Genomic DNA, 227,140 nt, shown 5'->3' with positions numbered 1-227,140 from the left:
CAACTGCTCATGTCCGCGAGCTATCACGCTGGATTCACACAGTGAATCCTACAGTGCCCGATTTGTGCAACAAAGCCCGTCGTTTGAGCAAATAAATGCTGGCAAAAGATCTTGGGCATAGGTCTTCTTGATAGCTCTTATCACGACATCAGTTCCCGTGCCTGCGCTGCGGGCCTTCCAAACGAAATCGAGCAAAAAAACAAAAAAGACTAAGGAAAGAGCGACCAAGCCAAGCAATACACCCCGCTCTATCAGCCCTGACGCAAAATAGACTCCAACAAGCAATAACAAAGGAACAATCAACAAAACCCAACGGTAAAATCGTAAAGTTGTCGCTGATCCTAATTGTTTGACAATCGCTTCATTCAAAGTGTGCTCCCCGGGGTCGGCCTAAACAGCTCGTAAACCGAATGGGTTAACACTACATGAATCGCAGTCGTTTTGCAATTTAAGGTTGAGCGACTATACTTTTACTTGCATCACCGCGACATAAAATCCATCGCATCCATCTAACGGCGTCCAAGACTTTTGCGACAATAGAGTGAACTTGTCGGTGCGTTTGAGAAATGCGTTTACTTGTTCTTCATTTTCTTGCGCGAAAAGAGAACATGTTGCGTAACAAAAATATCCGCCCGCCCCGACATAGACGCTTGCGTCGTTTAATATTTGTGCTTGCAGGGTGATGAGATCTTGGAAATCACTTTTCGTCGTTTTCCACTTTGCATCCGGACTACGACGCCAAGAGCCCGAGCCAGAACATGGGGCGTCACATAGAACTAGATCGAAGGGACCTTGTTTAATGATTGCCGCTTGATCAATACATTTAATATTAACGTCTGCTCGCGCTGCGCGCATGGGTATATCCTGCATCCTTTTTGGATTGACATCATGAGCAAATATACGCGCTTGGGAACGCGCCGCCATCGCAAGGGATTTACCGCCGCCCCCAGCACAGTAATCGAGAATTGTACTACAATCATCAATTGGCAAAGCGTCTATTAACGCTTGACTGCCCGCGTCTTGCAGCTCTACCGCGCCATTTAAATACGCTTTTGAAGTTTTCACTTTGCGTGGATTGGACTTTACCCGAAGCGCTGTTTCGCTGATCTGCAGGCGCTCTACGACTATGTCGTCTGTTTCAAGGAGCTTTGTGGCCTCAACAATGGTGCATTTTGAGACATTTGCGCGCAAATCGACAGGGGCACGTTTGCTTAACAGTTGAGCAATCTCCGCAGCATTTTTGGGATGAGACGCTTGCAAAAGATCTACACACCAAGCCTGCAAATTCCAATTCTGACGAGAAGTTTCAACCCCCTCGATAGACGCGTGCTGCTGGTCAGCATCCATCAACAGGCCTGTTTCTGATCCTTCGAGAGGCGCAGGAGCATGCCCCACTCCAGAAAATAATTCGCTCGCATCCAATCTTTGCAGTTTGCAAAGCCCGATCATAACGGCGCGCCCCGTCAAAGCACCACCAAGATCTGCGCATCTGTCGCGGTTTCGCAAAGCGTCAAAGACATGATCGCGTACTGCGGCGCGGTCTTTTGAACCGGCAAAGCGGGATCGACGTGCCCAACGGGTCAGCGCCTTTTCCGCAGCCTCCCCCGCAAAGATTTGGTCCAAACACTCCATCGCGGCCGAAACACGTGCGCCGGGGGTCATCTGATCAGCCTACCCGATACGATAATTCGGAGATTCACGCGTAATTTGCACATCATGCACATGACTTTCTTTCAAACCTGCGCCGGTGATCTTAACGAAATTGCAATTGTGCCGCATTTCTTCAATGGTGGCGCATCCCGTGTAGCCCATAGCCGCGCGCAAACCGCCGACCAATTGGTGAACAACCGCGCTCGCAGAGCCTTTATATGGGACTTGCCCTTCAATCCCCTCGGGAACAAGCTTGTCGCTTGCCGCATCCTTTTGAAAATAGCGGTCTGCAGAGCCACGTGCCATCGCACCTAGGCTTCCCATGCCACGATAACTTTTGAAGCTCCGCCCTTGATAAAGGATCACTTCGCCAGGACTTTCATCCGTACCAGCCACCATTGAGCCAACCATGGCGCAACTTGCACCAGCACCAATTGCTTTTGCAAAATCACCCGAAAACTTGATCCCGCCATCTGCAATTATTGGTACGTCACCAGCGGCTTTTGCGCACTCAACAATCGCGGTCATTTGCGGCATGCCCACCCCTGCAACCATCCGCGTAGTACAGATTGAACCAGGTCCAATCCCGACTTTCACCGCATCTGCACCCGCATCAATCAAAGCGCGCGTCGCTTCGGGCGTCACAACATTGCCGACCACAATTTGAACATCGCCAGCGATAGATTTGGCGCGTTTCACCGCCTCAATCACACCAGCGGAATGGCCATGCGCCGTATCAATCACGACGATATCAACCTGAGCATCGATCAAGGCTTCAGTCCGCTCAAAACCTGAATCACCGACAGAAGAGGCCGCCGCAACACGCAAACGGCCTAAGTCGTCTTTGCAGGCAGTCGGGTTCAAAACGGCCTGTTCAGTATCTTTAAGCGTCAAAAGTCCCGTCAAAATACCGGAGCCATCGTGCACCAACAGTTTTTCAATGCGTCGTGCACGCATGAGGCTTTTAGCCTCTTCGAGATCCGCAGGTTCTGCCAGCATCGCCAAGTCTTGCGAGCTCATCATCACATGAACTGGCGTATCATCAGAACTCGCAAAACGCATGTCGCGGTTGGTCAAAATACCCACCACACGCCCTTCTTGGTCAACAACCGGGAAGCCAGTGAAATTGTAACGCGCAACAAGCGCTTTGGCATCTGCAAGCGTTTGATCCACGCGCAACGTTACTGGGTTATAGACGATGCCACTTTCAAAACGTTTGACGCGGCGGACTTCGCGCGACTGAGCTTCTACATCGAGGTTTTTATGGATCACCCCCATTCCGCCAGCCTGCGCCATCGAAATCGCCATTCGGCTTTCGGTCACAGTGTCCATCGCAGAGCTCAAAAGCGGAATGTTAAGAGCGATAGATTTGGTTACGAATGTGCGCGTATCTGCCGTGCTCGGAAGCACGTTAGAGGCCCCGGGGACCAGTAGCACATCATCAAAAGTAAGGGCCTCGCGAATCTCCATCAGAGTTCTCCTTGGGAGGGTACGTTTGGCAGTTTCCTATTTCACGGCTTTAACAGAATGAAAAGGGTGCCAAAGCCTTTAAGCGGTCGCTGCACCCGTTTTTGTCGCCAAAGCACCGCTGGCCCACATCAACAACACGCGTGTGAAGATGAAGGGTGCGAGCAAGCTGACCAAGAAAAGTGGCACCAAAGCGAGCCAAGCAAATGCACTGACCTGCGCACTGACTAAGAAAAGCGCGACGCTCAGCGCGCCAACTGGAAACGTGAACGCCCCCCAAAGTGGCGAAAACCCCGCACGCGCAAGATAAGAAACCCTGCTCAACAAAAGCCCTGCAACACCCACCGCCAAAACCGTGAAAACCAACGCCAAGGTCTGATACCCTAGCAACATAGACACAGTCGCAAACAGGCTGACCGGTGCGAGATGAATAACCAGCATTGGTCGCAGCGGCGCTGGCACCTTTGTTTGGCTCATTTGTAGCAGGCTAACCCCATAAATGATCAAAGCGGTAAAACATGTTACGCTTAAAATCACGACGGACAAACCAGTATAACCCAAAGGTACAGCTGCCAAACACGCCACAACAAAGCCGACAAAGCTCAGATGCCAAGCGGGTGAAACCACCAGACCATCAGGCGTTTTTACCATGACTGTAAGCGCCAAGACCGTTGTGAAAATGTGAAATGGCAAGGCGATGAAAAGTGCAACCGTGGCAACCGTCGGTGAAATCGGCGCAAGGCTGGCGGCAAACAAAAAGACGCTCATCGTCATCGACGATACGCCCCCGCGCCCGGGAACGCTTTTCATATCATCAAGAACAACGCTTGGCCGATAGCTCATCTTTGAGATGTAGGATGACAGCAAAAAAAGCTCGATCAGACATGCGATACCCAAGATACAATAGCCAATCCAAGGCGTTATCGAGACAGGTGCAAAGTCTGACGCCGCGCGCCATGCCAGTCCCATCCCGAAAAGACCCATCATTGACGGAAACAAGGCCGGAGGTGTGCGCCGCCAAAATTCAAGCGGTGCCTCGGGGTCCGGCGCGTCTGGAGATGGCATCGACATATTAAATGACCTTAAAGAAAACGAGGAAGCGCAGCGCTAACGTATTAATCTGTAACAACAGCTTCCACGTGTGGAAAGTCTTGTCACACCTGATGCTTACAAATATTGCGTGTGAACTTTGTGAAAAAGACGCTCATGACAAGTTTTGTGACGTTTGGCATCTTTAGCCTTTTGCGGATGCGCACTATGTTTTGGAAAAATAGCTCAATGCTCAGGTGTCCCCATGTCTGCTGAACCACTCGTTGTTTTCACGCCCTCCGGTAAGCGCGGGCATTTTCCAATAGGCACGCCCGTTCTAACGGCCGCGCGTCAACTTGGTGTCGATCTTGATAGTGTCTGCGGTGGACGCGGTATTTGTTCCAAATGTCAGATCACCCCCTCCTTTGGTGAATTTCCAAAACATGGTGTCACGGCTCACGCAGATGCCTTGTCCGAATGGAATTCGGTCGAGCAGCGCTATGATGACAAGCGCGGCTTGAAATCCGGACGCAGACTTGGCTGTCAGGCAACCGTTCAAGGCGATATCGTCATCGATGTTCCAGAGGAAAGCCAAGTCCACAAACTGGTTATTCGCAAAGCCGCTTCGGATCGTGTGATTACTATGGACCCCGCGACCCGCCTTTATTTCATTGAGGTCGATGAACCTGACATGCACACGCCTACTGGCGATTTGGAGCGCGTTGCGCGCGCGTTGCAAGAACAATGGCAGATCGAAAACGTGCGCGCGGCTTTGCCTGTTTTATCCAAGCTCCAGCCTGCCTTGCGCAAAGGGAAATGGCAGGTCACGGTTGCAATAAACAAAGGCCATGATGATACAAACGCGCGTATTCTGGATGTCTGGCCTGGTCTTTACGAAGGCGGTCTTTATGGTCTCGCCATCGATCTTGGCTCGACAACAATCGCCGCGCATTTGTGCGATCTGATCACTGGGGAAGTCAAAGCCTCCTCAGGTCTGATGAATCCGCAAATTCGTTTCGGCGAAGACCTGATGAGCCGCGTATCCTACGTGATGATGAACCCGGGTGGCGATGTTGAAATGACAACAGCCGTCAGAACCGCGATTAACGGATTGATCGAGACAATTGCGACCGAAGCAGAAATTGATCCAAACGCAATTTTTGAAACGGTCTTTGTGTGCAATCCCGTCATGCATCATTTGCTTTTGGGGATCGATCCTGTCGAGTTGGGCCAAGCTCCCTTCGCCCTCGCCACCTCCGGCTCAATGAGCCTTGATGCGCGTGAAATGGATCTGCATGCGATGAACGACAATGCACGCGTCTATATTTTACCTTGTATCGCAGGTCACGTCGGGGCCGATGCAGCCGCAGTCGCCCTTTCAGAAGAGCCAGGCAAATCGGACGACTTGGTCTTGATCGTCGATGTTGGTACAAATGCCGAAATCCTGTTGGGCGACAAAGACCGCGTGCTTGCCTGCTCCTCCCCGACTGGCCCCGCATTTGAAGGTGCACAAATCAGCTCCGGTCAACGCGCAGCACCCGGCGCGATTGAGCGTTTAGAGATTAACCCAGACACCAAAGAGCCACGATTTTGTGTCATCGGCTCAGATATATGGTCCGACGAAGAAGGTTTCGACATTGCCACGGCCACCACAGGGATCACTGGGATCTGCGGCTCTGGTATCATCGAAGCAGTTGCAGAAATGCGCATCGCAGGACTACTTGATGAGAGCGGCCTAATTGGCTCTGCGGAGCAAACGGGCACCTCTCGTAGCATACCAGAAGGGCGCACGCATTCGTACCTTATCCACGATGCGACGGCTGAGGGTGGCCCGATGATCACCGTGACCCAAGGCGACATTCGTGCGATTCAGCTTGCGAAATCAGCGCTTTACGCCGGCGCGCGTCTTTTGATGGATGAACGCGGCGTTGAGCGCGTGGACCGTGTGGTTCTTGCAGGCGCGTTCGGTGCGCATATTTCATCGAAACATGCGATGGTGCTTGGCATGATCCCCGATGCGCCGCTGGACAAAGTCACAAGTGCGGGGAATGCCGCCGGTACAGGCGCGCGCATCGCACTTTGCAATGTCACGGCCCGCGCAACGATTGAGCAAACTGTCGGCGACATTACCAAGGTTGAAACCGCGATCGAACCGAAGTTCCAAGAACATTTTGTCAGCGCCAATGCGATCCCGCACAAGACCGATCCGTTCCCAGAGCTTGCCAAGATCACCACACTTCCCAACGTGAGTTTTAACACAGGCGGCGGTGACAGCGCGGGTGGTGGGCGCCGACGTCGCAAGCGTGGCTAAGCGCCCTTGACCAAGCTCAAGCACGAGAGTATCCAAAATGTGCGGCGGGTATGGTGAAAAGGTATCACGGCAGCTTCCCAAGCTTTAGTTACGGGTTCAATTCCCGTTACCCGCTCCAAATCACCTTCGCGCGTTAACCTGCTGCCTGTTCTTCTAACAGTAGCCATTCTTCTTCAGCATCACTCAATGCGGTGTGACGTTCGACCAACGCATCGCTGGCTTTTGCGAATTTGGCAGGTTCTTGCGTAAACAAATCTGGCGTGCCAAGAAATTCTTCAAGTTTGGCAATTTCCGCTTCGAGCCGCGCAATCACACTTGGCAATTCTTCAAGGCGGTGCTTGTCTTTAAACGTCATCTTGCCAGACTTTTGTTGTGCATCTTTAGGCGTAGATGCACCCTGCCCTTTGCTGACTTTGCTAACATTTTGGACTGCAGTATCATCCGCGCTGCGCTGCGCTTGGTAGTCACTCCACCCTCCGGCATAGACGGTCGCTCGCCCATTACCTTCCATCGCAATCGTTGTGCTCGCGACACGGTCCAGAAAATCACGGTCGTGACTGACCAGCAAAACTGTCCCCGAATACTCGCCCAACAGGTCCTGCAACAAGTCTAGCGTTTCAACGTCTAAATCATTTGTCGGTTCGTCCAAAACCAACAAGTTACTCTCACGCGCCATAATCTTGGCAAGCAAAAGCCGCGCCTTTTCGCCACCCGACAAAGACCTCACAGGCGCGCGTGCTTGTGCATCGTCAAAAAGAAACTCTTTGAGGTAACCAACAACGTGTTTCGGCGCACCGCGCACCATAATCTGATCTGCTTTGCCTGACACGCGCATCTCTGGATCGCCCGTTAAGCTATCCCAAAGCGACATATCCGGATCAAGCTGCGCGCGCGCTTGATCAAAGATTGCAGACTCAAGTTTGCTGCCAAGTTTGACAGTTCCCTTGTCGACAGGCTCCTGCCCCATAAGCATCTTGATCAATGTGGTTTTGCCAACGCCATTGGGCCCAACAAACGCAATTCGGTCCCCACGCTGTACGGTTAGTGTGAAATCCTGAACAATCGATTTACCATCGAACGCTTTTGCAAGCCCAACCGCTTCGATCACCTTTTTACCCGATGCCTGTCCACCCTCGAGTGCCATTGCGGCCGTACCCTGACGACGTATCTGAGAGGCACGTTCAGCGCGCAGATCCTGTAGCGCACGTACACGTCCCTGATTGCGTTTCCGCCGCGCCGAAATTCCCTCGACGGCCCAACGCGCTTCCGACTTGATCTTGCGGTCAAGCTTGTGGCGCTGCATGTCCTCTTCTTCCCACGTGCTGTCGCGCCAAGCCTCGAAACCTTCAAAACCTTTTTCTTGTCGGCGCACTTGGCCACGATCAATCCAAAGGGTCGCACGGGTCAAAGCATTCAAAAACGCGCGGTCATGCGAGATCAAAACAAACGCCGTGCGCGTTGTGCTTAACTCTGCTTCAAGCCATCCAATCGCTTCAATGTCCAAATGGTTGGTTGGCTCGTCAAGCAACATCAAACCGGGCGCTTCAGCCATCAGCTTTGCCAGTGCCGCTCGCCGCCGCTCGCCACCTGAAGCGGTTTCCACCGGGCGTGCTGGATCAAACTTTAGCCCTGCTCCTGCGCGTTCTACCTTGTAGGCCTCGGACGGATCTAGCGCGCTCAAAGCAAAATCGCCAAGTGTCGCAAACCCCTTCATCTCGGGTTCTTGTTCCATATAGCCAACGCTTACGCCGGGGCCCGCGACTATACTGCCTTTGTCAGGCTCAACCAAACCGGCCATCACCTTCATCAAGGTCGATTTGCCAGAGCCGTTCCGCCCCACCAAAGCGACCCGGTCATTCGGTTGGACAACCAGATCTAGGGCGTCAAAAACAGGATCACCGCCAAAAGTAAGCGAGATATCGGAGAGCTGAAGAAGGGGTGCGCGTGCCATACCTGCCAGCTACGCAAGGCCACCATAAAGGTCAACGCCCGACTGCGCCTCTCCGTGCTTCATTTTTCCAAATAAACTCCCCGCGGAGCGTCCTGCCCTAACCGACAACAGCCCGCAAAAGCCGTTTACGTACGTCCGGAATCCTGCTGACTTCAACACCCGTGAACACATGCATGGTGTTCATTTGTGGATCAATTACCGCATGGTCACTGACCCAGCCACCCATCATAAGATAGGTCCGTAAAAGCGACGGCATGGCACGTACAGGCCCGTGCACCGTTGTCAAAATCGTATCAAAACAAAATACATCATTGGATTTTTTCTTTGGGCGAAGATGATCCGGCCCAAGATGCTTTTTGGCCAAAACAGCAAAGCTGTTCAAATACGGCGTCGGATCCGTTCCGACAAATGAGGAACAGCCAAACATCAATTTTACATCATGCGTATCCACAAATGCAGTCATCGCACCCCAAGCGATCCGCACGACATCAGGATCAGTTTTGACTTCGGGGTCTATGCAAAAGCGGCCCATTTCGACCAAAAGCCCCTCATATGCCTGTAAGGCAGACAAATCATAGAACTGCGCAGAATAGCTCTGCCCAACCTCAGCGGCTGGCAACAAGAGCATTCGAAAACAACAACGCACGGCGCCGGTTTCGACATCTTCCACCAAGATATGCATTGAAAGGGAATCCAAAGCGTCGCGATCATCACAGCCAAACGCACGCGCGCGTAACGACTGCGCCGCCTCGATATCTTTTGCCAAACGGCTTTGTCGCGCCCGATATCGCCCTTTTGCCAAAACGATTGTCATGGGCGCTCGCGCGTACGCCAGCCACCACGACGTCGCGGCTTTTGCGACGCAGCCAATCCTTCACGCAACACCTCCGTCATAGGATGCCCTTCAGCGCCGTGACGCTTTAGCAAAACGGGCAAAGCAACGGCGCTATCGCCTTCCAAATTCAATGCCCAATCGAGAAATATGCTGCGGCATTCGCCAAGCGAAATACCGTCGATCTTATAGCTTTCTGCGATCAATCCTTTTGGATCCAAAGCATCGCCTTTAAGTGCGCGCATGATCAGCTCTCCTCAACCGATTTCAAAACAGTGCGCAACACATCCGCTGCATCTTGCGCCGTTTCAGAAACACCTGCGCGTAAATCGTCCAAGCTGTCAAACGCTGTTTCACGCAATAGAAACGCAAGCCCGCCTTGGCCGATTACATACGGCATATGTTCGTCAACGATCACTTTTTCACTTAACAGTTTCGTTGAAAGCTGCATTTGCCAAAACAGCCTATAACTGCGTTGTAAAGCGACAATTTGAGCAGTGTCGATCCAGCCCAACGCAACACTCTGCTCCAACCCGACCTCAATGTCTCGCGCCTCACTTCCCCCTACAAGTAAGCCCGCCTGCCCGATGAGCTCGATGTCTTGCAAACGACCTTCCCCGAGTTTGCCATCCCAAAACGATGCCTGCTTGGCGGCTTGAATGCGGGTCCGCATCTTTGCGACCTCAGTCAAAACCATTTCAGGTGCGCGTGCACGCGACACGATCTCACGGCGCAGGTTTTCGACATCCGCGCCCAATGACGGCTCACCCGCAATCACGCGCGCACGGGTCAACGCCAGATGTTCCCACAGCCAAGCTTTGTTTCTTTGATAGTCCTGAAAACTTTGCCAAGAGGTTGCGACAGGCCCCTGTGTGCCGGATGGGCGCAAACGCATATCCACCTCGTACAAACGACCTTGCGCCATAGGTGCCGTAATCGCTGTAACCATCGCTTGTGTCAGACGTGCGTAATACTGACGTACAGGCAGCGGGCGTTTGCCCTCAGACATCTCAACGCCATCGGCATCATAGATGATGATCAGATCAAGATCAGAGGTCGCATTCAATCGCCCAGCCCCAAGGGAGCCCATCCCAACAATCACGGCCCCGCGTCCCGGCATAGGCCCGTGCTTTTGCGCAAAGTGTTGCGCAACAATTGGCCAAAGCGCGTGCAAACACGCATGCGCCAGTTCAGCGTAACGCGTCGCGATTTGTGCGGCGCTACTCAGCCCCCGAAGATGATGCACACCAATACTGAAATGCCATTCCTTTGCCCAACGACGGGTCGCGTCAAGCTGGCGTTCATAGTCACTTTCGCGCACCAAAATGTCCGAAAGCTCAGCGCTTAATGCATCAACCCCAAGCCATTCATTGAAAAAACTACCTGCGATCACAGCATCAAACACTGCCGCATTGCGCGACAAATGCCGTGCAAGTGCGGGCGCTGTGCCAACAATATCGATGAGCAAATCGATCAACTGCGGATTTGCTTCAAAGAGTGAAAACAACTGCACACCGGCAGGTAGGCCAGACAAGAACCCGTCAAATGCCAATAGCGCCTCATCCGGTTTCGCTGTGTTCGCAAGACGTCCTAAAATATCAGGTTTCAGGCGTTCAAAAATCTCGACCGCGCGCTCAGAACGCAATGCAGGATAGGTTTGCCAGTGCTGAACGACATCCTTATCGAACCCATGGCTTTGTGGCGCGGGTTTCGCATCCGGTGCAAAAAAACCTTCTGTCAGCGCGTGCACTGCGTCCAGACGATGCTTCAAATCGTTGCGCAGCTCTGCGTCCTCGCGCCCCATGAATGCAGCAAGACGCGCAAAACCCTCATCGGAGTTGGGCAAACTATGGGTCTGCGCATCGCGCAGCATCTGCAAGCGATGCTCAACTTCGCGGTGCGCTCTGTAATGATCGCTTAAATCACGCGCAGCATCTTCAGGCACCCAGCCTTTTGCGCTTAGCACCTTTAGGCCTTCCACAGTCCCCCTTACTCTTAGCTCAGGATCACGGCCACCAGCGATAATCTGACGGGTTTGGGTGAAAAATTCGATCTCGCGAATGCCGCCGCGCCCAAGTTTCATATTGTGTTCGCGCAGCTTAAACGCCCCACCAAGCCCTTTATGTTCGCGGTAGCGCAAGCGCATGTCGTGAGCGTCTTGAATAGCCGCAAAATCAAGATGTTTGCGCCAAACGAAAGGCGTTAGTGTTTGTAAAAAACGTGCGCCTGCTTTGAGATCGCCCGCGCAAGGACGCGCTTTAATATAGGCTGCGCGTTCCCATGTACGGCCAAGGCTTTCATAATACCGCTCTGCCGCTTCCATCGCCATGCAGACAGGCGTGACACCCGGATCGGGACGTAAGCGCAAGTCTGTGCGAAACACGTAGCCCTCGCCTGTCAGATCATTCAGCATCGCCGCCATGCGCCGTGTCGCACGCACGAAAGACGCGCGCGCATCGTGAAAGTCGGCGGGGTCAAACCGCGTCTCATCAAACAGACAAATGAGATCAATGTCAGAGGAATAGTTTAATTCAAACGCTCCCATCTTTCCCATGGCGAGCACAGTCATGCCCCCTGCATCGGCAATATTGTCTTGCGTCATGCCCGGAAGCTTGCCGCGCGCAATCTCTGCGGCGATAGAAGTGCGCAATGCAGAATTGACCGCTAAATCCGCAAACTGGGTCAAGACCTGCGTGACCTTTTCCAAGCTCCAGACACCGCCTAAGTCCGCAAGCCCGGTAAGCAACGCAATCCTGCGTTTCGCTTCCCGTAGCGTCACGGGCATTGCTTTCGCATCGGAGTTTGGTACGTCTTCGAACAATTTTGCGACTGCACTGTCGGGTCCATCAAGTGCGCTTTGTAGCCAATCCGCTTCCTTTAAAATCAATGATTTCAAGTAAGGGCTGCACCCTGCGGCACCATGGATCAACTCGGCCTGTTGCCCCTCAAGCGCTGGCAACACATTCAATGCATCTTGTCCTAGGTCAGGCTCAAATGCTCTCGGTACGCGGGTGATGTTGGAAAAATCGCTCATGTTTATATCAAGGCGCGCGGCTGAGTGATTTGCAAGTGGGCAAATGATCCGCTTTAACGCGTAAAACCCTGGTTTGAAGGACCCAAGATGAGCAAATCCTTAAAACGCGTGCGCGCAGCTCTTCTCGCTCATGGATTAGACGACACAATTGTCGAAACAGGCCAAGCCACAACAGCGCAAATGGCGGCTGAAGAAATTGGGTGCGAGGTGGATCAGATCGTGAAATCCATCCTCTTTCTTGGCGAGACAAGTGGCGAATGCATTCTTTTTCTGACCGCTGGTGGAAATCAGGTCGACCCTGACAAAGCCGCAAAACTTGCGGGTGAAACGCTGGGCAAGGCCGATGCCGCAGCAATCCGCGCTCAGACAGGGTTTGCCATTGGTGGCGTGTCGCCCCTTGGGCATCTTAAAACACCACGGGCGTTTTTTGATCCAAAATTGATGACATTCGCAGAAATTTGGGGCGCTGCCGGCACGCCAAGGCATGTTTTCAGCGCTCCACCAGCACAAATTCTAAGATTTTCTTCAGCGCAAATATCTGAATTTACGAAATAAATTGAAATAAAGTAAATAACATTCACATTAGACCTTGTACCTGCACCGTTTGTAACCATCTTATTCAATGTGAAAGGCATTCACATTAACGCAACAAACGAACAGGAGTACATCATGTCCACCCTTGCCCAAGCACCGATTTATTCAGACGAGCCACAGGGTTGGTTCGCCCGGTCCGAGGCCTGGCTCGATAACAAAGGTAAAGGCGCGTGGATCGCAGCGATGGTCCTTGGCTTCATCTTTGTCTGGCCCGTCGGTCTTGCCCTTCTGTTCTATATGATCTGGAGCAAACGTATGTTTAGCCGTTCTTGCCGTACCAATTCTGCCCGTCACGGGTTTTCTGCAATGCGCCCTTCTGGCAATACTGCTTTTGACGCGTACAAAGCAGATACACTGCGCCGCTTAGAAGATGAGCAAAACAGCTTTGAAGATTTCTTGCAGCGCTTGCGTGATGCAAAAGACAAGGCAGAGTTTGACCAGTTCATGGACGATCGTGCCGGAAAAGCTGATGCTGCCAAAGCGGACGAAAAAGAAGACGCATAAGCGCCCTCAAAAAACAAACTGCGGGCCGCCCTTTCATTAGGATGGCCCGCCAGAGAGACTTAGTATGATAGTAGGATCATGACCCAGAGCTTTGCCAATCACCCCGACCCCATGCGCGCACCGCAGTTTTACGCCTCTGTGCCAAGTAAACGTTTGATCGCTTGGATCATTGATGTTGTGTTCACGGTCGTACTGACACTTCTGGTCATCCCTTTTACGGCGTTCATCGGTATCTTCTTTTTTCCTGTGCTCTTTATGCTGATCGGGTTCGCCTATCGAACCCTTACGATTGCCGCGTCTTCGGCAACGTGGGGAATGCGGATCATGTCGATCGAGCTACGCGACGAACAAGGTGCGCGTTTTGATTTCGTAAAAGCCCTTTTGCACACACTGGGATATTCGTTCTCTCTCGCGTTCATCCTGATACAGGTTGTCTCTATCGTGATGATGGTGGGTTCTGCGCGCGGGCAAAGCCTGACAGATCTCGCGCTTGGGTCTGTGATGATTAACCGCCGCTAAGCGACACGGCACGTTTCACGAATTGGGGGCTTGGCCCCCGCGCAAATTGAGTGTTAGCCTGCGCGTGAAGGATACACATCACCCATGCGCCACTCGCTTCCTGTTGCTCCGCAGTTCTATGTCACTGCACCGCAGCCCTGCCCCTATCTCGAGGGCAGGATGGAACGAAAGCTGTTTACAGCGTTGCAAGGCGATGGTGCGGAAGCACTGAACAATTCGCTCTCCAAGCAAGGGTTCAGACGGTCGCAAAATGTGCTGTATCGCCCAACCTGCGCCGATTGTGCCGCCTGCTTGTCTGCGCGCATAGAGGTCGCGCGCTTTACGCCAAGCAAAAGCCAGAAACGCACGTTGCGCCGCAACGCTCATCTAGAGCGCCGTGCGACCTCTCCTTGGGCGACGGAAGAGCAATACGCGCTGTTTCGAACCTATTTAGAGGCGCGTCATGCCAGCGGCGGTATGGTCGATATGGATGTGTTCGAGTTTGCAGCGATGATCGAAGAAACCCCGATCCGCAGCCGTGTCATTGAATACGCCAATCAAGATACGAGCGAGCTAGAAGCCGTGTGCCTTACAGATGTGCTCGATGATGGGCTCAGCATGGTTTATTCCTTCTACACCCCTGATGCGCCACGCCAATCGCTTGGCACGCATATCATCCTTGATCACATCGAGATCGCGCGCAACGCGGGCCTGCCCTATGTATACCTTGGCTACTGGGTCCCCGGCAGTCCGAAGATGGGCTACAAGGCGAGTTTCGCAGGTCTCGAAGTGTTCTCGAATGGCACGTGGCACCCCATGCAAGACCCTGCCGAGTTTGAACCAACGCTGCACCCCTTGTCTACTGCGCCCATTGCTGAGCAGGTTGCGAATATCTCATTGCCGGGTGGGTATAAGGCTGTGCCTGAGTGAGCGCTCTGCAACTGTCACGTGATTTTTTTCTCTCGTAACAAACCCTGAACATCAGATAAAGGGTTTTATGTGATGCACATTTGAGATTGAAACAGGAGGCGTGCCCAAGGTCTGCAGTGAGCCCTCTTTGCCGATTTTCTCTCATGCGGCAAATACCCTCTGAACGTGGTCTGGAATAATATTTCCCCGAATCGGCTGAAAATAAGGTTGCCAACTCGGGGTCGAAATATTGTCGTGTTTTGCAGCCGCGCAGTTCTTACTGGCCGGACATCTGCCGCATTGCAGTAGCCCAGTCTTCGATGTGCCACATGTTCACCAGCTTGCCGTCTTTCAATTCGTGGATGTCGATGTTCATGATGTCGAAGTTCCGGCCTTGGGGATCTACGCCCATGAATTCGCCTGCTGGCGTTGCGATTGAACGGCTTCTTACGATCACAAAGTCGCCGTCCTGATGAATGGCCTCAATGGTAAATTCAAGATCCGGCATAAACGCTACGATGCCAGCCGAGCGAGGCAACAGATCTTCACGGACTTCGTAATTGCCGGAATAATCGGCGTAGCTTTTCCAATCCTCGGACGTCGCAGCAAGGAATGCTGCGTTGCTTTCAGGACCTGGCTTGGTGAAAATATCGTAGAAGGCATGCACGGCGGCCAAGTCGTCTGCGGCGGCGCTGGTTGCAACGAGGCTGAGGCCAAGCGTAGCAGCGGTAATTGTTTTCTTAAGAGCATTCATGGTTATTTCTCCTGGTGTTTTAAGTTTGCCATCGGGCTGGTTAGCGGCTGGCACTACATCAGCTATCATCTCTCAAAAGGATATCAACAGGCACCAAATTAATGCACCATCAACTGATAGGAAAGTATGGGATTCTCAACAGATGTACAATGCGCCAGAACACAGGTTCCAAAGTTGCTGCCGAGACAAGAGCTGTGAAATGGCGCTTTGTCTGGGCACCCGCCCTTCGCCACTTCGTGCGCGACGGTCATTTCAACCGCCCAAAATCCGATAAGCGCTGTTATGTTCTACAAACTGTAACTAAGTACCCACATTCACCAACAACAAAAAAGCGAGGCCGTTAAGCCTCGCTTTTCTCAATTTCATAGATCCAATTCAGATCAATTCGGGATCAGATCCGGTACGATCGTCACGATCGCTGGGAACATCCACAGCAACGCAAGACCCGCAACTTGGATCAATACGAAAGGTGCAACACCGCGGTAGATGTGGCCTGTCGTGACTTCCTTAGGTGCAACCCCCCGCAAGTAGAACAGCGCAAAGCCGAAAGGCGGTGTCAGGAAGGACGTCTGCAAGTTCACCGCGATCATGATCGTCACCCACTTGGGATCGAACGTACCACCGTAAATCACAGGGCCAACGATGGGGATCACGATGTAGATGATCTCTAGGAAGTCGAGCACGAAACCCAGCACAAAGAGCACCAGCATCACGATCAGGAAGACCGTCAGCTCATTGTCAAAGCTGCGCAGGAACTGCTGGATATAGTGTTCTCCACCAAAGGAAATCACCACCAAATTCAACACCTGAGAGCCGATGAGAATGGTGAAGACCATGCTCGTGACTTTCGCCGTTTCGCGCACTACTGGCGGTAAGATGCCAGCGCGGTAAAGAACGTAGCACGAGAACAGCAAACCAAAGAACGCATAGAGCCATGCTGTGTAGGCAAGGAAAAATGCGACCCATGTCTCGAAGCTTGGGCTACCTTGGTTCACGCGCAGATCGAAGTTCACGCCGATCAGGATCATCAAGATCACTGCAAAGCATGAGAAGATGACGATCTTGCCTGATTTATCCTCATCACGCAGACGACGGTATGCCGCGAGCATGATCGCACCCCCTGCCCCAAGCGCCGCAGCGGGCGTCGGGTTGGTGATACCCCCAAGGATGGAACCAAGCACAGCCACGATCAAGATGAGCGGCGGGAAGACCACGCGCAGCAGCTCGTTCTTGGCCAGCATCAGCGCGGCATGGGTACAGCCGTAAATCGTGATCGCCCAGGGGATCAACATCAGTACCACAGACACACCAGCGCTTGTGGACGGGCGAATGAACAAGATGTCTACAAGAAGCCCCAGCACCACACCAATCAAACCGATATAAATCGGGCGATGGTCTGCAGAAGGACGCACGCCACGGGCTGTTGTCAGGATGAGCGCGAAGATCACTGCAAGGATCGCAATACCCGTACCAATCGGCGCGGCTGCTGCTTCCTTGTCGGCAATGGCCGTTGCCAGCTCTTCTTCTGTGAGCTTTACGCTTTCCGCGACGCCACCAGATGCTTCGATTTCCGCACTTTGGGCAATCGCAAGATCCCATGCTTCTTGACCATGCAACTCAATCATAGATGCTTGGCAATCTTCGCCAACATTCGTGCGCAGGCTCGCGCCCTGCCCGATGTCAGAATAGCTGTCGACCTGAAGGCTTTGGCTACCAACGATGTTGAGATTGCTCATCAACATCAAACCCGCGATCAAAGCGATTGGCACACCCAGGAACCAAGTGAAGCCTTCGTTGCGCGTGATAACTTCGCTGCTGCCAGTTCCCATTTCAACCGCTGGGGCTTTTGACGGGTTCACAAGCGCATAACCAAATGCATAGAGCGCATAGAGCAAGGCCAACAAAATACCTGGCAGAAGGGCCGCTTGGAAGAGGGTTCCAACAGACAGAACCGCTGGCTGGCCAAGATAGGTCAAAGCATCGGTACAGCCCGCTTCAATGGCGCGCGCTTCTTGGGCGGAGGAGTAAAGGTCACCCGCAAGGGTTCCGAGTAGGACAATCACGATGGATGGCGGAATAATCTGCCCCAAGGTGCCAGAGGCCGCGATGACCCCTGTCGCAATTTCAGGCGAGTAGTTGTTGCGCAACATTGTTGGCAGACTGAGCAAGCCCATGGTCACAACCGTCGCGCCAACAATACCAGTGGAGGCCGCAAGAAATGCACCAACCACAACAACCGATACAGCCAAACCGCCGGGCAACGGCCCAAAGACTTTGGCCATTGTGGTCAGCAAATCATTCGCAATTTTGGAGCGCTCAAGCGTGATGCCCATAAGAACAAACATCAAAACCGCGAGAAGCGTTTCGATAGACTGACCCGCCAGAACCCGCTCGTTCATACGGTTCACAATGAAAGACACGTTACGATCCAGCGCGTGCTCCCAGCCACGTGGGAAGACGCCTTCTTCGATACGAGGCAATTCGGGGTATCTGAAAATCGATATGGATTCGGGCTTGATCCCAGAATTAACCAGATCGGAATACATCACCGACCCTTTGTCGATCGCTTGGTGAATAAGCAGCCCGGCCCCATCGAGCATGGCAATGATAACAAAGGAAATCACACCGGCACCACCAATCGCGAACGCGACGGGGAAGCCAGATAGAATGCCGCCAAACAGGCAAAGCGCTACAATAATCAGGCCGACTTCAACGCCATCTAAACCGAAGAACATCGTCTACGCCTCCTTACCAGTGGTCGCATTTTCGAACCACAAAACCGGTTCCCACTTTTGCTGAAAACACTCAGCTATCCCAGTGGTCGCATTTTCGAACCGCAAAACCGGTTCCCACTTTTGCTGAAAACACTCCATCAGTGCGTCCCCTCATAAGCTTCTTCGCCCTCACCGAGCGTATCTTTGTCGAGGTACTTGCCCTCGCTTTCAGGTCCTTCTTTCCACTCCAGATAAGAGCGGTAGAAGAACGCGATGGCCTGCAAGAAGACGAGTGCTGCAAACGTCACCAGCAAAATCTTGAAGAGGAAATAGGCCGTAAACCCGTTTGGAGAGAAACCGATGGTTTCAACATTCCATTTGAGAAGTCGCGATTTGCGCATCAGCAGCTCAAGGCTGTCAGACGCAGAGACCTTTGGGGTCACAAGGTGACGCCACATGAAGTACCAACCATACATCCAAATCAGGATTGCGCCCGGCATCATAAAGATAATGCAGCCGACCATATCGATCACTTTTTTGGTGCGGTATTTCACGGCAGAATAGACAAGGTCGACGCGAACGTGACTGCCTTGGACGAAAGTATATGTCACACAAAGACAAACGACTAACGCGTTGTAAAGTTTTAGTTCTTCCGCGAACCAGCTGATGTCGAACTGAAGCGGAATGCCAAATCCGAACGATATGTCAGGGCGCGTGAAGATACGCTGCATAAAGACAATGACGATCTGTTGGATCACCATCAAAAGACCCGCCCACGCGAAGAAGCGGCCAAGCGTGTTCGCCATGCCTTCCAAGAAGCGGACAGTGCCCCACATGATCGAATTGCGCCACATGCCGACGGCCGTGAGGATCAGGAATGCTGTGAAAACAACAAAGAAGAATTCTTGCGAGCCGCCATAGTAGATGAACTTCATCATGGATTGGCTGTCTGACCAATCGAGCCAGCTGGCCGGATGCGTGACCGCATAGCCGAAGTTGTAAAATGCCATGCCAAAGCTCTGGATGAGCCAGAGCAGAAACTCGCCAATTGCAACGAGTGCTCCGCGAGACGCTTCGTCTTCCATTGCTATCCCCCCTACCGTGTCGTTCAAGGCAGCACTATTTAACATGCGCCGCTCGTTTTGATCTAAGTTGAAAGCGGGCCTTCGCGCATGTGCGAAAGCCCGCCTTCTGTCATATTGCCAAAGGCTTAGCGGTTGCCAAGAACGCGGTCACGCTGTGCGACGTAGAAGCCGTCGGACTTACCAATCCAAGAAGAGCTAGACGCCATGGACTCTTCGAAGCTTGCGCGTGTTTTCGCAAAGATTTCGTCGCCCATGTTCTCGTCCATGACTTCTGCGGACGCTTTACCGAATGCATCCCAAACGTCGTCAGAGAACTGCAGAACTTTAACGCCCTGAGACTGAAGACGTGCAAGCGCTGCACCATTGTTTGCAAGTGTCTCAGACAGCTGCAGGTGCGTTGTCGCCATACATGCGTTGGAAATGATCGCCTGATGCTGTGGTGACAGGTCGTTGTAAACGTCGAGGTTTACACCAGCCGCAAGACCGGAACCTGGCTCGTGGAAGCCCGCAGCGTAGTAGACTTTCGCAACTTCTTGGAAGCCGGCGCGCTCGTCAGCCATTGGGCCAACCCACTCAAGACCGTCCAAAGCACCAGAAGACAGCGCCTGATACAGTTCACCACCAGGGATGTTCTGAACAGATGCGCCGAGCTTACCAAGTACTTTGCCGCCAAGACCCGGCATACGGAACTTCAAACCGTTGAAATCAGCCGCGGAAGCAATTTCATTGCGGAACCAACCACCAGACTGGGAACCGGAGTTACCTGCAAGGAAGGACTTCAGGTTGAAGATCTCGCCAAGCTCGGAGTGCAGCTCATGGCCGCCACCGTGGTGGTACCAGTTTGTCAGCTCTTGTGCTGTGCCACCGAATGGAACGGCTGTGAAATATGCATATGCAGGGTGCTGACCGATGAAGTAATAGTCCGCAGAGTGATACATGTCCGCCTGGCCAGAAGACACAGCGTCAAACACTTCAAGCGCGCCAACAAGCTCGCCCGGTGCTTTCTTGTCGATGGTCAACTGACCGTCAGACATCGCGCCAACCATGTCCTGCAGGTAAGTTGCTGCGTCGTCAAGAACAGCAAAGCCACGTGGCCAAGACTGAACCATAGTCAAAACGCGCTTGCCCTGTGCGTAAGCTGGAGCAGCAAGTGTTGCCGCGGCAGTTGCCGTGCCGCCAAGTGCGGATGTTTTTAGAAAAGAACGACGATCCATTTAGAATCCTCCCAAGATTAGTGATGCGCGAAAGGGCAAGATAGATCGGCCCTCCCAGCGCGGATCGTTTCAAGTACCGGAAAGCTACTGAGCTAACTGCGAAAGCGAAATACCAAGTTATGCGTAGATTGGTCGTTTTTTCATCTTTATTGTCAATAAATGCCTTATATTTTGTGCAGTATTGAACCAAGACCGCAGCGCGCTCAAAGCCGTGTCGATTCTTTATCGCTTTGATTCGCGCCTGATTCGCCTTTAGCAGAAAGTCATGATGCGCCCTGTTTCTGATCGATTTAGCTACCAGCAAAAATTGTTCCTTTTGGGAACGGTTCCATTGATATTGGCGGTTGCTTTGATCTCACTCATCGTGGCGTATCAGTCGCGACAACTGGCGGATCGTGAAATCGCAACGCTGGAACAAACGCTGATCGACGCTAAAAAAGACGAGCTTCGCAACTACGTCACACAAGCGCGCAACGGCTTTTACTTCATCTATGGCAGCGCGCCCCCTGATGATGAGGATGCCAAACAACGGGTCAAACAAATCTTGGCCGCGATGATCTACGGCGAAGAAGGCAGTTTTTTCGTTTACGAATACGACGGCACCAATCTTGTCAGCCCCCGCGACACGCGCCTGATCAATGGCAACTGGAGCGGTCTGAAAGATAGCGAAGGCACGCCTATCGTTGATGAACTGATCCGTATCGCACGCTCTGGTGCGGGGTATCACAGCTACCTTTGGCCAAAACCCTCAACGGGCGAACCCGCACGCATGATCACTTACGTGACCAGCTTTCCAAGCTGGCAATGGGCGGTCGGGACAGGTGTGTTTATTGATGATGTTATCGCCACTGTTGCCTCGAGCCGCGCGCAGGTCGAAGCGCGCACCAGAAGTACGTTTTTATATATTGGCGGCATTACCTTAGCAGCGCTTCTTACAGTGTTTGGCTCTGGTCTTTTGCTTAATATCCGCGAACGTCGTTTGGCCGACACAAAACTTAAAGCCCTGACCCAACGTGTGTTTGATGCGCAAGAAGAAGAGCGCGGGCGCGTTGCACGCGAACTTCATGACGGGATCAGTCAAACGCTTGTGGGCATTCGCTATGCATTGGACGTCACGCGCCGCCAGCTTGGTTTGAATAAACGCGAGGTTCCCAAAACCCTCGATCAAGGGATCGAAGGGCTCGCAAGCGCCATTCAGGAAATTCGCAGCATCAGCCGTGATTTGCGTCCGGGCGTCCTGGATGATCTTGGCCTTGGCCCTGCCCTCAAGGCTTTGACAGATGATTTCACCGCGCGCACTGGGATGACTTCGGAATTCTCCACGGTCGTGTTTCGCAATCGCCTTGATGCCGATGCGAAGATCGCACTTTACCGTATCGCCCAAGAAGCACTGACAAACATCGAGCGCCATGCCGACGCGAGCCATGTTAAACTGTCTTTGCGTGGCGATAGACGCGGCGCGATCCTTACGATCTCTGACAATGGTCAAGGATTGGAAGAAGGCCGCAAACAGGCCGACACCTCCCCGCGCGGCGGGATCGGCCTTCGCAACATGCAAGAACGTATGGAACAGTTAAACGGGACGTTCACAGTGACCAGCAGCAGCAAAGGCACCACAGTGCAAGCCCGCGCGCCATTAAGCCATATGTTACCCCCCGATCCATACACCAGCAATACAGCCGTTGAACCAGAGGATGCAGCAACATGAGCACACGCGTTGCAATTATTGACGACCACCCCATGGTCGCGGAAGGCATTCGTGCCATTTTGGAGAGCTTTGACGACATTGATGTCGTTGCGACCTATTCATCCGGTCAAGAAATCATCGACAATGCCGCATCCCTCGCGCCGGATGTGATCCTGCTTGATTTGAATATGCCTGGCATGAACGGGCTGGCGGTAATGGAAATCTTGCTGGAATCCCATCCTGACATGCGCATTTTGGTGCTAAGCATGCACGACAGCCCTGAATACATCAGCACAGCATTAAGCCACGGCGCGATGGGATATGTTCTGAAAGACGTCCCAACAGAAGAAATCAAAACCGCGATTGATACGGTGATGACCGGACAGCGCTACATGTGCACTGGCGCGCGTGGCTCTCTTGTACCTGAAAGTGGTGCTGAAACACGCGAAGCCCTGACGGGGCGTGAACAAACGGTGCTATTGCAGCTTGCCAAGGGGCGCTCCAATAAAGAAGTCGCTGCAGCACTCGACATTTCTGTGCGCACAGTTGAGACGCATCGCAAGAATATCAAACGCAAACTTGGCATTTCATCGACTGCTGGCTTGACCCGTTACGCGATGGAGCATGGCGTATTGCAAGGCACAGGCGCTTTCTTGTGAGCCGGGTAATCTTGCTGAACAAACCGTTTGGCGTGCTCTCTCAATTCACGGACAAAGGGCTCGAGGGATCCAAACGCCCCACATTGTCCGCGTTCGTCGACGTCCCAAACGTGTATCCCGCAGGTCGCTTGGATCGCGATAGCGAAGGTTTGCTGGTCCTTACCGACGATGGGAAGCTACAGGCACAAATCGCAGACCCAAAATTCAAGAAACCCAAAACCTATTTGGTCATGATCGAGCGCATTCCTGATGAAGCTGCATTGCAGGCCTTGCGCGATGGCGTGACGTTGAAAGACGGCAAAACCCGCCCCGCAGCAGTCGAACGCATTGATCCACCGGAGTTGTGGGAGCGCGACCCACCCGTGCGATATCGCAAATCAGTGCCAGATTGTTGGATCAAACTTACAATATCTGAAGGACGTAACAGACAAGTACGCCGCATGACCGCTGCGGTTGGGCATCCTACTTTGCGCCTTGTGCGCTGGTCCGTTGGCGACTGGACGCTTGATGGAATCGCCAGTGGGACGTGGCGAGAGGTGTGAAAAATCAAAAACCATGCTGAAATCTTGCGTTAAATCCAAGTTGTGTCGCAAAACTCTAAATCGGCGCAATAAATGAAAAGAAAAGCTGCAATAATGGACACTTTTCCACAAAACGGCTGTTGACGCTCCTTTTTAACAGACATAGTGTCCACGCACGCAAAGAGGAGCGATCAGCAATGACCGACGTCGTCGTCATTCTAATTAGACAGCGCATGGAGCCTTAACGGCAGCCCGTGAGGGAAACCATGCGCCCCCGCCATTTGGACGGGGGCTTTTTTATGTGTAACGAATTTGAACGCCTACAAGATGGAGACAGGCGCATGGCCCAGAAAATGACCGGTGCGGAAATGGTAATCAAAGCCCTGAAAGATCAGGGCGTCGATACCGTCTTTGGATATCCAGGTGGCGCGGTCCTACCGATTTACGATGCGATCTTTCAGCAAAATGACATCCGCCATGTGCTTGCGCGCCATGAACAAGGTGCTGTGCATGCTGCCGAAGGCTATGCCCGCTCGACAGGCAAACCCGGCGTGTGTCTTGTAACGTCTGGCCCGGGTGCCACGAACGCGGTCACAGGCCTGACAGATGCTTTGATGGACAGTATCCCGCTTGTTGTTCTGACGGGTCAGGTACCGACTTTCATGATCGGCTCTGATGCTTTCCAAGAGGCTGATACAGTTGGTATCACGCGTCCCTGCACGAAACATAACTGGCTGGTGAAAGAAACGTCTGAACTTTCAAGCACCCTGCATGAGGCCTTCCATGTTGCCACAACAGGCCGTCCCGGACCTGTTCTTATCGACATTCCTAAGGATGTTCAGTTCGCAACGGACAAGTACACACCACCTGCGAAAGCAGATCTTGGGCATTACCAGCCTCAGGTCAAAGGTGATCTAGAGACGATTACAGAACTCGTTGAAGCCATCGAGAAAGCCGAGCGCCCAATCTTCTATACAGGTGGCGGTGTGATCAACTCTGGTCCGGCGGCAAGCCAACTCCTGCGTGAACTTGTTGGCGCGACCGGTTTTCCGATCACATCCACTTTGATGGGTCTTGGCTGTTATCCGGCATCTGGCGAAAATTGGTTGGGTATGCTTGGCATGCACGGTCTTTACGAGGCCAACATGGCGATGCACGGCTGTGATCTGATGATCAACATTGGTGCACGGTTTGATGACCGTATCACCGGTGTACTAGACGCGTTCAGCCCAAACAGCAAAAAAGCGCATATCGATATTGATCCATCCTCCATCAACAAGGTGATCCGTGTTGAAATGCCAATTGTTGGCGATGTGGGACATGTCCTTGAGGACCTGCTGAACGTGTGGAAAGCGCGTGGTCGCAAAACCAACTCTGCTGCGGTGAAGAAGTGGTGGGGTCAGATTGAGGAATGGCGCAAAGTTGACTGCCTGAAGTTTGAACAAACAGGCAAAATCATCAAACCGCAATACGCCCTTGAGCGTCTTGAAGCGCTTACGAAAAAGCACGATCGCTACATCACCACCGAAGTGGGTCAGCACCAGATGTGGGCTGCGCAATACCTAGGCTTTGAAGATCCGAACCGCTGGATGACATCCGGTGGCTTGGGCACGATGGGCTATGGCTTCCCCGCCTCTATCGGTGTGCAGATGGCCCACCCAGAGGCGTTAGTGATCAACGTGGCTGGAGAAGCAAGCTGGCTGATGAATATGCAAGAGCTGGGCACAGCAATGCAGTACCGCCTACCCGTTAAGCAGTTCATTCTGAACAACGAACGGCTGGGCATGGTACGTCAGTGGCAAGAGCTGCTTCACGGTGAGCGTTACTCCGAGAGCTGGTCCGATGCTCTGCCTGATTTTGTGAAATTGGCAGAAGCCTTTGGTGCAAAAGGCATTTTATGCTCTGATCCAGATACGTTGGATGACGCGATCATGGAAATGATCACACATGACGGGCCGGTTTTGTTTGATTGCTTGGTTGAAAAGCACGAGAATTGCTTCCCGATGATTCCATCGGGCAAGGCACACAACGAGATGCTTCTCGGCGAAGCGGACACGCAGGGCGTGATCGATGCCAAAGGCTCTGTGCTTGTTTAAGCGCGACTAGATTGGACAAGGGGGCGTGTCTCGCCCCTTCCTCACAAGACATTAAGACCAAAGAAGGACATCACATGTCACCTCTTAAAATCAAAAAAGGCGCGACAAGCCATTCAGCCTACAATCTGCGTCCAAACTTTTCGGATGTTCAGGAAAAGCATACCCTTGCAGTAATCGTCGACAACGAATCCGGCGTACTTGCGCGTGTGATCGGCCTCTTTGCTGGTCGCGGCTACAACATTGAGAGCTTGACCGTCGCTGAAATCGATCATTCGGGCAAACTTAGCCGGATCACAATCGTCACCACGGGAACACCGCAAGTGATCGAACAGATCAAGGCGCAACTGGGGCGTATCGTTCCTGTACATCAGGTCAATGATCTCACAGTGGAAGGCCCGTCAGTCGAACGCGAACTGGCATTGTTCAAAGTTGAAGGTACCGGCGATAAACGTGTCGAAGCGCTGCGCCTTGCCGACATTTTCCGCGCGAATGTTGTCGATAGCACGCTTGAGAGCTTTGTCTTTGAGCTGACCGGCCCCTCAGACAAAATCGATGCGTTCGCTGATCTTATGGGCCCTTTAGGTCTTAGCGAACTTGCACGCACAGGTGTCGCCGCACTTTCGCGCGGCGCATAATTCAAACAAAAAGCAGCGTTGCGTTTTGACTATGCAGCGCTGCCAACAGTGCCAAGACCTTTCGCGCGTTTGTCGCGCGCAAAACTGAGCAGGTTAGAGTTTTCCGGCTCAAGCTTTGGTGTAGCCGCTTCCTGCACCTTAACCGCAGATTCCATCAATGCTTTAATGTCGCTGCAATATTGCTGCTCAATCTTTCGCGGATTATGAGCCATGCGCAGATTGCGATGCTCTTCTAAATCGAATTGAATCAAGTCCCCTTGATCAATTCGTTGTGCACCAAGCTCAACTCTTGCGTGTTGAGACAAAAATGCAAGTTCCCCATGGTCTTCGCACCAGATAATCGCTTTGCTATCTTCGGCATCCGTCCAGATCACAACCCCAAGCATATTGCCCTCTCCTACAAACTCACCGTAAGTATGCCTGACATGAATGTCGGCGCTAGCCAAAACGCAGCATCGTAACACTGCAATTTGTAGTCACTTTTGATGTTTCTGACTCAAAAATGAGTCTGGCCTGACCGGATTTGTATAAATTTAGGTTATTTCAAGCCATTTAGCGCGCTGCGCACTTGGTAAGACGAAAGGTCGACGAACAATTGGCAAGTGTGGAAAATACAGTGCAGTCGGTCGCTATCCGAGCACAATTCGGCAAAAACCTCAGGTTGTTATGCGCGGACCATCCTTCGGTTTCAGAAGTCTGTAGGCAGCTCAATATAAACCGTGCGCAATTCAATCGCTACTTGAATGGCGAGAGTTATCCACGCCCGGATACGCTTGCAAGGATCTGCCGGTTCTTCAATACAGACGCCCGCATTCTCACGGATCCCCTTGAGTGCATAAAATCGCAGTCGCGCGATATATTAACCCACCCTGAAATCAATGCGTTTAGCGCTTTGGACAAAACGCGCGTGAGTGAGGCGGAACTGCCTAGCGGCTTTTATCGACTGTCGCGCCAAAGTTTTTTGTTCCCTGAGCGCTTCATTACCACCCTCTTATACATTTACCGAAAAGACGGTTGGACGTTTTTGAAAGGATCCGAGGCTCCGCAATCCCTCAAAGCTCAAGGTCTGTCGATGACCCCAGACGTACGCCAATTCAAAGGTCACGTTCAAAAAATTGAAGACGGGATCGTCGCGATGGTGTCACGACGCAATGCGATGACATTTACCTTTAATTTCATAAGTCCCGTCGCCTCTTTTGATCGCAACTTCTGGCAAGGCTATTCGACCCGTACTGTGAACGAAGCAGTAAACAACACACGCGTCACGCGGATTGTTTATGAATATCTAGGTACTTCGACGAAACAGATTTTTGCGACAGCGCGCGGCGCTGGGTTTTGCGAATTTGAAGATTTGCCAAGCTACCACCAGCGTTTGTTGCGCGCAGATGAGCCATTTTCCTAAAATCATCTGGTCGCAGTGAGAAAAGTTGAAGTCGCTGTTGAGCATATGAAGAAGCGCCTGCGCTTGTACACTCCCGCAACAACTTCAGGGAGGATCACACATGAGCGCTCATATTACAGACCTATCCGCCGTCCGCCGCCATGTGAGCGAAGCTCAAGGTCTTCCCAATCCCCATTACGTTGATCCAGCAGTCTTTGAAGAAGAAAAACACGCGGTACTCTTTTCATCATGGGCCGGACTTGGTGTCACCTCGGACGTGCCTGAGGCAGGTGACGCCGTTCCTATCACTTTCCTTGGCATGCCACTTTTGATCGTGCGCGACAAAAACGAAACTGTGCGTGTCTTTCAGAACATTTGCCGTCATCGCGGCATGATGCTGGTAGAAGAAGCCCGCAAAATCGAAGGTGCAATCCGATGCCCCTATCACAGTTGGTGCTATGGCACCGATGGGCGGCTTGTCAGCACACCGCATGTTGGCGGACCCGGACAAAACACTCATGAAAGTATCGATCGTAATTTGCTCGGTCTGATCGAGGTGCGCAGTCATATTTGGCGTGACGTCATCTGGATCAACATCGATGGCAAGGCACTGCCCTTTGAAGAAGAAAACGCAGAGCTCATCAAACGATGGGCTGAGTTTGACAAACCGCTGTTTCATGGCGGCGCTGACAGCAAGTTTCAGTTGAAAGTAAATTGCAATTGGAAGCTCGCAGTCGAAAACTATTGCGAGAGCTACCATTTGCCTTGGGTCCATCCTGGTTTGAACAGTTATTCACGTCTAGAGGATCACTATCACATCGAAGAGCCCGACTTGTTTTCGGGCCAAGGGACACTCGTCTATCGCCAACTCAAAGGTGCTGAGGGACAAGTGTTTGAGGATTTCCAAGGCGTCGGCGCAAAGTGGAATGAAGCGGCTGAATATATCAGCGTCTATCCAAACGTCTTGCTTGGCGTGCACCGAGATCATGCCTTTGCCATCGTTCTCATCCCAGATGCACAAGGTCAGACGACTGAAAACATCCACCTTTACTATGCGACACCAGAAACTGACGACGCAATGCGCGCGGCAAACACAGAACAATGGAAGCTTGTCTTTGAGGAAGATATTTTCGTTGTCGAGGGCATGCAAAAGGGCCGTCATGCGCAAGATTTTGATGGTGGACGCTTTTCAGCCGTGATGGATAGTCCGACACATTGTTTTCACGCTTGGGTCGCGGGCAAAATCGAAAACCACCGCGCACGGGCCCACGCAGCTGAATGAGTAGGCTTGATGCGCAGCTTCTAGCCGCTCACGAGGTCGATGACCGCCCTGCCCTTGTGCGGCTATATCAAGACGCCGCGCAGATGAGCAACGATGAGAACGCAGCCGGTTTCTACCTAACCCATGCCTACATCTTTGCATTGGAACTTGGGCACGCCGATACACCGGCTCTGCATGCGAAACTCAGAGCTATGGGGCGCGAAAGTTAGTCGGTATCCGGTATAACTCGGATCGCGCTATAGAGGTGCCAACTTGCATGTCCAAGAAGTGGTAGCGTGATCAAAATTCCTAGGAACACTGGGATCATCGACACAAACAACAGCACCGCAATGAAGACAGCCCAGCCAAACATCAGTAAGAAATTCGCCTGCACCTGTTGAAAGCTTGTGATCATTGCTGTCACAAAGTCCACTTCGCGTTCTAACATGAGTGGTAGCGCGAAAACTGTTATCATGAACAGCAACAGGCAAATGAGTGCGCCGACAGCACTGCCCACAGCCAGCATCATGATCCCTTCGGCAGAAAGCCAAGTATCCAAACTGCTATGAATATTTGTCATTTTCGAAAGCCCCAGAAACAGGGCAAAAATCATGTGACCAATAAAAAACCAGAACAAAAATATAAACACGATTATGGAACACAGTGATGGCAACTGGCGCTTGCTCTGCTGGAACACAACACCAAAGATGCTCGGCTGCGCTATCGTCATCCCACGCTCGCGTCGACGGCTCACTTCATATAAACCAGCGGCGGCAAACGGGCCTAACAATGGAAAACCGATAGCCGCCAGAACCAGCCAATACGTGGTGTGGGTTTTGACTGTGATCCAAGCCATCAACAGGCCTACCAACACATAGAACCCTGCGAAGATAAGCCCATATTCTGGGTGCTGCCTAAAGTCCTGCCAGCCTTTTGACATGGCATTCTTAAAGTCAGACATCTGAACCGGTCGAAAGGTCGGAACCCCTTCTATGGGCGAAAGCGGCATGTGCTTTCCTTCGTGCTATATAAGTCCTCAGTGTTTCGCCTGGGAGTTAAGCACATCTAAATTCGGTTTGCACAGTTTGAAATCACAAGCGTCGTGCCAACGCGCGCCAATCTTCAACAATTTCGCATCGCTATGTCGAGGTCCAAGAATTTGCATCCCCATCGGCAAGCCGCTCTCATTAAAGCCAGCGGGAATGTTAAGCGCTGGAATGCCAACAAGGCTCGCAGGCACCACAACCTCCATCCAACGATGATATGTATCCATGCCACGCCCTGCAATTTCGCTTGGGCTTGTCCAGTCTTTAGGAAAGGGCCAGACCTGTGCAGACGGTAGGATCAAAGCATCAAATTGCGCGAACAACTCGTTAAGCTTAGTCAACCATTGCGTGCGAATGTGGCTCATTTTGTGAACCTCTATCGCGCTTAGCGCCATGCCGGTTTCGATTTCCCAAATCGCATCGTCTTTGAGTAGCGCGCGCGTCTTTGGGTTCTCGTATAGCCCAAGTTTACCGCCCGCATTTGCCCATGCACGCAACTTTACCCATGACTCCCAAATCTGCTCTGCAGCGAAAGGTGGCGCAATGTGTTCGACATTCGCACCAAGCGCTTCAAAGTGACGTAGCGCGTCTTCGCAGGTTTGCAGCACGCCCGCATCCATCGCATAAGCGCCCCCCCAATCATCAAGCCAGCCAAAGCGCATCCCTTTGATATCGCCACCTAATTGAGGGCTTGCCAAAGGCTGCTCAAAACTATGTGGATGGCGCGCATCAAAGCCCGCTTGCACATCCAAGAGCATGGCGACGTCGCGCGGAGTGCGTCCCATAGGGCCCGCCACAGCGAGTTGATGCGAGAACGTATCACCAGGCATATCCAGCGGAACGAGACCGTAGGTCGGTCGTAGCCCGTAAATGTTATTCCAAGCGGCAGGGTTGCGCAGGCTGCCCATCATGTCAGAACCATCCGCAAGCGCGACCATCCCTGTGACCAACGCAGCCGCTGCCCCACCTGAAGAGCCACCCGCGGATTTACTAGGGTCAAAGGGGTTAACCGTCGTTCCATGCACAGGATTATAGGTATGTGAACCAAGCCCGAATTCTGGCGTGTTGGTCTTGCCAATAACGATCGCGCCCGCAGCCTTCATACGTGCAACGAACAAGTCATCGCTTTGCGCAATGTTGCCGTCAAAAATCGGGGACCCCATTGAGGTGTGCAAGCCTTCAGCGTTAGCGAGATCTTTGATTGCCACCGGGAGGCCGTGAAGCGGACCTTTGTTTTCGGTCTCATCGGCAGCTTTCGCATCTGCCAAGCACGCCTCATGCGCGCGTGGCGAAACAATCGCATTGACCGTCCCGTTTACCTGATCGATGCGGTCCAAAGTCGCCTGCATCACTTCAACGCTGCTTAACTCTTTCGTTTTAATCTTGTCAGCAAGATCGGCGGCGCTTTGATCCAAAATATTGCTCATTTTGCGCCCTCCCAAGCGACTTTAGTCTTCGCCTTGCGCCTCCGCACGGCTCTTGCCCGATACATTCATCGCCAAGGTGGCCCCCATAAACCCATCAAGATCACCGTCCAAAACACCCTTCGTGTCTGAGGTTTCATGATTGGTGCGGAGGTCTTTTACCATCTGATAGGGCTGCAAAACATAAGATCGAATTTGATTGCCCCACCCTGCATCACCCGCGTTTTCATGCGCTTCGTTTACAAGAGCTGAGCGCTTATCCAATTCAATTTGATAAAGACGTGATTTCAACGCTTTCATCGCGATATCACGGTTTTGGTGTTGTGACTTTTCTGACGACGTCACGACAATGCCGGTTGGCGCGTGGGTGATACGCACAGCCGAGTCGGTCGTGTTCACGTGCTGACCACCAGCTCCTGAAGAGCGATAGGTGTCGATACGGATGTCAGATGGGTTAACTTCGATCTCAATGTTGTCATCCACAACCGGATACACTTTGACCGACGTAAAGGACGTGTGCCGCTTTGCTGCGCTGTCAAAAGGCGAAATGCGCACCAAGCGATGTACGCCGCTTTCTGATTTTAACCAGCCATACGCATTATGGCCTGAAATTTTGTAAGCTGCGGATTTAATCCCTGCTTCTTCGCCGGCACTTTCGGACTGCAACTCGACTTTGTAACCACGTTTTTCGGCCCAACGCACATACATCCGCGCAAGCATTGATGCCCAGTCGCAACTTTCTGTGCCGCCTGCTCCTGAATTGATCTCAAGAAAGGTGTCGTTGCTGTCAGCTTCACCATCCAGCAATGCTTCCAGCTCTTTTTCAGCCGCTTTCGTCGCAAGTGCTTTTAGCGCGTCTTCAGCCTCTGAAACGACCTCTTCATCTTCTTCCATCTCACCGAGCTCAATCAGCTCGATGTTGTCCGATAATTCTTGGTTGATAGAGGTGTAAACGCCCATTGCATCCACAAGCGTTTGCCGCTCACGCATCAATTTCTGCGCGGCCTCTGCGTCGTTCCAAAGATCGGGATCTTCGACACGTGCATTGAATTCCTCAAGACGAAATTCAGCCGTCTCCCAATCGAGGCGCTGTTTGAGCAATTCTAAAGACTTTTCAATCTCTTCAACCGTGTTCTGAGCGTCTGCGCGCATGGGGCATCCCGTCGTTGTGTCTTACAAAAACGTGATAAACCAGCGATGTTCCACTCACAAGGGGAGTGGTGCTTAGTAAAGCCCACCCGAGCTCAAAGTTCCGAACGTCGCCCTTCGTCCGACGACAGCCTTCTTGCCCGTCGACGTTGTAACCTGACGCGCGACTTGACCATCGGGACGGATAAGCGACAGATTACTCCCCATTGCAAAACCGCCATCAAATGAAACACCGAAGATTGGCTCCTCGCCCTCGCGGAAACACTCGTTCACAACATTGTCGCCAGAGGCACCATCGGACAAACGCGCACCTGAAAAACGGTCCATATTGATGAACTGACATCCTTCAGGAACGCGGAACTTGCTCGCGCCGTATTTCTGCGTTGCCTTCTTCATAAACTGGTTGAAAACAGGTCCACACATACCGCCACCTGATGCGCCCTGCCCCAAGCTACGCGGGGTGTCATGGCCGATGTAGCAGCCTGCAACGATCCGGTTTGTAAAGCCGACGAACCAAACGTCCTTTGCATCATTTGTTGTGCCGGTTTTACCAGCCGTTGGAACGCCAAGGCTGACAGTCTTCGAAGCTGTGCCACGCTCAACAACGCCGCGCATCATAGACGTCAACTGATACGCTGTTACAGCATTCATCACACGTTCGCGGTCAGACACGATGCGCGGGCTGCGGGTTGGTGCAATCGCGGGGTCATTACAGTCGGTGCAAATCCGTTCGTCATGCTTGTAAACTGTCTTACCATAGCGGTCCTGAACCCGATCAACCAATGTGGGCTCCACCCGCTCACCACCATTCGCAAACATTGCGTAGGCCGCGACCATCTTGAACAAAGTCGTTTCCTGAGAGCCAAGCGAGTTCGCAAGAACACGCAGAAAATCACCCTCTTGGTAAACGCCGAATTTTTCGGCGTAGCTGCCCACGGTATCCATCCCCACCTCTTCCGCAAGGCGGATGGTCATCAGGTTACGCGATCGCTCGATACCCGTGCGCAAAGGTGTTGGGCCATAAAACGTCTTGGATGCGTTCTTCGGACGCCACAGACCTTGAGGGGTGTTAATCTCAATGGGTGCATCGACAACAATCGTTGCAGGGGTGTAGCCGCTATCTAGCGCAGAGGCGTAAACAAAGGGTTTAAAGCTGGAGCCCGGTTGGCGCTGCGCTTGCGTGGCACGGTTAAAGACAGAATGCTGATAAGAAAATCCGCCCTGCATCGCGATAACGCGACCGGAATTTACATCCATAGCCATGAAACCACCCTGCACTTCTGGCACTTGGCGGATCGTCCAACGGATGAAAGCACCAGTGTCATCGGCGGTCATTTGGCGCACATGCAAAACGTCCCCGACTTCTAACAGATCCCCCGCAACCCGTGCTTTGCGACCAAGTCCGCCGTCAGCCAAACGTTTGCGAGCCCATTGCACGTCTTTTGCAGGAATCCAGTGTCCATCCCCGTCTTCTTCCACACCCTCAAGTCCTACTCGGGCCTCATTGGAGCCAACCTCAAGGACCACGGCTGGATGCCACTTATTTTCAAGCGTGATATCACGCGCAATGTTCACATCGCGCAAAGCAGCGCGCCATGCTTCTTCACTGCCGAGTTGATCAGCTTCAATCTTTTTTCCAGTCCCGCGCCAAATTCCTTGCGAGCGGTCGTAGCGCTCAAGTCCACGGCGTAATGCATCAGCCGCTTCCGCCTGCATTTCAGGATCAATCGTCGCGCGAACGGTCAAACCACTTGTGAAAAACTCGCCCTCGCCAAAATCACGGCTCAATTGGCGGCGGATCTCATCTGTGAAGTAATCACGCGGCGGCAGCGCCGACTTAAAGCTTTCAAAGTCGCCATTCTGAACAGATCGAAGCGGTTGTTGTACTTCGCTTTGATAAATCGCTTCCGTAATGTAGCCGTTTTCCATCATCTCCTTAAGTACGAAATCACGGCGCTGCTTTAAACGCTCTTTGCGGCGCACCGGATGAAACTGACTTGGAGCCTTGGGCATGGATGCCAGAAACGCCGCTTCATGCGGCGCAAGTTCACCCATAGTTTTGTTGAAATATGTCTGCGAAGCCGCAGCAAAACCAAAGCTGTTTTGGCCCAGAAAAATCTCGTTCATATACAGTTCGAGAATTTCATCCTTGGTCAGTGTCTCTTCGATCCGCGTTGCGAGAATAATCTCTTTGATCTTGCGTTCTGCGCGGCGTGAGCCGTCTAACAAGAAATTTTTCATAACCTGCTGCGTGATCGTCGATGCTCCACGAACGTTTTGCCCACGCGAGACCACAGCGTCCCGCAACGCAGACGCCATACCGCGCGTGTCATAGCCTGCGTGTGTGTAGAAATTCTTGTCCTCCGCAGAAATCAAAGCGTGCTTCACCATTTCGGGAATTTCGTCAGCCGGTGCGAACAAACGACGTTCTTTGGCGAACTCGTCGATGATTTGACCTTCGCCGGAATAAATCCGTGAAATCGTCGGTGGTTTGTATTGAGCAAGGCTGTCATGGCTTGGCAGATCACGGCCATACATCCAGAAAATCGCGCCAATGGTTAACGCGACCATCATCAACCCCATGGTAACAAGGGAAAAGATTGATCCAAAGAATGATAAAATTGCTCTGAGCACGTGTCGGCCCCCGTTTTTTATATGCAGTATATACGCCGCGCGTACCAAATGGTCAAAACACAACCGAGGCAGGCGTAAGCAGCTTTTTGCGCATGGTCATGGTCTATCTTAATCACTTTATTTGCGTCTGAACTGCGCATCGGCAGCATCGTTCAAAAGCCAAGCTTGAATTCCGTTATGAATACCGACGACCATTTTCATGCGCCAAATCGGATCAGTAAGTTTGGTGAGATCGTCTTTGCTGGAAAGGAACCCAACTTCAATCAGCACTGAAGGGATATCAGGTGCTTTCAAAACAGAAAAACCCGCTGATTGGATCGGGCGTTTGTATGTATGTCCGACTTCCGTGTTGATCCCTAGGATGATCCCACGCGCGAGCGCTTCGGAGCGGGGTTTGTTTTCTAATCGTGCGAGATCCATCAAGATTGCCGCGATTTCATCGTCTTGACCACTTAGATCAACGCCTGCAAGCAGGTCAGCGCGATTATGACGTTCGGCCAAAGCGGCAGAAGCAGCGTCGCTCGCCTCTTCTGAAAGGGTATACACTGTTGCACCGTTCGCCTTGCCGCTTGCGAGTGCGTCCGCATGAAAAGAAACAAACAAATCTGCCTCGGCTGCGCGCGCGATCTTAACGCGTCGCTCAAGCGAAACGAACTCATCCCCTTGTCGCGTCAACACAACATTCACATCGCCAGAGCGCAGCAAAGCATCGCGAACCTCTTGCGCCAAAACAAACATCAGGTCTGCTTCAGTAATGCCAGCGCTCACGGCACCTGGGTCGATCCCTCCGTGACCCGGATCAAGCACGATGGTGAGAGCTTTGTCGTCACTAGAAGATACAGTTGGTGAAACGCTTGGTCGCAATTTGTCCCATACCGGATCACTTGGCGCACCAGAGCGGCGTTTAAACTCCTCTGGATCCGTGAGCTTCAGCGCAACGCTAAGAACCGCAGCACCAGAGCTTTCATCCACGCGAAGCCCCGCTTGTGACACCACCTGCGGCCTAGGCAAATCAAGCACCAAGCGTGACCAACCGGGGCGCACAGCGCCAAACCTGAGTGTTTTCGGGTTTTCGTTCAGTATCAAAGATTTGGCATCCACACCGGAGAAATCAACCTCACGAAAATCTAGCACCAAACGCGCGGGTTCTGTTAATGTGTACACACGATAAGGCACGCCTTGGCTCAGGCTTAAATCGATCTGAAATGCGCCGCCTTGGGTCGTGATCCGGCTTTCGCTCGCCTCAAGTCGCGCAAGTGCGGTGAACGACTGCGCAGAGGCAGTCGATACGGCACCTAAAAGTGCCCAAAGTATAAAGATCACCGCTCTTGTCATTGGCCTGTTTCCGGCTCATTTCCTGAGCACACTATACGCGCAGCCTGTTTGACACGGAACAGTTAATTTTAATCAAACGCAGTTGTGATATCGTACCCATAGAGCCAATCAAATTGCTTGAGCATAAGGCCCGGCGCGATACGGCTGCCAAGTCCCAACCCTATGTGGGCTGCCAAACGTATAGGACCACGTGGTAAGTGATAGCGCCAAGCATTATTGTTCGCCGCTTCAATAACTTTGCGCACGCGCGGTTGGCGCATGGTTTCATATTTCGACAACGCTGCGTTCAAATCAGGCTCTCGCTTCAAGCACATGCAAAGCGCCCAGGCATCTTCCAACGCCATGTTTGCGCCCTGCGCTAGAAAAGGAAGTGTTGGATGCGCGGCATCGCCAAGCAGCGCGCAGCCTGCTGCGTGCCAGTTATCCGCGACGGGGTGGCGAAAGAGCCCCCATAAATTTACCTCCTCCACACGCGACAGCATGCTTTGGACACTCGCAGATGCGTCTTTGAAGATAGCGCGTAGATTGTCGGGATCATCGCGTTGCGACCATCCCTCTTCACGCCACTCAGCACGTTCTTGCACCGCGACAAGGTTCACCAATTCACCGCCACGCAATGGATAGCTCACGATATGACGCCCATCTGCCATGTGCACTTGAACGTCATGTTGGCGGTTATCAACGTTGGGCACCAAAGCACGCCATGCGACTTGGCCAGTGAAAAATGGCTCAGCAGCGGTGTTCAAGGTGCCGCGCAAAACGCTGTGTAGCCCCCCTGCATCGATGACAAGATCGCTCTGCGCGCTTGTCCCATCCAAGAAATTCAGCTTTGCGGGTCTACCTGGTTCTATTGAAGTGACACTTCGATCGAGCTTGATTGTCACCCCCGCTTCATGTGCTGCATTGTGGAGTATAGAAATCAAATCGGCGCGATGGACAAAATGATATCGTTGATCACTTGGCAACTTGTTCAAATCAAGCCGCGCGACTTCATAGTCACTTTCAGCACGGCGTAAACTCACGGCTTGCCCCTGGCTGGAACGCTTGCTGAGCTTTTCTTCCAAGCCAAGCGCGCGTAAAACGCGAAGCCCATTGGGACTGACCTGTAGCCCTGCGCCCACTTCAGCGATTTGGGCCGCTTGTTCAAATACGCAAACTTGCATCCCTCTTTGCGCGAGCGCTGTGGCAACGGCGAGGCCACCAATCCCGCCCCCCACAATACTTATGCTAAGAGTGTTATCCATAGGTTACCTGTGCAAAGAAAAACGCCGAAGCGAAAGCCCCGGCGTTTCAAAATCTATTGATTTACCTGCGATCAGTCGTCGCGATGTACTTTTTCGCGGCGCTCATGACGCTCTTGCGCCTCAAGGCTCATAGTTGCGATCGGACGTGCATCAAGACGCTTGAGCGAAATCGGATCGCCCGTCACACTACAATAACCAAACTCGCCCTCGTCAATTCGGCGCAGTGCTGAATCAATCTTGGCGACCAACTTGCGCTGGCGGTCACGTGTGCGCAGTTCAAGCGAACGATCGGTTTCTTCGCTGGAGCGATCAATCGCATCTGGGATGTTGCGAGTTCCGTCTTGCAACGTCTCGATTGTGTCGCGGCTATCAGACAACAGTTCGTCGCGCCAATCCGTCAGTTTTTTGCGAAAATACTCTGTTTGACGTTCGTTCATAAACGGTTCGTCTTCAGCCGGACGATAATCATCTGGCAAAAATACTTCAGCTTTCATGTTTTCGTCCCCCTTGTTGCCATCATCCATGGGTAAAATCCTTTGAGTTCTGGCTACGGTCATTTCTGGCGTCGGTGGGCGCGATTTACCCTAAGGTAGCTGGCTTGTCACTACCGAATAAACTCACATTGCAGCGATATTTACTGCGAGATAAGGTAACGAGAACACTTGGAATAGAGAAAGAGCGCAAATGAAATTTACCGGAACGCAAGATTATGTCGCGACGGACGACCTTACAATCGCGGTGAATGCGGCTGTTACCTTAGAACGTCCGCTTTTGGTAAAAGGCGAACCCGGCACAGGTAAAACAGAACTCGCACGCCAAGTCGCATCCGGTCTTGGGTTACGAATGATCGAGTGGAACATCAAATCAACGACCAAAGCGCAGCAAGGCCTATATGAATACGATGCAGTCAGCCGCCTTCGGGACAGCCAGCTGGGCGAAGAACGTGTCCATGACGTGGCAAACTACATACGCAAGGGTAAGTTGTGGGAAGCGTTTGAAGCTGGAGAGAAAGTCGTTCTTCTGATCGACGAAATCGACAAAGCTGACATCGAATTTCCAAATGACTTACTGCAAGAACTCGATCGCATGGAATTCTACGTCTACGAGACGGGAGAAACGATCCGTGCTGAGAATCGACCAATTGTCATCATCACTTCAAACAATGAGAAAGAATTGCCGGACGCATTCTTGCGCCGTTGTTTCTTTCACTACATCCGATTTCCTGAACCTGATGTCATGCGCAAGATCGTAGAAGTGCATCACCCTGGCATCAAAGAAGCCCTGCTCACCACCGCATTAACCCAGTTTTATGATATAAGAGAACAACAAGGCCTTAAAAAGAAGCCATCTACCTCAGAAGTGCTTGATTGGCTAAAGCTTCTGTTGGCAGAAGACCTGACCCCAGAAGACTTGAAACGTGACGGTGCGAGTGCGCTTCCAAAGCTGCATGGTGCGCTGCTCAAAAACGAACAAGATGTACATCTTTTTGAACGACTCGCCTTCATGGCCCGACGCGGTTGAGAGCAGCGTAAAACGACAGTCGTTTACAATTAATGCACATCTCTATGCCTTAGGCCTGTCACTGACCCAATATCTAGGTGGCAGGCCAGCAACAAATTCCCAAACGTGAACAATCCCCTATAACACCTTGAAATTGTATCGGGTTAGTGTCCCCGAGGCAGTTCCTTAATCTTGCCATTAAGTTTTCTTAAACCCGACAGGGTGTGCTGCGAAGAAGTGCACACCTTAATGAGTGAACGGGAGTTAAACCTTGCAGGCAAGTCTTTCACAGACGTCTTGTGTTCCGCGTCCGAGCATTGCTCAGATGCGTGCGGTTGCGCGGTCCTCCCTCATTTCGGTTCATCGTTGCCCTTATGGGTCTCTTTATAATCGGGCGTTATCCCAAACGTCCCATTTCGCAGTCCTCTGCGACCGATACGGGGTTTGAAGACCTAAATGCGCCGATTTTTGCTCCCTTTTTACCTCGTTCTGTCGGGCTGCGTGCCGTCCACTCCGAGCGATATGCCCTCGCGTGCCGAAACACAGTCCGTTGCGGGCAATCTACCCGCTGTCAAAGTGTTCAGCGCCCCGCGCCCAACACCATCTTTACGCGCCAACTCAGACATCGGCCGTGATTTCCTTGAATTATCTTTTAACCTCGAGAGCGGGCGCAGCTTGCCAGTGCTCACGCGCTTTGAAGGCCCGATATCAGTGCGCGTCACGGGCAGACCGTCCGCAGGGCTCGGAAGTGATCTAAGCCGCCTTTTGCATAGACTTCGCACAGAAGCGCGCATTGATATTAAACAAAACCAGGCTGAAGATGCGAATATCACCATAGAGGCGGTCTCCCGCAAAGAGATCCGCGCAATGCTTCCCCAAGCGGCTTGCTTTGTCGCTCCGAATGTTTCCAGCCTTGCACAATATAAACTGGCACGACGCACATCCCTCGTGAATTGGACCAGCCTGAGAGAGCGCAAACGCTTATCAATCTTCTTACCGAACGATTCCAGCCCGCAAGAAGTGCGCGATTGCTTGCATGAAGAACTCGCACAAGCGCTTGGACCGTTGAACGATCTCTATCGCCTCCCCGATTCTGTCTTTAATGATGATAACGTGCACACGGTTTTGACCGGCTTTGATATGACAATCTTGCGCGCGTACTATGACCCCTCTTTGCGCAATGGCATGACCAAATCTCAGGTCGCAGAACGTATCGGTGGTATTCTAGCCCGCATCAATCCGCGCGGCGCACAATATTCACCACGCCGTTTGACACGCACACCACGCACGTGGATCAATTCGATCCAACGCGCGCTTGGACCAGGCGCAGGTCAAAACGAACGACTACGCGCAGCGCACGAAGCGATGCAAATCGCAGTCGCAATGGGGTGGAATGATCATCGCCGCGCCTTTAGCCATTACGCTATGGGTCGCCTCAATATGTCGAGCGATCTAAAGAAAGCCCGCGAGCATTTCGCAATCGCAGCGCGTCTTTATGGTCAAAACCCCTCTACCCGCTTACACGCTGCCTATACTGCATCGCAGCTTGCGTCCTTCTACATTGCCGAAGGCAATGGCAACGCGGCATTACAGCAGATCGGACCGCATTTGGATACCGCCGCGCGCTATGAGAACGCAGCATTGATGTCCACACTGATGTTGCAACGCGCAGAAGCGTTGGACCTTGCCGGAAGAACCTCAGAAGCACGTACCATTCGTATGGACAGTTTGGGTTGGGCGCGATACGGCTTTGGTCCAGACTGGGCTGTGCGGGCCAAATTGCGTGAAATTTCATCGCTTAGCCCGCTGAAAAGAGGACGCGGCTAGAAATGATCTACACAATCGCGGGGCTATTTGGCATCGCACTGGGCGCATTGCGCGCAAAAAAAGCAGGCGGCAATTGGGCTGATATGGCCCAATATGCTGCTGGATTTGGCATCGCTTTCTTGTTGATCGGCTTTATTATCACGCTGATTGTGCACCGCATGGCGGTATAACGCGATGTTTCTCCCCTTCTTCGACAACCTACGCAACGGTGGCATTCCCGTTTCATTGCGCGAATATTTGTCGTTTCTGGAAGGGGTCAAGCGCGGCCTTGCCACCTACGACATCGACGCATTCTACTATCTCGCGCGCACCTCAATGGTGAAAGACGAACGCAACATCGACAAATTCGATCGCGCGTTTGCCTCAACCTTTAAAGGGTTAGAGGCGATCAGCACTGAAGAAATGCTGAACGCAGTTGAGATTCCCGAGGAATGGCTGCGCAAAATGGTGGAAAAACACCTGAGCGACGAAGAAAAAGCCGAAATTGATACGCTTGGTGGGTTCGAAAAACTCATGGAAACGCTGAAAGAACGTCTCAAAGAACAAGAAGGCCGTCATCAGGGCGGCAACAAATGGATCGGCACTGGCGGCACCTCTCCTTTTGGGGCGTATGGCTATAACCCCGAAGGAGTGCGGATTGGTCAGAATGAAAGCCGCCACAAGCGTGCCGTGAAAGTTTGGGATAAGCGCGAATTCAAGAATCTCGACGACAGTGTCGAGCTTGGCACACGCAACATTAAAGTTGCGTTAAAGCGCCTGCGCCGTTGGGCCCGTGATGGCGCAACTGAAGAGCTGGACCTGAATGGAACCATTCGCGCTACTGCTGAAAACGGCTACCTCGATGTCAAAACACGGCCAGAGCGCCGCAACGCCGTCAAAGTGCTGTTATTTTTAGATGTTGGCGGCTCCATGGATCCACATATTAAAGTTGTGGAAGAGTTGTTTTCTGCGGCACGCGCCGAGTTCAAACATCTCGAATATTTCTACTTTCACAACTGTTTGTATGAAGGCGTGTGGCGCGACAATCGGCGTCGCTGGGATGCGCAAACCCCGACGCACGAAGTTCTGCGCACCTATGGCCCTGATTACAAATGCATTTTTGTGGGCGATGCATCCATGAGCCCTTATGAGGTCGCCTATCCAGGTGGCGCAAATGAGCATTGGAATGCCGAAAGCGGTCAGACGTGGCTCACCCGTGCGCGCGAACAGTGGAAAAGCAACCTTTGGATCAATCCGCTGCCAGAAAAACACTGGGGCTACACACATTCGATCAAAATGATCCAAGACATTTTCGATGCGCAAATGGTACCAATGACACTTTCCGGACTTGAGCGCGGTATGAAAGACCTCACCCGTTAAGCAGGTCGTTACTCTATTTGAACATTGAGCTGTGCTGCGCCAAAGGTCTTTCGCTGAGGGTGTCATTTTCTCCTTAAAGTTCCGGTCAATTAGCTCTAAACGGCCGTGACTCTAAGGGAATGACAAGACATGGAACAAGATTGGATCATGGGCCTTATCGGCGGTTTGCTGATTGGCCTCGCGGGCGCTGTCTATTTGCTCGGGAATGGGCGGATTATGGGGGCAAGCGGGATTATCGGTGGTCTTATCGACGGTACGGGTCGCAGCGCTTGGAAAGAACGCGCAGTTTTTCTTGTCGCCTTGGTGATTGTGCCCCTGCTGATGGTGCCGTTTGTAACAGAGTCTGACACGCATCTGACACAAAATCCAATCCTGCTCATTCTCGCTGGTCTTTTGGTGGGAATCGGCACGCGCGTTGCGAATGGTTGCACATCAGGTCACGGCGTTTGTGGCATCTCGCGCCTTTCGCCGCGAGGAATTGTTGCGACCATAATCTACATCGGCGCAGGCGGTGTTACAGTTGCGCTGTTGCGCCATGCACTGGGAGTGATTTGATGAGATACCTACTCGCATTGATCGCAGGCGGCTTGTTTGGCGCTGGTTTGTTAATTTCTGGCATGACAGACACCACAAAAGTGCAGGGTTGGCTCGATATTTTTGGCAATTGGGATCCCACACTCGCCTTTGTTATGGGGGGCGCAATCATTCCAATGGCGATTGCTTGGCAGCTCACACGTGTGCGCACGCCGCTTGTCGGTGGCAGTTTCCCAAAACCCGCAGATCCAAAGCTCGGTCGTAATCTGATTGTTGGATCCATTATGTTCGGCATGGGTTGGGGACTTGTTGGGCTGTGCCCTGGACCAACGATTGCCTCGATTGGCTTTGGCGGCTGGCAGAACATTATGTTTGTCATCGCGATGGCCGTTGGAATGGCGCTTGCGCCCTATTTCGGTCGTGCTCTGGACGCGCGGCTTGGCGCTCGCTAAAAACGCGATATGCATATTAAAGCCATCACCCCGACCTACGCCGTTTCCGAACAAATTAGCCCCAGCGATTTTACCGCAATTGTTGAAGCAGGGTTTTCAACAGTGATTTGCAATCGCCCCGACGAAGAAGTGCCCGCGCATCTGCAAGTCACTGCTATGGCGCAGGCCGCCCAAGCGGCAGGCGTTGATTTCAAGGTGCTTCCGCTTACTCATGTCACCATGACACCCGAAAATATCGCCAAGCAATTTGATATGGTTGATGCCGCTGGAGGCCCTGTTCTTGCCTACTGCGCGTCGGGTACACGATGCTCTGTCGTCTGGGCGCTTCACCAAGCAGGCAAGCAATCTGCGGACGATATTCTAGCACAAACTGCACAAGCTGGTTACGATCTGTCGGGCCTGCGCAACGCTTTGGGCTAGGGTTCTCTCGCTCCCTAACTGCTACTCGTCGCCAAGAGGGCGTCTAATTCATCGCCCTGTGCACTAGGATTGGGCACAGGGTCTGAGGACGCAGGCGCGATGTCTTCTGGCATCTGCGTTTTGGGTTGCAGCGTTTCAATCGCTTGTGGCTCTTGACCCATCATTTCATCAGCTTCGCTATAAACCAACCGCACGGCACGCATGCCGTGAAGTTGCCCTAGGTTGACCGCACGAGACGTTTGACCGGAGTGATCCACAAGCTGGGCTTGCGCCGCAGCGTTCTGGGGCAATCGCACCAATTCACCTGCTTTAAGGGTGTTCAGTTGAGACAGCGGCATCGTCACCTTACACATGATTGCATCTAACTCCACCGTTGCCGCAAGCGCGGCACCGCGCATGGTCTTATTGCTAATCTGATCTTTGTCAGGGCGGTTTTTCTTTTTGGCTTTGCTAGCTTCAGCAAGCGTCGGCTGTTGTTCTTTTATCGGCAAAAACAGACGCATCGAGATTGATCGATCCAAACCGGACACCTCACACGAAATATCAAAGCCGCGATATTCACTGGCATCTAGTAATAAGACCATCAAATGACGGCTATGTACGGCATCTTCCGCGCGATAGCCTCGGGTCCAATAGGCTGTCGGCGCGCCTAGAAGTGACTCGTCAAAAAGATTGAAAAACACTTCAAGAAACGCCCCAACCAATGCTTTGTCCGTGCGCGTCAAAGGGCGTGCTTCTTCATCCGACGGATTTACACTGCCCTTTGTTTGACGCTCCATAAACGCGATGACGCAGGCAGGGTCGAAACACATAACACCAATGGACCCGTCATCGTTGACCAATGGATAGATTGCCCATTCCTCTTCCAGACTTTCAACGACATCTGCAAGATCGAGCCGACTTTGGCGGATAGCATTCACACGCATTGGAAGTTCAAACGCTTTGTCCGCCGCACGCGCGAGACTGAGGCGCGCAGCTTTTGCAGGCGAGACCGCTTGCTCCTGTGCGCTCGCAGGCTCAGAACGCAACTTACGTCGCAGAATGCTGGGAATAGGTTCTATGATCGATTCTCCGGCTTACAAACCCCGTCCACGTTACAAGGGGTTCGGTACGCACTAGAGCAAGAAGCTTACTAAAAACTTACACACTTGGCTGAATTGTGGTCAAACGTGCTGGGAAACGCACCCTAAATGCTCCGCCGTTTTGACCGCCAAGATAGGAAATATCACCGTCCAAGCGATGCATAATCTCGCGACAAATCGCCAAACCTAGCCCTGCACCGCCCGCCTGTGTTTCGCCCACGCGCGAGAATTTCTCGAAAATGACACTTCGCATATCTTCATCAATCCCTGCTCCGTTGTCGATGAAATCAACAATCACCGTACCATCCTGTTCAAAGGACTTAATGTGCAACGTCGGTTCCTGGGCGGTGCAATACTTAACAGCGTTAGAAATCACATTGATAAAAACCTGCGACAAACGATCAACATCCGTGAAGAGCATGACTTCAGTAGGCGGGTCCTCACGCGTCACTTTCAGTGTGTTGCTGTGAGAAACCCCAGAAGACGACACCGCGTTTTCTAGGACTTCAAGAAGCGGCTTATCGGTCAGGTTCAATGATACGCGTCCTGCTTCCAGCACAGCAAGGTCGAGCAAATCATCCAGAAGGCGGGTCAAGCGCAAGGTTTCTGAATGAATAATCCCCGCGTAACGCGCCTTGTCTGACGCCTGCATATCATCACTGTCTCGCAAAATCTCAGAGAACGCGCGGATCGACGTCATAGGCGTGCGTAACTCGTGACTGATCTGGCTGATAAAGCCGTCCTTTTGTACAGAAATCTGGGTAAGTTTTTCATTCACTTGGCGCAGCTGTTCTGCCGTTCGGGTCAGCTCGAAGGACTGCGCTTCGAGCTTGCTGGAATACTCCATGATCTGAGCCGTTTCATCCGCAACAGCCAACAAATCATCAACAGATACAGACATGCCCCCAGTAATTTGACCGATCATCGCATGGGCCGTCGCCGCGCCGACTGAACCTGAGAGTTTGCGCTCTAAGCTCTCCAAAAACTCAGGCGTCGGTTCAGGCAATGTTCCCTGCGCACCTTGCAGCCGCGCTTCCTTTTCAAACAAAGCTTGAGCTTCGCGCGCACCTAATATCCGTTGGGACATGATCATCAAATCTTCGGACTGAGCGGCCCCTTGTGACCAACCGCGGCTTGGTTGTGCTTGTTGAAACACATTGACGAATTGCGCCCCTTGCAAGCGCTCCATAGGCGCTGGAAACGTGCAGAGCGAGACAAGAACGAAAGCCGCACTGTTGAACAAAACGCTCCAAAGCAAACAATGCAAGATCGGGTCTAGCCCTTTGATGCCGAACAAAGCTTGCGGTGTGAGCCATTCAAGCCCCCAAGGGCCATTCGCAAGTATTGCATCGGAAAAGACCAACCCATTTCCAAGGCTGGGTAAAAACAGCGCGTAGGTCCAAATAGCGAAGCCTATTCCAAGCCCGCAAAGAGCCCCCAGTCGGGTCGCACCGCGCCAAAATATACCACCAATCATGATCGGTAGCGCCTGCGCAACGCCGACAAAGGACACAAGCCCCATTGCAGCCAAAGCAGAGCCGCCACCAGAGAGTTGAAAATAGAAATAGGCAAGCATAACAATCGCGCCGATAGACAAGCGCCGTGCCAGCAATACGACAAAGCGAACGTCCCCTGAAACGCTGACACCTCCGCCAGTAACCGACACCCAGATAGGCATAACGATGTGGTTTGACACCATCGTGGACAAGGCAATCGTTGCGACGATCACCATAGACGTCGCAGACGAAAAACCACCTAGAAAAGACAACATAGCCAAGCCGTTCTGTCCTTGGCTCAGCGGCACAGTCAGAACGAACATATCCGGATTTGATCCTTCCGGCAGCAGATCAAGCCCTGTCACCGCGATTGGCAGAACAAACAAACTCATAAGCAGTAGATAGGCCGGAAAGGCCCAAGACGCCGTGCGCAAGTGCCGCTCGTCATCGTTCTCCACCACCATCACATGAAACATGCGCGGCAAACAGATAAACGCCGCAGCAGACAAAAATGTAAGGCCCGCCCAGCGTCCCCCGCTGACGTCCCAAGCTCCAATCTCAGAGGCATCGATCTTTTCCAGCATCGGCGCGATGCCACCAGAAAGGCCCCAAACAACGAACACCCCGACCGCCAGAAGCGCGATAAGCTTCACCACCGCTTCCACGGCAATCGCCATAACGACCCCGTCGTGACGCTCATTCACGTCCAGCTTTCGCGTACCAAATAAAATCGTGAAAAACGCAAGTCCGACAGCGATCCATAGAGCGGTGACAGTTTGATTGATCTCTCCCGTGCCGCCTTGGGAAGCTCGCGCGAAAACTGCGTAAGACTGCGTCACCGATTGCAATTGAAGCGCAATATAAGGCGTTGTGCCAGCCACTGCGAGCAACGTCAGTCCAATGGCGAGTAGATTTGACTTGCCAAAACGCGATGAAATCAAATCAGCGATAGATGTGATGCGTTGCGTGCGGCCAATGCGCACTAATTTGCGTAGGGTCCACCACCAGCCAAGCATGACCAAAGACGGTCCAAGGTAAATGGTGACAAATTCTAGTCCCGAGCGCACGGCAAAACCAACTGCGCCATAAAACGTCCAAGCTGTACAATAGATCGACAGGGACAATGTGTAGATCATGGAAGAGCGCAGCCATGTTGCACGCCCTGCCCGCGCTGCGCGTTCCGCCGCAAAGGCTACGATGAACAACACCATCACATAGCCTAAAGAGACGAAGATCAGCAGGTTCACCTTGCGGATCCCTGCGCATTGTTCGCGCCGTCGCTAGCTGGCTCTTCATGTGGTGCCATACGCCACGCTAAAAAAGCGCCAGCCGCAATCAGCGCAACCCAAATTGCAAACACATAAAGTGTCGCTTGGGCAGTCCCAATCGCTCCGTCCTCTCCAGCATCAGGCCAAATTAAAGGTACAAGCCATAACAGTAACCCAACAATCGGCAGAATGCGTGCAGCGTCGATTATGCGACGCTGACGATACCCGCGCCGTTCTAAAAAGAGACGACCACCGGCGTCCGGTGCATCGTAAACGGAACCGCGATCGCTCAAGGCCCGCTCAACTCGTGCAATGTTTCAATGATTTCAGCATTTGAAAACGGTTTGGTCATAAAGCGCGTCGCACCCAAACGCTCGGCGCGTTCGCGGTCTTTGGTTTGTCCACGTGCCGTTAACATCAAAACAGGCACATCCATACAGGCGCCTTCGCTGCGAATATCTTCTAAAATATCGAATCCACTGCGCCCAGGAAGCATGACATCAAGCACCAACACATCGGGTTGCTTGGCACGGATCACATCCGCTGCGTCATGACCATTGGAATGGGTAGAGACGCTCCATCCATCGCGTGACAGCAAGAAACTTACCGCTTCGATGATGTTTGGCTCATCCTCGACCAATAGAACATGTTTGTTCACGCGACCCTCCCAGTTCGACGTTTTGCGGTGTTATCACATTAGACACGCGCGCACATTTTGCAATGCTACACACCGCCCGCAAGGATGGAGGGCTCACGCCGGCCTATGCACTCACCTCGTGGGCAAATTCTACAACTGATCCCAATCGGGCGAAGTGGCTCAAGGTTTTGAGCCGCGCCGCTCGCGGACAGCGGGATCATCAACATATGAGCCTCAAGCAAGGGCACTGCACCGAATTGAGGGGCGCTGACAGGAGCCGCTAACGCCAATGTTTCGAACGGTGCGCCATCACGGCCACTGAGCTGGGAGCGCTCGCGCAGCGCAACAAGGGGACGCGATAGCGCCTGGTAAAGCGACCAAAGCGGGCATGCTGCACCAAATCTTGGCAGGGCAAACCGCGGCAAGGGTTTTCGCATCGTGAGCGTGCCGGAACTATCGCAGACAGCTAGCCCTATACCAGCCTCGGCGATGTCATAAGGACTGTTTTGCAAAAGTGGGCGCAAAACATCGCCTGGAACGCTCGCAAAGCGGCGCATAACCAATCCGATATCTATATTGTATTTCGCGGCAATTGATGCAGGCTCCAAGCCAACATTGGACACTTCATCCAACATCACATCAAAACCGAAAGCCTGCGCATCAGACCAGTAGCGTATGAGCAAACGCTTAACTTGCGCGCGCGCTGAGGCGGACACCAACAAATCATCTGCATTTTCAAGCATGCTTGCTATCGCATCGTGAGCTTGCGTGTCAGAGCCGCCATTCTCCAACAATGCAAAGTGATATCCGTGGCGTTGAAAAAACGCCTCTATCTCGTCTTGCGGCGTTGTCACTTGCTGATGCTCTGATGTTTCATCGTTGAGGTACGCCACCAGCGCCTGCGAGCCCTCCGTTAAACGCGTCGCATCCTCATTTAAATTGCGATGAAAGCGATCTTGCCATTCCGGCTCTAGTTTATCCGTTTCCACGAGGATGGAGGATGTCGAACGAATAGCCGTTACCGCGCCCAACATGTCATGCAAGGCTTCTGCCAATTGCGGATCATGGGTCATACGATCCGTCAAGGAAACAACGGTTTGCTCCAGTGAGCTCTGGCGTTGCGCCAAAGTTTCGATCAAACTGGCCCAGCCCGGGAAACGTCCTGCAAACTCTTCAACCCGTTCCAATTCGCTCTGTTCAACGGGGTGCATCGCTGCGACTTCGCGTAACGCGCCCAGCAACGCGGCTTCCGCCCCTTCACTCAAGCTCATCGGCTCAACCCCAAGCACAGACGCAATGTCGAGCAACAACTTCCCGCCGATTCTGCGGCGATTATGCTCGATAAGGTTGAGATAGGACGCGGAGATTCCGGCCTTGCGCGCAAGATCAGCTTGCTTTTGTCCATTGATCAGACGGCGTTCGCGGATACGGCTACCTGTTAATGTCTCTCGTCTCATTATTTTCTCTTACAGTTTCAACGTGTTTCTGCGTCGCAGAATAATTTCTTTACAAAGTATACGACGGCATTGTGCATTCGTTTACAAAATAATTGTTTTGTTAAAAGCATTTGTTGCGAAGTTTTCTTACCGAGCGTCTTATAAGACAGCACTTTTGTGCATCGCGGGTCGGTTTGTTGAGGAGCATGCCCCCGCATTTTAGAAAAAATGGGAGGATTTTCATGTCCACAAGTAACTTCACACGTCGCGGTCTTTTGAAGACAAGCGCCGTTGCTGGTGCAGGTCTGGCATTGCCAACATACCTGTCAGCAGCAGGTCACTCCGGCTTCACCAACGCGCCAGAAGGCGACACGGTCACGCTTGGTTTTAACGTTCCACAATCTGGTCCTTACGCGGATGAGGGTGCTGACGAGCTGCGCGCATTCGAGCTTGCAGTCGAGCACCTCAATGGCGGCGGCGACGGCGGCATGATGAACACATTCAGCTCGAAAGCGCTGAAGGGTACAGGCATCCTCGGCAAGAAAGTCGAGTACGTCACAGGCGATACACAGACAAAGTCTGACGCGGCGCGCGCATCTGCGAAGTCGATGATCGAAAAAGACGGCGCAGTGATGATTTCCGGTGGCTCCTCCTCCGGTGTTGCTGTTGCGGTTCAGGCGCTTTGCCAAGAAGCTGGCATCATCTTCATGGCTGGCTTGACGCACTCCAACGACACAACAGGTAAAGACAAGAAGGCAAACGGTTTCCGTCACTTCTTTAACTCCTACATGTCCGGTGCGGCACTCGCGCCAGTTCTGAAGAACGCATATGGTACAGATCGTAAGACCTATCACCTGACAGCGGACTACAACTGGGGCTACACAACTGAGGAAGCGGTTCGCTCTTCCACAGAAGCAATGGGCTGGGAAACTGTTGCAGCGGTTAAGACACCACTGACACAGACTGACTTCTCTTCCTACATTGCGCCTGTTCTTCAGTCCGGTGCCGATACTCTGGTTCTGAACCACTACGGCGGAAACATGGTTAACTCCTTGACCAACGCTGTTCAGTTCGGTCTGCGTGATAAGCAGGTTGACGGCAAAGACTTCCAGATCATCGTTCCACTTTACTCTCGCTTGATGGCGAAGGGTGCTGGTGAAAACGTGAAAGGCATCTTCGGTTCTGCGAACTGGCACTGGTCTTTGACAGACGAAGGCTCCAAAGCATTCGTTAAGTCGTTTGGTACAAAGTATGGCTTCCCACCGTCACAGGCGGCGCACACATGCTACGTGCAGACAATGCTCTATGCAGACGCTGTTGAGCGTGCGGGTTCCTTCGCACCTTGCGCAGTTGCAGAAGCGCTTGAAGGCTTTGAGTTCGACGGCATGGGTAACGGCAAGACGCTTTACCGTGCAGACGATCACCAGTGCTTCAAAGACGTTCTCGTCATGAAGGGTAAAGAGAACCCAACATCCGAGTTCGACCTTCTTGAGATCGTTGAAGTCACACCTGCAGCGCAGGTCACGTATGATCCCAACCACCCACAAGTTGCGGGCGGTAACTTGGGCACATGTAACAACGGCGCATAAGCGACGTTGCCTCGTAGGGTGCGTGTTATCACGCACCCTACTCTACACTTTCTGCACATATACATTCGTTCTTTTAACGCGCTGCTTTGCTAGAACGCTTCCCGTATGCCGATCCTAAAAGGTGGGACCATGGACGCAATACTCCTTCAAATTCTCAACGGCCTCGACAAAGGCTCAGCCTATGCGCTGATCGCTCTTGGTCTGACGCTGATTTTTGGCACCTTGGGTGTCGTCAACTTTGCACACGGTGCTCTGTTCATGATCGGCGCGTTCTGTGCTGTCACATTGAGCCGCATTCTGACGACAAGCCGCACCATTATCGATGAGACGCAAAAAGACTTCCTTGGCAATCCGCTTAAAGTTGAAGTTCCTTATGTCCACGACTGGTTTGGCCAAGCAACAGGTGATGTGATCATTGACTGGGCGGTGCCGCTGTCCATCTTCTTTGCGATTCCAGTGATGATCTTGATTGGTGTCATTATGGAGCGCGGCTTGATCAAGCACTTCTACAACCGCCCGCATGCCGATCAAATCCTTGTGACCTTCGGCCTTGCGATCGTTTTGCAAGAAATCATCAAGTTTTATTATGGTGCGAACCCAATCCCAACACCTGCGCCTGATGCCTTTAAAGGATCCTTCGACTTCGGCGCGATGCTTGGCTTCGATCCCAACACGATCATTTACCCTTACTGGCGTCTCGTCTACTTCGCCTTCGCGGCTGTGATCATCGGTGCAGTATTTGCCTTCTTGCAGTTCACCACTTTTGGTATGGTTGTGCGCGCGGGCATGGCCGATCGTGAAACTGTCGGCCTTCTGGGTATCAACATCGACAAGCGTTTCACCATTATGTTCGGCCTTGCTGCCGCGGTCGCTGGTCTTGCAGGTGTGATGTATACCCCGATCAACTCCCCGAACTATCACATGGGCATGGACTTCTTGGTCCTTAGCTTCGTTGTTGTTGTTGTGGGTGGCATGGGCTCGCTTCCGGGCGCGGTGCTTGCAGGTTTCTTGCTTGGTATTCTCGAAAGCTTTGCTTCTATGCGTGAAGTCATCGAGATCATCCCAGGCATCAACCAAGTGATCATCTACCTTGTCGCAATTATCATTTTGCTAACACGTCCACGTGGCCTGATGGGTCGCAAAGGCGTGATGGAGGACTAAGCAATGCTAGGACTACAGAAAAAAGACGCATCGCTCTTGTTGCTCGTATTTGCGCTCACGATGCTCGCGCCTTTCATCCTAAACCCCTTCCCTGAAGGCTCTGGCTGGGCACAATTCAACGCAGGCTATCCTGACCTGATGCAACGTTTTGTTATCTTCGGTATCTTTGCTATCGGATTTAACATCCTCTTCGGCCTGACTGGCTATCTCAGCTTTGGTCACGCGGCGTTCCTCGGGATAGGGTCCTACTCAGCGGTTTGGATGTTCAAATTGCTCAGCATGAACGTGATCCCAGCGATTGCCCTCGCGGTCATCACTTCTGGTTTGTTCGCTCTGCTTATTGGCTACATCAGCTTGCGTCGCTCTGGCATCTACTTTTCGATCCTAACACTCGCGTTTGCGCAAATGTCCTTCGCACTTGCCTACTCCGTTCTGACACCTATCACAGGTGGTGAAACAGGTCTGCAGCTCGCCCTTAGCGATCCGCGCATTCTGGACGGTGCAGCTGAAGCAGGTAATCTGCCAGTACCAGGTCTGTTTGGTATGGAAATGCGCAATAGCACAGAGTGGGTCGTTGGCGCTTGGGTGTTTACATTCAATATCGGCTACTACTTTGCAGCGTTTATCATGCTTTGCTCCTTCTACCTTGCGATCCGCATTTTCCGCTCTCCATTCGGTTTGATGCTGCGCGCGGTGAAATCTAACCAGCAACGCTTGAACTACACTGGCTTGAACACACGTCCCTACACACTTGCGGCCTTTGTCATCTCTGGCATGTACGCTGGCTTGGCGGGTGGTTTGATGGCGGCGATGGACCCTCTTGCGGGCGCTGAGCGTATGTTCTGGACGGCTTCGGGTGAGGTTGTTCTGATGACCATCCTTGGCGGTGTTGGCACGTTGATTGGCCCAGTCTTGGGCGCGGGTATGATCAAATACATGGAAAACATCCTGTCCAAGATCAACTCTGACATCTTGCACACTTGGTTCGCATTCATGCCTGATGGCTTGGAAGATTTCGTCGTAGCGATCATCTATCCGTTCATCGGTAAAGGCTGGCACCTTACACTGGGTCTGCTGTTTATGATGGTTGTTATCTTCTTGCCCGGCGGCCTTGTTGAGGGTGGCCAAAAGCTCGCCAAGCTTTTCAAGCGAGACAAAAAAGATGACGACGGCGCGAAAACCGCCGATGCAACGACACCTGCGGAATAAGGAAACAAATCATGGGTATCCTTGACGTTAAAAACGTAAACAAACGCTTCGGCGGACTGCAGGCATTAGGTGATGTAAACCTTAACGTTGCAGAAAACTCGGTACATGCCATCATCGGCCCTAACGGTGCTGGCAAGTCCACCCTACTCAACTGTCTTGTCGGCAAACTGATTCCTGATACGGGCTCCGTGATGTTCGATGGGCAGTCTGTGCTTGGACGTAAACCGTTTGAGATCAATCAGATGGGCATTTCACGCGTTTTCCAAACACCTGAGATCTTCGGCGATCTTTCGGTGCTTGAAAACATGATGATCCCCTGCTTTGCCAAACGCGATGGCGCGTTCGAACTGAATGCCATCAACTCTGTTGGCTCGCAAAAGGACATCGTCGAGCGCGCAGAACAGATGCTGGAAGAAATGAATATGGCCGACAAACGCCATATGAATGCCGCCGCGATGAGCCGTGGTGACAAGCGTCGTCTTGAAATTGGCATGTGTCTTTCGCAAGAACCACGTCTGTTGTTGCTCGATGAGCCAACTGCAGGCATGGCGCGTGCGGACACAAACAACACCATTGATCTGCTCAAGCAAATCAAGGATGAGCGCGATATCACAATCGCCATCATCGAGCATGATATGCATGTTGTCTTCTCTTTGGCCGAACGCATTACTGTGCTTGCCCAAGGCACGCCACTGGTCGAAGACACGCCAGACAATATCAAAGGCCATCCCAAAGTGCGCGAAGCGTATCTTGGCGAGACGGCATAGGAGTTTTTCAAATGAACGTACAATCGAAAGCCTCCGCAGGGGTCAATCAAGCGAAAACCGCTCCTGCCTTTCTCGATGTCTGGGACCTGCACGCCTACTACGGCGAAAGCTACATTGTCCAAGGGATCAGCTTCAAAGTCCATGAAGGCGAAATCCTTGCGCTTTTGGGTCGGAACGGTGCTGGCAAAACAACGACGCTGCGCTCTATCGCACGTCTTGATGACCCTCAGGTCACGCACGGCGAGATCTGGCTAGATCACCAACCGCTTCACAACATGAAAAGCTATGAAGCGGCTATTTCAGGGCTAGGTCTTGTCCCAGAAGATCGTCGGATTATTCCGGGCCTCACGGTTGAAGAAAACCTCAAGCTTGCGCAAATTGCACCGCCTATTGGTTGGTCTATTGAGCGTCTCTATGACCTCTTCCCCCGACTCGGTGAGCGCCGTGCGCAAGAAGGTGTGACGCTCTCTGGTGGCGAACAACAAATGCTTGCTATCGCGCGCGCCCTTGCGCGTGACATTAAGGTATTGCTGCTTGATGAACCCTATGAGGGTCTTGCGCCTGTGATCGTCGACGAGATCGAAAAAACTCTGCGTTTGATCAAAGAGCAAGGCATGACAACAATCATCGTCGAGCAAAACGCCGTTCGCGCGCTAGAGCTCGCGGATCGCGCTGTCATCTTGGATACAGGCGGTATCGTCTTTGATGGCTTGGCCTCTGAAGTTCTTGAGAACGAAGAACTTCGCGCCGAATACCTCGCAATCTAAATTGAAAGGGTCCGGCCTGCTTTCAGCGCTGGACCTTTTTACTTTCACGACATTGAATGGCGCAAACAGGGACGTCGCTCCCTTCTGAAAGCGTTTTTACTGGTGGAGACTATCCCATGACCAATACCTACCCCCCTTCTGCAGAGTTTGCCAAAGCGGCGCATGTTGATGCGGCCAAATATGACACGATGTACGCAGCATCCATCGCGGACCCAGAGGCATTTTGGTCTGAGCAAGGTCAGCGCATTGACTGGATAAAGCCATTCACCAGAGTCAAAGACGTTAACTACGACTTTGGTAACGTGAACATCAATTGGTACTCAGATGGTACTTTGAACGTTTCTGCGAACTGTATCGACCGCCACTTAGCAACGCGCGGGGATCAAACGGCAATTATTTTCGAACCCGATGATCCAAATGCAGGTGCACAGCACATCAGCTACAACGAGCTGAGCAAAAACGTGAACCGCATGGCGAACATCCTAAAGGATTTGGGCGTCAACAAGGGTGACCGCGTTGTTCTTTACATGCCTATGATTCCAGAAGCAGCTTATGCGATGCTCGCGAGTGCGCGTATTGGTGCGATCCACTCTATTGTTTTTGCTGGATTTTCGCCTGATGCACTGGCAGCTCGGATCAACGGCTCCGAAGCTAAGCTTGTTATCACTGCGGATGAAGCCCCACGCGGCGGCAAAGCAACGCCGCTGAAAAAGAACGCAGACCTCGCACTTGCCAATTGCGGTGATGATGTCAAATGCCTCGTGGTTAAGCGCACTGGTGGCGATGTCGCTTGGAACGAAGGGCGTGATGTTGACTACAACGCACTCGCAAAAGACGCCTCCGACGTTTGTGCACCAGAAGAAATGAACGCCGAAGATCCGTTGTTTGTGCTCTACACATCCGGCTCAACAGGCATGCCAAAGGGCGTTGTCCACACCACAGGCGGCTACATCGTTTATGCCGCCTTCACTCATGAAGTTGTGTTTGATTACAAAGAGAATGACGTTTTCTGGTGCACTGCTGATGTGGGTTGGGTCACAGGTCACTCCTACATTGTATATGGTCCGCTTGCGAATGGCGCGACGACTGTGATGTTTGAAGGTGTGCCAACCTATCCAGACGCATCGCGCTTCTGGCAAGTGTGTGAGAAGCACAAGGTAAATCAGTTCTATACTGCGCCCACCGCGTTGCGCGCGTTGATGGGTCAAGGCAATAGCTTTGTTGAAGCCGCTGATCTGTCGTCCCTTCGCATCCTTGGAACAGTGGGTGAGCCCATCAATCCGGAAGCTTGGAATTGGTACAACGAAATCGTTGGCGGCGGTCGTTGCCCGATCGTTGATACATGGTGGCAAACGGAGACCGGCGGTCACTTGATGACCCCCCTACCCGGCGCGCATGCGATGAAGCCCGGTTCTGCGATGAAGCCCTTCTTTGGTATCGAGCCTGTGATCCTTGAGCCGACAACGGGCGAGGAAATCAAAGGCAACCCAGCTGAAGGTGTTTTGTGCATCAAAGACAGCTGGCCCGGTCAAATGCGCACTGTCTTTGGCGATCATGAGCGTTTTCAGCAGACCTACTTCTCTGATTACAAAGGCTATTACTTCACTGGTGACGGTGCCAAACGCGATGAAGACGGCGACTACTGGATCACTGGCCGCGTCGATGATGTGATCAACGTCTCAGGTCACCGCATGGGCACGGCCGAAGTCGAAAGCGCGCTTGTGGCACATGAGAAAGTCGCCGAAGCGGCTGTGGTTGGCTTCCCCCATGATATTAAAGGTCAGGGCATCTATTGCTACGTGACTTTGATGAATGGCGAAGAGCCAACAGAAGAATTGCGTAAAGAACTGCGCACTTGGGTACGCACAGAAATCGGCCCGATTGCCTCGCCTGATGTTATCCAATGGGCACCGGGCTTGCCTAAAACGCGCTCTGGTAAAATCATGCGCCGTATTCTGCGCAAGATTGCCGAAAATGACACGGGTGCGCTTGGCGACACATCAACTCTCGCCGATCCTTCGGTCGTGGATGACTTGATCGCCAATCGCGCTGGCGCATAACCAAACACTGTTTCCAAACCTCAGCCTCGCTTCGAAAGACGCGAGGCTGAAGCCGTTTTAAAGCATTGCTCTCAGCTCAGTCTTCAAGACCTTGCCATAGTTGTTCTTAGGTAACTCATTGAGTTGCACATACCGCTTTGGACGCTTGAAACGTGCGATATTCCCAAGGCAATGCGCGTCGAGTTCGGTGTCATTCAAAACTACGCCTTTCGTAAGAACAACGAAAGCAACGACTTCCTCACCCCATTCTGGATGAAACGCTCCGACAACTGAGGCTTCAGAAACATCGGCGTGTTGCAGCAAGACCTCTTCTACTTCCCGCGGATAGATGTTTGTGCCGCCAGAAATGATCAGATCTTTCGAACGATCAACCAAGCTCACATAGCCATCAGTATCAATAAACCCCAGATCACCGGTCTTGAGCCACCCATCCACAAGTGTCTTAGCGCTGTCCTGCGGGTTGCGCCAATAGCCTTGCATCACGGTATCACCGCGCACCTGGATCTCACCGGTGTCATTTGCGTTCAATATTTCATTTTTCTCATCAGCAACACGCACTTCGACCGAAGACTGGGCTTTCCCAACCGATCCTAAACGGTCTTTCCAGCGTGTGTGATAGCGATCACTCACATCCTGTCGCGACAAAACGGTAATGCCCATTGGACATTCCCCTTGCCCATAGATTTGAACAAAGATGTCGCCGAATGTGTCTGATGCGGCCAAAATGTCCGCTTCATACATAGGGCCACCAGCATAAACGATGGTGCGCAACCCCGCCCCGTCCGCACCGCTCACGTTTGCCGCATCTGTAAGACGTTTTACCATGGTCGGAGCCGCAAACATATGTGTGGAGCCAAATGTACGTGCGAGCTCAAAAATCTCACCGGCCTCAAACCCGCGCGACGCTGGGAAAACATGCCGCGCCCCTCTGAGCACGTGCACCATATTATAAAGCCCTGCCCCATGTGACATTGGGGCGGCATAGATGGCAGTGTCTTCGTCGCTTACTGAATCGACGTCTATGAGGTAATTCATCGACATCGACACAAGCATGCGGTGCGTGATCATCACACCTTTGGGCTGACCCGTAGTGCCAGAGGTGTAAAATAGCCAAGCCAAATCATCTGGCTTTCGAGGTTCATACTCCGCTTCAGAGTGCGGAGCAGTTTCACTGCAAACCAACCCAGCATCGACTATTTGACCCGCAATGCCCGCGTCCATCAAAGCAGTCATCTTATCCGCACTCGCGAAGCTTAAAGTCACGTCTGCGTCTTCAATGATCCAGCACGCTTCCTTGGCATGAAGTTTCGCGTTGATTGGAACCACTGCGGCCCCTGCATACCAAACCCCATATAAAACGAAGAGGTAATCAGGTCTGTTCTCCATAAAAATGGCAACACGATCACCGGGTGCGACGCCTTGATCCTTCAGCCAATGCGCGACGCTACGCGCACGCTGGTCGAATTCTTGATATGTCGCGACACAGTCAATCCCATCAAAAACCGCCGCGTATTTTGGTGATTGGCGCGCACGGCGCGAGAGCCAAGACCCTATATTCAAATGCTTTTCCTTCCGCTGGCTTGCCCCCATGAGGCCAGAGCAAAGATATAAGGTCAATAAAAATTGGAACATGCCAAGGCAAAACAACGCTTTGTAAGTCACCTCAATCATTGTGCGATTTAGATGCAGCAGCGCGGCTTCCAAACTATAACGTCTTGCCCTATAACAAACGCCAGTCGCGCTTCGCAGAAAGCGCAAATACAGCCCAGGGACATTGAGGGATAGCATGACAAACAAATCAAACGATGCCGATGTTGCATTCATCCAAGCGCTTGCAGAACTTTTGCGCGAGAATGATTTGACAGAATTGCAAGTCAAACGCGCCTACGCAGAAGATGATAGCATTAACGTCCGTGTTAGCCGTACATCGCAACAGATGATTGCGGCCCCTGCTCCCGTTGCTGCGGCTCCTGCAGCTGTCGCCGCCGCACCAGTCGCAGCGGCTCCAGCGCCTGCGAGCGATGATCCCTCAAGCCATCCCGGCGCAGTTACGTCGCCAATGGTCGGCACAGTTTACATGCAAGCTGAACCCGGCTCCCCCGCATTTGTGAGCGTTGGAGCGCAGGTTTCAGAAGGTGACACCTTGCTTATTGTCGAAGCCATGAAAACTATGAACCATATTCCAGCACCGCGCGCAGGCAAAGTGACACGGATTATGGTCGAGGATGGCTCAACAGTTGAGTTCGGCGCTCCTTTGGTCATCATCGAATAAGGCTCAGATATGTTTGACAAAATTCTTGTCGCTAACCGCGGCGAAATCGCGCTTCGGGTTATTCGTGCCTGCCGCGAAATGGGCATTGGTTCTATCGCTGTACATTCAACCGCCGATGCGGATGCAATGCATGTTCGCATGGCTGATGAATCCGTTTGCATTGGCCCACCGGCCGGAACTGATAGCTATTTGTCCATCCCAGCAATCATTTCAGCCTGCGAAATAACAGGCGCACAAGCGATCCACCCCGGCTACGGATTTCTGTCTGAAAATGCGAATTTCGTACAGATTATTGAAGATCATAACCTGACATTCATTGGACCCACAGCAGAGCATATCCGCACAATGGGTGATAAGATCACAGCAAAGGACACGATGAAAGCGCTTGGCGTGCCATGCGTTCCCGGGTCTGATGGTGGTGTCGCGACGCTCGACGATGCAAAGCGCATTGGCGATGAAATCGGCTATCCAGTCATCATCAAAGCCACTGCCGGCGGTGGCGGGCGCGGCATGAAAGTTGCACAAACAGCTGATGACATGGAAAGCGCGTTCATGACCGCGCGCGCCGAGGGAAAGTCGAATTTCGGCAATGACGAAGTTTATATCGAAAAGTACCTGACCACCCCGCGCCACATCGAAATTCAGGTGTTCGGCGACGGCAAAGGACGTGCGGTTCACTTGGGTGAACGAGATTGTTCTTTGCAGCGTCGTCATCAGAAAGTTTTTGAGGAAGCCCCAGGTCCGTCCATCAGTGCCGAAGAACGCGCACGCATTGGTAAAACCTGCGCAGATGCTGTTGCCAAAATTAACTATATCGGCGCTGGCACAATCGAGTTCCTTTATGAAAACGGGGAGTTCTATTTCATTGAGATGAACACGCGTTTGCAGGTCGAGCACCCAGTGACAGAAGGTATCTTTGGTGTAGACCTTGTGCGCGAGCAAATTCTTGTTGCGGCAGGCCATGAAATGTCGTTCGAGCAGGACGATCTAGAAATCAATGGTCACGCAATTGAGGTTCGGATCAACGCAGAAAAGCTGCCGAATTTCTCTCCCTGCCCTGGCAAAATTACCCAATATCATGCACCTGGTGGACTTGGTGTACGAATGGATAGCGCACTTTATGATGGCTATTCTATTCCGCCCTACTACGACAGCCTGATTGGAAAACTCATAGTTCACGGGCGCGACAGACCAGAAGCGCTAGCGCGTTTGCACCGTGCCCTGGGTGAGCTCATTGTAGATGGCATCGATACAACCATTCCGTTGTTTCATGCGCTCTTGCAGGAAAAAGACGTGCTGACTGGGGAGTATAACATCCACTGGTTAGAGCATTGGCTCGAGACAAATCTTAACGCTGACGCTTAATTTTAGCTAAGCCCTTCACCTCGCATGACATTGGAGTAAACTGTCGTCATGCGAGATGATACTCCAGTTTTAACGCCACAAATGCTGCTGCATGCCTATCAGGCGGGTATTTTCCCTATGGCGGAGTCGCGTGACGATCCAGAACTCTTCTGGGTCGATCCACGGCAACGGGGCATCATTCCTCTAGATCAATTCCATATTTCCCGCTCTCTAGCGCGACATATGCGTTCGGCGAATTGGACGATCCGTGCGAATAGTGATTTCGACGCGGTTGTTGCCGCCTGTGCAGAGCGCAAAGATACATGGATCAGTCACGATATTGCGAGGCTTTACAGTCTCTTACACGAGATGTCTCATGCCCATTCGATGGAGATTTGGGAAGACGACGAGCTTGTGGGTGGCGTTTACGGCGTCACTACAGGGACCGCGTTTTTCGGTGAAAGCATGTTCTCAAAACGAAGAGATGCGTCCAAAACAGCGCTCGCGTTTCTAACAACGCATCTTTTGCGATGTGGGTTTACCCTGTTTGACACTCAATTCTTGACGGAGCATCTCTCAACCCTTGGAGCAATCGAAATTTCGCGTTCTCAATATCACGCTTTGCTACACGATGCGCTACAGGACGTCGCAGATTTTGATGCGCATCCCCTGCCCAGCCTTCAAGACGTTTTACAGCGCAGAACCCAGACGTCATAGCGTGAGTGCTCCATAGCGTTCAATGCAGGCGAAGATGCGATCATCCAGCCCCCAAAAACCGGCTGCGCTGTTTGTGTCTCAACAACGTCAATATAGGCAAACGCGTCATTGGCCGGCGCGCCTTCTGGAAAGCGACAAGACCGCAAAGAAATAGTCAACATGCCAAGTTCCATCGAACTGCCACTTGCCAACTCGTAGTTGGAGCTTTGCCCACTGACTTTATCCAGGACACGCAACTGCGCCCCAGTGCCGGAAGACACCTGCTGCTGCGCCAATGATGCTGACGCCGATGCAGCTAAGATTATCAAAACGCTAAGGAATTTGATCATTCACCCGACCCTGACACAAACTTTAGCAAGAGCGACACAAGGCTAACCGCGCTTTGCGTGTCTTCAATCTCAGAAGATGGATCATACATAAATGGAGATCCACCTGGAACGATCTCGACAAAATTCCCGCCAAGCAGGCCTTCAGATGCGATTGTAATCGCGCTGTCATCAGGGATTTCGATACCGTCTTTGATACTGATAATTGTATCCGCGCGATACGTTTCAGCGTTTAGCGTCACCGAGTTCACAGAGCCGATCTTGACACCGGCCAAGCGTACATCCGTGCCAACGCTCACGCCCTCCAAAGATCGAAAGCTGGCTGTAAGGGGGTAACTACCAGCGCTGGAACTGACGCCGGTGATCTGCGCCGCATAGAGCAAAAAACCAATCGCGGTGGCCATCACAAGCCCACCGACCATTACTTCGGTTTTGTTCTGCGTCATATTTTGTCCCCCACTACCCGCGAATTGGAATTATTCGGGGACCCAAGCCTCGTAATCACTACGATCCGCGGGCTTCGCTTGACGAATAGAACCAGCAGGCGCATAGGCCGCCACAGTACCGGTCAGGTTTTCCTGATGCGGCTTTTGCCATGATTTGTGAACCAATGGTTTATCGCTTGGTGTTTCATCCCAAGTGTGATGTAGCCAGCCATGCCAATCTGGACTGATTTTGCTTGCTTCAATCTCACCGTTGAAAATCACCCAGCGCTTTGATTTCTCGCGATTTTTATAGAAAACGTTGCCTTGGTCATCTTCGCCAACGCGTACACCTTTGCGCCATGTGAACAATTGTGTGTTCAACGTTTGGCCATTCCACCACGTGAGAACACGTAAAATTTTGCTACCGATGCCCATGGATCACTCCGCTCATGTTTATTCAGATATGCCTCATCAAAGCGCAAAGGTCTAGAGAGACCGCAACGCAAAAAGGCAGGCATTTCGCCTGCCTTTGCTACAATTCTGTGATCAAGCGTTAACCCGCAGAAGCGGGCTCTTTTTCCGATTCACCGTGTATCATCAAAGGCTGCGCATCAGACGTTACCGCCTCCTCGTTTACAACCACCTCTGTCACAGTATCCATGCCTGGCAGGTCAAACATCGTATCCAGAAGAATTTCTTCCAAGATCGAGCGCAGACCACGTGCACCCGTTTTACGCTCGATAGCGCGCTTAGCGATTGAGCTGAGAGCATCTTCGGTAAATGTAAGCTGTGTGCTCTCAAGTTCGAACAGGCGTTGGTATTGCTTGACCAAAGCGTTTTTCGGCTGTGTTAGGATGGTAACAAGCGCGTCCTCATCCAAATCTTCAAGCGTTGCCAAAACAGGCAGACGACCCACAAATTCAGGGATCAGGCCAAACTTCAACAGATCTTCCGGCTCGAGTTCATTGAAAATCTCACCGATTCCACGGTCATCATTATCACGTACATCGGCCCCAAAGCCCATCGCAGAGCCTTTGCCGCGCGCGGCGATAATCTTGTCTAGGCCCGCAAATGCGCCACCACAGATGAACAGGATATTTGTTGTATCCACTTGCAGGAATTCTTGCTGCGGATGCTTGCGGCCGCCCTGCGGAGGTACAGAAGCAACTGTGCCTTCCATAAGCTTCAAGAGCGCTTGCTGAACCCCCTCTCCAGACACGTCACGCGTGATGGATGGGTTTTCGGATTTGCGCGTGATCTTGTCGACTTCGTCGATGTAGACGATGCCGCGCTGCGCTTTTTCGACGTTATATTCAGACGCCTGAAGCAGCTTCAGGATAATGTTTTCAACGTCTTCGCCAACGTATCCCGCTTCGGTCAGCGTTGTCGCATCGGCCATCGTGAATGGTACATCTAGGATACGGGCCAAAGTCTGAGCAAGCAGTGTTTTACCACAGCCCGTCGGACCCATCAGCAAAATATTGGACTTCGCCAATTCAATTTCACCGTTTTTCTGGGCGTGGTTCAGACGTTTGTAATGGTTGTGAACCGCAACGGAAAGCACACGCTTCGCTGTCGCCTGACCAATTACATAGTCATCCAAAACCTGACAAATGTCTTTCGGCGTTGGCACCCCTTCAGAGCTTTTCAAGCCTGCGCTTTTCGTCTCTTCGCGAATGATGTCCATGCAAAGCTCAACGCATTCATCGCAAATGAAAACAGTCGGACCAGCAATAAGTTTACGCACTTCGTGCTGACTTTTACCGCAAAAGCTACAGTAGAGCGTGTTTTTGCTATCGCTGCTGGAGTTGCTCGCCATGGATCACCTTTCGGGCGATTTGCCCTTAAATTTCGTAAATACGACGACGTCTGTCGTATCCTTTTGACAGTAGTTTATGGGAGCCAGCCCAAAGCCACAATCGCAAATATGAACGCGCTGACATGACTGTCAACGCGCTCGTTTTGTTTAGCTCTCGTCTTCGCCAGTTTTTGGGCGTGTTTCGAGAATTTCGTCAATCAAACCGAAGTCCTTTGCCTCCTCTGGAGACATGAAGTTGTCACGCTCCAGCGCCGCTTCAACCTTCTTCAAGGTCTGGCCAGTATGGGTGACGTAGATCTCGTTCAAGCGCGTCTTTAGCTTCTGGGTTTCTTGCGCATGGATCATAATGTCCGTCGCTTGGCCCTGATAGCCACCAGAGGGCTGGTGCACCATCACGCGCGAGTTCGGCAGCGAAAAGCGCATGTCTTTTTCACCAGCCGTCAACAAAAGCGAACCCATCGACGCCGCTTGTCCAATCACAAGTGTCGACACTTTGGGGCGAATGTATTGCATCGTATCGTAGATCGACAGACCAGATGTCACAACGCCGCCTGGGCTGTTGATGTACATTGAAATCTCTTTGGACGGATTTTCCGCCTCAAGGTGCAAAAGCTGCGCCACTATCAAGCTCGACATACCGTCATGGACAGGCCCGTTAAGAAAGATAATGCGCTCTTTCAACAGACGCGAGAAGATGTCGTATGCGCGCTCACCACGGCTGGTTTGCTCAACCACCATAGGAACCAACGTGTTCATGTATGTATCAATAGGATCGTTCATATCTCGCCTGCCTGCTGCTGCTATCTCATGCTTACCACACGAAGCACTAACAGAGTCTTAGTGCTCACCCCTAGGGGCTGCAAGGGGGGCGCGCAAACTGCGTTTCACCGTACGGTACTCAACTTCATTGAAGCGTCGAAAAACGCACAACAAAAACTTGAAAATACGATGGTAAAAAAGTGATTAGGCCCAGTCCTGTAAACGCGCGACGTAGCGTGCCAGCGTATCGATCTCTAGGTTAACTGCGTCCCCTACTTTGGCGTCACCCCAAGTCGTTGCCGTTTTGGTGTGCGGAATAAAGTTAATTCCAAAGTCCGTGCCGCTCACTTCGTTCACAGTCAACGACGTACCATTGAGCGCCACTGACCCTTTAGGGGCCACGAACTTCGCAAGACTTTCAGGCGCTCGCAATGTTACACGTGTGCTATCACCTTCATCTTGCATCGCTATAATCTCTGCGACGCCATCTACATGTCCAGACACGATATGACCGCCAAGCTCGTCTCCGACCTTTAAAGCGCGCTCTAGGTTCAAACGACGACCAACCGGCCATTTGTTCGCGCCAATGTTTGTTTTGCTGACCGATTCCGCACTTATTTCAACATCAAACCAGTCGCTTCCCAACTCAATCACAGTCAAACAGACACCATCACAAGCAATCGAAGCGCCGATATCTATGCCGCTAGTCACATAAGACGTCGCGATCCGTGCCCGCAAATCCCCGCGCATTTCGGTCTCGCGCACTTCACCAATATCCGTGATGATCCCTGTAAACATGTGCCCTGGTTCCTCTAAAATGTGACGCTTTAAGATGGGGAAACTTTAGGAAAACTATGCCTTAATTTCTCCAAACAAGCAGTCTATGTCTGTTAACAAATAACGAGTAAACCGAATGATATGAGCACCGCAACGGCGAAAAAACCTGTTTTCCTATTTCTGCAAGGCCCTCACGGGCCATTCTTTCACCGTCTGGGGCGCATGCTTCAGCGCGCCGGTGCAGGTGTTTGGCGTGTCGGCTTTAATGCTGGCGATCGTGCTTTTTGGTTTCAGCCCTCCACATACATCCCATTTCGCGGCGCTTTGCTAGAATGGGAAGACACGTTTGACGCCCTGGTCGAAGACAAAGGTGTTACAGATATTGTGCTTTATGGCGACACCCGTCCTGTCCACGCCAAAGCCGTAGCACGTGCCAACGCGCTTGGTTTGCGCGTGCATGTGTTTGAAGAAGGGTACATGCGTCCCTTTTGGGTCACCTACGAACGCGGCGGCTCTAACGGAAATTCGCGTTTGATGAACACAACGGTACCAGACATGCAGATCGCGCTCGAACGCTCTGATATGGAAGCGCCTATGCCCCCGAGCCATTGGGGCGACATGCGCCAGCACGTCTTTTACGGTGCGCTATATCATTGGTTCGTGATGTTTCGAAACGGCGATTATCGCAACTTTCGCACTCACCGCGATATCCCTGTCATCAAAGAATTCGGTCTATACCTAAAGCGCTTGCTGCTTATGCCACTGCAAAGCATTGAACGTCGCATTGCAACTTGGCGTATTAGAAATGGCGGCTTTCCTTTTCATCTCGCGCTGTTGCAGCTTGAACATGATAGTTCGTTTCAGATGCACTCCCCTTTTGAGACAATGACAGATTTCCTCGAGTTGGTGGTCCGTGATTTTGCCAAGGGCGCGCCGCAGCATCACCACTTGGTGTTTAAAGCACACCCACTCGAAGATGGTCGCGTGCCTGTTCGTAAGTCTCTAAAAGAAATGGCCGCACGCTATGGCGTGAGCAAGCGCGTGCACTACGTACGCGGCGGCAAACTCGCACGGCTGCTCAATGATGCACGCACAGCGGTGACTGTAAACTCCACCGCAGGTCAACAGGTCCTGTGGCGTGGTATTCCGCTCAAAACCTTTGGTAAAGCTGTCTATTCCAAGCCAGAATTTGTCTCTGATCAGTCCCTTGTCCAATTCTTTGAGGCTGCAGAGCGCCCTGACAACCGCGCTTACAAAGACTATCGCCGTTATCTTTTGGAAACCAGCCAAGTCCCCGGCGGTTTTTATTCAACGCGCGGACGTCGCCAATTACTACGCCACGTTGTTGATATGATGCTCTCGTCTGAGGATCCATACGATGCACTTCGTTCTGGCACCGCGGCTCCAAGGCAACAGTTGCGGGTCGTGAATTAAACAACACTACCCCTAGCGGTAGCTTTTTATTCTGGATTCCAGTAAGTTTGAAAAAAAGACCGTGAGAGTCTGAGGCAGAGTAATAGGTCGAGGAGACCGAGCAGTGATATCCTTTACATCCAGATGGGCGAAATCCGCCTGCTTGCTGGCTGCTGTGGCGATGGTATCGTCATGTGGTTTGCCGCGTGTAGGACCCAATAAAAAAGAAATCTTTGAAGGCTCTGTGCAACGCTCTGGCGATGCATTTGTGGTTTCGGTCAATGATCGCGTCACGCGCGCCACATCTGTTGTGCCAAGCTTGGGCTTCTCCGCATCATTCCAAAACGCTGGCGAAATCGGTTCTGATACGATCCGCCCAGGTGACACACTTGGACTGACGATCTGGGAAAACGTGGACGATGGCTTGCTTGCGGGCGAAACATCCAATTCCACCCTGCTCGAAGAAGTACAGGTTGATGGTGCTGGGTTTATATTTGTCCCCTACGCAGGTCGTATCCGGGCCGCTGGCAATTCGCCTGAAGCGATCCGCCGCACAATCACCCGCAAGCTGGAAGAGCAGACGCCAGACCCCCAAGTCCAAGTCCGTCGCCTCGCGGGTGATGGCGCGACTGTATCGCTGGTTGGTGCAATTGGCGGGCAAGGTGTGTATCCAATTGAACGCCCGACGCGCACATTATCCGCTATGCTTGCACGCGCGGGTGGTATCGCGATTGAGCCAGAGATTGCCCAGATCACCGTGATCCGTGGCAACCAAAAGGGCAAAATCTGGTTCCAAGATCTCTACAACGACCCACGCATGGACATTGCTCTGCGCGGCGGTGATCGCATCCTTGTTGAACAGGACACGCGTTCTTTCACGGCCCTTGGTGCAACAGGTGCGCAAAGCCGCATCGTGTTTGAAAGCCAAACACTTTCAGCCGTGGAAGCGCTTGCGCAAGTCGGCGGCTTGGTCAGTACATCTTCCGACCCGACCGGCGTGTTTATTTTCCGCAATGAGCCTGCAGAACTCGCAAACCGTGTTCTTGGGCGAAATGATCTCGTTGGCGCGCAGCGTTTTGTCTACGTGCTCGACCTCACCCGCCCGAACGGCATGTTTGAAGCGCGTGACTTTGTGATCCGTGATGAAGACACAGTCTATGTCACAGAAGCGCCATTCACACAGTGGAGCAAAGCGATTGCAGCTGTCACAGGTTCGCTCACAGCCGTGGGTAGCCTGAGCACAACAGCGACCACACTTGGTGTTGGTGGAGCTGCAGCGACAGCTGGCACTGGCGGCTAACCCCAATGCGGGCCAAGCCCTTGAAAACCGCCGTCGACGCACAAACGCGTCGGCGGCTTTTTATCTACAACGGTGGCTTTCTTAAAGACCGACGCGTGCGCCGCATCCTTTCGCTTACGGGATACGATATTTCGTTGGGCTTACCAAAGAGCGGCGATGAGATCGGTGTTTGGGGCCACAGCCCCACGGCTCATCGTGGCGAAGCGCTTGCCAAAAAACGCGCAGCACCAATTGTGCGGATCGAGGATGCGTTTCTTCGCTCTGTCCTCCCCGGTCGGAGCGGCACCTCGCCAATTGGTCTGACAATTGATCACAAAGGCATGCACTACGATCCGACACAGCCGTCAGAGCTGGAAGAGTTGCTCGCGACACATGCGTTAGATGATACCAATCTGTTGAACCGCGCACGCGCGTGCATTGCTCGCCTGCATGAAGCGCATTTAACCAAGTATACCGGATTTGACCCCACAACACCCTGCCCCGAGCCGGGCTATGTCCTTGTTCTGGATCAGACTTTGAATGATGCTTCAGTACTTAAAAGCAATGCAGATCGCGCCACATTTCTTGAGATGTTGGTGTTCGCACAAGAAGAGCATCCGGGCAAAAGGGTTCTGATCAAAACCCATCCAGACACGCTTGCAGGCCATCGTGAGGGGTATTTCATCCCCAGTGACGTCAATCAAAACGTTAAGTTCTTTACCGATGCAGTGTCGCCTTGGGCCCTAATGGAAGGGGCCGCCGCAGTTTATACGGTGTCATCACAACTAGGGTTTGAAGCAATCTTTGCAGGTCACAAACCACGTGTGTTCGGCCAGCCTTTCTACGCGGGCTGGGGCCTTACAAATGACGAAAGACCCGTCCCAAGACGTCAACGCAAACTCACCCGCGCGCAACTTTTTGCAGCGGCGATGATCCTCTATCCCAAATGGTATGATCCCTATCGCGACGAACTATGCACGCTAGAGACAGTGATCGATGCGCTTGAAGCAAAATCACGCGCTTGGCGTGAAGATCACAAAGGTTGGGTGGCAAGTGGCGTCAAGCTCTGGAAACGAAAGCCTTTTCATCAAGTCTTCGGTCACATCACCCCGCTGCGCTATGAGGATGATCCAACAAAGCTTTCCAATGCGATTACTCATGGTCGTCGTCATATGGTCTGGGCTAGCGCCAAAAATACCCCCATTACCAATCAAACAGTGCGGGTTGAAGATGGCTTCCTACGATCCAAAGGTCTCGGCGCAGATCTGATTGCACCGCTTTCTTTAGTGCTCGATGATCTGGGGATTTACTACGATCCCACGCGCTCCAGCCGCCTAGAAGAACTGATCCGCGTGCGCGCCTTGCTTAGGCCAGATCAAAAAGAACGTTCAGAGCGGCTCATAACAGCGCTCAAAACCGCAAAACTTAGCAAATATAATGTGGGTCAGACAGAGCTGGCGGATCTGCCTGTGGGCCCACGAATTCTAGTGCCCGGTCAGGTCGAAGACGACGCATCAATCCTTACAGGCACCAAAGCGATCAGCACAAATCTGGAACTTTTAAGCGCTGCGCGCAGTGCGCATCCAGACGCTATAATCCTCTATAAGCCGCATCCCGATGTTGAAGCCGGTTTGCGCAAAGGAAGCATTTCAGACGACGATCTGAGCACTCTTTGCGATGTTGTATTGCACAAAACAGATCCCATCACGGCGATTGAAGCCGTGGATGAAGTTTGGACAATGACATCTCTGCTGGGCTTTGAAGCGCTGTTGCGAGACAAAAAAGTGACCTGTCTAGGCACCCCCTTTTACGCAGGTTGGGGGCTGACAACGGATCTCGGTGCTGTGGCCGCAAGACGTAGTTTGCAAATCAGTTTGGAAAGCTTGGTCCATGCAACACTGATCGATTACCCGCGTTATTTTGATCCCATATCAAAACTCGCTTGCCCTGTGGAAGTTGTGCTGGAGCGACTTGCGACGGATACACTGCCAAAACCCGGACCGTTCAATCGTATCACCGCAAAACTGCAAGGTGTCTTTGCAGGCTACGCTCATATTTGGCGTCGCTAGAGCTGCCCGCGCTCCCAAATATGTTCGATATCAACGCCAAGTTTGCGATGTGAGACCAGCTTGAGTCGCGCAACATGAGCAAGGATGTCCTGCGCCATTGGTGCAACCCCTGCTCGACCATCACCACCGATCACAACACCGGCCGTATGGATAACAAGCCGATCTACGAGATCCGCTTGCAACAAACTTGCCGCCAGTGACCCGCCCCCTTCGCAAAAGATCCGTGTGAGCCCGTGTGACCCTAGAGTTTGCAACATACTGTTCGGATCAAGACCAGCGTCATTGCTCTCACACGCGATCAACTTCGCCCCTAAAGTACGCCACTCAGCTTGTTGTTCAACAGGTGCAGATGCGCCATGACACAGCCACACAGGAATATCAGACGCCGTTCGCGCAAGCGTGCCGTCGCGCGGGATATTCAAACCTTGCGCTGCAACAATGCGTGTTGGTTGCTGCGAGACCCCCAAACCACGGACCGTCAAGGATGGATCATCTGCGCGTGCAGTCCCTGCCCCGACCAAAACGGCGTCATGCCGTGCACGCATCATATGTACTGCGCGGCGCGCGATAGCGCCTGTGATCCATTGACTGTCACCCGTGCGCGTCGCAATCCGCCCATCAAGGGTCAAAGCAAGCTTCAGCGTCAAAAACGGGCGACCGGTTTCCGTGCGTAGAAAAAAGCCTGCGTTTAGCTCTGCTGCCTCTTGAGCACAAAGACCAGTCTCGACCATGATCCCTGCCGCGCGCAAGTGTTCGAACCCACGCCCCGAAACGCGCTTGTCACTATCCTGCATCGCAACAACAACACGCGCGATGCCCGCTTTGATCAGCGCCTCACTACAAGGCGGAGTTTGCCCATAATGTGCACAAGGTTCGAGCGTGACATACGCGGTCGCACCCTTTGCGCGCTCACCCGCTTGAGCCAAAGCAACAGTCTCTGCATGAGGACGACCACTTGGCTGCGTCCAACCGCGACCAACAATCCGTCCATCACTTACAAGTACACAACCCACGGCCGGGTTAGGCCAAGTCACGCCAAGGCCCCGCCGCGCAAGCGACAGGGCCATTTTCATGTAAGCTTGGTCGCTTAACTTCACTCTTCCGGTGTTACGTCTGGACGCAACTCAGAAACGAATTTGTCAAAATCGTCGGCGGCTTGGAAGTTTTTATAAACACTCGCAAAACGCACGTAAGCCACCGTGTCAATCCGCGCGAGCGCCTCCATCACGATCTCACCGATTTGTTTGGAGTTGATGTCTGTTTCGCCCATGCTCTCCAAACGGCGCACAATGCCCGAGATCATCTGATCCATCCGCTCTGGCTCAACTGGACGCTTCTGCAAAGCAATCCGAATGGAGCGTTCTAGCTTGTCGCGATCAAAATCTTCACGACGACCGTTTGACTTGATCACAACCAAGTCGCGCAGTTGCACGCGTTCGTATGTTGTAAATCGCCCACCACAAGCCGGACAAAACCGCCGACGCCTGATAGATACGTGATCCTCAGCAGGACGTGAGTCCTTCACCTGAGTGTCTATATTTCCGCAAAATGGGCAGCGCATGGCCGTCCCCCTATAACTGTCTCTGCCTCTGGCTGTGGGTTTGCCCCACTTATCCACAGGCTTTATAGGTCTCCCGCTAGGATTTGGGTAGAGTGTATTTCGAGACCCTGCATATAGTGTGGCAGCTGGGACTCACGCGAAAGCATTTATCCATTCGCCTCGATCATCGCTTTGAGACTCTCAAGACCCTTTTCGTAGTCCGCGCCAACCATACGATCCATCAAAAGCCCCATGTAACGCCCCACAGGGCTAGCGCCCATATCAGTCTCTAAACTCCAAGTCACATTCGTTTTTTCGCCAACATCATTAAAAGTAAACGCGGCAATCGCCGCTCCTCTAGCGCCGAAATCAAGCTCTGAAACAACCTTTTCGTTTTCGACCATTTCGATAATTTCTTGCGCGCCACTCCCGACGTTGGGATGATCAGAGTTCCAAACGAGCTTCGCGCCAACGCCAGCTTCAGGACCCGAATAATCAAGTTTGATGTCAGGATCGCTCCCCAACCATGGCGACCAGTCTGCCGTTGATTTCAGCCCATTGAGCTGAGCAAAAACAACCGAAATTGGCGCATCAATCTCAATAGATCGTTCTACTTTGACCTGTCGCGGAAATACGAAGGACACACATGCCAAGACTACAATAAGTGCAATCAAAATCGTTAGAATGCGTTTTAACATGCGTATAAGGCGCTCCCGTTTTCCGAAAGAAAAGCAACGATGGAATGCCTTCGTCAAGCAGCGCTAGTGACGCCGACCCCCTAAAACAGGCGCTCGCCCATCTGATCGATCATCTGTTTCGCCTTGCCAATCGCGGCTTCTCGGCATTGCTCGACGTCGCCGATTGTGTCTGCACGGATGAGACGATGTGTTTTCAACTCGCCCGCAACTTCCTTCTCAATGACCGCGCAAAGACGATACCCTTGCGCTTCTTTCATAGGTTCGGGCGTAATACGAAACCCCAGATATTCGACCGAAGTCTCTTTTGGAGTTTCGCTAGATTTAGAACCGAACAAACGCGACAGTAGCGACATTTAAGCCTCCTACTGATCGAGGAAGCTGCGCAACTTGCGAGAGCGGCTTGGGTGCTTGAGTTTACGCAGTGCCTTCGCTTCGATCTGACGAATACGTTCGCGCGTCACGCTAAACTGCTGACCCACTTCCTCAAGCGTATGATCGGTGTTCATGCCGATGCCAAAACGCATACGCAAAACACGCTCTTCCCGTGGTGTCAGGGATGAAAGAACCCGCGTCGTCGTTTCTTTCAGGTTTTCCTGAATGGCACTATCAAGCGGCAGAACAGCGTTTTTATCCTCGATGAAATCACCGAGCTGGCTGTCTTCTTCATCACCAATCGGTGTTTCCAAAGAGATCGGCTCTTTCGCGATTTTCATCACTTTGCGCACTTTTTCCAAAGGCATTTGCAGCTTTGCCGCCAATTCCTCTGGCGTAGGCTCGCGACCAATTTCGTGCAGCATCTGACGCCCAGTCCGCACAAGCTTGTTGATCGTTTCGATCATGTGCACAGGAATACGAATTGTGCGCGCCTGATCAGCAATCGAGCGTGTGATCGCCTGACGGATCCACCATGTGGCGTAGGTCGAGAACTTGTAGCCACGGCGATACTCAAATTTATCAACCGCTTTCATCAAGCCAATGTTGCCTTCCTGAATAAGATCAAGGAATTGGAGGCCACGGTTCGTGTACTTCTTAGCAATCGAAATAACCAAACGCAGGTTCGCTTCGACCATTTCTTTCTTGGCCTGACGCGCTTCTTTTTCGCCCTTCTGAACCTGCTGCACGATGCGGCGGAATTCAGAAATATCAAGACCAACATACTGACCGACTTGCGCCATGTCACCGCGAAGCTCTTCAACTTTGTCGGTCGAACGCTCGATGAACATCTGCCAACCACGGCCAGATTTTTCACCCATCTCGTCAAGCCAATTCGGGTCAAGTTCACGACCACGATAAGCATCGACAAATTCACGACGGTTGATACGTGCTTGGTCCGCAAGTTTTACGATAGAACTATCAATGCTCATGACGCGGCGATTGATGCCGTAAAGCTGGTCGATCAAAGCTTCGATACGGTTGTTGTGCAGGTGTAATTCATTGACCAACAAAACAATTTCAGAACGCAACTTTTGATAACCATCTTCTTCACTAGAAGAGAAACTGTCGTCTTCATTTAAAGTCGCAGAAATACGGCTGTCTTGCATTGCAGACAACTTTTCGTAATCGCCTGCAATCACATCCAACGCTTCAAGCACTTGCGGCTTTAGCGCGGCTTCCATCGCAGCAAGCGACATGTTCGCCTGCTCGTCTTCATCATCGTCGTCGTCATCGGATGCAATCGGGTTACCGTCTGCATCAAGCTCCGTGCCGCCCTCTGCCTTTGGGGCCGTTGCAGAATTTGCTGCAGTTGGCACAACAGGCGTTGTTTCTTCCTCGCCCATTTGATCGCCGAATGTCGCTTCAAGGTCGATCACATCGCGCAGCAAAATGTCCTCAGACAGAAGTTCGTCGCGCCAGATTGTGATCGCTTGGAAGGTCAAAGGGCTTTCGCAAAGCCCTGCAATCATCGTGTTGCGACCTGCTTCAATGCGCTTCGCAATGGCGATTTCGCCCTCTCGCGAGAGCAGCTCAACAGAACCCATTTCACGCAAGTACATGCGGACGGGGTCATCTGTGCGATCTAGTTTTTCTGAGGTACCCGCAGAGACGGCAACATCTTTGTTCGTGCCAGCAGCGACAAGGTCCGTTGTTCCCTTGTCTTCTTCTTCGGCATCTTCATCTTCTTCGGTGACTTGGATACCCATTTCAGACAGCATCGACATCACGTCTTCGATCTGATCGGAGCTCACCTGATCTGGTGGTAGAACAGCATTAAGCTGATCATATGTGATGTAGCCGCGCTCTCGCGCATCGGCGATCATCTTTTTAACAGCAGTTTGGCTCATATCGAGCGTATGTGCCGTTTCCTGATCGTCAGATTTACGGTCGTCATTGTCCTTGGCGGCCATGCAGATGCTCCCTTTTGAGGCGTTAACCTCGAATTGCGGCGACTGTGTCGTTTGGGTCTTCAGGCGAATGGCTGATTCGCTTGAAACGAATCATAGTACTCTGAAGTGATTCGAAAACCCGTCTACCCTGATTTCTTTACCTATTCCTCACCAAAATGCCAATTCATGGCACTTTGGGAACATTCAATTTTCCCAAAAGCGCGTCAAAAGCGCTTTTTTCGTCCCGACTGATTCGCGCGCCGTTTGGCGCGGTGTCATATTCGGCCTTGTCTTCATGCTCGCTACGCATCGCGAGGTTGCGCGCTTGTGCAGCCTGTCCCAAACGCCAAGTGACACTTTCATCGGCGAGCCCCACAAGGTCTTCTGCCGCTTCAGCAACTTCAGCACTTAACCCTTGCTCCGCTTCCAACTTGGCGAGTTCTTCAGAAATGGTCATCAACGCCATCTCCGTATCGCCCGGCTTTCGCACACAGGGAGTGATAGCGACATGGCCTGCGTTGAGCAGCTTTTCAAGGTTTTCAAACCCGCGCGCGTCGATAATCTTTTCACGCAACGCGTCTGCACCCAAATCCGCATGGCTCAAAACCAGCCCAAGCAATTCGTTATGCTCTTGAGTGCTCAGGTTTAGCTCTTCCAGCTGCCCTTCAAATTCTGAAACAACACTCGGTGTGCAAATCAAGCTTGCAATGATCACTGCCTCACGCATCTGGCGCTGGGTATCTTCCCCGGCCCCTGCAAGAAGCGAGGCTTTTGTATCAGCCGTCGCTTTGGTTGGCGCTTTTTGACGCCAATCCCCTTTCTTCCAGTTGTTCTGCTTAAAGCCCCCCCCCGCGCCAGAGCGGAACAACTGCCAGCGCATGTCTTTGATCGCTTGCCCGTAATGCGAGCGAATAGATGGATCGCGGATCAGCATGATCTTCTCTCTCAACGCCTTGTCGAGCGCCGCTTTGCGTTCAGGGCTGTCAAAATTTCGGCCCTCGGTCTCTCTGTCCCAAAGCAACTGGACCATAGGCATCGCTGCATCCAACACATTTTTCACAGCATCTGGCCCGCTGGCGCGAATCAAATCATCGGGGTCCTTGCCATCTGGCATAAGCGCAAATCGCAGGCTCTTGCCCGCCTCAAGAAGCGGCAGCGCCAAATCAATCAAACGTTGGGCCGCACGCAGACCTGCTTTGTCACCATCCAGCGCGATGATCGGCTCGTCCGAAATGCGCCACAATAGATGCAACTGATTGTCCGTAATGGCGGTACCAAGGGGGGCAACACAGGCCCCAAAACCGCCCTCCACCAAGGCTATGACATCCATATACCCTTCTGCGACGATCAAGGGTGCGCCTTTTCCAGCGGCCTCGCGTGCGGGGCCGTGATTATAGAGGCTGCGGCCTTTATCAAACAAAAGCGTTTCTGGAGAGTTAAGATATTTCGCGTTGTCATTAGGGTCCATGGCGCGCCCGCCAAAGGCCGTGCAGCGCCCTCTTGCATCGCGAATGGGAAACATGATGCGATTGCGAAACGTATCATACGGCTTGCCACCCTTGCTGGATGGCTTGCCAAGTCCAGCCGCAAGTATCTTCTCAGGCGAAACACCTTTGCCGATCAAATGATCCCAAAGACCCTGCCATGCGTCCGGCGCAAAACCGATCTCAAACCGATCCTGCGCAGCACCAACCAAGCCTCGCCGCTCTAAATAGCCTCGCGCATCAGCACCACCGCCCGTGCGAAGTTGCAACCGGAAAAACTGCACCGCTTGCTCCATCACCTCCGCGAGTTCTGTGCGCTCATCCGCTTTTTGCTGCGCTTGTGGGTCGCGTTTGGGAACTTCTAGACCAGCTTCCCCTGCGAGAATTTCAATTGCCTCCATGAAACCCACATTCTCGGTCTCACGCACAAATGAAATCGCGTCGCCTTTGGCCTGACACCCAAAGCAATAATAAAAGCCTTTGCGATCATCGACATGAAAAGACGCCGATTTTTCTTGGTGAAACGGGCAAGGTGCCCACATATCACCCTTACCCTGATTGGACTTTCGTGAATCCCACATGACTTTTCTGCCCACAACCTGTGACAGGCTGAGACGTGTGCGAAGTTCATCAAGGAAACCGGGGGGCAGACTCATTGGGCTAGTATCCGTCGCGCGAGGATCAGAGTCCAGTTAGCCTGTGTAGCCTTTGCACTGCTCTGAAAATGCTGTTTCGACATCCGCCGACAACTGCTCTTTCGTCAGGCCATAAACGAATGCACTTAAATAGGGCATCATCTGCAAATGTGTGACCTGATCATCGTCATATTGCGCGGCAACCATCAAACGCGCCTCTTCTTCAGAGCTGCCATCAATACGCAAATCCGCCATTTGCTGACTTGCATAGGCCAGCTCTTCGCAGAATTTATCTTTCTTTGATTTCGCAGCAGCTGGCAAAGCAGCAAAGGTCGCAATGACGGTCAAGGTGACCAAGCGCTTGAAAGGACTCATAACAAATCTCCCGTTCTCTTGCGTCAGTATGTAAGTCACCCGTGCGCGAAAGTCACCCGCGCGCGTCCAAAAGGTCCATCGCGCGCGAAATTTCGTGCACCATTGTCCCCGCCATCGAGCGAAATGACATAAGGCGAAATGCTTCTTTACCCACACGCGTAATGTGCAACGGCATATGACCAAGCTTGGATCGCAGAACGTTGCCCTGCTTGAACGTAGATGCACGCAGATCAACAGGAACAAGCCGCGCCAACACCGCTTCGCTTTTGCTTCCCTTTATTTCAAGAGCACACCAAGCATCGCTCTGGTTTGTGATTGCAGCTTTGCCCATCACAGCGTCAGTTGGATCAAACCCAATCGCTAGAAATTGGCCTTGGCTAAACCAAACCAACTCCTTGCCTGCTTTTGCAACAGAACCACCGACCTTTGGCAATTTTATGCCCAGCGCAGCTTCTACACCCTCGGCCTGAGCAGCAAACGGAGCAATTGATATAACCTGCTCCAGCACAATCTCATTGAGGGTTACGCCACTTCTAGACGTCGGCAAAAGGCCCTCAGCGGGGGTTGTTGCTATCAATTCAACCACGTGTCTTGCCTCCTTCTGGATCATGGAACACAGGCCCACAGACCTCACACAGGGTTTCAATTCCACGCATATGATCCACCAATTTCACCGTCTCTCCATGTCGTGCACGCCCATTTTTGAGAAAGCCAAGCCCGAGAAAGCTTTGCTCGGTCGGGGAAAAACCGACAGACGTCACATAGCCTTGGGAATTGATGCGGTTCACTTCAGCCTCTGCTTCAAACAGATGCGCACCCGCGGTAAGTTGTTTTACAGCCCCTACAGGTTTTAACCCAACAAGCTGTTCTCGCTCGGGTCCATTCACGCCAGGTCGCGCCGCCATTGTTTGCCCGATGCAATTCTTTTTCGCGGACACCATACGCTCCATGCCAATATCAAAGGCCGTCACACGCCCATGAATCTCTGCATGCGTGATGAAGCCTTTTTCGATCCGCAACACATTCAGCGCTTCCATGCCGTACAGTCCACCGCCCAATGCAGTCGCTTGTTCGTTCAAAACATCAAACAAGGCAGCACCATAACGCGCAGGTACAGCAATCTCGTAGGCATGCTCACCTGAAAAAGAAATACGGAATAAACGCCCCTTCACATCGCCAATGGAGACATCACCACAGGCCATGAACGGAAAGCTATCATCATCAACCGTTTGATCCAGAAGTCCATCAAGCAATTCACGCGATTTAGGCCCCGCAACAGCAAACTGCGCCCACTGTTCGGTCACCGAAATCATCGATACGTCTAAATCCGGACGCAAACATTGATGCACATATTCCAAGTGGCGCATCACATTGCCTGCCGCAGCCGTCGTTGTGGTCATCACGTAGTGCGTATCGGACAAACGCGCAGTGGTTCCATCATCCATCACTGTGCCATCTTCGCGCAGCATAAGGCCATAGCGCACCCGCCCCGGCTTTAGCGTGCTAAACGTGTTGGTATAGACAAAATCTAAAAAGGCCGCAGCATCCGGCCCTTGCACGTCAATCTTGCCAAGGGTGCTGACATCGCAAATGCCGACACTTTCGCGCACCATATTCACTTCGCGATCACAGGACTGACGCCAATGCGTCTCTCCCTCAATCGGGAAATAGCTGGGCCGATACCACATGCCTGCCTCGATCATTGGCGCGCCCAGCGCCACCGTTCTTTTATGCGATGTGATCATGCGTTCCGGTGCAAAGCCCTTGCCTTCAGCCCCCGCCCCCATCGCTGCAATCGGCACAGGAGTATAGGGTGGGCGGAACGTTGTTGTCCCAGTCTCAGGAATGCCACGCCCCGTCACATCTGCAAGAATGGCAAGAGCTGCGACGTTGGAATTTTTGCCTTGGTCCGTCGCCATCCCTTGTGTCGTGTAGCGCTTCATGTGCTCGACTGAACGGAAATTCTCCTGCGCGGCTTGTTTGACATCCTTCACAGTCACATCGTTCTGAAAATCGAGCCACGCACGACCCGTTCCACCAACCGCCCAAAGTGGCGTCATCCGCGTCGGTGCATCTTCTGCCGCTGGCAAATCAGCCGCAGTTGCACGCTTACCAAGCGCTTTCAGTGTTTCTAACGCAGCCGCCTGTCCCTCGCGCAACGCGCCATCTGTCGAAAATGTTCCATTACAGGCCCCCGCAGTCAGCATGCCGGGGATCATTCCCTCTCTGGGTACAAAGCTTGCGATATCAGCGCGCCACTCAGGCCGCCCATTCATGTGACACGTCATATGTACCGACGGGTTCCACCCCCCAGACATTGCTAAACAATCAGTTGCAATTTTCTCTGTACCGCTCTGCGTGCGTACCGTCACAGCTTCAAGCCCCTTGCGCCCAGCGCTCCCACAGACTTGCGCACCTGTGAAAATGGGGAAATCACCCGTCGGCGTGACGTCCCAACGACTGTCAATAAGTGCAGCCACATGAACGCCCGCATTTTGCAGATCATGCGCCGTGCGATGCGCGTCATCATTATTGCCAAACACCACCACATCACGTCCCGGCGCAACTCCCCAACGATTAAGGTATGCGCGCACAGCACTCGCCGTCATGATCCCAGGGCGATCGTTGTTTTGGAATGCGACAGGCCGCTCAAGCGCGCCTGCTGTCAAAATCGAACGCTTCGCGACAATCCGCCAGAAACATGCACGCGGTGCTTTGCTGCCTTTGGGCAGGTGCCCATTCACCCGCTCAAGCGCACCATAAGTGCCTTGGTCATAAACGCCTGTCACAGTTGTGCGGCTCATGATGCGCACGTTATCCATGCTCTCAAGCTCAGCAACCGCTCCAGCAGCCCATTCATGCCCAGCGCGTGCGTCTACTTCATAGGTTTCGCTCAACAAACGCCCACCGGCTTGCCTGTCCTCATCCGCAAGGATCACATCCACCCCTGCGCGCCCGGCCTCCAAGGCAGCCATCAGACCAGCTGGCCCGGCACCTATGATCAGAACATCGCAAAACGCATATGCCTTCTCATACTCTGCGTCATTGGATGTGCCACTTAACCCACCAAGACCAGCAGCACGCCGTATCACGGGTTCATAGAGCTTTTCCCAAAATGCGCGCGGCCACATGAATGTCTTGTAATAGAAACCTGCACTCAAGAACGGGGCTGCAAAATCGTTGACGGCCAATGCATCAAAGCCAAGTGAAGGCCACGCATTTTGCGAGCGTACAACTAACCCTTCATAAATCTCCTGCACACTTGCACGCACATTCGGCTCTACATCACTTCCACGGTACACACTGATCAAAGCGTTGGGCTCTTCGCTCCCTGCTGTCAGTACCCCCCTTGGGCGATGATACTTGAAAGAGCGCCCCATAAGCCGCTGATCATTTGCCAACAAAGCTGACGCGACAGTATCTCCAGCGAACCCTTGATAGCGGTTTCCGTCAAATGTGAAATTTATGCGCTGCGTGCGATCGATCAGACCCTTGTGATCAACTCTCATGACATCGCTCGCTTTACGTCTGCGGCCAAGGCGGTCTCTAGAACCTCATGGCTTACCGTGTTGCGCGTAACGACAATCCACGCGGCACAGCCCGCTTCGTGCAGCCACAGATCGCGCGTCACACCCGCTGGATTATCGCGATTGTGGACATAGTCATCCCAAGCCGCCTCTCCAGCTTCTGGATCGGGACGCGCCAAAGCAACCGCATCGCCCATATAATAGAACTCTCGAAGATCCCGCTCTCCGCACACCGGACAAGTCAGACGCATGTCATCCCCTTTAGCGCTTTGTCGCACTTCATTTTTCTAAATAAACTCCCGCCGGAGGCTCCCATACTCTCAACCCTCCTAGTGCAAGTTATGCTGAGAGCCGGTGCCCTCTTCATCCATCAAACCAGCACCCGTGCGGAAACGATCGAGCCTGAACCCCGTCGCCTCGCTATGATACTGATCCGTTGCAATAAGATGTGAGAAAACGGAACCCGAGCCAGGCACCGCCTTAAACCCGCCATAGCACCAACCGCAGTTGATATAGAGACCGTCGATATGGCTCTTGTCGATGATAGGGCTGCCATCAGGCGTCATATCCATGATCCCCCCCCAAGAACGCAGTACTTTCGCCTCGCCAATCATCGGCATCAGTGTCATTCCCGCCTCCATGACATGCTCTTTCATCGGAAGGTTCCCGCGCGACGCATAGGACGCGTAGAAATCAAGATCGCCACCAAAGACCAAACCACCTTTGTCCGATTGGCTGATATAAAAGTGCCCCATTCCAAAACTGATCACATGATCAATAACCGGCTTGAGCCCTTCAGTCACAAATGCTTGCAACACATGGCTTTCAATCGGCAAACGCATGCCCGCCATTGCCGCCACTTGGCCAGAGCGCCCGGCCACGGTCATGCCAATCTTTTTCGTTTTGATAGCACCACGTGTGGTTTGAACACCTGTCACAGCGCCATTTTCGATGTCGATGCCCGTCACTTCACAGTTTTGGATAATATCGACACCGCGCATATCCGCGCCGCGTGCAAACCCCCAAGCCACCGCATCATGACGCGCCGTACCACCACGGGGATGCAAAAGCCCACCGTAGATAGGAAAACGCGCATTATCGAAATCGAGATAAGGCAGATGCTTTCGCACCCCCTCGCGGTCCAGCAAAATCGCATCATCACCTTGATTCACCATGGAATTGCCACGCCGTACGAACGCGTCACGCTGGCCGTCCGAATGGAAAAGGTTAATCAATCCGCGCTGCGAATGCATAACGTTATAGTTCAGATCTTCTTCGAGACCTTCCCATTGCTTTAAAGAGTGGCTGTAAAACTCGGAGTTGCCATTGAGGAAGTAATTGGCGCGCACAATGGTCGTATTACGACCAACATTACCTCCGCCAATATAGCCTTTTTCAAGAACCGCGATATTGGTCAGCCCGTGGTTCTTCGCCAGATAGTAGGCCGTCGACAAACCATGCCCACCTCCGCCAATAATAATGGCGTCATATTCGGCCTTTGGTTCCGGATCACGCCAATGCGCACTCCAACCCTTGTTGCCTGACAGACCTTCTTTGAGAATGCGTAATGCTGAGAACCGCATGCCTCTCCCTCCGACGTTACAGAGTTTTGAATTAAGCGGGATTCGAAAAGACACGCAACGCCACAACGACATTGCGTGTCTCTTTTAGGCTTTTATTAAGTTCAAAGTCTGGTCGCTCGCTTATTAATAAAGCTTAAAGACCCTTCGCACGATAGCTTGCGGCAACTTTACTGATCGAAACAAGATAGGCCGCCGTACGCAGATCTTCAACATCATCACGGCTGTGCCAAACATCGGCCATCGCTTGATAAGAAATGCGCATCGTATCATCGAGACCAGACCGAACCAGTTCCAGTTCATCTGCGCCGCGCAAATATTTTTCTTTGAAATCTGGCGACAACTCCCACCCCAAATTGGTATCCGAACTAAGACGCTCAAGCTCATCAACAACGAGCTGATGCCGGCCCTCTTCCTGACGACGCTGCATGCGGCCAAATCGGATATGACTAAGGTTCTTAACCCACTCAAAGTAACTGACCGTCACACCCCCAGCATTTGCATACATGTCCGGTATGATCACAGTACCCTTCTTGCGCAGTATTTCATCTGCACCAGCCGTAACCGGGCCATTCGCAGCCTCAATGATAAGTGGTACGTTTATGCGATCAGCATTGCTAAGGTTAATGACCCCTTCCAAGGCTGCGGGAATAAGAACGTCACATTCTTCTTCCATTAGAACTGCACCATTTTCGACATAGCGCGCGTCCGCATAACCAGACACACCGCCATTTTCAGAAATCCAAGTGCGCACAGCCTCAACATCGAGGCCCTTATCGTTGAACAGACCCCCGTCATGTTCAATTATGGCGATAATCTTGCTACCGTCTTCTTCACTCAGAAACTTTGCTGCGTGATATCCAACGTTGCCAAGTCCTTGCACTATGACGCGTTTGCCATCTAGCGTTCCTGTAAGACCTGCCTTTTCAACGCCTTTGGCATCCCTAAAAAAGGCGCGCAGCGCGTATTGTACACCTCGCCCGGTTGCTTCGACGCGTCCAGCAATACCACCAGCATTTAACGGCTTACCGGTCACACATGCCTTTGCGTTGATGTCAGTCGTGTTCATGCGCGCGTATTGATCGGCAATCCAAGCCATCTCACGCTCACCTGTTCCCATATCAGGGGCAGGAACGTTCTGGGCTGGGTCAATCAAATCGCGTTTTATCAGCTCATAGGCAAAGCGGCGCGTAATCAGCTCAAGTTCATGCTCTTCGTATTTTCGAGGATCGATACGCAGGCCCCCTTTCGAGCCACCGAAGGGTGCTTCGACCAGCGCACACTTATAAGTCATCAAAGCGGCCAGCGCTTCCACTTCGTCTTGGTTAACACCCATAGCGAAACGAATTCCGCCTTTCACAGGCTCCATATGTTCGGAGTGCACAGAGCGATACCCTGTAAATGTCTCAATCTTGCCACGTAATCGAACGCCGAAGCGTACCGTATAGGTTGCATTGCAAACACGAATCTTTTCTTCAAGTCCCGGTGGGAGGTCCAACAAGGCAACTGCACGGTTAAACATCATATCGACGCTCTCGCGGAAGCTTGGCTCTTGTGTCGTGGTCATACCTATCTCCAAATATCCCGACGCGGGCGACTGCCCCGTCGCTAATCGAACTCTATTAGGAATCCATTAAAGTAATCCACTGAAGTAAAGCGATCTAAAAGATAATGTCCTTCATACCTTAAGTTTCAAAGGCGATTCTTTCGAGAATCCACCTAGGATCGCCTACTTTGGCAACAATACCTTGCTTGCCCCCCCTTTCTGTTTCCAATTGCGAAATTCAAGGCACGTAAACTCCCGTTTGCTGCCCCAATTTCGCCACAAGCCGAGAGCAAACCGATTGTCGGACGAATACGCCCCCACCCAGTTCGTTAACCGGGGGAAAGACATGAAAGGACCGGCAAAAATGCGGGACATAACTCACCATTCAGGCCAAGAGCCGCAAACAGGGACCGCTAGAAGGCGCGAACTTGTTACGTCGTTTAAAGGCGATGAGAATGGCAGCCTTGTCATTTTCGCCGTTATTATGATTTTGATGATCCTGACCATGGGCGGTATCGGCGTTGACCTGATGCGCTCCGAGCGGGATCGCGCCACGCTTCAACATACGTTAGATCGTGCCATTCTTGCTGCCGCTGATCTTGATCAAGATCGCGCACCCGAAACCGTCGTGAACGATTACTTTGAGGCGGCAGGGCTTGAAAGCTTTCTGTCCAATGTCAGCGTAAGTCAGGGCCTTAACTACAAAACAGTTGGTGCTGAAGCGCAATCTATCACGACCACGGCTTTCATGAACATGGCGGGTGTTGATACGTTGAACGCAACCGCACGCGGTGTCGCTGAAGAGCGTATTGCCAATGTCGAAATATCAATGGTTCTGGACATCTCTGGTTCAATGCAGGACGGCAACAAGATGGCAGAGATGCGAACAGCGGCAACGTCGTTCGTGAACACTGTCTTGAGCCCGGAAAATGAAGACCTCGTGTCTGTATCGCTGGTGCCCTACTCCCAGCATGTGAATGCGGGTCCAAAGATTTACAATGAGCTCAACGTCAATCACCGTCACAACTATTCGCACTGCATCGAAATGGATGACTCTGCGTACGACGAAACTGAGCTTGATCTAAGCGTTCAATACGATCAGATGCAGCACTTCCAATGGAACTATCCAGGCTGGAACCAGCTGTCTGATACGATTTGTCCACGCTACGACTATGAGCGCATCACCCCCTTCAGCCAAGACGCAAACGCGCTCAACGCACAGATCGCACAGATGCAGCCACGCGCTGGTACTCAGATCTTTATGGGTATGAAATGGGCCGCTGCAATGCTCGATCCTGCATTCAACCCTGTTGTTAACGCGCTGGTGAACAGCAACGATATCGACAACGCGTTTAGCAGCCGTCCTGCAGCGTTTAATGATGTGGAAACGCTCAAAACAGTGGTTTTGATGACAGATGGTAAGAACAGCTCCGCACAACGTATCAAAAGCTGGGCATACGACTCACCTTCGGATTACTACCACTGGAGCCGCTACAACCTTTGGTACTACCTCTACCGCAACGTGAACTCTTACTACCGTGGAAACTACTACTGGTGGAAGTACGACGCTGCACAGGGCGATGCCCTACTCGACAATATCTGCGACGCTTCTAAAGAAGCAGGTATCGTGATCTGGTCCATCGGTTTTGAGGTCGACGATCACGGCGCAAACGTCATGGAGAACTGCGCCTCTTCGCCAAGCCACTTCTTCCGAGTTGAAGGTATCGAAATCTCCGAAGCATTTGACGCAATCGCGCGCCAGATTAACCAGCTGAGGCTCACACAATGATTAAGCTTCTCAACACAATCCGCCGTTTCCGCCGCGCTGAGCGTGGGAACGTAACGGTAGAATTTGCACTGGTGTTCCCTGTGTTCATCATGATCCTAACCTCAAGCATCGAGATGGGTGTGATCACGATCCGCCAAACCCTGCTTGAGCGTGGCCTTGATATCGCAATGCGTGAAGTACGTGTTGGCACAGGCGCAAATTATACACACGACCAAGTCCGTGCGATGATCTGCGATGGTGCTGCAATCTTTGAAGACTGTGAACAGAACCTGCGTCTGGAAATGGTCCCAAATGATCCACGCAACTACACCAGACTGCCAAATACAGTGGACTGTGCGCAGCATAGCACTGGTGGTAATGAAGTGTTGAACCCTGTGCGCAACTTCGCGGCGGGCCAGTCTAACGAATTGGTCATTGTTCGTGCTTGCATGCTCTATGATCCGATCTTCCCGACGTCTCAGCTCGCTCTTGAGCGGACCACGGACCAGAACGGCAAAAGCGCGCTTGTTGCTGTGTCGGCCTTCACCCAGGAACCGAGGTAATCGCTATGAAGAATTCTGTCCTGACAAAACACTTGATCCTCGACAAGCTGCGCAGCTTCGTCTCTGAGACCAAGGCAAGCGCCTCTGTCGAAGCGGCGATCATCTTTCCAGCGGTCTTTTGGGCCTATGCGGCGATGTTCACCTATTTTGAAGCCTTCCGCGCACAAGCGGTCGCAGAAAAGTCTGCATACGCCATCAGCGATATGATCAGCCGTGAAACGCAACCGATCACGCCATCGTATATGACGAATGCGCGCAACATCTATAAAGACCTCTCAGGTCTAAGCCCGGGTGAAACCGCTCTTCGCGTTACTCTGTTGCGCTGGGACGCCCAAGGCAGCGTATTCAAAGTAGACTGGTCAAAGCGTCGCGGCGACATTCCACGTCTACGCACACGTGACGTGACAGAATACAACACGTTGCTCCCAACATTGATCGACAATGAGCGGATCATCCTTGTAGAAACTGCGTCTGACTATGACCCAGCCTTCAGCGTTGGGCTGGAGCCTAGGGTGATTGAGACGTTCGTCTTCACCCGCCCACGATATGCACCGCAAATCGTTTGGGACCAAAACGGGTAAGCTCTCTATAACTTGATTAAATCGCCGCGCTGACTTGTTCAGAGCGGCGCTTTTGTGTTGGGCGTCTAGGTTTTGCTCTTTAAATCGCGCTCAGCAATAAGAACTGCAATTGCTTCTGCCATGCCTTTGCTTTGGGGCGCACCCGTTACTCCGCCAATGCCGATCCGACGCGAGAAACACCAATACATACCGGGTGACCACCGCTTAGGGCCGCTGTCTTTGGTGGTGATCAGAAAACCGTTCGAGGGTTTGAACGCGAAGGCTCCGCGCTCGACCTGTACGATGTCTGCGAGCTTGGCAAGCACCGCCCCATCTTTCACACGCAACTCCGTTTGGGTGAGCTCTATCACTTGTGCCGTAGCCACAAACAAACGACTTGCCGAAAACAGGGCAAACACACCGCAGAGTAACAGGATGAGTTGCGAAGCGCTGAAAGAAACAGACAAAGCCAGATAAATCAGCAAGCCGCCCAAAAAGCTCAGCATCACGGTGCCCGTCCAACGACGTGGCGGCGACGCTGTAAGAGTGGCAATAACCGGATCAGACATGGGAACACCTTGCGCGAAGTTTGCTTTGGCGCTCCCCTATCTGCTCTGCCTCAAAATTGCGAGCGCTCTTAGAGCCCGGCGGCACTAACGTCGCACGATCACTTCGGCACCCCTTTCCTCGGGTTCGTCATCTGTCATTTCTGCAGGAAAGCCGGGCGCGGTGACGTCCAGTCCGGTGACTTCCTCCAAACGCTTGATAATATTGGGTGAAAGTTCTCTCTCTCCAAACCGCTCGATTCCATCGTTGAAGATATCAATCAACAATGGGTTCAGTTGCAGCGGCACATTTGCACGATCTGCGACGGCTTGAAACAAACCAATATCTTTCGCCACAAGGTCCATCGTGAACGAAATATCGCGACTTCCGTTCAAAATGACTTGGCTCTCGGTTTCATGCACAAACGAATTGCCCGACGAAATCCGAATGGCTTCAAACGCTGTGCCAAGATCCATGTCTGCGCCCTTGGCCACTGTTAGTGCTTCTGCAACTGAAACGAGGTTGGCAGTCGCCAGATAATTTGTGATGACCTTTAATATGCTCGCGGATCCAAGTTCGCCTGTGTGCAAAACACGTCGCCCCATTATCGTGAGAAGCGGTAAAATGCGCTCAAAGGTTTCTCGCGCGCAGCCTGCAAAAATCGCAATATTGCCTGTGTCAGCTCGGTGGCACCCACCAGAGACCGGACAATCAACCGCCGCTCCCCCTGCAGCAATCACTTGCGCCCCAAGCCGTTTGACTTCGGCTTCGTCCGTTGTGGACATTTCCATCCAAATTTTACCCGCCCGCACTTCTGGCAACATCTCTTGCATAACCGCATCTGACGCTGCAGGGCTTGGCAAACACGTGATCACCGCATCACAGGTGCGCATAAGCTCTGCAGGGCTTTCGCCTCTTCTCGCACCTTTCTCAACAAACGCGGCCACCAGATCAGCGTCCAAATCATAGACCGCAAGATCGGCACCGTTTCGCAACAGGCTGCCAGAGAGCTTTCCGCCAACGTTTCCAAGTCCAATAAATCCGATTTTCATGTCTTTCTCCCTATGCGTTGCCCAATATGTGAAAGCGTCGCTACGACACGTCGCGTCTATTCGCGACCGTTCGTCATGACCCATCTCGCTCGACAGTAAGTTTATTTGGAAAAATGAAGCGGAAGGACAGGGCCTAATCTTCATTTTTCCAAATAAACTCAAACCCCAAGCTTGCAGCAAGAGTTGCCATGGGTAAGCTTGGCGCATGAACGCACACCGCAATGGCCCAAAGTCTTTTTCAGACTCAGATGCTGGCATAGACATCACAGACGATTTTGAGCGTTTTAGCCAACGCAACGATATCTTTAGCCGTGCATTTTGGGACGAGCGCATACGTAGCGCCAAAACTGACGGCTTCTTTGCGTCTTATCGGATGGAAGCGGCACCTCGTCGTGGCGATGGCTTTACGCAACGAGATTTTGCGCTGAGAAATGCATCTTGGTTAAGTTCTGACATTCTTTCTGAGCGCGGCGCTGCGGACGGCAAGCGCGAAGGCTTTCAAGCCCCTATTGCGTACGACACACCTGTTGCGGCTGAGCAAATGGAAATAGGCGACCCACAGCGCATGAGCAAAGAAATCAAACGCATCGCAGAATTCTTTGGTGCTGATCTTTGCGCTGTGACCGAGCTGGACGACCGCTGGCATTATGAAACGCGCGTCGACACACGCGATATGAGCGCGGCCCCTAATCACCTCCCGAGCGGGATCACGCATGTCATTGTGCTGGGCCACGAAATGGACGCAGAATTGGTCGCCACCTATCCTTCCGCCCTTGCTGGGGCTGCCACAGGTCGTGAATACAGTCATGAAGCCGCTATCGTGATGCAACTCGCTGCCTATATCCGCAATCTCGGCTATGAGGCCGTCGCGTCGATGAACGACACAGCACTGGTTATTCCTTATGCGTTGAAAGCGGGACTTGGTGAATATGCGCGCAATCAAATGGTGATCACGCCTGAATTTGGGCCGCGGCTCAGGTTTTCCAAGATCTTCACATCCTTGCCGCTTCACAGCGATCAGCCTAAAAAGTTGGGCGTCGCTGAGTTTTGCAATATTTGCACAAAATGTGCGGATGCATGCCCGGTCAAGGCATTGCCATTTGGCCCGCCGGATGTGTCAACGCAAACCTCTTCTATCAAAGGAGTGCGAAAATGGACGTCGAATGCAGAAAAGTGTTTTGGGTTCTGGGCTAAAATGGCCTCTGATTGCGCCATTTGCCTGCGCGTTTGCCCTTTTAATCGCGACTTTTCAAAGTGGCGGCACAAGCTTTGGCTTAAGCTCGCCCTGTCACCGTGGCGCAAGTTTGCGCTGACTTTGGATCGTCACAGAGGCGCGCGCATCAAGCCATCCACTTGGTGGGCGCGCACAAAGTAAGTCAGGCACTTATTCCTGAGAATGATCGCGAATACGACGCACCATCCACCAGACCAGCAACACAACAGGTAAGGTCACAGCCGCCGTTAATAGACCCTTACTCGTGCCAGTCAGACCTGTGAGCGGATAAAGCAGGTAACTCACCAAAGAGACTGCGTAATAGCTGATTGCAACGACAGAAAGCCCCTCAACCGTTTGCTGTAAGCGAAGCTGTAGATCGGCACGTTTGTTCATGCTCTCCATAAGCTTTTGGTTTTGCGCAGATCGATCAACATCAACGCGCGTTCGCAGCAAATCAGAGGCGCGCATGGCACGTTCTGACATTGTCGCAAGGCGCGTTTGCGTGGATTTCACAGTACGCATGGCAGGGTCAAACCGGCGCATCATAAATTCCGCGAGGGTCTGTCGCCCTTCCCAAGGCAACTCCCGCAGGATATGGATACGTTGGTTCACAATCGCTTCATAAGCGCCCGTTGCCCCGAAACGAAATGCGGTCTTGGCCTGCAATCCTTCCAGCTCTGTTGAAATGCGCAGCAGTTCATCGAGCTGACCCGCAGCATCGTCACCAGTGGTTTGCATTTGCTCCATCAGCTGCGTCAACTCTAGGTCAAGCGGCCCCATACGGCCGGACAATTCACGCGATTTTGCAAGGCCCAGCATGGACATGGCTTTGTAGGTTTCAATCTCGAACAAGCGCTGCACAATACGGCCCGTTCGGCCCTGCCCCACGCCCTCCGCAATGAAAATCGCAAACCGCGAGTGACCCGCAGGATCAATATGAAAATCACCAGCAACGATCGCAGAGCTGTCCAATACAGAGCTTGCCGCGAGGCTTTCGCGCACGAACCATTCCGACATCTTTTCACGCATGACACCAGTATCGTGCTGCGGTTCGATGCGCAGAAGGCACGATGTAATCCTAAGACCCGGTGCTTCGGAAAGCCAATCTTCCGGGAAAAATTCAAAATCAGAGGAGTCAAACGCGCGCTCCCCTAAACCGTCTACCAGCAATGTGAAGGTCACAAACTCCGTGTGTCGTTCCCATTTCAATCGATGCTTGCCAAGTTGGCCAAAGTAATGAGTTGCCCCTGGCTGCGGATGTGGTGCTCCGTGACGATCCAACAGTTTGATCAAGTGATCCAGATCCGCCTTGGCTGCCTCTGGATGGGTCGCATCCTGATGCTTTAGCGCCAAAAAAATCGCGCGTGAGCCTGCAGTTAGGGTCGGAAAAGGACGCGCATGTAACTCATTAGAGAGTTGAAAGCGCAAAGGGTGGTCTTGAACGGGGGGCACGGCGTTTACCTAAGTACTGAGGGCGTTTGACTTTAACCTAGTTCGCCATCAGCATTTTGAAAAGGAAAAAATCGTTAAATTATAATGCGTTAAGGGAATGCAAAGGTATACACTGCATTCCTTTGAAAGATTAGGAGTTACAACCGCTGTTCGCAAGCACAGCCTTGGCATCGGCCCCGAATGTCGCGGCCTTTCGTTCGCCATCAGCCATAAGGACCACAGACGCACCCGCGATTTCTCCGCCATTCACAGTGATTTCGCGTGCGCCGCCTGTGTCATCGACGTCTAATGTGAAGGCCACTGTCTGCCCTTTTGGCAAGGCGCTCAAACCGATACTCAGTGCCTTATCGCCATCCATCACGCTTGGCGACTGTTCTACAAGTGACCCGCCTGAAGTCAGCTCAAAGGGTTGGAACACTTCCACCCCTGCCCCAGCCGCCGTCGTGTCAAAGATCAAACCACCTGCGGAACCATCCAAGTTGATTGTCACCTTCACCGGCCCACTCAAGCAGTCCGAGGTGGAAGTGATCTCGAAACGATCTTTCGGCGCACCTTCGATGAAGCGGGCAGAGATATCGGCTTGCACGAATGACGCGCTGCAAATGGCGAAAGCTGCGAGGGTCAACGCGTGTTTAAAAAACATTAAATAAGATCCTTCATTATTACGAATGACAGGTAGATCGCAGCTGTCAAAAAGAAAGCCCCACTAAATAGCGGGGCTTTCTCTATCACTTAAAGTTGGCGGTTGATCAGTCGATCATTGGCAAAAGCTTGTCGAGGCTCTCTTTCGCGTCACCATAATACATCCGCGTGTTGTCCTTGAAGAACAGCGGGTTCTCGATGCCAGAGTAACCCGTACCCTGACCACGCTTGGAGACGAACACTTGCTTGGCTTTCCAGCACTCAAGAACTGGCATGCCTGCAATCGGGGAGTTCGGATCATCCTGCGCCGCTGGGTTCACGATGTCATTGGAGCCGATCACGATAGCGACGTCCGTATCAGGGAAGTCTTCGTTAATCTCGTCCATTTCCATCACGATGTCATAAGGCACTTTTGCCTCAGCCAGCAGAACGTTCATGTGACCTGGCAAACGACCCGCAACAGGGTGGATCGCGAAACGCACGTTTTTGCCCTTCGCACGTAGCTTGCGCACCAATTCCGCCACGGTCGCTTGCGCTTGTGCAACCGCCATACCGTAGCCTGGGATGATGATGACGCTATCGGCTTCATTCAGCGCTGTCGCAACACCATCAGTGTCGATTGCCACTTGCTCGCCTTCAACCGCCATCTGCTCACCCGCAGGGCCACCGAAGCCACCCAAGATAACGCTGACGAATGAACGATTCATCGCCTTACACATGATGTAGCTGAGGATCGCGCCGGAGGAACCAACAAGCGCACCAACAACGATCAACAGGTCGTTCCCAAGGGAGAAACCAATCGCGGCAGCCGCCCAACCAGAATAGCTGTTCAGCATGGACACAACGACAGGCATATCCGCGCCGCCGATGCCCATGATCAAATGATAGCCGATGAACAAAGCTGCCAAAGTCATCAAGAACAATGGGAAGAAACCGCCCGTGTTCATGTACCAGATCAAGCAGACCGCCGACAGGATCGCCGCGCCCGCGTTGAGCATGTGACCACCGGGAAGCTTCGTTGCCGCGCTATCTACTTTGCCCGCAAGCTTGCCATACGCAATGACAGAGCCTGTGAAAGTGATCGCACCGATGAAGATACCAAGGAACAGCTCAACCCGCAGAATGCCGATCTCAACACCGTCTTTCTTGGCCAGAAGAGCAGCAAAACCCTCAAGGGATTTCTTTGCGGCATCGTCCATCGCCAAAACGCGGCCCAACTCGATATGCGCGATCAAGCCGACGAATACCGCCGCCAAACCCACAAGCGAGTGCATCGCAGCGACCAGTTCTGGCATCTGCGTCATTTGCACTTTCGTTGCCAGTTGGTAACCGATTGCACCACCACCAATGATCATCACAAGCGAAACGAACCAGTAGCCCGAACCGGGGCCAACAAGCGTTGCTGCCACCGCGAGCGCCATGCCCACGATGCCATACCATACCGCGCGTTTCGCGCTTTCTTGGCCTGACAGTCCGCCCAAAGACAGAATGAACAGAACCGCTGCAACTACGTAAGCTGCTGTTGTAAAACCAAATTCCATTGAACCAGCCCCCTTACGATTTCTGGAACATGGCGAGCATGCGCCGTGTCACAAGAAAGCCGCCGAAAATATTGATGCCTGTCATAAAGACCGACAGCGCTGCGAGCAGGATCACCAAGAAGGAACCCGATGCAATTTGCATCAAAGCGCCCAGAATGATGATCGAAGAAATCGCATTCGTCACCGCCATCAGTGGTGTATGCAAGCTGTGCGCGACGCCCCAGATGACTTGGAAACCCACAAACACGGCCAAAACGAAGACGATAAAGTGCTGCATAAAGCTTGCAGGCGCGATAAGACCAACGCCCAAGAGCAAGGCCGCACCAACCGCGAGCAATGTGACTTGCTGTTTGGTCTGCGCTTTGAATGCTGCTGTTTCAGCCGCGCGCTTTTCTTCAGGCGTCAGCTCTGGCACCACTTCCTTAGGCTTGGCAGCAATCGCCTGTACCTTCGGTGGTGGTGGTGGGAAGGTGATCTCTTTGTCAAACGTGACTGTCGCGCCGCGAATGACGTCGTCCTCCATGTTGTGATTGATTTGGCCGTCCTTTTCAGGTGTCAAATCAGTCATCATGTGACGGATGTTTGTCGCGTATAGCGTTGACGCTTGTGCCGCCATCCGTGATGGGAAATCGGTGTAGCCGATGATTGTCACGCCGTTGTCCGTGACGATCTTCTCGTCCATCACAGTCATCTTGCAGTTGCCGCCCTTTTCGGCGGCAAGATCGACAATAACAGAGCCGGGTTTCATGCTTTCGACCATATCTTTGGTCCAAAGCTCTGGCGCTTCGCGGTTCGGGATCAGCGCTGTCGTGATGACGATGTCCATGTCCGGCGCAATTTCGCGGAACTTGGCAAGCTGAGCCGCGGCGAACTCTGGGCTGGACACAGCGGCGTAACCACCCGTCGCGGCACCATCTGCCTGCTCTTCTTCAAAGTCGAGGAAGACAAACTCGGCTCCCATGCTCTCGACCTGCTCCGCCACTTCTGGACGTACGTCGAAGGCGTATGTGATCGCGCCAAGCGATGTGGATGTACCGATTGCCGCGAGACCAGCTACACCAGCACCAACCACCAGAACCTTCGCTGGCGGAACCTTGCCCGCCGCGGTGATCTGGCCTGTAAAGAAGCGTGGGAAGTTGTTGCCCGCTTCAATCACAGCGCGGTAGCCCGCGATATTCGCCATCGAGGACAGCGCGTCCATCTTTTGAGCGCGGCTGATACGTGGGACCATTTCCATGGCAATCACGTTCGTGCCCTTTTTCTTCGCCGCATCCATGCCTGCGTCGTTCGCGGCAGGTGTGAAGAAGGAAATCAAAGTCTGGCCTTCGCGCATGCGTTTCAGCTCAGCCGTTTCTGGCTGGCGCACTTTTGCGACGATGTCCGCGTCTTTCCAAAGTGCGGCGGCGGTCTTTACGACTTCAACGCCAGCCTCTTTGTAGAGCGTGTCAGAAAATCCAGCGTTGGCGCCAGCGCCCGCTTCGATGATGCAGTCATATCCGAGTTTCTGGAGTTGCTTCGCGCTTTCAGGCGTCATGCCTACGCGGTTTTCTCCCTCGAACACTTCTTTAGGTGTTCCGATTTTCAAAGATCTGCCCCCTTTGTAATAATAAAAGCCAAATCACTGGCCGAGCGGCACAATGTTGCTTGAGTGGTTAATGGGCGCGCGGTGAAGGCGCAAGCGTATGTCGGATTTTAGCGTCTCTATGTCGCGAAATAAGAATAACAGCTAGACCCAACGCCTAACCGACTGACAATACTTGAAAAAATCTGCCTTGAAGGCGCTGCGAAGACGGTTTTCTTCCGGAATAATAAAGCGTCGTTCCAGTATACTTAAGAATACCGGAATGATCGGGAGCGCTAACACTGCATCCCATCGCAGAATCAGACCCGAAAGAAGCAAAACATCGCCCAGATAGATCGGGTTGCGGGAACGCTTGAATATTCCTGTTGTCACAAGTTTTTGCGCTTCAAGATGTGGAATGACCGTCGTGCGCTGTTTCCGCATCTCTGTAACCGCAAGAAGCATCAAAATAAGACCTGCGCCAATCAACAAACCACTCAAAAGATCCGTGAACCAGCTTTCGATGCTTAGACCAAAGCTGAGGTGCTGACTTTGAAGCCACGCCAGACTGCACACACCAACCAACCAGACGGGTGGAATGTCGATCATCTTGGCGATGGTTAAGTTTTGCACGCGTGACGTCTTTCTAGCTAGTCTAAGGTATACCAAATTAGAACCATCACATCAAAAACGAAAGGAACATTATGCTAAGTCGCGACGCAATCAACGCCTTTTGTAGATCCCTGCCCAAAACAAGTCATGTCGTGCAGTGGGGCAATAGCGATGTGTGGAAGCTCGGCGGCAAGGTCTTTGCCATTTGCGGTTGGTCGGATGGCGAAAGCGCTGTTTCGTTTAAAGTCAGCGATCTGGCATTTGAGGTGTTGAGCGACATGCCCGGCATAAGGCCCGCCCCCTACCTCGCCTCTAGAGGTATGAAATGGGTGCAAGTGTATGAGGACCCGGGCTTGCCCGACGTGGAACTCAAAGCACATATTGAGACCAGTTATGAGATGATCAAAGCCAAGCTTACCAAGAAATTGCGTGCGGACTTAGGGCTCGAGTGAACGTTAGCTGCAAATGTGGCGTACTGGCAAAGATTAAGAACGCAGTCCTTTACCCAAAAGCTGCGCCAGTTGCGAAGTGCGCGCCTTGTACACCTGATAGCTCGGGCGCGGGGATTTGAGCCCATAGTAGGATGACAGAATTGTCTGTGCTGTAATATCTGGCGCAGCGCATATGATGCGGTCCTGTTCAGACTCATCTGACAGCCAATTTGTTAAGCCCTTCAACATGTTCGCTTCAATCTGTTGTATTTCAGTTTGGACGCTCTCGTTTTTGACGGTCATCAGTTCATCCCCGTGCTCTGCATCTAACAACACTGCCATCACACCGTCTGGATCAAAGGCATCAAAGACATCACTTAGCAAAGATGTCGGATCCGCGCCTGGGACCAAAAGGGTATGTATCTGCGCCTCGACCTTTTTGAAAAAGCTTAAGACCAGAAAACCAAAGACATCTTCTTTACTTTGGAAATGCAGATACAGCGCGGGACGCGACATTTGCGCTTTTTGCGCGATCAATTGCATAGAGGTCTTGCGAAATCCGTGCTCCGCAAAGACAGCAAACGCTGCATCTGCGATGATTTTTTTCTTATCAATTTCAAGTCGATCACTGCTCATCCGAAATTCCTGACAAAATTTATGATTTTTGTCAATTGACACGCTGACACAATCACCTACTTTTGTCAGAACCGTTAGAGGAGCAAGAGCATGGCCACCACGATAACAGTCAATGGAACAGAACGCAGCGTCGAGCTGCCGGACGACGTGCCCCTTTTGTGGGTGTTGCGAGACGAGCTGAACCTGACAGGCACCAAGTTTGGTTGCGGTGTGGCCGCGTGTGGGGCCTGCACCGTCCATATAGATGGTGTTGCCGTACGGTCCTGCCAAACAGCTTTGTCGGATGTCGACGGCGCTGTCACGACGATCGAAGGTCTTGGCACACCTGAGAGCTTACATGCATTGCAAGCCGCTTGGGTCGAACATCAGGTCGCACAGTGTGGTTACTGCCAATCCGGGCAGATCATGCAAGCGGCCAGCCTTTTGGCAGAGAACCCCGCGCCAACGGACCAAGACATCGATGATGCGATGCAAGGGAACTTGTGCCGCTGTGGCACCTACCCACGCATCCGCGCCGCCATTCACACGGCTGCAAAAGCCACGCAGGGAGCATAGATCATGGCCTCTTTCAAAAAGATCGCGCGCCGCACATTCCTGATTGGCTCTGCTGCCATAGTTGGTGGTGTTGCCTTTGGTGCCTACAAATACACACGCCCCTTGGAAAATCCGCTTGAGGCCGGCCCGAACGAGGCCGCGCTCAATCCATTTATCTTCATTGACCAAGAGGGCGTCACAATCATCACGCCACGCGCGGAAATGGGTCAAGGGGTGCACACGACCCTCGCGGCACTTGCCGCAGAAGAGCTGGACGTAGCCTGGGAAGATGTACGCGTACTGCACGGCCCCCCTGCGAAAGCCTATTACAATAGCGCACTCATGGGGGCTGTTTTACCAGTGCCCGAGTACTCAAAAAGTGCGTTGATGCAAACCATGTCCGAAGCCATTGGCGAAGTGAACAAGCTACTTGGTATGCAAATGACGGGTGGCTCCACGTCGATGATGGATGGTTATGACCGTCTGCGTCGTGCCGGTGCAACCGCACGCGAAACCCTCAAACTAGCAGCCGCTGATGCGTTCAATATCAGCGCACACAGCCTGAAAACAATGAACGGTCGCGTTTATACGCCAGATGGGAACTCTATCTCTTACTCTGATCTGGCTGCAGCAGCGGCAAAGATTGACCCGCCTCAAGTTGAGTTGCGTCCGCAGTCAGAGTGGAAATACATCGGTAAAACCATGCCGCGCGTTGACATGCTTGGAAAAGCCACTGGTACCGCTGAGTTTGGTGTCGATGTGCGTGTTGAGGGAATGAAATACGCGACGGTGCGCATGAACCCACGCCTTGGTGCGCCCATGGAGTCGATGGATGCAAGCGCGGCGGAAGCAATGACAGGCGTAGAAAAAGTGATTGCGCTCGAGGATGGTTATGCCGTCATCGCCTCGAACACATGGCTTGCGTTTCAAGCCGCTGATGCGGTTGAGGCGGACTGGGCCGACGCACCCTACCCCGCCGAGCAAAGCGAGATCATACAAGCGATTGAAGAAAGCTTCGCGGGCAAAGCCAACTCGACACTGCGTGATGATGGCGATGTGGAAACAACAATCGAAGGCGCGGACGTCATCGAAGCCGAATACCGTATGCCTTTCCTTGCGCATTCAACAATGGAGCCGATGAACGCCACCGCCCATTTCACAGGGGATGCGTTAGAAGTCTGGTGTGGCAATCAAGCGCCTACGTTGATGCGTGATCAGTGCGCTGTTGCGGTTGGGCTCGAGCCTGAACAAGTGACTTTGCACACCACACTGATGGGCGGCGGTTTTGGACGGCGCAGCGAAACAGACTTTGGCGTCATCGCTGCAAAAGTCGCAAAAGAGATGCCTAATGTTCCAGTAAAAGTGACATGGACGCGCGAAGAAGACATGCGCCATGACATGTTCCGCCCAGCCGCGATTGGGCGCTACACGGGTGCCGTGAAAGATGGCAAAGCGGTCCTGCTTGACGGGCGTGTTGCAGGACCGTCTGTAACCGCAAGCGCTATGAAGCGTTTGATGGATTTCTCTGCGGCCGGCGCTGATAAGGTCCACGTGGAGGGTGCCTTTGATCAGCCCTACCAAATTCCGAACTACCGTATTCAAGGGTTTCTAACCCCGATGAATATTCCGCTCGGCTTTTGGCGCTCTGTGGGCAATTCGGTCAATGGTTTCATGCATGACAGTTTCTTGGATGAACTCGCCCATGCAGCCAAGGCGGATCCACTGGAATTCCGCCTTGATATGATGCGTGACGAACATGCGCCCTCTGCTGCGGTGCTCGAAGCGGTGCGCGATATGTCGGGGTGGACAGGCAAGACCGAAGACGGCATCGGGCGCGGTGTCGCTTTTGCGCATAGCTTTGGAACCCCTGTTGCGATGGTGATCGAAGTTGTGGATGAGGATTCAACAATTCGTATCAACAAGGCTTGGATCGCCGCAGACTTGGGCACCATCCTTGATCCGGGCAACCTTGAGGCCCAGCTGTATGGCGGCATGATCTATGGTCTCTCCGCTGCAGTCTATGGCGAGATCACCTTTGCAGACGGCGCTGTTGAGCAAGGAAACTTCCCGGACTACGACGCTTTGCGCATTCACAACGCGCCTACGACAGAAGTAAAAGTCCTGGCGAGCGGTGGCCACATCGGTGGTGCGGGTGAACCCGGCACACCACCGTCTATGTCGGCACTTACGAATGCGATCTTCGATTTGACAGGTGAACGTGCCCGCACGTTGCCGTTGATGAACACGTTTGACCTTCTGATCTAAACGCAAACGTAAGTCTCGGCAAAGGCCAGAATAACTAGTCAAACCTTACGGAACGCGTCCACAGCAAGTTGGGCGCGTTTGTTGTTGGTTCGGAAACAACCTTGCCGTTGGTTGAACACAATTGGCGCTAAATTTTCTGAAAAAGGTCCCAATTCGCGCGCAAACGCGCCCAGAACCCACTGTAGCCATTTTGGAAACAGCACGGAAACGCATTGTTTCCGCTTTGCTAGATCAGAATGGACGCCGGTCATGCCCAATGGATATTTAGTCACGCTTGGTGATAGCTCGCTAGACGTAAATGATACGATCGATGCGAGCCAAGTCTTCTTCACCATCGCGAGCACAATCGGTGCAGGTGGTTGGAATTGGTCCGGAATCTGGGATGGCAACGGTTTATTCTATTCCAACATTAACGACACAGGCGTTTACTACGAAGGCACGGATGGCAGTGTCTATTTTATTCCTGACACATGGTACACAACCAGCGGTACCGCTTTTGTGACCTCTGCCCCAAGCTATTCCAATAGTTCTGTCGTAGCAGGGACCAGCGGCGCGGATGTGATCGATGCAACCTATGTCGACCTCAACGGCAACGAAGTTGACGCCGGTGACGGCACAGGCCCTTTGGGCAACGAAGATACAATCCATGCGGGCGACGGAAATGACAGTGTCGAAGCTGGGCTTGAGGACGATCTCGTCTACGGCGGTGGCGGCGCAGATACGCTGGAAGGTGGCTCAGGCAACGATACGATCTACGGCGACTCCGACGGCGTTTTACCCGGCGGCGTTGCTGGCGCTGACAGCATTCTAGGCGGCTCTGGCAATGATTTGATCTTTGGCGAAGACGGCGCTGACATAATCCGTGGCAACGGCAACAACGACACAATATATGGCGGCGATGGTGCAGATAACATTCGCGGCGATGGCGGCGCGGACCTGATTGAAGGCGATGACGGCGGCGATACCATTGCGGGCGACGGCGGGGCCGACACGATCCGAGGTGGCGCAGGTGCAGATAGCATTGACGGTAATGCAGGTGACGATCTTATCGGCGCGGAACCCGTTGCAGATGCGACAACGCTAGATTGGGCAAATGTTGATGCAAATGGCAGCTTTGATATGTCAGGTGCCACAGAAACGCTCAACGTTACCGTCGTAACCACAACCAACGCGTCGGGCCAAACTGCAAACACACAATCCAATGGGTCGCCAGCGGCGGACGGTCTTTGGGTGTCAGGCATCACAGATCCCGTCACCACAACGATGACTTTTGATGGCTTAATCGAAAATGCCAACTTCGAAATCTATGACATCGACCAAAACACAGGCAGTTGGGACGATAAACTGACCGTCGTCGCGCTTGATCAAGACGGCAATCAAACCACTGTCACCTTTTCAGACCTAGATGGTCTGCACACGGTCACAGGCGATGTGCTTGATGCCGATGGCAACGCAAGCGGCGGTGTCGAGACGACGGGCGCGGACGATTCTGTCACTATTGATATTGCAGGCCCGTTCGTTCAACTGATCTTTACCTTCGACAACGGCGAAAGCGCTACAAACAGCGGCCTGTTCGGTATTGGTAATATGACGTTTGATTTCACGTCAAACTATGATGCCGAACCTGACAATGACACGATGAATGGTGGCACCGGCAACGACACTATCTTTGCCGGCAGCGGTGACGATAGCATATCAGGCGGAACCGGCAGTGATCTTCTTGACGGCCAAGAGGGCAATGATTTTTTCAACGTGGGCGAAGGTGACACTGCAATTGGTGGCGATGGTGACGACATATTCCAACTTGTCGACTTGGGCGAAACCCCAGGCGCCGGAGCTGGCATTTTCGTGCAAGGTGATGAAGGCGACGAAACCACCGGCGATGTTCTAAATCTCGGAACGCTCGGCAATCGCAATGACATCATCTATTCTAACACCAATGACGCCCTTGGCGGGCTCAGCGGAACGCTTGTCCTTGAAGACGGCACCCTGCTCACGTTTGAGAACATCGAAAAAATTATCTGTTTCACACCCGGAACGATGATCGACACCCCCTTTGGTACGCGCGCAGTCGAAACGCTCAAAGCGGGCGATCTGGTCATGACACGCGACGGCGGGCCACAACCCTTGAAATGGGTCGGCGCACGCTCAATGCCCTGCACCCCTGACACAACCCCTATCTTGTTTGAGGACGGCGCCCTTGAAGGACAAACCGCGCCTTTGATGGTTTCGCCACAGCATAAAATGCTCGTGTCTCACTTTGCGGCAGAACTGTTGTTTGGTCACGATGAAGTCTTTTGCAGTGCGAAACACATGCTTGGATCCAAGATAAAACGTGTCGCGCAAAAAATGGTGACCTACGTGCACATCATGTTGGAAACCCATCAAGTGATCACCGCAAATGGTGTAGAAACCGAAAGTTTCCATGCGGGTCCTGAGGGCATGCAAGCATTGTCTAACGACGCTAAAGAAGATCTGTTCACGGTTTTTCCCGCTTTAAAAACAGACCCTTATGCGCACGGACGCACAGCATACACATGCCTCAAAGCACATGAAACCACGCTTCTAATGGAAGAAATTGCGATGGCCGAGGCGTGGCGCATCACCCAACAAAGGGCCGCTTAAGCGTTTTGCAGATGTTGCGCGTTTCGCGCAGCCGCAAATGCTTTAACCGCCTCACCAAAGGCATTGAACAATGGCCGCGACACAGGATCACCATCCGCGTTCCATTCGGGATGCCACTGCACAGAGGCCGTAAAACCAGGCGCGTCTTTGACATAGATCGCTTCGGGCGTGCCATCATCCGCGACACCGTCAATTACGATGCGAGGACCCGCTTGCTTGATACCTTGCCCATGAAGTGTGTTGGTCATCACTTCTTCAGCGCCAAAAATGCGGTGAAAGACGCTGCCTTTGCTAAGGCTGACCTTGTGGCGAATTTCGAATTTTTCCTCAAGCGTGCCATCTGGCGGCATGCGGTGGTTCATACGCCCCGGCAAATCGCGGATTTCGGGATAAAGGGACCCACCCATCGCAACATTCACTTCTTGGAAACCGCGACAAATACCTAAAAACGGCTGGCCTGCCTCAACACAGGCACGCACCAGCGGCAACGCTATCGCATCGCGCGCGCGATCAAATTCGCCGTGCGCGTCTGTCGCATCTTCGCCGTATTCCTCTGGGTGTACATTTGGACGCCCGCCCGTCAGTAGAAAACCATCACATGTCGCCATTAGCTCCGCAACGCTGACATGTGCTGGATCGGCAGGGATCAACATTGGCATACAGCCAGAGACCTGTGCAATTGCATCTGTGTTCATCACGCCACCCGCGTGAACCGGATATTGATCGTTCAACAAATAGGAATTCGAAATGATGCCGACGATTGGGCGCGCCATGCGGGATCCTCACAATGTGTTGGTTTATCGTTGCAATATATGGCCGAGATGCTCAGGCTTGCAATGCATGTCCTTAAATGAGCGGTCTGAAACATGGCATCCTTCAAATTGAATGACCCAGAATTCTTGCACAACCCGACGAAAACGCTCACGAATATGCGTGCCGCAGGAGCGCTTGTGCGCACCAAAATACCGATCATCGGGGCGTGCTGGGCAACGACAACAGATGCAGCAGCACGCGAAATTCTCAAGGATGAGGCGTTGTTCGCACGCAACCCGGCCAATGCAGGTGGCAAGGATATTTCGCGCTATTACTGGTTCTTGCCGCGCTTCATGCACCCGCTCACCCGCAATATTCTGAGCCTTGATGCGGATGAGCACAAACGTATCCACGCCGCAGTGGATCACCACTTTTCCCGCGTTGTGATTGATGCCCTACGTCCTGACATCACACAGATTGCCGATCACTACCTTGATCAGCTAGATCCTTCAAAACCTGTTGATATTGTTGAGGACTATGCCCGCCTCTTACCGCTTGATGTCATCAGTGCCCTGCTCGGAATTAAGCCTGAGTTGCGCGAAAAACTCGCGCGCGCCATTGTTCCTATTTCCAAACCGACGGGTGTCTTGGCGCTTTTGGTCGCGCTACCCGGCCTCTACAAAACGCAAAAATTACTGCGCATGGAAATTAAAACGATCAAAGGCACAGCGCGGGATGGATTGCTTAGCACGTTGATCCATGACCCAAGCAATGACTTGAGCGATGATGAAATTCTCTCGCTCGCTTTCGTCCTCTTTATTGCAGGCCATGAAACCACGCTGCATCTCATCTCTGACGCTGTTTACGCGATCACACAAGGCGCAGAGTTTAGCGATCCAACGTCGCGCGCGATCGAAGAATTTATGCGGTTTTTCAGCCCCGTTATGATGACGAAACCCCTATTTGTGCGCGAAACACACGAACGTTTTGGCCAAACACTTGCCAAAGGGGACAAGGTTATCGCCCAGCTCATCGCAGCCAATCATGACCCTGACCGCTTTGAAAACGCTCACAACACCGATACCGCCCGCCGCCCGAACGCGCATATCGGTTTTGGTTTTGGTCCACATGTTTGCCTTGGCATGCACCTCGCCCGTGCCGAAGCACAAATCGCGCTCGAACGCTTATTCGCGCGCTATCCAAACCTTGAACGCACCCCCAAAAACGCGCCGCCTGCCTACAGCCAACGCTACGGATTTCGCGGGATGAAAGCACTCAAGGTCAGGCTCAAACCCTAAACGCTTCCTTTCTCCATAAATATCCCGGGGAGTTTCAGCCAGCTGAGACGGGGCAGCGCCCCTCTTTAAGCGACGCTTGCCTTAAGTTCCAAACGACGCGCATGCAGCACTGGTTCGGTATAGCCAGATGGTTGCTCACGCCCTTTAAAGACAAGATCACACGCCGCCTGATAGGCAATCGTGTCGAACCCCGGTGCCATTTTGCGATACAGGTTATCACCCTCATTTTGGCGATCAACAACTTCAGCCATCTTTTCCATCGCCGCGCGCACTTGGTCCTCTGTAACGACCCCATGATGCAACCAATTGGCCAAAGCCTGGCTGGAAATTCGACAGGTCGCGCGATCCTCCATCAAGCCTATATCGTTGATATCAGGTACTTTTGAGCAACCAACACCTTGATCGATCCAGCGCACAACGTAGCCAAGGATACCCTGTGCGTTATTCTCAACCTCGCGCTGAATTTGCTCAGCATTCCACCGCGCATATTTCGCCAAAGGGATCTCCAAAAGCGTTTGTACATTCGCACGGCGACCATTGGCTTTAATACGATCCTGCGCCTTTAGAACGTCGATCATATGATAGTGCATCGCATGCAACGTTGCGGCGGTTGGGCTTGGAACCCACGCACAATTTGCACCAGCTTTCGGGTGTTCAATCTTTTGCTCCAGCATCGATGCCATCATATCCGGCATCGCCCACATCCCTTTGCCGATCTGCGCTTTACCCTGCAAGCCACACTCAAGCCCGATATCTACGTTCAGGTTCTCATAAGCGCCGATCCACGCCTTACGCTTGATAAAGTCTTTTCGGCTGAACGGCCCCGCTTCCATAGAGGTGTGGATTTCGTCGCCCGTGCGATCAAGAAAACCTGTGTTGATAAAGGCTACACGCGCTTTTGCGGCGCGAATACACTCTTTGAGGTTCGCCGATGTGCGACGCTCCTCATCCATGATACCGATTTTCACAGTGTTGCGTGGCAGGCCAAGAATGTCCTCCACCTTCGCAAAAATCTCATCGCTAAATGCCACCTCTGCAGGGCCGTGCATCTTGGGTTTCACAACATAAACGGAGCCATGCACAGAGTTACCGCTGTCACGCTTCAGATCATGCATCGCCAATGCAACGGTGCAAAGCGCATCCATCAAACCCTCGAAGATCTCAGCACCGTCACGATCCAGAACCGCAGGATTGGTCATCAAGTGCCCAACATTGCGCACCCACAAAAGTGCGCGCCCCTTGAGTGTCAGCTCAAATCCATCGGGGGCTGTGTAGCTACGGTCTGCGTTCAAGCGACGTGTCACTTGCGTGCCGCCTTTTTCAAATGTCTCTTCTAGATCACCGCGCATCAGCCCAAGCCAATTTGAATAGGCTACAACCTTATCTTCGGCATCCACACAGGCGACACTGTCCTCACAATCCATGATCGCCGATAGCGCGCTTTCCATCACAACATCAGCCAAACCCGCCTGATCACGGCTGCCGATCACATGGGTGCGATCAAAAACCAGCTCTACGTGCAACCCGTTGTTGCGCAAAATCACGGCATCAGGTGCCTTTGGATGCCCTTGATATCCAACGAACTTTTCTGGATCTGCCAGTGGAAGATCATCAACTAAAAGCGCGCCGTCTTGAACATGGTAGCGCCGTGCATCTGCATGCGAGGTCCCATTGATCGGAAATACATCATCCAGAAATACGCGTGCGCGCGCAACAACACGTGCCCCCCGGCCTTTGTCGTAGGGCCCCTTGGGTGGCAGGCTACCCATCGCATCGGTGCCATAAAACCCGTCATAAAGGCTGCCCCAGCGCGCATTCGCCGCGTTCAACGCAAAGCGCGCATTGGTGACGGGCACAACAAGTTGAGGGCCGGGCACTGTCGCAATCTCTGGGTCAACATTTTGGGTTTCAATTTGAAAACTGTCCCCCTCGGGCAGTAAATAGCCAATCTCGCGCAGGAATTCGAAGTATCCGTCGCGCGTGTCGCCACCCGCTTTATGATCCTTGTGCCACGCATCGATCTTGCTCTGGATCTCTTCACGCTCTGCCAAAAGCGCACGGTTCTTTGGCCCGAAGGTATGCGCCAGATCAGACAGTCCAGCCCAAAATTGTTCAGCATCGACATCAATCCCATTCAGCGCCTCTCCTTCGATGAAATCGACAAGGATTTTGTCTACTTGAAGACCATGCTTTTCGATCCGTTGCGTCATGTCGTTCTCCCGAAAGTGTATGCCGTTGAATACGTTGCTTTCGAGCAAATAAGGCGAATGAAGAGGTGAGGCAAGTAACCCAAGAGCAAAGGATGATCCAAGACGCGCCAAAGACCGCCGTTTCTATTTGGTACGCCTACATTTTTCTGAACAAAAGCGCACATTTTCCCAATCGCGCGCCCATTTTTTGCGCCATGTAAATGGCAGCCCACAACACGCACAAATCTTGCTTGGCAGGTTCTCTTTCTTCACACCCTTCGGCATTGCATTGTCCTTCTTTTCATTGCGCGTGCTCTCCGTTAGCGTGCGCCTAAACAACAGGAGCTTCCTATGCGTGACGCCGCACCACAAACGATTTTCCTCAAAGATTACACGCCTTTCGGCTACATCGTTCAGGATGTGCATCTCACTTTCAAGCTTGCCCCTCGGGCGACACGCGTCATTTCTCGAATCCGCTTTGCGCCAAACCCCGGCGCAGACAACAAGACCTTCTTCCTTCATGGCGAACAACTTGATCTGAAGTGGGCGAAAATCAATGGCGCTCAGATCAAACCGGCGATTACCCCTGAAGGGCTAAGCACTGACGTGCCAGAGGGCGCGTTTACCTTTGAATGCGAGGTTGAGATCAGCCCCGAAACCAACACAGCCCTCGAAGGGCTGTACATGTCCGGCGGCATGTATTGCACACAATGTGAGGCGGAAGGCTTTCGTAAAATCACATACTATCCTGATCGCCCAGACGTCATGAGCACCTTCACTGTACGCGTAGAGGGGCCACATCCGGTGCTGTTGTCAAACGGCAATCCAGCGACATCCGGTGAGCATTTTGCAGAATGGCATGACCCTTGGCCCAAGCCTGCATACCTTTTTGCGCTGGTTGCAGGCGATCTGATCGCCCATCCGGACCGTTTTACCACCATGTCGGGCAAAGATGTGGAATTGAACATCTATGTGCGCAAAGGGGATGAAGACAAATGTGCCTTCGGGATGGAAGCGCTCAAGAAATCAATGGTTTGGGACGAAAAGGTCTACGGGCGCGAATACGATCTCGACATCTTCAACATCGTCGCGGTTGATGATTTCAACATGGGTGCAATGGAGAACAAAGGTCTGAATGTCTTTAATTCGTCTTGCGTGCTCGCCTCTCCCGAAACCTCAACAGATGCCAATTTTGAGCGTATAGAAGCGATCATTGCACATGAGTATTTTCACAACTGGACAGGCAATCGCATCACGTGTCGCGATTGGTTTCAACTTTGCTTGAAAGAAGGGCTGACCGTTTACCGCGACAGTCAGTTTACCTCCGATATGCGCTCCGCGTCAGTGAAGCGCATCAGCGATGTGATCGATCTACGTGGCCGTCAATTTGCAGAGGATGGCGGCCCCCTTGCCCATCCGGTACGTCCTGATCGCTTCGTCGAGATCAACAATTTCTACACAGCTACCGTTTATGAAAAAGGTGCCGAAGTTATTGGCATGCTTAAAACCCTTGTTGGGGATGACGCATATGCCAAAGCGCTTGATTTGTATTTCGAACGTCATGATGGCGATGCCGCAACAATTGAAGATTGGTTACAAGTCTTCGAGGACGTCACAGGCCGCAATCTGAAACGTTTCAAACGTTGGTACACATCTGCGGGCACGCCACAACTTTCGGTCAAGGAAAGCTTCAAAAACGGTCGCTACAAACTGACGTTCCGCCAAGAAACACCGCCGACACCAGGCCAGCCACAAAAAAAACCACGCGTGATCCCGATTGCGGTTGGTCTTTTGGATGAAAGCGGTGCGGAAGTGCTGCCAACACAAATTCTTGAAATGACCAAACGCCAACAAAGCTTCAAATGGGAAGGATTGGCGAGCAAACCCGTGCCATCCATTCTGCGCGGATTTTCAGCGCCTGTGATCTTGAAGCGCTACACAGATGATGATGAGCGTGCGTTCTTGTTAGCCCATGACACCGACCCCTTCAATCGCTGGGAAGCGGGGCGCGAGTTAGCAAAATCCACCCTTCTCAACATGATCGAAGACGGCGCATCGCCTGATACCCGCTACCTTGACGGTATGCTCGCGGTCTTGCGCGATGATGCGCTAGATCCTGCCACGCGCGCGCTGATGCTTGGCTTGCCTAGTCAATCAGAGCTGGCTCAAACCCTTGCCGACAAAGGTGTCGTGCCAGATCCGCAAGCAATCTACGAAGCAGTGCAGACGCTGAACCTCGCAATGGCCCAGCATATGCAAGATACCTTGCCGCGGATCTATGCGCAGTGTCAGGTTGAAGGACCCTATTCGCCCGACGCAGAACCCGCAGGAAAACGCGAACTCGCCATCGCCACTTTGGGACTTGGCTCACGGTTGGATGGCGGAAAAGCAGCGAAAGACCAATTCGCAAGCGCCGACAACATGACGCTTCAGATCTCTGCGCTCGCAATATTACTGCGACAGAAAGTTGGCGATACAGAGCTCGATCAGTTTTACGCGCAGTGGAAGCATGATCGACTTGTGATGGACAAATGGTTTGGGCTGCAAGTCGGCGCCGCTGTTCCAGAAGATGCAGCATACATTGCTGAAAAACTAACGCAGCATCCTGATTTTGATCACAAAAACCCAAATCGGTTCCGCGCCACTCTTGGCGCGCTCGCGGCACACCATGCAGGGTTTCATCATATCTCCGGGCGCGGTTACACGCTTTTGGCAGATTGGCTCATCACACTTGATCCAATCAATCCACAAACAACAGCGCGCATGTGCGCAGCATTTCAGACGTGGAAACGCTACGATCCAAAGCGCCAAGAGATGATCTTGGCAGAAGTGGATCGCATTCTCGCGCAGCCCAATCTTAGCCGCGACACGGCTGAAATGCTGTCTCGCATTCGCGCGGCGTGAGCAACTATTCCTTCAAACGCTCCGCGCGCAGCGCGCGCGCGGTTGCCTTTGTTACACTTTGGTGGATTGTCCTATGGCAGCTCTATTTGTTTTTAGACGCTGCACCCTTAATCATTTTGGGCCTCGCACTTGTTAGCCTTCCAGCGTTGATCGACATCGGAAAAGGCGCAACATCAGGGTTGGACATCACGGACGCCGACGTGTCATGGCGCTCGGGTCGGCGCAGCGCGAAGTTGCCGCGTGGCCAGTTGAAGTCTGTGCGCCTTGATACACGGCTCGATCTTACCATCAGGATGACGCTGTTGACCTACCAAGGCGACAAAATCCGCCTACCCTATGAATGTGTACCACCTGCTGCGCAAATTGAAGCTGCGCTCAAAGATCATCAAATCCTGTACGAACGGCATCATTTTACGCTTTTGTCTTAGGGACGCGCGCGCGGGCGCACGGAATTAAGTTTGCGACAGTAGTTTTGCGAACGCGTCCAAGCCGAAATATCTTTGCGCTTTGAGCTAATCCGCATCGGCCCCCAATCTGCCGCGACCCCGCGCCAGCGTTTATCTTTATGCGCCATGACCTTATCGCGCGGCATAACAACAGTTAAAATACGCACAGCGCAGCTCAGGTTTGAGGGCCCATGTTTGAGCCCCTCTCGGCTAGGTGCCGCACATTTATACCCGCGCGCTGTGGCCGGCAGAATTTGCAAAAGACCATACCATCGCCCGTTTCCACCAACTGCGGCTTGACGATATGTGCTTTCATGCTTGGCAAGTGCCGACATGAAGCCAGCCCAAAATGCAGCGCGTTGATCCGGTGACGCATCGGGATAAGCAGGACACCAATCCGCAATGTCACGCGGAACCGTCTGCAATATCGGCTTTCCATGCGATTTCAACGCAGAAATCGCTGCGCGCGTCCAAATCCGGCCTGCAGGCCTGTGATCCCAGCGCGCACGCGGAACGACATCCCCATCTCTGCGGTTCGGGCGCATACTTTCTGTCGGCGCAAGCGTCACAGGCTGGCTGGTGTTAATACTTTCGTTTGAAATGGGTCGCAATATAGGCCGCGTAACCGCGTCATTCGCATTTGCGGCTATCGGCGAAATATTAAGCAAAACTGCCAAAAATATCTGATATTTTGATGTCTTCATAAATTGAGTGTCGCAGTGTTTCGCTCAAAAACGCAAGCCACAAGCTGCCGCAATCTGTCCATCTTTGAATTGGAAACAGTTTGTTCTTGCCAGTTGCGTGCCACGTTTGCGCCCGAATGCGGGTTCAAAAGCATACTCAATGCATCAATCGAATACCAAAGGCTGCTCAATATGTCCCTGCTCAAAAACCTTAAGGCCCGCCTTCCAGGAACCCGCGTTTCTGCGCGAAAGTCTCTACCGGAACGGACCGATACAGCAAAAGAACATATGCAAGCCCCTGATCTGGACAAACTGTTAGTGATTCCAGTCTCAAAAGAACCCCGTGAAGAGCAGATGCGCAGCTATCATTTTAACCAAGGACAGTTCTTGGCACGCCAAGAACGTTGGGATGATTTGACCACGATCGTTACTAAAGAAGACAACGCACGACGTGCGTCCGGTGGCGGCATGCCGATTGCGGAACTGCTATGCCAAGGCGCGCGTTCTGATGTAGTTGCGTTGGCCGAGCATCTTTTAATTGATGGAACACCAGAAGAAAATCGCCCTTTGAAAGACGCAATCTCTGCGCTTGAAGACATTTTAGGCGAATATCCGAACAACCATGTGATTGCGACAATCGTTGCGATGGCACATTTGGATATCGCCTATGCTTGGCGCGGTACAACTGCACTTCAAGACACCCCCGCGCGCAATCTGGAAGCGTTTGATTTGCATTGCAAACGTGCAGCTCAAGTGCTCGATGCGTTTTGTGGCATCGAATTAGATAGTCCACTCGTAACGTCTGCACGTTGTGCCTTGCTGGTCGGTTCTCCAGACGCGGCTGATCGCGCCGCAGATGATTATGAGGATCTGATTGACCTTGCTCCAAGTCAGCAAAGACACATGCGTGCTTTGGGACATCATATGTTGCCTCAGTGGTTTGGCAGCTATGCGACACTCGAACTTGAAGCTCGCCGCACAGCCGCCCGTACCCAAGATGTTTGGGGGGTTGGTGCCTATACTTGGGCATTTTTTGATGCCCTGCTGGTAGATCCCAAATCAGCAGCGATCTTGGATGTGCCGTTCTTTCTTGAAGGCTTACGTGACATCTTGGAACGCTCCGAGGATCAGCATAACGCAAACCTGTTCGCATCCTTTGCAGCCGTTTCAATCCCCAAAGCTGCACAACGTTGCACTGACGATCTGGCAGCCTCAGCCGCGTTAGAGAGTATCCATACCGCCGCTCAATGGATCTTGAGTGACCATTTGCACGAGCTGCATCCACTTATCTGGGGGCATGCGATGGAAGGTTTTGACAATCAAGCGCGAATTGCTTCCATCGACGCGCTTTTCAAGCAAGGGCAAGAAAAAGCGAACCAAGTGTTTGTGAATTTCTTTGGTGATCAGATGCTTAAAGGCAATGCACTGATCTTCACGCCGCAAGGTTTGTACGTCCAACGCGCATAGATTTATAAGACTAACTCACACGATTTAGGTTCATCAAGAATGAGGCTTTTCCAAACAACGCCTCATTGTTTGTGCGCGGCATATCTTTACTTGGGCGAACTTTCTCACGGTTCTTGTTTTTTGTAAGCCCTACATGGGCTTCACCTGTGATCGTCGCACTTTGATGAACGTTCCTGTTCTTCAAAACACCAATTTTCGCACGTTCGATCACCTCATCGAGCGTTTGATCCACAGCCCATTCAATCGCTTGAACATCGACAATGATGAGCTTTTTCATATCAGCGGAGAACTGAAACTTATCACTTTCAATCAACCTCTTAACAGTCTGTTCAAATTCATCCTTATGAAGATATTGATCCGAACTGAGCGGTATCGCTAAAGAAGATTCTCCAATCGAAAACGCCAAGTCAGCGCCCTGATAAGCGTCCTTCAAACGCATGTGCAAAAGACCAAGAATCTTGTCATGCCAAAAGTTTGGAACCATCGAATATAGAAAATTTGAATGACGGATGCGTACAATCAAAAGTCCAGCAGGGGTTTCCATCGTTCCAGCATTGACACGCAGTTTTACTTCACGCTCAAACGCTGGTTTCGTCCACGCCCCATGATCTGGATCATACATAATGGACGCCGCAATCCGCCCCTCTTTCGCGATACGTTTTTGCTCCGAGTTGAGCAAATAACCGCCAAGTGTTATGGACAGCGCGTTCAGAATGACAAAGGGAATAGAGGCATTCGTCAAAAACCAATTACGCACATCTTCGGGTAAAATCCATGCAGCGTTCAAATGCGCAGACACCAAAATGGACAGAATGAATACATGGTGCAATTTTCGATCTGTGTAGGAACGCGTCACTTTTGCCCAGCAGGCAGCAACACACCATACAATAAGCATTGCCAATATTGCCGGCGGCATACCAATCCCCCCAATCTGAAGTCGCGTTCCGGCAGCGAGAAGAAAACAAATCAAGGATGCGCGCCAACCAAGAAAGGCCGCGCAAAGCGCGAGCGGGACGTTTCTAAGATCAAGGATCAAGCCTTCCATAGGCTCTAACGGCATGTTCATTTGCACCCAAGCAACCCCACCAAACGCGAGCCCCATCAAAAGTCCTGCGTAATACTGACTAAGGAAAAGCCGCTGAATATGGCCGTATGTCATTGATAATAAAAAAATAAGTGACAATGACCCTATCAGATCAAACCAAACAGTTGCAGAACTCAACATATTTACTTTCCCCCTTCTCGCAGTCTGCTTTTAGTCAAAAAGCTTTAACGGCCACTTAAAGGATCAAAATTTAAACAACGTTCATTATTTCTAACGCAACCAGCCACATTTCGCTGCCCCTTGCCCCCTTTGCGCCTCTCGCATAAAACGCAAACAACCTCTTGATTTCGTGGATACACAACATGCTCGATCTGACCTTTGACAGCCCAAAAATAAAAACCATCGCAGGCGCGAAACACGACTGGGAGCTGGTCATCGGCATGGAGGTTCACGCGCAGGTGTCTTCCAAGTCTAAACTCTTTTCAGGAGCTTCCACGCAGTTCGGTGCTGAGCCTAATTCAAACGTCGCCTTCGTTGATGCTGCGATGCCAGGAATGCTTCCAGTTATCAATGAGTTCTGCGTCGAGCAGGCAGTGCGCACAGGTCTTGGTTTAAAAGCCGAGATCAATCTTTTTTCGGCGTTTGACCGCAAAAATTACTTCTACCCAGACCTGCCTCAAGGCTATCAAATCAGCCAGCTCTATCATCCGATCGTTGGTGAGGGTGAGGTCATTGTTGATATGGAACCCGGCATCGCGCGCCGTGTTCGGATCGAACGCATCCACCTAGAACAGGATGCAGGTAAATCGATCCACGACATGGACCCCAACATGTCTTTCGTTGACGTTAATCGTACCGGCGTCGCGCTTATGGAAATCGTATCACGCCCCGACATTCGCGGACCAGAAGAAGCCGCAGCATTTGTTGTCAAACTGCGTCAAATCCTACGTTATCTTGGCACCTGTGACGGGAACATGCAAAGCGGCAGCATGCGCGCGGATGTTAACGTGTCTGTCTGCTTGCCGGGTCAGTATGAAAAGTTCATCGAAACCGGCGATTTCGGTCACCTTGGCACGCGCTGCGAGATCAAAAATATGAACTCCATGCGTTTCATTCAGCAAGCCATCGACGTCGAAGCAAAGCGTCAGATCGCAATTATCGAAGCGGGCGGTAAGGTAGATCAAGAAACACGTCTTTATGATCCAGACAAGGGCGAAACACGCTCGATGCGCTCCAAAGAAGAAGCCCATGATTACCGCTACTTCCCTGATCCAGACCTGCTTCCGCTAGAGATCGAGCAAGCATGGGTAGATGATATCGCAAAGACCTTGCCGGAGCTTCCCGACGAGAAGAAAGCGCGTTTTGTCAAAGGCTTCGGGCTGAGCGAATATGATGCATCCGTCCTTACGGCTGATGTGGATAGCGCAGGCTTCTTTGAATCCGTTGCAGAAGGACGCGATGGGAAACTCGCCGCAAACTGGGTGATCAATGAACTCTTTGGCCGGCTCAAGGCGGATGAAAAAGACATCACCGCAAGCCCACTCAGCCCTGCACAACTGGGCGGTATTATTGACCTGATCAAGGCTGACACAATTTCTGGTAAGATCGCCAAGGACCTCTTTGAGATTGTCTATACAGAAGGCGGCGATCCCGCAGACGTCGTCGAAGCACGCGGCATGAAACAGGTCACAGACACTGGTGCAATCGAAGCCGCAGTCGATCAAATCATCGCAGAAAATCCCGCTCAAGTTGCCAAAGCAAAAGAGAACCCCAAACTCGCTGGCTGGTTCGTGGGCCAAGTGATGAAAGCGACAGGCGGCAAAGCCAACCCCAAAGCGGTCAATCAAATCATCGCAAAGAAGCTGGCCGAATAAATGAGCGCACCGCATCGCTCCTCCCTGCTTACAGTCAAGCCTGAATGGATTGATCACAACGGCCATCTCAATATGGCCTATTACAACGTGCTGTTCGACAATGCGGCTGATGAGTTTTTCGCAACCTTTGGCATTGACTTGAACTACATCCAAAGCACCGGCTTTTCGACCTTCTCTGCTGAATTTCACGTGTGTTATGTGCGCGAAGTGCATGAGGGCAACCAGGTCTACGTCACCTCGCAACTCATTGATTTTGATGAAAAACGCTTTCATTTCTTTCAAGAGCTGTATCACGAAGACGGCTGGCTCTCTGCGACAGGCGAAGGGCTCGGTTTGCACGTGGAACTCGCAGGTCCAAAGGTCGCGCCAATGCCGCCTGAAACGCACAACAAGATATCAGCGGTATTCGAGCAACATCGCCACCTTCCCCGACCGGCGCGCGCTGGTCGCGCCATCGAAATCAAGCGCAAGTAAGTGAGCCTTTCGAAGGGGATCAGGCCTTGTTAGACTCGCGAAAGAAAGTAGCCAAAGGGCAAACACATGATCCGTTACGAGTATAAAGTGATCCCCGCCCCCGCGCGCGGCTTGAAAGGCAAAGGCGTCAAAGGCGCAGACGGCCGGTTTGCCAATGCGCTAGAGCAGGTGATGAACGATATGGCCGCTTCAGGCTGGGAATATCAACGTGCGGATACCCTTCCATCTGAAGAACGCTCAGGCCTGACATCCAAAACCACTGTGTTTCGCAATGTTTTGGTATTCCGCCGTGCTGTCGAAACCTATGTCGAAGCGTTTGAACCCAAGCTGCTTGATCCGCCAGACCCATCCGAAGATGTCGAAGATGTTTCTGAAACCGAAGCGGAGCAGCTAGAAGAAGCCGACACGGCGGATCATGAAGACACACACTCAGAGAATGAACGCCCTTAACCCACACACCCTTCCTCTTTCTTTAAAGTATCCCGGGGGCGTTTGATTTTTAATCAAACGGGGGCAGCGCCCCTATCTTAAAAAAACCTGCGCCCTTTAGGGCACATCCAGATCCAGCGCCAAAGCATGGATGCGGCCAATCAACTCAGGCCCAAGCGCGCTGTGCACCAAGCGGTGCCGCGCAATACGGCTTTTCCCTGCGAATGCCTCACTGCGAATGCGCAGGTTATAATGGCTCTCACCGCCCTCTTGATACCCGCCATGACCGCGATGGCTTTCACTGTCATCCACCACATCAAGCGTTGTCGGGGCCAGAGCCGCCTCAAGTTTCGCACGAATTTCATCTGCCTTGGACATTTTTACGAAACTCCCCTTCTAACCTCTGCCAAATCCTCTATTGTTATGACCCTGATATGACGAGGTGAGCAATGCAAAAGAAAAGCGATCCCTTTGGTTTCGATATGTCTGTATCGTCTGCAAAGAAGAAAAATCCGCGTGGTCGTAGAGGGATGTCGGGCGAATCCGAGACATCTCAGCGTGTGTGCACCAAAGATGGCTGCGAGCTTCCGGGTAAATTTCGCGCCCCCCGCGCCCCTGATGTTTTGGATGATTTCATCTGGTTCTGCAAAGATCACGTGCGTGAGTATAACCTCAAGTGGAACTTCTTTAACGGCACCACAGAGGCCGAGCTGAACGCACAGCAATCCAAAGACAAAGTGTGGGAGCGCGAGACAAAACCTGTCAAAGACCCCGAAGCGGCCGCATGGGCCCGCCTTGGCATTGAGGATCCACATCAGGTCTTGGGCGGCAACGCCACTCGCAATCCAGGCAAAGGCAATGCTGCAGGCCGCCGCTTACCACCGACCGAAAAGCGTGCGATGGATATTCTGGAGGCCAAAGACTTCTGGACGAAGGCGGAAATTCGCAAGTCTTACAAAGCCTTGATCAAAGTGCTCCACCCAGACATGAACGGCGGCGATCGCAGCCAAGAAGAACAGCTTCAAGAAGTTGTCTGGGCGTGGGATCAGATCAAAGACAGCCGCAATTTCAAGTAAATCATGCGCGAAACCGATCTCTATCCCCCTGTGAAATCCTTTTTGGAAGCACAGGGGTATGAGGTTAAAGGCGAAGTCGGCAAGCTTGATGTGATGGCCATGCGCGGCGATGAACCGCCTGTTATTGTCGAGCTCAAGACAGGGTTTTCCCTCTCGCTCTTCCATCAAGGGGTTGAGCGTTTGTCGATCTGCGACACGGTTTATATCTGTGTGCCCCGCCCCAAAGGAAAAGCAGGTTTGAAATCTTTGAAGCGCAATCAAACCCTGTGTCGCCGACTCGGGATTGGCCTGTTGACAGTGCGCGCGTCCGACAACTTCGTTGAGGCCCACGTAGACCCAACACCCTACGTGCCGCGCAAATCGAAAAAGAAAACTGCAAAGCACCTGCGCGAATTTCAACGCCTTGTCGGCGATCCGAACACAGGGGGCTCAACGCGGCAGGGCTTGATCACAGCGTATCGTCAAGATGCTCTGAAATGTTTGGGGTTTCTAGAAGGGCATGGGCCAACAAAAGCTTCCGAAATTGCCAAAATCACCGGTGTGCCGAGCGCGCGAAACCTGATGGCGCACAATCACTATGGTTGGTTCGAAAGAGTCGAAAAAGGCATCTATTGGCTTAGCCCCAAGGGACAAGCCGCCCTTGGAGACTATGAAGCAGATCTCGATGCCATCCGTGATTTATACCCGACGCCTGAATAGAAGCGTCGAGTGTCTTTCAAGGTACTTATGCTGCTTTGAAAACCAGAGACACACCATTCAAGCAATGACGCTTGCCTGTCGGCGCTGGTCCATCATTGAACACATGCCCAAGGTGTGAGCCGCAACGACGACAATGTACTTCGGTCCGTACCGCAAACAGCTTGCGATCCTCCTTCGTCCCGATGGCATTTGGCAGGGATTGGTAAAAACTTGGCCAACCCGTTGTGCTGTCGTATTTCGTCTCGGACGGGTAAAGCGCCAGATCACAGCCGCGACAATGATAGGTTCCAGCCGCATAATTCTTATCAAGCGGTGAAGACCCTGCCCGTTCGGTCCCTTCTTCGCGCATCACTTTGTACTGCAAAGGCGTCAACATCGCCTTCCACTCTGCTTTGCTACGCGTCACTTCGAACGTGCCGGCCGCAGCAGAACTTGCGCGCGTTCCAAAAGCACCGAACACGCTCATACCAGCCAAACCTGTCGCCGCACCGAGGGATAAAAAATGACGTCTTTGCATAATAACTCTCCTTTGCACCAAGGTGCGCACCCCGGCATGGCTTTACAAGCCGACGTGGCGCACAAGAGCGTGAGAAGCGTTACACTGTCCATCACTCTGTTTGAACGCCCCTGAACTGTGCCGAGCCAAACAATGGCGTGCTGGGTGTCGTGTAGGGCGCAGCCGCTTTGTGTTCCTTAGAAACCGCAATGTTCTGGCCAGCGCCAAGCCCTTTTACAACGCTTTCGCTGACACGAAGAACACTGACCGATTCTTCAGCCAAGCGCCCAATCAAAAAAGGGGCATCTGCGCGCTCATAGCCCCAAACGACAAAAACCTTCCCGTCTTTTGCTGGCTCAACGAAGCGTTCAATCTGCAACAGACCTGTGTCGCTGCGCAGTGCGAAACGAAATTTGGGGTCTTGCGCGGCGCTCATAATTTCTGCTTGCATGACAGCTGTTACAGGCACTTGCCCATCGCTAAAACGAAAGACTACGAAGGCCATGGCTGCCGCGGCAATCCCACCCAGCGCGTACTCCCATATGCGAATGCGCCGGTTCCACGGTAGTTTATTCTCACTCCAAAGCTCGCGCTTGAGATGCCCCAAAACAGTCGCATCTGGCGAAACGTCATCAATGTTCATGCCAAGTGCCGTAAAGTGTTCTTGCCACCGTGCGACCTCAACGCGTAGCGCTTCGCTGCTGCTCAGCTTGTCCTGAAACGCCTTTAACGCTTCGCCCTCAAGCACCCCAAGGACGTATTCACGCGCAAAGTCGCTATCGTCACTAACAATAGGGTCTGCGTTGTATTTGTCGTCCATTCGTCTCAGGGCTCCGCCTTTGCAAGGTTATCGCAGTCTTTCGCACGATGTAGGTTATGTCAAAAACTCGCGCGCATCTGACTTCGACAGGCTTTGGTTTATCGAAAGCGAAAAAAGCCCGAACGTCATTTTGCAAGGTTTGTTTTTCCCCAGCCCTTCCCCTTGTCCTTACTCGCGATATGTTGCACCACTCAACGTAGATGATGCGGGTGCGCAAAGCGCATAACACGAAGGACAAAACAGATGGCTGACGGGATGCTGGATATCGACACGAAACCGACCGAGGACATCTCCGTCCGCGAGGTCTTTGGCCTGGATACAGATATGGTCGTCAAAGGGTTTGCAGATCGCACTGATCGCGTCCCAGAACTCGATAGCACCTATAAGTTCGACCCTGACACAACGATGGCCATCCTCGCAGGGTTTTCGCACAACCGCCGCGTGATGGTTCAAGGTTATCACGGAACGGGTAAATCCACCCACATCGAACAAGTCGCATCACGACTGAACTGGCCTGCCGTACGTGTAAACCTTGATAGCCATATCTCCCGTATCGACTTGATCGGTAAAGACGCGATCAAACTCAAAGACGGCAAGCAAGTCACTGATTTCCAAGAGGGTATCCTGCCGTGGGCACTGCGCAACCCGACAGCGATTGTGTTCGATGAATACGACGCGGGCCGCGCAGACGTGATGTTCGTGATCCAACGTGTTCTTGAAGTGGACGGCAAATTGACGCTGCTCGATCAGAACCAAGTGATCAACCCGCACCCTTATTTCCGCATCTTCGCGACGGCGAACACAGTCGGTTTGGGCGACACGACAGGTCTTTATCACGGTACACAGCAGATCAACCAAGGCCAGATGGACCGTTGGTCACTCGTTGCGACGCTCAACTATCTGAGTGTCGATGCCGAGAGCCAAATCGTTCTGTCCAAGAATGCGCATTACAACAACGAAGCAGGTCGCAAGACAGTAAAACAGATGGTGAAAGTCGCCGATCTGACGCGCACCGCCTTCATGAACGGTGATCTGTCGACGGTTATGTCACCGCGCACAGTGATTGCATGGGCGCAAAACGCGGAAATCTTCCGCAACGTCGGCTACGCGTTCCGCCTGTCCTTCCTCAACAAATGTGACGAACTAGAGCGCCAGACAGTGGCTGAATTCTACCAGCGTTGCTTTGACGAAGAACTCCCAGAAAGTGCTGCAAGCCTCACGATTGCGTAACTCGCGATTTTTCTAGAAAAATCGGCCCCTATCTTGGGGCCGTTTACTCCCAGAGAAGACGGTGAACATGGCAACGAACAACGACAATCCAGCGGATCCTTTCAAGAAAGCCTTGGCTGAAGCAACCAAAGTCATGGCGAATGATCCCGACTTGTCCGTGACCTACACTGTCGATCCTTCCGGCGTGTCCGGCGACACGATGCGCTTGCCGCAAGTCAGCCGTCGCATGACTCGCGAAGAAGTCCTGATCGCGCGCGGCACCGCTGACGCGCTGGCAATGCACCGTAAGTTCCACGATGGCAGCACGCATTCGCGCTATGTCCCGCAAGGGGAAGTGGCGCGCGAGCTTTACGAAGCCATGGAAACTGCACGCTGCGAAGCAATGGGCGCGCGCGATATGCCGGGCACTGCTGGCAACATCGACGCCAAAATTGGCAATGAAGCCCTGCGCAAAGGCTACGATCAAATTAAGGAGGCGGCGGATGCCCCTCTTGCAACTGCGGCGGGCTATCTCGTCCGTCATCTCGCCACAGGTCGCGACCTGCCGGAAGGTGCAGCGAATGTGATGAACCTATGGAAAGGGTTCATAGAGCAAAACGCAGCTGACACGCTCAACGATATTGACGCGTTACTGGATGATCAAGCAGCCTTTGCAAAGCTGTCCCGTCAACTGATCCAGGAGCTGGGCTACGGCGATCAGCTTGGGGATGACCCTGACGATATAGACGAAGACGCTCAAGACGATGCGGAAGAAAGCGGCGAGGACGAGAACGAACCCGATAGCACAGGCCAAGACGATGAGGGCGAAGAGGCAGATGACGCCTCTGCCGAGCAATCGCAAGAAGAGCAACAAGACGCATCCCAAGCCCAAGTTTCTATGGATGATGTGTCCGAACAAGAGATGGGCGATGAGGCAGAAATGCCAGAAGGTGAAGCCCCGCTGGAGCCGCCTCAACCGCAGCCAATTTCAGACGCGGACCCGAATTATCAAGTCTACGATACGCAATATGACGAAGAAGTGCGCGCCGAGGACCTCGCCGAACCAATCGAGCTAGAGCGCCTGCGCGCTTACCTTGATCAGCAGCTTGAGCCGCTGAAGGGCGCTGTTTCGCGCCTCGCCAATAAACTTCAACGCCGTCTGCAAGCGCAGCAAAACCGCTCTTGGGAGTTCGATCTTGAGGAAGGCACGCTTGATGCGGGCCGCCTTGCGCGCGTCGTTGCCAATCCAACAACGCCGCTAAGCTTTAAGGTCGAGAAAGACACAGAATTCCGCGATACCATTGTGACGCTGCTCTTGGACAACTCTGGCTCCATGCGCGGCCGCCCGATTTCTATCGCTGCGATTTGCGCAGATGTTCTCGCGCGCACGCTTGAGCGCTGCAATGTGAAAGTTGAAATCCTCGGCTTTACAACACGCGCTTGGAAGGGTGGGCAATCTCGTGAAGCGTGGCTCAATGCAGGGCGCGAACAACAACCCGGCCGCCTGAATGACTTGCGTCACATCATCTACAAAAGCGCTGACAGCCCTTGGCGCCGCTCCCGCCCCAACTTGGGCTTGATGATGAAAGAAGGATTGCTGAAAGAAAACATCGACGGAGAAGCGCTTGAATGGGCGCACCGCCGCATGGCAGGTCGCCCTGAGGCGCGTAAAATCCTGATGGTGATCTCTGATGGCGCACCAGTTGATGACAGCACATTGTCGGTAAACCCCGCTAACTACTTGGAAAAACACCTGCGCGATGTCATCGCAATGGTGGAAAAAAAGCGCGCGGTCGAATTGCTCGCCATCGGTATTGGCCATGATGTAACGCGTTATTATGAGCGTGCGGTGACCATCACCGACGTTGAACAGCTTGCAGGCGCGATGACTGAACAGCTCGCCGCGCTCTTTGATAGTGACCCACGTGCGCGCGCGCGGGTCATGGGAATGCGCAAAGTCGGTTGACCCGAGCCCAGCTTTGCGGTCCTGTGAGCCAAATCCACGGAGGCCGCAATGTTCCAAAGCTTTGATACGACCAGCACCCCAGAACACGGCCCTGCCCGCCTTGCCAAACTGCGCAAACAGTTGGTGCAAGAAAAGCTTGATGGCTTTATCGTTCCGCGCGCGGACGCCCATCAAGGCGAATATGTGGCCCCCCATGATGAACGACTTCAGTGGCTAACAGGGTTCACAGGCTCTGCCGGCTTTTGCTGTGCTTTACTCAATAGCGCAGGCGTTTTCATCGATGGGCGATACCGAACACAGGTAAAATCCCAAGTTGATCTGGCACATTACACACCTGTGCCTTGGCCTGAAACCTCCCTCGCATCATGGCTGATCGAGCAATTGCCAAATGGTGGTATCGTCGGCTTTGACCCTTGGCTAATGACACAAGGCCAGCTCGAAACTCATGAGAAGGCACTCGCCAATAGCAACATCACATTGCGCGCCTGCAATAACCTTGTGGATGTGATTTGGGACGATCAGCCAGCGCCCCCAATGACCGCCGCCTTTGACTACCCCATTGAATATGCAGGAAAAACCTCTGCCGATAAACGCGCCGATTGCGCCGTTGATCTGAATGAGCACAATGAGGCCGCCGCCGTTATCACCCTGCCCGACAGCCTATGCTGGCTGCTCAATATTCGCGGTAATGATGTTTCCAAAACACCGCTGGTTCACGGGTTTGCCATTTTACGGGCAGACGCCAGCGTCGCCCTGTTCATCGCACCCGAAAAGATCAAAAACCTGACCCTCGATCCTGCGATAGATGTTTTAACGCCTGATGAGTTTCTAAATGCGCTTGCTGGGCTGACCGGTAAGATCCGCTGTGACAAAACCTCTGCTCCTGTTGCAGTGATCGACGCACTTAGCAATGGTTCTGCTGACCTCACATACGGCTCAGAACCTTGTGTGCTTCCTAAAGCGCGCAAGAACGACGTTGAAATTGCAGGCACGCGCGATGCGCATATCATCGATGCCACCGCCATGTGCGAACTGCTGTGCTGGCTTGATCAGCAACCTGCCGGCAGTGCCACAGAGATTGATGTTGTCACGCAACTTGAACAAAAGCGGCGCAATACCAACGCCTTGCAAGACATTAGCTTTGATACGATCTCGGGCGCTGGTCCCAACGGCGCCATCATGCATTACCGCGTCACACATGACACGGCGCGCACGTTACAGGACGGTGACCTGTTGGTGCTCGACAGTGGTGGACAGTATCTCAATGGCACCACCGACATCACACGCACTATAGCGATTGGCGCGGTCGGCGTTGAAGAAAGCGCTGCTTTCACACGGGTGCTACAAGGGATGATCGCAATGTCGCGTATGCGGTGGCCCAAGGGGCTTGCAGGGCGCGATATCGAAATGGCCGCGCGGATGCCACTTTGGCTTGCTGGACAGGATTTTGATCATGGTGTCGGTCACGGCGTCGGTCATTTCCTTGGCGTCCATGAGGGCCCACAACGCCTGTCGCGCGTGAGTGAGATCCCGCTGGAACCGGGTATGATCTTGTCCAATGAACCCGGCTATTACCGTGAAGGTGCGTTTGGTATTCGGATCGAAAACCTTTGCGTTGTGCGCAGCGCCCAGACACCTAATGGGGGTGACACCCACCGTACGATGTACGATTTCGAGACCCTGACCTATGTCCCGCTTGATCGCCGTTTGATCCGCAAAGATCTCTTGAGCCAAGCAGAAATCGATTGGATCAACAGCTATCACGCGCAATGCCGCACGAAACTGAGCGGCAAACTTTCTGATGACGCACAAAATTGGTTGGAGAACGCAACTATTGCGCTATAACTGTTCACTTACTTAACAAGAGGTATTCCCATGACAGATATTCGCATTCGCAAGGTTCAAGGTTTATACGTGGTCCGTGCGGGTGGCGCTGTTTTGGGCGAAAGCGAAAATGTTCTGGAATTGAGCGAAGGCAAATTAGCCCCAGTGCTCTATTTCCCCCGCGGTGATATTGCGATGGCCTTTCTCGACCGATCTGAAACGACCACGCACTGCCCTCACAAAGGCGATGCTTCGTATTTTTCGATCATCACAAAAAGCAAAACGATAGCCGACGTCGTTTGGTCATACGAAAGCCCCATCGAAAATGTCAGTGAAATCAAAGAATACCTGGCCTTTGCAGAGAGTGACGAAGTCGCTATCGAACATCTCTAAGTCCCAATAATCGCTAACTGTGTTCTTCCGCTGCCGTTGCAGCCAGCGCGCGATTATACGCTTTGAGCGCATCGACATGGTACAAAGCACCCAAAAGTTCTGGTGCTTGCCCCTCCCCTGACAAAGTCACGACAGGGATGAAAACAACAGCTGACTTGTCAAAAATCGGCATCGCTGCTTCTAGAGTCGCATTTCCGTCCACATAGACCCCATCGGCAATCATCGCCCAACTTGCGTCCTCATCTATACCCTCATCTGCTTTGCGCATCACGCCAGCGACGCGGAACATCGCCAGTAGATATGCCTGCGGTCCCGCCGCCAGATGAATATTGCGCCGCTCTAACTGCGTTAAGAAGAAAGAGCGATCCACAAGCCGCGATGCCAGTGCCGTAGAGAGCGAAACAGAAACCATCACAGCAAGCCCTGTCTGCCAGTCCCCCGTCAGCTCAAACACAATAAGCGTTGTGGAAATCGGTGCCCCCAAAACAGCGGCTGCCACCGCGCCCATCCCAGCCAATGCATACAAAGTGTGAGACCCGCTAATCTCTGGAAAGACACCTGTCGCAATAAGACCAAACGCCAGTCCGGTCAGCGCACCTAACATCAATGATGGTGAAAATATCCCACCGCCCATGCGCCCGCCCATGGTGATCGCCACAGCTGCGACTTTGACAATCGCAAAGACAACCGCTTCATGCAGCAAAAGCTGACCCGTCAACGCAGCAGAAGTCGTCTCATAGCCGACGCCAATAATATGCGGAAACCAAATTGCAATCAGACCCAGCATTGCACCCGCAAGCGCAGGACGCAGCCAATAGGGCATGCCCAAACGGTTTTGCAGCCGCGTTTCCATGTCATCTGCCCAGAACACACAACGCATCAACGTCACAGCTACCAATCCACAGACAAGACCAAGGATCAAATAAGCTGGCAATTCTGCGTAAAACTCTAGCGCGGTGGTCCCCGGCAGCGCAAATTCTGCGGTGTCGCCAAAAACGAGCCTGTTGATTACGGTGCCAGCCGCACTCGCAATCACAATTGGCGCAAAGGCATGCACTGCGAAGTGCCGCAAGATGACTTCTAGCGCGAACAAAGCCCCCGCAATGGGCGCATTAAAGCTCGCCGAAACGGCAGCGGCGACCGCGCATCCCAATAGATCACGACCCGTGATACCATCGGCGCGAATAACATTGCTCACCCAACTCGAAATCATCGCAGCGATATGAACAACAGGACCTTCGCGTCCGGTAGAGCCGCCTGTGCCAAGCGTGATCATCGACGACAGCGCAGATGCAATGCCTGCCTTCTTTTCCACGCGCCCCTCATTCAAGGCCGCGCCTTCGATCACATCAGAGACGGAGCGCACACGTCCATCCGGCGTGAAATGATGCAAGATGATGCCAACGACGACACCACCCATCATTGGAATAATCAGCACCCAATACCATGGCAGGCTTTCAGCAAAACTATGCAGCTTGGTCACATCATCAACGCCGTAAAGCGTTGTTTGCAATAATGAAATCCCAAACCGAAAGGCAACCGCAGCAAGCCCAGCAGCAATTCCGATCATTAAAGCAATAAACCAAAACTGGATCTGCGACGGCCCTCTACGACGCATATGCGACCAACCGCGCCCAAGGCTCTCTTTCATATCCAACAGCAACGCACCGAGACTTGTCAAAAAGGTGCGCCGCATTGTCTAGCCCGCCAAAAGTGAACGCGCAGCTGCGCGCGCTTCGTCGGTGATGGTATCGCCAGAAATCATCCGCGCGATCTCGTCCGTGCGTTCGCTGTCATCAAGTGGCACAACCGTCGACAGCGTTGCCTCATTCACCACACGCTTTTCTACGCGCCAATGGTGTCCCCCAAGGGCAGCAACCTGTGGCGAGTGCGTGACAACCAACACCTGTCCGCCCTCCGCCAAACTTGCCAAACGACGCCCAACCGCATCCGCCGTTGCACCACCGACACCGCGATCAATTTCGTCAAAGATCATGGTGATGCCTTGGCTCTCATTCGACAAGCAGACTTTCAACGCCAACAAAAAGCGACTGAGCTCACCACCAGAGGCAATTTTGTTCAATGGCCCACTTGGCGCGCCCGGGTTCGTGGCAACCGTAAACGCCACAGCGTCACATCCTGCTGCGCCCGCAGGTGCGTCACTCACTTGCGTCGTAAAAACCGCGCGCTCCATCTTGAGCGGCGCAAGTTCTGCTGTGACGGCCAAATCCAATTTTTTCGCAGCAGTCCGCCGCTCCTCGCTCAAATGCTGCGCAGCATCGTCATAGCTCGCCTGCGCAGCGCTCAACTTCGCACGCGCCTCGCCCAATTGCGCATCCCCCGCGTCCAAAGCAGCAAGTCGTGCGCGCAGCTCTATCGCAAAGCTGCCAAGCTCGTCCGGCGTCACATTATGTTTGCGCGCAAGTGCTCTGATCGCAAACAAGCGTTCTTCACAGTTTTCCAGATCAGAAGTGTTGAACTCAAGACTATCCAGACAACGCTCCACACCACTGCTGGCTTCGCCCAATTCATCTAAAGCACGGCTTAATCCGGCGACAACAGCGTCAAGTTGGCCCTCCGCTTGCGCAGAGACACCATCAAGCCAGCGGATCGCTTCACCGATCACGCCCTCTGCCCCCTCAAACCCAAGCATTGCATGGGCGCGCGCAACATCATCACGGATCTTCTCGGCGCTTTGCATTTTGCGGCGCTGCGTATCAAGCACCGCCTCTTCGCCGGGCTGCGGATTTAGATCATCAAGCTCCGCAACAGCATGGCGTAAAAAATCCTCTTCTTCTCTCACCGCTGCAATTGCCGCTTCCAAAGCATTCAAAGCTTTGCGCGCGTTTAATAGGTCTTTCCAGCAGCTTTGCGTCTTCGCATGCAGCTTTGGTTTATCCAAAAACGCATCCAAAACAGACATATGCCCTTTAGGATCTAACAAGCCGCGATCGTCGTGTTGCCCATGCAATTCCACCAAAGTTTCAGACAAAGCCCGCAAGACTTCACCAGAACAACGACGATCATTGACCCAAGCGGTCTTGCGGCCGTCATTGCGATTCACGCGGCGCAGGATCAATTCATCATCCACAGGCAAACCTGCTTCTTCGAGCACCGCAAACGCGGCGTGACCTGCGGGTAAATCAAACACTGCTGTGACTTCACCCTGCTCTGCGCCACTGCGCACAAGCTCAGCGCGTCCGCGCCAGCCAAGAACAAAACCAAGCGAATCCAATAAGATAGACTTTCCTGCGCCCGTCTCGCCCGTCAGCACATTGAGGCCCGGCTGAAAGCCAAGCTCAAGGTGATCAATGATAAGGATATCGCGAATATCAAGCGTGCGCAGCATTCACAAACCTCCGCTCGCGCTTCAAACGCGCTGACAGACTTACAGCCACTTGCCTTGCAACATTTGGCGATAGATTTGACGAAGCCAGCCATCACCCGCTGCTTTTAGCTCCAAACCACGGCCTGTGAGCAGCTTAAAGCTGTCTTCATACCAATCCGTGCCCTTGTAGTTATAGCCGAGGATCGCACCCGCTGTTTGCGCTTCATCGTTCAGGCCCAGCGACAGATAAGCCTCCACCAAACGGTGCAACGCTTCAGGCGTGTGGGTCGTGGTCTGAAAATCCTCAACCACCACACGGAAGCGATTGATCGCGGCAGTATAATGATCACGGCGCAAATAATAACGGCCGATCTCCATCTCTTTGCCCGCGAGATGATCGAAGGCGAGATCGAACTTCAAGATCGCAGAGCTTGCATATTCGCTATCAGGATAACGTTCGATCACAGTACGCAGACCCTGTAATGCTTGGAAAGTAAGGCCCTGATCGCGCCCCACATCCTCGATCTGGTCATAGTAGCTCAGCGCGAGCAAATACTGCGCATAGGCTGCATCTTCATCCGTGGGGTAGACATCGATAAAGCGCTGCGCAGACGCGCGCGAGTTTTCGTAATCTTTGTCTTTGTGATGCGCAAAAGCCTGCATGATCAAGCCGCGTTTCGCCCATTCAGAATAAGGATAAAGGCGCTCGACCTCACCAAAATAAAACGCTGCATCGTCGTCTTTGCCGCGCTCCATCTCAAACTCGCCGCGCTCGTAAATTTGCTCAGCAGAGAAGGTTTCAAGTGGGATAGTCGATTGACCACCAAGGATACGAGAGACCCCGCCCCCATTTCCACCGCCACAACCGGCAAGTGTCAGGGTTAACAGCGCAGCGGCTGTCAGCGTATGACGCGCAGTTTTGCGTTTCATTCCAGCACCTTTGATCGAACCTGTCAGAGTTTTATCCCTGTTTTCAACTTGGTCCTAGCACATAATATTCTCATGCAAAATGGCAATGCCACAAAATCTTGAGGCATTCGCAACTATCACACATGTTTGAGCTTAATGAGGTGCAGGTATTTCACTACGTGTTACGCCCGCACCTGGCAAATTAGCGTTAATTGACGCGTCGCAATCCACCATTTCATAGGCTGTTGGGTCCGCAAAGAGCGCGCGCAGCAAAGCGTTGGTCATTGAATGACCAGCCCGCATGCCAGTGTAACGTCCTAAAATCGGCGCGCCCGCAAGCGAAAGATCGCCGAGTGCGTCGAGCATTTTGTGCCGCACCGCTTCATCCGCATGGCGCAAACCGCCAGGACTCAGGATACGGTCCCCATCCACGACGACTGCATTTTCAAGCGTACCACCTTTGGCAAGCCCCTGCGCATACATCGCTTCAACATCAGAGTTGCGGCAGAATGTGCGGCTGTCACAAAGCTCACGGACAAACGTACCATTGGCCATGTTTAGGGCTTTGCTTTGCGATCCGATAGCCGCATCTTCGAATTCTATTGCAAAATCAATGGATAGATTGCGCGCAGGCTCAAGACGCGCCCAACCAAGATCAGTGTGAACTTCAACCGTCTTCAGAACGCGCAGCGCCCAACCATCTGCGCCCTGCTGGCGAACGCCTGTCGCCAATAATCCGCGCACAAACTCTGCAGAGCTACCGTCCATGATAGGCACTTCTTCACCATCAAGCTCGATCAGCGCATTGTTGATCCCACAGCCGGCCAAAGCAGCCATGATGTGTTCGATCGTGGAGACGACGATCCCATCTTGGTTTTCGATCTTAGTACACAGGGGTGTCGGGCTTACCGCATCCCAACGCGCTGGAACCATAGCGTCTACGCCGACCACATCCATGCGTCGAAACCAGATCCCATGGTTCGGACTGGCTGCGTGCACAGCCATAGAAACAGGCGCACCTGAATGAAGGCCAACGCCTTCAAAGCGTACAGATGATTTCACCGTCGTTTGCAAACTTGTCTCCAGACAGGCAAGAACACGTAGAATCCCCCACGCGTCGTTAAGAATGGGGTAACCTTGTGTGCAGAGTGTCTCAACTCAAACTTTGTAACGGTCTGAAACATGGCTTCTCTGCCCTTAGGCAGAAATTCGCTTAAGCTCTACAAAGCCACTGTTTTAAAACGAAAAAAGGGATGCCGGAGCACCCCTTTTCAAACCGCAAACGCTGTAACATTTGCGGTAAATTAATTCGCCTGACGACGCAGGAACGCTGGAATTTCAATACGCTCTTGCTCAGGATCACTCTCCGCTACCGGCTGAGGCGCAGGTGCTGGCTGCGTTGCCTGAACAGATGGCTGCTGACGCGCAGGCTGTGCTGGTGCGCCGTCTTGTCCCTGACCTGTCATACGATTGATCAGTGAATTGATGCCAAAACGTGGACGCTCTTCTGCCTCTGCCGGTGCTTGAGGCGCTGCCTGCTGATAAGGCTGCTCCTGCGCAGGTGCACGGTGAACCGCGGCTTGCAAACGTGCCATCGCTTCAGGCGAAGGAGCCCCCAAACCAGGTGCTTTTGGCGCGACATAGCTTGCTTGCTCTGGCTCTTGCATCGCCTGTGGCTCAAACGCTGGTGGCTGATATGCGGGTGGCGGAAGATCATCTGCTTGCGCAGCATGTGCTGTGCGTGGCTGACCACGATCCGCAATAAAGCTTGGCAATTCTGGCTGGAACGCGTCTGCTTCTTCCTCAAAGATATCTTCTGCTTGCTCAGATGCCGCAACTTGCTGCGTGTTCATCTCTTCAAACAAAGCTGGTTCCTGAGGCGCTACCGCTGGAGCAGTCGTCGCAACCGGTGAGATCGACATTGCTGGCGCTGGTGCAGCAGCCTGCTCTTCTGCTTGTTTCAAAGGTTGTGCCATAGAGCGACGTGGAACTGGGAGTTCGCTGTTTACGTCAACTGCGTCGATGCCTGTGGCAACAACAGAAACGCGCATGCCACCTTCAAGAACGGTATCAAGCGTGGAGCCCACGATGATATTCGCATCTGGATCGACTTCTTCGCGAATACGGTTCGCCGCTTCGTCGAGTTCGAACAATGTAAGATCGTGACCACCGGTGATGTTGATAAGAACACCCTTCGCGCCGCGCAGTGAAATTTCGTCAAGAAGTGGGTTCGCAATCGCCTTCTCGGCCGCTTGGATCGCGCGATCCTCGCCTGTTGCCTCGCCTGTACCCATCATGGCCTTGCCCATCTCGTCCATCACAGCACGTACGTCTGCAAAGTCGAGGTTGATCAAACCAGGGCGAACCATCAGGTCTGTCACGCCCTTAACACCTTGATAAAGAACATCATCTGCAAGCGAGAAAGCTTCAGTAAATGTCGTCTTTTCATTCGCAAGGCGGAACAGGTTCTGGTTTGGGATAATGATCAGCGTATCGACAACCTTCTGAAGGGCTTCGACACCCTCCTCCGCTTGCTTCATGCGCTTGCCGCCTTCAAACTGGAAAGGCTTTGTGACGACACCAACGGTGAGTACACCCAATTCACGTGCCGCTTGCGCAATAATTGGCGCTGCGCCGGTTCCGGTGCCGCCACCCATGCCTGCTGTGATAAAGCACATGTGTGCGCCGGCAAGATGATCGACGATCTGCTCAATGCTCTCTTCCGCAGCGGCTGCACCAACGACGGCACGCGCGCCAGCGCCAAGACCCTCGGTTACTTTAACGCCAAGCTGAACGCGGCTCTGAGACATTGACTGCTGAAGAGCCTGCGCATCTGTGTTTGCGACCACGAAGTCCACACCATCGAGCTCTTTCTCGATCATGTTATTGACGGCATTACCGCCCGCTCCGCCTACGCCAAACACGGTAATGCGTGGCTTCAAATCTTCCTGTCCTGGCACCGTGAGGTTCAATGTCATGCTCTGTCCGCCTGTGTCTGCCGACCCAATTTAGGGCCATTTTTGTTGCCTATTAGGCACCACACTAAACAACCGATTCGGAGACGTCACGCGAAAAAGCAAAAAAACCCACAAAATGTGCGAGTTTTTCAGCAATTTTCCGCCGTATTTAGCGAATTTGGATAAATGTAGGGGTTACCAGTTGTCCTTGAACCATTTTATGGCGCGTTTGAACGAACGCCCTTGATAGTTCTCAAGAATCTCGAAATCCCACCACTCGTCTTGTGGATGGGCGGCAAACAGGCACAAGCCAACAGCACTGGAAAAGCCAGGACCTGTGGTAGCGCCGGGCAATCCGTGAACGCGCAAAGGACGACCAAGACGCACTTGCTGACCTAGGATTTTGCTCGCAAGTCCATCAAGCCCCGGAATTTGGCTACCGCCACCTGTCAAAACAATCTGCTGGCTCGCCAGATGATCAAAGCCGGCAGCATCTAAACGCGCGCGCACATCTTCGAGAATTTCTTCAACGCGCGGACGCATAATACCGATCAATTCTGCACGGCTCACTTGGCGACGGTCATGATCCCAATCGCCTGTGTCACCACCAATATCAATCATATCGCGATCGTCCATGCCTGTCGCTACAACGCCGCCATTGACTGTTTTGATACGCTCGGCGGTTGTCATTGGTACCTGCAAACCCATCGAAATATCAGAGGTCACGTGATCCCCACCCATGCGCACGGCATCGGCATAAATCATGTGCTTTTTCATGAAGATCGACACACTCGTCGCACCGCCACCCATGTCAATACAGGCAGCGCCGAGTTCTTGTTCATCCTCAACCAGCGCAGAAATGCCCGACACATAAGCAGAGGACGCAACCCCTGCGAGCTCCAGATCGCAGCGGCGCACACAATGCGCAAGGTTCTGGATCGCAGCCGCATCGACCGTCAACATATGCATGTCCGTCTTTAAGTGCTGACCAATCTGTCCGCGTGGGTCATTGAGACCAGAGCGGTGATCAAGTGCGAAATTTACAGGCTGTGCGTGCAACACATCACGGCCAGGTCCAAAATCAGGCACATCGCATGACGACAACACGCGCGCGACGTCTTGCTCAGCCACCACGGTATTTTCAATTTCGACAGATCCATCCAACCCGTAAGAACGCGGCTCCGCACCTGAGAAACAAGCAATCACATGATCAACCCGGATCTGCGCCATTTTTTGCGCCGATTGCAAAGCAGTCCGAATAGCGCGCTCTGTTTCAGACATTGCACTGATTTCACCAAAGCGCACACCGCGCGACCGCGTTGTTGCAGCGCCAATGACACGAAAACCTGTTTGCCCCGCGAGAGAGCCGATACCATCGCCCTCATTCAGTTTATCCGTGCCATCAAAACGTAAGATCAGACAGACAATCTTTGAACTGCCAACGTCCAAAATCGCAACAACACCGCGCTGCATCGCGGCTTTTCGCATATTACGCATTGCGCGCTGTGTGCTATAAAGATCATTCATTTCCAGAGACTTCCACTGCTGTCGTCTTGATGCGCCATAGTTCTTTCACGGCGTTCTCGTTCATTCGAATTGTCGGGCGGTGCGCAAGGCGCATATCAACACGGGCCAAGTCACGCTCGAGCACGTCTTGCACCTGATTAAGCGCAATAACGCGCTCCAATGCACGCGCAGGGTCTTGTTCGGGCAACATAATGCGTTGCCCGCGGTCCAGAACCACGTCCCAACGACGCTCGCCCATACGGACCAAACCTTTGAGACGCGTGCCAAGCGGCGCCGCAACTTTCATCAGCTTGCGCGCTTCCGGCACTGCTTCATCAGCGCCGTCCCCTGCCAGTACAGGTAAATGTGGGAAATCGTTTCGCTCTAATGCAAGGCCGATGTAGACGCCGTCTGCATCAAGGCGGAACAGGCCATCATGGGTCCGCCACAACGCAGCAACACTGCGCTCGTCAACGACGACTTCTAAAACACCACCGGGCTGAAGGCGCACGTCCGCGTTGCGCACAGGGTTCAAATCCGTAACGGTTTTTTGAATCAACGGGAGGGAGAGATCAAAAGAACTGATCGGGAATGTGATCGAAACGATCTCATGAATTGCGGTTGCGACTTCTTCGCTTGCGCCTTCAATCTCCATCAACTGAACCATAAATTCAGGACGTTCTTCGATATTGGAACGCATTTGAGCGACAACATCTTGGAGTTCTGTACGCCTCTGCTCATCTGAGAGATAGACAAATCCGAGCGAGCACGTGAGCGCGAACGGTACGCCGACACGCAACGAAAAGCGAAACAGCGGTGTCAGCATCAAGCGCTGGAAACGATAAGACCAGCGCGATGGTGCTGGATCGCTTTTGCGCTTTTTGGAGCGGTTTACGACCCGTGCAGATTGGCCTCGTGCAGGCTGAGCACTTATCTGTTGCATGATGCGTCCTCGACCATCCAGTGGCACAATTCAGGGAAACTCATGCCAATCGCTTGCGCTTGCTCTGGCGTCAAAGAGGTCGATGTCATGCCTGGCTGGGTATTGGTCTCAAGCAAGATCAAGCCATCCAAGCCACGGCTTTCATCCCAACGAAAATCCGTGCGCGACACACCGCGACAGCCCAGAGCATCATGTGCCCGCACTGCATAATCCATGCAGGCATCCCAAATCTGCTGCGGAATTTGCGCAGGTACAACGTGGCGCGAACCACCTTCTTTGTACTTCGCATCATAGTCATACCAACCGTCCGTCAGAATGTCGGTCACCGTCAACGGACGATCGCCCATCACCGTCGTCGTCAACTCGCGACCTGGCGCAAAGGTTTCAACCATCACCATTTCTGGCATATCGTCATCAAGCTGGGGTGGCCCATTCGCAGCTTCATCCACCAAATAAACCCCCACGGAAGAGCCTTCATTGTTTGGCTTCACCACGTAAGGTGCATCCATCACATGACGCGCGCGCACCTCTGCGGCGGGTGCAATAATGCTCTCAACAACTGGCAGGTTGGCCGCGCGAAACACGTCTTTGCTGCGTTGCTTATCCATCGCCAAAGCAGACGCCAGAACACCAGAATGCGTGTAGGGCATTTGCAGCCACTCAAGAATACCTTGAACGCAGCCATCCTCGCCCCAACGCCCGTGCAGGGCATTGAAAACAACGTCAGGTGCAAGTTCGGTTAAGCGCGCCGCCAAATCAGCGCCCGCATCAACTTCTTCAACTGTGTAACCATATTCCCGTAGAGCTGCTGCGCATGCGCGCCCTGTGGACAAAGACACTTCGCGTTCAGCCGAAGGTCCGCCCATCAAAACAGCTACCAAACGGGGTTGTCTGCTCGACATTCCCAACTCGTGCCTCAAATACTAATTAGCGCTTAACGCGCGTTTTCCGCCTGTGGGCCCCGTTTTCGAGTGCCCTTATTTTTCAGGGGCCGGTTCTCCGACCCTCATCACTTCCCAGTGTAGCTCTATTGATTGTGTTTGGAAAACCTTTTTTCGCACCATCTCGCCCAAACCCTCAAGATCTGCGGCAGTTGCGCCACCCGTGTTGATTAAAAAGTTCGGGTGTTTGGTGCTCATCTGTGCACCACCAAGCATCGCGCCCCGCATATCCGCATCATCAATCACCTTCCAAGCTTTCAGCTCATGGGTGTCATCGGCCTGCCCCGTTGATGAGAAACCCGCAGGATTTCTAAAGGTAGAGCCGGCTGTGCGATCCTTTGTCGGCTGCGTCTCATCGCGTTTTTTCAGTTGCGCTTCCATCTTAGCATGCAATTCCTCCGGCGCGCCCTGCTCTGCATTCAGAACCACTTCCGTCAGCACCCAGCCATCCGGCAGGTTGCTCTGGCGATAGGCAAACTCCAGCTCATCCGCACCCAAAACACGCTCTTCACCGTCACGCGTGATCACAGTCGCTTCAACAAAATGATCCGCGACATAACTTCCATAGCAGCCCGCATTCATACGAACCGCACCACCAATCGCACCCGGGATCGTGCGCAAAAACGTCAGATCCAGACCCGCATCCGCGGCTTTGCGCGCCACATGCGCATCAAGCGCAGCGACACCGCAGCGCACATGATGGCCTTCGATCTCGATATGGTTGAACCCGCGTCCCATACGGATCACAGCCCCTTTGATGCCCCCATCACGCACAATCAGGTTCGAGCCGACGCCCATAGGGAACACAGACACGTCTAGCGGCAAACTCTTAAGGAAGGATTGCAGATCATCAGTGTCCGCAGGCTGGAAAAACATCTCCGCAGGGCCGCCAACACGCAACCATGTGAGATCGGCCAAAGGGCGATCACAAGTGATCTTACCGCGAATATGGGAAAAGTCAGTCATCGGGGAAGCTCGCTCAACCAAAGTTGCCCCTCTCTAATGTCTGAACCCCGCTTTGAAAAGAGTCCGGCCCCAGTTTGTCGTCTCTTAGCGTTGCGCCGCGTCCTGCGCCGCTTCACTCGGTTCAACCGCCTCCAGATCAACCTTATCTTCAAAAGGCACATCTTCACCGTCGCTTGGGTTTGCCTCTGACAAAACATCGCGCTGCACCAGTTTACGCGGCTCGGGGACCGCACGCTCACCCAGTTTCGCCGTGACACGCGCGTAGGTGTCGCGCAAAGGGTCCATAGTGCGGCTCACCCCAAGCATATTTGGCGCAGATACAGTTTTACTTTTCACCAATTTGGCGAAAATTTCATGGGCTACATCGGGTTTGAGTTTCAATTCACGGATCAGTGTTTCGGGCGAACAGGTCTTGTTCAGCCGCGCCGTATACCAACCCATGAAATACATATGCTCCGCGCTCGCCGCAGCGGTTGCAGTGCTTGCAGATCCGGCCCCAAACGCGGGCAAAGGAAGTGCAGGTGTCAGGCCAAAACTCGCGAGGCCGCGCGTAAAGTCACGTCTATTCATTGGGTTGAGATGGGGGTTTATTGAGGAAATACAAGGTTTGGTGTCAAACGGGTGGCGGACCACCTCCAAGCTTGTCAAAGAAATCGAGGATGTCTTGCAGCGATTTCCAGCGTTTGAAATTCTTAATCAAACCATCGAGCCAACTACCAACAACACCTGAACCCGATTTCGCTTTTTCAATGTAATGACCAGCATTCGCACCAAAGGCGCCAACCTTCTCTGCAAACCGTTTTAGAAGGAATGTCTTACGTTCGTCAGTCGGCGCAACCTGAATTGCACTTTCCAACTCAACAAGATCCTCAAACATTGAATCAAAAGCAGCTTCGCCTTCGGGCGACAATTTGATCAATGCATCATCACGTTGTTCACGAATAACGCTCAAACTTGCTTTCAGTTTTTCAAGCACAAATGCAGGATCATGTTCTGCAAGCTCTAGCTCTTTCAGTGGTGCCAATTCGATCAGCGCACCTGCGAGATGTGTTTGGCTCAGCGCCTTGATCTGATCAATTCGATCAAAAAGCATCTTCGCGAGCGTCGGCCCAAACTCGGCCTCTAAATCCGCTTCAAGCGCGAAACTGTTCAAATAAGCGCCCTTTTCGATCAAAGCACGAACCCGAATTGTGTCTTGCTCGCAGCATTTTTGCAGCTCCGACAACAGCTTTTCTGCAGCTCGAACGGTCAGCGAAGCGCTATTGCTGTTCGTCTTTGCGTCTTGGGCATAATCTATGAAGTCTTGTAGGTCATCGAGCAGTGTTGCCGCATCGTCTTTAAACGCCTCGACCTGCCCCTTCTCTTCGATCCGAGCAAGATCGCCTGAAAAACCGACTAGTTTCATCCAATAATGAATCGGATCAAATTCGTAATCGAAACTGCTCGCCTTCGAGAGAGCAGAACGAGAACCCGACTTAAACTCCGCCTCGATCCCCCCAATCACCCCTGCGATATGCTCAGGCCCTTGTGCCCACTCCTCATCTTCAATCAGCGCAACTTTAGTCTGCAAATCCCAGTTCAGCGGCTCTCCCCGCGTCGCGCCAAGCCACCAACGCGTCCAAAATCCCCAAACGTCAGGCGCATCCCGCCAAGCTTCAAGCATCACCACCTCGCCCGCTTGAAACCAATCTGGCGGCGTTTCAGCCCACAAGAGATCGGTTGAAAGGTCGCGTCCTTCTTCAAGCAAAATCGCATCTTTCACGATCTGTTTCCAAATGTCGGCAGCATTGGCGGCGGTATCGGCGGCATAGGCGGCGGCGAAGGCGGCATCGGCGGCGGCATTGGCGGCGGCATCGGCGGCACGACTGATTTCAGGGGTTGGACAGGTGCTCGCAACCCCTGAAATCAAATTTGACCGCAAAATCGGCAAAGCTGTCAAATCACGTTTGCGCGCATCCTCGCTCGCAAACCACTCCCAAGCTATCGAAAACACACGCATCGCCGCACGATGCGCAATACGCACCGCAACCTTACGCGCAGCCTTTTCATCCATCCCTTGGGATTTAGGCCACTCTTCCAGCCACTGCCTTAAACTCTTTTCGTCTTTGATATCTGTCGCTGCAATCATTTTTGCAGCTTGGGCGATCAACGCGACATCATCAAGGGCAATTCCCTCGCCGCACCGTGCACATCCGTTAACCTATTATTAATAAGAGAAAATTGTTTCGCGCGCGAAACATATCAAGCGAATAGACGCTTCACCCATTTCACCAAATATATCACAGGCCAGCGCAGCACGGACATCGCCGCGACCAGCACGATCAGCGCTAGCAAAACGCCGTTTTGCCACCAGACCCAGCCTAGCAAAGGCACGCCAATCGCAATCAACATATATGCGTTGCGCCAATGGTGATCTTTGGATGGGAACATTGCAATCACATTGGCTGTCACCAACCAAAGCAGCGCCAAAACCAGCGAAGGGCTCATTCTGGCAACTCTACGTGCACGCCGCGGGATTTCTTCCACAGGTAGCGCAAAGGATTACGGAACATCGACAGGAACGCGAGCATGCCAAGGACGAACCAGAACCAACCGTGTTGATAGCCTATGAATGCGAGCAAGAGCGGAGCCAGCAACAACATGATCCCCGCGGGCCAATATTGCCGACGGATCGGCAGCATTGCAACGACCGCAGCGCACAGCACGTAAATCGCTCCGAGTGTTAATGACCAACTCATCCTGCCGCTCCTTTTGAATTTTCGTCGAAAATGCGCGCCCTTAAGCCAATTTTGCGGGCAATTCGTTCGCCCAAGCAGAAATCGTACCAGCGCCTAGGCACACAACCATGTCGCCAGCGCTTGCTTGTTCTTTCACCAGTTTGGTCAAATCATCCTGCGTCGTGATAGAGCGTGCATGGCGGTGCCCATGACGGATCAAACCAGACACCAAATCGTCGCGTGACGCCCCCTCAATCGGGTCTTCACCCGCAGCGTAAATCTCTGTGATGGCCACAACGTCGGCCTCGTTGAAGCAGGCGCAGAAGTTTTCAAAGTGGTGATACAAACGGGTGTAGCGGTGCGGTTGATGTACGGCGATCACACGCCCCTCGCAAGACTGGCGCGCGGCTTTAAGTACTGCTGCGATCTCTGTCGGATGGTGGCCGTAATCATCAATGATTGTTACGCCGTTCACGTCGCCGACTTTGGTAAAGCGGCGGTTTACACCGCCAAACGCCGCCAAAGCCTCGCGAATTTCTGGGCCAGACATGCCGAGGTGTCGCGCAACTGCCACCGCCGACAAGGCGTTGGATACGTTGTGATCGCCGGGCATGGGCAAGGAACAGCCTTCGATGATTTGATCTTCGTTCTGCAAATGAATGTCGAACATCGCGACACCCGCTTTGTAATGCAGCCCTACCGCGCGCACATCGGCTTGCGCGTTGAAACCATATGTCACGATACGACGATCCGTGACTTTGCCCACCAGCGTTTGCACATCTGTGTCATCGGTGCAGCAAATCGCGAGGCCATAAAATGGAATGTTGGAAACGAAATCGAGGAAACCTTTGTGCAGATTTTCTTCTGTCCCCCAATGCTCCATATGCTCGGGGTCGATGTTGGTCACAATCGCGATGGTCGCGGGCAAACGGTTGAATGTACCATCACTTTCATCTGCCTCCACTACCATCCACTCGCCCTGCCCCATGCGCGCATTGGAACCGTAGGCGTGAATGATGCCACCGTTTACGACGGTCGGGTCAAAATTTCCCGCATCGAGTAATGTCGCCACCATTGTTGTTGTGGTCGTTTTTCCATGCGTTCCTGCAACAGCAATGTTGAGCTTGAGACGCATGAGTTCTGCCAACATCTCCGCACGGCGCACAACAGGAAGGCCGCGCAAGCGTGCTTCGTCCAGTTCAGGATTGCCCGGTTTGATTGCGGAGGAGATTACCACCACCTCAGCACTTTCGAGGTTTTCCGCTTTTTGACCGACGAAAATATGTCCACCAAGCTTTTCCAAACGTTCAGTAATCGGTGAACTTTTCAGGTCAGAGCCTTGAACCACATATCCATGATTAAGCAAAACTTCGGCAATGCCTGACATGCCAATTCCACCGATCCCGACAAAATGGATTGGCCCCACATCACCTGGGAGTTTCGTGGGGGGGCTAAGGGTATGGGCTGCATTCATTGAAGTGTCTTTCATGTACTTTACGCGGTTGCGAGCGTCTCCACCAAGGCAACCAATTGTTCTGTCGCGTCCGGCTTGCCGCAGCTGAGTGCGGCTTCGGCCATTTGTTGTGCGGCGTTTGGATTGGTCAGCACCGATGCGAGTTGCTCGCTAAGGGCGTCGACCGTGAATGTGCTTTCCGGCATGATGATCGCGCCGCCTGCGTCGCCAAGGCCGCGCGCATTGGCGCTTTGATGATCGCCCGTTGCCGCCGCGAAGGGCACAAGAATGGATGGACGCCCAATCACAGAGATGTCCGCCACTGAAGATGCACCTGCGCGACTGATCACCAGCTGCGCTTCCGACATGCGGTTGGGTACATCATGAAAGAAGGGCTGCACATCAGCATTGATGCCATGCTGAGCGTAATATTCTGCGACACGTTCACCGTCCTCATCGCGCGCTTGATGGCTGACACGCAGGTTTTGCAAAATATCCATTGGCAAGGCTGCGATTGCAGGTGGCACCACATCCGACAGAATGCGCGCACCCTGAGAACCGCCCATGACCAAAAGGCTCATGGGGTAGTCCCCCGGTGGGATATAGCCCGCCCCTGCGCGCTCCAGCACTGCGCCACGCACCGGATTACCTGTGTGGGCCGTATCGATCCCTTCGGGCAAATCGGTTGGCCATGTGCCGCAGGCAACCCCGCTGACACGCTTCGCAAAGATTTGGTTAACGCGGCCAAGAACGCCATTTTGTTCATGGATCATACGTGGACGGCGCAGCAATGTCGCAGCCGCGAGCGCAGGAATTGAGGGGTAGCCACCAAAGCCGACAACCACATCAGGCTTGTCACCGAGCATTTTGAAGACCGCGCCAATCACACCACTCGCAATCTTTGGTATCACTGCCAGCTTCGCAGCAAAGCCGCCACGCGCGAAAGTAGCGCTGGCGATTTGTTCGATCTCGACCGTATGCGGAAAACCACCCGTGTAGCGCGCACCACGCGCATCTGTGCTCAGCTTGACCCGCCACCCTTTGCGCAGCATCGCTTCAGCTAGTGCTTGAGCTGGAAACATGTGACCACCGGTTCCGCCAGCCGCAATCACCAAAAGCGGGGCTTTTTCAGTCATCAATTACGTCCTCTTAAAAGGTCACCAATCTCACCTTGGGGCCGCGTACGTGTGAATGCCAAGAGCATGCCAACAGCAATTCCCCCAGCGATCAGCGACGATCCACCATAGCTGACGAAAGGAAGGGTCATTCCCTTAGCCGGAAGCAGACGTACTGCGACGCCCATATTGATCATCGCCTGCACCGCAAACATGCAAGCCAAACCGGTGCCCGCGAGACGAATAAACGGATCGCGTTCGCGCATCAGGCGCAAAAGCGAGCGCACAATGATGATGGTATAGACCGAAATGATACAAAGCACGAGAATAAGCCCGTATTCTTCAGCCGCAACCGCAATAATGAAATCTGTGTGCGCATCTGGAAGGGACCATTTTACTTCCCCCTCGCCGACACCAACGCCAAAAAAGCCGCCTTCGCGGATCGCATTGCTAGCATAACCAAGCTGTGTGGTCGGATCGACGTCGGTTGAGAGAAAGCCGTCAATGCGGCGCGCAAAGTGTTCGGAGTTATTGTAAGCAACGACGCCCCCCGCAACGACAAGACCCGCAATGCCCAAAAGCAACGTCATGGGCGCGCCGCCCACGAAATACATCACGCCCCAGCCAAACAGGATGAGACACGCCTGACCAAAGTCGGGCTGCATTGCGAGGATGAGCACAATGGTCACGGTCAGGATGAAGGACCAAAGCCGCCCAGGAGGGCCACCAATGTCTTGTGACGCGGCCATCAACCAAGCGGCAACAACGACAAATCCGGGTTTCAAGAATTCAGAAGGCTGCACAGACGCGAACCCAAGAGAATACCAGCGCGTTGCGCCCTTCCCAAAGTCAGTCCCAAAAAACGGCAACAAGATCAGAGCGATAAAGGAAATGATAAAGCCAAGAACCGCAAGGCGACGCACCAGCACAGGGCTTAGCATTGACGTGATCAGCATTGCTGTCAGCGCAAGCCCACCAAAGAACGCCTGCCGCTGAACATAATGAAACGGCTCAAAACCGTTTTTGGCAGCCAATGGCGGAGATGCCGCCAGTCCAAGCAAAAGCCCAATGCCGAAAAGAATAAGGATGCACGACATCGACCACTTGTCGACTGTACGCCACCACTTTGGAAGGATTGGCTCGCCGTCCCGAACGGGGACGCTGCCATACACCATTTCTGTCATAGATCACCGCTGACCATTGCCTGTTGCGTCCTGTTATCTCAGGATCTGTCACTTGTTTAGCGAATCAGCCTGATAATTGCCAGTGTTGTTTGAACCACGTTGCGGAATGTCGCTAAGCGACATGCATGATGTGCATGGCTTTATGCCATGCGGAATGCCTCCGGCGGGAGTTTAGAGGAAAAATGAATTGCTTGAGTTCAAGCGCGTTGTTGTGCAAGTGAGCATGATGGAATTTGACACGATCATAATAGGCGCTGGAGCCGCAGGAATGATGTGCGCGGCGCATTCCGGTGGTCGCACATTGGTTATCGACCACGCCAAAGCACCCGGTGAGAAAATTCGTATCTCGGGGGGTGGACGTTGTAATTTCACAAATTTAGACGCCAAACCAGAGAATTTCATCTCGAAAAACCCTCATTTTTGCAAGTCAGCACTTAAGCGATACACGCAGTGGGACTTCATTGACCTGATGGCCAAGCATGAGATTGCCTGGCACGAAAAGACTTTGGGACAATTGTTTTGTGACGGTTCAGCAAAGCAAGTCGTGGCGATGCTATTGCAAGAGATGGAGCGCGCTGGCGCTGAGCTTTGGCTCAAAACATCTGTCGAAACAGTCGCACATACTGGCGATACTTTTGAGTTAAAGCTACTGCGCGAAGGCACTCCGATTGCGGTGAGCGCAAAGCACCTAGTTCTGGCGAGCGGGGGTAAATCCATTCCAAAGATGGGCGCGACAGGGCTTGCTTATGATCTGGCGACGCAGTTCGGCTTGACCCTCACTGATATTCGCCCTGCTTTGGTGCCCTTAACGTTTTCAGATCAGCGGTATGCCCCGATTTCAGGAGTAAGCACCCCTGTTCGCGCGCGCGCGAATGGCACTGCGTTTGAAGAAGCCTGCTTATTCACCCATCGCGGCCTATCTGGACCCGCGATTTTGCAAGCCTCTTCCTATTGGTGCGAAGGCGATGTCGTCAGCTTGGATCTTGATCCAGAGGGTGGTCTGTTTGAAGCTTTGCGTGCTGCACGGCAAGAGCAAGGAAAGCGTGACATCACAACCATTCTGACCCGGCATTATCCTGCGCGTTTGGTGCAGCATTTGAGCGAGGAGATGCAGATCAAAGGGCGCATCGGAGATCAATCGGACCCAGCACTTGAGCAGTTGTGCGCGCACATTCGCAACTGGAAACAACGCCCAACGGGTAGCGAAGGCTATCGCACCGCAGAAGTCACTTTGGGCGGCATTGACACTGACGGTCTGTCTTCAAAAACCATGGAAGCCAAGACGCTCAAAGGGCTTTATGTGATAGGTGAGGCAATGGATGTAACCGGTTGGTTAGGCGGATATAATTTCCAATGGGCATGGTCTAGCGGCTGGGCTGCCGGGACAGCTATTGCACAGCGCTCGAATTAGACTTTCGGATCTGGATTAACTGTGTGTCCATCGACGGCAATGACTTGCCCCGAAACCATCTTAGCCCCGTCACTCGCCAAAAACACCGCCATATTGGCAATGTCGTCAGCGCTTACGAATGCGCCCAAAGAGGTGCCACTTGCATAGCCTTCATACACCTCATCGCGCGTCATGCCTTTCGCGCGCGCTTCGCGATTGAGAACACCTTCCATGCGCGGGCCTTCAACCGCACCGGGGCAGATTGCATTGGTACGAATGCCGTGAGGTCCAAGCTCCATCGCAAGGGTTTTCATCAAGCCGATCACACCCCATTTTGCAGCTGCGTAAGGCGCACGATTTGGGTAGCCGTATTGGCCTGCTGTGGACGATGTCAGTATGATCACTCCCCTGCCCGCTTGCTTCATCAATGGGCTCGCATATTTCGCTGTTAGAAACGCACCGCCTAGCGTGATCGCAAGACAAGTGTTCCAATCACTCAGCGCAACATCTTCGACCTTGACCGTCGGGCCTGCGATGCCCGCGTTGGCGCAAACCACGTCAAGGCCCTGCCATTCGCGTGTTATCTCTTGGAACAGCGCTGCCATTTGTGGCTCATCCGAGACATCCACATGTAAGCACTGCCAATGCGCTGGACAAGCGGCGAGAGTCTTAGCATCGACATCTGTGACCCATACCTGAAACTCAGCCTTGTCAAAGGCTTGCGCCATCGCAAATCCGATGCCGCTTGCGCCCCCTGTTATCAGAACCCTGCTCAACCGCGCACGCCAACGGAAGCGCCAGCCGCGTCAGGGCGCGGCAGGTGAGCATGCCCCTGCGCAATACGCGAAAGCGCTGTTTCGATCTGATCACTTGGCGTCGAGGGGCGGCGCGTTTCGAGGCTCACGTGGATCAACATATGTTCAGCCGTCGCCAACAGACGCTCACCCGCATACATCTCATGCCAAAGGTGCATTTTCTTACCCTCACCGAGCAGCACTTGGGTCTTTACGTCGATCTGCGTGCCCGCGCGCACTTCATCAATGTGCCGGATGTGGGTTTCTGCCGTGAAATAGCTGCCGCCGGTGGCGATATAATCCGCATCGCAGCCGATCATCTCCATAAACTTATCAGTCGCATCCCCAAAGGCCTGGAGATAGCGTGCTTCATTCATGTGACCGTTATAATCCACCCAATCGAGCGGTACGGTACGTTTGGACGTTACAATCGGCTGGCTGGCATCAAGCTCTGCCGCTCTCACATCAAGTCCGTTGAGGGCTGCGAGGTGTTTATCGTGCGCTTTTGCCGTTGCACCGGCCCCCCAATCGCCACCGCGCAAGGAACGGATGATGCCAACAAGGTTGTTGTCGCGCACGCGCTCAAGATCGCGCGGCGTGAGCGGGCCAGATTGAGTGTCACACTGATCGCCCACCATCTCGACGAAATCATCCGTCAACTCGGGGACATCCATAAGCTTGGTCCATGGCCATTTGAGACAGGGGCCAAACATTGCCAGCATCGCGCGCATGCCACCCTCACCCCCCGCAAGGTGGAAGGTCTGCATCGTCCCCATCTGCGCCCAACGTAAGCCCGGCCCGTAGGCAATAGCAGCATCGAGTTCCTCCGCCGTCGCGACACCATCCTTGAGAAGCCAAAGTGCTTCGCGCCAGAGCGCTTCTTGCAGGCGATCTGATAAGAACCCTTCGATCTCGACGCGACAATGCAAAGGGTGCATGCCGATGGAATTGTAGATGGCTTTTGCTTTTTCTATGTGAGCAGCGTCGGTCAACTTGCCTGCCACCAGTTCAACAAGGGGTAGCAGGTAGACCGGATTGAACGGATGCGCGACGATCAAGCGCTCTGGATGCTTCAACTCGCTTTGCAGATCACTCGGCATAATACCAGAGGTAGACGAGGCGATGATGCCCGTTGTGTTGGCGGCTTCGATTTCTGCGTAGACCTTGTGCTTAATGTCCAACCGCTCCGGCACGGCTTCCACGATCAATTCACTACTTGAAACCGCCTTTTCTATTGTATCACAATGGCTTAATGATCCGTCTTGAGGGAGCGAGATGTCCGTAAGCCCAGGCAATGCACGTCGTGCATTTTCAACGACAGCTTCGATTTTACGCTGTGATTGTGGATCAGGGTCAAAGATCTTGACGTCCCATCCGTTGAGTAAGAACCTCGCGGCCCAACCACCCCCAATAACACCGCCACCAACGATCGCTGCCACTTTAGTCATATCTTTATCCTAATTCTGAAGAACGTCTTCTAACTTACTGACATCGTAACCATTATTGGCAAGAATTCCTTCGGCCAATGCGCGTTGTTTGGCGCTGATTTGCTGTGTTCGCGCTAGAATCCAACCTGTCGTTCCTTTTGGGTTTCCAACGACTGCCATGCTGTAATCCGGCGCAACATAAAGAACCCAATAGTCACCGCGCGCAAACGGCAACCAAGGTACGAACGTCACCGACAAGCGCCCAGGCGCTTCAACGCGAGCACTGCCATCTGCAACGGTTACTTTGCCATCAAGAGTGCCTTCACGGCATGTATTCACGACCCGCACATCCCCATCAGAGCGCATGGAATACTCTGCCGTGACGCCGACACACCCGCGTTCAAAACGATTGGGAAAGCGCGCAATTTCATACCACTTTCCAAGATAGCGGTTTAGGTCCAGCGCGCCCTCTACTGTCATCGGAACTGAGGTATCACGGTATTGCGCGGCACTTGCGGGAAGTGCGAGAGCTACCAGTAATATCACGCTTAATGCTTTGAATAAGGAACGCATCCGTCTTCTCCTAGTTTGATGGCGCTCGTTTAGTCAGGCCAAGTTTCTCGCGCACAGCTTCTGGGCCAATGACGCGCGCGCCCATGTTTTCGATAATTGTGACTGCGCGATCAACCAATTGTTCATTTGTCGCGAGTACGCCCTTCTCGAGCCATAGATTATCCTCAAGACCGACCCGCACATTACCACCCGCAAGAACCGACGCCGCCACATAAGCCATCTGATTACGTCCTAAACCGAAACCACTGAACGTCCAGTCATCAGGAACATTATTAACCATCGCCATGAACGTATTGAGATCATCAGGTGCGCCCCACGGCACGCCCATGCAAAGCTGCACAAGTGCGGGACTGTCGAGCACGCCATCGGCAACCAACTGCTTTGCGTACCAAAGATGGCCTGTATCAAAGGCCTCTATCTCTGGCTTGACGCCTAGTTTGGTCATCATGCCGCCCATCGCGGTTAGCATCCCAGGTGTGTTGGTCATGACATAGTCAGCTTCTGCGAAGTTCATCGTGCCGCAATCCAGGGTGCAAATCTCCGGCAAGCATTCGGCAATATGCGCGACACGCTCGGTCGCACCAACCATGTCCGTGCCTGCTGCGGTCGGGAACGGCTTTTCCGCGCTGCCAAACATGATGTCGCCGCCCATTCCTGCGGTGAGGTTAAGGACAACGTCGACCTCTGCGTCGCGAATTCGGTCAGTCACCTCGCGGTAGTAGGTTAAGTCACGCGAAGGCGCGCCGCTTTCTGGATCACGGACATGGCAATGCGCGACGGCCGCCCCTGCTTTTGCGGCTGCAATAGCACTGTCGGCGATTTGCTTTGGTGAACGGGGGACATGAGGGCTGCGATCTTGCGTTCCACCAGATCCGGTAACCGCACAGGTGATAAAGACGTCTTTGTTCATAGACAGGGGCATAGCGTGGCCTTTGTTTGGATATTCGTGTCAGCGTGCCGCGAAACCGAAGCTTGCGAAACCACAAAAGCGACCTGCAATGAACTTCTTCGCCAAAGCCTTGCATTCATTGCAATACGGGTTTGCGATTTGGCCGGTTGTTTGCGCTAACAAAGCCGCCATATGCGTCTGAGAAGAGAACTACAGAAAGAAATGACATGATTGCTTTTTTTGAGACTATGAAAACCCGCGCTCGTCAGGCACAGCAATACCGTACGACAGTATCAGAATTGAAACGTCTTAGCATTCACGACGCACTCGATTTGGATATCTATCACGGTGATATTCCGGAAATTGCACGCAAAGCCGTTTACGGTTCTTAAGGTTTTGATTCGAGGTCCAAAAGCGCGCGTTTGCGCCAAAGGCCCCCAGCATACCCCGTCAACGTGCCATCCGCTCCGATGACGCGGTGGCAGGGAATAAGAATTGCGATTTGATTGGCCCCATTTGCACGTGCGACGGCACGAACCGCCCCGGGATTACCCAGCTTTTCCGAAAGCGCGCCGTAGCTTGTGCTGGTGCCAAAAGGCAGCTCGAGCAGAGCGTTCCAAACCGACTTTGTAAACTCGGTTCCATGCAGTGCGAGCGAAAGGTCAAAGCGCTGTAGCGTTCCATCAAAGTAACGCGTTAGTTGATCGAGCAAACTGCGCGTCACCTTGGTTTGACCCGGCGATATCGTTCCTGATGAAGCCCCCAACCTTTTCAATTCTTTTGGTAATTCTTTGCGATCTGCAAATTCCAAAAGGTGGAGCCGATCCGCGTCACAGACCGACACCATCGTACCCAAAGGGGTTTCAATCGGATGTGCAAACAGGCTTGAGACCCCTTTTTGGGGGCCCATCCACTTGCCTAGTGTTTTCTGAAAATCCTGAGCAGTCTTGAACGCCGCCTCGTATTCGGGGATTGGATCTGGCCCCAAATCAAAGCCAAGCTGGGTCATGCTCAATACACCATCGGATACTGACGATGTACGTCATTTAAGGCGTCTAAGACCTCATCGCTTAACGTTACATCAACAGATGCTAGGATATGCTTCAACTGAGCGGTGCGAGTCGCGCCGAAAATTGCAGACGCCATGAAAGGACGTGTCCGACACCATGCCAAAGCCATGTGCACTGGATCTAACCCATGTGTCCGTGCGACGTCCAAATACGCATCGACCGCAGGAAAAACACGCTCTGATACACGCCCACCAAGTTCCGCGGAAACGGAGCGGCGCGAACCATCTGGAATGGCACCGTTCTGGTACTTACCAGTCAAGAGCCCTGTCGCAAGAGGAGAAAACGCAAGCAAACCAACGTCTTCATTCACGCTTAGTTCTGCAAGATCAGTATCATAAAGCCGGCATAGCAAGGAATATTCATTTTGGATGGAGGCAACACGCGGGCCATTGCCTGCCTCGGATAGGCGCAACCACTCTGATGTGCCCCAAGCGCTTTCATTGCTGAGCCCGAAAGCGCGGATTTTACCTGCATCGACAGCGTCTTGCAGTGCGGCAAGGGAACTCATCATGTCATCGAGCGTTTTTGCACGATCTTGTTGAGACGGATCATACGTCCAGTTCTTGCGAAACATGTAAGAACCGCGATTGGGCCAGTGAAATTGATAAAGATCGATATAATCTGTCTGCAAACGATTGAGTGAGCCTTCAATTGCTTCAGGAATGCTTTGCGCTGTAATGTCGGCCCCATCGCGCACGTACTTGATCCCATTGCCGGAGTGCTTGGTGGCCAAGGTCACCTCATCGCGACGTTTCGTCTTGGCAAACCAAGTGCCCAGAACACGCTCGCTATCCCCTTGCGTTTCAGCGCTAAGCGGGTTCACCGGATACATTTCCGCAGTATCAAGGAAATTCAAACCAGCCTCGAGGGAGATATCAATTTGCTCGTGCGCTTCGGCCTCGGGGGTTTGTGTGCCAAACGTCATCGTTCCGAGGCAAAGCTCTGGCACCATGATGCCAGTACGGCCAAGTGGGTTCATCTTCATAGGATAAGTCCTTTTTCGTAAGGAATGTTACTTGCGCCGCACGCGCGGGATTCCGGTTTTACTCAGGTCATACTTTGCCTCTGGATGAGGTGGCGTGCCTTCGGTGCGCTCCCAAAATGAAAAGCCACCCAAGCGGGCGAACAGTGGGATGGTCAGTATCAAGCCCACTACGAACCCGCCAGCATGCGCCCAGTAGGCCACCCCGCCTAAATCAGGGTCAGAGATGACGCCATTGCCAACTTGCAGTAGGAACCAAAGACCCAGCATGATCCACGCGGGGATCGGAAATATTTTGAAGAATATGATTAATATCAGCAGGATATCCACTTTCGCTTTGGGGAAAAGCAAAAGATACCCCCCCATCACGCCTGCAATAGCACCAGACGCACCGATGGTGACGACTTGGGAGGCTGGTTCAACCACCCACTGAGCAAGTGCCGCAAAAACACCGCTTGCCAAGTAGAACAGAAGAAACGGGATATGGCCCATTTCGTCTTCCATATTATCGCCAAAAATCCACAAAAACAGCATGTTACCAGCGATGTGCATAAAGCCACCATGCAAAAACTGCGAGGTTACAAGGCTGTAATAATCCTGCCCCGCAGAAATTTGCGCTGGCACCATGCCCCATTCATAAAAGAACAGGTTCAGCGCGCGCCCTTCCCCAAGACTAAGGTTGAATGCGAGAAAAATTAACACGTTAATAACTATCAACGTGTAAGTGATATAGGGCCGACGGCCAGACGGGTTGTGATCGCGAATAGGTAGCATTCGGGCAGGCTGATGTTTGCCCGCCCAAACGTCAAGAGCGCTTAGGCATCTGGTGCGCTTTCTGCGAGCAATGCAGCATTGCCACCTGCGGCGGTGGTATCGACGCAAAGATGTTGCTCTTCCAGCACGTAACCCGCATTTGGCATTCCGCTCAGCAAGGGGAGGATCGCACCGCTACGTTTGGCAAGAGCTTGGGCATATGCACGTTTTGACGCGACATCACCCCAGAAGAGAATGCCGGAAATGCCGTCAATCTCGACCAGCGTTTGTGGTGTAATCACGCCTTGAGCCACGATGGCACGCCCCCCGAGCGCAACAACCGCCTCTTTTTGCGCGGTTGCGGCTTGCACACCTGGCCCCATGCAAAGGATTGGCCCGCGTGCGTGTCGGCTGAGCTGGTTCAATTCCCCAGTCGGACCCGGCAAGATATCTTTTGTTAGAGTTGCAACGGTGTTTTCGCTTTTGATTGCAACCCTCAGCGTGTCTGTCGCCATATCTGCATCAAATGCGCCATCACTCTGCAATGCATCGACTTTGCGGAAACGCGACAGATATAGCGGCCCACCTGCTTTTGGACCCGTGCCAGAAAGACCCGCGCCACCAAAGGGTTGCGAGCCAACGATGGCACCAATCTGGTTGCGGTTCACATAGATGTTGCCGGCTTTGATACGCTCGGACACGTGCTGCACGCGATCGTCAATACGGGTTTGCAGGCCAAACGTCAGACCGTACCCAGTGTCGTTAATGTCATTGATCACCTGATCCAAATCCCCAGCCTTGAAGCGCGCGATGTGCAGGATGGGGCCGAAGACTTCGCGCTCTAGATCAGAGATTCCGTTGACGGAGAGAAGCGCGGGCGGCACGAAATATCCTGTTTCACACGGGTCAAGCTCGTATAAAACGCGACCTGCCTCGCGGGCCTGTGCAACATAGTCCGCAATTTGGCTTTGCGCCTCTTGGTCGATCAATGGGCCAACGTCAGTTCGCAAATCCCACGGGGCAGCAAGGCACAGCTCTTTCATCGCGCCGATCAGCATTTCTTGCACAGTGTCGGCAACATCTTCTTGCACATAGAGACAACGCAGCGCGGAGCAGCGTTGGCCCGCAGATTGAAACGCGCTTTCGACGATTGCAGTCACCGCTTGCTCCGGTAAAGCGGTGCTGTCGACGATCATCGCGTTAAGGCCGCCTGTTTCCGCCAACAAAGGTGCGTCCGGCGCGAGGTGTTTGGCCATGCTTGCGCGGATCAACTTTGCCGTTTCAGTTGAACCCGTAAATGCTACACCCCCGACACGCGGGTCAGAGGTTAACACAGCCCCAACATCGCCAGCGCCAAGGATCAATTGCAAGGCGGCACGCGGCACGCCTGCTTCGTGCAAAAGCGATACGGCGAGATGTGCGATCAGCGGTGTTTGCTCCGCAGGCTTTGCCAAAACAGCGTTACCAGCAGCTAAGGCGGCGCTGACTTGGCCCGTAAAAATCGCCAGTGGAAAATTCCACGGTGAAATACATGTAAACGTACCGATGGGTGTTTCATCTGTCGTACGTTCTGCATAATAGCGCAAGAAATCAACGGCTTCACGCAGTTCACCAACACAATCGAGCAAGGTTTTTCCAGCTTCGCGCGACAGCAGCGCGAAGAGCTCACCGTATCTTTCTTCATAAAGATCAGCCGCTTTGTGCAAGACGGCGCGACGCTCTGTCAGACTTGCAGACCAAGGCGCTGCGCCATCAAGGGCAGCTTCGATTTGTGCAGACGAGGCGAGCGACGCGGTTCCAACACACTCGCTTGGATCAAACGGATTGCGCAGCTCGATGCCCTGCCCTGCTGGCACGTTGGCAGCGATAAGCGATGCCGCTTGCCATTTATGTGTTTCAAACGGGCTACGTGCGGCCTCGATCTGTTCAAGATCTGGCGTGTGGCTTAGATCAAACCCTTTGGAGTTTGTACGCTCCGGCGCGAAAAGTTCCGGCCCTGTCGCAAGCCAATTGTCCGCGGTGAGGGCCGCATCAAACGGATCAACGGCAATTTCTTCGGGGCTGACGTCCTCATCCACGATCTGATTCACAAAGGAGCTATTGGCCCCATTCTCAAGCAAGCGGCGTACAAGATAAGCAAGCAAATCACGGTGCGCACCAACCGGTGCATAGATGCGGCAACGGGTATTTTGCGCGGCCATCACAAGGGTGTGCATCACTTCGCCCATGCCATGAAGGCGTTGAAATTCATAGTCCGACGCATCAGCGCCCATGTGCAAAATCGCACTGACCGTGTGGGCATTGTGGGTCGCAAACTGTGGATAAATCCGGTCTGTCATGCCAAGTAATTTGCGTGCGCACGCAATATAAGAGACATCCGTCACAGCCTTTGATGTGAAGACGGGAAATCCGCTAAGCCCCTCTACTTGTGCGCGTTTTACTTCTGTATCCCAGTAAGCACCCTTCACAAGGCGCACCATAATGTTGCGATCAAGCCGCGTTGCAAGGGCGTGCAAATGATCGATCACAAAGGGCGCGCGTGGACCATATGCCTGCACCACGACGCCGAAGCCGTCCCAGCCTTTGAGGGCGCTTTCGCTCAGCACCGCCTCGATCACATCCAGCGAAAGCGTGAGGCGATCCGCTTCTTCCGCATCGATGTTAAGCCCCATATTTGCCGACTTGGCCAAAAGCGCGAGGGAACGAAGACGCGGCACCAGTTCTTCCATAACGCGTTCGCGCTGCGCCACTTCATAGCACGGATGGAGCGCGGAGAGTTTGACGGAAATGCCTGGATTTTCACGGCTGTCCGAGGAATGACACGCCTGTGCAATGGCAGAGATCGCACGGCTGTAGGACAGGTGATACCGTTTGGCATCCGCATCGGTTTTCGCCGCCTCGCCCAGCATATCGTAGGAATATGAGAAGCCTTTGGCTTCCATCTTGGACGCACGTTCCATCGCGCTGACGATGGTTTCACCCAGAACAAACTGACGGCCCATTTCTTTCATCGCGCGACTGACGGCTTTGCGAATAACGGGTTCGCCCAAACGCTTGATCGCGCCGCGCAAATGACCCACTGGGCCGGGTTGTTCGTCTTGCAAGACCCGGCCCGTCAACATCAGCGCCCAGGTGGATGCATTCACCAACGAGGATGCAGATTGCCCAAGATGCTGGCCCCAATCGGAGGGTGCGATTTTGTCTTCGATCAATGCATCAATGGTTTCCGCGTCCGGAACGCGCAACAAGGCTTCGGCCAAACACATCAGCGCGACGCCCTCATCCGTCGAAAGGCCGTATTCAGCGAGAAACACTTCCATCAATCCGGGGTTATCTGCGCCGCGAATCTGAGTGATCAGGTCAGCCGCACTTGCAGATATCTCAGTGCGATCTTGCTCTGACAGTTGCGCCATCTCGACAAGTGCTGCAACGCGTTGGGATTGCTCAGCAAAAGTATGCGGATCAATTGCGGGGTAACGTGGAATATTCAGGCTCATGCGCACACCTATGCTTCAGGATTTTTTTAAACCATACCCAAAAACAGCAATTCGTTTTGTTTGACTTGAAGCAAAAAACACTCCATTTAGTCTATAATTAGGGAGATTTTCGATGCAAATGAACCGTTCTGACTTAGACAGCTTTGACCGTAAGATTCTTGGCGTTGTCGCCGCTGAAGGACGCATCAGCGTGACCGATCTTGCAGGACGCATTGGACTGTCCAAGTCACCGACCCAAACGCGCCTGAAACGGCTTGAAGAACAAGGCATTATCAAAGGCTACCGCGCGATGCTCGATCCGATCCAACTGGGTCGCGAGCACGTGGCGTTTGTTGAAATCCGGCTATCTGATACTCGTGAAAAAGCGCTTAACGCGTTTAACACAGCCATTCGCGCGATCCCTGAAATTGAGCAGGCACATCTTATTGCTGGAAATTTCGACTATTTGTTAAAGGTGCGCGTGCAAGACATGAGTAGCTATCGGCAGGTCTTGGCAGAAAAGCTCTCGACCCTGCCATACGTTGCGAGCACGTCGACCTATGTCGCGATGCAGGCCATTAAAGAAGAAAGCAGTGCGGCGTTTTAAACAAGGCTTTGCTTGACGGAAACGCGTTTCGCGCCATCATGGTAGGTATGAAAAGCATTGTCACAGCCGCCCTGCTCATTTGCACCGCATCCAGCGCAGTTGCAGAGTGCCCCGCCGCACCGGATCACAGTTTGCGTTTGGGTGAACTGATCACGTCCGCACAGATCGCAACAGATGAACGCGCTGCACAGGCCGTTTCAAACCGAATGTGGGAACTTTGGGTAGATGCCCCAGATGACCGTGCGCAGGCCTTTCTTGATGAAGGCATGGCGCGGCGCGAAAGTTATGACTTTGCGGGCGCGATTTCCGTTTTTGAAGATTTGATCGAGTACTGTCCGAACTATGCGGAGGGCTACAATCAAAAGGCTTTCGCGCATTTCTTGCGGCAGGAATACGACATTGCGCTTATTGAACTTGATAAGGCCATAGAACGATCGCCCAACCACATCGCCGCGATTTCGGGGAAAGCACTAACTTTGATTGGCCTAAAGCGCGATGATGAGGCACAGATCGCGCTTCGCAAAGCACTTTCGCTTAATCCTTGGCTAAAGGAACGTCAGTTTTTGAAAGGTGAAATGCCTGTGCCAAAGACTGACTTGTAATCGTGCATTTTTCCACATTTTAACCGCTCTATTCGGATTGTGATCATCGCTTGAGGACGCTAAAGATGTCGACACAGGTTGAATCTGCGGAAACAACCTGTCTGCGGGCGTGATGGAATGGTAGACATACCAGACTTAAAATCTGTTGGGCGAATGCCCGTGGGGGTTCGAGTCCCCCCGCCCGCACCACTTAATTTTTAGGCGTGGACATTCAGTTTTGCGCGAATTCTTGCAGCGAGCTAAGGACTTGAAAATGCCCAAAATGCAGCCCACCGATCTTCGTTCACGTCAATGGTTCAACAACCCTGAAAACCGCGAAATGACGGCGCTGTATCTGGAACGTTATCTGAATTACGGGCTGACGCGCGAAGAATTGCAAAGCAACAAGCCAATCATCGCGATTGCACAAACAGGAAGCGACCTGTCGCCCTGTAACCGCCATCATATCGAGCTCGCAAAGCGTGTCCGCGACGGCATCATTGCAGCAGGCGGCGTGCCCTTAGAGATGCCTGTTCATCCTATCCAAGAGACTGGAAAGCGCCCTACGGCATCACTCGATCGCAACCTTGCATATTTGGGCTTGGTCGAGACTTTGTATGGCTACCCTGTTGATGGCGTCGTGCTGACAATTGGCTGTGACAAGACGACCCCTGCTCTGCTCATGGCGGCTGCAACGGTTAATATTCCTGCGATTGCTTTGTCAGTTGGCCCAATGTTGAACGGATGGTGGGACGGTGAGCGCGCCGGGTCTGGCACAGTGATCTGGAAAGCGCGTGAAAAGCTCGCGTCCGGCGAAATTGATGAAGATGGGTTTATGGAAATTGCTGCGGCTTCTGCCCCCTCGGTTGGCTATTGCAACACGATGGGCACCGCGACAACGATGAACTCACTGGCGGAAGCGCTTGGCATGCAATTGCCAGGAAGTGCAGCAATTCCAGCGCCTTATCGTGAGCGCGGGCAGATCAGCTATGAGACAGGCAAGCGCATTGTTGATATGGTTTGGGAGGATTTGCGCCCCTCTGACATTATGACGCGCGAAGCATTTGAGAATGCGATCGTTATCAACTCCGCTATTGGCGGCTCTACGAATGCACCAATCCATCTTAACGCGATTGCGCGTCATTTGGGCGTTCCTTTGAACAACGATGATTGGCAAAACGTCGGTCATGATGTGCCACTGCTGGTTAACCTGCAGCCCGCAGGTAAATACCTTGGTGAAGACTTTCACCGTGCAGGGGGCGTCCCCGCGGTGGTCAGCGCTTTGCTAGGTGACGGCTTGCTGCCGCATCCTGACGTGGTGACTGCTAATGGCAAAACCATGGCTGAAAATTGCGCGCTGCGTCCGTCCACGAATGACGATGTGATCTTACCGATTGCCGCGCCGCTGAAAGAGGCCGCTGGCTTTATCAACCTTAAGGGCAATCTCTTTGACAGTGCGATCATGAAAACCTCTGTAATCAGTCCGGCCTTTCGCCAAAGCTATCTCAGTAACCCAGAGGATATGAACGCCTTTGAAGGGCGTGCCGTGGTGTTTGACGGGCCTGAAGATTATCATCACCGGATTGATGATCCTGCTGAAAAGATCGACGAAAACTGCATTCTTGTGATGCGTGGCGCAGGTCCAAAGGGCTACCCGGGTGGTGCAGAAGTCGTGAACATGCGCGCGCCTGCATATCTGTTGAAAGCGGGTGTTGAAGCGCTGCCGTGTATCGGTGATGGGCGTCAATCCGGCACATCCGGCTCGCCTTCAATCTTGAACGCGGCACCGGAAGCGCCTGACAACGGTGGTTTGGCCGTGCTGCAAACAGGCGATACGATCCGCATCGACCTGAATGATTTTAGCGCCAACATATTGATTTCAGAAGAAGAATATACCTCGCGTCGTGACGCTTTGATTGCGGATGGTGGTTTTGCATCACCTGAAAGTCAAACACCGTGGCAGCAGTATTTCCGCGAGCTGGTGGAACCGTTTGATAAAGGCATGACCTTGCGCGACGCGGACAATTACAAGGACGTTGCGCGCAAAGGCATGCCGCGGGACAATCACTAAACGTGCCACGCCCGAAACGAGACTTACAGCGCGCAGACCTGCGCGTTGACTTTATCAGCGGCGCGGTCGCACATCGCTTACGTTTTGGCGGTGGTCGTGGTCAGGACTTGGCCAAGGCAATGGGCTTTCGTGCTGGCAAAACGCCGCACGTCATTGATGCAACAGCAGGCTTAGGGCGCGATTCATTTTTGCTCGCTTCACTTGGTGCTGAGGTCACGATGATAGAACGCTCCCCTCGTATGCATGACTTACTGCTCGCAGGCATGGAGGAAGCCCGTCTTGAAGGCGGTAAATTTTCCAAAATCATCGCGCGCATGACGCTGATGCTTGGGGATGCGAAGGAGCTGCTCCCATCGCTTTCTGGTGAAGCGATATTGATCGATCCAATGCATCCCCCGCGAAAAACCACAGCCCTTGTGAAGCAAGAATTACGCCAAGTGCGAGAGATTGTAGGCGTCGATGAAGACGCAGCTGATTTGATGCGTGTCGCTTTGGAACATGCAACGAAACGTGTTGTTCTAAAGTGGCCTGCGAAAGCTGATCCTATCGAAGGTATTCGGCCCTGCTCACATCAAATCATAGGAAAATCAACGCGTTACGATGTCTTCATGACTGTCTGAATCGACGGACTGCGCAGCGGCTTACGCGATGAACTTTCTGTATCCAGCTTCATCAATATAGTCATCCAACTGGGACGGATCAGACGCTTCGATCTTGATAAACCAGCCCGCACCAATTGGGTCTTCGTTCAAAAGTCCAGGCGTGTCAGCGAGGTTTTCATTCACCTCAACTACTTCGCCATCGATCGGCGCTAAAAGGTCCGTTGCGGAATCGCTGCTCTCGATCACGATGATTTCTTCATCTTTTGTGACGGTTTGTCCAACTTCGGGCAGATCCACAAAGATCACTTCCCCGATTTCTTCGATGCCCGGCTCGGAGATCCCGATCAAGATCGCGTCGTCTTCTTCACGCAGCCAGAGGTGTTCTTCTGTGTATTTCATTCTGGATGCTCCGTTCGCTTTTTCAAGTGCGCTGCGGGTATCATATAGGGAGTGGAACTGACGGGGTAAATGGGGAGTTGTGGGTAGGAACGTAACACCCGTTTCACACGACGCTCTGCTTTCGAACACGATCAGTCGTTCTCGCAAACAGTGAAGACTTGGGCGCTATTTACAGCGCCCAAATCCATTTTGATTATGCCGCAGCGGCCACAGCGCGGCCGGTCATGACCTTGATCAGATGCGCGCGGTATTCTGCGCTGCCGTGGAGGTCTTCGATCAGATTGTCCGCGGATGCGCTCAGGTCTGCGAGTGCTTCAGCAGAGAAGTTGGCGCTCAGTGCGGCCTCTGCTTCCGTCCAGCGAAAGACGCCCTCGTTGGAGGCCCCAGTGACCGCCACGCGTACGCCGTCGGCGTATTTAGCGACGAAAACGCCAACCAATGCGAAGCGCGATGCAGGTTGGACGAACTTCTCGTAATGCGATTTTTCAGGGATAGGGAAGGTGACGCCTGTGACGATTTCACCCTCGTCCAGCGCTGTTTCGAACATGCCGACGAAATAGTCATCCGCTGCAATTTCGCGCGTGTTGGTCGTGATCGTTGCCCCCGATGCAAGTGCTGCCGCTGGATAGCACGCGGATGGGTCGTTATTGGCGAGAGAGCCGCCAATCGTCCCACGATTGCGCACAGCGGGATCACCAATGTTGGACGCCAACGCTGACAAGCCAGGGTATGACCCGTCAGCAGCCACGGCCGCGTGGTTGGTCGCGCCACCGATGGTAACGCTTCCCCCTGCTGCATTGATGCCTTGCATTTCGCTCACACCGCTAAGGCTGACCAAAGTAGAGGGTGACGCAAGCCGCGCTTTCAGCGTTGGGATCAGTGTTTGACCACCGCCCAGCGCTTGGGCTTCATCTGCCCCTAGTGCAGCAACAGCATCGGCCACAGTTGATGGGCGTTCTATGTCAAATGAATACATGTCCGCGCTCCTTAATTTGCGTTGTTGATTGCAGACCACACGCGATGTGGGGTCATAGGCATATCGATATGGGTGATGTTTTTACCGCCTGATTGCAGCGCATCGATGACCGCGTTGACGACAGTGGGTGGCGATCCAATCGCACCCGCTTCACCGCAGCCTTTCACGCCCAATGGGTTGTGTGTGCAGGCATTGCCTTGGCTGTGATCCACCACGTAGAAGGGCAGATCATCAGCGCGCGGCATGGTGTAATCCATGTAGCTCGCCGACAGAAGCTGACCGTTTTCATCGTATGTGGTGTTTTCAACCAGTGCTTGACCGATACCTTGACCAAGACCGCCATGCACTTGCCCTGTCACAACCAGCGGGTTCATAACGTTACCGAAGTCATCCACCGCTGTCATGCGATCCACGCGGACTTTGCCTGTCTCAGGATCGACTTCAACCTCGCAGGCATAAGCACCCGATGGGTAGGTAAAGTTGGCCGGATCATAGAACGCCGTTTCTTCCAAGCCCGGCTCGATCTCTTCAAGCGGGAACTCATGCGGGATATAGGCCTTTAGCGCTACTTCGCCAAAGCTCACCTTGCGGTTCGTGCCCGCAACGCTGAATTCGCCATCAGCGAAGTCGACGTTGGATGGCTCCGTCTCGAGCATATGCGCCGCGATGCGGCTGGCTTTGTCGATGATCTTTTCCGTGGCGCGCACGATGGCAGAGCCACAGACCGCGAGCGAACGAGAGCCGTAAGTACCCATTCCAAATGGGATTTTCGACGTGTCGCCATGTACGATGTCAATCACAGACGGATCGATACCAAGCATGTCACCCACGATTTGCGGGAAAACAGTCTCGTGCCCCTGCCCGTGACTGTGCGCACCGACCATGACCGACAGATTGCCTGTCGCGTTCACACGCACAGTCGCCGCATCGTAAAGACCGACGCGAGAGCCAAGGATACCCACAAGGTTGGACGGCGCGATACCGCAAGCCTCGATATAGGCGTTTACACCAAAGCCACGCAGCAGGCCTTTGGCCTCGGACTCAGCGCGCCGTGCTTCAAAGCCCGCCGTGTCAGCGACGCTTTCCATACGGTCCATCAGGGCATCGTAGTTGCCGCTGTCATACTCAAGACCCGCCGCAGAGGCGAAAGGATATTGATCCGGCTTGATGAAGTTTTTCCGACGCAGCGCAATCGGATCCATCCCGATTTCACGCGCCGCTTTGTCGATGACGCGCTCTAACGAATAGGTCGCCTCTGGTCGTCCAGCGCCGCGATAAGCGTCCACAGGGGCGGTGTTGGTAAAGACCGCTTTGACGTTCACATAGACCAGCGGCACCGTGTAGTTGCCTGCCATCAATGTACCGTGCAGGAAGGTTGGTGTCGCAGTGGAGAAGTTCGACAGATACGCGCCGACATTGGCCATTGTCTCTGTGCGGAACGCGAGGAAGTTGCCCTCTTCGTCCATCGCAAGTTCGATCTTCGTCACGTGATCGCGGCCATGCGCGTCCGTCAGGAACGCCTCTGTGCGATCCGCAGTCCATTTCACCGTTCGGCCAAGCTTTTTAGCCGCCGCCAGTACCAGCGCTTCTTCACCATAATGGTAAATCTTGGAGCCAAAGCCGCCGCCCACATCAGGTGCAATCACTGTCAGTTTGTTCTCTGGGATGCCCATAACAAACGCACTTAGCAAAAGACGCGTCAAATGCGGGTTTTGCGAAGTTGTATGCAGGACGTAATCGCCCGTGCCTGTGTTGTAATGACCAATGGAGCAACGTGGCTCCATCGCGTTCGGCACCAATCGGTTGTTAACCAATTCCAGCGTTGTGACGTGATGCGCGTTTTTGATCGCCTCATCTGTCGCTGCGCGGTTGTCTTCGATCCAGCCCCAATCGAAACACTGGTTCGTTTCAATTTCGTCGTGCACATAGTTGGTGCCAGACAAAGCGTCGGCCATATTGATCACGGCGTCATGCTCTTCGATGTCGATCTCAATCGCCTCAACCGCGTCTTTGCCTTGCTGAACCGTCTCTGCAATCACCGCAGCATAAGCGTCACCCACATGGCGGACTTTACCGTGCGCTAGCACCGGGCGCTTTGGCTCTTTCATTGGCTCGCCGTCGCGGCTGACGATGGCCCAGCCTGCTGGATTGCCACCGACTTCGACAAAGTCTTCGCCCGTAAAGATCGCCAAAACGCCCGGCATTTCCGCAGCAGCACTTGTGTCGATTGATTTGATTGTTCCATTGGCCACGTTGGAGCGCGCAAAGACCGCGACGCATTCACCCGCTGTCTGGATGTCGTCGCTGTAGTTGCCTTTGCCGGTCAAAAACCGGACATCTTCGCGACGCTTAGTTGAAGCGCCTATTCCACCATCTTTTGGCATTTTTGTATTCCTTCCGTGAGGAGGCGATTTTTTTTAGAAAAATCAAGCGCTCCAAATTTTCTAGAAAATTTGCTTACTCAGCAGCTATCGCAGAGACGTCCTGACCAGATGCGGCCATGATCGCTTTGACGATGTTGTGATAACCTGTGCAGCGGCAAATATTGCCCTCAAGGTATTCACGTACTTCCGTCTCTGTTGGTTTTGGATTGTCTTTCAACAAAGCCGCCGCAGACATCACCATGCCGGGCGTGCAAAAGCCGCACTGCAAACCGTGGTGATCCTGAAACGCTTGCTGGATCACGTTCAATGATCCATCGCTGAGAGCCTGGCCTTCGATCGTGCCGACCTCTGCCCCATGCGCTTCTGCTGCGAACATTGTGCAAGACTTCACCGCCTCGCCGTTCACATGCACCACGCAAGCGCCGCACTGTGATGTGTCACAACCGATATGCGTTCCCGTAAGACGCAAGTCTTCGCGCAAGAACGCTGAAAGTAGGGTATTGCCGTCTACAGTGCCGGAAACAGACTTGCCGTTCACCGTCATAGAAATCTCTGTCATGCTATCCTCCCAGATCATCCAGATGATTTGGATCCAGTCTGCGGTGAAACGCGACGACATGCTAACATTTTTTTGCACATCAGCCGAACTTTGTGGAACGACCTAACGTTTTTTGGGAGTTACCAGTTCAAACGACGCTTTGAATTTTGAAATGTGGCAAAATCTTGGCAAGCTCGACACGTGCTGGTTAAAAAGGTGGCGAAACCAAGAATGGACGCAAACCTCAATCTTAAAAACTAGCCTTTTCAAAAGCTTAAAAACATTACCGAAAAAACAGAAACAGTGTGTTTATGGGTGAATTGTGTCAAATGTGTGTTAAGTGTATCTTAAGATACTGACTCGTTCATTGCAGGTCGCCGCGGCGAATGAGGTAAAATATAAGAATAGGTCGATAAAACGCCGGCCTAATTTGATGAGAAAAATCGCGATAGCGCGCCTGCTTGCCGCTAATGTGAACTATTTAAAGCGTCTGTCTGGTGCGAGTACATAAAATTGACTGGGGAGTTAACCAAGTGCCGAATTTTACCCTTCAAGGGCCTGATGCCTTTTTGTTCGAAATTGATCCGACGACAGGCGAGATCACACTTAAGAGCTGGTTCACCCCTGATTTCAATGACGCTTGGGACGTGAACGAAGATAACACCTATGAATTGACGGTTGTCGATACAGAAAACGCAGACGCTGGCGCTGGCACGTCCGAGATCGAATTTCGTGTGACACCCAACGACGCAGTGTTTGTCGCCGCAGACGCAGAACCTGTACTGACAGAGTTCTCTATATCCGGTCCCGACACGGTAATGTTTGATATCAACACCTATACAGGTGAAGTGACTGTCAAAGATTGGTTTGCGCCGACGGAAGGCGACAATTGGGATGCGGACGAAAACGGCGTCTACGAATTTACGATCACCGCAAACGCGCCTGATGGCACAGTCACTGACACGCCAGCGTCTTTGACGATCACAGCAGAGGGCGAATACATCTTTGATGTACCCGATCCCATTGTTTTGCCCGAACCAGAGCCAGAGCCTGTCATTCCAGACCCGGTTCCCTTTGGAACCGTTTTCACGCTTAGCGGTGACGACGCTGTTGTCTTTTCTATTGACGAAACCACAGGTGCCGTAAGCTTAAACGATTGGTTCACTCCTGATCCCGGCGACAACTGGGATTTGGATGAAAATGGTGAATACCTGTTCAATATCGTGGCGACTGCGCCAGACGGCACTGTCACGGTGATCCCAGGTACATTAGACTCCAATGCGGATGGCACGTTTGAATTAAACGCCCCGATTGTCGAGGTGCTGCCAGATACGACTGATCCGGTCGATCCTGTTGATCCAGTGGGCCCTGTCGATCCGGTAGACCCAGTTGATCCTGTTGATCCTGTTGATGCTGTTGATGCTGTTGATGCTGTTGATCCTGTTGATCCTGTTGATCCACCCTTAGTTGGCACGCAACTGCTTATTAATGGTGAACTGGATGCGGGTGTTGGATTTGAATCCAATGACGCAGCCGCTGATCTTGCCGGCTGGACGACCTCTAGCGGAACCACGGATGTATGGGGCGACGGCTTCTTTGGTGTGAACACACCAGACGGCGGCAACTTTGTGCAGCTAGATACAGGTGCCGAGGGTGGCATTGATACCCTCACGCAGTCTGTGCGCACGATTGAAGATGATGAGATGGAGCTTCGCTTTAGTGGGGCCCAACGCTTTGGCGAAAGCGAAAGCATCGAAGTCTACTTTGGTGGTGAATTGATTGACACAGTCACGCCAACAGGGAGCGAGAGCTGGGACACCTACTCTTATACTGTGACAGGCACAGGCGGTATCGACACATTGGAGTTCCGCGAAGTTGGAGCTGAAAGCGACGGCTCAGGTCCGTTCGTAGATAACGTAAGCCTTGTCAGCGCCTCCCCTGATGCGCCAGCGCTTGAATTGCTGCCAGATCTGACCAGTGATCTACTGGATTCGCCCGATCTACCCGTAAGACCAACGCCAACACCGGAGCCGGAAGGCATACCGGGCCAATTGTTCACAGGAACGGCCGCTGGTGAAACCCTAACAGGAACAGCAGATGACGACACACTGAACGCTGGAGAAGGCGATGACGTGCTCAATGGCCTTGCAGGCAACGATATTCTTGTTGCGGGTGCCGGAACCGACGCCATGGATGGTGGCGCGGGCGCCGATACATATGACATCGACAATTCCCCAGTGAACACCGTTGGGGTGGATGTCGATCTCACAGCAGGCACTGCGGGTGTTGATACGCTCGCGAACGTTGAAAACGTGCTCGGCGGTGACGGCGATGACACAATTGCCGGTTCAGCTGGTGACAACCTCCTCTCTGGCGGCGCAGGCAATGATGTCTTGTCGGGTCTTGCAGGCGAAGACGTGTTGCTTGGTGGTCTTGGCAACGACACGCATATCGGTGGTGAAGGGGACGACATCCTGATCGCGAACGAAGGCGTGAATGTTTATCAAGGTGGCGTTGGCGATGACGCGCTGATCATCAACAGCTCAACTGTTCAAGCCACAGCGTTCAACATCAACCTTGAGACGGGAACCGACACCTTCGGTAACACCTATTCAGGCATCGAAAACATCGATGGCGGTCAAGGCGATGACAGCTTCACCGGTGACGCAGAAGCGAACGTGCTGATCGGTCGTGACGGCAACGACACGCTGAACGGTGGTCTTGGCGGCGACGTCCTTGAGGGCGGGTCTGGCAACGATGCACATCTTGGTGGCGACGGCGACGACCTTCTGATCGCCAACGTGGGCAATGACAGTTTTGCGGGTGGTGCCGGCATCGACACCTATGACATTGATGCCTCTGTTGATTTTGAAACGGACTACGCTGTCGATCTGTCGACCGGTTCTGACAACCAGGGCAACTCCTACAGCGGAATTGAGAACATCAATGGCGGCTGGGGCGATGACACACTGACAGGCACTGCAGACTTCAACATACTGGATGGCGGAGTTGGCGATGACGTGGTCAGCGGTGGCGCAGGCGACGATTCCCTTGCTGGCGGCCTTGGCAACGACATGCTCAATGGCGGTGCCGGAAATGACGTACTCTTTGGTAGCTTCGGTGTGGACACATACGACGGCGGTGACGGCGTTGATATGATCGACATTGGTGGGTCTGCTGCTGGTGAAGCTGATTACAACATCGACCTCACAGTTGGTCAGGACCAATACGGAAACACCTATTCCAACATTGAAAACGTCAACACTGGTGCCGGCGATGACAATATCTTTGGCAATGCGGCTGACAACCAGCTGCAAGGCAACGAGGGTAATGACACCATCAACGGCGGAGACGGCAACGACTTCCACAATGGTGGAAATGGCGATGACGTCTTTATCGCCAACGCTGGCAGCAACAGCTACTTTGGTGGCAACGGGATCGACACGCTCCAAATTGAAGGGACGACCGAAGATAGCGTCAGCTATGCGATCGACCTTCAAGAAGGCATCGACGATCAAGGCAACACCAGCTTTGGGGTTGAGAACATCAATGCAGGATCCGGCAATGATGCGTTGACAGGCAGCACCGCAGACAACGCTTTGAGCGGTGGCGCAGGTGACGATACGCTTATCGGTGGGGGTGGCGCTGACACGCTCACAGGTGGTGCAGGCAATGACGCCTTCGGTATCAGCCTAGAAGCAGGCAGCATTGAAATTACCGACTTTACGCAAGGCGCTGACCAGATTGATCTAAGTGGTGTCACCGATGTGGCGAACTTTGACGATCTTGCGGACTTCTTGCTGACGGGGGGCGGGTCTTCCACGTTGACGTTTGATCTGGACGGTACGGATGCGTTGAGCGTGATCATTCAAGGCGAAGAAGAGCTTGAAGAAGCAGACTTCATCTTCGCATCGACGGACCTGCTCTAATCGTATTATAGATTTAAGCTAGCGGCCCTCTGAGCACACTCAGCGGGCCGTTTTCGTTTGCACGATCCAAACGATGGCATCTTCCAACGCTTTGGAAAGCCCTAGGTCAGGGCCAGCGCGTACTCCTATGCCAGCGCTTAGCGCACCTTCAAGGTCGCTAGACCAATGATCGCAAGAATGAGTGAGATGATCCAAAACCGAATGACGATTTGCGGTTCAGCCCACCCCTTCTTTTCGTAGTGGTGATGGATCGGTGCCATCAAAAATACACGCTTACCTGTGCGTTTGAAATAGAGCACCTGAATGATGACCGACAATGCTTCGACCACAAACAAACCGCCCACAATGGCGAGCACCAATTCGTGCTTGGTTGAAACTGCAATCGCCCCCAATGCACCGCCAAGCGCGAGCGATCCCGTGTCGCCCATAAAGACGGCAGCGGGTGGTGCATTGTACCAAAGAAAGCCAAGCCCCCCGCCAAATATACCAGCCGTAAAGATCAAAATTTCACCAGTTCCGGGCACATAATGCACATCGAGATATTCAGTGAAATCGACGCGACCCACCGCATAGGCGATAACGCCAAGCGTTCCTGATGCAATCATCACCGGCATGATAGCTAGCCCATCAAGGCCATCTGTCAGGTTCACGGAATTTGCAGCACCCACGATCACGATCACAGCGAAAGGGACAAACAGGTAGCCAAGATTGATCAGCGTATCTTTGAAAATCGGCAACGCGAGTTGGTTTTGTAACTCTGGTGGGTGATATTGTGCCGCCCAAAAGCCAGCGATCGCGGCAATGGTGAAGCCCAAAAGCAAACGGACCTTGCCAGACACACCCGCAGTGTTTTGCTTGGACACTTTCGCGTAATCATCGGCAAACCCGATTGCACCGTAAGACATTGTAACAAAAAGAACAATCCAGATAAACGGGTTATCAAGTCGCGCCCACAACAGCGTAGATGTCAGCAAAGCCCCGACGATCAAAAGACCGCCCATTGTCGGCGTTCCTGCTTTGACGAAATGTCCCTCGGGACCATCATCGCGGATGGGTTGGCCTTTGCCCTGCCGACGGCGCAGCACATTGATCAAAGGTTTGCCAAAGACAAATCCGAAGATGAGCGCCGTCAAAAACGCCCCGCCTGCACGAAAGGTGATGTAGCGAAAGAGGTTGAAAAAATCGCCCCCATCAGAGAGAGCGGTTAACCAATACAGCATTTAAACATCGTCCTTTTCGGAGGTCTTTGGGGTCGTATGACCCAATTTAGCAACAGCGTCCACCACGCGCGAAAGACCCATCGAAAGGGAGCCTTTTGCGAGCACAACGTCACCTGCATCAAGGTCATGACCGACAAAACCAGCCATTTCTGTGCTGTGCTCGGTCCAGTGACCTTTTTTCGCATCAGGCAGCGCATCATAGCAGTGGCGCATCAAGGGGCCAACGCAATGCACAATGTCAATTTGCGCAATGCTCTCCAGCTCTGCCACCGCTTTGTGCATTGCAATCTCATTTGGGCCAAGCTCTTTCATATCGCCAAGGTAGGCAATGCGCCGTCCTTTGGAGACCCGACCAATATCATGGGTCACTTCAGCCGCGGCCAACACATCCAATGCCGCGCTAAGCGAGGTCGGATTGGCATTATACGCGTCATCAATCAATTCCAGCGTCATGCGACTGTCCGCAGGATCAAGCGCAATCACCTCGCGCGCGCCACGCCCCGTAAAAGGTGTCCAAGTCGCGATGGATTGTGCGGCCAGCGCAAGATCAGCACCAAGCGCTTGCGCACAGGCCAGCGCCCCCAGTCCATTCATTGCGAAATGTTGACCTGCGCTTTGGACTTTGAACAACAAAGGCGCGCCCATAGCATTGGCCTCAACAATAGTTGTGTTGCCCTTTAGCACACTGTTTTCGAGAGCATACTCCTTGGCCTTCTGACCAAACCAAACAGCACTCATGCCAAGACTTTCAGCGACGTTTTCAAGAATTGCAGCCGTTGCAACATCCGCGTTAAGAACTGCAAGCCCGTTTGGCTCTAGCCCTTCCATGATAGATGCCTTTTCAGCGGCTATCCCTTCGATATTGTCGAAAGCTTCCAAATGGGCGGCGGCAACAGTGGTCACCAAACTCACATGCGGACGCGCCATTTTGGCGAGCGGTGCGATTTCACCCGGATGGTTCATCCCAATTTCGATCACGGCGTATTCCGTATCTATTGGCATGCGTGCAAGGGTCAGCGGCACACCCCAATGATTGTTGTAACTCGCAACCGATGCATGAGTGCGCCCTTGCGCGCCAAGCACATCGCGCAGCATCTCCTTGGTTGAGGTTTTGCCAACAGAGCCCGTAATTGCAACAACACGTGCCTCGGTGCGCGCACGTCCTGCGCGGCCGAGATCTTCCAGCGCGCTCAACACATCATCTACAATGAGCAAAGGCGCATCTTGCGCAACGTCGTCTGGGATATGGCTCACAAGCGCCGCCCCTGCCCCTTTGGCTAGTGCTTGCGCGACGAACTCATGCCCATCGCGTGCAGCTTTCAACGCGACGAACAGATCGCCTGTCTCAATCGTGCGTGTATCAATAGAAATTCCGGTAACGTCCCAGTTCCCAACGGCTTGACCACCTGTTGCAGCGGCCGCGTCTTTCGCGCTCCAAAGGCTCATGCGCGATCTCCTTCCAATGCAGCGACTGCAACGCTTGCTTGTTCACAATCATCAAAAGGGAAGATCGTGTCTCCAACGACTTGCCCTGTTTCGTGACCTTTGCCTGCAATCAGCAAAACATCGCCCGGCGCGAGCGCATCGACTGCACGAAGGATCGCTTCGGCGCGATCTGCAACTTCTATCGCTTCTGGCGCGCCCTCCATCACTGCCGCGCGTATCAATGCCGGATCTTCAGAGCGCGGATTGTCATCTGTTACAAACACCAGATCAGCATTTTCAGCGGCCGCTTTCCCCATAAGCGGCCTTTTTGAAGTATCGCGATCCCCACCAGCACCAACAATCGCCAACAGCCGGCCCATCACATGAGGGCGCATCGCTTTGAGTGCGGTTTCGACCGCGTCCGGCGTATGTGCATAATCCACATAGACCGATGCGCTATTGGCGCGCGTTGCTGCAAGCTGCATACGCCCATGAACCGTCTCAAGATCACTCAGGGTGTCAAAGACGCGAGCAGGGTCTTCACCACACGCAATCACAAGACCAGCTGCGAGCAAGACATTTTCCGCCTGAAAACCACCGATTAGGTTCAGACGGGCCTGAAACGGTCTATCGTGCCATTTAAACAAAACGTCCTGCCCAGTGCCGTCAAAGCGTTGACCGAGCAGACACAGGTCAGCTTCAGGATCGCGACCAACACCTATCAATTCGTGGCCATGGGACTGCGCGATCATCGCAACCTCTGCGCCCTTGGGATCATCAAGGTTTACGACGGCAACACCGTCATCTTGCAAAACACGCTTAAACAGCCCCATTTTAGCGTCAAAATACGCCTCAAACGTGCCGTGGTAGTCCAAATGATCTTGGGTAAAATTTGTGAAACCCGCAGCCGCGAGGTCAACCCCATCCAAGCGTCGTTGATCAAGGCCATGTGAAGACGCTTCCATCGCCGCATGAGAAATACCTTCGTGCGCCAGTGTCGCAAGTGTGCGGTGCAGCGTGATCGGTTCAGGCGTCGTGTGTGCCAGTGGCAGATGCAAGCTCCCTTCTACACCCGTTGTGCCAAGGTTCACGGCTTCCAAATCAAGCAGGTTCCAAATCTGGCGCACAAAGGTGCTCACGGAGGTTTTGCCATTCGTTCCTGTGACAGCCGTCATGACGGGGGGGTACGCGCCAAAATAAAGCGCTGCCGCAAATGCCAGTGCGCCGCGTGGATCATCCGTGATAATCACGGCTGAATCCGAACCTGCCAATTCTTCCACAGCAATTTCGGCGCCGACCGCATCTGTCAGAATCGCGCTTGCGCCCATGCGCAGCGCATATTGAATGAACTCACCACCATGCACTTTTGATCCGGGCAGTGCCGCGAACAAAAAGCCACGTTTCACGTCGCGACTATCAACCGCAATGCCGGTAATGTCTGGGTTGCGCCCATCCGCTGCGGTTAATCCGAGCTGCTGCAAAGTCTTTGTTGCTGCCATGGCCAGCCCCTACATCTTGCGGTTCGCGCGTACGCGCACCCCTTAATTCGATGTGAGCGTTATACCAGCCAATTCACCCGGTTCAATCTCTGGTCTTAGTCCCAGAAGCGGCGCGACACGTCCAATTATCTCTGCGGCGACTGGAACAGCCGTCCAACCAGCAGTTCTGCGCGGTTTTTTGCCGGAGGTTTCAGTCGGCTCATCGAGCGTGACCACCAAAACATATTTTGGGTTATGGGCTGGAAAGAGTGACGCAAAAGTAGCGATGACCTTGTCGTCATAATACCCACCGCGTGGTTTTGGCTTATCGGCCGTGCCGGTTTTGCCGCCGACTGCGTAACCCTGCACTTCGCCAAAACTCGCCGTTCCGTCGGTGACAACCTTACGCAGCATCTGTCGCGCGTAGCGTGCTGTGTCCTCTCGCATCACCCGCGTGCCTTCTGGCGCGCCGGTACGCTTGATAATCGTTGGTTTAATATACGTGCCGCCGTTGGCCAACGCCGCGTACCCTGCCGCAAGATGCAGTGGCGAATTAGAAATTCCGTGGCCGTAAGAAATGGTAACGGCGCTCAGATCTGTCCAACGTTCAGGATAAAGCGGCTTGCCGCCTTTCGCTTCAACGATCTCAAGCGGTGTATAATCCATGAAACCCATTGCTTTCATAAACTCTTTTTGGCGCTTCACACCAATTTGCAGCGCCATGCGCCCCGTACCACGGTTCGAGCTTTTGACGATAATGTCTTCGACACTCAGCACACCGTAGTTCTTTTTCTGAAACTCACCGATGTTGAACCCGCCAACGCGCAAAGCCTTGCCCGTGTCTATCATCGTTTGGTTGTTCACAAGATTCAGGTCCATCGCCTGAGCAGCGGTGAATATTTTGTAGGCAGAGCCAAGTTCATACACGCCCTGAACCGCGCGGTTGAACAAAGGGCTATCTGAGGCATCGCCTTCGGTCAGCGGGCTTGGACGCGCGTTTGGATCAAAGTCTGGCAAACTGACGATGGAAATGATTTCGCCTGTGTGCACATCCATCAAAACAGATGCTGCGCCCTTCGCGTTCATCAGCTTCATGCCACCGTAAAGCACCCGCTCCGCTGCGGCCTGCACTGTTAAATCGAGTGACAACGCCAAAGGGGCCCCTTGGCGCGCCGGATCGCGCAAGACGTCATCATAATACTTCTCGACGCCGGCAACACCGATAACTTCGGCAGCATGCACCCCCTCGCGACCAAAACTCGCGCCGCCCATGACATGCGCTGCAAGCTTGCCGTTGGGATATAGACGCATCTCTCGTGGGCCAAACAAAAGACCAGGATCCCCAATGTTGTGAACCGCTTGTTTCTGTTCTGGGCTGAGTTTCTTCTTGATCCACAAGAACTTACGCTTGCCTGTAAAGTCTTTCAGCAGCTTGTCTTGTTTCAGATCTGGAAAGATTGCCGCGAGCTCGGCTGCGACGCGCTCTTTGTCGATCATCTGCAAAGGCTGCGCATAGAGCGAATGTGTCTCAAAGTTCGTCGCCAAAACACGGCCATGGCGGTCGGTTATATCTGCGCGTTGCGCAAGGATTGCGCTGCCCGTGCTCGCGGCGCGTGGCTCTGCGGGTTCTGTCGCGGCCAAGACGCCCATACGCGCGCCAATGACGCCAAAGGCACAAAAGAAAATAACGGACAAAATCAGCAAACGGCCTTCGGCACGCCCGCGCGACGCATCGCGCATTTGTTCATGGCGGATGCGCAGGTTTTCACGTTCAATCGCGTCAGGGTTTTCACCGCTGGCGCGCGCTTCAAGAATTCGAGCTAAGGGGCGTAGAGGTGTGCGGATCATGGGAACGTACCATCTCCGCGCGTGACAGCTTCGCCACCATTCATGCCGGACACATCCACTGGATTGTTAATGATCAATTCAGGTTCTATCGGCTGTGGGAATGCCACTTGATCGACTTTGCCAAACTGATCAGGACGCAGCGGCAAAAGGCCCAAACGCTCAAAATTCACATCCGTCAGGTCTCGCAAACGATCGGGGCGGTTAAGATACGCCCACTCTGCGCGAAGGACAGTCAAACGCGCGCGCGCTTGACCAATTTCGCGATTGATTTGTTCAGTTTTGGCAATTTCTGCCTGTGTTTGATAATTTTCACGGTAGGCCCAAAAGGCCAGCCCGATCACGGCAAGGGCAGTCACAATATATAACAATGAACGCATTTAACGGTCCCTTCGTAGCATAGGCATGCCAAGCGCTTTCGGCGCGATATCACCCGCAGGTGCATCCGTGCGGCGCGCAAGGCGCAGTTTGGCTGAACGTGCGCGCACGTTTTGTTCCAGTTCTTGTTCTGTCGCTGTGATGGCTTTGCGGCCAAGTAATTCAAACGCGGGCTTTTCAACTTCAATCTGCGGCGCAAAGCGATTTGGATTACCAGTGGTGCCTGCACGCGATTGCAAAAAGCGTTTCGCCATGCGGTCTTCGACAGAATGAAAGGTCACAATCGCGAGCAGTCCACCTGGTGCCAATGCACGCTCGGCGGCCATAAGGCCTTGATACAGCTCACCATATTCGTTGTTCACCGCAATGCGCAAAGCTTGAAAACTGCGCGTCGCAGGATGGCTTTGACCCGGCTTTTTGCGTGGCAGGCATTTCTCGATCAAACCGGCAAGTTGTAGCGTTGTGGTGATTGGCGTTTCAGCGCGCATTTCTAGGATCGCGCGCGCGATGCGGCGCGATGCGCGCTCTTGGCCGTAGTTATAAAGGATCTCAGCAATTTCTTCCGCGTCATATTCATTGACGATATCCGCAGCGCTTTGCCCGTATTGGCCCATACGCATATCAAGCGGACCATCGCGCATGAAAGAAAATCCACGCTCAGCGATATCGAGCTGCATGGAAGAGACCCCAAGATCAAGAACAACGCCATCAAGGTCTTGCGCAAACTCTGCCATATCGGAAAAGACACCGCGCTGTTGTATCAAACGAGCACCGTATTGATCCGCCCAAGTTGCCGCCATTTCAAACGCGAGAGGATCACGATCAACTGCAATGATACTTTCGGCCCCTGCATCAAGCAAAGCGCGCGTGTAGCCGCCAGCGCCGAACGTTCCATCAAGCCAACGGCCACTGATTGGATCAGCGGCTTTCAGAATAGGGTCTAAAAGGACCGGTATGTGAGGAGCAGTGGTGGCAGCCTGCGTCATAAATCACTCCGCAGGACTGGATGTTGGAGCGCCGTCAAGAAACTCGAGCGGGTCGAAATCATCGGGCAGCTCTTCCAGCCACTCTTCTGTTTTCGCCAGCTCTTCCGCTTCGTAGGTTTCCGTCTTCCAAATCTGGAAGGTGTCGCCCGCCGCGATAAAGAATGCTTCTTTGTCGAGTTCGATCTTTGAACGCAGTTTTGCTGGCAAAACCAAGCGACCTGTTTCATCAATCGTTGTCGGGAATGATTGGCCATGAAAGAGACGCTGAAGCATTTTACGCGCTTGGGATCCACGTGGGAGGGCGTCGATCTTGGCATCCACCTCCTCGATCGCTTCCATGGTGTAACACTCAAGGTAATTGCGACGGTGATCGCCATACACAATGACCAGTTCCGGGGCCAAGCCTTCGGTCCAATTGGGGTCTGCCGCTTCGATTACACGACGAAAAGAGGCTGGGATTGAAACCCGCCCCTTCGTATCCACCTTATGGTGGCTTTCGCCTCTGAACCTGCGTGACACGCCTGATTGTCCCTTTTCGTATTCCAGAAAAACTGGCCCTAAAATATTAAAGGCGGATCAAGCTGCTGCCACTGCTTGATCCGCCGACGTCCCGTTGCCGGGAGTGTCCGATCGCGCGCGCCACCTGGGGGGGATGTCTGCTCGCTCGCGCGCCGGATCTGGTTGAGAGGGTTAAGGCGGGTGCCCGTATGAAACCTGACTTAGTGGTTTTTATTGACTTGGGATCGTTTGGCGTCCCGTTGTTGTGTTACCCGCTTTCCTCTTCTGCCATTAGGGATGACATGGGAATTCATGGCAATCAATAGGAAATGTAGGGCAGAGATTTATAGATGTTGCTTTTGAAGGAGCTGGAACACAACATTTAGCAAGAACACTTCAAGAACACGATCCAGTGATAGCGAAAAAGTGATGGTGGGCCACTATATGTTGATCGGAAACAATCACTGAATTTTTTCCCACATTTTCCCAATTTCCTGCACAACAGAGCCATTAGTCACGAATTATGGACCGCTTTTCCCGCTCTTGAGCTACGAATCACATCTGAATCGCGGTGTAAATCGGGATCACAGAGAGGATTCACGCCTGAGTCTTTGACGTGACACCCGCTTTAAACCTCGCTTTGACAGGTTTGGCCCATGAAATCCCACGCCGCCCATGAATTCCCAAAGGCGCATCACTTTCCACGTGCCCTGCCCCGAGTGCAGCGTTGAGTTCCCCAGAATTACCTGCAACGGTGCCGCAAAGACCATTTCAGCCCAAAGCAGGACGCCCCATGCCAGAGTTTGCAATCTATCCCAGCCTGAACGCCAAAACCGTCATCGTCTCAGGCGGCGCACAAGGGATTGGCGCAGAAATGGTAAAAGCGTTCGCGGCACAAGGCGCGCGGGTCGGGTTTTTGGATTTGAACGAAGACGCCAGCGCGGCGTTGGCCGAGAGTTTGGAGAACGTCACCTATGAGATCTGCGATTTACGCGATGCGAACGCGCTGAAAGCGTCCCTTGGCAAGCTGACGGATCGATTGGGGGCAGCGCATGTTCTGGTAAACAATGCCGCGCGCGACGATCGACATGATTGGCAGGACGTCACGCCCGAATATTGGGACGAACGTCAAAGCACGAATTTGCGCCATATGTTCTTTGCCATTCAAGCGATCGCGCCCGGTATGATCGAAGCAGGTGGTGGCTCTATCATCAACATGGGATCAAATTCTTGGTGGGAAGCAGGGGGTGGATTTCCCGCCTATGCCACTGCAAAGGCCGCTGTGCACGGTTTGACCCGTACAATGGCGCGCGATTTGGGCGATCACCGCATTCGTGTAAACACCGTTGTCCCCGGCTGGATCATGACAGAGCGGCAAAAAGAGCTTTGGGCGACACCAGAAGCCCTTGAAGCGCACCGTGCGCGCCAGTGCTTGCCCGATCTTATAGATCCGGTCTACGTCGCGCGCATGGTTTTGTTTTTAGCATCTGATGATGCTGCGATGTGCACAGCTTGCAACTATATGGTTGAAGCAGGTTCTATCTGAAGCGGGGTGGCGATCACGCCATCCCCCCTTCAATCAAGCCTTTAGCGAGCTTTGCATAAGCTTGCGCCATATCTCCGTCACCCGCAGCAATAGGTGTTCCACCATCTCCCGCTAAACGCGTGTCGAGGTCAATCGGCAAAGCACCGAGAAGCGGCACGTTCAAGCGTTCCGCCTCAGCAGCAACGCCGCCTTGCCCAAAGATCGCATGCTCTGATCCGCAATCAGGGCATTTGAACATCGACATGTTTTCGATCAATCCCAGTACTGGGGTTTTGAGCGTCCCGAACATATCAAGCGCTTTGCGGGCATCTAATAGGGCAACGTCCTGCGGTGTGCTTACAACAATTGCACCCGTTACCTGACTTTTCTGGCACAGCGTCAGTTGCACATCACCTGTGCCGGGTGGCAGATCGACGATAAGCACATCAAGCTCACCCCACTCCACCTGGCCCAACATCTGCTGAAGCGCACCCATCAACATAGGCCCACGCCAAACGATTGCTTTGTCGGGGTCCATCATCAGGCCAATGGACATCATAGTGACGCCATGCGCCTTGAGCGGAATGATGGTTTTGCCATCTGGGCTGGCGGGACGTTTGTTCACACCCATCATGCGTGGCTGGGACGGTCCGTAGATGTCCGCGTCGAGCAAACCCACACGACGGCCTTGTTTGGCGAGCGCAACCGCAAGGTTTGAAGACACGGTGGATTTCCCCACACCCCCTTTGCCAGAGCCAATCGCAAGGATACGGTCCACACCAGAGACAGGTGCTGGTCCGCCTTCCTGGGGTTTGGGATGACCACCAATCTTCAAACTAGGCGGCGCAGGTTTGGCAGGTGCAGGCCCATGAGCGGTCAAAGCTGCAGCAACACTTCGCTTACCCACGACGGCAGCAACCGCAGCCTCCGCCGCTTGGCGCAAAGGTTCCATCTGTTGCGCAATCGCAGGGCTTGGCGCTTCGATCACAAAACGGACCGAATTATCATCTACAGACAAAGCCCGGATCATATCGCGGCTGATCAGATCACCCCCATCAGGCAAAGCCAAACGTGCAAGGGCATCTTTAATATCGGTTTCAATCTGGCTCATTGCTCTCTCCCATAGGCGTTTTGATATACCTCGCAGCTTTGCAGGCAGGTGCAAGGGGAGCGCGCATTTTTTTAAAGCGCTAAAAAATTAAGCACATGTTTCCTGATACTTAACCTTACGTCGCCCATGCAATTGCTGCATAGCAGCATTGCGGAGATGGCCATTGTGCACGCGCAGCATTAGCTCCATATTCATCACAACAGCAAGGCAGACAGTCTCGCTAAGTAGTGAAACGTTAACAAAGGATGATCGACATGGCGTTCCTTACAGATACATTCTCCGCTCAAGGCACATTGGGTGACAAGCTCGTCGTTCTCTGGGCAAACTTCAAAGAAGCACGCACCAAGCGCGCAGTTTACCGTCAGACATTCAACGAGCTGGCAGGACTTTCAAACCGCGAATTGGCAGACTTGGGCATTGCACGCTCTTCCATCCGCCGCCTCGCATATGAATCTGCCTACCTGAACTAAGAGTTTTAAGAATTCAATTTGGCCAACTCCTCCCAAATCGGTCAAATTGAAAATGGCAGCGGCTATCTCCTCCCAGAAGGCCCTGCCATAGAATACCGATCCAGAATGGATCAGGCTTAGCGTGATGCGCATCTCCTCCCGAGTGCATTCCGCTTAAAAAGAACGGCGATGTGTCCTCCCACACATCGTCGTTTTTCTTTTTTGGGGCGGTTCTTTTCAAGACAAATGAAGCCGCAGGCGGTCCTTTAAATACGGCAAGCGCGCTTGCGCCTTTGCGACCAGCGCATGATCGAGATCTGCGAACAGTATCTCAGGCCCTGCCGCTGCCCTTGCCAATTCGCGCCCATCTGGTGTTGCGATAACGCTTTTGCCCAAGAACGACATATCGCCTTGCTGACCAGCGCCATTCGCGTAAGCCAGAAAAACGCCGTTTTCATAAGCACGTGTGGGGATCATCGTCTCGGCTACCCAATTCCAATCAGCGCCAAGCGCTGTAGGCACCAAAACCAGCTCTGCGCCGAGTGCAGCCACATGCCTGAACGTTTCAGGAAACTCCGCGTCATAGCAAATCAAAGTCGCAATTTTGAAACCACGAAATTCAAACAACGACACGCCATCGCCCGGTGCCAGAAAGTTGCGCTCAAACCCTGGCGGAATTGCCAATTTGCGTTGATGACCAAGTAAAACACCGTCTGGCCCAATGCACATCGCGCTATTGTAAAGCGTCTCACCACTGCGTTCAGCGTAGCCACAATGGATTGCAAGCCCATGCGCTTGAGCAAGTTTTTGAAGCTGCTTGGCAGTTACACCATCACAGGGCTCGGCGCGTTCTTGCAGTTGATCGCCAATAAAATAACCGCAAGCAAACAGCTCTGGCAACACAAGCAAATCCGCACCCTGTGCTGAGACCTCGGGTAAATGCGCTTCAAGCCACGCCATACGCGCAGCCCAATCAGCTAGATCAGACGGCGCTTGTGCTATTGCTATGGTAAGCATCGGTCTAATTGGGTGTGACGAGCAGCTGGCGCGGATAATTGGTCAGATATTCAGCCCCATTTTCTGTCACCACAATACTGTCGCCGATTCGCCCAGCCGTCACACCATCCACCGAAATGCCGCCATCCACAGCAAATGTCATTCCGGCTTGCAAAATCGTCGTATCACCCGCTTTCAGTTCAGGCGCTTCGAGATAGGCAACACCGATTGATCGGCCCGTACGATAGCCTGTTGCGTAGCCGCGCTCGGCGTAAATCACATCGGCGGCCGCTGCGACGCTTTCTGCCGTGACACCTGGTTTGATTGCAGCAATCGCCGCCTGTTGCGCGTCAATCGCGGCTTGCTGAACGCGTGCGGCTTCGTCAGTGACGTCGGCCACGTGAAACATACGGTCAAAACCAAGTTTGTATTGCTTAAACTGCGCCATATTGCAGAAACAGAAATAGACGGGATCTGCTTTTTCGTAGGCTTTCACAGATGCGCGGCGATGCACCATAGACGTATCACGCCCGCTTTGCAGAATTTGTAAGTTATGGATCATCGGGGATACAAACCGCTCCCAGCCTTGATCCGTAAGAAACCCAGCCGCTTTGCGGGTGCCGGCATCAATCACAGCCAGCGCGCTTTCATATTCCTGCGCGCCAACCCGAAGCGAGCCATGCGCCGCCGCCATCATCGCGCCTGCGATTTCGCCTGCTTGCTTCATAACCTCGATCTCAAGTGGTGATTTGATCATCCTTTGCGAACCAAGAATCGGTCCGATATCGCAAAGCTCAACGCCGCGATACTTTTCATCAATGTAGTGGCGCACAATTGCGGGCACATCCATTTGTTCGATCCAGATTTGGTCAGGTGCATCGGGCAAACACGCCGACAAAGCCCTGCCCCAAGAATTTTGACCTGCATCTTCCCAGCGGTGGATATCTTCAACCCAAGTCATTTCAGCGACCATTTCGCTCTCCATGAGCGGCGTAATCACACTTGGTTCAGCATTAGCGCGCACAACAAGCATGCTCGGGCGGCCAAACTCGATCCCGAGATAGCCCCAAAAGCCCGCAAGATAAGCAATAGAACTTTCTGACGTGAAAACGGCATGGCTGATACCACGCGCTTGCATCTCGATTTGCAAACGCTCGGTGCGGTGTTTGGCTTCACTTAGCATGCAGTATCTCCCGTTTGATAAGGATATTTAGCAAGCTATCGGCAACAAGACTTCAAAAAAGCGACGAAATATGTCGCTTCAGTGAAGCACGCGCCGTTTGCCTGCAGCGCCGCCGCGTCGCTTCGGACTTGGCAGCGGTTGACTGGCATCGCGCAGATAACCCACAAACAGGTCTGCGGCCTCAGCCGTGTGGGAAAAATCGCCAAACAGGGGCAATGCAAGTTGCGCCTCTTTGCAAGCGTTTGACCCTTTTGGTAATGTCATAGCCCATTCAAGAAACCCAGCTTTTGCAGCCTCGACATGCGCGTGGGCGCTGCCATCGACATCTTGCAATGCTCTAAATATTTGTTGTGCCGTCATTTTTGCTCCTTATGCCCACACCCCGGGGCGACGTTTTGGTGCGAATGACTGAGCAGAGGAAACACATCAAAGCCAGCAAGAGCAGCGCGTGTTTCGCCTGCTCCGCCACCCGCGGTTTCGGTTATCTGCAAGGCTGGTTTCCGGGCTTAGGGCGAGTGGTTAAGTGAATAACCCTGATCAAACACCTTCCCAGAGCGCGTGCTCCAGTGGTCTGGTTCAATCTCTCACCCACACCGTTGCGGGGGCAGCACCGGATTTCCACCGGTTTCCCAATTCTCCACCCCTACGACAGGGCAGCACCTTGTAAGATCATGCTAATTAGATTGCAGAGCCCTGCGCAAGGCTAACTTGCGCCGCACTAAGGTTCAAAAGCGGCTTTTCATTGCGAATATGGCGCGCAATGAGCTGTTTTTGCTGAACGCGCGCTGGAATCATTTGAGCAGGCTTCATCACACGTTTCTTGCGGGCAAGATGCGGGAAGAGCGTCAGAACTTCACCACGCGCATCAGGATTAAGCGCGGCAATTGCTTCACGGCCAGTATAAAAGCTCTCGGCCGGTGCGCCTTCTGCAAGAACAACCTGATGATGATCAAAGACCAAATGATAATAGTCCAACGCGTTCTCGTTCGGATCAATATAGATGCCCGGCATTTCAAGCAGTCGAACCGCAGCGACCAGCACATCAGCCTCACCAAACATACGCGCTGCAATGGGCGAACTGACCTGTAAGCGATGCTGACGCGATACACGCAAATCCCGCTTGGGCAACCCTTCGCCAAGCGCACCAGCTGTAATATGAACAGGGCGCAGGTTTTCATATTGCTGCATTTGTTGCGCTGAAATCTCACTGAGCAGGTTCAATCGTAATGGCGCAAAACCACCACCTGCCAAGGCGATCAGCGTATCTGGTTCTAAAGTTTCAACCGCACGCGCACCTTGATCAGTTTCAATCAAAGTGCCTTCGGCAAAACAAACAACCGAAGAATAAGTCCAGCCCGTCGTATGGCTTTGATAGGTCCCGAGCGTGGCGCCAACCGTAAATGCAGATCCCGGTGCAGGAACGAAATACCAACCTGATGGTGCGGCACTTGTATTGAAGAAAAAGAACGTTTCCACGTGTGGATTGCCAAGCGTGTCGGTGAAACTCACATCAATCGCGTAAGGCGCAGAATTGGTACTGCCAGCCGCGCCCCCATTGATCGTTACGGTCTCTGACGCATCGCCGCCGCCTTGATAACTGCCGTCATTGTCATCCAAAACAGCAGTGTAGGAGGTATTGTAAATCGCGTTATATCCCGTACCGCTCCAGCGAAATGCTTCTACAGTATAGGTTGCCATTTCTAGTTCTGCCCGGCTTTGGCAGCACGCAATTTCGCTTTCCGCTCAAGATCAGCGGCGCGAAACAAAAGCCGCTTGCCCCCTTGCGAGAGTTGAAACGCAATCGCGCCTGTGCCGAGGTCTTGTTCAATGTCCAACACCGCCCGCGCGGGAGGAGCCTCACTGTGTTCGGTGCGTAAACGTTCTGAAAATGCCTTGTGACGCTGACTCAACACGCCTTCTTTATTATTCATAGTACCACCCATACGCGCTAAAAAACTGCGCAAACTAACAAAAATTTTGGGTGCAGTTGACCGCTCGATCCTCTGCCAAGTTACGCTCTTTTGGCGCTTATTCAAAGTAAGGTAGCATAAAACTCGTAAACCGCCAATTCAGTTAGTTACATTCTGCCCCGGCGGTGTTGCAAAAAAACTTAAGCCATTGTCAAAGGACTATTTTTTGACCGCTTCTTCGGCGTCTTGCGCGATTTGAGCTAGGATCTTAAGGGCATCATCTGCGCGATCTTCGGGAATAAACAAATGATCGTGGTAAAAACCCGCAACAGGGTTCACGCCCATTCCAGCGGCAGCAAGTTTGGTTGCAATCAGCGCAATGAAGCCAACCGCATCTAAAGCGGAATGCACGTTCAGCGTGATCATCCGCGCAGGGAATTCAAAGGCGTAACCCTGCGCAATCGCCTCCTCTTTGAGCAGGATAAGCGTTGTCCCCTCACCCTCTTGAAACACCATGCGCGGCGTAACCGTGGCAGGCACTTCGCGACTGGGCAAAGTCACAAAGACGAAGGTGCCCTCGAGCAATGTCGCAGACATGCTGCGCAGCAAAGTGTTGAGATCATGTTCACCACTCATGGGCGTTACCTTTAAAACGGAATGTCATCTGCTGCATCTGCGGCGGCAACGAAACGAGACACGACTTTCTTTGTGCCCGCTTTTTCGAAATCGATCTCAAGCTTGTCGCCCTCAATCCCGATAACCGCGCCATAGCCGAACTTCTGGTGAAACACCCTTTCACCCATGGAAAAACTCGACACCGCAGTCATGTCGATTGTGATGTTCTTTGCTTCAGTCGGTTGGCTCATCGGGCGTTGATCTTTGCGCGCTTGCAAGCGTTTCCACCCAGGAGAATTATACACATTCGCATCCTGAACGCGCTGCTCCAAATCTGATTGAGTACGTGTAGCACCGCTCATCCCCATGCCCGCAGCACCATAATTGCCACCGTAAAGACCGGGCGGTGTGAGCACATCCACATGATCCTCTGGCAATTCATCAATGAAGCGTGACGGCAGCGCGTTTTGCCATTGGCCAAACACCATGCGATTGGCTGCAAAGGAGATTGTGCAGATTTCTTCTGCGCGAGTGATGCCAACATAAGCGAGGCGGCGCTCTTCCTCTAACCCCTTCAGGCCACTTTCATCCATGGAGCGTTGCGAGGGGAACAGCCCATCTTCCCAACCGGGCAAGAAGACCGCAGGAAACTCAAGACCCTTGGCCCCGTGCAATGTCATAACGGAGACTTTGGCACCATGATCATCCTGCTCATTGTCCATGATCAAGCTGACGTGCTCAAGAAACCCTTGAAGGTTTTCAAATTGTTCCAGTGCTTTTACGAGTTCCTTAAGGTTTTCGAGCCGCCCTGGCCCTTCGGGTGTTTTGTCGTTCTGCCAATGAGCTGTGTAGCCCGACTCATCCAGAATAACCTGCGCGAGTTCGACATGGCCCATCTCTGGCGGACCATACTCGGGTTGGGTAAATGTTGGGCCATCATCAAGCACCGCGTCATCGTCAACCACATTCGCCATAAGTGGCCCACGGGTTAATGCGGACCAGCGCGCTATTCCATCGACAAGCTTGCCAAGTTCCGCGCCGCCTTTGCCACCGATCCCTTTGGTTTCGACGACAATGCGCGCGCCCTCAAGCAAACTCACACCATTTTCGCGCGCAGCCATTTGGATCTTTTGTTGTGCTTTGTCACCAAGGCCCCGTTTTGGCGTGTTGACGATCCGTTCGAATGCAAGATCATCATCAGGCGATGTGACAACCCTGAAATAGGCCATAGCATCCCGAATTTCCATGCGTTCGTAAAAGCGCGGACCACCAATCACGCGATAAGGAAGACCGATGGTGAGAAAGCGATCTTCAAACGCGCGCATTTGATGCGATGCACGCACAAGAATGGCCATATTGTCCAACGACATTGGTGACAAACCACGCGTGCCGCTCTGCATGGCTTCGACCTCTTCACCGATCCAGCGCGCCTCTTCTTCGCCGTCCCAATGACCGATCAGGCGGACTTTTTCGCCCTCCTGTTCTGCAGTCCAAAGGTCTTTGCCAAGGCGTCCTTCATTCCCCGCGATCACATTGGACGCGGCGGCCAGAATATGGGGAGTAGAGCGGTAATTCTGCTCAAGTCGCACGACCTTCGCGCCCGGAAAATCCTTTTCAAACCTTAGGATATTGCCGACTTCTGCACCGCGCCAACCATAGATTGATTGATCATCATCGCCAACACAGCAGATGTTTTTATGCCCCCCTGCGAGCAAACGCAGCCAGAGATATTGCGCGACGTTCGTATCCTGATACTCGTCCACCAGAATGTAGCGGAACCAGCGCTGATATTGGTTGAGCACATCGTCGTGTGTCTGGAAAATCGTGACCACATGCAGCAACAGATCACCGAAATCGACCGCGTTGAGTTCCAAAAGCCGATTTTGGTACATCTCGTAAAACTCGGTGCCGCGGTTATTGTAAGCCCCAGCATCCGCGCTTGGTACTTTGTCCGGCGTCAAAGCACGGTTCTTCCAGCCATCAATCAGGCCCGCCAACATCCGCGCAGGCCAACGTTTGTCATCGATATTCTCGGCGCGCAAAAGCTGTTTCAGCAGACGGATTTGATCATCCGTATCAAGAATCGTGAAATTGCTTTTAAGGCCGACCAGTTCCGCATGGCGGCGCAGAAGCTTCACACAGATAGAGTGAAATGTGCCAAGCCACGGCATTCCTTCGATAGATTGGCCAAGCATCCCACCGACACGGTTTTTCATCTCGCGCGCGGCTTTGTTGGTAAAGGTCACCGCCAAAATTTCATTAGGCCGTGCTTTGGCCGAATTCATCAGGTGAACAATGCGCGTTGTCAGCGCTTTGGTCTTACCCGTCCCCGCCCCCGCCAACATAAGGACTGGGCCATCCAAAGTTTCCACCGCTTCACGCTGCGCGGGATTAAGGCCATCCAGATAAGGCATCGGACGCGCAGACATCGCGCGTTGAGAGAGGGGCACGGAGGCGCCGTCAAAGGCGTCCATTTCATCAAAATTGCTCATGGGCAGGACTCTAGCGCGCAAATGCCAATAGGAAAAGAGAGGTTCTTGATCTGTTCTGCATTCTTTTGCTAGACAAATGCCGCGACGCAGCAAAGACTGCAGTCATGGATTTACACTCAACCTACCCCGCAATCTCTGATTTGCGCACGGCTGCAAAGCGGCGTATCCCGCATTTTGTTTGGGAATATCTCGATAGCGCGACAGGCAACGAGGCCACGAAAGCACGCAATCGGGCCAAGCTGGATGAGGTGTTGATGATGCCCTCGATCCTGCATGGCGAGATGGTGCCAGACTTGAGCGTCAACTTGTTGGGTCAGACCTTACCCCTACCCTTTGGCGTCGCGCCTGTTGGGATGTCTGGGTTAATCTGGCCCGATGCGGAACGTCTGCTTGCGTCTAATGCGGCAAAACTTGGCATCCCGTACACGTTATCGACCGTGGCCACCCGCACACCTGAAGATGTTGCGCCCCATCTTGGGGCTCAGGGTTGGTTTCAAATGTATCCGCCGCGCGACGATGGGATTCGTAGTGATATGCTGGCGCGCGCGAAATCAGCGGGATTTCACACATTGGTGCTGACCGTTGATGTGCCTGTCGCCTCCCGCCGTGAGCGCCAACTCAGGGGTGGCTTGCAGCAGCCGCCAAAACTCACACCACGTTTGCTGGCTCAGGTGGCCATGTGCCCGAGTTGGGCAATCGGAACAGCGACGCTGGGCATGCCGCGTATGCGATTGATGGACAGCTATGCGGATCACGTGAAAGGTCAGACCGAGGGTCTCAGCAGCACCGCCCATGTCGGATATTTACTGCGCACATCACCAGATTGGGACTATCTGACTGACCTTCGTGCTGAATGGGATGGTCCTTTGATCGTCAAAGGCGTGCTAAACGTCGCTGATGTGGCCCGCCTTGAAAGCGCAGGGGTGGATGCAATCTGGCTGTCCAATCATGCGGGGCGTCAGTTTGATGCGGCCCCTGCTCCAATTGAAATACTGCAACACGTTCGGGCCGCGACGAAGCTTCCTTTGATCTTTGACAGCGGCATCGAAGGCGGGCTGGATATTTTGCGTGCCCTCGCTCTGGGCGCAGATTTTGTGATGCTTGGACGCGCATGGCACTATGCGCTTGGCGCACTTGGCGAAAAAGGGCCTGCGCATCTGGCCGATATGCTGAAATCAGATCTAGCGGCCAATATGGGCCAAATCGGTGCGCAACGCTTGAGCGATGTGCCCAAGACGATTCTAACTCCGGGTTAAGTCGACCCGTTGACAACTGATGTTAGCGTTAACATAAGCACTTGTTACCGCTAAACACCCAGAACTACGAATATCGCGCATAGGTTTTAGTGTGTAAAAACCGCGCAACAGACCAACTCGGGAAGGCTAACATGACTGAATTCAACAAAATCCTCATCGCTAATCGCGGAGAAATTGCGATCCGTATTATGCGCGCAGCCAACGAGCTCGGAAAGAAAACCGTCGCCGTTTATGCCGAAGAGGATAAACTGGGTCTGCACCGTTTCAAAGCAGATGAAGCTTACCGTATTGGCGAAGGTCTCGGGCCTGTCGCAGCTTATCTCTCGATCGACGAAATTATTCGCGTCGCAAAAGCATCTGGCGCGGATGCCATCCACCCGGGCTATGGTTTGCTGTCGGAGAACCCCGATTTTGTTGACGCCTGTGATGCCAACGGGATCACATTCATTGGCCCCAAGGCAGCAACGATGCGCGCTCTTGGTGACAAAGCCTCCGCGCGGCGCGTGGCAATTGAAGCAGGTGTTCCAGTTGTGCCTGCAACAGAAGTGCTTGGCGACGACATGGCTGCAATCAAGAAAGAAGCGGGCGACGTTGGGTACCCGCTGATGCTTAAAGCGTCATGGGGCGGTGGCGGTCGCGGCATGCGTCCGATCCATTCTGAAGACGAGGTCGAAGAGAAGGTTCTTGAAGGGCGCCGTGAAGCTGAGGCCGCTTTTGGCAATGGCGAGGGCTATCTTGAAAAGATGATTATCCGCGCCCGTCACGTCGAGGTTCAAATTCTCGGGGACAGTCATGGCGGCATGTATCACCTGTTTGAGCGTGATTGCTCTGTTCAACGCCGCAATCAGAAAGTCGTAGAGCGCGCCCCTGCCCCATATTTGAGCGAAGAACAACGTGTCGAAATTTGTGATCTTGGTCGCAAAATTTGTGCGCATGTGAATTATGAGTGCGCTGGTACTGTCGAATTCCTGATGGATATGGACAGCGGCAAGTTCTACTTCATCGAAGTGAATCCGCGTGTACAGGTGGAACACACAGTCACAGAAGAGGTGACTGGCATTGATATTGTCCAAGCCCAGATCAAAATCGCCGAGGGCAAAACGATTGCTGAAGCGACGGGCAAAGCAAGCCAAGAAGAGGTGCGTTTGAATGGACACGCGCTGCAAACGCGGATCACCACCGAAGACCCGCTGAACAACTTCATCCCCGATTATGGCCGCATCACAGCCTTTCGCGAAGCGCAAGGCATGGGCATTCGTCTTGATGGCGGGACAGCTTACTCAGGCGGCGTGATCACGCGCTACTATGACAGCCTTTTGATGAAAGTGACCGCCCATGCACCAACACCTGAAGCAGCGATTGCACGTATGGATCGCGCGTTGCGCGAATTTCGCATTCGCGGCGTCAGTACAAACATCGCGTTTGTGGAGAACCTGCTGAAGCATGAAACGTTCTTAAGCAATGAATACACAACCACATTCATCGACAACACGCCGGACTTGTTTGATTTCAAAAAGCGCCGTGATCGTGCGACGAAGTTGTTGATTTATATTGCCGACATCACTGTAAACGGCCATCCGGAGACTGCTGGCCGCGCGTTGCCAGCCGCAGATTTGAAAACACCTAAGGCCCCAGTGGTCACAAATGACGCCGCACCCTACGGCACGCGCAATTTACTAGATGAAAAAGGTCCGCAAGCGGTTGCCGATTGGATGGCTGCCCAAAAGCAGTTGTTACTAACAGATACCACAATGCGGGACGGTCATCAGAGCTTGCTCGCCACGCGGATGCGTTCGATCGATATGATCCGTGTTGCTCCGACGTATGCCTCTGAAATGTCGAACCTTTTCTCTGTTGAATGCTGGGGCGGCGCAACGTTTGATGTGGCGTATCGCTTCTTGCAAGAATGCCCGTGGCAGCGCTTGCGCGACATTCGCCAAGCGATGCCGAATGTGATGACGCAAATGCTTTTGCGCTCGGCCAATGGGGTTGGGTACACGAATTATCCCGACAATGTCGTGCAGGAATTCGTACGCCAGGCCGCAGAAACCGGCGTAGATGTGTTTCGCGTGTTTGACAGCCTTAACTGGACAGAAAACATGCGTGTCGCGATGGACGCGGTGATTGAGGCGAACAAGGTCTGTGAAGGCACGATTTGCTACACTGGCGACGTTTTGAATGCTGATCGCGCGAAGTATGATCTCAAGTACTATGTGCAAATGGGTAAAGACCTGAAAGCTGCGGGCGCGCATGTGCTTGGCTTGAAGGATATGGCCGGATTGCTGAAACCCGCATCTGCGCGCGTTCTTGTGAAAGCGCTGAAGGAAGAAGTCGGACTGCCAATCCACTTCCACACACATGACACCGCAGGCATTGCTTGTGCGACGATCCTTGCAGCGTCCGAAGCTGGCGTTGATGCTGTGGACTGCGCAATGGATGCATTGTCGGGCAACACCAGCCAAGCGACCCTTGGCACGGTTGTTGAATCTTTGCGGCATACTGATCGTGACACAGGTCTAAATATGGATAGTGTGCGCCGCATTTCTGATTACTGGGAGCAAGTGCGCGCGCAATATGCTGCGTTTGAAACAGGTCAGCAGGCCCCCTCTTCCGAGGTTTACCTGCATGAAATGCCCGGCGGTCAATTTACCAACCTCAAAGCGCAAGCCCGCTCAATGGGGCTTGAAGAGCGTTGGCCCGAGGTTGCCAACACCTATGCCAATGTAAACCAGATGTTTGGTGATATCGTCAAAGTCACGCCAAGTTCGAAAGTTGTTGGCGACATGGCGTTAATGATGGTCAGCCAAGGTCTCAGCCGTGAAGAGGTTGAAGATCCCGAGACCGATGTATCCTTCCCTGACAGCGTAGTTGATATGATGCGCGGCAATCTGGGCCAACCTCCGGGCGGCTTTCCCGCTGGGATCGTTGCAAAGGTTTTGAAAGGCGATGAGCCGAATGTAGAGCGTCCTGGTAAATCTTTACCGCCTGTCGATCTTGAGCAAGAGCGCGCCAAGCTGAGTGAATTGCTGGACGGCAAAGAGATCGATGATGAGGATCTCAATGGCTATCTGATGTATCCCAAAGTGTTCTTGGATTACATGGGGCGGCACCGGATGTATGGCCCTGTACGCACCTTGCCAACACGCACATTCTTTTACGGAATGGAATCGCGCGAAGAAATCTCGGCCGAGATTGACCCCGGGAAAACCCTTGAGATTCGCTTGCAAGCAGTCGGTGAAACCCTTGATGACGGAGATGTAAAAGTCTTCTTTGAGCTTAACGGTCAGCCGCGGGTTATTCGTGTGCCAAATCGCTCAGTCAAAGCTGCAACAGCTGCGCGCCCTAAGGCCGATAGCAGCAATGAAGATCACATCGGAGCGCCTATGCCAGGTGTCGTTGCATCTGTCGCGGCAAGTGTTGGACAAAAGGTAGCGCAAGGCGATCTGTTGCTGACAATCGAGGCGATGAAGATGGAAACAGGTATTCACGCGGAACGCAGCGCGGTTATCGAAGCGATTCATGTGAGCGCAGGTGCTCAGATTGACGCAAAGGATCTACTGATAGAGTTTGAGTGACTTTGTGGAGCATGCTTAAGCATGCGCTTGATGAGCGCTAACGCGCCTGATTGAGGCTCTGCCTCAAACTCCGAAGTTTATATAGAAAAATGAAGATCGCCCTGTCATATCTGATGGGGCGATTTTCGTTTGGGGGCATTATGCTTGAGATCACATCACTTTACGCCAGCTTTCTTGCTTTGCTCTTTTTAGCTTTGAGTGCACGTGTCATCGTGTATCGGCGTGGCAATAAGATTTCTATGGGCGACAATGGAGACAACAGTTTGCTCAAGCGCATGCGCGCGCAAGGGAATTTTGCCGAATATGCGCCTTTCGGATTGCTCCTTTTGGCGCTGGTTGAACTCTCCGACGCACCAAATATCGCGGTGCATCTTCTGGGGTTGATGTTGTTGAGCGGTCGCCTGTTACATGCTTGGGGGTTTTCAGCCTCACCACCTGTCATGAATGGGCGTGTTCTGGGCATGGTTTTAACGCTTACAATGATCTTGTTAAGCGCACTTGGGCTTTTGCTACACAGTGTGTTCTAGGGCAATTTTCATCTTTCTAGAAAAAAGTTCGGATAGAGTGATTTTTCCTCTTGCGGGCATCCGGCCACACGCCTAAATACGCCCTACCAAACGGTGCGGGCGTAGCTCAGGGGTAGAGCATAACCTTGCCAAGGTTAGGGTCGGGCGTTCGAATCGCCTCGCCCGCTCCAATTTGGATCAGCCTACCCAGCTGATACGGCAAGGCCTCCTTCGGGAGGCCCTTCGTCGTTTTAAGGGTATGAAATGTAGGTAAGATTTTGACCTAAGCTTGCAGCACACGATCAACAAGCGCCTATCTATTCGGCGCGCAATGTCTTGCGGCTTAGCGCGCCACCGCTTCTTGAACCGCGATCTCGGCCATTTTGCGAATTGCTTCATAGTTAGAAGCGACCGCGATGAAGCGGCCATTGTGACAGAACTTTGCGCCCGCCACACCGCTCGCTTTCTCAAGCGCATCATCGGTTAAACCTGCCCAAGCAACTGGCAAGTCTGCACGATTGTCAAAAGTATCATCGCCCAAACGGATCGTGGTCAGGGACCAATCAGTGCCCCTTGGATGGATCACAAACAACAGGTGATCTGCACCTGCCTTTTCAACACCCGAACGGAAAGGCATGCCCATAGGGAGCTCCAATACGTGGCCCTCACCCGCTGCCGTGATCGCGGCTAAAACCATATCTTCTGCGCGAAATTTGGCGGCTTTGCGCTTGATCTGCGCTTCCACAAAGGCGCGTGCTACGGGCAGTGCAGCTAAAAAAGCGCGATCATCCGCACCCTCTTCGCGATCATCGAACACAGTTTTCAGACTTTCCAGCAAGACAGGTAGCGTCATACTCGCAAATAGTGGACCAGCTTCAGATGTGTTGACTGTGCCGTTGTCGACCAAGTCAACAGGCAGCACAAAACCACGATCAAAAGACGCATGAATTGCGGCGATATCTTTCTCTGGCACATCCATTGCGCTGAGATAGACCTGTCCATACTGCGCCCAAATCAAGCCAAATGAGCTGTAGGGTTGGCCATCGTCGCGCAGCGGATTGGGGCGCTGGTGGTGATCAAATATCTGAGCTTCGGCATCGAAATCACCACCTACATCGTAAATGATGCGCTGCGCATCGGGTGTGATCCATGCTTTGTCACGCGTACGCTTCAGTTCTGCGTTTGGGAACAAACGTGTTAGAATGACCGAGGACAGCAGCTCATCCGCGTGAAAACCACCCGAATGGGTTACGAGGTGTGTGATGGTCATCGAGGTGGGCTCCTACGGCGTCGCGCATACCATTCACGGCTGTTGACAACCGCGCGCGTTGCGCTTTGAAATTTGAATTGAGAACATGCAAACGGTGAACGCTGACTGCAACATAGTTAAACTGAAACCGCGAAACGGGGATCACACCGGATACAGCCGCGTTTCAGGCTTGTTTAGTGCGTCCAAGCGCCACGACGGTTGGTTGCAAAATTTTCAGCATAACCGCCTGCGCGAATGTTCGCTTTGCGCTTGTTTGGTTCACGTACAACCGCATCAATGTTATTTGCTTCAGCGTAGGCAATTGCAGCCTCTTTGCTGTCAAAGCGCAGTTTAACCTGCGCCTGCGTATCATCCGACGAAGTCCAGCCCATAAGCGGGTCAACCGCGCGCGCATTTGCTGGAGCATGCTCAAGGATCCATCTGTGCGTCTTGGCCGTGCCAGAAGACATGGCCGTCTTTGAGGGTTGGTAGATACGTGCGCGCATGGCAATGTTCCAAAATGATCCGGTTACTAAGCGCTATTATCGCGGATACGGCAGTTTTTCGCAAGGGGACGATCCGCGTCTAAGGGAACAATTTAGCTGCATTTATGGGCCCTCACAAAAGCAAATGAAGACAATGCCGGTTTTGGAAACGCTGATGTGATAGCTCTTTAATTGAGATGAATGGTCTTTTCATGTAACGCCTCACGCAGCGATCAGGAGAGTTTGCTTGCTTCGGTGTTATTTCGTTCTTCCCCTTGCGGTGTGCGTGAGCGCGTGCGGCTCTACTCAGGAGACGGCGATTGCGCCCGAGCAACCCCAAGTTTCAATCCCGAATTACGACCCCTTGCTTGGCAGCGATACGAACAACTTGAGCTTTTTAAGCGGCAGTGTCGTGACAGCGCGCCAAAGTTCCGCACAGGTCCGCCGTGTTTCGGGCCGTGTTCGTCATGGTGGCGGAAAGCTGGTTGTCGATGATGGGCTCTTTAAATTCGCCGACGAAGACGGATTTGACAGCGACGGCGAAGCGGAAAACGAAGGTGTGGTGTTGAGACTGGTAAATCCAGGCGGGCGATACGAGTATGCTTCGCTCTATTCGATGGAGTATACAGTCGACGGTGAATCCTACTCTGCGGTCGGGGCCATAGGGGTGGCAACGCGGCTTGAAGATATGCCCACAAGTGGCACGGCCCGCTACACGGGCGATGCGGTCTATGCCTACACAAATCAATCGGGCACTGGATTTGGCGGGCTTGGCAGTTACGACGCGAGCGTGGACTTTGAGCGCGCTACTCTGGATAGTGTTGTGACGATCAGAACCGCGCAAAACCCGTTCACGCGAGAAAACGTTACAAATCCAGATTTTGACCGGATTGACATGCGTGGTCTGGAGATAAACGGCACTGCTTACTCCGGCACGAACATGCAATTGATTGCGAACAATCGTGTCGTTCAGCTCACCGGTGCGAATTCGACGGCGCAGGTCGAGGGCCAATTTTACGGTGCAACAGCTGACAGTCAGGATCGGATCATCCCAGATGAAGTTGCTGGCGAGGCACTGCTACAAGGCGATGACGGCAATGTTGTTTTGTCTTTCATAGGCGATTGAGACAGCGCGAGAATTGTCGCGGCCCTACCCTTGAATGTGAACAAAAAGTGATCAATTTTAGCGGTAACCCCTAAAAGCGAGTCGCCTATGTCTTTTGTGAACAACGACGGTTCTGACACTTTGTTAAACGCACCTAAAGGCGACGTACGTGAGCGCGCAAAGCTAGAGGGGGGCATCGCGTTCAAACTTCAAACAGAATTTGAACCGGCAGGCGATCAACCAACTGCGATTAAAGAGTTGTGTGAGGGGATCGACAGCGGCGAGCGTGATCAAGTTTTGCTGGGTGCGACGGGAACTGGCAAGACCTTCACTATGGCGAAGATGATCGAGCAGACGCAGCGCCCTGCCATCATTCTTGCGCCTAACAAAACGCTCGCAGCGCAGCTTTATGGTGAGTTCAAAGGCTTTTTCCCAGACAACGCTGTCGAATATTTCGTCAGCTTTTATGACTATTATCAGCCCGAAGCCTATGTCGCGCGCTCTGACACGTTCATTGAGAAAGAAAGTCAGATCAACGAGCAGATTGACCGGATGCGCCACTCTGCCACGCGCGCATTGCTGGAACGCGATGATGTGATCATCATCGCCTCTGTGTCGTGCATCTATGGCATCGGATCTGTAGAAACCTACGGCGCGATGACGCAGGACCTTGAAGTTGGCAAAAATTACGATCAGCGCGGCGTGATGCAAGACTTGGTCGCGCAACAATATAAACGCAATGATTCTACATTTGCGCGTGGCTCTTTCCGTGTGCGTGGCGATAGCCTCGAGATATTCCCAGCGCACCTTGAAGATCGTGCATGGCGCTTGTCGTTTTTTGGTGAAGAGCTTGAAAGTATTGTAGAATTTGACCCGCTGACCGGCGAAAAGAAAGACACTAAAGAACGCGTGCGCGTCTATGCTAATTCGCACTACGTGACGCCGAAACCAACCATGAACCAAGCGATTGGCAAGATCAAAAAAGAGCTGCGTGTGCGGCTAGACCAGCTTGTATCAGAGGCCAAACTGCTTGAAGCGCAACGCCTTGAACAGCGTACGAATTTTGACATCGAAATGTTGGAAGCCACGGGCGTTTGTAATGGTATCGAAAACTATTCGCGTTATTTGACCGGTCGCGCACCGGGCGAGCCGCCCCCCACCTTATTTGAGTTTATTCCTGACAACGCCATTGTGTTTGCCGATGAAAGCCATGTGTCGGTGCCCCAGATTGGCGGCATGTACAAAGGGGACTTCCGCCGCAAAATGACACTGGCGGAGCACGGATTCCGCCTGCCCTCTTGTATGGACAATCGCCCGCTTAAATTTGAGGAATGGGACGCGATGCGCCCACAATCTGTGTTTGTTTCCGCAACCCCCTCAAAGTGGGAAATGGAACAAACAGGCGGCGTGTTTACAGAACAAATCATTCGCCCTACTGGCCTGCTTGACCCGATGGTGGAAATTCGCCCTGTAGAAACGCAAGTCGATGATTTGCTTGATGAAGTGCGCCGCGTCACCGCTGATGGGTTTCGCACGCTCGTCACCACTTTGACCAAGCGCATGGCCGAAGATTTGACAGAGTACATGCATGAGCAAGGCATCAAAGTGCGCTACATGCACAGCGATATCGACACCATTGAACGTATCGAAATTCTGCGCGACTTGCGCCTTGGGGCTTTTGATGTGCTGATCGGAATTAACCTTTTGCGCGAAGGGTTGGACATTCCTGAATGCGGTTTGGTCGCGATTTTGGACGCCGACAAAGAAGGTTTTTTGCGCTCTGAAACCTCACTGATCCAGACAATCGGCCGTGCAGCGCGAAATGCTGATGGCCGCGTAATTATGTATGCGGACAAGATCACCGGCTCGATGGAGCGCGCATTGGGTGAAACAGATCGTCGTCGAGCGAAGCAAATCGCTTACAATGAAGAGCATGGCATAACACCAGCGACCGTGAAGAAGAACGTCGAAGACATTCTAGCGGGGCTCTACAAGGGTGATGTGGACATGAACCGCGTCACCGCGAAGGTCGACAAACCGCTTGCAGGCGCGAATTTGCAAACGGTGTTGGATGGATTGCGCGTGGATATGCGCAAAGCGGCTGAAAATCTTGAGTTCGAAGAAGCCGCCCGTCTGCGTGATGAGGTGAAGCGCTTGGAAACCGTTGATCTCGCGATTGGTGCTGATCCTATGGCGCGTCAATCGGTGATCGAGGACGCTGTGAGCGAAGCGCATAAGATGTCAGGTCGCTCCACAGCGGGTCGCCCAGGGCAACGCGGTGGTGTAAAGCCGCGTCGTAAGCGCTCTTAACATGCGCGGTGCCATCATTTTTGGCTTCGTTGCTGCAAGCCTAGTGTCGGGTACAAGTGCTGATGCTTGGGAGTTTTCGCCAAGCCCTATTTGTACCGTGACCGACAACGGATCAGACACTGATTTAAAGCTTACCTACGACGGTACGCTCTATACGCTCGAGTTGACGCACCCGGAGGGTTGGACAAACGCTGAGATTTTCGCAATCCGTTTTGCGCCAAACGGACCTTTCATCCAGACGACGCGGCACCAGATTACCGGTTCAACGTTATCCGTTTCCGACACGGGTTTTGGAAATGTTTTGATTGGGTTGCAGAACAATGTGATCGCTCAAGCAATACTTGGCGAAACCATCCACGAGATCGCGCTCGATGGAGCGTTTGATCCCGTGGAAAAGTTCAAAAGCTGCGAACCCGGTGCTGCTCTGTCCTAGCTGGGGTTAACCGCAGCGCAGACCTGTCACGATGCCATTCGCATCGACAATAACTTCCATGCGATCAGCCATGAAATCTGTGGTCACAACACTGTCAGGGAAGATAACGCGATAGGTCTGCGTCAAAGGCAATTCAGCGTTGTTGATCGGGGTTCCAAGCAAAGCTGCGAACTCGCTTTTCGCGCAGGTATCCGGCCCAGCTTGCGCGACTTGCGCCGTTTGCGGAGCACTTTCAGGTGACACACAGCCAGCCAAAATGAGCGCGAGCGCGCTTAAAGCAACGCCTTTCATATCATCGGAACCAAGGGTACGCCGCACCCTGTCAGCGCCAATCCAACGACAATTAACATCAAAACTCTATACATTCGGTTCTCCTTGCAGACCCAACACTTTACGAAACCCTGTCCAATAGGCCGGCAACTTGGGCGGGGCTTTCATTTCTGGTATCGCCTCTTCAGCCCAACGCGGCATAGCGCGGCGCGCAAAATCCTGTCCCCACTCAAGAAAGCGATCACTGTCGTGGGGTCGCAAACGGCATGCACTACCAACAAGTCCAACAAGCGTTTCTGGCGCAGAGTACCATTCATCCTGAATGCCAGTGACCTTGGTTTGCAAGAATGGCCCGACCCAGCGCATCAAACGCTTGTCTGAAAACGTTAGCAGCATTTTACCCATTTCATCACGGCTGTAGTGGATGAGCGGAGGAAACGTATCAAAGAACAGCGCTTTTCCATCAAGATAGGCGAAGTTTCGGATAGAGGGGTGAAAACCAACACGTCCCTCAACCTTGTCAGCGTTATTCCAAAACGTTGCGATAACCTGACCCGCAGCTTCCATCATTTCAACTGCACCCTGCAGGTCAGCCGCAATGATCTGAGGACGCATCATGCTATCGCTCGGCAGCGCTTCTTGAACGATCACAGGGATGCGCGCTCCATCTAGCTGCAACAAATGGAATTCCGTCTCAGGCAAATCAACTCCGGTCAGCGCGAGTGCTGCGACATAGTCGTCGTGACACTCTGCAAGGCGTTCCAACTCCGCGACATTGCGTAAGCCGCGGTAAACTTTAATGACTTTGTCGCTTAACGGGCCTTCGTTTGGACGAAACGGGGCACAAAAATAGCCAAGCTTGCTTACCGCTTGCCCGCGCTCTGCACTGTCTGCTCTAATCAGCCGTTCAAGTTCTGCCAAATCGCTCATGCACTGCCCTCTTCTTGCAGGCTCACATACAACGCATGACGGGCTATGACCAGCATCACGCATAACCCTTAACCGTTTCTTCACACTCTCGCGCCAGTTTGGCGGGTGATGTTAACGATTATGAACAGCTTTTTGCGCGTCGCGGGTATTCTCGTGCTTGTCTTCGCACCAGCATACGCCACGGCAGGTGCTTGGCCGCGCGAAAAGGGCAAGACATTTCTAGCAGTCTCGGCAAGTGCCGTTTGGCCTGATAAACGCCCGATTGAGCTGCCTGACATCTATGGCAGCACGTATGTCGAACATGGCTTTGGCGCAGGTGTGACGCTTGGCCTTGATCTGGGTAGCCCAGATGCAACACGCAAGGATCGCCTGAAAACTGTTGTTTTTATGCGCTACACACTCACACCCTCGTCTGCCAAACATCAGCTTTCGCTCGATCTTGGGGCTGGAACATATGAAGGCTCAAACGTCGTGCGATTAGGCGCCTCTTACGGCAAAGGGTTCCAGAGCTTTAATCAAAACAGCTGGATCACCATTGACGCCTATGCTTTGCATCATCTCTCGCAACACAGAACAAGCATTTGGGTGGATGCCACTTACGGTATTTCATTCACACGCGGTAAACTCATGGCCCAAATTTCAGCCTTTCAGAAATTTGACGGCACTCAAACTTCGAAATTCACACCCTCTTACGCCCATGACATTGGGAACGGACGCCATATAGAAATCGGTATGAACATTGATCTTCAAAGCGCACCAGACCCCACCTTGAAACTTGGGATCTGGCAAGAATTTTAAGTTAGATGTTAGTTGTCCATGCGCGCCGTGATTGTGACGGTACCTGCCACCTCTTTCTCCCATGCGACCTCCACAACATCGCCATTCGTGCCACGTTCGGGCGTGATCCATGGTGTGGTAAATTGATTCACGTTCGCCACAGATTTGATTTTGCTGCGGTTCATCACGGATGACACCCGCTGCGCGCGCCCTCCGAATGGTAAACGCCCCGCAAAAGGTATGTACCAAGTCGAGGCGTGATTGCTCTGTGTATGATCCAAGGTAATTGGATTTTCGCTGCCCGTAACCACGTTCAGGAACATATTTCCATTCACCAGAAGATCGCGCACAGCAGACAAATTGAGCGTCGCAAAAGTCGCATTAATACGCTCGACGCGATCAATCGTGCCTTTAGTCGACCGGAACATATTCCCCGTCATCGTAAATCCGCGCAGCGTATGACCTGTGCCATATGGCTTGATCACCACAAAAGAAAACCACGGTGCCACATCGCTACATAAGAACACGTTATTCGTAATCGACAACGCGCTAAACGAAAAGCCACCCGAGTTATCGGGAGACGCCGTAGATTCATTCGTCCATTCCACGTGACAATTATCAACGTAATTGGCTGTAAATGTGTGGTTCACATTTGTTCGTGTAAAAACGAACCCAGCAAGACGCGCACCATCGCTGTTGCTATCACCTTGAAACACGTGGTTGCCTGAAATGACGTAGTTCTGGCCACCTAAAATGGCAAAATGGCGAAATTGACTCGCACGATTGTTGCGAATTTTCAGATCGTTTGCGTTCGCGTTCATTGCAATACTGGTGCGCGATTGCGCATTGGCGCCACCCTCATTGGTAATGAACTGGCACCCCTCCACAAACATCCCCTGACAGCCGCTTCCAATAGACGTCAGCGCGCGATCTTTGGGGCGCGTGATGAAGCAGTTTTTGATCGCATTGGCAACGCCGGAGCGCGGCAACATAATGCCAGAAGCAAAGCCGCGACACAGGATTTCAAGATCAAGCAGCACCAACTGACTGAACAAATCAAAACCCGAAAAATCGAGCACATATTTGAATCGTTGAAAGCCGAACGTTTGACGCCCAACTGCATCATAAAGAGGGCCAGATAAACGGACCTCTGCCGCCCCCACATTCACTTCACGCACGTACACTTCGCGCCCGACACCGGTTCCCTGTACCAACGAACCGACCTTGATATTCGCTACATTTGTGACAGACGTCAGCCTATCATCATTTGACGCGACATATGTGGCTGCCGAGGTCGTCACATCCACATCCCATGCTGCACTTTCAGTGACATAAAGTTGACCGTTTCGAATGACACGACGTTGCGCAAAACTCGTACGTGAGCCCTCGATCGCTTGCAGATCCAGCGGTTCGCTGATCGTGACACGCCGCCCGCCAAGGTCCAAAGTTTCATGATCCGCGTTGTTCAAAAGCGCCTGAAACGCTTTTCGAAACGCCAACTCTTCATCACCGCCAAATGCATCGATGTATTTAGGTAAATTGTAGTCTTTAACGAGCGACAAAATATCGCTCGCATCCATGCTCAGCTTGCCTTCAAACTCCACACGTTGGTTCAAAGTTAGCGATGATCCTAAACGAAACGTTCCCGAAGGAACAAAGATGTTACGCCCGTCTGCCGCTTGATCGGCTGCAACGAAAGCACCGTGATCATCCGTCAGCCCGTCGCCGACCGCGCCATAATCTCGCACATCCACAACACTAATCATATCGCGGTGAAACGCGCTCGTAATGTCCTCAATTTCGATATCGTCAATGCGAACAACGCCGCCATTGGGCCCCGTCAAATCCAACCCGAAATGCCCAAAAAGGGGTGCGCGTCCCCAGACCATATCAACACCGGTGCGTTGTCCCGAGCCGACAATCGCGCTTACTTCAACGATCTCACCATAAGAGCTCAAACTCACAGAATTACCGGTCTCATTCAGCCCACTCACATGAGCCCCACCTGACCCACCAGCCCATCCCGCGATGCGCACAGTTGGCAACGGACCACTCATCGCTTTAACCTTCGCTGTAATGCGCAGGTAACAACCAGGTAGAAGCGGCGTTTCCCCCATATAACGAAGCTTTTGGGTGGCATCCGTTTTTTGAATTTCAAGACACCCACTGAAATCCAAATCAGCAGGCACAAATGCCGCAGTTGCCGTGCCTTGATATGTATCGGAACCGGCAACCCCATCACCGCGCGCCCAAACGTTCAAACCCTGAGAGAAGCTCGGCGGTTGAAGCACGACGCCGTCGGTTATAGCCTTGTTCATAATGTCTTCCTCTTGCGCAAGGGCAGCGCAAAATGCTGCCTGTTTCCGATCGCAAGCGCGCGAAACCGCTGCTCTTGCGAATGCGTAAGAGTGATTATGAAGACTTAAAAATTGCTGAGAGCACCGTCACGGTGCCCTGTAATCTGTTTCAAACTTGAAGATTTAAGCAGACAAGCCAGATGGCTTAATCAACTGTACTCCGTTGATTTTCCAACCATTTTTGCCTTCGATCATCTGATAGTCCAAAAAGTGAATTTGGCCGGATGCATCGCGCACTTGAACTTTCTGGTACAAAGCTCCGGCAACTGACCGCAGCTCTAAAAAGCGAACATCCTCTGCGCGGTGCACCATGGGATAACTGCGTGCCACCATGACACCAAAGTTCTGATGTGTTCCAAACAATTGCTTTATGAACGGGCTTGCATAGGTAAAGGCGGTTTCAAAATCATCAGATGAAAACGCATCAAACTGGTTTTGGATGGTCCCAGTGATCTGTGGCTTAGCGTTATCTTGCGCATGCGCAGCGCTGCTAAATGACAGCGTCAAAAACAACGTCAAAATTGCAAAAACTCGAGTGAACATAGCTTCGTTTTCCCTCTCTGTGTAAGAGAAAAGCTAAGCCATGCACCCTTCAAGTCAAATCAGACGAGTTCACCCGCAAGCGCGCTATCGATCAATGCAATGGTTTCATCAACGCCATAAAGGGCGATGAAACCACCAAACCTAGGGCCTTGGCTCGCACCAAGCAGCACTTCGTAAAGCGCTGTAAACCAATCCCGAAGCGGGTCAAAACGTTCGCGACCACAAGCAAAGACGAGGCTTTGCAACTCTTCGGCATCCAATCCCTTGTCCCAATCTTTTAATCCATCACGCAACGCAACCAAGGCCTCGCGCTCCAGATCAGAAGGCGCACGAAACACTTTCGCAGGCTTCACAAAATCATTGTAATAGCGCACCGCAAATCCGGCCGCTTGATCCAAATCTTCATGGGTTTCTGCATTTGCCTCTGGAGCATAGCGCTGGATAAAGCCCCAAAGTTGATCCTTATCCTCAGCGCTCGACACCGACGCGAGGTTCAAAAGCATCGAAAACGGCACAACCATCTTGCTCTCTGGCACTTCGCCACCGTGGATGTGCCATACAGGATTGTTCAATTGCGCTTTGGTGTCTTGTCCAGCAAAGGCGCGAAGCTGCTGGTGATACTCATCCACTGCTTTTGGGATCACATCAAAATGCATCCGCTTGGCCGTCTTTGGTTTTTGGTACATGAAATACGACAGACTCTCTGATGACGCATACGTCAGCCATTGATCAATCGACACACCGTTGCCTGAGGTTTTGGAAATCTTCTGACCATTTTCGTCGAGGAACAATTCATAGGTGAAATGCTCTGGCGCGGGCATCCCCAAGATCCGGCAAATCTTGTCATAAATCGGCGTGTTTGTAGAATGGTCCTTACCATACATCTCAAAATCAACCCCAAGGGCCGCCCACCGCGCGCCAAAATCGGGCTTCCACTGCAGTTTCACGTTGCCGCCGGTGACAGGTACGGTCCACTCGCGACCCTCCTCATCATCAAAGGTAATCGTATAATCATCACGGTTTATCGACTTCATAGGAACGTACAAAACGCGTCCGGTCTCTGGATGAAACGGTAGAAAGATCGAATACGTCTGACGGCGCTCTTCGCGCAGCGATGCCAGCATCACTTCCATGATGGCGTCGTATTTATCGACTGCGCGCTTCAGCACTTCATCAAACTTGCCATTTCCGTAGAACTCGGTCGCGCTGATAAATTCATATTCAAACCCGAAAGTGTCCAAGAAACGGCGCAACATAGCGTTGTTATGGTGACCAAAGCTCTCGAATTCACCAAACGGATCAGGGACCGACGTGAGCGGCTTTTGCAAATGCTCCGTCAAACCATCGGCATTCGGCACATTGCTCGGCACCTTGCGCATGCCATCCAGATCATCGGAAAAACAAACAAGTTTCGTCGGATAATCGCTTATTTCCTGAAACGCGCGCATCACCATGCTGGTCCGCGACACTTCACCAAACGTACCGATATGAGGTAAACCAGACGGACCATACCCTGTTTCAAACAGCACATAACCCTTTTCCGGCGCATCCTTTTTGTACCGTTTCAAAATGCGGCGCGCCTCTTCAAAAGGCCAAGCTTTTGAGCTCATTGCAGCGTCGCGCACATCAGACATATCAGGTCTCCAAAAAGAAACCTGCCCCAAACGGGCAGGCATATGCGCACTCCCTATTGAACGTGGGGGTTTTCGTCAATATTCTGCAACTGCACAGTTAAGTGCCAGCAAACGAAAGTGAGCCTTCCCGTGAATCAATCCGCGCCTCATCCACTTAGCCCGCAAGATTGTTTGGTCGCTCTCATGATCGCTGTCTCCGCATCTGATGAAGACATACGCACGGTGGAATTAGTAAAAATCCAGAGCGCTGTGAACAACCTTCCGGTCTTTGCGTCCTATGACATCGACCGAATGAACACGATGGCACAGACGGTTTTTGATCTGTTTGAGCAAGTCGATGGCCTTGATGCGCTCTTCGGTCTCATTCGTGAAAACCTGCCAGAACGCCTGTTCGAAACCGCCTATGCCCTTTCGTGCGACGTTGCTGCCGCAGATGGAACGCTGCAAGAAAGTGAGCTGCGCATTCTTGAAGAAATTCGGTATGAGTTGAACCTCGATCGCCTTCACGCAGCCGCTATCGAGCGCGGCGCGCGCGCGCGCCACATCACCTGACCAAAGCTGAGTGTAAAAAAAGACGCAGCACCAAACGGTGCTACGTCTCTCCGTGAGTGAGGCAAGAATCCTGGAGGTCATCTTGATCCCAATGCATTCATAACACTCAAACGCGCGAAAATCTTCCTCGCAAATGCATAAAAGACAGTTCAAAAGCGTATCACACTCTCCTTTTGAACACGCCAAACGGTCTCCGACGCCCCGAACAGACTTGGCGTCACACTCGACATATACGCTTTAGCTGCGTATCGAGCGCGCGAAACAACAAGAAGCCAGCGCATGTATCCTAGCCCAAACCGCTCTTACCGCCGTGCCGATATGGCAGTGCATGCGGTTGGCCTAACCTTTATTCTTGTCGCTGGCACAATGCTGATTTTCAAAGCAGCAGCGACACTTTCGACGGCGCTCATCCTTGCAGTCTTTGTCTATGTCGCATGCGGCCTTGTGTCCAACTTGTCGTCCTGCGCATACCACTTCGCCCCTTGGCATGAGCAACGCACGCTTCTTCGCCGCATCGATCACGCGGCGATCTACATCAGCATCACAGGCACCTTCACCCCCCTGCTCGTCCAAGCAGGCACCACGCGCACTTACATCATACTCGCCCTGTGTTGGGTGCTGGCACTCGTGGCGATCTGGAACAAAATCACCAACCCAGAAATCAAATCAAAATGGTCCACTGCCTCCTATCTCGCACTCGGGGCCATCGGCCTGCTCGCCCTGCCCGATCTCACAGGCGTACCCGCCATCACGCCCAAACTCATCCTCGCTGGCAGCGCGGCCTACGCCATCGGCACGATCTTCTATGCGCGCAAAACCTTACCATTCCGTTACGCAATCTGGCATTCTTGGGTCACACTCGGCGGCATGCTCATGTTCGCAGGCATCTGGCTCGCACTTTTCTAAGGATCGACCATGGCTGGCAAAAAACTCACCTGTCTGAAATGCGCACAGCTCAACCGCGTGCCGTTCGACAAGCTCACCGATAACCCCAAATGCGGCTCCTGCGGCGCGGCGTTGATGCCGTCCAAAGCGGTTGAAATCACCCCCGCCGTGCTCGCCAAAGCCAGCGCCAACGACGATGTGCCGCTGGTCGTGGATTTCTGGGCCCCGTGGTGCGGGCCTTGCAAAATGATGGGGCCGGAATTCGAGAAAGCGGCTGGCAAACTATCAGGCCAAGCGCGTCTGGTGAAACTCAACACGCAGACCCATCAGAGCGTCTCTGGCAAGATGCGTATCAAAGGCATCCCGACCATGATCGCCTTTCAAAACGGCCGCGAAGTGAAGCGTCAGGCGGGTGCTATGAAGATGGGGCAGATTGTTGGGTGGGTGCCTGTTTAGACTAACACATATTTAACGAAAAGGGCGGCTCAATGAGCCGCCCGACCTTCACAGAAAAAATCCGATCAGGGTTATTATTAAGGCAATGGTACCAATCACGTCGCCGTAACGAACCTTGCCTTCCAATTTCCAAGAGAACCGCATTAGAACACTCCAAAGCGGGCTCACTCGAGTGAGCGTTGAAATACGCTCAGTGGATTTGACTGCCCTAATTATAGCAGCTGGCTTTCCCTATGATCACTCAGGAAGACCTTTCGACGACCCCCCGCTCAAGTTGCTCTGAAATCCCTTCAGAGTCCTGTCGGACCGCCTTAGCCTACTACCCGCAAAGGTTTCGACACAGCGCCGCTAAGCGCTCACCAGACGGAGCAGAGAGCAAAAGTCATCGACTTATACGCTGAACGGTATGGCTATAGAGATAATACCAGAACAAAATGGCATCGACAAGAGAAAAGTGAACGCAAGGAGAACAAAATTTTCGTGCGAACGCGAATTGCCCAAGAGCAATCCGCTGCCTCGCACCCGATATGTTTAGCTGACGCTAAACTTATCGTGCAAATTTCTTATGCTTAATTCGCTTAGGCTCCAAAGCATCCGCGCCCAAGCGGCGCTTCTTGTCTTCTTCGTAGTCCTCGAAATTCCCCTCGAACCACTCCACATGCGCATCCCCTTCGAACGCCAACATATGCGTACAAATGCGGTCCAGGAAGAAGCGGTCGTGCGAAATCACCACGGCGCAGCCTGCGAAATCGACCAGAGCGTCTTCCAAAGCACGTAGGGTTTCAACGTCCAGATCGTTCGTAGGTTCGTCGAGCAGCAGAACATTGCCGCCTTCTTTGAGCAAACGCGCCATGTGGACACGGTTGCGTTCACCACCTGAGAGCAGACCGACTTTCTTTTGCTGATCGCCGCCTTTGAAGTTGAAGGACGAACAGTACGCGCGCGAATTCACTTCCGCATCGCCCAGCGCAATGATCTCGGAACCTCCGGAAATCGCTTCCCAAACCGTCTGATCATCGCCCAGATCATCGCGGGATTGATCGACGTAGGACAGCTGCACCGTATCGCCGTATTCAACCGTACCCTCATCGGGTTTTTCCTGCCCTGTCAGCATCTTAAACAACGTGGACTTACCCGCGCCGTTCGGGCCGATCACGCCAACAATACCGCCGGGGGGCAGATCAAAGGACAGGTTTTCGACCAAGAGCTTGTCGCCCATCGCCTTTTTCAGACCTTCAACCTCAATCACTTTGTTGCCAAGACGTGGACCGTTCGGGATGACGATCTGCGCGCGGCCAACCTTGTCGCGCTCGGACTGGCCTGCAAGCTCGTTATAGGCGCTGATACGCGCTTTGGACTTCGCCTGACGCGCTTTCGCGCCTTGGCGCATCCATTCGAGTTCACGCTCAAGAGTCTTTTGTTTGGATTTATCTTCGCGCGCTTCTTGGGACAGACGCTTCGCTTTTTGCTCCAGCCACGCGGAATAATTGCCCTCGTAAGGGATGCCCTTGCCGCGATCCAATTCCAAAATCCAGCTGGTGATATCGTCAAGGAAATAACGGTCGTGCGTGACGCAAAGGATCGTGCCTTTGTAGTCAATCAGGTGCTTTTGCAGCCAAGCAATCGTTTCCGCGTCCAAGTGGTTGGTCGGCTCGTCGAGCAGTAACATGTCAGGCTGTTCCAGCAGCAATTTGCACAGCGCAACGCGGCGCGCCTCACCGCCAGAAAGTGTCGTCACATCCGCATCATCTGGCGGGCAGCGTAGCGCTTCCATGGACACATCAATTTGGGAATCCAAGTCCCATAGGTTCTCCGCATCAATCTTATCCTGCAATTCGGCCATCTCATCCGCCGTTTCGTCAGAGTAATTCATCGCAAGTTCGTTGTAGCGATCCAGAACCGCCTTTTTGCCTGCAACTCCGAGCATCACATTGCCGCGCACATCAAGCGTTTCATCGAGCTTGGGTTCCTGCGGCAGGTAGCCCACATGCGCGCCTTCCGCCTTCCACGCTTCGCCACTGAAGTCCTTATCCCAACCGGCCATGATCTTTAAAAGCGTGGATTTACCTGCGCCGTTGACACCCACAACACCGATTTTCACACCGGGGAGAAAATTCAAGTGGATGTTTTCAAAACACTTTTTACCACCGGGATACGTCTTTGAGACGCCTTGCATGTGATAGACATATTGATACGCGGCCATAGGATCGTTCCTCACGCTGAATTCAGTTTGCATCCACATAGTGTGATGCGAAGGTAGGCGCAAATGGATTGGGAGTTTCGAATGCGTTGGTTGGCTTTGATCTGCACTTTGCTCACCCCTTCGGTGGTGAGCGCACAGGCGAATGATGCCCTGCCCCGTGAGTTTGGCTGCATCACACAAGGTGAACTGAGCAACGATATGCACCCGTCCGAGCTAGCGCGTATCGTGCGCGCGTGTGCGGCTGAGCAGCGCTATGACGACGCTGTGCAAGTTTACTACACATACTCCTCTTACGGCTTGTTCGATCAGCAGCGCGTGCGCGATGAAAGTGCGCATGTGGTTCTTGGGGAATTGTCACAATGGATGTTCGCCTTCCTTGACCGCACGACAATGACCGGCATTCGCGCAGCCATTGATAAACTACGGGATCCTACGCATCCATTCTTTCTTGACACATGCGTGGAGATCGAAGCCCTCGGCCCGCCAAACTACAGCCCCGGCTACATGATCCGCTATGGCATGATGCCACGCAAATCCGAAGATGACTGGCAGCACGATACATTTGATGCAGCAACAGCATGGCGCAAAGCGGTGAGCGAGATCAACGACTGCCCCATGCCCTAATTGCATCGTCGCGCCCTCAGCGTTAAACGGCCCTATGCACCCAACAGCGCACACCACACGCGGCAGACGCATTGGCCTTTTGGGCGGCTCTTTTGACCCAGCCCACACTGGACACGTGCATATCACCCTGGAAGCTCTGAAACGGTTTGATCTGGATGAAATTTGGTGGCTCGTCTCCCCCGGCAATCCACTTAAAGCGCGCGGCCCCGCGCCCATGGCGCGCCGGATGCAGCGCGCAAGCGAAGTGATGCAGCACCCGCGGGTCCACATATCAGACATCGAGCAAACGCTGGGCACGCGCTACACAGCGCAAACCCTGCGCGCGCTGCGCCATAAGTTCCCTTTCGCGCGCTTCACATGGCTTATGGGCGCGGATAATCTGGCGCAGTTTCATATGTGGAAAGACTGGGGCGAGATCATCGAAACCGTTCCAATCGGCGTTCTCGCGCGCCCTGACGAGCGTATTGATGGGCGCACTGCGCCTGCGGCTCAAATCTATCGCAATGCCTTGCTGAAAGGTCGCGCTGCGCGCCGGCTGTCGCATATGAAGGCCCCCGCATGGGCTTTTGTGAATGTGCCGATGCGCGATATCTCGTCAAGCGCGCTACGTGCGCGCGGCGACTGGCAGACGTGATTGTAAAAATGCACTAGCACATCCGGCAAAGATGACCACGCTCATACCAAGAACGACAAACACATCCGGCCACTCACCAAAAATCAACCATCCTAAAACAACCGCTGAAATCAATTGGAAATAGACAAAAGGCGCAAGTTTGCTCGCCTCCTGCATCTTGTACGCAAACAACATCAAGACATTCCCAACCATCGATCCAAGCGCACTTATCACCGTTAGCTTAACAATTTGTGGCGTAAACTCGGGAAACTGGCCAAACACGAAGGGTGTCACCAAGACCACTGAGCCAACCATCTGCGTAATCATCAAACCACCAAGAGCAACTGAGCCTGCGAGCCACCTCGATGCGGTTAAAAATGCGCCGTACAAGCTTCCTGCGAGCAATGCCCAGCCAAGCCCTGCCGTTACCGTAAAGCCAGGGCGCACAATCATCAAAACACCGACAAAGCCCAAGAGCACCAAAAACACCTGAACAGCGCGCGCCTTCTCTTTCAAAAGCCAAACAGACAAGACAAAGCTCACCAAGGGCCCGATGAAAAACGCGCCAAAGACATCAGCCAAAGGTGCCAACTGCAGTGCGCGAGTGATGCAACTGATGCCCAACGCAATCAGCAACGCGCGAAACCAAACCCGCCAATCGCGCCAAACAGAGAGCCCTGCCCGCCAAGTGAACGGCAAGATCACCAATCCGCCAATCAAGAATCTTGTCCACACCACATAAGTTGGCGCAACACCAAGCTCCGAGGTCAGAATCTTGCTGGCTGCGTCCCCCGCAGGAATAGCGCTCATTGCAACGAGCATGATCAACATCGCTTTCAACATACGCGCCCCTACCAGATAGAAATCGCCATCAACAGTGCGCGCACGCAGTATCCTTTTAAGATTTGCCATCACAATGCCGTAAAAAGCCCAATTCTTGCTCACCTCGGGCCTTGTTAAGCACACAACAATTTGCATTAACTTTTACATGACCAAATTTTTATCCAGACGCTTTTTCCTAACCGCTGCTGCATCCGCCTCATTTGGGCATGTCGCTTTGGCCAACGCCCCGTTATCGTCCATACGCCCCACTATGCGTGGCGGTGCAGCGGCTCCTGCGAAAGGTGCTAAAACAGTCACGGTGAGACCCGCAACACCGCAGGCGCTTATTGACGCCGCCCAACTTGGCGGCACCGTGGGGTTTGCTGTCGCAGATCTGCGCAGTGGCAAACTTCTTGAGACGAATAAACAAACCACTGGCCTGCCCCCAGCCAGCACAGCCAAGGCAATAACAGCGCTTTACGCCCTTGATGCGCTTGGCCCGAACTTTCGATTTGGCACGCAAGTCTCAACCAACGGCTCAATCGCCAATGGCATAGTGAGCGGTGATTTGTTTTTGATTGGCGGCGGTGACCCGACGCTCGATACCAACGCGCTTTTTGATATGGCCGCAAAGCTGAAATCACTCGGTATTCGCGAAGTGCGCGGACAATTCTTTTATGTCGACAACGTCTTGCCAAACTTAAACGATATCGACCCATCCCAGCCTGATCATGTGAGCTACAATCCAGCGGTGTCTGGGCTGAACCTAAATTTCAACCGTGTTCACTTTGAATGGCGCCGTGGTAGCAATGGCTACAGCGTTTCGATGGATGCGCGCTCCAACAAACATCGCCCGCGCGTGTATATCTCCAAAATGTCCATCGCAGCGCGTGATTTGCCTGTTTATTCGTACAAAGACGCCGGTGGCGTTGATCAATGGAGTGTTGCGCGCAGTGCACTCGGCAAGAGCGGCGCGCGTTGGTTGCCTGTTCGCAAACCCGGACTTTATGCAGCGGACGTTTTTCAGACCTTCGCGCGTGCGCAAGGTATAGTTCTCAAGAACCCGAAACGTTCCACGCGTGTTCCCCAATCACGCGCGCTCGTGACGCACACAAGCGCACCGCTCAGTACCATCTTACGAGATATGCTGAAGTTTTCGACCAATCTAACTGCTGAAGTCGTTGGCCTCACCGCAACGCGACAACGCGGCGGTCGCGCCACGACACTCAAAGCCTCTGCAAAATTGATGAGCCGTTGGGCCAATGACGCCCTGAGCATGGGCAACGCCAGCTTTGCAGATCATTCGGGCTTAAGCGATGCGAGCAAAGTCACAGCACAAGGCATGGTAAACGCCATGCTCGTTGCAAGACGGCGCGCAGGATTTGCAGAGCTGTTAAAACCCGTCGCGATGCGCGATGCAAAACGTAAGGTGATCAAGAACCACCCGATAAAGGTAAACGCTAAAACAGGAACGCTTAATTTCGTAAGCGCGCTCAGCGGTTACATGGTCGCGCCTGACGGTAAGCAGCTCGCATTTGCAATGATCTGCGCCGATACAAACCGTCGGCGCAGTATCAAAAAGGCCGATAAAGAGGCCCCACAAGGTGGTCGCGCATGGAACCGTCGCGCGAAGGCTCTGCAACAGCAACTGATCGAACGCTGGGGCGCAGTCTACGGTTAATTCTGAACCACTATTCGGGTGTTTTTGAACCCGTGCTTCTTAACCAGTGAAAACAGCTTAGCTGCATTTGACGTATGAAGGCGCACGCATCCGGCAGAGGCAGGGCGTCCTAATTTTGACGTTTGGTTTGTCCCATGCACAGCGTAATTGCCCCGAAAGAAAATAGAGTACGGCATTGGCGCATTATTATAGAGGCTGGATTTATGATACCGCGACAGGCTCTTGGGTGAATAGCTTCCGCGCGGCGTGTACTTGCCTTTGCGCGCAGTTGAGACAGGCCAACGATGGATCACTTCACCATAACGAATAACCGTCATCGTTTGGCTTGAGACATCAACCTTCGCAACAAGAGAAGCGGCCGAAACCGCTATTGGAAAACTCAAGGATAGAATTAGTACAGCAATAATATGACGCAACATATGCCCCTCCAGAAAGACGTAGTAACTAAATAAGGTATTGTGAAAACAAAAAGCGCTCTAAGTCAAAAGTTAATTAATCCGGACGTCCTGAATAAGACGAATACCTGTAGGCAAAATTCCAGCACCACCTTCTACCAGTGCCAGAATATCTTCTCCGATTATTATAATCGCGTCATCCCCGCGGTCTCGCGTATCCAGAACGGGGGCATCCTCACCTGCGTATTGAACTGCGATAAAGTCGTCTGTGGCGGTGTAGTCAACGATGCGCACGGTGTTCTCATCAACCATATTCTCGTTGAGTACAAAAAGATCCTCGCCATCTCCGCCTTGTGCTGTGTCACCGCCAGCAAGGATGAGCAAATCATCCCCGTCTCCGCCGCGAAGATCGCCACCTTGGGTTGGCTCTGGTGCCTCTTCTAGAAAAGAAACATCAACACCATTCAATGCCCCCTCAGCACGCAACGCTTCAAAATCAACAGCTGCCAGATCCTCCTCTGGAGTGTTTCGCACGACGGCAAGCGCAGTGGCACTGATGTCTTGTTCGCCCTCCTCATCGAGCACGACATTACCGCTGATCAGCACATCATCACCTGGGCCACCGTTCAAACTATCTTGGCCGCCACCGCCAATCAGTAAATCATCGCCTGCACGCCCCAAAAGAAGATCATCGCCACCATTGCCAAGCAAAGCGTCGTCTCCTGCTTGGCCGTTCAGAAGGTCAAATCCGGTGCCACCGCCAATGATGTCATCTCCAGCACCACCAAACACGGTGTCATTATTGCTACCAGCTTCGACCAAATCATCGCCGGACAGCGCATTTACAAGATCCGCTTGGCCAAGTGCGAACAAAGCGTCTTCTCCGTTTGTCCCGGTCAGCGTGTCCGGTGTATTGGTCCCGAACTCAACCTCACTACCGTCAAAAATTGATGGTTCGTTTGGATCAAAATCATTCAACCCGTTCTCTTCCGCAATACGCTCAACTTCCGCATCAAAAAGGCCGGAAAATGCGATCGCCAAGGCCAGCGGAATCAATATCAATGCAAACATAAAAGGCCCCCCAGCCCAGTTTGTTAATCAATTTACTCGTTTAACAACAACACTATAAGCAACACCTGAGGTGTTCAAAAACAACTCTTCGTCAGGCGAGCGCCGAGACTGAATTATCCCCGCAGCCTTTTCCAACGCCACAAAATATTGCTCCGTCTAAAACAAGCTGCAAGCGGAACATAAAAGTAACTTCAGCCAAGTCATGGCAACAGTCAACGCTGTGCGTGACACTGTCTCCGCTTCAGAAACAATAGCGTAAAATCAGAGCATTCAGAACAGAATTGGAAAAAGCCACTCACGCTAAGAAGGTAAGTGGCTTTCTTCGCAATCGTATTCAATTCGGTTACTTTTTCTTCTTTGGCGGCATCAAGTCTGTGATCGTTCCCTCAAACATTTCAGCCGCGAAATTCACCGTCTCTGACAATGTCGGATGCGCATGGATGGTGTGACCTAGATCCACTGCATCAGCCCCCATTTCAATGGCAAGCCCGACTTCAGCGATAAGATCACCCGCGTTTACCCCTACAATGCAGCCACCGATGACGCGTTGATCCTCTGGGTTAAAGAGCAACTTTGTAATGCCCTCTGAGCGCGCGTTAGACAACGCCTTGCCAGAGGCCGCCCATGGGAACACACCCTTTTCATATGGAATGCCTTTGGCCTTGGCCTCAGTTTCTGTGACGCCGCACCATGCAACTTCAGGGTCAGTGTAGGCGACCGATGGGATGAGCTTGGCATCGAAGTGGCGCTTGTGTCCGGCGCAAACTTCAGCGGCGACCTTGCCCTCATGAACCGCTTTATGTGCAAGCATCGGTTGACCAACCAGATCACCAATCGCAAAGATATGTGGCACACCTGTGCGCTGCTGGCTATCCACAGCGATAAACCCACGCTCGTCTACAGCGACGCCAGCGGCCTGCGCGTTGATTTTCTTGCCATTGGGCGTGCGGCCCACAGCAACAAGGACCTTATCAAAGGTGTCGGTTGTGAGCTCACCCTTGGCATCCTCAAACGTCACCTCAAGACCCTTCTTTTGAGCCTCCATCGCAGTGACTTTGGTTTTCAAAAGGATGTTTTCATAGCGCCCTTTTATGCGGTTGTGCAGCGGCTTAACGATGTCTTTGTCAGCCCCTGGAATAATTTGATCCATGAGCTCGACGATGGTCACTTGCGATCCCAGCGCGTCATAAACACATGCCATTTCCAAGCCGATAATACCGCCGCCCAGAACCAACATACGCTTGGGGATGTCTTTGAGTTCAAGCGCACCAGTAGAGTCGATCACACGGTCATCATCTTGGGGCAAAAACGGCAGGTTCACAGGTTCAGATCCCGCCGCGATGATGCAATTGTCGAAGCTGACGGTCGTTGTTTTACCGCCCTCAACCACTTCGATCATGTTTGGCCCAGTAAACTGTCCAGTGCCCTTAATGGTCGTAACTTTGCGCGCTTTCGCGAGACCCGTGAGACCGCCAGTAAGCTGCCCTACAACGCTGTCTTTAAAGCTGCGCAGTTCGTCCAAGTCGATTTTAGGCTTGGCGAAACGAACACCATGCGCGCCCATGTCTTCGGCTTCTGTGATGACTTTCGCCACGTGCAGCAAGGCTTTGGAAGGGATACAACCAACGTTTAAACACACACCACCAAGCGTTGGGTTCTTTTCGATCAAAATCACTTTCTTGCCAAGATCGGCAGCGCGGAACGCAGCCGTATAGCCGCCCGGACCAGACCCAAGAACGACAACATCGGCATGATGATCCCCGGCACCTTTTGCGGTGCCCGTTGCTACAACTTGCGTCGGTGCCGCTTTCGTAACGGAAGCGTCTGGCATTGTCTGAGCGGGTTCCTCAACAAGAGCGCCCTCGAACACCATAATCACACTGCCTTGAGAGACTTTATCACCCTCAGACACTTTGATTTCTTTCACAACTCCAGCAGCCGGCGACGGGACTTCCATCGTCGCCTTGTCGCTTTCGAGCTCAAGAAGCGGATCTTCTGCCGCGACAGTATCGCCAACAGACACAAGAATTGTGACAACAGGAATATCTGTGAAATCACCTATATCGGGAACTTGAATCTCCATCAATCGATCTCCCTTACCACATCAACTTGCGCATATCGCCGAGCAAGGTCTTCAGCGTTACAGCAAAGCGTGCGGCCAAAGCACCGTCGACGGCGCGGTGATCATAAGACAAGGAAAGCGGCTGCATCAGGCGCGGCACAAATTCGGTGCCGTTCCACACAGGCGCCATCTTTGAGCGCGTCAGCCCAAGGATTGCGACCTCAGGCGCATTTACAATCGGCGTGAAGCTTGTGCCGCCAATGCCACCCAGCGACGAGATCGTGAATGTTGCACCTTGCATATCTGCGCCTTTGAGCTTGCCCTCTCGGGCGGCAGCCGACAGGCTCATCAGCTCTTTGGAAATCTCAACAAGACCCTTTTTGTCAGCGTCTTTGATCACCGGAACCATCAGGCCCTGCGGTGTGTCAGCGGCGAAACCGATGTTATAAAAGTCCTTCTTGATTAGCTTGTCACCATCGGGATGGATCGAGGAATTGAACTCCCAATGCTCTTTCAACGCAGAAACGGACGCTTTGATCACAAAGGACAAAAGCGTGACGCGATAGCCTTGTTCTTTGGCCATGGTGTCCATTTCTTTGCGGTATTTATCGAGCTCGGTGATGTCCGCTTCATCGTTGTGCGTGACATGCGGAATGTTGAGCCAGGAACGGTGCAGCGCAGGGCCAGACAGCTTCTTGATACGCGGCATCTCAACGTCTTCGACAGGACCAAACTTTGAAAAATCCACAACAGGGATCGGTGGGATCCCGATTCCACCAGCAGCAGCACCGCCAGTTGCAGTTGGCACAGAACTCGCTTTGAACGCTTTGGTGATATCTTCGCGCAGAATTCGGCCTTTGCGACCAGTGCCATTCACTTTGGCCAGATCAATTTCAAGGGTCCGTGCAAACGCGCGAACAGATGGGCTGGCATGTGCTTTACCAAAGCCTTCATCAGTGACCGCTGGCGCTGAAGCAGTTGGTGCTGCGGCAACGGGTGTTGGCGCGGCTTGTGCCTTTGGCGCTGCTGCTTCTGGTGCCTTAACCGGTGCGGGTGCAGCACCCTCGCCTTCCAAAATCAGAATCAAACTGCCCATTGAGACGTTGTCGCCCTCAGACACTTTGATCTCCTTAACCACGCCCGCCGCAGAGGACGGCACTTCCATCGTCGCTTTGTCGCTCTCTAACTCAACGATCGGATCTTCTTCCGCGACCGTATCCCCTACGCTCACCAAAACGGTCACAACTGGGATATCGGTGAAATCACCAATGTCGGGGACTGTTACTTCGATTGCCATATCTTAATCTCCTCTACCCTATCAAACGAGACGCGGGTTCGGCTTAGCGCCGTCAATGTCATACTTGGAAAGCGCGGAAGTCAGGTCTTTCTCAGACACAGTGCCTTCCTTGAAAAGCTGCACCATCGCGGCCGCTGCAATGTGGTTCGCGTCCACCTCAAAGAAGCGGCGCAAGTTCACACGACTGTCCGAGCGCCCGTAGCCGTCCGTTCCGAGCACCACAAACTCCTGCGGCACATATGCACGGATTTGCTCGGCGTAGTTCTTCATGTAATCGGTCGCACAGATCACAGGACCTTTGGCCCCGCTCAAGGTTTGGGTCACATAAGGCACCTGCGTGTCCGCCAATGGGTTCAAACGGTTGTGGCGTTCTGCGTCCTGACCGTCGCGCGCCAGTTCGTTAAAGCTGGTGGCAGACCAAATATCAGAGGTCACACCGAAGTCTTCTTCCAGCATTTTCGCAGCTTCCATCGCCTGCACAAGGATCGTGCCAGACCCCATCAGGTTGACGTGTTTCTTCGCAGGTTTGGCTTCTTTGCTCAGACGATAGAGACCTTTGATGATCCCCTCTTCCGCACCCATAGGCATTTCAGGATGGCTGTAGTTTTCATTCATCAAGGTGAGATAGAAATACACATCGTCCTGATCCACATACATACGTTGCAACCCGTGATGTACGAGCACTGCAACTTCAAAGCTGAAGGTAGGATCGTACGAGATACAGTTCGGGATCGTGCCCGCGAGAATGTGGGAATGCCCATCCTCGTGTTGCAAACCCTCACCATTCAGCGTTGTACGCCCTGCCGTGCCGCCCAGCATAAAGCCACGCGCGCGACTATCGCCTGCGGCCCAGCACAGATCGCCTATGCGTTGGAAACCAAACATAGAATAGTAAATAAAGAAGGGCACCATCGGAACGCCATGGTTGGAATAAGACGTCGCCGCCGCGATCCAATCCGCCATCGCGCCCGCCTCATTGATGCCCTCTTGCAGCACCTGACCGTCGGTCGATTCCTTATAGTACGACATCTGATCGCGGTCTTCAGGCGTGTAGTTTTGACCCATCGGGTTGTAGATGCCGACAGAACGGAACAGGCCTTCCATACCAAATGTGCGGCTCTCGTCCGGTACAATCGGCACAACCTGCTTGCCCATGTTCTTGTCGCGCAACAAAGTCGTCAAAATGCGCACAAAAGCCATAGTTGTCGAAATCTCGCGATCACCTGTGCTTTTTAGTTGAGCTTCGAACTTTTCAAGCGGCGGAATCTCAAGCTTGGGCGTTTCGCGCCATTCACGCTTGGGGAATTCCCCGCCCAACTCTTTGCGCTTCTCCAAAAGATACGCTTTTTGCTGATTGTTCAGCGAAACAAATGGTGCCTTTGGCAAGTCTTCATCGCTAATTGGGATTTGAAAACGGTCGCGGAACGCGCGCAACTGATCTTCGGCCATTTTCTTTTGCTGGTGCGTAGTATTTTGCCCCTCACCGGCTGTTCCCATGCCGTAGCCTTTGACCGTTTTGATCAAAAGACACGTCGGTTGGCCTTTGGTCTCGGTCGCGCGCTTGAACGCCGTGTAAACCTTCTTTGGCTCATGCCCACCCCGACGCAAGGACCAGATTTGCTCGTCCGACCAATCTTCAACCAGCGCTGCAGTCTCAGGGTATTTTCCGAAGAAATGCTTGCGAATATAGGCCCCGTCTTTGGATTTGAACGTTTGGTAATCGCCATCGACCGTCTCGTCCATCAACTGACGCAAACGTCCTGTCGTATCCTTCTCGAGCAAGGCATCCCAACCTTTACCCCAGAGCAGTTTGATTACATTCCAACCCGCCCCGCGGAAATCGCCCTCAAGCTCTTGCACGATCTTACCGTTTCCGCGCACAGGTCCGTCAAGGCGCTGCAAATTGCAGTTCACAACAAAGATAAGGTTGTCCAACCCCTCGCGCGCCGCCAAATCAATCGCACCGCGCGATTCAGGTTCGTCCATTTCGCCATCGCCAAGGAACACCCAAACTTTACGATCCGCCATATCGATATGCCCACGGTTGTGCATATACTTCATAAAGCGCGCTTGATAGATCGCCATTAGCGGACCTAAGCCCATGGAAACAGTCGGAAACTGCCAATAATCCGGCATCAGCCAAGGGTGCGGATAAGAGCTAAGACCACCCCCATTCACTTCAGAGCGAAAGTTCTCCATCTGCTCTTCACTTAAGCGTCCTTCCATGAACGAACGCGCGTAAATGCCTGGGATCACATGGCCCTGAAAGAACACAAGATCACCGCCATGAATTGCAGATTTGGAACGCCAGAAGTGGTTCAGACCGATGTCATACATGACAGCCGAAGACGCAAAAGATGCGATATGGCCACCGTATTCGCTCGACACTTTATTGCGACGCACAACTGTCGCCATCGCGTTCCAACGATTGATCGTTCGAATGCGCCATTCCATGTCCAGATCACCGGGAATATCCATCTCGTCATCGACAGGAATTGTATTTTGGTAGGGTGTTGTGGCTGAAAACGGTAAAGTCGCGCCAGCCGCGCGTGCCTGTTGCACAGCCTTGTCGAGCAGGTAGTGCGCACGATCCGCGCCGTCGCGCTCAATCACATCGGATATCGCGTCTTGCCACTCACGTGATTCAACAGGGTCTATATCTTTAAAGTCTTCGCTCATACGTCTCTCTCCCCGCAACGCTTGCGTAGTAAAGGTTAGTTTGACGTCAAACTAATATTTACACAACGCCAGTTCAACTTGGAACGCAATGCGAATTTCGCCGCAAGCCTTCCGTTGAGGTTTGATTAGCAAAGACTTTTGAAGTTAGGTAGGGCTCCTAGCGAATAGCGCCATGCGCTGTGCGCATAGCGTATTGTTTAGCGTTAAATTAATTTCTGTTTTCACTTCGTTTTTTCTGCAAAAGCACGTTGGCCCAAGTCAAACGTTAGGTTTCGCCGCGAACCCATTAGCGCCAGTCGCCTGAGAAGTCTTTGGGCACCAGCAACACATCTTGATCAAGCTCACTGATCACGCGCTTCCCACACAGTGCCATAGAGACATCAAGCTCTTTGTGGATCACTTCAAGCGCCCTAGTCACACCAGCCTGCCCCATCGCGCCGAGCCCATAGACAAAAGCGCGCCCAATGTAGGTGCCGCTCGCCCCCATCGCCAAAGCCTTTAGAACGTCCTGTCCAGAACGAATACCACTGTCGAGATGGACTTCAATCTGATCTCCGACCGCATCTAAAATTGACGGCAACATCTTGATCGAACTCATCGCTCCATCCAGCTGACGCCCCCCGTGATTGGATACAATGATTGCATCTGCACCAACTTTCAGCGCCATTTTAGCGTCCTCGGCATCAAGGATGCCTTTTAAGATAACCTTACCGCCCCACATTTCCTTGATCTTGGCTATCTTGCCCCAATCAAGAGCAGGATCAAACTGTTCTGCAGTCCAAGCCCCCAGATCCGCCGCATCTGAAATACCGTCCACATGCCCGACGATATTGCCAAAACCACGGTTCTTCGTACCGAGCATTTGCAGCCCCCACGTCCACTTCGTTGCCAGATTGGCAATCGTTTTCGCAGTCAACTTGGGGGGCGCGGATAGGCCGTTTTTCAAGTCCTTATGGCGTTGCCCCAAGATCTGAAGATCCAGTGTAATGACCAATGCAGAACATTTCGCCGCCTTCGCACGCTCGATCAAGCGACGCACGAAATCTTCGTCTTTCATGGTATATAATTGGAACCAAAAGGGCTTTGTCGTTTTTTCTGCGACAGCTTCAATCGAGCAAATCGACATCGTGGACAGGGTGAATGGCACACCAAACTCTTCAGCAGCTTTTGCGGCTTTTATCTCCCCGTCAGCATGCTGCATCCCGGTCAAGCCAACAGGGGCCAGCGCCACGGGCATTGTGACATCTTGACCAATCATCTTGCCCGCAGTTGATCGTCCCGTCATGTCCACCGCAACGCGCTGGCGTAATCGAAGCTGATCAAAATCAGAGGTGTTTTCGCGAAAGGTTTGCTCTGTCCAACTGCCGCTTTCTGTATAGTCATAAAACATCCGCGGCACGCGACGCTCGTAAATACGCTTCAAGTCGTTAATCTCTGTAATCACAGCCATGCCACCACCCTCGCATCAATTGGTAAAAATAGTTTACCGCCCAGCACGCGAACTCGCAAATAAAAAAGAGCGCGCCTCATCAGCACGCTCTTCATAAATCTAAGTTTAGCCCAAGTCAGGCGCTATGTGCACCATCCGAGAGTGTTTTTACAAAGGCCAAAACATCGTTCGTGCTGTCCCCAGCCGCAATTCGCTCAACAATCGCTGAGCCAACCACTGCACCATCAGAAATCGCCGCAATCTCGCGCGACTTCTCTGGCGTTTTAATTCCAAACCCAACAATGATGGGCAAATCTGTCTGCGATTTGATCCGCGCAACCTCAGGACCAACATCTGCCCCTTCTGCGTTGGCCGCACCAGTGATCCCTGTGATCGAAACGTAATACACAAAGCCCGACGTGTTTTGTAAAACGCGCGGCAAACGCGCATCATCCGTTGTGGGCGTAGCAAGACGAATAAAGTTGAGCCCCGCAGCCTGCGCAGGAATGCAAAGCTCTGCGTCCTCTTCTGGCGGTAAATCTACGACGATCAAGCCATCAATGCCCGCGTCCTTTGCATCTTTCAAAAATGCATCAACACCGCGCGAATAGATCGGATTGTAATATCCCATCAAAACGATTGGCGTATCAGCATCGTCTTCGCGAAACGCGCGCACCATATCGAGGGTCTTTTGCAAGGTCATGCCACCTTCAAGTGCGCGCTGACCTGCAAGCTGAATAGTTGCGCCATCCGCCATAGGATCCGTAAACGGCAATCCTAACTCGATGATATCCACCCCGGCCTCTGGCAGACCTTTCATGATTTCCAAGGACGCAGCTGCATCAGGATCGCCCGCCATGATATACGAGACAAAAGCTTTCTTACCGCTCGCGCGCAAACTTTCAAATTTGGCATCAATCCGGGTCATATTGGTGTCCTTCTACAAACCTTGCATGCATGTGCCTTGAAATCTGGAACTTTCGCAAGGCCCTCTCTCAAAAAAGCAACGCCATCATTTAAAAAGCGTGCTTCCTCTTTCCGTAAATATCCCCGCCGGAGGCACCGGCACGCCCAAAGGCGTGCTCACAAAAGCGCGCGAAAGCGCACAATTTGGAGAACTTAACACCTATATCGACCTTTGCACGCCGCATTGCGGCACAGCGGCGTTGTTTTCGCGCATGGATCGTCTCGCATCACCTTGCATGACGCTAAAAACCTGCCATATGGAGGCGGGTCGCAAGAATGAGCCACAAAAGGAGAGCGTCATGGGTTTCAAAATGGGTATCGTCGGACTGCCGAACGTTGGTAAATCCACGCTCTTTAATGCGTTGACCAAGACCGCAGCGGCGCAGGCTGCGAATTTTCCATTTTGCACGATCGAGCCCAATGTAGGCGATGTGGCCGTCCCTGATGCACGCCTCGATACGCTCGCTGAAATCGCAGGCTCTAAGCAAATTATCCCGACGCGTATGACATTCGTCGATATTGCGGGCCTCGTTAAAGGGGCATCCAAGGGCGAAGGTCTTGGCAATCAATTTCTTGCAAACATCCGTGAAACAGATGCGATCGCTCATGTTCTGCGGTGCTTTGAGGACGGTGACGTTACTCACGTTGATGGCCGCGTGAACCCCGTTGAAGATGCTGAAACTATTGAAACCGAATTGATGCTCGCGGACTTGGAAAGCGTCGAAAAACGCCGCCAAGGACTAACGCGCAAAACACGTGGTGGCGACAAAGAGGCGCTCCAGCAAGATCGCCTATTGGAAGCGGCACAAAATGCCCTTGAAGATGGCAAACCCGCGCGCACCGTTGAGGTAGACGAAGAAGATCAACGCGCTTGGAAACTGTTGCAACTTCTGACGTCCAAACCAGTGCTCTACGTCTGCAATGTTGGCGAAGCTGAAAGCGCAACTGGCAATGCCCATTCAGAAGCTGTCGCCGCCATGGCCGCAGCGCAGGGCAATTCTCACGTTATCATCTCTGCACAGATCGAAGAAGAAATCAGTCAGCTTGATGCAGAAGAAGCACAAATGTTCCTTGAGGAAATGGGCCTAGAAGAAGCCGGCCTCGATCGTCTCATTCGCGCTGGCTACGATCTTTTGCACCTTGAGACCTACTTCACAGTTGGCCCGAAAGAAGCCCGCGCTTGGACCATACGCGAAGGCACAAGCGCGCCTAAGGCCGCAGGAGTGATCCACGGTGACTTTGAGAAAGGCTTCATTCGCGCAGAAACCATTGCCTATGACGACTATGTTGCCAACAATGGAGAACAGGGCAGTAAAGAGGCTGGAAAAATGCGTGCAGAGGGCAAAGCCTACACCGTCAAAGACGGCGACGTCCTGCATTTCTTGTTCAACACTTAATTAGTCAGCGCTGATCTTCAGATAATTGGTCCGTTAGCAGCTGCATCAAAGCAGGATGCGGGAAACGACGGGGCACAGTAATCGCGTAGAAGGGCTCAAATATGCCCAGATCGAAAGGTGCGGTCGTTAAAAGGCCACTTTGGATCTCATCGGCGAGCACAACTGTCGGTGCAATCGCCAGACCGACACCTTCACGCGCTAGTAAGCGCACCATCGCCATATCATCCACATGCGCGACAACATTGGGCTGAATACCCAGTCGCGCAACAAGGTTTTCAAACCCTGTCTGAATAACACTTTCTGTCGGAACGATCAGTGGTTCATGTGCCAATAAATGCGCAAGCGTTGGGTGCTTCAAACGCTCGGATGAGCCGTGCACGCGTACGGGTTGTTGCGCGATCAACTGTGCCGCATAGCTTTTGTCACCTTTGTTTTCGGGGATATGGGTGCTTAAAACCACATCAAGACTAAGCGTTTCCAACTCATCAAAAAGCGCTTGCCCCTGCCCTGATGTCAGCGAAAACGTATAGTCATCAGAACCAAGTAAAGGCCGCAAGAACTGGAGCTGGAAGTTGCGGGACAGCGTAGAAATGGCCCCTATGCGCAAGACCGGTTTAGCCGTGCTGGACAGTTGCAACGTGGCTAGCAACTCATCGCCTGCTTTGAAGATTTGATCTGCATGGTCAAGCACAATGCGTCCTTCTTCGGTCAGCACCAGCTTGCGCGCGATACGTTCAAATAAGGCAACGCCCAGCCGGTCCTCGAGTTGGCGGATTTGCACAGACAATGCAGACTGCGCCACGTTTAAACGCGCCGCCGCTTGACCCAAATGCCCCTCAATCGCCACTTCGCGGAAATACCGTAAGTGATGGTAGTTTAATCGATTTATCATTCGTTTATATAGAATGATTTTTTGCAAAAGATATATTTTTATTATCCTGCATGGCGACGTATCCGAACAGAGACATCCAGAAGGAGCCTCACCATGGATATTCTCGCAACCATAGCCAGCACTGTTTTTGAACAGATGCAAAAACCAACGCTTGCGTTTTTAATGATGGGTGTTCTGCTTGCCGCCCTTGGCAGTAAATTCGAAATCCCAGAGCCCGTTTACAAATTCATCGTCATCCTGCTGCTTTTGAAAGTGGGAATGGGCGCCGGCATTTCTATTCGCGATGCTGATCTTTTGTCCCTCATCGTTCCGGCTTTGGGTGCGGCATTCGTGGGTATCGCTATCGTTTTGATTGGCAGTCGCACTTTGGCGCGCTGGCAAGGAGTTTCACACATTGATGGCTTTGCAACTGCGGGTTTGTTTGGCGCTGTTTCCGCCTCTACCCTTGCCGCGGGCATGGCGATTTTAGACGAAAGCGGGGTCGCCTACGAAGGATTTATCGGCGCGCTCTATCCCTTTATGGACATCGCAGCCCTTGTGACTGCGATTGCGCTCGCGAAAGTCAGCGCTGCGCGTCAACAAACAACAAGCATTACCATCAACGCCGACGGCACAGTCGCGGCAGGTGGTCCGGAACGTGCGAACGCACCCCTCAGCGTTGGCGATAACGGGTCCATGGTGCGTGGCATTTTGATCGACACCTTTAGAAGCCCAGCGATTTCAGCGCTTGTGGCGGGCCTTGCCCTTGGCGTCTTTGCGCAACCCGATGCGGTTTTCAAAAGCTTTTATGAGCCCTTGTTCCGAGGCCTGCTATCCATCTTGATGTTGATCATGGGCATGGAGGCGTGGTCCCGCCTCTCTGAGCTTAGAAAAGTAGCGCTCGCATATATCCTGTATGGCCTTACCGCTCCGATCATCCACGGTTTGCTAGGATTTGGCGTGGGCTTGATCGCGCATGAACTGACGGGCTTCTCTGCTGGCGGCGTTATATTGCTGGCTGTGATGGGTGCCTCAAGCTCTGACATATCTGGCCCACCAACGATGCGTGCCGCCCTGCCAGAGGCGAATTCATCTGCTTATGTCGGCACATCTACCGGCCTTGGGACACCCGTCGCAATCCTGAGCATTCCTTTGTTCATCGCCCTCGCGGAGGTGTTTATCTAGCACTCACGTAACGGACCTGCATGACGTTCAAATGCGAGTCCGTCTTAAAAGAAAAGCGTTAGCCCAACCATGGACACGACAAGGAACAATAGCGTCATGATGCCACCTGAGCGCACAAAATCCACCACACGGTATCCCGCAGGTCCCATGATCAATGCGTTGACCTGATGGGTTGGGATCAAGAACGAGTTTGACGTTGAAATGGCAACCGTTAGTGCAAAAACCGCCGGATCGCCGCCCGCGGAAATCGCTATGGATATTGCCAATGGCACAAGCAAAACCGTAGCACCCACATTTGACATCACGAGCGTGAATGCGGTGGCAAGCACCGCAAGGCCTGCTTGCAAGGACCACAACGGCCATCCGTCAAGCAAGATTAAGATTTGTTCCGCAATCCAGGTGGCCGTACCTGTGTTTTGAACCGCTTGTCCTAAAGGAATCAAAGACGCGAGCAGGAACACAGTACTCCAACTTACCGCCTCATACGCTTCATCAATCGACAAGACGCGCGACAGGATCATGCCAACCGCCCCCGACAACAACGCAAGCGACAGCAAAAGGTCTGTGAAAAGGATCAGGCCAAGGGTCATCAAGAAAAACCCAAGCGCCCAGTTTACCTTATGAGGTCGCAATTCTTCCCGCGGAAAATCAGAGGTCACAACAACAAAGTCCTGATCCGATTTGACCCGCATCAGACGCTCCCATTGCACATGCACAACCAACGTGTCGCCCGCTTGCAAATTCACAGCTCCAATATGGGTCGCAACGTGATCTTCGCTTTCGACATGGCTCATCGTTTCTTCGCCGCGATGGATTGCCAGAACAGACAAACCGTGTGTTTGGCGCAAGCGCAACTCAATAGGTGTTTGACCGATCACTGTTGAGCCTGGTGGAATAACAACTTCCGCCACGCCAGACTCAGTTGCCGCGAAATCGTCGGCAAACACATCCAGCGCCGGCAGAATTTCAAGACCATATGGCTCGGCAAACTCATCCTCAAGCACACGACGCAAGCCCAAAATAGCCAATCGCGCAGGTGCTTCAATCAGCGTATCCGCCATCGGCGCAATTACTTTATGCCCTTTATATGAGGTCCCAAGAATATACAGATGGTGCGCCACCATAATATCCGAGAGCGTTTGACCGATCAAAATGGAGCCTTTCGGAACACGCACCTCAAACAAATCTGCGCGCAATCCATATGTGCTCTCCACAAAGGTTTGCATCGACCGCGCGGCACCAGCATCTGCCCCTCGTCCACGTTGGCCAGGCAAGATCCAACGCCCAAGCAACATGAAGTAAAGCACGCCCGTCAGCACCAGCATGATGCCAACTGGCGTCACCGAAAACAGGCTAAACGGCTCCATCTGTTGCCCAGCAGGCAACGTACTATTTGCAGAAATCAACAAATCGTTCAGCAAAATCAACGGCGAAGAGCCGACCATCGTAATTGTGCCACCAAGAATAGCGCAAAAGCCCATGGGCATCGCCAACCGGCTCATGGGAATCTCTGTACGTGCGGAAATGCGACTGATCACAGGCAAAAATAGCGCTGCCGCCCCGACGTTTTGCATGAAAGAGCTGATCACCCCAACGGTGCCAGACACAATAGGAATGATGCGACCTTCAGTGGTGCCACCGCGTTTCAAAATCAAGGCGGCGACTTTGGACATGAGACCGGTCTTGTCCAACCCCGCCCCGATGATCATGACCGCTATAATGGAAACAACGGCATTTGACGAAAAACCAGAAAACAACTCACTGCGATCAGCGAGGTTGCTCAATCCGGGCAAGGTGCTCAGCACGCCCAAAATAACCATGACCAAGATTGCGGCAAGGTCGATCCGTATGATCTCGGAAACGAACAAGAATACGGTAAATGCCAGCAAGCCAAGCACCGTCATCATTTCGTAATTTAATACTGTCGCGTCCATTGCGTCTCCCGATGGCAAGACTAACGTCAGTTTTTCATTCTGCAACGCTCTATCCTGCGAAAAGCGTTATATAAAATCGAGGACGCGGCTGAGGGCGGTTCTACCAGACCGCTCACCAACTTGACGCGTTTGCGCGCAAAATGTCCATTGCACCTATCGCCTTAAACCCTCAGCATATGCCTGAAACAATGGATACGTAATATGACTCAACCGATCAAACTCATCATCGACACAGATCCCGGCATCGATGACGCTATGGCTATTTTTTATGCTGCGGGCGCACCAGATATCGATCTTATCGGGCTAACGTCAATTTTTGGAAATGTTACAACGGAACAAGCCACACGCAATGCGTTGCGCTTGCTGGAGTGGGCTGGCTTAAACAAGGTGCCCGTCGCACAAGGGGCAGCAAAGCCACGCACCCTGCCCGCGTTTCCGCCCTCTCACAACGTCCATGGTGATGAAGGTTTCGGCACAATCGCCACTGCAACACCGCAAGGTAAAATGAGCGACGAATCCGCCGCAGCCTTCCTTGTGCGGATGGCACGCGAACACAAAGGTGAGCTGGTCATCTGCCCCATAGGGCCGCTTACGAACATCGCGGAAGCGCTCGATTTGGATCCAAAGTTTGCGAGCAACGTCTCGCGTATCGTGCTCATGGGCGGTTCACTGGAAGAAGGTGGCAACATCACCCCACATGCAGAAGCAAATATTTATCATGACCCTCATGCAGCTGAACGCGTGTTCGCATCTGGTGCAAAGATTGTCATGGTTGGCTTAGATGTGACCCACCGCATTTTGTGCACAGCAGAGGATTTCGACCGGCTTGAGGCAAATGCCCCTCGTTTGGGCGGTTTAATCAATGAAATGAGCCGCTTTTATCTGCATTTCTACACAACTGTCGGCAAACACGATGGATGCTCTTTGCATGACCCTGCGGCGGTAATTGCATGCACGCACCCGCATTTGTTTGAAACACGCGCAGAGCCTATTGCCGTGTCTTGTCTTGGCGAGACCTCCGGCGCAACGCTACTTTCTAACGATACTCGTGCCAGCACAGATGTTTTGATGCGCGTTGACGCGGAGGCGGTGAAACGTCAGTTCTTCAAAGTAGTGAACACGCTTGACTGATGGAGCAGGTTTTTTGCAAATCTGAGCAATTTGTCACTTGTATCCCCACATACTTCGAGGCTATCCCCATCAACGGAGACGTGGCCGAGTGGTCGAAGGCGCTCCCCTGCTAAGGGAGTAGGCCCGGAAGGGTCTCGAGGGTTCGAATCCCTTCGTCTCCGCCACCACCCCTGTACGATAACATTCACCATATAAATAAGGGGTAACATGACTGGCGTCGAATGGTATACCACACACGTTAACCACACACGTTGACCACACACGCTCTCAACCAAATGCTATTGAACCGTTTTGACAAATGAACGCCCCTAGTTTGCCCAGCGCGTGAAACAGCTAACGACCATGAAGCATTCCGTTGTTGTGAACAGTTGTCAGCTAGCTCACAGGTTTTCACAAACGTGCATACACTCGCTTAGCGGCTCTAATGGCCATTTCATTTGCATTGTTGTCGTTTATTTCATTGATCGACTTGCACGGTGGTGGGAGGTCAGGGTTGGCGTGTTTAACGTTAGCACACTCGAAAAGCTTGACATAACAAGGAACGTATAGGCACTATTTCTAACAGCCCGTTAGCGTACCTGCTGCCCGGGCTTCATAACGGTTGGTATAATCGTGAGCAAACATCATCTCTAGTAACACGCGGAGAAACATACAAAATGGGTATTTCAAGACGCAACTTTTTCTACAACACCGTTGCGGCGACTGCCGTGGGACTAACTGCCACACGGGCCAAGGCAAATGTGTGCACGATGCCAACGGCAGAACGGCAGGCTTCCCTCACGCCACAAGGCGTAGTGGATGAATTGATGGCGGGCAACGCGCGGTTCGTGTCAGGCAACATGGTTAATTGCGACCTCGCCGCCCAGATACGGCTAACCTCCGAAGGACAGCACCCAATTGCAGCTATCGTAGGCTGCATTGACAGCAGAGTGCCGCCGGAGTTGGTCTTCGACCAAAATATCGGTGACATTTTTACCGCTCGTGTCGCAGGTAACTTCGTTAATACCGACATTATAGGCAGTCTAGAATTTGCCTGCTTTGTCTCCGGTGCCAAGTCTATCGTCGTGCTGGGCCATACGGAATGTGGTGCGGTCAAGGGCGCGGTTGATCAAGTCGAACTGGGAAACCTTACAGCGACGCTGAAGAACATCGAACCCGCCGTCGCAGCAGCAGGCCCCGTGGCAGTGCGCAGCTCTTCAGATGGCGAATTCGTGCAGCGCGTTGCGGATAAAAATGTGGCGATAGCAGTTCAGAACATCCTCAACTCAAGCGAAGTTCTATCTGGCATGGTTGAAGCGGGTGAGCTTGCCATCGTCGGTGCGATGCACGACATTTCCACCGGTAAGGTGACGCTAATGTAACGGTGAGGGGCATTATCATTCCAAGTTTCATTAAGCCGGCAGTTTGCAAGGAACACCTAATGAATTACCTGTATTGGCATAACATGAGATAGTGTGGGGGGAGCTCCGAACTTCTAAAAGAGAGGTCGGGGCCACCTTTAGACCTTGGAATGATATGATCGACGTGAAGGGCGACCTGATCCTCATGTCCTCCGCATAGCTCACAGCGGTGTTTTGCACGTTCAAGTACGTTGTAACGGGTGCTGCCTGATACATAGCCACTGTCTGGCCCTCTATGGCCCCATATGGCCTCACCACGCTTGCTTATGTATGCGTTGATAGCTTCATCACACATGGCTTGTAGGGAGGCTCTCTGGGCGTCTGTGTGGGTCGCTTCAGTCAGGCG

Annotated in this window: 201 protein-coding genes, 4 tRNA genes, 1 pseudogene and 1 riboswitch; of the genes and pseudogenes, 84 read left to right on the top strand and 122 right to left on the bottom strand. The window is 52.9% G+C overall.

The features are described from left to right. Nucleotides 1-48: 48 nt before the first annotated feature. From ACTG3Z_RS03635 to ACTG3Z_RS03620, 4 genes are all read right to left on the bottom strand, one after another. The gene (locus tag ACTG3Z_RS03635) at nucleotides 49-369 is read right to left on the bottom strand and encodes a hypothetical protein (protein ID WP_439141280.1); all 321 of its coding nucleotides are present in this window, start codon (nucleotides 367-369) and stop codon (nucleotides 49-51) included. A 93-nt stretch (nucleotides 370-462) separates the two neighbouring features. Next, nucleotides 463-1,449 (bottom strand): RsmB/NOP family class I SAM-dependent RNA methyltransferase, encoded by a 987-nt coding sequence (locus tag ACTG3Z_RS03630; protein WP_439141279.1) that lies wholly within the window; start codon nucleotides 1,447-1,449, stop codon nucleotides 463-465. A gap of 222 nt (nucleotides 1,450-1,671) precedes the next feature. After that, on the bottom strand, nucleotides 1,672-3,120 hold the full coding sequence (gene guaB / locus ACTG3Z_RS03625) for an IMP dehydrogenase (protein ID WP_439141278.1): 1,449 nt from the start codon (nucleotides 3,118-3,120) through the stop codon (nucleotides 1,672-1,674). 78 nt (nucleotides 3,121-3,198) lie between these two features. Next, nucleotides 3,199-4,188, bottom strand: a complete 990-nt coding sequence (locus ACTG3Z_RS03620; protein ID WP_439141277.1) for a tellurium resistance protein — start codon at nucleotides 4,186-4,188, stop codon at nucleotides 3,199-3,201. 223 nt (nucleotides 4,189-4,411) lie between these two features. Between ACTG3Z_RS03620 and ACTG3Z_RS03615 the strand changes: the two genes are divergently transcribed. Both ACTG3Z_RS03615 and ACTG3Z_RS03610 read left to right on the top strand, forming a co-directional pair. Continuing rightward, entirely contained in the window at nucleotides 4,412-6,457 is a 2,046-nt protein-coding gene (locus ACTG3Z_RS03615; protein WP_439141276.1) for an ASKHA domain-containing protein, read from the top strand. A 44-nt stretch (nucleotides 6,458-6,501) separates the two neighbouring features. Further along, a tRNA-Gly gene (locus tag ACTG3Z_RS03610) sits at nucleotides 6,502-6,575 on the top strand. Between the two features lie 15 nt (nucleotides 6,576-6,590). Here the strand turns inward: ACTG3Z_RS03610 and ACTG3Z_RS03605 are convergent. From ACTG3Z_RS03605 to ACTG3Z_RS03590, 4 genes are all read right to left on the bottom strand, one after another. Next, entirely contained in the window at nucleotides 6,591-8,408 is a 1,818-nt protein-coding gene (locus tag ACTG3Z_RS03605) for an ABC-F family ATP-binding cassette domain-containing protein (RefSeq protein ID WP_439141275.1), read from the bottom strand. Between the two features lie 97 nt (nucleotides 8,409-8,505). Further along, nucleotides 8,506-9,222, bottom strand: a complete 717-nt coding sequence (locus ACTG3Z_RS03600) for a GNAT family N-acetyltransferase (RefSeq protein WP_439141274.1) — start codon at nucleotides 9,220-9,222, stop codon at nucleotides 8,506-8,508. Continuing rightward, nucleotides 9,219-9,485 (bottom strand): hypothetical protein, encoded by a 267-nt coding sequence (locus ACTG3Z_RS03595; RefSeq protein WP_439141273.1) that lies wholly within the window; start codon nucleotides 9,483-9,485, stop codon nucleotides 9,219-9,221. The genes ACTG3Z_RS03600 and ACTG3Z_RS03595 overlap by 4 nt, the downstream gene beginning before the upstream one ends. 2 nt (nucleotides 9,486-9,487) lie before the next feature. Next, complete coding sequence (locus tag ACTG3Z_RS03590) at nucleotides 9,488-12,274, bottom strand: glutamine-synthetase adenylyltransferase (RefSeq protein ID WP_439141272.1); 2,787 nt, start codon at nucleotides 12,272-12,274, stop codon at nucleotides 9,488-9,490. An 87-nt stretch (nucleotides 12,275-12,361) separates the two neighbouring features. Between ACTG3Z_RS03590 and ACTG3Z_RS03585 the strand changes: the two genes are divergently transcribed. From ACTG3Z_RS03585 to ACTG3Z_RS03570, 4 genes are all read left to right on the top strand, one after another. After that, nucleotides 12,362-12,829 carry a YbaK/EbsC family protein gene (locus ACTG3Z_RS03585; RefSeq protein WP_439141271.1) on the top strand — a complete coding sequence of 156 codons (468 nt, stop codon included), beginning with the start codon at nucleotides 12,362-12,364 and terminating at the stop codon, nucleotides 12,827-12,829. Nucleotides 12,830-12,943: 114 nt separating this feature from the next. Further along, nucleotides 12,944-13,372, top strand: coding sequence for a DUF2852 domain-containing protein (locus ACTG3Z_RS03580; protein ID WP_439141270.1), 429 nt, complete (start codon nucleotides 12,944-12,946; stop codon nucleotides 13,370-13,372). 78 nt (nucleotides 13,373-13,450) lie between these two features. Next, complete coding sequence (locus tag ACTG3Z_RS03575; protein WP_439141269.1) at nucleotides 13,451-13,891, top strand: RDD family protein; 441 nt, start codon at nucleotides 13,451-13,453, stop codon at nucleotides 13,889-13,891. A gap of 84 nt (nucleotides 13,892-13,975) precedes the next feature. Continuing rightward, nucleotides 13,976-14,800, top strand: coding sequence for an arginyltransferase (locus ACTG3Z_RS03570; protein WP_439141268.1), 825 nt, complete (start codon nucleotides 13,976-13,978; stop codon nucleotides 14,798-14,800). 256 nt (nucleotides 14,801-15,056) lie between these two features. Here ACTG3Z_RS03570 and ACTG3Z_RS03565 read toward each other — a convergent pair whose 3' ends face one another. From ACTG3Z_RS03565 to ACTG3Z_RS03550, 4 genes are all read right to left on the bottom strand, one after another. Then, complete coding sequence (locus ACTG3Z_RS03565) at nucleotides 15,057-15,533, bottom strand: ester cyclase (protein WP_439141267.1); 477 nt, start codon at nucleotides 15,531-15,533, stop codon at nucleotides 15,057-15,059. Between the two features lie 380 nt (nucleotides 15,534-15,913). After that, nucleotides 15,914-18,268, bottom strand: coding sequence for a TRAP transporter large permease (locus ACTG3Z_RS03560; RefSeq protein ID WP_439141266.1), 2,355 nt, complete (start codon nucleotides 18,266-18,268; stop codon nucleotides 15,914-15,916). A gap of 137 nt (nucleotides 18,269-18,405) precedes the next feature. After that, nucleotides 18,406-19,332 carry a TRAP transporter small permease subunit gene (locus ACTG3Z_RS03555; RefSeq protein WP_439141289.1) on the bottom strand — a complete coding sequence of 309 codons (927 nt, stop codon included), beginning with the start codon at nucleotides 19,330-19,332 and terminating at the stop codon, nucleotides 18,406-18,408. 125 nt (nucleotides 19,333-19,457) lie between these two features. Then, a complete protein-coding gene (locus ACTG3Z_RS03550) occupies nucleotides 19,458-20,546 on the bottom strand; it encodes a TRAP transporter substrate-binding protein (protein ID WP_439141265.1) in 1,089 nt (362 codons plus the stop codon). Between the two features lie 265 nt (nucleotides 20,547-20,811). On the opposite strand from ACTG3Z_RS03550, the gene ACTG3Z_RS03545 reads away from it, so the two are divergent. From ACTG3Z_RS03545 to ilvN, 5 genes are all read left to right on the top strand, one after another. Next, nucleotides 20,812-22,254 carry a cache domain-containing protein gene (locus ACTG3Z_RS03545; protein WP_439141264.1) on the top strand — a complete coding sequence of 481 codons (1,443 nt, stop codon included), beginning with the start codon at nucleotides 20,812-20,814 and terminating at the stop codon, nucleotides 22,252-22,254. Further along, nucleotides 22,251-22,892 carry a response regulator transcription factor gene (locus ACTG3Z_RS03540; protein WP_439141263.1) on the top strand — a complete coding sequence of 214 codons (642 nt, stop codon included), beginning with the start codon at nucleotides 22,251-22,253 and terminating at the stop codon, nucleotides 22,890-22,892. The genes ACTG3Z_RS03545 and ACTG3Z_RS03540 overlap by 4 nt, the downstream gene beginning before the upstream one ends. After that, nucleotides 22,889-23,434, top strand: coding sequence for a pseudouridine synthase (locus ACTG3Z_RS03535; protein ID WP_439141262.1), 546 nt, complete (start codon nucleotides 22,889-22,891; stop codon nucleotides 23,432-23,434). The genes ACTG3Z_RS03540 and ACTG3Z_RS03535 overlap by 4 nt, the downstream gene beginning before the upstream one ends. A gap of 320 nt (nucleotides 23,435-23,754) precedes the next feature. Further along, nucleotides 23,755-25,509, top strand: a complete 1,755-nt coding sequence (locus tag ACTG3Z_RS03530; RefSeq protein WP_439141261.1) for an acetolactate synthase 3 large subunit — start codon at nucleotides 23,755-23,757, stop codon at nucleotides 25,507-25,509. 74 nt (nucleotides 25,510-25,583) lie between these two features. Next, the gene (gene ilvN / locus ACTG3Z_RS03525) at nucleotides 25,584-26,144 is read left to right on the top strand and encodes an acetolactate synthase small subunit (protein ID WP_375265127.1); all 561 of its coding nucleotides are present in this window, start codon (nucleotides 25,584-25,586) and stop codon (nucleotides 26,142-26,144) included. Between the two features lie 29 nt (nucleotides 26,145-26,173). On the opposite strand, the gene ACTG3Z_RS03520 is transcribed toward ilvN, so the two are convergent. Beyond that, nucleotides 26,174-26,530 carry a hypothetical protein gene (locus ACTG3Z_RS03520; RefSeq protein ID WP_439141260.1) on the bottom strand — a complete coding sequence of 119 codons (357 nt, stop codon included), beginning with the start codon at nucleotides 26,528-26,530 and terminating at the stop codon, nucleotides 26,174-26,176. Nucleotides 26,531-26,748: 218 nt separating this feature from the next. Here ACTG3Z_RS03520 and ACTG3Z_RS03515 point away from each other — a divergent pair. The 4 genes and pseudogenes from ACTG3Z_RS03515 to ACTG3Z_RS03500 all read left to right on the top strand — a co-directional run. Beyond that, nucleotides 26,749-26,934 (top strand): annotated as a pseudogene (locus ACTG3Z_RS03515) (helix-turn-helix domain-containing protein); the annotation flags it as partial. A gap of 282 nt (nucleotides 26,935-27,216) precedes the next feature. Further along, nucleotides 27,217-27,546: a hypothetical protein gene (locus tag ACTG3Z_RS03510; RefSeq protein WP_439141290.1), complete on the top strand. Its 330-nt coding sequence runs from the start codon at nucleotides 27,217-27,219 to the stop codon at nucleotides 27,544-27,546. Nucleotides 27,547-27,646: 100 nt separating this feature from the next. Continuing rightward, nucleotides 27,647-28,807 carry an aromatic ring-hydroxylating oxygenase subunit alpha gene (locus tag ACTG3Z_RS03505; RefSeq protein ID WP_439141259.1) on the top strand — a complete coding sequence of 387 codons (1,161 nt, stop codon included), beginning with the start codon at nucleotides 27,647-27,649 and terminating at the stop codon, nucleotides 28,805-28,807. Further along, nucleotides 28,804-29,016, top strand: a complete 213-nt coding sequence (locus tag ACTG3Z_RS03500; protein ID WP_439141257.1) for a hypothetical protein — start codon at nucleotides 28,804-28,806, stop codon at nucleotides 29,014-29,016. Before ACTG3Z_RS03505 ends, ACTG3Z_RS03500 begins: the two co-directional genes overlap by 4 nt. Here the strand turns inward: ACTG3Z_RS03500 and ACTG3Z_RS03495 are convergent. The 7 genes from ACTG3Z_RS03495 to dksA form a co-directional block, all read right to left on the bottom strand. Next, complete coding sequence (locus ACTG3Z_RS03495) at nucleotides 29,013-29,795, bottom strand: DUF2189 domain-containing protein (protein WP_439141256.1); 783 nt, start codon at nucleotides 29,793-29,795, stop codon at nucleotides 29,013-29,015. The genes ACTG3Z_RS03500 and ACTG3Z_RS03495 overlap by 4 nt on opposite strands. Nucleotides 29,796-29,822: 27 nt before the next feature. Then, nucleotides 29,823-31,259, bottom strand: coding sequence for an amidase (locus ACTG3Z_RS03490; protein ID WP_439141254.1), 1,437 nt, complete (start codon nucleotides 31,257-31,259; stop codon nucleotides 29,823-29,825). A 21-nt stretch (nucleotides 31,260-31,280) separates the two neighbouring features. Next, nucleotides 31,281-32,408 (bottom strand): peptide chain release factor 2, encoded by a 1,128-nt coding sequence (gene prfB, locus ACTG3Z_RS03485; protein ID WP_439141253.1) that lies wholly within the window; start codon nucleotides 32,406-32,408, stop codon nucleotides 31,281-31,283. 72 nt (nucleotides 32,409-32,480) lie between these two features. Then, nucleotides 32,481-35,039, bottom strand: a complete 2,559-nt coding sequence (locus tag ACTG3Z_RS03480) for a penicillin-binding protein 1A (RefSeq protein ID WP_439141252.1) — start codon at nucleotides 35,037-35,039, stop codon at nucleotides 32,481-32,483. Nucleotides 35,040-35,156: 117 nt separating this feature from the next. Then, nucleotides 35,157-36,374 (bottom strand): N-acetylmuramoyl-L-alanine amidase, encoded by a 1,218-nt coding sequence (locus ACTG3Z_RS03475; protein WP_439141250.1) that lies wholly within the window; start codon nucleotides 36,372-36,374, stop codon nucleotides 35,157-35,159. Nucleotides 36,375-36,442: 68 nt separating this feature from the next. Then, complete coding sequence (locus ACTG3Z_RS03470) at nucleotides 36,443-37,618, bottom strand: FAD-dependent monooxygenase (RefSeq protein WP_439141249.1); 1,176 nt, start codon at nucleotides 37,616-37,618, stop codon at nucleotides 36,443-36,445. 71 nt (nucleotides 37,619-37,689) lie between these two features. Continuing rightward, nucleotides 37,690-38,112 carry an RNA polymerase-binding protein DksA gene (gene dksA, locus ACTG3Z_RS03465; RefSeq protein WP_375265147.1) on the bottom strand — a complete coding sequence of 141 codons (423 nt, stop codon included), beginning with the start codon at nucleotides 38,110-38,112 and terminating at the stop codon, nucleotides 37,690-37,692. Nucleotides 38,113-38,302: 190 nt separating this feature from the next. Here dksA and ACTG3Z_RS03460 point away from each other — a divergent pair, with 190 nt between their 5' ends. From ACTG3Z_RS03460 to ACTG3Z_RS03430, 7 genes are all read left to right on the top strand, one after another. Further along, nucleotides 38,303-39,139: an AAA family ATPase gene (locus ACTG3Z_RS03460; RefSeq protein WP_375265117.1), complete on the top strand. Its 837-nt coding sequence runs from the start codon at nucleotides 38,303-38,305 to the stop codon at nucleotides 39,137-39,139. A gap of 435 nt (nucleotides 39,140-39,574) precedes the next feature. Continuing rightward, nucleotides 39,575-40,945, top strand: a complete 1,371-nt coding sequence (locus tag ACTG3Z_RS03455; RefSeq protein WP_439141248.1) for a DUF2927 domain-containing protein — start codon at nucleotides 39,575-39,577, stop codon at nucleotides 40,943-40,945. Between the two features lie 2 nt (nucleotides 40,946-40,947). Continuing rightward, complete coding sequence (locus ACTG3Z_RS03450; RefSeq protein ID WP_375265115.1) at nucleotides 40,948-41,115, top strand: hypothetical protein; 168 nt, start codon at nucleotides 40,948-40,950, stop codon at nucleotides 41,113-41,115. Between the two features lie 4 nt (nucleotides 41,116-41,119). Next, nucleotides 41,120-42,304, top strand: coding sequence for a vWA domain-containing protein (locus ACTG3Z_RS03445; protein ID WP_439141247.1), 1,185 nt, complete (start codon nucleotides 41,120-41,122; stop codon nucleotides 42,302-42,304). A 129-nt stretch (nucleotides 42,305-42,433) separates the two neighbouring features. Beyond that, nucleotides 42,434-42,859, top strand: a complete 426-nt coding sequence (locus ACTG3Z_RS03440) for a YeeE/YedE family protein (protein WP_375265113.1) — start codon at nucleotides 42,434-42,436, stop codon at nucleotides 42,857-42,859. Further along, complete coding sequence (locus tag ACTG3Z_RS03435) at nucleotides 42,859-43,290, top strand: DUF6691 family protein (RefSeq protein WP_439141246.1); 432 nt, start codon at nucleotides 42,859-42,861, stop codon at nucleotides 43,288-43,290. The genes ACTG3Z_RS03440 and ACTG3Z_RS03435 overlap by 1 nt, the downstream gene beginning before the upstream one ends. Before the next feature lie 9 nt (nucleotides 43,291-43,299). Continuing rightward, nucleotides 43,300-43,710: a TIGR01244 family sulfur transferase gene (locus ACTG3Z_RS03430; RefSeq protein ID WP_439141245.1), complete on the top strand. Its 411-nt coding sequence runs from the start codon at nucleotides 43,300-43,302 to the stop codon at nucleotides 43,708-43,710. Nucleotides 43,711-43,724: 14 nt separating this feature from the next. Here the strand turns inward: ACTG3Z_RS03430 and ACTG3Z_RS03425 are convergent, their stop codons facing one another. The 5 genes from ACTG3Z_RS03425 to ACTG3Z_RS03405 all read right to left on the bottom strand — a co-directional run bounded on the left by ACTG3Z_RS03425 (nucleotide 43,725) and on the right by ACTG3Z_RS03405 (nucleotide 49,650). Continuing rightward, nucleotides 43,725-44,738: a hypothetical protein gene (locus ACTG3Z_RS03425; RefSeq protein ID WP_439141243.1), complete on the bottom strand. Its 1,014-nt coding sequence runs from the start codon at nucleotides 44,736-44,738 to the stop codon at nucleotides 43,725-43,727. A gap of 112 nt (nucleotides 44,739-44,850) precedes the next feature. Then, nucleotides 44,851-47,544 carry an ATP-binding protein gene (locus tag ACTG3Z_RS03420; protein WP_439141288.1) on the bottom strand — a complete coding sequence of 898 codons (2,694 nt, stop codon included), beginning with the start codon at nucleotides 47,542-47,544 and terminating at the stop codon, nucleotides 44,851-44,853. Beyond that, complete coding sequence (locus ACTG3Z_RS03415; RefSeq protein ID WP_439141242.1) at nucleotides 47,532-47,849, bottom strand: hypothetical protein; 318 nt, start codon at nucleotides 47,847-47,849, stop codon at nucleotides 47,532-47,534. Before ACTG3Z_RS03415 ends, ACTG3Z_RS03420 begins: the two co-directional genes overlap by 13 nt. Beyond that, the gene (locus ACTG3Z_RS03410; protein ID WP_439141241.1) at nucleotides 47,846-48,214 is read right to left on the bottom strand and encodes a response regulator transcription factor; all 369 of its coding nucleotides are present in this window, start codon (nucleotides 48,212-48,214) and stop codon (nucleotides 47,846-47,848) included. The genes ACTG3Z_RS03415 and ACTG3Z_RS03410 overlap by 4 nt, the downstream gene beginning before the upstream one ends. A gap of 65 nt (nucleotides 48,215-48,279) precedes the next feature. Then, complete coding sequence (locus ACTG3Z_RS03405; RefSeq protein WP_439141240.1) at nucleotides 48,280-49,650, bottom strand: short-chain fatty acyl-CoA regulator family protein; 1,371 nt, start codon at nucleotides 49,648-49,650, stop codon at nucleotides 48,280-48,282. Between the two features lie 221 nt (nucleotides 49,651-49,871). Here ACTG3Z_RS03405 and ACTG3Z_RS03400 point away from each other — a divergent pair, with 221 nt between their 5' ends. From ACTG3Z_RS03400 to acs, 6 genes are all read left to right on the top strand, one after another. After that, nucleotides 49,872-51,218: an ABC transporter substrate-binding protein gene (locus ACTG3Z_RS03400; protein WP_439141239.1), complete on the top strand. Its 1,347-nt coding sequence runs from the start codon at nucleotides 49,872-49,874 to the stop codon at nucleotides 51,216-51,218. 129 nt (nucleotides 51,219-51,347) lie between these two features. After that, nucleotides 51,348-52,379, top strand: a complete 1,032-nt coding sequence (locus ACTG3Z_RS03395) for a branched-chain amino acid ABC transporter permease (RefSeq protein ID WP_375265105.1) — start codon at nucleotides 51,348-51,350, stop codon at nucleotides 52,377-52,379. A 3-nt stretch (nucleotides 52,380-52,382) separates the two neighbouring features. Continuing rightward, complete coding sequence (locus ACTG3Z_RS03390) at nucleotides 52,383-53,588, top strand: branched-chain amino acid ABC transporter permease (protein WP_439141238.1); 1,206 nt, start codon at nucleotides 52,383-52,385, stop codon at nucleotides 53,586-53,588. Between the two features lie 11 nt (nucleotides 53,589-53,599). Next, nucleotides 53,600-54,355, top strand: coding sequence for an ABC transporter ATP-binding protein (locus ACTG3Z_RS03385; RefSeq protein WP_439141237.1), 756 nt, complete (start codon nucleotides 53,600-53,602; stop codon nucleotides 54,353-54,355). Nucleotides 54,356-54,366: 11 nt separating this feature from the next. Beyond that, a complete protein-coding gene (locus ACTG3Z_RS03380; protein WP_439141236.1) occupies nucleotides 54,367-55,122 on the top strand; it encodes an ABC transporter ATP-binding protein in 756 nt (251 codons plus the stop codon). A gap of 116 nt (nucleotides 55,123-55,238) precedes the next feature. Beyond that, nucleotides 55,239-57,182 carry an acetate--CoA ligase gene (gene acs / locus ACTG3Z_RS03375; protein ID WP_439141235.1) on the top strand — a complete coding sequence of 648 codons (1,944 nt, stop codon included), beginning with the start codon at nucleotides 55,239-55,241 and terminating at the stop codon, nucleotides 57,180-57,182. Nucleotides 57,183-57,239: 57 nt separating this feature from the next. Here acs and ACTG3Z_RS03370 read toward each other — a convergent pair whose 3' ends face one another. After that, nucleotides 57,240-58,742: a class I adenylate-forming enzyme family protein gene (locus ACTG3Z_RS03370; RefSeq protein WP_439141233.1), complete on the bottom strand. Its 1,503-nt coding sequence runs from the start codon at nucleotides 58,740-58,742 to the stop codon at nucleotides 57,240-57,242. 226 nt (nucleotides 58,743-58,968) lie between these two features. Here ACTG3Z_RS03370 and accB point away from each other — a divergent pair, with 226 nt between their 5' ends. Genes accB through aat form a run of 3 tightly spaced genes read left to right on the top strand, consistent with a single transcriptional unit; the run spans nucleotide 58,969 to nucleotide 61,515 of the window. Then, nucleotides 58,969-59,454, top strand: coding sequence for an acetyl-CoA carboxylase biotin carboxyl carrier protein (gene accB, locus ACTG3Z_RS03365; RefSeq protein ID WP_375267056.1), 486 nt, complete (start codon nucleotides 58,969-58,971; stop codon nucleotides 59,452-59,454). Between the two features lie 9 nt (nucleotides 59,455-59,463). After that, nucleotides 59,464-60,819 carry an acetyl-CoA carboxylase biotin carboxylase subunit gene (accC, locus tag ACTG3Z_RS03360; RefSeq protein ID WP_439141232.1) on the top strand — a complete coding sequence of 452 codons (1,356 nt, stop codon included), beginning with the start codon at nucleotides 59,464-59,466 and terminating at the stop codon, nucleotides 60,817-60,819. Nucleotides 60,820-60,867: 48 nt separating this feature from the next. Then, complete coding sequence (aat, locus tag ACTG3Z_RS03355) at nucleotides 60,868-61,515, top strand: leucyl/phenylalanyl-tRNA--protein transferase (protein ID WP_439141231.1); 648 nt, start codon at nucleotides 60,868-60,870, stop codon at nucleotides 61,513-61,515. On the opposite strand, the gene ACTG3Z_RS03350 is transcribed toward aat, so the two are convergent. From ACTG3Z_RS03350 to ACTG3Z_RS03325, 6 genes are all read right to left on the bottom strand, one after another. Next, nucleotides 61,479-61,844 carry a DUF2155 domain-containing protein gene (locus ACTG3Z_RS03350; protein WP_439141230.1) on the bottom strand — a complete coding sequence of 122 codons (366 nt, stop codon included), beginning with the start codon at nucleotides 61,842-61,844 and terminating at the stop codon, nucleotides 61,479-61,481. The two genes, aat and ACTG3Z_RS03350, sit on opposite strands and share 37 nt — an antisense overlap. Continuing rightward, a complete protein-coding gene (gene mlaD / locus ACTG3Z_RS03345; RefSeq protein WP_439141228.1) occupies nucleotides 61,841-62,287 on the bottom strand; it encodes an outer membrane lipid asymmetry maintenance protein MlaD in 447 nt (148 codons plus the stop codon). The genes ACTG3Z_RS03350 and mlaD overlap by 4 nt, the downstream gene beginning before the upstream one ends. A 30-nt stretch (nucleotides 62,288-62,317) precedes the next feature. After that, entirely contained in the window at nucleotides 62,318-62,701 is a 384-nt protein-coding gene (locus tag ACTG3Z_RS03340; protein WP_439141227.1) for an NADH:ubiquinone oxidoreductase subunit NDUFA12, read from the bottom strand. A 118-nt stretch (nucleotides 62,702-62,819) separates the two neighbouring features. Further along, nucleotides 62,820-64,085, bottom strand: a complete 1,266-nt coding sequence (gene clpX, locus ACTG3Z_RS03335) for an ATP-dependent Clp protease ATP-binding subunit ClpX (RefSeq protein WP_439141226.1) — start codon at nucleotides 64,083-64,085, stop codon at nucleotides 62,820-62,822. Between the two features lie 147 nt (nucleotides 64,086-64,232). Further along, the gene (locus ACTG3Z_RS03330) at nucleotides 64,233-64,865 is read right to left on the bottom strand and encodes an ATP-dependent Clp protease proteolytic subunit (protein ID WP_439141225.1); all 633 of its coding nucleotides are present in this window, start codon (nucleotides 64,863-64,865) and stop codon (nucleotides 64,233-64,235) included. A gap of 183 nt (nucleotides 64,866-65,048) precedes the next feature. Then, a complete protein-coding gene (locus ACTG3Z_RS03325; protein WP_439141224.1) occupies nucleotides 65,049-65,642 on the bottom strand; it encodes a riboflavin synthase in 594 nt (197 codons plus the stop codon). 120 nt (nucleotides 65,643-65,762) lie between these two features. Between ACTG3Z_RS03325 and ACTG3Z_RS03320 the strand changes: the two genes are divergently transcribed. The 3 genes from ACTG3Z_RS03320 to ACTG3Z_RS03310 all read left to right on the top strand — a co-directional run bounded on the left by ACTG3Z_RS03320 (nucleotide 65,763) and on the right by ACTG3Z_RS03310 (nucleotide 70,382). Then, complete coding sequence (locus ACTG3Z_RS03320; RefSeq protein WP_439141223.1) at nucleotides 65,763-67,055, top strand: capsule biosynthesis protein; 1,293 nt, start codon at nucleotides 65,763-65,765, stop codon at nucleotides 67,053-67,055. Between the two features lie 160 nt (nucleotides 67,056-67,215). Next, nucleotides 67,216-68,334, top strand: a complete 1,119-nt coding sequence (locus tag ACTG3Z_RS03315) for a polysaccharide biosynthesis/export family protein (protein WP_439141287.1) — start codon at nucleotides 67,216-67,218, stop codon at nucleotides 68,332-68,334. A 5-nt stretch (nucleotides 68,335-68,339) separates the two neighbouring features. Then, nucleotides 68,340-70,382: a capsular polysaccharide biosynthesis protein gene (locus ACTG3Z_RS03310; protein ID WP_439141222.1), complete on the top strand. Its 2,043-nt coding sequence runs from the start codon at nucleotides 68,340-68,342 to the stop codon at nucleotides 70,380-70,382. On the opposite strand, the gene ribD is transcribed toward ACTG3Z_RS03310, so the two are convergent. The 12 genes from ribD to ACTG3Z_RS03250 form a co-directional block, all read right to left on the bottom strand. Then, nucleotides 70,379-71,479: a bifunctional diaminohydroxyphosphoribosylaminopyrimidine deaminase/5-amino-6-(5-phosphoribosylamino)uracil reductase RibD gene (ribD, locus tag ACTG3Z_RS03305; protein ID WP_439141221.1), complete on the bottom strand. Its 1,101-nt coding sequence runs from the start codon at nucleotides 71,477-71,479 to the stop codon at nucleotides 70,379-70,381. The genes ACTG3Z_RS03310 and ribD overlap by 4 nt on opposite strands. Then, nucleotides 71,476-71,943, bottom strand: coding sequence for a transcriptional regulator NrdR (nrdR, locus tag ACTG3Z_RS03300; protein ID WP_040778035.1), 468 nt, complete (start codon nucleotides 71,941-71,943; stop codon nucleotides 71,476-71,478). Before nrdR ends, ribD begins: the two co-directional genes overlap by 4 nt. A 146-nt stretch (nucleotides 71,944-72,089) precedes the next feature. Then, entirely contained in the window at nucleotides 72,090-72,620 is a 531-nt protein-coding gene (locus tag ACTG3Z_RS03295; protein WP_439141219.1) for an SRPBCC family protein, read from the bottom strand. Nucleotides 72,621-72,700: 80 nt separating this feature from the next. Beyond that, nucleotides 72,701-72,973, bottom strand: a complete 273-nt coding sequence (locus ACTG3Z_RS03290; protein ID WP_439141218.1) for an HlyU family transcriptional regulator — start codon at nucleotides 72,971-72,973, stop codon at nucleotides 72,701-72,703. 9 nt (nucleotides 72,974-72,982) lie between these two features. After that, the gene (rpoD, locus tag ACTG3Z_RS03285) at nucleotides 72,983-74,965 is read right to left on the bottom strand and encodes an RNA polymerase sigma factor RpoD (protein WP_439141217.1); all 1,983 of its coding nucleotides are present in this window, start codon (nucleotides 74,963-74,965) and stop codon (nucleotides 72,983-72,985) included. 163 nt (nucleotides 74,966-75,128) lie between these two features. After that, a complete protein-coding gene (gene dnaG / locus ACTG3Z_RS03280; protein WP_439141216.1) occupies nucleotides 75,129-77,084 on the bottom strand; it encodes a DNA primase in 1,956 nt (651 codons plus the stop codon). Nucleotides 77,085-77,120: 36 nt separating this feature from the next. Beyond that, nucleotides 77,121-77,438, bottom strand: a complete 318-nt coding sequence (locus ACTG3Z_RS03275) for a hypothetical protein (RefSeq protein ID WP_375266893.1) — start codon at nucleotides 77,436-77,438, stop codon at nucleotides 77,121-77,123. Between the two features lie 52 nt (nucleotides 77,439-77,490). Next, the gene (locus ACTG3Z_RS03270) at nucleotides 77,491-78,024 is read right to left on the bottom strand and encodes a sarcosine oxidase subunit gamma (protein ID WP_439141215.1); all 534 of its coding nucleotides are present in this window, start codon (nucleotides 78,022-78,024) and stop codon (nucleotides 77,491-77,493) included. Next, nucleotides 78,017-80,947 (bottom strand): sarcosine oxidase subunit alpha family protein, encoded by a 2,931-nt coding sequence (locus ACTG3Z_RS03265; RefSeq protein ID WP_439141213.1) that lies wholly within the window; start codon nucleotides 80,945-80,947, stop codon nucleotides 78,017-78,019. The genes ACTG3Z_RS03270 and ACTG3Z_RS03265 overlap by 8 nt, the downstream gene beginning before the upstream one ends. Further along, entirely contained in the window at nucleotides 80,944-81,216 is a 273-nt protein-coding gene (locus ACTG3Z_RS03260; protein WP_439141212.1) for a sarcosine oxidase subunit delta, read from the bottom strand. Before ACTG3Z_RS03260 ends, ACTG3Z_RS03265 begins: the two co-directional genes overlap by 4 nt. Nucleotides 81,217-81,294: 78 nt before the next feature. Then, nucleotides 81,295-82,548, bottom strand: a complete 1,254-nt coding sequence (locus ACTG3Z_RS03255; RefSeq protein WP_439141211.1) for a sarcosine oxidase subunit beta family protein — start codon at nucleotides 82,546-82,548, stop codon at nucleotides 81,295-81,297. A 133-nt stretch (nucleotides 82,549-82,681) separates the two neighbouring features. Further along, on the bottom strand, nucleotides 82,682-84,112 hold the full coding sequence (locus tag ACTG3Z_RS03250; protein ID WP_439141210.1) for a Glu/Leu/Phe/Val family dehydrogenase: 1,431 nt from the start codon (nucleotides 84,110-84,112) through the stop codon (nucleotides 82,682-82,684). A 343-nt stretch (nucleotides 84,113-84,455) separates the two neighbouring features. On the opposite strand from ACTG3Z_RS03250, the gene ACTG3Z_RS03245 reads away from it, so the two are divergent. From ACTG3Z_RS03245 to ACTG3Z_RS03235, 3 genes are read left to right on the top strand one after another with little or no spacing between them, the layout of a single operon-like run. Then, complete coding sequence (locus tag ACTG3Z_RS03245) at nucleotides 84,456-85,880, top strand: pilus assembly protein TadG-related protein (protein WP_439141209.1); 1,425 nt, start codon at nucleotides 84,456-84,458, stop codon at nucleotides 85,878-85,880. Then, on the top strand, nucleotides 85,877-86,422 hold the full coding sequence (locus tag ACTG3Z_RS03240; protein WP_439141208.1) for a TadE/TadG family type IV pilus assembly protein: 546 nt from the start codon (nucleotides 85,877-85,879) through the stop codon (nucleotides 86,420-86,422). The genes ACTG3Z_RS03245 and ACTG3Z_RS03240 overlap by 4 nt, the downstream gene beginning before the upstream one ends. Nucleotides 86,423-86,427: 5 nt before the next feature. Then, nucleotides 86,428-87,003: a TadE/TadG family type IV pilus assembly protein gene (locus tag ACTG3Z_RS03235; RefSeq protein WP_439141207.1), complete on the top strand. Its 576-nt coding sequence runs from the start codon at nucleotides 86,428-86,430 to the stop codon at nucleotides 87,001-87,003. Nucleotides 87,004-87,068: 65 nt separating this feature from the next. Here the strand turns inward: ACTG3Z_RS03235 and ACTG3Z_RS03230 are convergent, their stop codons facing one another. Together ACTG3Z_RS03230 and ACTG3Z_RS03225 are read right to left on the bottom strand one after the other, a co-directional pair. Next, nucleotides 87,069-87,551 (bottom strand): hypothetical protein, encoded by a 483-nt coding sequence (locus ACTG3Z_RS03230; protein WP_439141206.1) that lies wholly within the window; start codon nucleotides 87,549-87,551, stop codon nucleotides 87,069-87,071. Between the two features lie 84 nt (nucleotides 87,552-87,635). Further along, on the bottom strand, nucleotides 87,636-88,580 hold the full coding sequence (locus ACTG3Z_RS03225; RefSeq protein WP_439141205.1) for an NAD(P)-dependent oxidoreductase: 945 nt from the start codon (nucleotides 88,578-88,580) through the stop codon (nucleotides 87,636-87,638). 205 nt (nucleotides 88,581-88,785) lie between these two features. On the opposite strand from ACTG3Z_RS03225, the gene ACTG3Z_RS03220 reads away from it, so the two are divergent. Further along, nucleotides 88,786-89,955: a reductive dehalogenase gene (locus ACTG3Z_RS03220; protein ID WP_439141204.1), complete on the top strand. Its 1,170-nt coding sequence runs from the start codon at nucleotides 88,786-88,788 to the stop codon at nucleotides 89,953-89,955. Nucleotides 89,956-89,964: 9 nt separating this feature from the next. On the opposite strand, the gene ACTG3Z_RS03215 is transcribed toward ACTG3Z_RS03220, so the two are convergent. From ACTG3Z_RS03215 to ACTG3Z_RS03195, 5 genes are all read right to left on the bottom strand, one after another. Beyond that, complete coding sequence (locus ACTG3Z_RS03215; RefSeq protein ID WP_439141203.1) at nucleotides 89,965-91,248, bottom strand: DUF3422 family protein; 1,284 nt, start codon at nucleotides 91,246-91,248, stop codon at nucleotides 89,965-89,967. A gap of 130 nt (nucleotides 91,249-91,378) precedes the next feature. Continuing rightward, a complete protein-coding gene (locus ACTG3Z_RS03210; protein WP_439141202.1) occupies nucleotides 91,379-91,891 on the bottom strand; it encodes an aggregation factor core in 513 nt (170 codons plus the stop codon). Between the two features lie 106 nt (nucleotides 91,892-91,997). Then, complete coding sequence (locus ACTG3Z_RS03205) at nucleotides 91,998-93,431, bottom strand: NAD(P)(+) transhydrogenase (Re/Si-specific) subunit beta (protein WP_439141201.1); 1,434 nt, start codon at nucleotides 93,429-93,431, stop codon at nucleotides 91,998-92,000. 13 nt (nucleotides 93,432-93,444) lie between these two features. Further along, on the bottom strand, nucleotides 93,445-95,016 hold the full coding sequence (locus ACTG3Z_RS03200) for a Re/Si-specific NAD(P)(+) transhydrogenase subunit alpha (protein WP_439141199.1): 1,572 nt from the start codon (nucleotides 95,014-95,016) through the stop codon (nucleotides 93,445-93,447). A gap of 141 nt (nucleotides 95,017-95,157) precedes the next feature. Further along, the gene (locus ACTG3Z_RS03195) at nucleotides 95,158-95,601 is read right to left on the bottom strand and encodes a methyltransferase family protein (protein ID WP_439141286.1); all 444 of its coding nucleotides are present in this window, start codon (nucleotides 95,599-95,601) and stop codon (nucleotides 95,158-95,160) included. A gap of 95 nt (nucleotides 95,602-95,696) precedes the next feature. Here ACTG3Z_RS03195 and ACTG3Z_RS03190 point away from each other — a divergent pair, with 95 nt between their 5' ends. Continuing rightward, nucleotides 95,697-96,056 carry an MmcQ/YjbR family DNA-binding protein gene (locus ACTG3Z_RS03190; RefSeq protein WP_439141198.1) on the top strand — a complete coding sequence of 120 codons (360 nt, stop codon included), beginning with the start codon at nucleotides 95,697-95,699 and terminating at the stop codon, nucleotides 96,054-96,056. A gap of 33 nt (nucleotides 96,057-96,089) precedes the next feature. Here the strand turns inward: ACTG3Z_RS03190 and ACTG3Z_RS03185 are convergent, their stop codons facing one another. Then, nucleotides 96,090-96,671: a TetR/AcrR family transcriptional regulator gene (locus ACTG3Z_RS03185; protein ID WP_439141197.1), complete on the bottom strand. Its 582-nt coding sequence runs from the start codon at nucleotides 96,669-96,671 to the stop codon at nucleotides 96,090-96,092. A 90-nt stretch (nucleotides 96,672-96,761) separates the two neighbouring features. Between ACTG3Z_RS03185 and ACTG3Z_RS03180 the strand changes: the two genes are divergently transcribed. From ACTG3Z_RS03180 to ACTG3Z_RS03170, 3 genes are all read left to right on the top strand, one after another. After that, nucleotides 96,762-97,226, top strand: a complete 465-nt coding sequence (locus ACTG3Z_RS03180) for a (2Fe-2S)-binding protein (protein WP_439141196.1) — start codon at nucleotides 96,762-96,764, stop codon at nucleotides 97,224-97,226. Between the two features lie 3 nt (nucleotides 97,227-97,229). Beyond that, entirely contained in the window at nucleotides 97,230-99,470 is a 2,241-nt protein-coding gene (locus tag ACTG3Z_RS03175; RefSeq protein ID WP_439141195.1) for a molybdopterin cofactor-binding domain-containing protein, read from the top strand. A 249-nt stretch (nucleotides 99,471-99,719) separates the two neighbouring features. After that, a complete protein-coding gene (locus ACTG3Z_RS03170) occupies nucleotides 99,720-102,095 on the top strand; it encodes a Hint domain-containing protein (protein WP_439141194.1) in 2,376 nt (791 codons plus the stop codon). On the opposite strand, the gene ACTG3Z_RS03165 is transcribed toward ACTG3Z_RS03170, so the two are convergent. Beyond that, complete coding sequence (locus ACTG3Z_RS03165; protein ID WP_439141193.1) at nucleotides 102,092-102,868, bottom strand: gamma-glutamyl-gamma-aminobutyrate hydrolase family protein; 777 nt, start codon at nucleotides 102,866-102,868, stop codon at nucleotides 102,092-102,094. The genes ACTG3Z_RS03170 and ACTG3Z_RS03165 overlap by 4 nt on opposite strands. A gap of 93 nt (nucleotides 102,869-102,961) precedes the next feature. Here ACTG3Z_RS03165 and ACTG3Z_RS03160 point away from each other — a divergent pair, with 93 nt between their 5' ends. Beyond that, a complete protein-coding gene (locus tag ACTG3Z_RS03160; RefSeq protein ID WP_439141192.1) occupies nucleotides 102,962-104,146 on the top strand; it encodes a cytochrome P450 in 1,185 nt (394 codons plus the stop codon). A gap of 65 nt (nucleotides 104,147-104,211) precedes the next feature. Here ACTG3Z_RS03160 and ACTG3Z_RS03155 read toward each other — a convergent pair whose 3' ends face one another. Beyond that, nucleotides 104,212-106,356 (bottom strand): malate synthase G, encoded by a 2,145-nt coding sequence (locus ACTG3Z_RS03155; RefSeq protein WP_439141191.1) that lies wholly within the window; start codon nucleotides 106,354-106,356, stop codon nucleotides 104,212-104,214. Nucleotides 106,357-106,479: 123 nt separating this feature from the next. Further along, nucleotides 106,480-106,620, bottom strand: a complete 141-nt coding sequence (locus ACTG3Z_RS03150) for a DUF2256 domain-containing protein (RefSeq protein ID WP_072632469.1) — start codon at nucleotides 106,618-106,620, stop codon at nucleotides 106,480-106,482. 66 nt (nucleotides 106,621-106,686) lie between these two features. Here ACTG3Z_RS03150 and pepN point away from each other — a divergent pair, with 66 nt between their 5' ends. Together pepN and ACTG3Z_RS03140 are read left to right on the top strand one after the other, a co-directional pair. Then, nucleotides 106,687-109,239 (top strand): aminopeptidase N, encoded by a 2,553-nt coding sequence (gene pepN, locus ACTG3Z_RS03145; RefSeq protein WP_439141189.1) that lies wholly within the window; start codon nucleotides 106,687-106,689, stop codon nucleotides 109,237-109,239. Beyond that, a complete protein-coding gene (locus ACTG3Z_RS03140; protein WP_439141188.1) occupies nucleotides 109,236-109,667 on the top strand; it encodes a hypothetical protein in 432 nt (143 codons plus the stop codon). The genes pepN and ACTG3Z_RS03140 overlap by 4 nt, the downstream gene beginning before the upstream one ends. Here the strand turns inward: ACTG3Z_RS03140 and ACTG3Z_RS03135 are convergent. Next, nucleotides 109,664-110,389 (bottom strand): transglycosylase SLT domain-containing protein, encoded by a 726-nt coding sequence (locus ACTG3Z_RS03135; RefSeq protein WP_439141187.1) that lies wholly within the window; start codon nucleotides 110,387-110,389, stop codon nucleotides 109,664-109,666. The two genes, ACTG3Z_RS03140 and ACTG3Z_RS03135, sit on opposite strands and share 4 nt — an antisense overlap. A 171-nt stretch (nucleotides 110,390-110,560) precedes the next feature. Here ACTG3Z_RS03135 and ACTG3Z_RS03130 point away from each other — a divergent pair, with 171 nt between their 5' ends. Further along, nucleotides 110,561-111,835 (top strand): hypothetical protein, encoded by a 1,275-nt coding sequence (locus ACTG3Z_RS03130; RefSeq protein ID WP_439141186.1) that lies wholly within the window; start codon nucleotides 110,561-110,563, stop codon nucleotides 111,833-111,835. Nucleotides 111,836-111,845: 10 nt separating this feature from the next. On the opposite strand, the gene ACTG3Z_RS03125 is transcribed toward ACTG3Z_RS03130, so the two are convergent. Then, complete coding sequence (locus ACTG3Z_RS03125) at nucleotides 111,846-113,060, bottom strand: LytS/YhcK type 5TM receptor domain-containing protein (protein WP_439141185.1); 1,215 nt, start codon at nucleotides 113,058-113,060, stop codon at nucleotides 111,846-111,848. Between the two features lie 182 nt (nucleotides 113,061-113,242). Here ACTG3Z_RS03125 and gatB point away from each other — a divergent pair, with 182 nt between their 5' ends. The 3 genes from gatB to ACTG3Z_RS03110 all read left to right on the top strand — a co-directional run bounded on the left by gatB (nucleotide 113,243) and on the right by ACTG3Z_RS03110 (nucleotide 115,678). Beyond that, a complete protein-coding gene (gatB, locus tag ACTG3Z_RS03120) occupies nucleotides 113,243-114,754 on the top strand; it encodes an Asp-tRNA(Asn)/Glu-tRNA(Gln) amidotransferase subunit GatB (protein WP_439141183.1) in 1,512 nt (503 codons plus the stop codon). Then, nucleotides 114,755-115,228, top strand: coding sequence for a thioesterase family protein (locus ACTG3Z_RS03115; protein ID WP_439141182.1), 474 nt, complete (start codon nucleotides 114,755-114,757; stop codon nucleotides 115,226-115,228). A 66-nt stretch (nucleotides 115,229-115,294) separates the two neighbouring features. Continuing rightward, entirely contained in the window at nucleotides 115,295-115,678 is a 384-nt protein-coding gene (locus ACTG3Z_RS03110; RefSeq protein ID WP_439141180.1) for a DUF4177 domain-containing protein, read from the top strand. Nucleotides 115,679-115,774: 96 nt separating this feature from the next. Here the strand turns inward: ACTG3Z_RS03110 and ACTG3Z_RS03105 are convergent, their stop codons facing one another. Further along, complete coding sequence (locus ACTG3Z_RS03105; RefSeq protein ID WP_375267508.1) at nucleotides 115,775-116,035, bottom strand: BolA family protein; 261 nt, start codon at nucleotides 116,033-116,035, stop codon at nucleotides 115,775-115,777. 71 nt (nucleotides 116,036-116,106) lie between these two features. Between ACTG3Z_RS03105 and ACTG3Z_RS03100 the strand changes: the two genes are divergently transcribed. Both ACTG3Z_RS03100 and ACTG3Z_RS03095 read left to right on the top strand, forming a co-directional pair. Then, on the top strand, nucleotides 116,107-116,733 hold the full coding sequence (locus ACTG3Z_RS03100) for a J domain-containing protein (RefSeq protein WP_439141178.1): 627 nt from the start codon (nucleotides 116,107-116,109) through the stop codon (nucleotides 116,731-116,733). Nucleotides 116,734-116,736: 3 nt separating this feature from the next. Beyond that, on the top strand, nucleotides 116,737-117,432 hold the full coding sequence (locus tag ACTG3Z_RS03095) for a DUF2161 domain-containing phosphodiesterase (protein WP_439141177.1): 696 nt from the start codon (nucleotides 116,737-116,739) through the stop codon (nucleotides 117,430-117,432). A 25-nt stretch (nucleotides 117,433-117,457) separates the two neighbouring features. Here ACTG3Z_RS03095 and msrB read toward each other — a convergent pair whose 3' ends face one another. Together msrB and ACTG3Z_RS03085 are read right to left on the bottom strand one after the other, a co-directional pair. Further along, nucleotides 117,458-117,949 carry a peptide-methionine (R)-S-oxide reductase MsrB gene (gene msrB, locus ACTG3Z_RS03090; protein ID WP_439141176.1) on the bottom strand — a complete coding sequence of 164 codons (492 nt, stop codon included), beginning with the start codon at nucleotides 117,947-117,949 and terminating at the stop codon, nucleotides 117,458-117,460. Between the two features lie 91 nt (nucleotides 117,950-118,040). Further along, nucleotides 118,041-118,748 carry a hypothetical protein gene (locus ACTG3Z_RS03085; RefSeq protein WP_439141175.1) on the bottom strand — a complete coding sequence of 236 codons (708 nt, stop codon included), beginning with the start codon at nucleotides 118,746-118,748 and terminating at the stop codon, nucleotides 118,041-118,043. 243 nt (nucleotides 118,749-118,991) lie between these two features. Here ACTG3Z_RS03085 and cobS point away from each other — a divergent pair, with 243 nt between their 5' ends. The 4 genes from cobS to ACTG3Z_RS03065 all read left to right on the top strand — a co-directional run bounded on the left by cobS (nucleotide 118,992) and on the right by ACTG3Z_RS03065 (nucleotide 124,140). Continuing rightward, nucleotides 118,992-119,978 carry a cobaltochelatase subunit CobS gene (gene cobS, locus ACTG3Z_RS03080; RefSeq protein ID WP_375267528.1) on the top strand — a complete coding sequence of 329 codons (987 nt, stop codon included), beginning with the start codon at nucleotides 118,992-118,994 and terminating at the stop codon, nucleotides 119,976-119,978. Between the two features lie 67 nt (nucleotides 119,979-120,045). Beyond that, nucleotides 120,046-121,923, top strand: a complete 1,878-nt coding sequence (gene cobT / locus ACTG3Z_RS03075) for a cobaltochelatase subunit CobT (RefSeq protein WP_439141173.1) — start codon at nucleotides 120,046-120,048, stop codon at nucleotides 121,921-121,923. Between the two features lie 48 nt (nucleotides 121,924-121,971). Further along, entirely contained in the window at nucleotides 121,972-123,768 is a 1,797-nt protein-coding gene (locus ACTG3Z_RS03070) for an aminopeptidase P family protein (RefSeq protein ID WP_439141172.1), read from the top strand. Between the two features lie 30 nt (nucleotides 123,769-123,798). Further along, complete coding sequence (locus ACTG3Z_RS03065) at nucleotides 123,799-124,140, top strand: DUF427 domain-containing protein (protein ID WP_439141171.1); 342 nt, start codon at nucleotides 123,799-123,801, stop codon at nucleotides 124,138-124,140. Nucleotides 124,141-124,153: 13 nt separating this feature from the next. Here the strand turns inward: ACTG3Z_RS03065 and ACTG3Z_RS03060 are convergent, their stop codons facing one another. The 16 genes from ACTG3Z_RS03060 to ftsW form a co-directional block, all read right to left on the bottom strand. After that, entirely contained in the window at nucleotides 124,154-125,791 is a 1,638-nt protein-coding gene (locus ACTG3Z_RS03060; RefSeq protein WP_439141285.1) for a chloride channel protein, read from the bottom strand. Nucleotides 125,792-125,839: 48 nt separating this feature from the next. Continuing rightward, nucleotides 125,840-127,489 carry a DNA repair protein RecN gene (gene recN / locus ACTG3Z_RS03055; RefSeq protein WP_439141170.1) on the bottom strand — a complete coding sequence of 550 codons (1,650 nt, stop codon included), beginning with the start codon at nucleotides 127,487-127,489 and terminating at the stop codon, nucleotides 125,840-125,842. A gap of 39 nt (nucleotides 127,490-127,528) precedes the next feature. After that, nucleotides 127,529-128,398 (bottom strand): outer membrane protein assembly factor BamD, encoded by an 870-nt coding sequence (locus tag ACTG3Z_RS03050; protein ID WP_439141169.1) that lies wholly within the window; start codon nucleotides 128,396-128,398, stop codon nucleotides 127,529-127,531. Between the two features lie 132 nt (nucleotides 128,399-128,530). Continuing rightward, the gene (lpxC, locus tag ACTG3Z_RS03045; protein ID WP_439141168.1) at nucleotides 128,531-129,451 is read right to left on the bottom strand and encodes a UDP-3-O-acyl-N-acetylglucosamine deacetylase; all 921 of its coding nucleotides are present in this window, start codon (nucleotides 129,449-129,451) and stop codon (nucleotides 128,531-128,533) included. A 230-nt stretch (nucleotides 129,452-129,681) separates the two neighbouring features. After that, nucleotides 129,682-131,355 carry a cell division protein FtsZ gene (gene ftsZ, locus ACTG3Z_RS03040; RefSeq protein WP_439141167.1) on the bottom strand — a complete coding sequence of 558 codons (1,674 nt, stop codon included), beginning with the start codon at nucleotides 131,353-131,355 and terminating at the stop codon, nucleotides 129,682-129,684. 174 nt (nucleotides 131,356-131,529) lie between these two features. Continuing rightward, a complete protein-coding gene (gene ftsA, locus ACTG3Z_RS03035) occupies nucleotides 131,530-132,861 on the bottom strand; it encodes a cell division protein FtsA (RefSeq protein ID WP_439141166.1) in 1,332 nt (443 codons plus the stop codon). Continuing rightward, nucleotides 132,854-133,783 (bottom strand): cell division protein FtsQ/DivIB, encoded by a 930-nt coding sequence (locus ACTG3Z_RS03030; RefSeq protein WP_439141164.1) that lies wholly within the window; start codon nucleotides 133,781-133,783, stop codon nucleotides 132,854-132,856. Before ACTG3Z_RS03030 ends, ftsA begins: the two co-directional genes overlap by 8 nt. Next, complete coding sequence (locus ACTG3Z_RS03025; protein ID WP_439141284.1) at nucleotides 133,771-134,649, bottom strand: D-alanine--D-alanine ligase; 879 nt, start codon at nucleotides 134,647-134,649, stop codon at nucleotides 133,771-133,773. Before ACTG3Z_RS03025 ends, ACTG3Z_RS03030 begins: the two co-directional genes overlap by 13 nt. 111 nt (nucleotides 134,650-134,760) lie before the next feature. After that, nucleotides 134,761-135,690, bottom strand: a complete 930-nt coding sequence (gene murB, locus ACTG3Z_RS03020) for a UDP-N-acetylmuramate dehydrogenase (RefSeq protein ID WP_439141163.1) — start codon at nucleotides 135,688-135,690, stop codon at nucleotides 134,761-134,763. Nucleotides 135,691-135,774: 84 nt separating this feature from the next. Beyond that, the gene (locus tag ACTG3Z_RS03015; protein ID WP_439141162.1) at nucleotides 135,775-136,260 is read right to left on the bottom strand and encodes a hypothetical protein; all 486 of its coding nucleotides are present in this window, start codon (nucleotides 136,258-136,260) and stop codon (nucleotides 135,775-135,777) included. 43 nt (nucleotides 136,261-136,303) lie between these two features. Next, nucleotides 136,304-137,818 (bottom strand): hypothetical protein, encoded by a 1,515-nt coding sequence (locus ACTG3Z_RS03010; protein ID WP_439141160.1) that lies wholly within the window; start codon nucleotides 137,816-137,818, stop codon nucleotides 136,304-136,306. A gap of 113 nt (nucleotides 137,819-137,931) precedes the next feature. Then, a complete protein-coding gene (locus tag ACTG3Z_RS03005) occupies nucleotides 137,932-138,177 on the bottom strand; it encodes a DUF2484 family protein (RefSeq protein ID WP_439141159.1) in 246 nt (81 codons plus the stop codon). Beyond that, nucleotides 138,174-138,428, bottom strand: a complete 255-nt coding sequence (locus ACTG3Z_RS03000; RefSeq protein ID WP_439141158.1) for a DUF2484 family protein — start codon at nucleotides 138,426-138,428, stop codon at nucleotides 138,174-138,176. The genes ACTG3Z_RS03005 and ACTG3Z_RS03000 overlap by 4 nt, the downstream gene beginning before the upstream one ends. A 40-nt stretch (nucleotides 138,429-138,468) precedes the next feature. Next, nucleotides 138,469-139,881 carry a UDP-N-acetylmuramate--L-alanine ligase gene (gene murC, locus ACTG3Z_RS02995; protein WP_439141157.1) on the bottom strand — a complete coding sequence of 471 codons (1,413 nt, stop codon included), beginning with the start codon at nucleotides 139,879-139,881 and terminating at the stop codon, nucleotides 138,469-138,471. A gap of 20 nt (nucleotides 139,882-139,901) precedes the next feature. After that, nucleotides 139,902-140,996, bottom strand: a complete 1,095-nt coding sequence (locus ACTG3Z_RS02990) for a UDP-N-acetylglucosamine--N-acetylmuramyl-(pentapeptide) pyrophosphoryl-undecaprenol N-acetylglucosamine transferase (protein WP_439141156.1) — start codon at nucleotides 140,994-140,996, stop codon at nucleotides 139,902-139,904. Then, complete coding sequence (gene ftsW / locus ACTG3Z_RS02985; protein ID WP_439141155.1) at nucleotides 140,996-142,159, bottom strand: putative lipid II flippase FtsW; 1,164 nt, start codon at nucleotides 142,157-142,159, stop codon at nucleotides 140,996-140,998. Before ftsW ends, ACTG3Z_RS02990 begins: the two co-directional genes overlap by 1 nt. A gap of 226 nt (nucleotides 142,160-142,385) precedes the next feature. Between ftsW and ACTG3Z_RS02980 the strand changes: the two genes are divergently transcribed. Next, on the top strand, nucleotides 142,386-143,570 hold the full coding sequence (locus ACTG3Z_RS02980) for an NAD(P)/FAD-dependent oxidoreductase (protein WP_439141283.1): 1,185 nt from the start codon (nucleotides 142,386-142,388) through the stop codon (nucleotides 143,568-143,570). Here the strand turns inward: ACTG3Z_RS02980 and ACTG3Z_RS02975 are convergent. Genes ACTG3Z_RS02975 through ACTG3Z_RS02960 form a run of 4 tightly spaced genes read right to left on the bottom strand, consistent with a single transcriptional unit; the run spans nucleotide 143,567 to nucleotide 147,265 of the window. Beyond that, nucleotides 143,567-144,325, bottom strand: coding sequence for an SDR family oxidoreductase (locus tag ACTG3Z_RS02975; RefSeq protein ID WP_439141154.1), 759 nt, complete (start codon nucleotides 144,323-144,325; stop codon nucleotides 143,567-143,569). The genes ACTG3Z_RS02980 and ACTG3Z_RS02975 overlap by 4 nt on opposite strands. Next, nucleotides 144,322-145,791 (bottom strand): carnitine 3-dehydrogenase, encoded by a 1,470-nt coding sequence (locus tag ACTG3Z_RS02970; protein WP_439141153.1) that lies wholly within the window; start codon nucleotides 145,789-145,791, stop codon nucleotides 144,322-144,324. Before ACTG3Z_RS02970 ends, ACTG3Z_RS02975 begins: the two co-directional genes overlap by 4 nt. A gap of 9 nt (nucleotides 145,792-145,800) precedes the next feature. After that, nucleotides 145,801-146,343 (bottom strand): lipocalin family protein, encoded by a 543-nt coding sequence (locus tag ACTG3Z_RS02965; RefSeq protein ID WP_439141152.1) that lies wholly within the window; start codon nucleotides 146,341-146,343, stop codon nucleotides 145,801-145,803. A gap of 10 nt (nucleotides 146,344-146,353) precedes the next feature. Continuing rightward, nucleotides 146,354-147,265: a 3-keto-5-aminohexanoate cleavage protein gene (locus ACTG3Z_RS02960; RefSeq protein WP_439141150.1), complete on the bottom strand. Its 912-nt coding sequence runs from the start codon at nucleotides 147,263-147,265 to the stop codon at nucleotides 146,354-146,356. Nucleotides 147,266-147,459: 194 nt separating this feature from the next. Between ACTG3Z_RS02960 and ACTG3Z_RS02955 the strand changes: the two genes are divergently transcribed. Continuing rightward, the gene (locus tag ACTG3Z_RS02955; RefSeq protein WP_375266794.1) at nucleotides 147,460-147,624 is read left to right on the top strand and encodes a hypothetical protein; all 165 of its coding nucleotides are present in this window, start codon (nucleotides 147,460-147,462) and stop codon (nucleotides 147,622-147,624) included. On the opposite strand, the gene ACTG3Z_RS02950 is transcribed toward ACTG3Z_RS02955, so the two are convergent. Genes ACTG3Z_RS02950 through putA form a run of 4 tightly spaced genes read right to left on the bottom strand, consistent with a single transcriptional unit; the run spans nucleotide 147,621 to nucleotide 153,534 of the window. Further along, entirely contained in the window at nucleotides 147,621-148,241 is a 621-nt protein-coding gene (locus ACTG3Z_RS02950; protein ID WP_439141149.1) for a methylated-DNA--[protein]-cysteine S-methyltransferase, read from the bottom strand. The genes ACTG3Z_RS02955 and ACTG3Z_RS02950 overlap by 4 nt on opposite strands. A gap of 2 nt (nucleotides 148,242-148,243) precedes the next feature. Next, nucleotides 148,244-149,287, bottom strand: coding sequence for an aldo/keto reductase (locus tag ACTG3Z_RS02945; RefSeq protein ID WP_439141147.1), 1,044 nt, complete (start codon nucleotides 149,285-149,287; stop codon nucleotides 148,244-148,246). 27 nt (nucleotides 149,288-149,314) lie between these two features. Beyond that, the gene (locus ACTG3Z_RS02940) at nucleotides 149,315-150,058 is read right to left on the bottom strand and encodes a rhomboid family intramembrane serine protease (protein ID WP_439141146.1); all 744 of its coding nucleotides are present in this window, start codon (nucleotides 150,056-150,058) and stop codon (nucleotides 149,315-149,317) included. Between the two features lie 41 nt (nucleotides 150,059-150,099). Beyond that, the gene (putA, locus tag ACTG3Z_RS02935; RefSeq protein WP_439141145.1) at nucleotides 150,100-153,534 is read right to left on the bottom strand and encodes a bifunctional proline dehydrogenase/L-glutamate gamma-semialdehyde dehydrogenase PutA; all 3,435 of its coding nucleotides are present in this window, start codon (nucleotides 153,532-153,534) and stop codon (nucleotides 150,100-150,102) included. Nucleotides 153,535-153,646: 112 nt separating this feature from the next. Between putA and ACTG3Z_RS02930 the strand changes: the two genes are divergently transcribed. The 5 genes from ACTG3Z_RS02930 to ACTG3Z_RS02910 all read left to right on the top strand — a co-directional run bounded on the left by ACTG3Z_RS02930 (nucleotide 153,647) and on the right by ACTG3Z_RS02910 (nucleotide 157,392). After that, on the top strand, nucleotides 153,647-154,120 hold the full coding sequence (locus tag ACTG3Z_RS02930) for an Lrp/AsnC family transcriptional regulator (RefSeq protein WP_439141144.1): 474 nt from the start codon (nucleotides 153,647-153,649) through the stop codon (nucleotides 154,118-154,120). 38 nt (nucleotides 154,121-154,158) lie between these two features. Next, on the top strand, nucleotides 154,159-154,722 hold the full coding sequence (locus ACTG3Z_RS02925) for a tetratricopeptide repeat protein (RefSeq protein ID WP_439141143.1): 564 nt from the start codon (nucleotides 154,159-154,161) through the stop codon (nucleotides 154,720-154,722). A gap of 103 nt (nucleotides 154,723-154,825) precedes the next feature. Next, a tRNA-Leu gene (locus tag ACTG3Z_RS02920) sits at nucleotides 154,826-154,911 on the top strand. Between the two features lie 64 nt (nucleotides 154,912-154,975). Further along, a complete protein-coding gene (locus ACTG3Z_RS02915; RefSeq protein ID WP_439141141.1) occupies nucleotides 154,976-156,772 on the top strand; it encodes an IlvD/Edd family dehydratase in 1,797 nt (598 codons plus the stop codon). Nucleotides 156,773-156,774: 2 nt separating this feature from the next. Next, on the top strand, nucleotides 156,775-157,392 hold the full coding sequence (locus ACTG3Z_RS02910; protein ID WP_439141140.1) for a class I SAM-dependent methyltransferase: 618 nt from the start codon (nucleotides 156,775-156,777) through the stop codon (nucleotides 157,390-157,392). Between the two features lie 21 nt (nucleotides 157,393-157,413). Here ACTG3Z_RS02910 and gcvH read toward each other — a convergent pair whose 3' ends face one another. The 4 genes from gcvH to ACTG3Z_RS02890 form a co-directional block, all read right to left on the bottom strand. Continuing rightward, a complete protein-coding gene (gene gcvH, locus ACTG3Z_RS02905) occupies nucleotides 157,414-157,773 on the bottom strand; it encodes a glycine cleavage system protein GcvH (RefSeq protein ID WP_439141138.1) in 360 nt (119 codons plus the stop codon). A gap of 193 nt (nucleotides 157,774-157,966) precedes the next feature. After that, on the bottom strand, nucleotides 157,967-158,749 hold the full coding sequence (locus tag ACTG3Z_RS02900) for an FAD binding domain-containing protein (protein ID WP_439141137.1): 783 nt from the start codon (nucleotides 158,747-158,749) through the stop codon (nucleotides 157,967-157,969). 11 nt (nucleotides 158,750-158,760) lie between these two features. Then, on the bottom strand, nucleotides 158,761-161,133 hold the full coding sequence (locus ACTG3Z_RS02895; RefSeq protein WP_439141136.1) for a xanthine dehydrogenase family protein molybdopterin-binding subunit: 2,373 nt from the start codon (nucleotides 161,131-161,133) through the stop codon (nucleotides 158,761-158,763). A 73-nt stretch (nucleotides 161,134-161,206) separates the two neighbouring features. After that, nucleotides 161,207-161,692 (bottom strand): (2Fe-2S)-binding protein, encoded by a 486-nt coding sequence (locus tag ACTG3Z_RS02890; RefSeq protein ID WP_439141135.1) that lies wholly within the window; start codon nucleotides 161,690-161,692, stop codon nucleotides 161,207-161,209. A 512-nt stretch (nucleotides 161,693-162,204) separates the two neighbouring features. On the opposite strand from ACTG3Z_RS02890, the gene ACTG3Z_RS02885 reads away from it, so the two are divergent. Then, nucleotides 162,205-165,600, top strand: coding sequence for a hypothetical protein (locus ACTG3Z_RS02885; protein ID WP_439141134.1), 3,396 nt, complete (start codon nucleotides 162,205-162,207; stop codon nucleotides 165,598-165,600). 137 nt (nucleotides 165,601-165,737) lie between these two features. Here ACTG3Z_RS02885 and mraY read toward each other — a convergent pair whose 3' ends face one another. The 7 genes from mraY to mraZ are packed head-to-tail and all read right to left on the bottom strand — an operon-like array spanning nucleotide 165,738 to nucleotide 173,451. Then, entirely contained in the window at nucleotides 165,738-166,820 is a 1,083-nt protein-coding gene (gene mraY / locus ACTG3Z_RS02880) for a phospho-N-acetylmuramoyl-pentapeptide-transferase (RefSeq protein WP_439141133.1), read from the bottom strand. After that, nucleotides 166,821-168,266 carry a UDP-N-acetylmuramoyl-tripeptide--D-alanyl-D-alanine ligase gene (locus ACTG3Z_RS02875; RefSeq protein ID WP_439141132.1) on the bottom strand — a complete coding sequence of 482 codons (1,446 nt, stop codon included), beginning with the start codon at nucleotides 168,264-168,266 and terminating at the stop codon, nucleotides 166,821-166,823. Then, complete coding sequence (locus tag ACTG3Z_RS02870; RefSeq protein WP_439141131.1) at nucleotides 168,263-169,744, bottom strand: UDP-N-acetylmuramoyl-L-alanyl-D-glutamate--2,6-diaminopimelate ligase; 1,482 nt, start codon at nucleotides 169,742-169,744, stop codon at nucleotides 168,263-168,265. The genes ACTG3Z_RS02875 and ACTG3Z_RS02870 overlap by 4 nt, the downstream gene beginning before the upstream one ends. Before the next feature lie 42 nt (nucleotides 169,745-169,786). After that, entirely contained in the window at nucleotides 169,787-171,571 is a 1,785-nt protein-coding gene (locus tag ACTG3Z_RS02865) for a peptidoglycan D,D-transpeptidase FtsI family protein (protein WP_439141130.1), read from the bottom strand. Further along, a complete protein-coding gene (gene ftsL, locus ACTG3Z_RS02860) occupies nucleotides 171,568-171,948 on the bottom strand; it encodes a cell division protein FtsL (RefSeq protein WP_375265868.1) in 381 nt (126 codons plus the stop codon). The genes ACTG3Z_RS02865 and ftsL overlap by 4 nt, the downstream gene beginning before the upstream one ends. Then, nucleotides 171,949-172,932, bottom strand: coding sequence for a 16S rRNA (cytosine(1402)-N(4))-methyltransferase RsmH (gene rsmH / locus ACTG3Z_RS02855; protein ID WP_439141129.1), 984 nt, complete (start codon nucleotides 172,930-172,932; stop codon nucleotides 171,949-171,951). Between the two features lie 3 nt (nucleotides 172,933-172,935). Beyond that, nucleotides 172,936-173,451: a division/cell wall cluster transcriptional repressor MraZ gene (gene mraZ / locus ACTG3Z_RS02850; RefSeq protein WP_375265870.1), complete on the bottom strand. Its 516-nt coding sequence runs from the start codon at nucleotides 173,449-173,451 to the stop codon at nucleotides 172,936-172,938. Nucleotides 173,452-174,223: 772 nt separating this feature from the next. Here mraZ and ACTG3Z_RS02845 point away from each other — a divergent pair. Beyond that, nucleotides 174,224-174,976, top strand: a complete 753-nt coding sequence (locus ACTG3Z_RS02845) for an SDR family NAD(P)-dependent oxidoreductase (protein WP_439141128.1) — start codon at nucleotides 174,224-174,226, stop codon at nucleotides 174,974-174,976. Nucleotides 174,977-174,989: 13 nt separating this feature from the next. Here ACTG3Z_RS02845 and ACTG3Z_RS02840 read toward each other — a convergent pair whose 3' ends face one another. Beyond that, nucleotides 174,990-176,066, bottom strand: coding sequence for a P-loop NTPase (locus tag ACTG3Z_RS02840; RefSeq protein ID WP_439141127.1), 1,077 nt, complete (start codon nucleotides 176,064-176,066; stop codon nucleotides 174,990-174,992). Between the two features lie 254 nt (nucleotides 176,067-176,320). On the opposite strand from ACTG3Z_RS02840, the gene ACTG3Z_RS02835 reads away from it, so the two are divergent. Next, nucleotides 176,321-176,536 (top strand): DUF1127 domain-containing protein, encoded by a 216-nt coding sequence (locus ACTG3Z_RS02835; protein WP_375265873.1) that lies wholly within the window; start codon nucleotides 176,321-176,323, stop codon nucleotides 176,534-176,536. Between the two features lie 216 nt (nucleotides 176,537-176,752). Here the strand turns inward: ACTG3Z_RS02835 and ACTG3Z_RS02830 are convergent, their stop codons facing one another. The 7 genes from ACTG3Z_RS02830 to ACTG3Z_RS02800 all read right to left on the bottom strand — a co-directional run bounded on the left by ACTG3Z_RS02830 (nucleotide 176,753) and on the right by ACTG3Z_RS02800 (nucleotide 183,711). Next, nucleotides 176,753-177,532 (bottom strand): carbon-nitrogen hydrolase family protein, encoded by a 780-nt coding sequence (locus ACTG3Z_RS02830; protein ID WP_439141126.1) that lies wholly within the window; start codon nucleotides 177,530-177,532, stop codon nucleotides 176,753-176,755. Nucleotides 177,533-177,536: 4 nt separating this feature from the next. After that, entirely contained in the window at nucleotides 177,537-178,694 is a 1,158-nt protein-coding gene (locus tag ACTG3Z_RS02825) for a M24 family metallopeptidase (protein ID WP_439141125.1), read from the bottom strand. Between the two features lie 78 nt (nucleotides 178,695-178,772). Further along, entirely contained in the window at nucleotides 178,773-179,054 is a 282-nt protein-coding gene (locus ACTG3Z_RS02820) for a hypothetical protein (RefSeq protein ID WP_439141124.1), read from the bottom strand. Between the two features lie 114 nt (nucleotides 179,055-179,168). Beyond that, a riboswitch (cobalamin riboswitch) is annotated at nucleotides 179,169-179,373 on the bottom strand. Continuing rightward, complete coding sequence (locus ACTG3Z_RS02815; protein WP_439141123.1) at nucleotides 179,373-180,392, bottom strand: Hint domain-containing protein; 1,020 nt, start codon at nucleotides 180,390-180,392, stop codon at nucleotides 179,373-179,375. It overlaps the preceding riboswitch by 1 nt. A gap of 2 nt (nucleotides 180,393-180,394) precedes the next feature. Beyond that, nucleotides 180,395-180,625 (bottom strand): hypothetical protein, encoded by a 231-nt coding sequence (locus ACTG3Z_RS02810; protein ID WP_439141122.1) that lies wholly within the window; start codon nucleotides 180,623-180,625, stop codon nucleotides 180,395-180,397. 198 nt (nucleotides 180,626-180,823) lie between these two features. Next, the gene (locus ACTG3Z_RS02805) at nucleotides 180,824-181,240 is read right to left on the bottom strand and encodes an ACT domain-containing protein (protein ID WP_439141121.1); all 417 of its coding nucleotides are present in this window, start codon (nucleotides 181,238-181,240) and stop codon (nucleotides 180,824-180,826) included. 11 nt (nucleotides 181,241-181,251) lie between these two features. Then, nucleotides 181,252-183,711, bottom strand: coding sequence for an ATP-dependent helicase (locus ACTG3Z_RS02800; protein WP_439141120.1), 2,460 nt, complete (start codon nucleotides 183,709-183,711; stop codon nucleotides 181,252-181,254). Between the two features lie 104 nt (nucleotides 183,712-183,815). On the opposite strand from ACTG3Z_RS02800, the gene ACTG3Z_RS02795 reads away from it, so the two are divergent. The 4 genes from ACTG3Z_RS02795 (at nucleotide 183,816) to ACTG3Z_RS02780 (ending at nucleotide 189,239) form a co-directional block, all read left to right on the top strand. Next, on the top strand, nucleotides 183,816-184,967 hold the full coding sequence (locus tag ACTG3Z_RS02795) for an alpha-hydroxy acid oxidase (protein WP_439141119.1): 1,152 nt from the start codon (nucleotides 183,816-183,818) through the stop codon (nucleotides 184,965-184,967). A gap of 131 nt (nucleotides 184,968-185,098) precedes the next feature. Beyond that, the gene (locus ACTG3Z_RS02790) at nucleotides 185,099-188,542 is read left to right on the top strand and encodes a pyruvate carboxylase (RefSeq protein WP_439141118.1); all 3,444 of its coding nucleotides are present in this window, start codon (nucleotides 185,099-185,101) and stop codon (nucleotides 188,540-188,542) included. Nucleotides 188,543-188,682: 140 nt separating this feature from the next. Next, the gene (locus tag ACTG3Z_RS02785) at nucleotides 188,683-189,069 is read left to right on the top strand and encodes an MAPEG family protein (protein ID WP_439141117.1); all 387 of its coding nucleotides are present in this window, start codon (nucleotides 188,683-188,685) and stop codon (nucleotides 189,067-189,069) included. Nucleotides 189,070-189,164: 95 nt separating this feature from the next. Continuing rightward, nucleotides 189,165-189,239 (top strand) — tRNA-Gly (locus ACTG3Z_RS02780). Between the two features lie 152 nt (nucleotides 189,240-189,391). Here ACTG3Z_RS02780 and ACTG3Z_RS02775 read toward each other — a convergent pair. Next, nucleotides 189,392-190,318 (bottom strand): MYG1 family protein, encoded by a 927-nt coding sequence (locus tag ACTG3Z_RS02775; RefSeq protein ID WP_439141116.1) that lies wholly within the window; start codon nucleotides 190,316-190,318, stop codon nucleotides 189,392-189,394. Between the two features lie 173 nt (nucleotides 190,319-190,491). After that, nucleotides 190,492-190,803, bottom strand: a complete 312-nt coding sequence (locus tag ACTG3Z_RS02770) for an ETC complex I subunit (RefSeq protein ID WP_439141115.1) — start codon at nucleotides 190,801-190,803, stop codon at nucleotides 190,492-190,494. Between the two features lie 226 nt (nucleotides 190,804-191,029). On the opposite strand from ACTG3Z_RS02770, the gene ACTG3Z_RS02765 reads away from it, so the two are divergent. The 3 genes from ACTG3Z_RS02765 to ACTG3Z_RS02755 all read left to right on the top strand — a co-directional run bounded on the left by ACTG3Z_RS02765 (nucleotide 191,030) and on the right by ACTG3Z_RS02755 (nucleotide 194,630). Then, nucleotides 191,030-191,908 carry a transferrin-binding protein-like solute binding protein gene (locus ACTG3Z_RS02765; protein ID WP_439141114.1) on the top strand — a complete coding sequence of 293 codons (879 nt, stop codon included), beginning with the start codon at nucleotides 191,030-191,032 and terminating at the stop codon, nucleotides 191,906-191,908. A gap of 87 nt (nucleotides 191,909-191,995) precedes the next feature. Beyond that, complete coding sequence (gene uvrB / locus ACTG3Z_RS02760) at nucleotides 191,996-194,197, top strand: excinuclease ABC subunit UvrB (RefSeq protein ID WP_439141113.1); 2,202 nt, start codon at nucleotides 191,996-191,998, stop codon at nucleotides 194,195-194,197. 1 nt (nucleotide 194,198) lies between these two features. Next, on the top strand, nucleotides 194,199-194,630 hold the full coding sequence (locus ACTG3Z_RS02755; RefSeq protein WP_439141112.1) for an excinuclease ABC subunit B: 432 nt from the start codon (nucleotides 194,199-194,201) through the stop codon (nucleotides 194,628-194,630). A gap of 6 nt (nucleotides 194,631-194,636) precedes the next feature. Here the strand turns inward: ACTG3Z_RS02755 and ACTG3Z_RS02750 are convergent, their stop codons facing one another. Then, nucleotides 194,637-194,948, bottom strand: a complete 312-nt coding sequence (locus ACTG3Z_RS02750) for an I78 family peptidase inhibitor (RefSeq protein ID WP_439141111.1) — start codon at nucleotides 194,946-194,948, stop codon at nucleotides 194,637-194,639. A gap of 39 nt (nucleotides 194,949-194,987) precedes the next feature. Next, nucleotides 194,988-195,830 (bottom strand): DUF6206 family protein, encoded by an 843-nt coding sequence (locus tag ACTG3Z_RS02745; RefSeq protein WP_439141110.1) that lies wholly within the window; start codon nucleotides 195,828-195,830, stop codon nucleotides 194,988-194,990. A gap of 108 nt (nucleotides 195,831-195,938) precedes the next feature. On the opposite strand from ACTG3Z_RS02745, the gene ACTG3Z_RS02740 reads away from it, so the two are divergent. After that, the gene (locus ACTG3Z_RS02740; protein WP_439141109.1) at nucleotides 195,939-196,628 is read left to right on the top strand and encodes a hypothetical protein; all 690 of its coding nucleotides are present in this window, start codon (nucleotides 195,939-195,941) and stop codon (nucleotides 196,626-196,628) included. Nucleotides 196,629-196,636: 8 nt separating this feature from the next. Here the strand turns inward: ACTG3Z_RS02740 and ACTG3Z_RS02735 are convergent, their stop codons facing one another. The 3 genes from ACTG3Z_RS02735 to ACTG3Z_RS02725 form a co-directional block, all read right to left on the bottom strand. Next, on the bottom strand, nucleotides 196,637-198,925 hold the full coding sequence (locus tag ACTG3Z_RS02735; RefSeq protein ID WP_439141108.1) for a glycosyl hydrolase family 28-related protein: 2,289 nt from the start codon (nucleotides 198,923-198,925) through the stop codon (nucleotides 196,637-196,639). A 162-nt stretch (nucleotides 198,926-199,087) separates the two neighbouring features. Further along, nucleotides 199,088-199,507 carry a DUF4864 domain-containing protein gene (locus ACTG3Z_RS02730; protein WP_439141107.1) on the bottom strand — a complete coding sequence of 140 codons (420 nt, stop codon included), beginning with the start codon at nucleotides 199,505-199,507 and terminating at the stop codon, nucleotides 199,088-199,090. 59 nt (nucleotides 199,508-199,566) lie between these two features. Further along, nucleotides 199,567-201,141, bottom strand: a complete 1,575-nt coding sequence (locus tag ACTG3Z_RS02725) for a lysine--tRNA ligase (protein ID WP_439141106.1) — start codon at nucleotides 201,139-201,141, stop codon at nucleotides 199,567-199,569. Between the two features lie 183 nt (nucleotides 201,142-201,324). Between ACTG3Z_RS02725 and ACTG3Z_RS02720 the strand changes: the two genes are divergently transcribed. The 3 genes from ACTG3Z_RS02720 (at nucleotide 201,325) to trxC (ending at nucleotide 203,034) form a co-directional block, all read left to right on the top strand. Then, nucleotides 201,325-201,693 carry a tellurite resistance TerB family protein gene (locus tag ACTG3Z_RS02720; protein WP_375267410.1) on the top strand — a complete coding sequence of 123 codons (369 nt, stop codon included), beginning with the start codon at nucleotides 201,325-201,327 and terminating at the stop codon, nucleotides 201,691-201,693. Nucleotides 201,694-201,972: 279 nt separating this feature from the next. Continuing rightward, entirely contained in the window at nucleotides 201,973-202,599 is a 627-nt protein-coding gene (gene trhA, locus ACTG3Z_RS02715; RefSeq protein ID WP_439141105.1) for a PAQR family membrane homeostasis protein TrhA, read from the top strand. A gap of 9 nt (nucleotides 202,600-202,608) precedes the next feature. After that, nucleotides 202,609-203,034: a thioredoxin TrxC gene (gene trxC, locus ACTG3Z_RS02710; RefSeq protein ID WP_439141104.1), complete on the top strand. Its 426-nt coding sequence runs from the start codon at nucleotides 202,609-202,611 to the stop codon at nucleotides 203,032-203,034. Between the two features lie 547 nt (nucleotides 203,035-203,581). Here trxC and ettA read toward each other — a convergent pair. Next, a complete protein-coding gene (ettA, locus tag ACTG3Z_RS02705) occupies nucleotides 203,582-205,237 on the bottom strand; it encodes an energy-dependent translational throttle protein EttA (protein WP_439141103.1) in 1,656 nt (551 codons plus the stop codon). A gap of 81 nt (nucleotides 205,238-205,318) precedes the next feature. On the opposite strand from ettA, the gene ACTG3Z_RS02700 reads away from it, so the two are divergent. Together ACTG3Z_RS02700 and ACTG3Z_RS02695 are read left to right on the top strand one after the other, a co-directional pair. Continuing rightward, on the top strand, nucleotides 205,319-205,861 hold the full coding sequence (locus ACTG3Z_RS02700; protein WP_439141102.1) for a hypothetical protein: 543 nt from the start codon (nucleotides 205,319-205,321) through the stop codon (nucleotides 205,859-205,861). Nucleotides 205,862-205,895: 34 nt separating this feature from the next. Beyond that, the gene (locus tag ACTG3Z_RS02695; RefSeq protein WP_439141101.1) at nucleotides 205,896-206,495 is read left to right on the top strand and encodes a nicotinate-nucleotide adenylyltransferase; all 600 of its coding nucleotides are present in this window, start codon (nucleotides 205,896-205,898) and stop codon (nucleotides 206,493-206,495) included. On the opposite strand, the gene ACTG3Z_RS02690 is transcribed toward ACTG3Z_RS02695, so the two are convergent. Further along, nucleotides 206,466-207,386, bottom strand: coding sequence for a DMT family transporter (locus tag ACTG3Z_RS02690; RefSeq protein ID WP_439141100.1), 921 nt, complete (start codon nucleotides 207,384-207,386; stop codon nucleotides 206,466-206,468). The genes ACTG3Z_RS02695 and ACTG3Z_RS02690 overlap by 30 nt on opposite strands. A 76-nt stretch (nucleotides 207,387-207,462) precedes the next feature. Between ACTG3Z_RS02690 and dacB the strand changes: the two genes are divergently transcribed. Then, the gene (dacB, locus tag ACTG3Z_RS02685) at nucleotides 207,463-208,977 is read left to right on the top strand and encodes a D-alanyl-D-alanine carboxypeptidase/D-alanyl-D-alanine endopeptidase (protein WP_439141099.1); all 1,515 of its coding nucleotides are present in this window, start codon (nucleotides 207,463-207,465) and stop codon (nucleotides 208,975-208,977) included. Here the strand turns inward: dacB and ACTG3Z_RS02680 are convergent. The 7 genes from ACTG3Z_RS02680 to trpA all read right to left on the bottom strand — a co-directional run bounded on the left by ACTG3Z_RS02680 (nucleotide 208,974) and on the right by trpA (nucleotide 218,838). Further along, nucleotides 208,974-209,396 (bottom strand): L,D-transpeptidase, encoded by a 423-nt coding sequence (locus ACTG3Z_RS02680; RefSeq protein WP_439141098.1) that lies wholly within the window; start codon nucleotides 209,394-209,396, stop codon nucleotides 208,974-208,976. The two genes, dacB and ACTG3Z_RS02680, sit on opposite strands and share 4 nt — an antisense overlap. Nucleotides 209,397-209,465: 69 nt before the next feature. Continuing rightward, nucleotides 209,466-210,443, bottom strand: coding sequence for a calcium-binding protein (locus ACTG3Z_RS02675; protein WP_439141097.1), 978 nt, complete (start codon nucleotides 210,441-210,443; stop codon nucleotides 209,466-209,468). A 343-nt stretch (nucleotides 210,444-210,786) separates the two neighbouring features. Further along, nucleotides 210,787-212,526: a dihydrolipoyl dehydrogenase gene (gene lpdA / locus ACTG3Z_RS02670; RefSeq protein WP_439141096.1), complete on the bottom strand. Its 1,740-nt coding sequence runs from the start codon at nucleotides 212,524-212,526 to the stop codon at nucleotides 210,787-210,789. A gap of 13 nt (nucleotides 212,527-212,539) precedes the next feature. Next, on the bottom strand, nucleotides 212,540-213,802 hold the full coding sequence (gene aceF / locus ACTG3Z_RS02665; protein ID WP_439141095.1) for a dihydrolipoyllysine-residue acetyltransferase: 1,263 nt from the start codon (nucleotides 213,800-213,802) through the stop codon (nucleotides 212,540-212,542). A 21-nt stretch (nucleotides 213,803-213,823) separates the two neighbouring features. Then, complete coding sequence (aceE, locus tag ACTG3Z_RS02660) at nucleotides 213,824-216,481, bottom strand: pyruvate dehydrogenase (acetyl-transferring), homodimeric type (RefSeq protein WP_439141094.1); 2,658 nt, start codon at nucleotides 216,479-216,481, stop codon at nucleotides 213,824-213,826. A gap of 286 nt (nucleotides 216,482-216,767) precedes the next feature. Further along, complete coding sequence (locus ACTG3Z_RS02655) at nucleotides 216,768-217,931, bottom strand: alpha-hydroxy acid oxidase (RefSeq protein WP_439141093.1); 1,164 nt, start codon at nucleotides 217,929-217,931, stop codon at nucleotides 216,768-216,770. A 115-nt stretch (nucleotides 217,932-218,046) separates the two neighbouring features. After that, entirely contained in the window at nucleotides 218,047-218,838 is a 792-nt protein-coding gene (trpA, locus tag ACTG3Z_RS02650) for a tryptophan synthase subunit alpha (protein ID WP_439141092.1), read from the bottom strand. A 337-nt stretch (nucleotides 218,839-219,175) separates the two neighbouring features. On the opposite strand from trpA, the gene ychF reads away from it, so the two are divergent. Then, nucleotides 219,176-220,273 carry a redox-regulated ATPase YchF gene (ychF, locus tag ACTG3Z_RS02645; RefSeq protein ID WP_439141282.1) on the top strand — a complete coding sequence of 366 codons (1,098 nt, stop codon included), beginning with the start codon at nucleotides 219,176-219,178 and terminating at the stop codon, nucleotides 220,271-220,273. Between the two features lie 4 nt (nucleotides 220,274-220,277). Here ychF and ACTG3Z_RS02640 read toward each other — a convergent pair whose 3' ends face one another. Next, on the bottom strand, nucleotides 220,278-221,165 hold the full coding sequence (locus ACTG3Z_RS02640; RefSeq protein ID WP_439141091.1) for a LysR family transcriptional regulator: 888 nt from the start codon (nucleotides 221,163-221,165) through the stop codon (nucleotides 220,278-220,280). 93 nt (nucleotides 221,166-221,258) lie between these two features. Between ACTG3Z_RS02640 and ACTG3Z_RS02635 the strand changes: the two genes are divergently transcribed. Continuing rightward, the gene (locus tag ACTG3Z_RS02635; RefSeq protein ID WP_439141090.1) at nucleotides 221,259-222,329 is read left to right on the top strand and encodes a sodium-dependent bicarbonate transport family permease; all 1,071 of its coding nucleotides are present in this window, start codon (nucleotides 221,259-221,261) and stop codon (nucleotides 222,327-222,329) included. Between the two features lie 44 nt (nucleotides 222,330-222,373). Here the strand turns inward: ACTG3Z_RS02635 and ACTG3Z_RS02630 are convergent, their stop codons facing one another. Beyond that, on the bottom strand, nucleotides 222,374-224,263 hold the full coding sequence (locus ACTG3Z_RS02630; protein WP_439141089.1) for an SLC13 family permease: 1,890 nt from the start codon (nucleotides 224,261-224,263) through the stop codon (nucleotides 222,374-222,376). A gap of 201 nt (nucleotides 224,264-224,464) precedes the next feature. Between ACTG3Z_RS02630 and ACTG3Z_RS02625 the strand changes: the two genes are divergently transcribed. From ACTG3Z_RS02625 to ACTG3Z_RS02615, 3 genes are all read left to right on the top strand, one after another. Next, complete coding sequence (locus tag ACTG3Z_RS02625) at nucleotides 224,465-225,394, top strand: nucleoside hydrolase (protein WP_439141088.1); 930 nt, start codon at nucleotides 224,465-224,467, stop codon at nucleotides 225,392-225,394. 74 nt (nucleotides 225,395-225,468) lie between these two features. Further along, a tRNA-Ser gene (locus ACTG3Z_RS02620) sits at nucleotides 225,469-225,558 on the top strand. A gap of 492 nt (nucleotides 225,559-226,050) precedes the next feature. Beyond that, nucleotides 226,051-226,755, top strand: coding sequence for a carbonic anhydrase family protein (locus tag ACTG3Z_RS02615; protein ID WP_439141087.1), 705 nt, complete (start codon nucleotides 226,051-226,053; stop codon nucleotides 226,753-226,755). A 64-nt stretch (nucleotides 226,756-226,819) separates the two neighbouring features. Here ACTG3Z_RS02615 and ACTG3Z_RS02610 read toward each other — a convergent pair whose 3' ends face one another. Further along, nucleotides 226,820-227,089 carry an HNH endonuclease gene (locus ACTG3Z_RS02610; RefSeq protein ID WP_439141281.1) on the bottom strand — a complete coding sequence of 90 codons (270 nt, stop codon included), beginning with the start codon at nucleotides 227,087-227,089 and terminating at the stop codon, nucleotides 226,820-226,822. Nucleotides 227,090-227,140: the final 51 nt, after the last annotated feature.

Origin of the sequence: Planktotalea sp., from assembly GCF_965659345.1 — a bacterium.
Taxonomy (GTDB): Bacteria; Pseudomonadota; Alphaproteobacteria; order Rhodobacterales; family Rhodobacteraceae; genus Planktotalea.
Note: the sequence above shows the minus strand (reverse complement) of the source record. Positions and strands in the feature narration are given on the sequence as shown.

What these genes read in the sequence shown, in the direction of transcription:
- ACTG3Z_RS03630 (WP_439141279.1), bottom strand. Translation starts at nt 1,449, where the DNA reads ATGATCGGGCTTTGCAAACTGCAAAGATTGGATGCGAGCGAATTATTT.
- guaB (WP_439141278.1), bottom strand. Translation starts at nt 3,120, where the DNA reads ATGGAGATTCGCGAGGCCCTTACTTTTGATGATGTGCTACTGGTCCCC.
- ACTG3Z_RS03620 (WP_439141277.1), bottom strand. Translation starts at nt 4,188, where the DNA reads ATGTCGATGCCATCTCCAGACGCGCCGGACCCCGAGGCACCGCTTGAA.
- ACTG3Z_RS03615 (WP_439141276.1), top strand. Translation starts at nt 4,412, where the DNA reads ATGTCTGCTGAACCACTCGTTGTTTTCACGCCCTCCGGTAAGCGCGGG.
- ACTG3Z_RS03605 (WP_439141275.1), bottom strand. Translation starts at nt 8,408, where the DNA reads ATGGCACGCGCACCCCTTCTTCAGCTCTCCGATATCTCGCTTACTTTT.
- ACTG3Z_RS03600 (WP_439141274.1), bottom strand. Translation starts at nt 9,222, where the DNA reads ATGACAATCGTTTTGGCAAAAGGGCGATATCGGGCGCGACAAAGCCGT.
- ACTG3Z_RS03595 (WP_439141273.1), bottom strand. Translation starts at nt 9,485, where the DNA reads ATGCGCGCACTTAAAGGCGATGCTTTGGATCCAAAAGGATTGATCGCA.
- ACTG3Z_RS03590 (WP_439141272.1), bottom strand. Translation starts at nt 12,274, where the DNA reads ATGAGCGATTTTTCCAACATCACCCGCGTACCGAGAGCATTTGAGCCT.
- ACTG3Z_RS03585 (WP_439141271.1), top strand. Translation starts at nt 12,362, where the DNA reads ATGAGCAAATCCTTAAAACGCGTGCGCGCAGCTCTTCTCGCTCATGGA.
- ACTG3Z_RS03580 (WP_439141270.1), top strand. Translation starts at nt 12,944, where the DNA reads ATGTCCACCCTTGCCCAAGCACCGATTTATTCAGACGAGCCACAGGGT.
- ACTG3Z_RS03575 (WP_439141269.1), top strand. Translation starts at nt 13,451, where the DNA reads ATGACCCAGAGCTTTGCCAATCACCCCGACCCCATGCGCGCACCGCAG.
- ACTG3Z_RS03570 (WP_439141268.1), top strand. Translation starts at nt 13,976, where the DNA reads ATGCGCCACTCGCTTCCTGTTGCTCCGCAGTTCTATGTCACTGCACCG.
- ACTG3Z_RS03565 (WP_439141267.1), bottom strand. Translation starts at nt 15,533, where the DNA reads ATGAATGCTCTTAAGAAAACAATTACCGCTGCTACGCTTGGCCTCAGC.
- ACTG3Z_RS03560 (WP_439141266.1), bottom strand. Translation starts at nt 18,268, where the DNA reads ATGTTCTTCGGTTTAGATGGCGTTGAAGTCGGCCTGATTATTGTAGCG.
- ACTG3Z_RS03555 (WP_439141289.1), bottom strand. Translation starts at nt 19,332, where the DNA reads ATGGAAGACGAAGCGTCTCGCGGAGCACTCGTTGCAATTGGCGAGTTT.
- ACTG3Z_RS03550 (WP_439141265.1), bottom strand. Translation starts at nt 20,546, where the DNA reads ATGGATCGTCGTTCTTTTCTAAAAACATCCGCACTTGGCGGCACGGCA.
- ACTG3Z_RS03545 (WP_439141264.1), top strand. Translation starts at nt 20,812, where the DNA reads ATGATGCGCCCTGTTTCTGATCGATTTAGCTACCAGCAAAAATTGTTC.
- ACTG3Z_RS03540 (WP_439141263.1), top strand. Translation starts at nt 22,251, where the DNA reads ATGAGCACACGCGTTGCAATTATTGACGACCACCCCATGGTCGCGGAA.
- ACTG3Z_RS03530 (WP_439141261.1), top strand. Translation starts at nt 23,755, where the DNA reads ATGGCCCAGAAAATGACCGGTGCGGAAATGGTAATCAAAGCCCTGAAA.
- ilvN (WP_375265127.1), top strand. Translation starts at nt 25,584, where the DNA reads ATGTCACCTCTTAAAATCAAAAAAGGCGCGACAAGCCATTCAGCCTAC.
- ACTG3Z_RS03520 (WP_439141260.1), bottom strand. Translation starts at nt 26,530, where the DNA reads ATGCTTGGGGTTGTGATCTGGACGGATGCCGAAGATAGCAAAGCGATT.
- ACTG3Z_RS03510 (WP_439141290.1), top strand. Translation starts at nt 27,217, where the DNA reads ATGACCCCAGACGTACGCCAATTCAAAGGTCACGTTCAAAAAATTGAA.
- ACTG3Z_RS03505 (WP_439141259.1), top strand. Translation starts at nt 27,647, where the DNA reads ATGAGCGCTCATATTACAGACCTATCCGCCGTCCGCCGCCATGTGAGC.
- ACTG3Z_RS03500 (WP_439141257.1), top strand. Translation starts at nt 28,804, where the DNA reads ATGAGTAGGCTTGATGCGCAGCTTCTAGCCGCTCACGAGGTCGATGAC.
- ACTG3Z_RS03495 (WP_439141256.1), bottom strand. Translation starts at nt 29,795, where the DNA reads ATGCCGCTTTCGCCCATAGAAGGGGTTCCGACCTTTCGACCGGTTCAG.
- ACTG3Z_RS03490 (WP_439141254.1), bottom strand. Translation starts at nt 31,259, where the DNA reads ATGAGCAATATTTTGGATCAAAGCGCCGCCGATCTTGCTGACAAGATT.
- prfB (WP_439141253.1), bottom strand. Translation starts at nt 32,408, where the DNA reads ATGCGCGCAGACGCTCAGAACACGGTTGAAGAGATTGAAAAGTCTTTA.
- ACTG3Z_RS03475 (WP_439141250.1), bottom strand. Translation starts at nt 36,374, where the DNA reads ATGACAAGAGCGGTGATCTTTATACTTTGGGCACTTTTAGGTGCCGTA.
- ACTG3Z_RS03470 (WP_439141249.1), bottom strand. Translation starts at nt 37,618, where the DNA reads ATGGATAACACTCTTAGCATAAGTATTGTGGGGGGCGGGATTGGTGGC.
- dksA (WP_375265147.1), bottom strand. Translation starts at nt 38,112, where the DNA reads ATGAAAGCTGAAGTATTTTTGCCAGATGATTATCGTCCGGCTGAAGAC.
- ACTG3Z_RS03460 (WP_375265117.1), top strand. Translation starts at nt 38,303, where the DNA reads ATGAAATTTACCGGAACGCAAGATTATGTCGCGACGGACGACCTTACA.
- ACTG3Z_RS03455 (WP_439141248.1), top strand. Translation starts at nt 39,575, where the DNA reads ATGCGCCGATTTTTGCTCCCTTTTTACCTCGTTCTGTCGGGCTGCGTG.
- ACTG3Z_RS03450 (WP_375265115.1), top strand. Translation starts at nt 40,948, where the DNA reads ATGATCTACACAATCGCGGGGCTATTTGGCATCGCACTGGGCGCATTG.
- ACTG3Z_RS03445 (WP_439141247.1), top strand. Translation starts at nt 41,120, where the DNA reads ATGTTTCTCCCCTTCTTCGACAACCTACGCAACGGTGGCATTCCCGTT.
- ACTG3Z_RS03440 (WP_375265113.1), top strand. Translation starts at nt 42,434, where the DNA reads ATGGAACAAGATTGGATCATGGGCCTTATCGGCGGTTTGCTGATTGGC.
- ACTG3Z_RS03435 (WP_439141246.1), top strand. Translation starts at nt 42,859, where the DNA reads ATGAGATACCTACTCGCATTGATCGCAGGCGGCTTGTTTGGCGCTGGT.
- ACTG3Z_RS03430 (WP_439141245.1), top strand. Translation starts at nt 43,300, where the DNA reads ATGCATATTAAAGCCATCACCCCGACCTACGCCGTTTCCGAACAAATT.
- ACTG3Z_RS03405 (WP_439141240.1), bottom strand. Translation starts at nt 49,650, where the DNA reads ATGAGACGAGAGACATTAACAGGTAGCCGTATCCGCGAACGCCGTCTG.
- ACTG3Z_RS03400 (WP_439141239.1), top strand. Translation starts at nt 49,872, where the DNA reads ATGTCCACAAGTAACTTCACACGTCGCGGTCTTTTGAAGACAAGCGCC.
- ACTG3Z_RS03395 (WP_375265105.1), top strand. Translation starts at nt 51,348, where the DNA reads ATGGACGCAATACTCCTTCAAATTCTCAACGGCCTCGACAAAGGCTCA.
- ACTG3Z_RS03390 (WP_439141238.1), top strand. Translation starts at nt 52,383, where the DNA reads ATGCTAGGACTACAGAAAAAAGACGCATCGCTCTTGTTGCTCGTATTT.
- ACTG3Z_RS03385 (WP_439141237.1), top strand. Translation starts at nt 53,600, where the DNA reads ATGGGTATCCTTGACGTTAAAAACGTAAACAAACGCTTCGGCGGACTG.
- ACTG3Z_RS03380 (WP_439141236.1), top strand. Translation starts at nt 54,367, where the DNA reads ATGAACGTACAATCGAAAGCCTCCGCAGGGGTCAATCAAGCGAAAACC.
- acs (WP_439141235.1), top strand. Translation starts at nt 55,239, where the DNA reads ATGACCAATACCTACCCCCCTTCTGCAGAGTTTGCCAAAGCGGCGCAT.
- accB (WP_375267056.1), top strand. Translation starts at nt 58,969, where the DNA reads ATGACAAACAAATCAAACGATGCCGATGTTGCATTCATCCAAGCGCTT.
- accC (WP_439141232.1), top strand. Translation starts at nt 59,464, where the DNA reads ATGTTTGACAAAATTCTTGTCGCTAACCGCGGCGAAATCGCGCTTCGG.
- aat (WP_439141231.1), top strand. Translation starts at nt 60,868, where the DNA reads ATGCGAGATGATACTCCAGTTTTAACGCCACAAATGCTGCTGCATGCC.
- ACTG3Z_RS03350 (WP_439141230.1), bottom strand. Translation starts at nt 61,844, where the DNA reads ATGATCAAATTCCTTAGCGTTTTGATAATCTTAGCTGCATCGGCGTCA.
- mlaD (WP_439141228.1), bottom strand. Translation starts at nt 62,287, where the DNA reads ATGACGCAGAACAAAACCGAAGTAATGGTCGGTGGGCTTGTGATGGCC.
- ACTG3Z_RS03340 (WP_439141227.1), bottom strand. Translation starts at nt 62,701, where the DNA reads ATGGGCATCGGTAGCAAAATTTTACGTGTTCTCACGTGGTGGAATGGC.
- clpX (WP_439141226.1), bottom strand. Translation starts at nt 64,085, where the DNA reads ATGGCGAGCAACTCCAGCAGCGATAGCAAAAACACGCTCTACTGTAGC.
- ACTG3Z_RS03330 (WP_439141225.1), bottom strand. Translation starts at nt 64,865, where the DNA reads ATGAACGATCCTATTGATACATACATGAACACGTTGGTTCCTATGGTG.
- ACTG3Z_RS03325 (WP_439141224.1), bottom strand. Translation starts at nt 65,642, where the DNA reads ATGTTTACAGGGATCATCACGGATATTGGTGAAGTGCGCGAGACCGAA.
- ACTG3Z_RS03320 (WP_439141223.1), top strand. Translation starts at nt 65,763, where the DNA reads ATGAGCACCGCAACGGCGAAAAAACCTGTTTTCCTATTTCTGCAAGGC.
- ACTG3Z_RS03315 (WP_439141287.1), top strand. Translation starts at nt 67,216, where the DNA reads ATGGTATCGTCATGTGGTTTGCCGCGTGTAGGACCCAATAAAAAAGAA.
- ACTG3Z_RS03310 (WP_439141222.1), top strand. Translation starts at nt 68,340, where the DNA reads ATGCGGGCCAAGCCCTTGAAAACCGCCGTCGACGCACAAACGCGTCGG.
- nrdR (WP_040778035.1), bottom strand. Translation starts at nt 71,943, where the DNA reads ATGCGCTGCCCATTTTGCGGAAATATAGACACTCAGGTGAAGGACTCA.
- ACTG3Z_RS03295 (WP_439141219.1), bottom strand. Translation starts at nt 72,620, where the DNA reads ATGTTAAAACGCATTCTAACGATTTTGATTGCACTTATTGTAGTCTTG.
- ACTG3Z_RS03290 (WP_439141218.1), bottom strand. Translation starts at nt 72,973, where the DNA reads ATGTCGCTACTGTCGCGTTTGTTCGGTTCTAAATCTAGCGAAACTCCA.
- rpoD (WP_439141217.1), bottom strand. Translation starts at nt 74,965, where the DNA reads ATGGCCGCCAAGGACAATGACGACCGTAAATCTGACGATCAGGAAACG.
- dnaG (WP_439141216.1), bottom strand. Translation starts at nt 77,084, where the DNA reads ATGAGTCTGCCCCCCGGTTTCCTTGATGAACTTCGCACACGTCTCAGC.
- ACTG3Z_RS03275 (WP_375266893.1), bottom strand. Translation starts at nt 77,438, where the DNA reads ATGAGTCCTTTCAAGCGCTTGGTCACCTTGACCGTCATTGCGACCTTT.
- ACTG3Z_RS03265 (WP_439141213.1), bottom strand. Translation starts at nt 80,947, where the DNA reads ATGAGAGTTGATCACAAGGGTCTGATCGATCGCACGCAGCGCATAAAT.
- ACTG3Z_RS03260 (WP_439141212.1), bottom strand. Translation starts at nt 81,216, where the DNA reads ATGCGTCTGACTTGTCCGGTGTGCGGAGAGCGGGATCTTCGAGAGTTC.
- ACTG3Z_RS03255 (WP_439141211.1), bottom strand. Translation starts at nt 82,548, where the DNA reads ATGCGGTTCTCAGCATTACGCATTCTCAAAGAAGGTCTGTCAGGCAAC.
- ACTG3Z_RS03250 (WP_439141210.1), bottom strand. Translation starts at nt 84,112, where the DNA reads ATGACCACGACACAAGAGCCAAGCTTCCGCGAGAGCGTCGATATGATG.
- ACTG3Z_RS03245 (WP_439141209.1), top strand. Translation starts at nt 84,456, where the DNA reads ATGCGGGACATAACTCACCATTCAGGCCAAGAGCCGCAAACAGGGACC.
- ACTG3Z_RS03240 (WP_439141208.1), top strand. Translation starts at nt 85,877, where the DNA reads ATGATTAAGCTTCTCAACACAATCCGCCGTTTCCGCCGCGCTGAGCGT.
- ACTG3Z_RS03235 (WP_439141207.1), top strand. Translation starts at nt 86,428, where the DNA reads ATGAAGAATTCTGTCCTGACAAAACACTTGATCCTCGACAAGCTGCGC.
- ACTG3Z_RS03230 (WP_439141206.1), bottom strand. Translation starts at nt 87,551, where the DNA reads ATGTCTGATCCGGTTATTGCCACTCTTACAGCGTCGCCGCCACGTCGT.
- ACTG3Z_RS03225 (WP_439141205.1), bottom strand. Translation starts at nt 88,580, where the DNA reads ATGAAAATCGGATTTATTGGACTTGGAAACGTTGGCGGAAAGCTCTCT.
- ACTG3Z_RS03220 (WP_439141204.1), top strand. Translation starts at nt 88,786, where the DNA reads ATGAACGCACACCGCAATGGCCCAAAGTCTTTTTCAGACTCAGATGCT.
- ACTG3Z_RS03210 (WP_439141202.1), bottom strand. Translation starts at nt 91,891, where the DNA reads ATGTTTTTTAAACACGCGTTGACCCTCGCAGCTTTCGCCATTTGCAGC.
- ACTG3Z_RS03205 (WP_439141201.1), bottom strand. Translation starts at nt 93,431, where the DNA reads ATGGAATTTGGTTTTACAACAGCAGCTTACGTAGTTGCAGCGGTTCTG.
- ACTG3Z_RS03195 (WP_439141286.1), bottom strand. Translation starts at nt 95,601, where the DNA reads ATGATCGACATTCCACCCGTCTGGTTGGTTGGTGTGTGCAGTCTGGCG.
- ACTG3Z_RS03190 (WP_439141198.1), top strand. Translation starts at nt 95,697, where the DNA reads ATGCTAAGTCGCGACGCAATCAACGCCTTTTGTAGATCCCTGCCCAAA.
- ACTG3Z_RS03185 (WP_439141197.1), bottom strand. Translation starts at nt 96,671, where the DNA reads ATGAGCAGTGATCGACTTGAAATTGATAAGAAAAAAATCATCGCAGAT.
- ACTG3Z_RS03180 (WP_439141196.1), top strand. Translation starts at nt 96,762, where the DNA reads ATGGCCACCACGATAACAGTCAATGGAACAGAACGCAGCGTCGAGCTG.
- ACTG3Z_RS03175 (WP_439141195.1), top strand. Translation starts at nt 97,230, where the DNA reads ATGGCCTCTTTCAAAAAGATCGCGCGCCGCACATTCCTGATTGGCTCT.
- ACTG3Z_RS03170 (WP_439141194.1), top strand. Translation starts at nt 99,720, where the DNA reads ATGCCCAATGGATATTTAGTCACGCTTGGTGATAGCTCGCTAGACGTA.
- ACTG3Z_RS03165 (WP_439141193.1), bottom strand. Translation starts at nt 102,868, where the DNA reads ATGGCGCGCCCAATCGTCGGCATCATTTCGAATTCCTATTTGTTGAAC.
- ACTG3Z_RS03160 (WP_439141192.1), top strand. Translation starts at nt 102,962, where the DNA reads ATGGCATCCTTCAAATTGAATGACCCAGAATTCTTGCACAACCCGACG.
- ACTG3Z_RS03155 (WP_439141191.1), bottom strand. Translation starts at nt 106,356, where the DNA reads ATGACGCAACGGATCGAAAAGCATGGTCTTCAAGTAGACAAAATCCTT.
- ACTG3Z_RS03150 (WP_072632469.1), bottom strand. Translation starts at nt 106,620, where the DNA reads ATGCCGAAGGGTGTGAAGAAAGAGAACCTGCCAAGCAAGATTTGTGCG.
- pepN (WP_439141189.1), top strand. Translation starts at nt 106,687, where the DNA reads ATGCGTGACGCCGCACCACAAACGATTTTCCTCAAAGATTACACGCCT.
- ACTG3Z_RS03135 (WP_439141187.1), bottom strand. Translation starts at nt 110,389, where the DNA reads ATGAAGACATCAAAATATCAGATATTTTTGGCAGTTTTGCTTAATATT.
- ACTG3Z_RS03130 (WP_439141186.1), top strand. Translation starts at nt 110,561, where the DNA reads ATGTCCCTGCTCAAAAACCTTAAGGCCCGCCTTCCAGGAACCCGCGTT.
- ACTG3Z_RS03125 (WP_439141185.1), bottom strand. Translation starts at nt 113,060, where the DNA reads ATGTTGAGTTCTGCAACTGTTTGGTTTGATCTGATAGGGTCATTGTCA.
- gatB (WP_439141183.1), top strand. Translation starts at nt 113,243, where the DNA reads ATGCTCGATCTGACCTTTGACAGCCCAAAAATAAAAACCATCGCAGGC.
- ACTG3Z_RS03115 (WP_439141182.1), top strand. Translation starts at nt 114,755, where the DNA reads ATGAGCGCACCGCATCGCTCCTCCCTGCTTACAGTCAAGCCTGAATGG.
- ACTG3Z_RS03110 (WP_439141180.1), top strand. Translation starts at nt 115,295, where the DNA reads ATGATCCGTTACGAGTATAAAGTGATCCCCGCCCCCGCGCGCGGCTTG.
- ACTG3Z_RS03105 (WP_375267508.1), bottom strand. Translation starts at nt 116,035, where the DNA reads ATGTCCAAGGCAGATGAAATTCGTGCGAAACTTGAGGCGGCTCTGGCC.
- ACTG3Z_RS03100 (WP_439141178.1), top strand. Translation starts at nt 116,107, where the DNA reads ATGCAAAAGAAAAGCGATCCCTTTGGTTTCGATATGTCTGTATCGTCT.
- ACTG3Z_RS03095 (WP_439141177.1), top strand. Translation starts at nt 116,737, where the DNA reads ATGCGCGAAACCGATCTCTATCCCCCTGTGAAATCCTTTTTGGAAGCA.
- msrB (WP_439141176.1), bottom strand. Translation starts at nt 117,949, where the DNA reads ATGCAAAGACGTCATTTTTTATCCCTCGGTGCGGCGACAGGTTTGGCT.
- ACTG3Z_RS03085 (WP_439141175.1), bottom strand. Translation starts at nt 118,748, where the DNA reads ATGGACGACAAATACAACGCAGACCCTATTGTTAGTGACGATAGCGAC.
- cobS (WP_375267528.1), top strand. Translation starts at nt 118,992, where the DNA reads ATGGCTGACGGGATGCTGGATATCGACACGAAACCGACCGAGGACATC.
- cobT (WP_439141173.1), top strand. Translation starts at nt 120,046, where the DNA reads ATGGCAACGAACAACGACAATCCAGCGGATCCTTTCAAGAAAGCCTTG.
- ACTG3Z_RS03070 (WP_439141172.1), top strand. Translation starts at nt 121,972, where the DNA reads ATGTTCCAAAGCTTTGATACGACCAGCACCCCAGAACACGGCCCTGCC.
- ACTG3Z_RS03065 (WP_439141171.1), top strand. Translation starts at nt 123,799, where the DNA reads ATGACAGATATTCGCATTCGCAAGGTTCAAGGTTTATACGTGGTCCGT.
- ACTG3Z_RS03060 (WP_439141285.1), bottom strand. Translation starts at nt 125,791, where the DNA reads ATGAAAGAGAGCCTTGGGCGCGGTTGGTCGCATATGCGTCGTAGAGGG.
- recN (WP_439141170.1), bottom strand. Translation starts at nt 127,489, where the DNA reads ATGCTGCGCACGCTTGATATTCGCGATATCCTTATCATTGATCACCTT.
- ACTG3Z_RS03050 (WP_439141169.1), bottom strand. Translation starts at nt 128,398, where the DNA reads ATGAAACGCAAAACTGCGCGTCATACGCTGACAGCCGCTGCGCTGTTA.
- ftsZ (WP_439141167.1), bottom strand. Translation starts at nt 131,355, where the DNA reads ATGACATTGAACCTCACGGTGCCAGGACAGGAAGATTTGAAGCCACGC.
- ftsA (WP_439141166.1), bottom strand. Translation starts at nt 132,861, where the DNA reads ATGAATGATCTTTATAGCACACAGCGCGCAATGCGTAATATGCGAAAA.
- ACTG3Z_RS03030 (WP_439141164.1), bottom strand. Translation starts at nt 133,783, where the DNA reads ATGCAACAGATAAGTGCTCAGCCTGCACGAGGCCAATCTGCACGGGTC.
- ACTG3Z_RS03025 (WP_439141284.1), bottom strand. Translation starts at nt 134,649, where the DNA reads ATGGGCGGACCTTCGGCTGAACGCGAAGTGTCTTTGTCCACAGGGCGC.
- murB (WP_439141163.1), bottom strand. Translation starts at nt 135,690, where the DNA reads ATGACTGACTTTTCCCATATTCGCGGTAAGATCACTTGTGATCGCCCT.
- ACTG3Z_RS03015 (WP_439141162.1), bottom strand. Translation starts at nt 136,260, where the DNA reads ATGAATAGACGTGACTTTACGCGCGGCCTCGCGAGTTTTGGCCTGACA.
- ACTG3Z_RS03010 (WP_439141160.1), bottom strand. Translation starts at nt 137,818, where the DNA reads ATGATTGCAGCGACAGATATCAAAGACGAAAAGAGTTTAAGGCAGTGG.
- ACTG3Z_RS03005 (WP_439141159.1), bottom strand. Translation starts at nt 138,177, where the DNA reads ATGAGCCCTTCGCTGGTTTTGGCGCTGCTTTGGTTGGTGACAGCCAAT.
- ACTG3Z_RS03000 (WP_439141158.1), bottom strand. Translation starts at nt 138,428, where the DNA reads ATGAGTTGGTCATTAACACTCGGAGCGATTTACGTGCTGTGCGCTGCG.
- murC (WP_439141157.1), bottom strand. Translation starts at nt 139,881, where the DNA reads ATGAATGCAGCCCATACCCTTAGCCCCCCCACGAAACTCCCAGGTGAT.
- ACTG3Z_RS02990 (WP_439141156.1), bottom strand. Translation starts at nt 140,996, where the DNA reads ATGACTGAAAAAGCCCCGCTTTTGGTGATTGCGGCTGGCGGAACCGGT.
- ftsW (WP_439141155.1), bottom strand. Translation starts at nt 142,159, where the DNA reads ATGACAGAAATGGTGTATGGCAGCGTCCCCGTTCGGGACGGCGAGCCA.
- ACTG3Z_RS02980 (WP_439141283.1), top strand. Translation starts at nt 142,386, where the DNA reads ATGGAATTTGACACGATCATAATAGGCGCTGGAGCCGCAGGAATGATG.
- ACTG3Z_RS02970 (WP_439141153.1), bottom strand. Translation starts at nt 145,791, where the DNA reads ATGACTAAAGTGGCAGCGATCGTTGGTGGCGGTGTTATTGGGGGTGGT.
- ACTG3Z_RS02965 (WP_439141152.1), bottom strand. Translation starts at nt 146,343, where the DNA reads ATGCGTTCCTTATTCAAAGCATTAAGCGTGATATTACTGGTAGCTCTC.
- ACTG3Z_RS02960 (WP_439141150.1), bottom strand. Translation starts at nt 147,265, where the DNA reads ATGCCCCTGTCTATGAACAAAGACGTCTTTATCACCTGTGCGGTTACC.
- ACTG3Z_RS02955 (WP_375266794.1), top strand. Translation starts at nt 147,460, where the DNA reads ATGATTGCTTTTTTTGAGACTATGAAAACCCGCGCTCGTCAGGCACAG.
- ACTG3Z_RS02950 (WP_439141149.1), bottom strand. Translation starts at nt 148,241, where the DNA reads ATGACCCAGCTTGGCTTTGATTTGGGGCCAGATCCAATCCCCGAATAC.
- ACTG3Z_RS02945 (WP_439141147.1), bottom strand. Translation starts at nt 149,287, where the DNA reads ATGAAGATGAACCCACTTGGCCGTACTGGCATCATGGTGCCAGAGCTT.
- ACTG3Z_RS02940 (WP_439141146.1), bottom strand. Translation starts at nt 150,058, where the DNA reads ATGCTACCTATTCGCGATCACAACCCGTCTGGCCGTCGGCCCTATATC.
- putA (WP_439141145.1), bottom strand. Translation starts at nt 153,534, where the DNA reads ATGAGCCTGAATATTCCACGTTACCCCGCAATTGATCCGCATACTTTT.
- ACTG3Z_RS02930 (WP_439141144.1), top strand. Translation starts at nt 153,647, where the DNA reads ATGCAAATGAACCGTTCTGACTTAGACAGCTTTGACCGTAAGATTCTT.
- ACTG3Z_RS02925 (WP_439141143.1), top strand. Translation starts at nt 154,159, where the DNA reads ATGGTAGGTATGAAAAGCATTGTCACAGCCGCCCTGCTCATTTGCACC.
- ACTG3Z_RS02915 (WP_439141141.1), top strand. Translation starts at nt 154,976, where the DNA reads ATGCCCAAAATGCAGCCCACCGATCTTCGTTCACGTCAATGGTTCAAC.
- gcvH (WP_439141138.1), bottom strand. Translation starts at nt 157,773, where the DNA reads ATGAAATACACAGAAGAACACCTCTGGCTGCGTGAAGAAGACGACGCG.
- ACTG3Z_RS02900 (WP_439141137.1), bottom strand. Translation starts at nt 158,749, where the DNA reads ATGTATTCATTTGACATAGAACGCCCATCAACTGTGGCCGATGCTGTT.
- ACTG3Z_RS02895 (WP_439141136.1), bottom strand. Translation starts at nt 161,133, where the DNA reads ATGCCAAAAGATGGTGGAATAGGCGCTTCAACTAAGCGTCGCGAAGAT.
- ACTG3Z_RS02890 (WP_439141135.1), bottom strand. Translation starts at nt 161,692, where the DNA reads ATGACAGAGATTTCTATGACGGTGAACGGCAAGTCTGTTTCCGGCACT.
- mraY (WP_439141133.1), bottom strand. Translation starts at nt 166,820, where the DNA reads ATGCTGTATTGGTTAACCGCTCTCTCTGATGGGGGCGATTTTTTCAAC.
- ACTG3Z_RS02875 (WP_439141132.1), bottom strand. Translation starts at nt 168,266, where the DNA reads ATGAGCCTTTGGAGCGCGAAAGACGCGGCCGCTGCAACAGGTGGTCAA.
- ACTG3Z_RS02870 (WP_439141131.1), bottom strand. Translation starts at nt 169,744, where the DNA reads ATGGCAGCAACAAAGACTTTGCAGCAGCTCGGATTAACCGCAGCGGAT.
- ACTG3Z_RS02865 (WP_439141130.1), bottom strand. Translation starts at nt 171,571, where the DNA reads ATGATCCGCACACCTCTACGCCCCTTAGCTCGAATTCTTGAAGCGCGC.
- ftsL (WP_375265868.1), bottom strand. Translation starts at nt 171,948, where the DNA reads ATGCGTTCATTGTTATATATTGTGACTGCCCTTGCCGTGATCGGGCTG.
- rsmH (WP_439141129.1), bottom strand. Translation starts at nt 172,932, where the DNA reads ATGACGCAGGCTGCCACCACTGCTCCTCACATACCGGTCCTTTTAGAC.
- ACTG3Z_RS02845 (WP_439141128.1), top strand. Translation starts at nt 174,224, where the DNA reads ATGCCAGAGTTTGCAATCTATCCCAGCCTGAACGCCAAAACCGTCATC.
- ACTG3Z_RS02840 (WP_439141127.1), bottom strand. Translation starts at nt 176,066, where the DNA reads ATGAGCCAGATTGAAACCGATATTAAAGATGCCCTTGCACGTTTGGCT.
- ACTG3Z_RS02835 (WP_375265873.1), top strand. Translation starts at nt 176,321, where the DNA reads ATGGCGTTCCTTACAGATACATTCTCCGCTCAAGGCACATTGGGTGAC.
- ACTG3Z_RS02830 (WP_439141126.1), bottom strand. Translation starts at nt 177,532, where the DNA reads ATGCTTACCATAGCAATAGCACAAGCGCCGTCTGATCTAGCTGATTGG.
- ACTG3Z_RS02825 (WP_439141125.1), bottom strand. Translation starts at nt 178,694, where the DNA reads ATGCTAAGTGAAGCCAAACACCGCACCGAGCGTTTGCAAATCGAGATG.
- ACTG3Z_RS02820 (WP_439141124.1), bottom strand. Translation starts at nt 179,054, where the DNA reads ATGACGGCACAACAAATATTTAGAGCATTGCAAGATGTCGATGGCAGC.
- ACTG3Z_RS02815 (WP_439141123.1), bottom strand. Translation starts at nt 180,392, where the DNA reads ATGGCAACCTATACTGTAGAAGCATTTCGCTGGAGCGGTACGGGATAT.
- ACTG3Z_RS02810 (WP_439141122.1), bottom strand. Translation starts at nt 180,625, where the DNA reads ATGAATAATAAAGAAGGCGTGTTGAGTCAGCGTCACAAGGCATTTTCA.
- ACTG3Z_RS02805 (WP_439141121.1), bottom strand. Translation starts at nt 181,240, where the DNA reads ATGAGTGGTGAACATGATCTCAACACTTTGCTGCGCAGCATGTCTGCG.
- ACTG3Z_RS02800 (WP_439141120.1), bottom strand. Translation starts at nt 183,711, where the DNA reads ATGAGCAATTTTGATGAAATGGACGCCTTTGACGGCGCCTCCGTGCCC.
- ACTG3Z_RS02795 (WP_439141119.1), top strand. Translation starts at nt 183,816, where the DNA reads ATGGATTTACACTCAACCTACCCCGCAATCTCTGATTTGCGCACGGCT.
- ACTG3Z_RS02790 (WP_439141118.1), top strand. Translation starts at nt 185,099, where the DNA reads ATGACTGAATTCAACAAAATCCTCATCGCTAATCGCGGAGAAATTGCG.
- ACTG3Z_RS02785 (WP_439141117.1), top strand. Translation starts at nt 188,683, where the DNA reads ATGCTTGAGATCACATCACTTTACGCCAGCTTTCTTGCTTTGCTCTTT.
- ACTG3Z_RS02775 (WP_439141116.1), bottom strand. Translation starts at nt 190,318, where the DNA reads ATGACCATCACACACCTCGTAACCCATTCGGGTGGTTTTCACGCGGAT.
- ACTG3Z_RS02770 (WP_439141115.1), bottom strand. Translation starts at nt 190,803, where the DNA reads ATGCGCGCACGTATCTACCAACCCTCAAAGACGGCCATGTCTTCTGGC.
- uvrB (WP_439141113.1), top strand. Translation starts at nt 191,996, where the DNA reads ATGTCTTTTGTGAACAACGACGGTTCTGACACTTTGTTAAACGCACCT.
- ACTG3Z_RS02755 (WP_439141112.1), top strand. Translation starts at nt 194,199, where the DNA reads ATGCGCGGTGCCATCATTTTTGGCTTCGTTGCTGCAAGCCTAGTGTCG.
- ACTG3Z_RS02745 (WP_439141110.1), bottom strand. Translation starts at nt 195,830, where the DNA reads ATGAGCGATTTGGCAGAACTTGAACGGCTGATTAGAGCAGACAGTGCA.
- ACTG3Z_RS02740 (WP_439141109.1), top strand. Translation starts at nt 195,939, where the DNA reads ATGTTAACGATTATGAACAGCTTTTTGCGCGTCGCGGGTATTCTCGTG.
- ACTG3Z_RS02735 (WP_439141108.1), bottom strand. Translation starts at nt 198,925, where the DNA reads ATGAACAAGGCTATAACCGACGGCGTCGTGCTTCAACCGCCGAGCTTC.
- ACTG3Z_RS02730 (WP_439141107.1), bottom strand. Translation starts at nt 199,507, where the DNA reads ATGTTCACTCGAGTTTTTGCAATTTTGACGTTGTTTTTGACGCTGTCA.
- ACTG3Z_RS02725 (WP_439141106.1), bottom strand. Translation starts at nt 201,141, where the DNA reads ATGTCTGATGTGCGCGACGCTGCAATGAGCTCAAAAGCTTGGCCTTTT.
- ACTG3Z_RS02720 (WP_375267410.1), top strand. Translation starts at nt 201,325, where the DNA reads ATGATCGCTGTCTCCGCATCTGATGAAGACATACGCACGGTGGAATTA.
- trhA (WP_439141105.1), top strand. Translation starts at nt 201,973, where the DNA reads ATGTATCCTAGCCCAAACCGCTCTTACCGCCGTGCCGATATGGCAGTG.
- trxC (WP_439141104.1), top strand. Translation starts at nt 202,609, where the DNA reads ATGGCTGGCAAAAAACTCACCTGTCTGAAATGCGCACAGCTCAACCGC.
- ettA (WP_439141103.1), bottom strand. Translation starts at nt 205,237, where the DNA reads ATGGCCGCGTATCAATATGTCTATCACATGCAAGGCGTCTCAAAGACG.
- ACTG3Z_RS02700 (WP_439141102.1), top strand. Translation starts at nt 205,319, where the DNA reads ATGCGTTGGTTGGCTTTGATCTGCACTTTGCTCACCCCTTCGGTGGTG.
- ACTG3Z_RS02695 (WP_439141101.1), top strand. Translation starts at nt 205,896, where the DNA reads ATGCACCCAACAGCGCACACCACACGCGGCAGACGCATTGGCCTTTTG.
- ACTG3Z_RS02690 (WP_439141100.1), bottom strand. Translation starts at nt 207,386, where the DNA reads ATGGCAAATCTTAAAAGGATACTGCGTGCGCGCACTGTTGATGGCGAT.
- dacB (WP_439141099.1), top strand. Translation starts at nt 207,463, where the DNA reads ATGACCAAATTTTTATCCAGACGCTTTTTCCTAACCGCTGCTGCATCC.
- ACTG3Z_RS02680 (WP_439141098.1), bottom strand. Translation starts at nt 209,396, where the DNA reads ATGTTGCGTCATATTATTGCTGTACTAATTCTATCCTTGAGTTTTCCA.
- ACTG3Z_RS02675 (WP_439141097.1), bottom strand. Translation starts at nt 210,443, where the DNA reads ATGTTTGCATTGATATTGATTCCGCTGGCCTTGGCGATCGCATTTTCC.
- lpdA (WP_439141096.1), bottom strand. Translation starts at nt 212,526, where the DNA reads ATGGAGATTCAAGTTCCCGATATAGGTGATTTCACAGATATTCCTGTT.
- aceF (WP_439141095.1), bottom strand. Translation starts at nt 213,802, where the DNA reads ATGGCAATCGAAGTAACAGTCCCCGACATTGGTGATTTCACCGATATC.
- aceE (WP_439141094.1), bottom strand. Translation starts at nt 216,481, where the DNA reads ATGAGCGAAGACTTTAAAGATATAGACCCTGTTGAATCACGTGAGTGG.
- ACTG3Z_RS02655 (WP_439141093.1), bottom strand. Translation starts at nt 217,931, where the DNA reads ATGGCTGTGATTACAGAGATTAACGACTTGAAGCGTATTTACGAGCGT.
- trpA (WP_439141092.1), bottom strand. Translation starts at nt 218,838, where the DNA reads ATGACCCGGATTGATGCCAAATTTGAAAGTTTGCGCGCGAGCGGTAAG.
- ychF (WP_439141282.1), top strand. Translation starts at nt 219,176, where the DNA reads ATGGGTTTCAAAATGGGTATCGTCGGACTGCCGAACGTTGGTAAATCC.
- ACTG3Z_RS02640 (WP_439141091.1), bottom strand. Translation starts at nt 221,165, where the DNA reads ATGATAAATCGATTAAACTACCATCACTTACGGTATTTCCGCGAAGTG.
- ACTG3Z_RS02635 (WP_439141090.1), top strand. Translation starts at nt 221,259, where the DNA reads ATGGATATTCTCGCAACCATAGCCAGCACTGTTTTTGAACAGATGCAA.
- ACTG3Z_RS02630 (WP_439141089.1), bottom strand. Translation starts at nt 224,263, where the DNA reads ATGGACGCGACAGTATTAAATTACGAAATGATGACGGTGCTTGGCTTG.
- ACTG3Z_RS02625 (WP_439141088.1), top strand. Translation starts at nt 224,465, where the DNA reads ATGACTCAACCGATCAAACTCATCATCGACACAGATCCCGGCATCGAT.
- ACTG3Z_RS02615 (WP_439141087.1), top strand. Translation starts at nt 226,051, where the DNA reads ATGGGTATTTCAAGACGCAACTTTTTCTACAACACCGTTGCGGCGACT.
- ACTG3Z_RS02610 (WP_439141281.1), bottom strand. Translation starts at nt 227,089, where the DNA reads ATGTGTGATGAAGCTATCAACGCATACATAAGCAAGCGTGGTGAGGCC.